The 230218-nt window shown below is 63.3% G+C and carries 200 protein-coding genes, 1 tRNA gene, 2 rRNA genes and 7 pseudogenes (1 of these 210 cut by a window edge); 118 read left to right on the top strand and 92 right to left on the bottom strand.

Annotated features, from left to right (window positions below; all coding sequences use genetic code 11):
- Positions 1 to 150 precede the first annotated feature (150 nt).
- From HWV67_RS01890 to HWV67_RS01880, 3 genes are all read left to right on the top strand, one after another.
- A complete protein-coding gene (locus HWV67_RS01890) occupies positions 151 to 636 on the top strand; it encodes a flavin reductase family protein (RefSeq protein WP_095157472.1) in 486 nt (161 codons plus the stop codon).
- A 94-nt stretch (positions 637 to 730) separates the two neighbouring features.
- Complete coding sequence (locus tag HWV67_RS01885; RefSeq protein ID WP_175649669.1) at positions 731 to 1774, top strand: LLM class flavin-dependent oxidoreductase; 1044 nt, start codon at positions 731 to 733, stop codon at positions 1772 to 1774.
- 205 nt (positions 1775 to 1979) lie between these two features.
- A complete protein-coding gene (locus HWV67_RS01880; protein ID WP_175649668.1) occupies positions 1980 to 3392 on the top strand; it encodes an aminotransferase-like domain-containing protein in 1413 nt (470 codons plus the stop codon).
- Here the strand turns inward: HWV67_RS01880 and HWV67_RS01875 are convergent.
- The 7 genes and pseudogenes from HWV67_RS01875 to HWV67_RS01840 all read right to left on the bottom strand — a co-directional run bounded on the left by HWV67_RS01875 (position 3343) and on the right by HWV67_RS01840 (position 9275).
- Positions 3343 to 3633 (bottom strand): hypothetical protein, encoded by a 291-nt coding sequence (locus HWV67_RS01875; protein WP_095157467.1) that lies wholly within the window; start codon positions 3631 to 3633, stop codon positions 3343 to 3345. The two genes, HWV67_RS01880 and HWV67_RS01875, sit on opposite strands and share 50 nt — an antisense overlap.
- Positions 3634 to 3674: 41 nt before the next feature.
- Positions 3675 to 4435: pseudogene (locus tag HWV67_RS01870) on the bottom strand (class I SAM-dependent methyltransferase).
- Positions 4436 to 4501: 66 nt separating this feature from the next.
- The gene (locus tag HWV67_RS01860; protein WP_175649665.1) at positions 4502 to 5401 is read right to left on the bottom strand and encodes a DMT family transporter; all 900 of its coding nucleotides are present in this window, start codon (positions 5399 to 5401) and stop codon (positions 4502 to 4504) included.
- 65 nt (positions 5402 to 5466) lie between these two features.
- A complete protein-coding gene (locus tag HWV67_RS01855; RefSeq protein WP_175649664.1) occupies positions 5467 to 6090 on the bottom strand; it encodes a 2OG-Fe(II) oxygenase in 624 nt (207 codons plus the stop codon).
- A 2-nt stretch (positions 6091 to 6092) separates the two neighbouring features.
- A complete protein-coding gene (locus HWV67_RS01850) occupies positions 6093 to 7331 on the bottom strand; it encodes a hypothetical protein (protein WP_175649663.1) in 1239 nt (412 codons plus the stop codon).
- A complete protein-coding gene (locus tag HWV67_RS01845) occupies positions 7331 to 8374 on the bottom strand; it encodes a hypothetical protein (RefSeq protein ID WP_218585579.1) in 1044 nt (347 codons plus the stop codon). Before HWV67_RS01845 ends, HWV67_RS01850 begins: the two co-directional genes overlap by 1 nt.
- A gap of 160 nt (positions 8375 to 8534) precedes the next feature.
- On the bottom strand, positions 8535 to 9275 hold the full coding sequence (locus tag HWV67_RS01840) for an SDR family NAD(P)-dependent oxidoreductase (protein WP_175649661.1): 741 nt from the start codon (positions 9273 to 9275) through the stop codon (positions 8535 to 8537).
- Positions 9276 to 9606: 331 nt separating this feature from the next.
- Here HWV67_RS01840 and HWV67_RS01835 point away from each other — a divergent pair, with 331 nt between their 5' ends.
- The 7 genes from HWV67_RS01835 to HWV67_RS01805 all read left to right on the top strand — a co-directional run bounded on the left by HWV67_RS01835 (position 9607) and on the right by HWV67_RS01805 (position 14955).
- Positions 9607 to 10197, top strand: a complete 591-nt coding sequence (locus tag HWV67_RS01835) for an amino acid synthesis family protein (RefSeq protein WP_095157450.1) — start codon at positions 9607 to 9609, stop codon at positions 10195 to 10197.
- 75 nt (positions 10198 to 10272) lie between these two features.
- Positions 10273 to 11106, top strand: coding sequence for an alpha/beta fold hydrolase (locus tag HWV67_RS01830; RefSeq protein WP_175649660.1), 834 nt, complete (start codon positions 10273 to 10275; stop codon positions 11104 to 11106).
- A complete protein-coding gene (locus tag HWV67_RS01825) occupies positions 11103 to 12584 on the top strand; it encodes an aldehyde dehydrogenase (protein ID WP_175649659.1) in 1482 nt (493 codons plus the stop codon). The genes HWV67_RS01830 and HWV67_RS01825 overlap by 4 nt, the downstream gene beginning before the upstream one ends.
- Positions 12585 to 12597: 13 nt before the next feature.
- Positions 12598 to 13083: a flavin reductase family protein gene (locus HWV67_RS01820; protein WP_110971205.1), complete on the top strand. Its 486-nt coding sequence runs from the start codon at positions 12598 to 12600 to the stop codon at positions 13081 to 13083.
- A 73-nt stretch (positions 13084 to 13156) separates the two neighbouring features.
- Positions 13157 to 13546, top strand: coding sequence for a carboxymuconolactone decarboxylase family protein (locus HWV67_RS01815; protein ID WP_095157442.1), 390 nt, complete (start codon positions 13157 to 13159; stop codon positions 13544 to 13546).
- Between the two features lie 90 nt (positions 13547 to 13636).
- Positions 13637 to 14389, top strand: coding sequence for a GntR family transcriptional regulator (locus HWV67_RS01810; protein ID WP_095157554.1), 753 nt, complete (start codon positions 13637 to 13639; stop codon positions 14387 to 14389).
- A 2-nt stretch (positions 14390 to 14391) separates the two neighbouring features.
- Positions 14392 to 14955, top strand: coding sequence for an NUDIX hydrolase (locus tag HWV67_RS01805; RefSeq protein ID WP_175649658.1), 564 nt, complete (start codon positions 14392 to 14394; stop codon positions 14953 to 14955).
- A 3-nt stretch (positions 14956 to 14958) separates the two neighbouring features.
- On the opposite strand, the gene HWV67_RS01800 is transcribed toward HWV67_RS01805, so the two are convergent.
- The 4 genes from HWV67_RS01800 to HWV67_RS01785 all read right to left on the bottom strand — a co-directional run bounded on the left by HWV67_RS01800 (position 14959) and on the right by HWV67_RS01785 (position 18796).
- Complete coding sequence (locus tag HWV67_RS01800) at positions 14959 to 15837, bottom strand: LysR family transcriptional regulator (protein ID WP_175649657.1); 879 nt, start codon at positions 15835 to 15837, stop codon at positions 14959 to 14961.
- 240 nt (positions 15838 to 16077) lie between these two features.
- Complete coding sequence (locus tag HWV67_RS01795) at positions 16078 to 17625, bottom strand: hypothetical protein (protein WP_175649656.1); 1548 nt, start codon at positions 17623 to 17625, stop codon at positions 16078 to 16080.
- Positions 17626 to 17777: 152 nt separating this feature from the next.
- Positions 17778 to 18545, bottom strand: coding sequence for a type I methionyl aminopeptidase (gene map, locus HWV67_RS01790; protein WP_175649655.1), 768 nt, complete (start codon positions 18543 to 18545; stop codon positions 17778 to 17780).
- Positions 18542 to 18796 carry a ParD-like family protein gene (locus tag HWV67_RS01785; RefSeq protein WP_175649654.1) on the bottom strand — a complete coding sequence of 85 codons (255 nt, stop codon included), beginning with the start codon at positions 18794 to 18796 and terminating at the stop codon, positions 18542 to 18544. The genes map and HWV67_RS01785 overlap by 4 nt, the downstream gene beginning before the upstream one ends.
- Before the next feature lie 184 nt (positions 18797 to 18980).
- On the opposite strand from HWV67_RS01785, the gene HWV67_RS01780 reads away from it, so the two are divergent.
- From HWV67_RS01780 to HWV67_RS01730, 11 genes are all read left to right on the top strand, one after another.
- Positions 18981 to 19583 carry a CDP-alcohol phosphatidyltransferase family protein gene (locus HWV67_RS01780; RefSeq protein ID WP_175649653.1) on the top strand — a complete coding sequence of 201 codons (603 nt, stop codon included), beginning with the start codon at positions 18981 to 18983 and terminating at the stop codon, positions 19581 to 19583.
- Between the two features lie 27 nt (positions 19584 to 19610).
- Complete coding sequence (locus HWV67_RS01775) at positions 19611 to 21368, top strand: bifunctional alpha/beta hydrolase/class I SAM-dependent methyltransferase (RefSeq protein WP_175649652.1); 1758 nt, start codon at positions 19611 to 19613, stop codon at positions 21366 to 21368.
- Positions 21365 to 22684 carry a phosphatase PAP2/dual specificity phosphatase family protein gene (locus HWV67_RS01770; RefSeq protein ID WP_175649651.1) on the top strand — a complete coding sequence of 440 codons (1320 nt, stop codon included), beginning with the start codon at positions 21365 to 21367 and terminating at the stop codon, positions 22682 to 22684. Before HWV67_RS01775 ends, HWV67_RS01770 begins: the two co-directional genes overlap by 4 nt.
- The gene (locus HWV67_RS01765) at positions 22681 to 23136 is read left to right on the top strand and encodes a hypothetical protein (RefSeq protein WP_175649650.1); all 456 of its coding nucleotides are present in this window, start codon (positions 22681 to 22683) and stop codon (positions 23134 to 23136) included. Before HWV67_RS01770 ends, HWV67_RS01765 begins: the two co-directional genes overlap by 4 nt.
- Positions 23137 to 23146: 10 nt before the next feature.
- Positions 23147 to 23770 (top strand): lysophospholipid acyltransferase family protein, encoded by a 624-nt coding sequence (locus HWV67_RS01760; RefSeq protein ID WP_175649649.1) that lies wholly within the window; start codon positions 23147 to 23149, stop codon positions 23768 to 23770.
- A gap of 1 nt (position 23771) precedes the next feature.
- Positions 23772 to 24704, top strand: a complete 933-nt coding sequence (locus HWV67_RS01755; protein WP_175649648.1) for a phosphatidate cytidylyltransferase — start codon at positions 23772 to 23774, stop codon at positions 24702 to 24704.
- A 291-nt stretch (positions 24705 to 24995) separates the two neighbouring features.
- The gene (gene hpaD, locus HWV67_RS01750; RefSeq protein ID WP_175649647.1) at positions 24996 to 25916 is read left to right on the top strand and encodes a 3,4-dihydroxyphenylacetate 2,3-dioxygenase; all 921 of its coding nucleotides are present in this window, start codon (positions 24996 to 24998) and stop codon (positions 25914 to 25916) included.
- 233 nt (positions 25917 to 26149) lie between these two features.
- Positions 26150 to 27448 (top strand): NAD(P)/FAD-dependent oxidoreductase, encoded by a 1299-nt coding sequence (locus tag HWV67_RS01745; protein WP_175649646.1) that lies wholly within the window; start codon positions 26150 to 26152, stop codon positions 27446 to 27448.
- Positions 27449 to 27635: 187 nt separating this feature from the next.
- Positions 27636 to 28619 carry a DUF1852 domain-containing protein gene (locus tag HWV67_RS01740; RefSeq protein ID WP_175649645.1) on the top strand — a complete coding sequence of 328 codons (984 nt, stop codon included), beginning with the start codon at positions 27636 to 27638 and terminating at the stop codon, positions 28617 to 28619.
- 27 nt (positions 28620 to 28646) lie between these two features.
- Complete coding sequence (locus tag HWV67_RS01735) at positions 28647 to 29681, top strand: methionine synthase (protein WP_175649644.1); 1035 nt, start codon at positions 28647 to 28649, stop codon at positions 29679 to 29681.
- Between the two features lie 34 nt (positions 29682 to 29715).
- The gene (locus HWV67_RS01730) at positions 29716 to 30231 is read left to right on the top strand and encodes a flavin reductase family protein (RefSeq protein ID WP_175649643.1); all 516 of its coding nucleotides are present in this window, start codon (positions 29716 to 29718) and stop codon (positions 30229 to 30231) included.
- Between the two features lie 51 nt (positions 30232 to 30282).
- Here the strand turns inward: HWV67_RS01730 and HWV67_RS31970 are convergent.
- Together HWV67_RS31970 and HWV67_RS31965 are read right to left on the bottom strand one after the other, a co-directional pair.
- Positions 30283 to 30468, bottom strand: a pseudogene (locus HWV67_RS31970) (methyl-accepting chemotaxis protein); the annotation flags it as partial.
- Between the two features lie 102 nt (positions 30469 to 30570).
- Positions 30571 to 30786 (bottom strand): annotated as a pseudogene (locus tag HWV67_RS31965) (PAS domain-containing protein); the annotation flags it as partial.
- A 1116-nt stretch (positions 30787 to 31902) separates the two neighbouring features.
- On the opposite strand from HWV67_RS31965, the gene HWV67_RS31960 reads away from it, so the two are divergent.
- The 7 genes from HWV67_RS31960 to HWV67_RS01690 all read left to right on the top strand — a co-directional run bounded on the left by HWV67_RS31960 (position 31903) and on the right by HWV67_RS01690 (position 37093).
- The gene (locus HWV67_RS31960) at positions 31903 to 32331 is read left to right on the top strand and encodes a cysteine peptidase family C39 domain-containing protein (protein ID WP_175649641.1); all 429 of its coding nucleotides are present in this window, start codon (positions 31903 to 31905) and stop codon (positions 32329 to 32331) included.
- Entirely contained in the window at positions 32319 to 33092 is a 774-nt protein-coding gene (locus HWV67_RS01715; protein WP_175649640.1) for a pesticin C-terminus-like muramidase, read from the top strand. The genes HWV67_RS31960 and HWV67_RS01715 overlap by 13 nt, the downstream gene beginning before the upstream one ends.
- A 9-nt stretch (positions 33093 to 33101) precedes the next feature.
- Positions 33102 to 33626, top strand: coding sequence for a hypothetical protein (locus tag HWV67_RS01710; RefSeq protein WP_175649639.1), 525 nt, complete (start codon positions 33102 to 33104; stop codon positions 33624 to 33626).
- Positions 33623 to 34486 (top strand): Fic family protein, encoded by an 864-nt coding sequence (locus HWV67_RS01705; protein ID WP_175649638.1) that lies wholly within the window; start codon positions 33623 to 33625, stop codon positions 34484 to 34486. Before HWV67_RS01710 ends, HWV67_RS01705 begins: the two co-directional genes overlap by 4 nt.
- Positions 34487 to 34720: 234 nt before the next feature.
- Positions 34721 to 35977, top strand: coding sequence for an MFS transporter (locus HWV67_RS01700; RefSeq protein WP_175649637.1), 1257 nt, complete (start codon positions 34721 to 34723; stop codon positions 35975 to 35977).
- Positions 35977 to 36423, top strand: a complete 447-nt coding sequence (locus tag HWV67_RS01695) for a GlcG/HbpS family heme-binding protein (RefSeq protein ID WP_175649636.1) — start codon at positions 35977 to 35979, stop codon at positions 36421 to 36423. Before HWV67_RS01700 ends, HWV67_RS01695 begins: the two co-directional genes overlap by 1 nt.
- 13 nt (positions 36424 to 36436) lie before the next feature.
- The gene (locus tag HWV67_RS01690) at positions 36437 to 37093 is read left to right on the top strand and encodes a helix-turn-helix transcriptional regulator (RefSeq protein WP_175649635.1); all 657 of its coding nucleotides are present in this window, start codon (positions 36437 to 36439) and stop codon (positions 37091 to 37093) included.
- Here the strand turns inward: HWV67_RS01690 and HWV67_RS01685 are convergent.
- Together HWV67_RS01685 and HWV67_RS01680 are read right to left on the bottom strand one after the other, a co-directional pair.
- Positions 37053 to 37976, bottom strand: a complete 924-nt coding sequence (locus HWV67_RS01685; protein WP_175649634.1) for a phosphate/phosphite/phosphonate ABC transporter substrate-binding protein — start codon at positions 37974 to 37976, stop codon at positions 37053 to 37055. The genes HWV67_RS01690 and HWV67_RS01685 overlap by 41 nt on opposite strands.
- A complete protein-coding gene (locus HWV67_RS01680) occupies positions 37964 to 40291 on the bottom strand; it encodes a putative bifunctional diguanylate cyclase/phosphodiesterase (RefSeq protein ID WP_175649633.1) in 2328 nt (775 codons plus the stop codon). Before HWV67_RS01680 ends, HWV67_RS01685 begins: the two co-directional genes overlap by 13 nt.
- A gap of 157 nt (positions 40292 to 40448) precedes the next feature.
- Here HWV67_RS01680 and HWV67_RS01675 point away from each other — a divergent pair, with 157 nt between their 5' ends.
- The 4 genes from HWV67_RS01675 to HWV67_RS01660 all read left to right on the top strand — a co-directional run bounded on the left by HWV67_RS01675 (position 40449) and on the right by HWV67_RS01660 (position 45355).
- Positions 40449 to 41270: a molybdenum cofactor biosynthesis F family protein gene (locus HWV67_RS01675; protein ID WP_175649632.1), complete on the top strand. Its 822-nt coding sequence runs from the start codon at positions 40449 to 40451 to the stop codon at positions 41268 to 41270.
- The gene (locus HWV67_RS01670) at positions 41263 to 42054 is read left to right on the top strand and encodes an SDR family NAD(P)-dependent oxidoreductase (protein ID WP_175649631.1); all 792 of its coding nucleotides are present in this window, start codon (positions 41263 to 41265) and stop codon (positions 42052 to 42054) included. Before HWV67_RS01675 ends, HWV67_RS01670 begins: the two co-directional genes overlap by 8 nt.
- Positions 42055 to 42485: 431 nt before the next feature.
- Entirely contained in the window at positions 42486 to 43481 is a 996-nt protein-coding gene (locus tag HWV67_RS01665; RefSeq protein WP_175649630.1) for an IS110 family transposase, read from the top strand.
- Between the two features lie 566 nt (positions 43482 to 44047).
- Complete coding sequence (locus tag HWV67_RS01660) at positions 44048 to 45355, top strand: hypothetical protein (RefSeq protein WP_371929279.1); 1308 nt, start codon at positions 44048 to 44050, stop codon at positions 45353 to 45355.
- A gap of 49 nt (positions 45356 to 45404) precedes the next feature.
- Here the strand turns inward: HWV67_RS01660 and HWV67_RS01655 are convergent, their stop codons facing one another.
- Together HWV67_RS01655 and HWV67_RS01650 are read right to left on the bottom strand one after the other, a co-directional pair.
- On the bottom strand, positions 45405 to 46526 hold the full coding sequence (locus tag HWV67_RS01655) for an MFS transporter (protein ID WP_175650947.1): 1122 nt from the start codon (positions 46524 to 46526) through the stop codon (positions 45405 to 45407).
- Positions 46527 to 46610: 84 nt separating this feature from the next.
- A complete protein-coding gene (locus tag HWV67_RS01650) occupies positions 46611 to 47324 on the bottom strand; it encodes an alpha/beta fold hydrolase (RefSeq protein WP_256679989.1) in 714 nt (237 codons plus the stop codon).
- Positions 47325 to 47626: 302 nt separating this feature from the next.
- Here HWV67_RS01650 and HWV67_RS01645 point away from each other — a divergent pair, with 302 nt between their 5' ends.
- The 3 genes from HWV67_RS01645 (at position 47627) to HWV67_RS01635 (ending at position 51598) form a co-directional block, all read left to right on the top strand.
- Positions 47627 to 48964, top strand: a complete 1338-nt coding sequence (locus HWV67_RS01645; protein WP_175649628.1) for an MFS transporter — start codon at positions 47627 to 47629, stop codon at positions 48962 to 48964.
- 24 nt (positions 48965 to 48988) lie between these two features.
- A complete protein-coding gene (locus tag HWV67_RS01640; protein ID WP_175649627.1) occupies positions 48989 to 50248 on the top strand; it encodes a gallate dioxygenase in 1260 nt (419 codons plus the stop codon).
- A 105-nt stretch (positions 50249 to 50353) separates the two neighbouring features.
- Positions 50354 to 51598 (top strand): OprD family porin, encoded by a 1245-nt coding sequence (locus tag HWV67_RS01635; protein ID WP_175649626.1) that lies wholly within the window; start codon positions 50354 to 50356, stop codon positions 51596 to 51598.
- Here HWV67_RS01635 and HWV67_RS01630 read toward each other — a convergent pair.
- Positions 51577 to 52794, bottom strand: a complete 1218-nt coding sequence (locus tag HWV67_RS01630) for a LysR family transcriptional regulator (protein WP_175649625.1) — start codon at positions 52792 to 52794, stop codon at positions 51577 to 51579. The genes HWV67_RS01635 and HWV67_RS01630 overlap by 22 nt on opposite strands.
- Positions 52795 to 53046: 252 nt before the next feature.
- On the opposite strand from HWV67_RS01630, the gene galB reads away from it, so the two are divergent.
- From galB to HWV67_RS01615, 3 genes are read left to right on the top strand one after another with little or no spacing between them, the layout of a single operon-like run.
- Complete coding sequence (gene galB / locus HWV67_RS01625) at positions 53047 to 53781, top strand: 4-oxalmesaconate hydratase (RefSeq protein ID WP_175649624.1); 735 nt, start codon at positions 53047 to 53049, stop codon at positions 53779 to 53781.
- Positions 53778 to 54500 carry a 4-carboxy-4-hydroxy-2-oxoadipate aldolase/oxaloacetate decarboxylase gene (locus HWV67_RS01620; protein ID WP_175649623.1) on the top strand — a complete coding sequence of 241 codons (723 nt, stop codon included), beginning with the start codon at positions 53778 to 53780 and terminating at the stop codon, positions 54498 to 54500. The genes galB and HWV67_RS01620 overlap by 4 nt, the downstream gene beginning before the upstream one ends.
- A complete protein-coding gene (locus HWV67_RS01615) occupies positions 54497 to 55573 on the top strand; it encodes a 4-oxalomesaconate tautomerase (RefSeq protein ID WP_175649622.1) in 1077 nt (358 codons plus the stop codon). The genes HWV67_RS01620 and HWV67_RS01615 overlap by 4 nt, the downstream gene beginning before the upstream one ends.
- On the opposite strand, the gene ptrR is transcribed toward HWV67_RS01615, so the two are convergent.
- A complete protein-coding gene (gene ptrR, locus HWV67_RS01610; protein WP_175649621.1) occupies positions 55574 to 56485 on the bottom strand; it encodes a putrescine utilization regulator PtrR in 912 nt (303 codons plus the stop codon). It lies immediately after the preceding gene.
- Between the two features lie 105 nt (positions 56486 to 56590).
- Here ptrR and HWV67_RS01605 point away from each other — a divergent pair, with 105 nt between their 5' ends.
- Positions 56591 to 57982, top strand: a complete 1392-nt coding sequence (locus HWV67_RS01605) for an aldehyde dehydrogenase family protein (protein WP_175649620.1) — start codon at positions 56591 to 56593, stop codon at positions 57980 to 57982.
- A gap of 101 nt (positions 57983 to 58083) precedes the next feature.
- Here the strand turns inward: HWV67_RS01605 and HWV67_RS01600 are convergent, their stop codons facing one another.
- The 4 genes from HWV67_RS01600 to HWV67_RS01585 form a co-directional block, all read right to left on the bottom strand.
- The gene (locus HWV67_RS01600; protein WP_175650945.1) at positions 58084 to 59514 is read right to left on the bottom strand and encodes an aldehyde dehydrogenase family protein; all 1431 of its coding nucleotides are present in this window, start codon (positions 59512 to 59514) and stop codon (positions 58084 to 58086) included.
- A 6-nt stretch (positions 59515 to 59520) separates the two neighbouring features.
- The gene (locus HWV67_RS01595; RefSeq protein WP_175649619.1) at positions 59521 to 61020 is read right to left on the bottom strand and encodes a purine-cytosine permease family protein; all 1500 of its coding nucleotides are present in this window, start codon (positions 61018 to 61020) and stop codon (positions 59521 to 59523) included.
- 126 nt (positions 61021 to 61146) lie between these two features.
- On the bottom strand, positions 61147 to 61563 hold the full coding sequence (locus HWV67_RS01590; protein ID WP_256679988.1) for a YybH family protein: 417 nt from the start codon (positions 61561 to 61563) through the stop codon (positions 61147 to 61149).
- A gap of 145 nt (positions 61564 to 61708) precedes the next feature.
- Positions 61709 to 62935 carry a benzoate/H(+) symporter BenE family transporter gene (locus tag HWV67_RS01585; RefSeq protein ID WP_175649618.1) on the bottom strand — a complete coding sequence of 409 codons (1227 nt, stop codon included), beginning with the start codon at positions 62933 to 62935 and terminating at the stop codon, positions 61709 to 61711.
- Positions 62936 to 63068: 133 nt separating this feature from the next.
- Between HWV67_RS01585 and pdxR the strand changes: the two genes are divergently transcribed.
- Positions 63069 to 64568: a MocR-like pyridoxine biosynthesis transcription factor PdxR gene (gene pdxR, locus HWV67_RS01580; RefSeq protein WP_175649617.1), complete on the top strand. Its 1500-nt coding sequence runs from the start codon at positions 63069 to 63071 to the stop codon at positions 64566 to 64568.
- Between the two features lie 126 nt (positions 64569 to 64694).
- The gene (locus tag HWV67_RS01575) at positions 64695 to 65906 is read left to right on the top strand and encodes an MFS transporter (RefSeq protein ID WP_175649616.1); all 1212 of its coding nucleotides are present in this window, start codon (positions 64695 to 64697) and stop codon (positions 65904 to 65906) included.
- A gap of 68 nt (positions 65907 to 65974) precedes the next feature.
- On the opposite strand, the gene HWV67_RS01570 is transcribed toward HWV67_RS01575, so the two are convergent.
- Positions 65975 to 66901, bottom strand: a complete 927-nt coding sequence (locus HWV67_RS01570; protein WP_175649615.1) for a LysR family transcriptional regulator — start codon at positions 66899 to 66901, stop codon at positions 65975 to 65977.
- 139 nt (positions 66902 to 67040) lie between these two features.
- On the opposite strand from HWV67_RS01570, the gene HWV67_RS01565 reads away from it, so the two are divergent.
- The 3 genes from HWV67_RS01565 (at position 67041) to HWV67_RS01555 (ending at position 69910) form a co-directional block, all read left to right on the top strand.
- Entirely contained in the window at positions 67041 to 68459 is a 1419-nt protein-coding gene (locus HWV67_RS01565; protein ID WP_175649614.1) for a coniferyl aldehyde dehydrogenase, read from the top strand.
- A 74-nt stretch (positions 68460 to 68533) separates the two neighbouring features.
- The gene (locus HWV67_RS01560) at positions 68534 to 69211 is read left to right on the top strand and encodes a type 1 glutamine amidotransferase domain-containing protein (RefSeq protein ID WP_175649613.1); all 678 of its coding nucleotides are present in this window, start codon (positions 68534 to 68536) and stop codon (positions 69209 to 69211) included.
- Between the two features lie 78 nt (positions 69212 to 69289).
- Positions 69290 to 69910, top strand: a complete 621-nt coding sequence (locus HWV67_RS01555) for a glutathione S-transferase family protein (RefSeq protein WP_175649612.1) — start codon at positions 69290 to 69292, stop codon at positions 69908 to 69910.
- A gap of 311 nt (positions 69911 to 70221) precedes the next feature.
- On the opposite strand, the gene HWV67_RS01550 is transcribed toward HWV67_RS01555, so the two are convergent.
- Positions 70222 to 70309, bottom strand: a tRNA-Ser gene (locus HWV67_RS01550).
- 125 nt (positions 70310 to 70434) lie between these two features.
- Here HWV67_RS01550 and HWV67_RS01545 point away from each other — a divergent pair.
- Entirely contained in the window at positions 70435 to 71106 is a 672-nt protein-coding gene (locus tag HWV67_RS01545; RefSeq protein WP_095157359.1) for a Bax inhibitor-1/YccA family protein, read from the top strand.
- A 69-nt stretch (positions 71107 to 71175) separates the two neighbouring features.
- Here HWV67_RS01545 and HWV67_RS01540 read toward each other — a convergent pair whose 3' ends face one another.
- On the bottom strand, positions 71176 to 71997 hold the full coding sequence (locus HWV67_RS01540) for a class I SAM-dependent methyltransferase (RefSeq protein WP_175649611.1): 822 nt from the start codon (positions 71995 to 71997) through the stop codon (positions 71176 to 71178).
- 130 nt (positions 71998 to 72127) lie between these two features.
- On the bottom strand, positions 72128 to 73033 hold the full coding sequence (locus HWV67_RS01535) for an AraC family transcriptional regulator (protein WP_175649610.1): 906 nt from the start codon (positions 73031 to 73033) through the stop codon (positions 72128 to 72130).
- A gap of 173 nt (positions 73034 to 73206) precedes the next feature.
- Between HWV67_RS01535 and HWV67_RS01530 the strand changes: the two genes are divergently transcribed.
- The gene (locus HWV67_RS01530; RefSeq protein WP_175649609.1) at positions 73207 to 74265 is read left to right on the top strand and encodes an NAD(P)-dependent alcohol dehydrogenase; all 1059 of its coding nucleotides are present in this window, start codon (positions 73207 to 73209) and stop codon (positions 74263 to 74265) included.
- A 59-nt stretch (positions 74266 to 74324) separates the two neighbouring features.
- Here the strand turns inward: HWV67_RS01530 and HWV67_RS01525 are convergent, their stop codons facing one another.
- The 11 genes from HWV67_RS01525 to HWV67_RS01475 form a co-directional block, all read right to left on the bottom strand.
- Entirely contained in the window at positions 74325 to 75071 is a 747-nt protein-coding gene (locus HWV67_RS01525) for an outer membrane beta-barrel protein (RefSeq protein ID WP_175649608.1), read from the bottom strand.
- A 266-nt stretch (positions 75072 to 75337) separates the two neighbouring features.
- Positions 75338 to 76525 (bottom strand): amino acid aminotransferase, encoded by a 1188-nt coding sequence (locus tag HWV67_RS01520; RefSeq protein WP_175649607.1) that lies wholly within the window; start codon positions 76523 to 76525, stop codon positions 75338 to 75340.
- A 10-nt stretch (positions 76526 to 76535) separates the two neighbouring features.
- A complete protein-coding gene (locus HWV67_RS01515; RefSeq protein ID WP_175649606.1) occupies positions 76536 to 78182 on the bottom strand; it encodes a thiamine pyrophosphate-dependent enzyme in 1647 nt (548 codons plus the stop codon).
- A 20-nt stretch (positions 78183 to 78202) separates the two neighbouring features.
- The gene (locus HWV67_RS01510) at positions 78203 to 79606 is read right to left on the bottom strand and encodes an amino acid permease (protein WP_371929267.1); all 1404 of its coding nucleotides are present in this window, start codon (positions 79604 to 79606) and stop codon (positions 78203 to 78205) included.
- A 198-nt stretch (positions 79607 to 79804) separates the two neighbouring features.
- Positions 79805 to 80755 carry a LysR family transcriptional regulator gene (locus tag HWV67_RS01505; RefSeq protein ID WP_175649604.1) on the bottom strand — a complete coding sequence of 317 codons (951 nt, stop codon included), beginning with the start codon at positions 80753 to 80755 and terminating at the stop codon, positions 79805 to 79807.
- 10 nt (positions 80756 to 80765) lie between these two features.
- On the bottom strand, positions 80766 to 81485 hold the full coding sequence (locus HWV67_RS01500) for a B3/B4 domain-containing protein (protein WP_175649603.1): 720 nt from the start codon (positions 81483 to 81485) through the stop codon (positions 80766 to 80768).
- Between the two features lie 491 nt (positions 81486 to 81976).
- A complete protein-coding gene (locus HWV67_RS01495; protein WP_175649602.1) occupies positions 81977 to 83731 on the bottom strand; it encodes an acyl-CoA dehydrogenase family protein in 1755 nt (584 codons plus the stop codon).
- A gap of 8 nt (positions 83732 to 83739) precedes the next feature.
- Positions 83740 to 84981, bottom strand: coding sequence for a thiolase family protein (locus tag HWV67_RS01490; protein WP_175649601.1), 1242 nt, complete (start codon positions 84979 to 84981; stop codon positions 83740 to 83742).
- A complete protein-coding gene (locus tag HWV67_RS01485) occupies positions 84978 to 86819 on the bottom strand; it encodes a feruloyl-CoA synthase (protein WP_175650943.1) in 1842 nt (613 codons plus the stop codon). The genes HWV67_RS01490 and HWV67_RS01485 overlap by 4 nt, the downstream gene beginning before the upstream one ends.
- Before the next feature lie 117 nt (positions 86820 to 86936).
- Entirely contained in the window at positions 86937 to 88385 is a 1449-nt protein-coding gene (locus HWV67_RS01480; RefSeq protein WP_175650942.1) for an aldehyde dehydrogenase, read from the bottom strand.
- A gap of 84 nt (positions 88386 to 88469) precedes the next feature.
- Positions 88470 to 89300 carry a p-hydroxycinnamoyl CoA hydratase/lyase gene (locus tag HWV67_RS01475; RefSeq protein ID WP_095157332.1) on the bottom strand — a complete coding sequence of 277 codons (831 nt, stop codon included), beginning with the start codon at positions 89298 to 89300 and terminating at the stop codon, positions 88470 to 88472.
- 200 nt (positions 89301 to 89500) lie between these two features.
- Here HWV67_RS01475 and HWV67_RS01470 point away from each other — a divergent pair, with 200 nt between their 5' ends.
- Entirely contained in the window at positions 89501 to 89977 is a 477-nt protein-coding gene (locus tag HWV67_RS01470; RefSeq protein ID WP_175649600.1) for a MarR family winged helix-turn-helix transcriptional regulator, read from the top strand.
- Between the two features lie 101 nt (positions 89978 to 90078).
- Here HWV67_RS01470 and HWV67_RS01465 read toward each other — a convergent pair.
- A pseudogene (locus HWV67_RS01465) lies at positions 90079 to 91286 on the bottom strand (OprD family porin).
- A 403-nt stretch (positions 91287 to 91689) separates the two neighbouring features.
- Between HWV67_RS01465 and mhpT the strand changes: the two are divergent.
- Entirely contained in the window at positions 91690 to 92910 is a 1221-nt protein-coding gene (gene mhpT, locus HWV67_RS01460) for a 3-(3-hydroxy-phenyl)propionate transporter MhpT (protein ID WP_175649599.1), read from the top strand.
- Positions 92911 to 92978: 68 nt separating this feature from the next.
- On the opposite strand, the gene HWV67_RS01455 is transcribed toward mhpT, so the two are convergent.
- The 4 genes from HWV67_RS01455 to HWV67_RS01440 form a co-directional block, all read right to left on the bottom strand.
- Complete coding sequence (locus HWV67_RS01455; protein ID WP_175649598.1) at positions 92979 to 93461, bottom strand: DUF3237 domain-containing protein; 483 nt, start codon at positions 93459 to 93461, stop codon at positions 92979 to 92981.
- A 20-nt stretch (positions 93462 to 93481) separates the two neighbouring features.
- Positions 93482 to 94579 (bottom strand): polyamine ABC transporter substrate-binding protein, encoded by a 1098-nt coding sequence (locus HWV67_RS01450; protein WP_175649597.1) that lies wholly within the window; start codon positions 94577 to 94579, stop codon positions 93482 to 93484.
- 24 nt (positions 94580 to 94603) lie between these two features.
- Positions 94604 to 95938 carry a hypothetical protein gene (locus HWV67_RS01445; RefSeq protein ID WP_175649596.1) on the bottom strand — a complete coding sequence of 445 codons (1335 nt, stop codon included), beginning with the start codon at positions 95936 to 95938 and terminating at the stop codon, positions 94604 to 94606.
- A 122-nt stretch (positions 95939 to 96060) separates the two neighbouring features.
- A complete protein-coding gene (locus HWV67_RS01440) occupies positions 96061 to 97323 on the bottom strand; it encodes a serine hydrolase domain-containing protein (RefSeq protein ID WP_175649595.1) in 1263 nt (420 codons plus the stop codon).
- Between the two features lie 145 nt (positions 97324 to 97468).
- Here HWV67_RS01440 and HWV67_RS01435 point away from each other — a divergent pair, with 145 nt between their 5' ends.
- Positions 97469 to 98083 carry a TetR/AcrR family transcriptional regulator gene (locus HWV67_RS01435; protein ID WP_175649594.1) on the top strand — a complete coding sequence of 205 codons (615 nt, stop codon included), beginning with the start codon at positions 97469 to 97471 and terminating at the stop codon, positions 98081 to 98083.
- Positions 98084 to 98089: 6 nt separating this feature from the next.
- On the opposite strand, the gene HWV67_RS01430 is transcribed toward HWV67_RS01435, so the two are convergent.
- The 3 genes from HWV67_RS01430 to atzF are packed head-to-tail and all read right to left on the bottom strand — an operon-like array spanning position 98090 to position 104291.
- Positions 98090 to 98818 carry a GntR family transcriptional regulator gene (locus tag HWV67_RS01430; protein WP_175649593.1) on the bottom strand — a complete coding sequence of 243 codons (729 nt, stop codon included), beginning with the start codon at positions 98816 to 98818 and terminating at the stop codon, positions 98090 to 98092.
- Between the two features lie 12 nt (positions 98819 to 98830).
- Positions 98831 to 102457, bottom strand: a complete 3627-nt coding sequence (uca, locus tag HWV67_RS01425; RefSeq protein WP_175649592.1) for an urea carboxylase — start codon at positions 102455 to 102457, stop codon at positions 98831 to 98833.
- A gap of 13 nt (positions 102458 to 102470) precedes the next feature.
- Positions 102471 to 104291 (bottom strand): allophanate hydrolase, encoded by a 1821-nt coding sequence (gene atzF, locus HWV67_RS01420; RefSeq protein ID WP_175649591.1) that lies wholly within the window; start codon positions 104289 to 104291, stop codon positions 102471 to 102473.
- Between the two features lie 235 nt (positions 104292 to 104526).
- On the opposite strand from atzF, the gene HWV67_RS01415 reads away from it, so the two are divergent.
- From HWV67_RS01415 to HWV67_RS01385, 7 genes are all read left to right on the top strand, one after another.
- Positions 104527 to 105906: a nucleobase:cation symporter-2 family protein gene (locus tag HWV67_RS01415; protein WP_095157320.1), complete on the top strand. Its 1380-nt coding sequence runs from the start codon at positions 104527 to 104529 to the stop codon at positions 105904 to 105906.
- 86 nt (positions 105907 to 105992) lie between these two features.
- Positions 105993 to 106385, top strand: a complete 393-nt coding sequence (gene tusD / locus HWV67_RS01410; protein ID WP_175649590.1) for a sulfurtransferase complex subunit TusD — start codon at positions 105993 to 105995, stop codon at positions 106383 to 106385.
- Between the two features lies 1 nt (position 106386).
- Positions 106387 to 106746, top strand: coding sequence for a sulfurtransferase complex subunit TusC (tusC, locus tag HWV67_RS01405; protein WP_110972420.1), 360 nt, complete (start codon positions 106387 to 106389; stop codon positions 106744 to 106746).
- Positions 106746 to 107036 (top strand): sulfurtransferase complex subunit TusB, encoded by a 291-nt coding sequence (tusB, locus tag HWV67_RS01400; RefSeq protein WP_175649589.1) that lies wholly within the window; start codon positions 106746 to 106748, stop codon positions 107034 to 107036. The genes tusC and tusB overlap by 1 nt, the downstream gene beginning before the upstream one ends.
- Positions 107033 to 107368, top strand: coding sequence for a TusE/DsrC/DsvC family sulfur relay protein (locus tag HWV67_RS01395; protein ID WP_175649588.1), 336 nt, complete (start codon positions 107033 to 107035; stop codon positions 107366 to 107368). Before tusB ends, HWV67_RS01395 begins: the two co-directional genes overlap by 4 nt.
- The gene (locus HWV67_RS01390) at positions 107365 to 108360 is read left to right on the top strand and encodes a glycosyl transferase family protein (protein ID WP_175649587.1); all 996 of its coding nucleotides are present in this window, start codon (positions 107365 to 107367) and stop codon (positions 108358 to 108360) included. Before HWV67_RS01395 ends, HWV67_RS01390 begins: the two co-directional genes overlap by 4 nt.
- A 113-nt stretch (positions 108361 to 108473) precedes the next feature.
- Entirely contained in the window at positions 108474 to 109442 is a 969-nt protein-coding gene (locus HWV67_RS01385; protein WP_175649586.1) for a glutathione S-transferase family protein, read from the top strand.
- Positions 109443 to 109542: 100 nt separating this feature from the next.
- Here the strand turns inward: HWV67_RS01385 and cysG are convergent, their stop codons facing one another.
- The 6 genes from cysG to ftsK form a co-directional block, all read right to left on the bottom strand.
- Positions 109543 to 110931, bottom strand: coding sequence for a siroheme synthase CysG (cysG, locus tag HWV67_RS01380; protein WP_175649585.1), 1389 nt, complete (start codon positions 110929 to 110931; stop codon positions 109543 to 109545).
- The gene (serS, locus tag HWV67_RS01375) at positions 110932 to 112212 is read right to left on the bottom strand and encodes a serine--tRNA ligase (RefSeq protein ID WP_110972426.1); all 1281 of its coding nucleotides are present in this window, start codon (positions 112210 to 112212) and stop codon (positions 110932 to 110934) included.
- A 27-nt stretch (positions 112213 to 112239) separates the two neighbouring features.
- Positions 112240 to 112614, bottom strand: a complete 375-nt coding sequence (crcB, locus tag HWV67_RS01370) for a fluoride efflux transporter CrcB (protein ID WP_110972427.1) — start codon at positions 112612 to 112614, stop codon at positions 112240 to 112242.
- Positions 112611 to 113936 (bottom strand): replication-associated recombination protein A, encoded by a 1326-nt coding sequence (locus HWV67_RS01365; protein ID WP_095157300.1) that lies wholly within the window; start codon positions 113934 to 113936, stop codon positions 112611 to 112613. Before HWV67_RS01365 ends, crcB begins: the two co-directional genes overlap by 4 nt.
- 18 nt (positions 113937 to 113954) lie before the next feature.
- Positions 113955 to 114578 (bottom strand): outer membrane lipoprotein chaperone LolA, encoded by a 624-nt coding sequence (gene lolA, locus HWV67_RS01360; RefSeq protein WP_175649584.1) that lies wholly within the window; start codon positions 114576 to 114578, stop codon positions 113955 to 113957.
- Between the two features lie 63 nt (positions 114579 to 114641).
- Positions 114642 to 117047, bottom strand: coding sequence for a DNA translocase FtsK (gene ftsK / locus HWV67_RS01355; RefSeq protein WP_175649583.1), 2406 nt, complete (start codon positions 117045 to 117047; stop codon positions 114642 to 114644).
- 377 nt (positions 117048 to 117424) lie between these two features.
- Here ftsK and aat point away from each other — a divergent pair, with 377 nt between their 5' ends.
- The 3 genes from aat to infA all read left to right on the top strand — a co-directional run bounded on the left by aat (position 117425) and on the right by infA (position 119204).
- Positions 117425 to 118120 (top strand): leucyl/phenylalanyl-tRNA--protein transferase, encoded by a 696-nt coding sequence (gene aat, locus HWV67_RS01350; RefSeq protein WP_175649582.1) that lies wholly within the window; start codon positions 117425 to 117427, stop codon positions 118118 to 118120.
- Positions 118121 to 118175: 55 nt separating this feature from the next.
- On the top strand, positions 118176 to 118883 hold the full coding sequence (locus HWV67_RS01345; protein WP_110972431.1) for an arginyltransferase: 708 nt from the start codon (positions 118176 to 118178) through the stop codon (positions 118881 to 118883).
- Between the two features lie 102 nt (positions 118884 to 118985).
- The gene (gene infA, locus HWV67_RS01340; RefSeq protein ID WP_002553999.1) at positions 118986 to 119204 is read left to right on the top strand and encodes a translation initiation factor IF-1; all 219 of its coding nucleotides are present in this window, start codon (positions 118986 to 118988) and stop codon (positions 119202 to 119204) included.
- Positions 119205 to 119300: 96 nt separating this feature from the next.
- Here infA and clpA read toward each other — a convergent pair whose 3' ends face one another.
- Both clpA and clpS read right to left on the bottom strand, forming a co-directional pair.
- Positions 119301 to 121571 carry an ATP-dependent Clp protease ATP-binding subunit ClpA gene (gene clpA / locus HWV67_RS01335; RefSeq protein WP_175649581.1) on the bottom strand — a complete coding sequence of 757 codons (2271 nt, stop codon included), beginning with the start codon at positions 121569 to 121571 and terminating at the stop codon, positions 119301 to 119303.
- Between the two features lie 30 nt (positions 121572 to 121601).
- A complete protein-coding gene (clpS, locus tag HWV67_RS01330; protein WP_045188377.1) occupies positions 121602 to 121964 on the bottom strand; it encodes an ATP-dependent Clp protease adapter ClpS in 363 nt (120 codons plus the stop codon).
- A gap of 229 nt (positions 121965 to 122193) precedes the next feature.
- Between clpS and cspD the strand changes: the two genes are divergently transcribed.
- Positions 122194 to 122445, top strand: coding sequence for a cold shock domain-containing protein CspD (cspD, locus tag HWV67_RS01325; protein ID WP_095157288.1), 252 nt, complete (start codon positions 122194 to 122196; stop codon positions 122443 to 122445).
- Positions 122446 to 122511: 66 nt separating this feature from the next.
- Here cspD and icd read toward each other — a convergent pair whose 3' ends face one another.
- Positions 122512 to 123768 (bottom strand): NADP-dependent isocitrate dehydrogenase, encoded by a 1257-nt coding sequence (gene icd, locus HWV67_RS01320; RefSeq protein WP_095157286.1) that lies wholly within the window; start codon positions 123766 to 123768, stop codon positions 122512 to 122514.
- 418 nt (positions 123769 to 124186) lie between these two features.
- Between icd and HWV67_RS01315 the strand changes: the two genes are divergently transcribed.
- The 23 genes from HWV67_RS01315 to nuoN all read left to right on the top strand — a co-directional run bounded on the left by HWV67_RS01315 (position 124187) and on the right by nuoN (position 150799).
- Positions 124187 to 126412 (top strand): NADP-dependent isocitrate dehydrogenase, encoded by a 2226-nt coding sequence (locus tag HWV67_RS01315; protein ID WP_175649580.1) that lies wholly within the window; start codon positions 124187 to 124189, stop codon positions 126410 to 126412.
- A gap of 80 nt (positions 126413 to 126492) precedes the next feature.
- Complete coding sequence (locus tag HWV67_RS01310; protein WP_110973214.1) at positions 126493 to 126933, top strand: NUDIX hydrolase; 441 nt, start codon at positions 126493 to 126495, stop codon at positions 126931 to 126933.
- A 69-nt stretch (positions 126934 to 127002) separates the two neighbouring features.
- Positions 127003 to 128118, top strand: a complete 1116-nt coding sequence (gene mnmA, locus HWV67_RS01305; RefSeq protein WP_095157280.1) for a tRNA 2-thiouridine(34) synthase MnmA — start codon at positions 127003 to 127005, stop codon at positions 128116 to 128118.
- The gene (gene hflD, locus HWV67_RS01300; RefSeq protein WP_095157278.1) at positions 128115 to 128735 is read left to right on the top strand and encodes a high frequency lysogenization protein HflD; all 621 of its coding nucleotides are present in this window, start codon (positions 128115 to 128117) and stop codon (positions 128733 to 128735) included. The genes mnmA and hflD overlap by 4 nt, the downstream gene beginning before the upstream one ends.
- A gap of 146 nt (positions 128736 to 128881) precedes the next feature.
- Entirely contained in the window at positions 128882 to 130252 is a 1371-nt protein-coding gene (gene purB / locus HWV67_RS01295; RefSeq protein ID WP_175649579.1) for an adenylosuccinate lyase, read from the top strand.
- An 82-nt stretch (positions 130253 to 130334) separates the two neighbouring features.
- Positions 130335 to 131501 (top strand): ribosomal protein uL16 3-hydroxylase, encoded by a 1167-nt coding sequence (locus HWV67_RS01290; protein ID WP_175649578.1) that lies wholly within the window; start codon positions 130335 to 130337, stop codon positions 131499 to 131501.
- Entirely contained in the window at positions 131494 to 131925 is a 432-nt protein-coding gene (locus tag HWV67_RS01285; protein WP_110973217.1) for a GNAT family N-acetyltransferase, read from the top strand. Before HWV67_RS01290 ends, HWV67_RS01285 begins: the two co-directional genes overlap by 8 nt.
- Before the next feature lie 129 nt (positions 131926 to 132054).
- On the top strand, positions 132055 to 132819 hold the full coding sequence (locus tag HWV67_RS01280) for a secretin N-terminal domain-containing protein (protein ID WP_175649577.1): 765 nt from the start codon (positions 132055 to 132057) through the stop codon (positions 132817 to 132819).
- Positions 132820 to 133343: 524 nt separating this feature from the next.
- Complete coding sequence (gene aceA / locus HWV67_RS01275; RefSeq protein ID WP_095157271.1) at positions 133344 to 134669, top strand: isocitrate lyase; 1326 nt, start codon at positions 133344 to 133346, stop codon at positions 134667 to 134669.
- A gap of 138 nt (positions 134670 to 134807) precedes the next feature.
- Positions 134808 to 135479: a lysoplasmalogenase gene (locus HWV67_RS01270; protein ID WP_175649576.1), complete on the top strand. Its 672-nt coding sequence runs from the start codon at positions 134808 to 134810 to the stop codon at positions 135477 to 135479.
- Between the two features lie 355 nt (positions 135480 to 135834).
- Positions 135835 to 136248, top strand: coding sequence for an NADH-quinone oxidoreductase subunit A (locus tag HWV67_RS01265; protein WP_095157269.1), 414 nt, complete (start codon positions 135835 to 135837; stop codon positions 136246 to 136248).
- Between the two features lie 10 nt (positions 136249 to 136258).
- Positions 136259 to 136936 carry an NADH-quinone oxidoreductase subunit B gene (locus tag HWV67_RS01260; RefSeq protein ID WP_095157267.1) on the top strand — a complete coding sequence of 226 codons (678 nt, stop codon included), beginning with the start codon at positions 136259 to 136261 and terminating at the stop codon, positions 136934 to 136936.
- A gap of 77 nt (positions 136937 to 137013) precedes the next feature.
- On the top strand, positions 137014 to 138795 hold the full coding sequence (gene nuoC / locus HWV67_RS01255; RefSeq protein ID WP_110973220.1) for an NADH-quinone oxidoreductase subunit C/D: 1782 nt from the start codon (positions 137014 to 137016) through the stop codon (positions 138793 to 138795).
- Positions 138796 to 138797: 2 nt separating this feature from the next.
- Positions 138798 to 139295 carry an NADH-quinone oxidoreductase subunit NuoE gene (gene nuoE, locus HWV67_RS01250; RefSeq protein ID WP_110973221.1) on the top strand — a complete coding sequence of 166 codons (498 nt, stop codon included), beginning with the start codon at positions 138798 to 138800 and terminating at the stop codon, positions 139293 to 139295.
- On the top strand, positions 139292 to 140665 hold the full coding sequence (gene nuoF, locus HWV67_RS01245; RefSeq protein ID WP_110973222.1) for an NADH-quinone oxidoreductase subunit NuoF: 1374 nt from the start codon (positions 139292 to 139294) through the stop codon (positions 140663 to 140665). The genes nuoE and nuoF overlap by 4 nt, the downstream gene beginning before the upstream one ends.
- A 133-nt stretch (positions 140666 to 140798) precedes the next feature.
- Positions 140799 to 143513, top strand: coding sequence for an NADH-quinone oxidoreductase subunit NuoG (gene nuoG / locus HWV67_RS01240; RefSeq protein WP_175649575.1), 2715 nt, complete (start codon positions 140799 to 140801; stop codon positions 143511 to 143513).
- Complete coding sequence (nuoH, locus tag HWV67_RS01235) at positions 143510 to 144517, top strand: NADH-quinone oxidoreductase subunit NuoH (RefSeq protein WP_175649574.1); 1008 nt, start codon at positions 143510 to 143512, stop codon at positions 144515 to 144517. The genes nuoG and nuoH overlap by 4 nt, the downstream gene beginning before the upstream one ends.
- Positions 144518 to 144528: 11 nt before the next feature.
- On the top strand, positions 144529 to 145077 hold the full coding sequence (gene nuoI, locus HWV67_RS01230) for an NADH-quinone oxidoreductase subunit NuoI (RefSeq protein WP_095157255.1): 549 nt from the start codon (positions 144529 to 144531) through the stop codon (positions 145075 to 145077).
- Positions 145078 to 145086: 9 nt separating this feature from the next.
- Positions 145087 to 145587 (top strand): NADH-quinone oxidoreductase subunit J, encoded by a 501-nt coding sequence (nuoJ, locus tag HWV67_RS01225; protein ID WP_095157254.1) that lies wholly within the window; start codon positions 145087 to 145089, stop codon positions 145585 to 145587.
- 4 nt (positions 145588 to 145591) lie between these two features.
- Positions 145592 to 145900 carry an NADH-quinone oxidoreductase subunit NuoK gene (nuoK, locus tag HWV67_RS01220; protein WP_042125487.1) on the top strand — a complete coding sequence of 103 codons (309 nt, stop codon included), beginning with the start codon at positions 145592 to 145594 and terminating at the stop codon, positions 145898 to 145900.
- Entirely contained in the window at positions 145897 to 147750 is a 1854-nt protein-coding gene (gene nuoL, locus HWV67_RS01215; protein WP_095157253.1) for an NADH-quinone oxidoreductase subunit L, read from the top strand. The genes nuoK and nuoL overlap by 4 nt, the downstream gene beginning before the upstream one ends.
- Positions 147751 to 147789: 39 nt before the next feature.
- Positions 147790 to 149322 (top strand): NADH-quinone oxidoreductase subunit M, encoded by a 1533-nt coding sequence (gene nuoM, locus HWV67_RS01210; protein ID WP_095157252.1) that lies wholly within the window; start codon positions 147790 to 147792, stop codon positions 149320 to 149322.
- A 7-nt stretch (positions 149323 to 149329) separates the two neighbouring features.
- Positions 149330 to 150799 carry an NADH-quinone oxidoreductase subunit NuoN gene (gene nuoN, locus HWV67_RS01205; protein WP_110973226.1) on the top strand — a complete coding sequence of 490 codons (1470 nt, stop codon included), beginning with the start codon at positions 149330 to 149332 and terminating at the stop codon, positions 150797 to 150799.
- A gap of 170 nt (positions 150800 to 150969) precedes the next feature.
- Here nuoN and HWV67_RS01200 read toward each other — a convergent pair whose 3' ends face one another.
- Positions 150970 to 151248, bottom strand: coding sequence for an ogr/Delta-like zinc finger family protein (locus tag HWV67_RS01200; protein WP_175649573.1), 279 nt, complete (start codon positions 151246 to 151248; stop codon positions 150970 to 150972).
- A gap of 234 nt (positions 151249 to 151482) precedes the next feature.
- On the opposite strand from HWV67_RS01200, the gene HWV67_RS01195 reads away from it, so the two are divergent.
- The gene (locus HWV67_RS01195; protein WP_175649572.1) at positions 151483 to 151893 is read left to right on the top strand and encodes a helix-turn-helix domain-containing protein; all 411 of its coding nucleotides are present in this window, start codon (positions 151483 to 151485) and stop codon (positions 151891 to 151893) included.
- Between the two features lie 9 nt (positions 151894 to 151902).
- Here the strand turns inward: HWV67_RS01195 and HWV67_RS01190 are convergent, their stop codons facing one another.
- From HWV67_RS01190 to HWV67_RS01180, 3 genes are read right to left on the bottom strand one after another with little or no spacing between them, the layout of a single operon-like run.
- Positions 151903 to 152256 (bottom strand): putative holin, encoded by a 354-nt coding sequence (locus tag HWV67_RS01190; protein WP_095157248.1) that lies wholly within the window; start codon positions 152254 to 152256, stop codon positions 151903 to 151905.
- Positions 152249 to 152638, bottom strand: coding sequence for a head completion/stabilization protein (locus tag HWV67_RS01185; RefSeq protein WP_175649571.1), 390 nt, complete (start codon positions 152636 to 152638; stop codon positions 152249 to 152251). Before HWV67_RS01185 ends, HWV67_RS01190 begins: the two co-directional genes overlap by 8 nt.
- Positions 152639 to 152652: 14 nt before the next feature.
- Positions 152653 to 152910, bottom strand: a complete 258-nt coding sequence (locus HWV67_RS01180) for a helix-turn-helix domain-containing protein (RefSeq protein WP_095157246.1) — start codon at positions 152908 to 152910, stop codon at positions 152653 to 152655.
- Between the two features lie 225 nt (positions 152911 to 153135).
- Between HWV67_RS01180 and HWV67_RS01175 the strand changes: the two genes are divergently transcribed.
- The gene (locus HWV67_RS01175) at positions 153136 to 155217 is read left to right on the top strand and encodes a TonB-dependent receptor family protein (protein WP_175649570.1); all 2082 of its coding nucleotides are present in this window, start codon (positions 153136 to 153138) and stop codon (positions 155215 to 155217) included.
- 717 nt (positions 155218 to 155934) lie between these two features.
- Here HWV67_RS01175 and HWV67_RS01170 read toward each other — a convergent pair.
- A complete protein-coding gene (locus HWV67_RS01170; protein ID WP_175649569.1) occupies positions 155935 to 156999 on the bottom strand; it encodes an AI-2E family transporter in 1065 nt (354 codons plus the stop codon).
- A gap of 122 nt (positions 157000 to 157121) precedes the next feature.
- Here HWV67_RS01170 and trhP point away from each other — a divergent pair, with 122 nt between their 5' ends.
- Positions 157122 to 158441 carry a prephenate-dependent tRNA uridine(34) hydroxylase TrhP gene (gene trhP, locus HWV67_RS01165; RefSeq protein WP_175649568.1) on the top strand — a complete coding sequence of 440 codons (1320 nt, stop codon included), beginning with the start codon at positions 157122 to 157124 and terminating at the stop codon, positions 158439 to 158441.
- Positions 158442 to 158454: 13 nt separating this feature from the next.
- On the opposite strand, the gene pvdQ is transcribed toward trhP, so the two are convergent.
- The gene (gene pvdQ, locus HWV67_RS01160; RefSeq protein WP_256679987.1) at positions 158455 to 160770 is read right to left on the bottom strand and encodes a bifunctional acylase PvdQ; all 2316 of its coding nucleotides are present in this window, start codon (positions 160768 to 160770) and stop codon (positions 158455 to 158457) included.
- A gap of 214 nt (positions 160771 to 160984) precedes the next feature.
- On the opposite strand from pvdQ, the gene HWV67_RS01155 reads away from it, so the two are divergent.
- Positions 160985 to 161368, top strand: coding sequence for a fe2+ zn2+ uptake regulation protein (locus HWV67_RS01155; RefSeq protein ID WP_095157241.1), 384 nt, complete (start codon positions 160985 to 160987; stop codon positions 161366 to 161368).
- A 41-nt stretch (positions 161369 to 161409) separates the two neighbouring features.
- Here the strand turns inward: HWV67_RS01155 and HWV67_RS01150 are convergent, their stop codons facing one another.
- The gene (locus HWV67_RS01150) at positions 161410 to 161598 is read right to left on the bottom strand and encodes a hypothetical protein (RefSeq protein WP_175649566.1); all 189 of its coding nucleotides are present in this window, start codon (positions 161596 to 161598) and stop codon (positions 161410 to 161412) included.
- Positions 161599 to 161764: 166 nt separating this feature from the next.
- Between HWV67_RS01150 and HWV67_RS01145 the strand changes: the two genes are divergently transcribed.
- From HWV67_RS01145 to HWV67_RS01130, 4 genes are all read left to right on the top strand, one after another.
- The gene (locus HWV67_RS01145; RefSeq protein WP_175649565.1) at positions 161765 to 162223 is read left to right on the top strand and encodes a hypothetical protein; all 459 of its coding nucleotides are present in this window, start codon (positions 161765 to 161767) and stop codon (positions 162221 to 162223) included.
- A 304-nt stretch (positions 162224 to 162527) separates the two neighbouring features.
- Positions 162528 to 162908: a Mor transcription activator family protein gene (locus tag HWV67_RS01140; protein WP_175649564.1), complete on the top strand. Its 381-nt coding sequence runs from the start codon at positions 162528 to 162530 to the stop codon at positions 162906 to 162908.
- A 71-nt stretch (positions 162909 to 162979) separates the two neighbouring features.
- On the top strand, positions 162980 to 163618 hold the full coding sequence (locus HWV67_RS01135) for a DUF2589 domain-containing protein (RefSeq protein ID WP_175649563.1): 639 nt from the start codon (positions 162980 to 162982) through the stop codon (positions 163616 to 163618).
- A 101-nt stretch (positions 163619 to 163719) separates the two neighbouring features.
- Positions 163720 to 164256, top strand: a complete 537-nt coding sequence (locus HWV67_RS01130; protein WP_256680048.1) for a DUF2589 domain-containing protein — start codon at positions 163720 to 163722, stop codon at positions 164254 to 164256.
- Positions 164257 to 164265: 9 nt separating this feature from the next.
- Here the strand turns inward: HWV67_RS01130 and HWV67_RS01125 are convergent, their stop codons facing one another.
- The 3 genes from HWV67_RS01125 to HWV67_RS01115 form a co-directional block, all read right to left on the bottom strand.
- Positions 164266 to 167940, bottom strand: coding sequence for a translocation/assembly module TamB domain-containing protein (locus HWV67_RS01125; protein ID WP_175649561.1), 3675 nt, complete (start codon positions 167938 to 167940; stop codon positions 164266 to 164268).
- A complete protein-coding gene (locus HWV67_RS01120) occupies positions 167937 to 169679 on the bottom strand; it encodes an autotransporter assembly complex protein TamA (protein ID WP_175649560.1) in 1743 nt (580 codons plus the stop codon). The genes HWV67_RS01125 and HWV67_RS01120 overlap by 4 nt, the downstream gene beginning before the upstream one ends.
- Before the next feature lie 66 nt (positions 169680 to 169745).
- Positions 169746 to 170396 (bottom strand): GNAT family N-acetyltransferase, encoded by a 651-nt coding sequence (locus HWV67_RS01115; protein WP_175649559.1) that lies wholly within the window; start codon positions 170394 to 170396, stop codon positions 169746 to 169748.
- A gap of 169 nt (positions 170397 to 170565) precedes the next feature.
- On the opposite strand from HWV67_RS01115, the gene xthA reads away from it, so the two are divergent.
- The 3 genes from xthA (at position 170566) to HWV67_RS01100 (ending at position 173985) form a co-directional block, all read left to right on the top strand.
- Positions 170566 to 171378 carry an exodeoxyribonuclease III gene (xthA, locus tag HWV67_RS01110; protein WP_175649558.1) on the top strand — a complete coding sequence of 271 codons (813 nt, stop codon included), beginning with the start codon at positions 170566 to 170568 and terminating at the stop codon, positions 171376 to 171378.
- Between the two features lie 128 nt (positions 171379 to 171506).
- On the top strand, positions 171507 to 172811 hold the full coding sequence (locus HWV67_RS01105) for a substrate-binding domain-containing protein (RefSeq protein ID WP_175649557.1): 1305 nt from the start codon (positions 171507 to 171509) through the stop codon (positions 172809 to 172811).
- Positions 172812 to 172989: 178 nt separating this feature from the next.
- Positions 172990 to 173985 carry a TerC family protein gene (locus tag HWV67_RS01100; RefSeq protein WP_175649556.1) on the top strand — a complete coding sequence of 332 codons (996 nt, stop codon included), beginning with the start codon at positions 172990 to 172992 and terminating at the stop codon, positions 173983 to 173985.
- 54 nt (positions 173986 to 174039) lie between these two features.
- On the opposite strand, the gene HWV67_RS01095 is transcribed toward HWV67_RS01100, so the two are convergent.
- Positions 174040 to 175269, bottom strand: a complete 1230-nt coding sequence (locus tag HWV67_RS01095) for an acyl-CoA dehydrogenase (protein WP_175649555.1) — start codon at positions 175267 to 175269, stop codon at positions 174040 to 174042.
- A gap of 138 nt (positions 175270 to 175407) precedes the next feature.
- Here HWV67_RS01095 and HWV67_RS01090 point away from each other — a divergent pair, with 138 nt between their 5' ends.
- Entirely contained in the window at positions 175408 to 176334 is a 927-nt protein-coding gene (locus HWV67_RS01090) for a LysR family transcriptional regulator (RefSeq protein WP_095157228.1), read from the top strand.
- A gap of 216 nt (positions 176335 to 176550) precedes the next feature.
- On the opposite strand, the gene HWV67_RS01085 is transcribed toward HWV67_RS01090, so the two are convergent.
- Together HWV67_RS01085 and HWV67_RS01080 are read right to left on the bottom strand one after the other, a co-directional pair.
- A complete protein-coding gene (locus HWV67_RS01085) occupies positions 176551 to 177207 on the bottom strand; it encodes a CoA transferase subunit B (protein ID WP_095157227.1) in 657 nt (218 codons plus the stop codon).
- Positions 177208 to 177243: 36 nt separating this feature from the next.
- On the bottom strand, positions 177244 to 177942 hold the full coding sequence (locus tag HWV67_RS01080; RefSeq protein ID WP_095157226.1) for a CoA transferase subunit A: 699 nt from the start codon (positions 177940 to 177942) through the stop codon (positions 177244 to 177246).
- Positions 177943 to 178073: 131 nt separating this feature from the next.
- On the opposite strand from HWV67_RS01080, the gene HWV67_RS01075 reads away from it, so the two are divergent.
- Entirely contained in the window at positions 178074 to 178970 is an 897-nt protein-coding gene (locus HWV67_RS01075; RefSeq protein ID WP_175649554.1) for a LysR family transcriptional regulator, read from the top strand.
- A gap of 39 nt (positions 178971 to 179009) precedes the next feature.
- Entirely contained in the window at positions 179010 to 179831 is an 822-nt protein-coding gene (locus tag HWV67_RS01070; protein WP_175649553.1) for an aldo/keto reductase, read from the top strand.
- 176 nt (positions 179832 to 180007) lie between these two features.
- Here HWV67_RS01070 and HWV67_RS01065 read toward each other — a convergent pair whose 3' ends face one another.
- The 4 genes from HWV67_RS01065 to lexA are packed head-to-tail and all read right to left on the bottom strand — an operon-like array spanning position 180008 to position 185744.
- Positions 180008 to 183109, bottom strand: coding sequence for an error-prone DNA polymerase (locus HWV67_RS01065; protein ID WP_218585578.1), 3102 nt, complete (start codon positions 183107 to 183109; stop codon positions 180008 to 180010).
- On the bottom strand, positions 183085 to 184500 hold the full coding sequence (locus tag HWV67_RS01060) for a Y-family DNA polymerase (RefSeq protein WP_175649551.1): 1416 nt from the start codon (positions 184498 to 184500) through the stop codon (positions 183085 to 183087). Before HWV67_RS01060 ends, HWV67_RS01065 begins: the two co-directional genes overlap by 25 nt.
- Before the next feature lie 6 nt (positions 184501 to 184506).
- Positions 184507 to 185127 carry a translesion DNA synthesis-associated protein ImuA gene (gene imuA / locus HWV67_RS01055; protein ID WP_175649550.1) on the bottom strand — a complete coding sequence of 207 codons (621 nt, stop codon included), beginning with the start codon at positions 185125 to 185127 and terminating at the stop codon, positions 184507 to 184509.
- On the bottom strand, positions 185127 to 185744 hold the full coding sequence (gene lexA, locus HWV67_RS01050) for a transcriptional repressor LexA (protein ID WP_175649549.1): 618 nt from the start codon (positions 185742 to 185744) through the stop codon (positions 185127 to 185129). Before lexA ends, imuA begins: the two co-directional genes overlap by 1 nt.
- Positions 185745 to 185835: 91 nt before the next feature.
- On the opposite strand from lexA, the gene HWV67_RS01045 reads away from it, so the two are divergent.
- From HWV67_RS01045 to HWV67_RS01035, 3 genes are all read left to right on the top strand, one after another.
- On the top strand, positions 185836 to 186492 hold the full coding sequence (locus HWV67_RS01045) for an HAD family hydrolase (RefSeq protein ID WP_175649548.1): 657 nt from the start codon (positions 185836 to 185838) through the stop codon (positions 186490 to 186492).
- A gap of 114 nt (positions 186493 to 186606) precedes the next feature.
- Positions 186607 to 187008, top strand: a complete 402-nt coding sequence (locus HWV67_RS01040; RefSeq protein WP_095157219.1) for a MerR family transcriptional regulator — start codon at positions 186607 to 186609, stop codon at positions 187006 to 187008.
- A 23-nt stretch (positions 187009 to 187031) separates the two neighbouring features.
- Positions 187032 to 187931 (top strand): hydroxymethylglutaryl-CoA lyase, encoded by a 900-nt coding sequence (locus HWV67_RS01035; RefSeq protein ID WP_175649547.1) that lies wholly within the window; start codon positions 187032 to 187034, stop codon positions 187929 to 187931.
- A 559-nt stretch (positions 187932 to 188490) separates the two neighbouring features.
- Here the strand turns inward: HWV67_RS01035 and HWV67_RS01030 are convergent.
- Complete coding sequence (locus tag HWV67_RS01030; RefSeq protein WP_110972261.1) at positions 188491 to 189006, bottom strand: MgtC/SapB family protein; 516 nt, start codon at positions 189004 to 189006, stop codon at positions 188491 to 188493.
- Positions 189007 to 189188: 182 nt separating this feature from the next.
- Between HWV67_RS01030 and HWV67_RS01025 the strand changes: the two genes are divergently transcribed.
- The 4 genes from HWV67_RS01025 to HWV67_RS01010 all read left to right on the top strand — a co-directional run bounded on the left by HWV67_RS01025 (position 189189) and on the right by HWV67_RS01010 (position 194537).
- Positions 189189 to 189428, top strand: a complete 240-nt coding sequence (locus tag HWV67_RS01025) for a DUF3203 family protein (RefSeq protein ID WP_095157216.1) — start codon at positions 189189 to 189191, stop codon at positions 189426 to 189428.
- A gap of 121 nt (positions 189429 to 189549) precedes the next feature.
- Positions 189550 to 190962, top strand: coding sequence for a cytochrome c oxidase accessory protein CcoG (gene ccoG / locus HWV67_RS01020; protein ID WP_175649546.1), 1413 nt, complete (start codon positions 189550 to 189552; stop codon positions 190960 to 190962).
- Positions 190963 to 191002: 40 nt separating this feature from the next.
- Positions 191003 to 192412: a GntR family transcriptional regulator MpaR gene (gene mapR, locus HWV67_RS01015; protein WP_175650941.1), complete on the top strand. Its 1410-nt coding sequence runs from the start codon at positions 191003 to 191005 to the stop codon at positions 192410 to 192412.
- 55 nt (positions 192413 to 192467) lie between these two features.
- Positions 192468 to 194537, top strand: coding sequence for a hybrid sensor histidine kinase/response regulator (locus HWV67_RS01010; RefSeq protein ID WP_175649545.1), 2070 nt, complete (start codon positions 192468 to 192470; stop codon positions 194535 to 194537).
- Here HWV67_RS01010 and HWV67_RS01005 read toward each other — a convergent pair.
- Entirely contained in the window at positions 194534 to 195280 is a 747-nt protein-coding gene (locus tag HWV67_RS01005) for an SDR family oxidoreductase (RefSeq protein ID WP_110972257.1), read from the bottom strand. The two genes, HWV67_RS01010 and HWV67_RS01005, sit on opposite strands and share 4 nt — an antisense overlap.
- A gap of 162 nt (positions 195281 to 195442) precedes the next feature.
- On the opposite strand from HWV67_RS01005, the gene HWV67_RS01000 reads away from it, so the two are divergent.
- The 5 genes from HWV67_RS01000 (at position 195443) to HWV67_RS00980 (ending at position 201496) form a co-directional block, all read left to right on the top strand.
- Positions 195443 to 197155 (top strand): copper resistance system multicopper oxidase, encoded by a 1713-nt coding sequence (locus tag HWV67_RS01000; protein WP_175649544.1) that lies wholly within the window; start codon positions 195443 to 195445, stop codon positions 197153 to 197155.
- Positions 197148 to 198053: a copper resistance protein B gene (locus HWV67_RS00995; RefSeq protein ID WP_175649543.1), complete on the top strand. Its 906-nt coding sequence runs from the start codon at positions 197148 to 197150 to the stop codon at positions 198051 to 198053. Before HWV67_RS01000 ends, HWV67_RS00995 begins: the two co-directional genes overlap by 8 nt.
- Before the next feature lie 43 nt (positions 198054 to 198096).
- Positions 198097 to 198528 (top strand): DUF411 domain-containing protein, encoded by a 432-nt coding sequence (locus HWV67_RS00990; protein ID WP_110972254.1) that lies wholly within the window; start codon positions 198097 to 198099, stop codon positions 198526 to 198528.
- Positions 198529 to 198662: 134 nt separating this feature from the next.
- Positions 198663 to 200450: a monovalent cation:proton antiporter-2 (CPA2) family protein gene (locus HWV67_RS00985; protein WP_175649542.1), complete on the top strand. Its 1788-nt coding sequence runs from the start codon at positions 198663 to 198665 to the stop codon at positions 200448 to 200450.
- Positions 200451 to 200584: 134 nt separating this feature from the next.
- Positions 200585 to 201496 (top strand): LysR substrate-binding domain-containing protein, encoded by a 912-nt coding sequence (locus tag HWV67_RS00980; RefSeq protein WP_110972252.1) that lies wholly within the window; start codon positions 200585 to 200587, stop codon positions 201494 to 201496.
- Between the two features lie 423 nt (positions 201497 to 201919).
- On the opposite strand, the gene HWV67_RS00975 is transcribed toward HWV67_RS00980, so the two are convergent.
- Positions 201920 to 202738 carry an alpha/beta fold hydrolase gene (locus HWV67_RS00975; protein ID WP_110972251.1) on the bottom strand — a complete coding sequence of 273 codons (819 nt, stop codon included), beginning with the start codon at positions 202736 to 202738 and terminating at the stop codon, positions 201920 to 201922.
- A 57-nt stretch (positions 202739 to 202795) separates the two neighbouring features.
- Positions 202796 to 203362, bottom strand: coding sequence for an antibiotic biosynthesis monooxygenase (locus HWV67_RS00970; protein ID WP_175649541.1), 567 nt, complete (start codon positions 203360 to 203362; stop codon positions 202796 to 202798).
- Between the two features lie 234 nt (positions 203363 to 203596).
- On the opposite strand from HWV67_RS00970, the gene HWV67_RS00965 reads away from it, so the two are divergent.
- On the top strand, positions 203597 to 204031 hold the full coding sequence (locus tag HWV67_RS00965; RefSeq protein ID WP_175649540.1) for a YqaA family protein: 435 nt from the start codon (positions 203597 to 203599) through the stop codon (positions 204029 to 204031).
- A gap of 16 nt (positions 204032 to 204047) precedes the next feature.
- Here the strand turns inward: HWV67_RS00965 and zapE are convergent, their stop codons facing one another.
- The 7 genes and pseudogenes from zapE to HWV67_RS00930 all read right to left on the bottom strand — a co-directional run bounded on the left by zapE (position 204048) and on the right by HWV67_RS00930 (position 211293).
- Positions 204048 to 205151 carry a cell division protein ZapE gene (zapE, locus tag HWV67_RS00960; RefSeq protein ID WP_175649539.1) on the bottom strand — a complete coding sequence of 368 codons (1104 nt, stop codon included), beginning with the start codon at positions 205149 to 205151 and terminating at the stop codon, positions 204048 to 204050.
- Between the two features lie 122 nt (positions 205152 to 205273).
- On the bottom strand, positions 205274 to 206422 hold the full coding sequence (locus tag HWV67_RS00955; RefSeq protein WP_175649538.1) for a PQQ-dependent sugar dehydrogenase: 1149 nt from the start codon (positions 206420 to 206422) through the stop codon (positions 205274 to 205276).
- A 23-nt stretch (positions 206423 to 206445) separates the two neighbouring features.
- Positions 206446 to 206727 carry a hypothetical protein gene (locus HWV67_RS00950; protein ID WP_371929278.1) on the bottom strand — a complete coding sequence of 94 codons (282 nt, stop codon included), beginning with the start codon at positions 206725 to 206727 and terminating at the stop codon, positions 206446 to 206448.
- Positions 206728 to 206905: 178 nt separating this feature from the next.
- Positions 206906 to 209347, bottom strand: a complete 2442-nt coding sequence (locus HWV67_RS00945; RefSeq protein ID WP_175649536.1) for a TonB-dependent siderophore receptor — start codon at positions 209345 to 209347, stop codon at positions 206906 to 206908.
- A gap of 118 nt (positions 209348 to 209465) precedes the next feature.
- A pseudogene (locus HWV67_RS00940) lies at positions 209466 to 210337 on the bottom strand (FecR family protein).
- A gap of 4 nt (positions 210338 to 210341) precedes the next feature.
- A pseudogene (locus HWV67_RS00935) lies at positions 210342 to 210848 on the bottom strand (RNA polymerase sigma factor); the annotation flags it as partial.
- Between the two features lie 178 nt (positions 210849 to 211026).
- Positions 211027 to 211293: a hypothetical protein gene (locus tag HWV67_RS00930; RefSeq protein ID WP_175649535.1), complete on the bottom strand. Its 267-nt coding sequence runs from the start codon at positions 211291 to 211293 to the stop codon at positions 211027 to 211029.
- Positions 211294 to 211426: 133 nt separating this feature from the next.
- Between HWV67_RS00930 and HWV67_RS00925 the strand changes: the two genes are divergently transcribed.
- Complete coding sequence (locus HWV67_RS00925; protein ID WP_095157149.1) at positions 211427 to 211747, top strand: DUF883 family protein; 321 nt, start codon at positions 211427 to 211429, stop codon at positions 211745 to 211747.
- A gap of 65 nt (positions 211748 to 211812) precedes the next feature.
- On the opposite strand, the gene HWV67_RS00920 is transcribed toward HWV67_RS00925, so the two are convergent.
- On the bottom strand, positions 211813 to 212439 hold the full coding sequence (locus HWV67_RS00920) for a response regulator transcription factor (protein ID WP_095157148.1): 627 nt from the start codon (positions 212437 to 212439) through the stop codon (positions 211813 to 211815).
- Between the two features lie 14 nt (positions 212440 to 212453).
- Positions 212454 to 214250, bottom strand: a complete 1797-nt coding sequence (locus tag HWV67_RS00915; RefSeq protein ID WP_175649534.1) for a PAS domain S-box protein — start codon at positions 214248 to 214250, stop codon at positions 212454 to 212456.
- Positions 214251 to 214481: 231 nt separating this feature from the next.
- Here HWV67_RS00915 and HWV67_RS00910 point away from each other — a divergent pair, with 231 nt between their 5' ends.
- From HWV67_RS00910 to HWV67_RS00900, 3 genes are all read left to right on the top strand, one after another.
- Positions 214482 to 216104 (top strand): acyl-CoA synthetase, encoded by a 1623-nt coding sequence (locus HWV67_RS00910; RefSeq protein ID WP_110972240.1) that lies wholly within the window; start codon positions 214482 to 214484, stop codon positions 216102 to 216104.
- 30 nt (positions 216105 to 216134) lie between these two features.
- Positions 216135 to 217904, top strand: coding sequence for an acyl-CoA dehydrogenase C-terminal domain-containing protein (locus tag HWV67_RS00905; RefSeq protein ID WP_175649533.1), 1770 nt, complete (start codon positions 216135 to 216137; stop codon positions 217902 to 217904).
- A gap of 186 nt (positions 217905 to 218090) precedes the next feature.
- A complete protein-coding gene (locus HWV67_RS00900) occupies positions 218091 to 219104 on the top strand; it encodes a FecR family protein (protein ID WP_175649532.1) in 1014 nt (337 codons plus the stop codon).
- Positions 219105 to 219135: 31 nt separating this feature from the next.
- Here the strand turns inward: HWV67_RS00900 and HWV67_RS00895 are convergent, their stop codons facing one another.
- On the bottom strand, positions 219136 to 220455 hold the full coding sequence (locus tag HWV67_RS00895) for a Na+/H+ antiporter family protein (RefSeq protein ID WP_175649531.1): 1320 nt from the start codon (positions 220453 to 220455) through the stop codon (positions 219136 to 219138).
- Between the two features lie 268 nt (positions 220456 to 220723).
- Between HWV67_RS00895 and HWV67_RS31955 the strand changes: the two are divergent.
- A pseudogene (locus HWV67_RS31955) lies at positions 220724 to 222013 on the top strand (HAMP domain-containing protein); the annotation flags it as partial.
- Positions 222014 to 222115: 102 nt separating this feature from the next.
- Positions 222116 to 222871, top strand: coding sequence for a methyl-accepting chemotaxis protein (locus HWV67_RS31950; RefSeq protein WP_371864307.1), 756 nt, complete (start codon positions 222116 to 222118; stop codon positions 222869 to 222871).
- 23 nt (positions 222872 to 222894) lie between these two features.
- Here HWV67_RS31950 and HWV67_RS00885 read toward each other — a convergent pair whose 3' ends face one another.
- The 4 genes from HWV67_RS00885 to HWV67_RS00870 are packed head-to-tail and all read right to left on the bottom strand — an operon-like array spanning position 222895 to position 225504.
- Positions 222895 to 224217, bottom strand: coding sequence for a sensor histidine kinase (locus HWV67_RS00885; protein WP_175649529.1), 1323 nt, complete (start codon positions 224215 to 224217; stop codon positions 222895 to 222897).
- Positions 224214 to 224882: a response regulator transcription factor gene (locus HWV67_RS00880; RefSeq protein ID WP_175649528.1), complete on the bottom strand. Its 669-nt coding sequence runs from the start codon at positions 224880 to 224882 to the stop codon at positions 224214 to 224216. The genes HWV67_RS00885 and HWV67_RS00880 overlap by 4 nt, the downstream gene beginning before the upstream one ends.
- The gene (locus tag HWV67_RS00875; protein WP_095157139.1) at positions 224882 to 225196 is read right to left on the bottom strand and encodes a PepSY domain-containing protein; all 315 of its coding nucleotides are present in this window, start codon (positions 225194 to 225196) and stop codon (positions 224882 to 224884) included. The genes HWV67_RS00880 and HWV67_RS00875 overlap by 1 nt, the downstream gene beginning before the upstream one ends.
- On the bottom strand, positions 225196 to 225504 hold the full coding sequence (locus HWV67_RS00870; protein WP_095157138.1) for a PepSY domain-containing protein: 309 nt from the start codon (positions 225502 to 225504) through the stop codon (positions 225196 to 225198). Before HWV67_RS00870 ends, HWV67_RS00875 begins: the two co-directional genes overlap by 1 nt.
- A gap of 168 nt (positions 225505 to 225672) precedes the next feature.
- On the opposite strand from HWV67_RS00870, the gene HWV67_RS00865 reads away from it, so the two are divergent.
- Together HWV67_RS00865 and queD are read left to right on the top strand one after the other, a co-directional pair.
- Entirely contained in the window at positions 225673 to 226755 is a 1083-nt protein-coding gene (locus HWV67_RS00865; RefSeq protein WP_175649527.1) for a patatin-like phospholipase family protein, read from the top strand.
- Positions 226756 to 226805: 50 nt separating this feature from the next.
- Positions 226806 to 227162 (top strand): 6-carboxytetrahydropterin synthase QueD, encoded by a 357-nt coding sequence (gene queD / locus HWV67_RS00860; protein ID WP_110972230.1) that lies wholly within the window; start codon positions 226806 to 226808, stop codon positions 227160 to 227162.
- A 126-nt stretch (positions 227163 to 227288) separates the two neighbouring features.
- Here the strand turns inward: queD and rrf are convergent.
- Positions 227289 to 227404: ribosomal RNA gene (gene rrf, locus HWV67_RS00855) — 5S ribosomal RNA — on the bottom strand.
- A 146-nt stretch (positions 227405 to 227550) separates the two neighbouring features.
- Positions 227551 to 230218: ribosomal RNA gene (locus HWV67_RS00850) — 23S ribosomal RNA — on the bottom strand; it runs 222 nt beyond the window's last position.

Below are 230218 nucleotides of genomic sequence, written 5' to 3'. Positions count from 1 at the left end.
AGAAAGTCCCGTAATCATTGGGCCTCAACCAGAATCGTCGCGTTCGTCCGGGGCGGAAAATTCCCCTTGCAAAATAGGTATTACGGTATACCATCAGACACATCAACGATAAAAACGCGGACAAAACCGCTGCATTCCGAGGACCATGCCATGATCGACGCCACCGTCTACAAGAACGTTCTGGGCTCCTTCCCATCCGGCGTTACGGTGATCACCACCCTAGACGACGACGGCCAGGTGGTCGGCCTCACCGCCAGTGCCTTCAGCTCCCTGTCCATGGACCCGCCGCTGGTGCTGTTCTGCCCCAACTACAGTTCCGATTCCTACCCCGTGCTGATCCGCAACAAGCGCTTCGCCATCCACCTGCTCTCCGGCCAGCAACAGGCCGAGGCCTATGCCTTCGCGAAAAAAGGCAAGGACAAGGCCCAAGGCATCGAGTGGACCCTCAGCGCGCTGGGCAATCCGTTGCTGGCCAACGCCACGGCGATCATCGAGTGCGAACTGTGGCGCGAATATGAAGGTGGCGACCACGCCATCATGGTCGGCGCGGTGAAGAACCTGATCGTCCCGGAGCAGGCGCCAAGCCCGCTGGTCTATTGCCGCGGCAAGATGGCCAGCCTGCCGGCCTTCGCCTGAGCCCCTATGCTTGTGACAGGCGCCGCCCTGTCCGTCCAGACACTCGCTGCCTGATCCGACAGGCGACCGATAACAAGAGCCGAGGAAACGCCTCATGAAATTTTCGTTGTTCGTACACATGGAACGCTGGGATGAACAGGTCAGCCACCGGCAACTGTTCGAAGACCTGACCGAGCTGACCCTGATGGCCGAGAAAGGCGGGTTCAGCACCGTGTGGATCGGCGAACACCACGCGATGGAATACACCATCTCGCCAAGCCCCATGCCACTGCTGGCGTACCTCGCCGCACGCACCGAAACCATCCACCTCGGTGCCGGCACCATCATCGCGCCGTTCTGGCACCCGATCCGCGTCGCTGGCGAATGCGCCCTGCTCGACGTGATCAGCAACGGGCGCATGGAAGTGGGCCTGGCCCGCGGCGCCTACCAGTTCGAATTCGACCGCATGGCCAACGGCATGCCGGCCTCCGAAGGCGGCGCAGCGTTGCGGGAAATGGTCCCGGCGGTGCGCGCCCTGTGGCAAGGCGACTACGCCCATGATGGCGACATCTGGAAATTCCCCACCTCCACCAGCGTGCCCAAGCCGATCCAGAAGCCGATGCCGCCGATGTGGATCGCCGCCCGCGACCCCGATTCGCACAACTTCGCGGTGAAAAACGGCTGCAACGTCATGGTCACGCCGCTGATGAAAGGCGACGAGGAAGTGGTCGACCTGAAGAACAAGTTCGAAGCAGCCCTGGCCAACAACCCGGACGTGCCGCGTCCGCAACTGATGGTGCTGCGCCACACCCACGTCCACGCCGAATCCGATCCGGACGGCTGGAAGGTCGGCGCCCAGGCCATCAACCGCTTCTATCGCACCTTCGACGCCTGGTTCGGCAACAAGCAGACCCCGGTAGACGGTTTCCTGGCGCCGAGCCCGGAAGCGAAGTTCGCCGAACGTCCCGAGTTCGAACTGGAAAGCCTGCACAAGACCGCCATGATCGGCACCCCGCAGGAAGTCATCGAACGTATTCGCTACTACCAGGAACTGGGCGTCGACGAGTTCAGCTTCTGGTGCGACAACAGCCTCTCGCACGAAGACAAGCGCAAGTCGCTGGAGCTGTTCATCAACGAGGTGGTGCCGGCGTTCCGCTGACAGCCTTGAGACAAGAACGGGCTCGCCGGACCAAAAAGCACGGCGAGGCCCGCTCTACCGCCTTCCCCACGAAATACGCCACCTTCATTGGCTGTCGAGGGCAAATTAAACCTTGGTGTTGATCCGGAAAATGGGAGGACTGGTGTAACCTGCCTGCAGAAACCACAAGGTTTCGAGGCGGCAAGGTTCAGTAGGGACGCAAAAAATGTTTGAGATAGATCGCAACAGCAAGGTGCTGTTGGTCGACCAGATTCGCAGTGCAATCATCAGCCGCATCGAGGCCTTCCAATGGGTTCGCGGCAGTCGCCTGCCCTCGGTCAGGGCGCTGGCAAAGCAGTTGGGCGTGAGCATTTTCACGGTCAGCAGCGCGTATGAAGACCTGGTCGCGCAGCAGATCATCGAGTCCCGCCCCGGCGCCGGCTACTACATTCTCGCCTCCGGCCCCGCCGACACCAGCAAAGACCTGGAAAAGATCATCCCCCCTTCCAGCCTGCATGCCGGGTTCCTCTACCGGGCGCTGGACCCTTCGCAGTACGACACCCCCGTCAGCTCCGGTTACCTGCCGCCTTCCTGGCTGGCGGACGCCGTTCCCGCGTCGGTCACCGGCCGGCTGATCCGCAACACCTTGTCGTGCAGCGTTCCGGCACCCGCTGCGGGCAGCCAGGAGCTGCGCTCGGTGATCGCGAAGAAGCTCCGGGAGCTGCAGATCAACGCCTCCAGCACCCAGATCGTGGTGACCATCGGCGCCACCCACGCGTTCTCGCTTATCCGTAGCGTCATGCTCCAGCCCGGCGATTACCTGCTGGTGGAAGACCCCAGCTACCTGTTGCTGCAGTTGAAGCTGATCAAGGACCGCGACTTCAACATCATCACCGTCCCGAGAACGGCCGACGGCCCGGACCTGGAAGCCATGGAAGCGATCGTGGCCGAGTACCGGCCGAAGCTGTTCCTGACCCAGACCCTCATCCACAACCCCACAGGCGGCAACACTTCGCCGGCCAAGGGTTTCCGGATTCTGTCGCTGGCGCAGAAATATGACTTCCATATCGTCGAGGACGATATCTTCGGCGCACTGTGCACCCGGCAGATGCTGCGCCTGGCCAGCCTGGACGAGTGGAACCGCACCTTCTACCTCAGTGGTTTCAGCAAGGTGCTCAGCCCGGCGCTGCGGCTCGGCTACGTGGTGGCGCCGCCGGCGTTCGTCGAGCGGCTGATCGAGCAGAAGATGTACAACGTGCTGTGTGGTTCGTCCATAGACGAGACGATCGTGGCCTACACCCTGGAGTCCGGGCGCTACCAGCACCATCTGGATGCGTTGCGCCAACGGGTGATGCAGGAACGCATCAGGGCCCGCGACTGGCTGGGCAAGGTCGGAGTAGAGTCCGACGAGGGTGTCGCGGAGGGGCTGTTTATCTGGGCGCGCTTCCCTGCGCATGTGGATCTTCGCCGCCTGGTCGAGGAGGCGCACGATGCACGGATCTTCCTGGCCCCCGGCTCACTGTTCAGCAATACCCGCGAGTTCGACCAGTACATCCGCCTGAACGTCAGTCACTGCAACGACCTTCGTTTCAGGCAGTTCCTCGACGCCCATCTATGCAGCGAAACTGCCAGCGCTTGAAGTAATCCGCCAGCGTGCTCACCTCACCCAGATCCTCATAGGAATAGATGACGCCATTGAGGATCTGCACCACGTCGTTGTCGCGCAAGGCGGGGATGACGGAGTCCTCGAGGATCTCCAGACCGTTGACCGCAAGGCTCAGGTCATCAATCCAGTACAGTGGCTTACCGTCCTGCCCCGACCATATCCGGGTGTCGGCATAGAAGGATTTCAGCGCCAATCCATTGGTTTTCATCGGCATATCGTTGATCCCGGTTCGACTAATGAAGGTGTGGCTACCGCTCAGGCTTTTCGGTGAGCCTTGAAACGCAGCCGTGTTGCATCCACCGTCCAGCGCCCGCTGCCATCCAGCAGGTCGCTGACCAGTTCTTCGGTGACTTCCTCAAGGAACGGTATTCGCATCTCCATCGGCACTGCCTGCAGGTAATGGCCGCAGTTATTTCTGATCCAGTCGCCGATCGACAGTTCCGCCGACATCGGTTGTTCGAACCAACTGATGTGGCTGACGTGAAAGCCGGCCCGCTCCAGCACCCGCTGGTACTCATGGGCACTGGGCAGATACCAGCGTTCCATGCCCATCAGGTTGATGGACCTGCGTTCCAGCGCGCCACTCAGCGCCCGGCGAATCAGCAAAGCGTGACCGCGGCCGGGAAATTCCCCGACAAAGCGCCCGCCCGGCTTGAGTGCCATGAAGGCACCGCTGGCCACCTGATCGGCCTGATGCATTTCGTGCAGTGCGTTGTGACTGAACACCGCATCGAATTCCTGATGAAAATACAGCTCCTCGGCATTACCCCGTTTCACCTCCAGGCCCAGGCGCGTGCGGCCAGCACCCGCTCCGGGTTGATATCGAAACCCACCACCTCGGCGCCCTGGTTTGCCAGTTGCGCGCTGAGGTAGCCATTGCCACAACCGATGTCCAGCAGCCGCTCGCCCGTCTTCAGGGCCAGCAGGCCCACGACATCATCGGTGCGCTGGGCAGCGCAAAGCACAGGACTCTCCTGCGATTCGGTGCTGGGGCGGAAAAAACTCGGAGCACTCATCTGATGGTTTCCGTCTGGGTATCAGGATGAAAAGTCGCGCCAGTCGCCTGGCGCGGGAAAAAGACTTCAGATGCGTTTGGACAGCCAGACCAGAACGATCACGATGGCGCACACCGCTGGGGTCAACCAGTTCCAGGCTTCACCCATCAGCCAGATCGAGAAGGCGAAGGTGAAGAACGGTTGCAGCAGTTGCAGTTGGCTGATGCGCTGGATACCGCCCAGTGCCAGGGCACGGTTCCACGAGAAGAAGCCCAGCAGCGAGTTGATCAGCGCGAGGAACAGCAGCGCGGCAACGCCCTGACCTGGCAGGTTGGCGATGGTCTCGCCGTCGTACAGCCAGAGGCTGACCGGCAGTAGTACCGGCAGGCTGATGACCAGGGTCCAGCACATCACCTGCCAGCCCGGCAATTCCTTGGACAACGCGCCACCTTGCGCGTAGCCGAAGCCGGCCAGCAGCACCGCGCCCAGCAGCGCCAGGTCACCGATGTAAATGTCTTCGACATTCGACTTGATCACGGTGTAGGCCAGCACGACGAGGAAACCGAGGCTCGACACCGCCCAGAACAGCTTCGACGGCCGGGTACCGGTGATCAGGGTGCCGAAGATCGCGGTGGACAGCGGCAAGGCCGCGAGCACCACGCCGCCGTGGCTGACCGGCACGTGCTGCATGCCCAGTGCGGTCAGGATCGGGAAACCGTAGACGATACCGGTGGAGGTCAGCAGCATGCGCTTGACCTGGGAGCGATTGGGCAGTGTTGCCCGACCGATGATCAGGAACGGAATCGCCGCAAACGCAGCCAGTACCGAGCGGAAAAAGCCGACTTGCAAGGCGCTGAGGTCGCCAGCGAGCATCTTCGCCGCCGGCAGGGTCATGGCGAAGGCCGCGACCGAAATGAGGCCCAGGAAATAGGCTTGCAGGTCCTGATTCTTTGTTTCTTGAAAGCTGGCTACAGTGCTTTGCGTCATTGCAACGGTTCCTTCTGGCTTGGCCGGTAAGGCATCCGCCCGACGTGGGCGGATGCGCACGCCGGTCAGATCTGTTTGTTGTTCAGGTTCGGTTTGTCCAGCGGGCTGGTGCTCAGGAAGAACACCAGGGAGGTACGCGTACCGCTTTCAACCTTGCGCACGCCGTGAGGGATCTCGCAGCGGTTGACCAGCACATCGGCGTAACCGGTCTTGAGCTGGCTCGACTGGCCTTCATGCTCGATGAAGAACTCGCCGCCCTCGTATTCCTTGCCGAACTGGATCACCACCGAGTAGCGGTATTCCAGGTTGCTGTAGGTGTCGATGTGCTTGCCGATGAAGTTGCCGGACTCCAGCAGGTTGGCCTGGCAGCGACGGATAAAGCATTCGCCGCCCATGATCCCGTTGAAGAACTCGCGGCTCTTGCCCGAGGACAGAATCTCCACCACACGCTGGCCCCACGGATCGTTGCGGTACACCGGCAACTCGCCTTTCAGGTCTTCCATGAAGCGGCCGACCGAGAGGTAGTTCTGCTCACCCACGTCGCCAATCTCGATGATGGTCTTGGGGATGACCTGGCAGGCCTCTTCCATGTACGCCAGGTCTTCCCGGGAGAACAGTTGGGAGGCGTTGAGGGCCGCGTAGGCGCTGCTGCCGAGTTGCTGGCTTGCCGCTTGAATGGTCTCTTGCATGATCAGGCTCCTTGAGAACTGGGCGTGGGGTACAGGGTGTCTTGAAGGTCGGTCGAAGCGGCTTGCAGCGGGCCGAAGGGCTCGCGGATGCCGCGGCACAGGTGGTCGCGAATCAGGTACAGGCCCGCCATGAATCCCCAGACTTCGAGGTACGGGCCGTAGGTCGACGGCTGCCGCTCGAAGCTGGCGCGGTAGTTGGCGATATGCCGGTAATGCACGTTGGGGCGACGGTGGTGGACGTCGTGGTTGGGCAAGTCTTGCGGGTAGACATACAGGCGTACCGGCACGTCCAGCAGCAGGCACTTGAGCAGCCATCCGGTCCAGGCGACGAGCCCGTGCGACGGTGGCGTGCGACCCTGGAAACGTCCCCAGGTCAGCCGGCCGTAGTGAGTCTTGTCGCCACGTTCGGCATCGCGGTGATAGAACCAGAGGTGCTCGGTGAACAACTGCAGCCACATCGAATGCTCGAACAGCACGGCACGCGGGATCACATAGATCAGGCCGAAGGCCGCCAGCATGTCGGTCGCCCACAGCAGCGCCAGCAGTACGCCCCAGAACACCAGGCGGAACCGCACTTCACCTTGTGGCGGCCGCACGAAGCAGTCGTTCAGCGTGGCGCGCCAGCGGTGCAGCAGGTACGTCGGACGAAACGGCGTGCTGAACGCCCGCCACCAGTACTCCAGCTCCGGCATGCCCGGGTAGAAACCCTGCGCCTGGATAAAGCGCTGGTCCGGGTCGATGTCGGTGCACAGCACATGGATGTTGTGGTGCTCGCGCACATGGCTCTGGTTGTAGGTGTCCCAGTCCTGATACAGCAGCGGCGTGGTCAGGAAGAACCGGGCGTAGCGCTGGGCGCGTGCCTTGTCCCTGAGCACCGCGCCGTGGGTCAGGTAATGGAAAGTCGCCTGCATGCTGCGCAGCCGATTGACCATCAACACCCAGGCGGCGAGCACCAGCAACACCGACACCAGCGGATGGAAAGCCCCGTCCAGCACGGCCTGGCCGAGCAGCACCAGGCCGATCATCGTGCCCCAGGTGAACAGCAGGTGCGCCACCAGGAACGGCTCGCCGGTCTTGTCCATTTGCGCCTTCAGGACCTCAGGCGCCAGCGCCCTGCCCTTGCCGGTCAGCCAGGTCCACAGCGGCTGGAACGGCAGGTGCGCATAGCTTTCGCGCACGTTGCCCTGCGGCCCGTATTGGCAGTAGTGAGTGCCTTGATTGGCACGTTCTTGAGTGCTCATCAATACACCCTGGTCAGGTAAAGGACAGGGATGGTGCTGTACAGCCAATAGAACGGCTGCATGCGGTTGTGGTCGGCGCCGATCACGATCGGGTTGCGCCATTGCCGGGCGAACACCTGGCCGATGGCGGCGTATTCCGCACCCTGGGCGTAGAGGATCTGCATCAGCTCTTCATTGCTGCGCTGCTGATGCCAGGCCTGATAAAGCGGCAACCGGGCATTGAAGATCGCGGCGTAATCCAGGTCGCTGTCGACGATGCAACCGTTGTCGCGATTGGCCAGGCGCTGCTCGGCATCTGCGGTCAGCGCGCGCCATTGCGCCTCGCCGCCCACCGCCCCGGCGATCATGATCGACTCGGTCTGCGGTCCCAGCGCATCGAGAATCTTCTGCTGACTGATGCGCAGCTTGTGGGCGAAGCCTTCGCGAGTTTCCTTGAGGCGATCGAGGGTGGACGCGTCGAACCCTTCGAAGTCGCCGGCACCGATGGCAATCCGTGCATCGATGCCGTGCTTTCTCAGGACCGCCTGCAGGTCAGGCAGGGTCTTGACCACACGCCCGGCCACCAGCCCGATGCCTTCGCCGAGGTAGTCGAAGGTGTAGCGCAGCCGACCGTTCTTGTTCTCGTAGCCGTAGTCCGGGCACACCGGCGACACCAGGGTGATGGTCTCGCCCGCAAGGCCCTTGACCAGCGTCTCGGCGAACCGCGCCATGAAGTGCGGCGCGGAGGTGGTGAAGGACAGGCGCTCGAACGCCCGCTCCAGGTCAACTACCAAATCGTCCGGCAACTCACGCATGGCCGGGTAACGGACCTTCAGTGCCGGCGTGGTCACGGTGTTGTCGTTGACCGCACACAACAGCAGGCTCAGCAACGACGGACGACTCTGGTTGATATACGGCTTGTCCAGAATAAGTGTCTTCTTGCCTTCGCTGTTTCGCACTTGCCATTGGAAGCCGGGAAACTTCGACTGAATGAAACGATAGAACGGCATATAACGTGGCAACCCCGTACTTTCATCGCCTTCCTGTTGGAAGCGGGCATACACGGCCGACAACCTGGACACTTCATCTTCAATGCAAAGTGCCTTGACCAGATCGGCCGGCGGTTGTTGCGACAGAGAGATTGGCGACAACACACGCTTGCTGATCAACTTATGAGTAAGTTTGTTTCTGACGTAATACTTCGCGAGAGTCTGGCTCATGGCATCACCGGTACGAAAGTTCCTGGTCAGCAGGCATTAGTTCGATAAGGTTGATATTCACGTGTTCCGGCTGACTTAATGCCCAGAGCACAGAGTTGGCGACATCAACCGGTTCCAGCGGGGTCAGGGTGCTGTACACCCGGTCGGCCTTTTCCTGGTCGCCGTCGCATTGCACCAGAGCGAACTCCGAACGGGTCTTGCCCGGCGCAATGCTGGTCAGCCGCACCTTGCTGCCCACCAGCTCGGTGCGCAGGCAGCGCCCGAAGTGATCGACAAAGGCTTTTGAAGCGGCGTACACATGGCCGCCCTTGTAGTGCACATGGGCACCGATCGACGTCAGGTTGACCACATGCCCGCGACCGCTTTCGATCAACTTCGGCAATACCGCACGGGTGACGTTGATCAGCCCGTGGACATTGGTATCGAGCATGGTAGTTATTTGCTCGTCCGTTATATCCAGCAACGTTCCCTGGCCTTGAAGCAAGCCGGCACCGTTGACAAGTTTGCTGAAGGCGGCGAACTCGTCGGGTAGTTGATTGATCAATTTAGTCATTGACTGGCTGTCGCGAACATCACAGCTCAGCGGATAAAAACGTCCGTGGAATTCATCCGCCAGTGCAGCAAGACGCTCTTCCCGTCGTCCGATTCCTACAACTTTACTTCCCTGCTCTATCAAAAGTCTGGCGCAAGCCAGCCCAATGCCAGACGTCACGCCAGTGACGACGACCGTTTCATCAGTTTTCAAGTGGTGCTCCTTTTTATTGCACTTTTCGATGGGTAATTGCAGTTACAGAAGCGTCCGTGCCTGATGAACACGTGCAGGTTAGAAAGCGCGAGGCGGGATGTACCGGTACAGCGAGAGGGGCGCGCGCCAAACTGTCTGGTCGCGGGACCATGACAGTTCGGGAAGGCAGCGGGCAGGCGTAGCTGTTCATGTGCGGATCACGCGCGGGGGGCATGCGCTGCCCAACCACTTATCCCCTCCCCGCAGAAATTTTCTGCAACCTCTTGCACATCAAATATTATGGTATACCATCAGACAACAAGACCTAATCAACACTCCGCAGGAGCCGCTCATGAGTTTCGAAATCCGCAAGATCGTCACCTACTCCGAAGAAACCCGCATCGAAGGCGGCAAGGCCACCGACAAACCGGTGACCATGGTCGGACTGGCCGTCGTGATCAAGAACCCTTGGGCGGGCCGCGGTTTCGTCGACGACCTGAAGCCTGAAATCCGCGCCAACTGCTCCGAGCTGGGCGCGCTGATGGTCGAGCGCCTGACCGCCGCCATCGGTGGTGCCGACAAGATCGAGGCCTACGGCAAAGCCGCCGTGGTCGGCGCCGACGGCGAGATCGAACACGCCTCCGCAGTGATCCACACCCTGCGTTTCGGCAACCACTACCGCGAAGCCGTCCAGGCCAAGAGCTACCTGAGCTTCACCAACAAGCGCGGCGGCCCGGGCACCTCGATCCAGATCCCGATGATGCAGAAGGACGACGAAGGCCTGCGCTCGCACTACATCACCCTGGAAATGCAGATCGAAGACGCCCCGCGTGCCGACGAAATCGTCGTGGTCCTGGGCGCTGCCGACGGCGGTCGCCTGCACCCGCGCATTGGCAACCGCTATATCGACCTGGAAGAGCTGGCTGCGGAAAAAAACCAATAACAACAACGTCCATCGGGCCGGGGCGTGCGTTCGGTCCAGACCGCAGCACGCCCGACTCTCAAGGAGCGCCCCACCATGATTCAGCCTGTTGCTGAACGTACACCTGCCGGAACCAGTTACCTGGCCAGCGGCCAGGGCCATCCCGTGGTACTGATCCACGGCGTGGGCCTGAATAAAGAAATGTGGGGCGGACAGTTCGTCGGCCTCGCCAGCGACTACCGCGTCATCGCCTATGACATGCTCGGCCACGGCCAGAGCCCGCGTCCGGCGCCCGGCACCGACCTGCAAGGCTACGCCGCGCAATTGGCCGAACTGCTGGAACACCTGCAGATTCCCCAGGCGACGGTGATCGGCTTTTCCATGGGCGGCCTGGTCGCCCGCGCCTTCGCCATGCACTACCCGCACAACCTGTCGGCACTGGTAGTGCTCAACAGTGTGTTCAACCGCAGCCCCGAGCAGAGCGCCGGCGTTATCGCCCGAGCCGCCCAGGCCGCCGAACACGGCCCCGACGCCAATGCCGAAGCGGCCCTGGCGCGCTGGTTCAGTCGCGAATACCAGGCGGCCAACCCGGCGCAGGTCGCGGCGCTGCGCCAGACCCTGGCCAGCAATGACCCGCAGGGTTACCTGACCACCTACGAACTGTTCGCCACCCAGGACATGTACCGCGCCGCGGACTTGGACAGCATCCAGGTACCGACTCTGATCGCCACCGGCGAATTCGACCTCGGTTCGACCCCGGCCATGACCCGAGAACTGGCCGAGCGCATTCCCGGCGCGCAAAGCGTGGTGCTGGCCGAACAGCGGCATATGATGCCGGTGGAGTCGCCGCGCCTGGTCAACCAGATGCTGCTGGACTTCCTCGGGCACGCCCGGGCCCTCTCCGACTCAGCCAAGGGGATCGTTGCATGACGCTCACTCGTTTCCAGATGTGCATCGACGGCCAATGGCTCGATGCCCACAGCGGCAAGACCTTCGACAGCCTCGACCCGTCCACCGCGCAACCCTGGGCGCAACTGCCCGATGCCGATGAAACCGACGTCGAACGCGCCGTCCAGGCCGCCCAGAAAGCCTTCGACAGCAAAGCCTGGCGCGGCCTCACCGCCACTGCCCGGGGTAAACTGCTGCGCCGCCTTGGCGACCTGATCAGCGAAAACAAGGAACACCTGGCGCAACTGGAAAGCCGCGACAACGGCAAGCTGATCCGCGAAACCCGCGGCCAGGTCGGCTACCTGCCGGAGTTCTTCCACTACACCGCAGGCCTGGCCGACAAGCTCGAAGGCGGCACCCTGCCGCTGGACAAGCCGGACCTGTTCGCCTACACCGTGCACGAACCGATCGGCGTGGTCGCCGGGATCATCCCCTGGAACAGCCCGCTGTACCTGACCGCGATCAAGCTGGCACCGGCCCTGGCCGCCGGCAACACCATCGTGCTCAAACCGTCCGAACACGCCTCGGCGACCATCCTCGAACTGGCCCGCCTGGCCCTCGAAGCCGGCTTCCCGGCGGGCGTGGTCAACGTCGTCACCGGCTACGGCCCGAGCACTGGCGCGGCGCTGACCCGTCATCCGCTGATACGCAAGATCGCCTTCACCGGCGGCGCCGCCACCGCTCGTCATGTGGTGCGCAGCAGCGCGGAAAACTTCGCCAAGCTGTCGCTGGAACTGGGCGGCAAATCGCCGAACATCATCTTCGCCGACGCCGACCTCGACAGCGCCATCAATGGCGCCGTGGCCGGCATCTACGCCGCCTCCGGGCAAAGCTGCGTGGCCGGCTCGCGGCTGCTGGTGCAGGACGAAATCTTCGACGAGTTCGTCGAGCGCCTGATCGAACGCGCCAAGCGCATCCGCATCGGCAACCCGCAGGACGAAGGCAGCGAAATGGGCCCGATGGCCACTGCCCAGCAACTGGCCGTGGTCGAAGGCCTGGTCGCCGCCGCCTGCGCCGAGGGCGCGCGCCTGCGTCTGGGCGGCAAGCGCGCCGAGGTCGAAGGTGACGGCTGGTACTACGAGCCGACCCTGTTCGAATGCGACAGCAACTCGATGACCATCATGCAGGAAGAAGTCTTCGGCCCGGTCGCCGCGGTGATCCGCTTCAAGACCGAAGAAGAAGCTCTGGCCATGGCCAACGACTCGCAATTCGGCCTCGCCGCCGGCATCTGGACCCGCGACCTGGGCCGCGCCCACCGCCTGGCCCGTGACGTGCGTTCGGGGATCATCTGGGTCAACACCTACCGCGCCGTCTCGGCGATGGCGCCCATCGGTGGCTTCAAGAACAGTGGTTATGGCCGCGAAAGCGGCATCGACTCGGTGCTGGCCTACACGGAACTGAAAACGGTCTGGATCAACCTCTCGACCGCGCCCATGCCCGACCCCTTCGTCATGCGCTGACAGGTGAACTGAAATGATCGAACCCAGCATCTACAAAGACGTGATGGGCTCCTTCCCGTCCGGCGTGACCATCGTCACCACGCTGGACGCCGAGGGCGGCATCGTCGGCATCACCGCCAGCGCCTTCAGCGCGCTGTCGATCGACCCGGCGCTGGTGCTGTTCTGCCCCAACTACGCCTCCGACACTTACCCGATCCTGCGCGACGCCAAGCGCTTCGCCATCCACCTGCTGGCGGCGGGGCAAACCGCCGAGGCCTACGCCTTCGCCGGCAAAGGCAAGGACAAGGCCAAAGGCATCGCCTGGCACCTCAGCGAGCTGGGCAACCCGCTGCTGGACAACGCCACGGCGATCATCGAGTGCGAGTTGTGGCGCGAATACGACGGTGGCGACCACGCCATCATCGTGGGTGAGGTGAAGAACCTGGTGCTGCCTGAGCAGCCGGCCACGCCGATGATCTATCACAAGGGCAAGCTGGGCGCGCTGCCGCCCCTGGGTTGATTTTCAGGGCCTTATCACCGGCAAGCCGGCGATAAGGCCTGCCCTTTTTCCACCTGTGGAGAAACACTCCGGCATGAACAACGAAAAATACGAAAAAGGCCTGGCCATCCGCACCCAGGTGCTGGGCGAGGACTACGTCAACCGCTCGATCCAGAACGCCGACGAATTCACCAAGCCGCTGCAGGAACTGGTCACCGAGTACTGCTGGGGCCACGTCTGGGGCCGAGACGGTTTGTCGCTCAAAGAGCGCAGCATGATAAACTTGGCCATGATTTCGGCGCTCAACCGGCCACACGAACTCAAACTCCACATCCGCGGCGCCTTGCGTAACGGACTGAGTCGTGAACAAATACGTGAAATCCTCCTTCAGGTCGGTATCTATTGCGGTGTACCCGCGGCCGTGGACAGCTTTCGCCTGGCCCGCGAAGCCTTCGCCGAGGCCGACTCGGAGTCAACCAGTTAAATACTGGCTGTTCGAAACCACCGCAGGGAGCACCCGGTTATCGAGTGCTCCGATGTCGCTGGCGCAACAGCCAATTGCAGAGCGCAGACGATGAAACGCCAGCCCCTCGATGACAGCTTCAAGGTCAACCGCAACCCCGTTACTCTGCGCGAAATCGTGCTCGACAAACTGCGCGGCGCGATCATGAACTTCCACCTCCTGCCCGGCGACCGCCTGGTCGAACGCGACCTCTGCGACCGCCTCGGCGTCAGCCGCACCTCCGTCCGTGAAGCCCTGCGCCACCTCGAATCCGAAGGCCTGGTGGAATTTGCCGACGCCAAGGGCCCGCGCGTTGCCATCATCACCCTCGAAGACGCCCGCGATATCTACGAATTGCGCTGCGTGCTCGAAGGCCTGATCGTCCAGTTGTTCACCCTCAATGCCAAGGCCAAGGACATCCGAGCCCTGGAAAAGGCCCTCGAAGAAAACCGCGAGGCCCTCAAGGACGGCGAGCTGCAACAAGTGATCGACTCGGTGCAGGGCTTCTATGACGTGCTGCTGGAAGGTTCCGGCAACCATGTCGCCGCCACCCAGTTGCGCCAGTTGCAGGCGCGCATCAGCTACCTGCGGGCCACCTCGGTGTCCCAGCAGAACCGTCGCGGCGCCAGCAACCAGGAAATGGAAAAGATCGTCGAAGCGATCAAGAGCGGCGATCCACTGGCCGCACACCAGGCTTCCGTGGACCACGTCCGCGCCGCCGCCAAAGTGGCCCTGGACTACCTGCGCTCGAAACAGGACGACGCCGGCAAGATCCGTGAAATCGCCACCCCCATCGCTCTAAAAGAGCCCCGCATAGGTCGCTGATCATGCCCGCCGTCCCGCGTTTCTGCCCGCAATGCTCCGCCGCGCTGCACGCTGGACGGCCCGAAGGCGACACCCACGAGCGGCTGCTCTGCGCCGCCTGCGGCTACATCCACTACGTCAATCCGAAGATCATCGCCGGCTGCATCATCGAGCGCGACGGCAAGTACCTGTTGTGCCAGCGCGCAATCCCGCCGCGCCCCGGCACCTGGACGCTGCCGGCAGGCTTCATGGAGGCCGGGGAAACCACCGAGCAGGCGGCCCTGCGCGAGGTCTGGGAAGAAACCGGCGTACGCGCCGATATCGTCTCGCCCTACTCGATCTTCAGCGTGCCGAAAATCAGCGAGGTGTACATCGTCTTCCGCGCCGTAGCGGTGGAAATCACCGGCCAGTACGGCCCGGAAACCCTAGACTGCCGCTTCTTCGCCCCTGACGAAATCCCCTGGGACGCCATCTACTACCCGGCGATCCGACAGATCCTCGAACGCTACATCGAGGAACGCCAGGCCGGGGTCTACGGCATCTACATGGGCAACGACGACAGCGGCAAGGTCCACTTCATCCGCTGACGCTCAGCCCAGGCGCTGCTTGAGAAACTCGATCAACGCCTGCACCGGCCGGGCGCTCTGCCGGTGCTGCGGGTAAACCGCCGACAGTTGCAACGGCTCCGGGGCGAACGCCGCCAGCACCGGCACCAGCGAACCGTCCTCCAGCGCATCACCGACGATGAACGTCGGCAGGTAGGTGATGCCCATTCCGGCAACTGCCGCTTCGCGCAGCAAGTCGCCGTTGTTCGCCCGCATCCGTCCGCTCACCGTCACCACCCGTGCCTTGCCCTGCTCAACGAAACGCCATTGCACCTGGCGGCCATGGCCGTACGGCAAGCAATCGTGTTCGGCCAGATCGTCCGGCCGAGCGGGGGTACCGCGCCGCGCCAGGTAGTCTGGGCTGGCGCAATAGACCCGGTCCATCGCGGCAAGGCGCCGGGCAATCAGCGTCGAGTCTTCCAGCACGCCGATGCGCAGTGCCAGGTCGTAACCCTCACCGAGCAGATCCACGGAGCGGTCGCTAAGGTCCACCTCGACACTGACCTGCGGATAGCGCTGCAAAAACTCCGGCAACAGCGTGCCCAGATGCGCCACGGCGAACGACAACGGCGCACTCAGGCGCACAGTGCCGCGGGGCTCGCTGGTCTGCCCGGCGATGCCCTGCTCCACCTGTTCCACCTCGGCCAGCAGACGCTGGGCCGATTCGTAGTAACTCTGGCCCAGCGGGGTCGGGTCCAGGCGCCGGGTCGAACGGTTGAGCAGGCGTACACCCAGGCGCTCTTCCAACGCCATCAACCGCCGGCTGACGAACTGCTTGGACAAACCCAGCTTGTCAGCCGCAGCAGTGAAGCTGCCGGACTCCATGACCTGGGAAAAGATGCGCATGTCTTCGAACGGGTTCATTGTCGCTTCCTGGTGGACAGTGACACGCCTTATAGCCGTTTTTCGGCCGTCCGGCACCTGAATAATCCGTCAAAAACATGCTGCATCCTAATGCCAGTCAGTTAAAGCGATTAGGGCCCTTCGCGAGCAAGCTCGCTCCTACAGGTTCAGTGTCGATTCTGTAGGAGCGAGCTTGCTCGCGAAGGCCCCAGCTGGCCTAACTGACTGGCATTATGCTGCATCCAGGCTTCCGCCAGCCCCTCACGCCGGGGTGATCCAGAAGATGTCCTTGCTCTTCACCCGGATCTCCACCCGCCCGTCCTTGCGCACGCGCAACACCGAGTTCTTGTAGACCGCCTGCTCGTCCTTGAAGTACTTGTCGGTCGCCCAGTAGGGCCCGCCCTTGTCCTCGTAGGCGACGAAGTTGCCGTCCGGCTGCAGCATCAACCGCCCCGCGTGGACCTTCCTTTCGGTACCCGCCGACCAGACCACTTTCTGGTCCCGGGTCCTGACCAGTTCCAGGGGGCCTTCATGCCGGTAGTACAAGCGATAGGCGCCCATGTCGGAGGTCAGGAAACAGCCCGGGATCAGGTGCTCATCGACCTCCAGGCGGTCGCGCTCGGCGAAGGCGCTGACATAAGGGTCGATGTAGAACTGCTGATCGTTGTCGTACGGATGCTCCGCGCGGCGGCCGTCCAGCCGGCAATCAGTGACCGACTTGCCGGTCCGGGTGATCAGGCGGCTGTCATTGAACTGATCATCGGACCTGGTCTTGTATTGCAGGTTGAACATCTTGGTCGAACGGTTCCAACTGATCTTCCACGCCAGGTTGCGGTCCTTGCCCTCGACGGCGCCGGGCTTCCCGCCAAACTGCAGGACCTTGCCGGAAACCGCGTGCGTGACGCGAAAGCGGTGGTCGATAAACGGGTTGAACAGCAGCGATTCGATCACTTCCAGGCGCCACTCCTGGATCACCGAACACAGGCGGACCTGATTGTCGCTACCAAAGCGCATGCCGAACTCGCCCGCACCGGAACGGAACGACACCTGCAGCGTCTGCGTGTCCAGCACCAACTCCTGGACCAGCGCCTTGACCTCGGCAGGCAGCACATGGGTCATCTCGATCTCCTGCCTGCCCAAGTCACGCTCGAGGTTGTCCAGCTCATCCCCCAACTTGTAAGGCGTGCACGGGTCCTGGTCCACCAAGTGCAGCAACAGCGCCGCCTTGACCTGCGCCAGGTAGAAACGGGCATAGGTGTACTTGGTCGCATAGAAGAACGACACGAAGTCGCGCAGGCCCTGGTCTTCCTGGAAGGGGGAGAGAAATTCAAATCCGTAGCGGTTGTCCAGCAACCCCTGAACGACCTTGAGGTTTTCCCGCACCTCAGTGGCAACCCGGCTACCCAGCAGGCCGAGACGACCGAGCGCGACCACCCGATCAGCCGCGCCTTGCAGGCCACCCGCCGCCTGCTCGCGGATCGCCCTGGCCAGCATTTCGAGCAAGCCCTCGTATTCCCGATAAATGCTCTCGATCGAGGTCAGGGCGGGGGCAATCGCATACTTCGAAAGGTCGAGGCGATACAGGTCAACCTGCCTGTCGACCCGGGTGATATTCAGGCGGGCGGTGTCCAGCAGGTCAAGGTCACGTTGCAGGCGTTGGTCGACCTCATCGAACGGCGCGTTGCCGTGATTGGCGAGCAACACATCCCAGACACCGTTGACGGCCTGCGGCACGAATGCGAGACCGGTCTGCTCGGCAAGCTCCCGGGCGGAAATCGATATGCCGTACTGAAGCGGTGAGTTGATCATCGATGCCTTTCTCCCTGTGCGGCTGGACAACCCAACCGGCTGCGAGGACCGATTGTAGGAGGAAGGCTCAAACGGATAAATAGCAAACAGCCATCATTCGACAGCGCTGCATGGCCTCTCGCGAGGCCATCGTTCAAGCGACGTCAGCGTGCTCAGCGCAGCTCTGGCCAGGTGGTGAGGACGTCGAAGCCGTCGTCGGTGACCACCACCATGTGTTCCCACTGCGCCGACAGCGAGTTGTCGCGGGTAACCACCGTCCACTGGTCGGCCAGGGTCTGGGTCTGGCGCTTGCCGGCGTTGAGCATCGGCTCGATGGTGAAGATCATGCCCGGCTTGAGCTTCATGCCCAGGCCGCGCTGGCCGAAGTGCAGGATCTGCGGCTCGCCGTGATAGACCTGACCGATGCCGTGGCCGCAATACTCGCGCACCACGCTGTAACCGGCGCCCTCGCCCACCGACTGAATGGCGTGACCGATATCACCCAGGGTGGCTCCCGGCCGTACGCTCTTGATGCCGGCCCACATGGCGTCGAAGGTGACGTCCACGAGTCGGCGCGCCTCGTCGCTGACCTCGCCGACGTAGTACATGCGGCTGGTGTCACCGAACCAGCCGTCCTTGATCACGGCGGTGTCGATATTGACGATGTCGCCGTCCCTGAGCACCCGGTTCGACGGAATACCGTGGCAGACCACCTCGTTGACCGAGATACAAATGGTCTTGGGAAAACCGTGGTAACCGACGTTGGCCGGAATCGCTTTCTGCACCTTGACGATGTAGTCGTTGCAGATGCGGTCCAGCTCATCGGTGGTGATACCGGGCTGCACATGGGGCTTGATCATCGCCAGTACATCGGCGGCCAGTTCGGCGGCGACGCGGGCCTGGGCGATCTGCTCACGGGTATGAAGGGTGACGTTTCTCAATGCTGCGCTCCCATGCCGGTCGACAGCGGCGTGCTGTCCAGCGCGCAAACCCGCTTGAGGTCGAGGCCGCCCTGCTGCTCGGCCTGGATCAGCAGACGGCAGATTTCATTGTGGTTGAGGTCGGGGTGCAGCTCGGCGAGCATGCCGATGCGCATCCAGTGTTCGGCCTGCGCATTGATGGAGCGGCTGAGCGCGTTGCTCGCGACGCGAAGGCTCTCATGCATTGATTCTGAGATTTTTACGATGCCCACGGAAAGTTCCTATATGAAACGCTGACGTTTCGTATATTAGCTGAAAACTTGCGCTAGGTAACATTTCCCGCTTGATCCGCTGTACGGCAGCGCGCTGGAAAAGCACAGTTTCACGCTTACGCTTTACAGGCAGGGCCGCCGGCCCCGCCGAACCCTGTGTCGTGTCAGTCAAGGAAGTCGCCGCGTGCCCTCCATCTACCAACTCAAACCCCGCTTCCAGGCGCTGTTGCGCCCGGGTGTCAGCCGCCTGCATCAGCGCGGCGTCACCGCCAACCAGGTGACCGTCGTCGCCGCCCTCGTCTCCGTCCTGCTCGGCCTGCTGCTGGCCTGGGGCAGTCAGCACGCCTGGCTGTTCGCCCTGTTGCCGCTGTGGATGCTGCTGCGCATGGCGCTCAATGCGGTGGACGGCATGCTCGCCCGCGAATTCGGCCAGCAGTCGCGGCTGGGCGCCTACCTCAACGAACTCTGCGACCTGATCGCCGATGCCGCACTGTACCTGCCGTTCGCCCTGCTGCCCGGCGTCTCGCCGTTGCTGGTGGTGCTCGTGGTGTTCGCCGCGCTCATCAGCGAATACGCCGGGGTCATGGGCCCGCTGGCCGGTGCCTCGCGGCGCTACGACGGGCCCATGGGCAAAAGCGACCGGGCCTTCGTCTTCGGTGCGCTGGGCCTGACCGTGGCCTTCGCCATTGCGGCCGCCTGGGTCAACGGCGTGCTGCTGGTGGTCCTGCTGCTTTCCCTCTATACCCTCTACAACCGGGTGCGCCGAGGTCTCGACGAAACCCGCTGATTCTCTCGCCGGATAAGGATCTGTCCCATGCGCCAGGCGCAATCGCTGCACTTCACCACCCATGACGGCGTCGAGCTGTATTACCGCCACTGGCCGGCGCAACGCGAGCCGGGCCAGCCGAAACGCGCGCTGGTGATGTTCCACCGCGGCCACGAACACGGCGGGCGCATGGCCCATCTGGTGGATGAGCTCAACCTGCCCGACCACGACTTCTTCGCCTGGGACGCCCGCGGTCACGGCCAGTCCCCCGGCACCCGCGGCGACAGCCCCGGCTTCGCCACCAGCGTGCGCGACGTGCAGACCTTCATCGAACACATCACCCGCCAGCACGACATCGCCGAGCAAGACATGGCCATACTGGCGCAAAGCGTCGGCGCGGTGCTGATCGCCACCTGGGCCCACGACTATGCGCCGAAGGTGCGCTGCCTGGTGCTCGCCTCGCCGGCCTTCAGTATCAAGCTCTACGTGCCCTTCGCCCGCCCCGGCCTGAAACTGCTGCGGGCCTGGCGCGGCAACTTCTTCGTCAACAGCTACGTCAAGCCAGCGCTGCTCAGCCATGACCCGGAGCGGGTGATGTCCTACACCAGTGACCCGCTGATCACCCGGCCAATCTCGGTGAACATGCTGCTCGGGCTGTATGAAGCCGCCGACCGTGTGGTGGCCGATGCCCAGGCGATCCAGATCCCGACCCAGGTGCTGATTTCCGGCGCCGACGTGGTGGTCCGGCGCAAACCGCAGGAACAGTTTTTCGACCGCCTCGGCACCCTGCACAAGGAAAAGCACATCCTCCCCGGCTTCTTCCACGACACCCTCGGCGAGCGCGATCGCGCCCATGCCCTGGCGCGGATCCGGCGTTTTGTCAGCCAGTGCTTCCAGCAGCCGGTCGAGCGACCTTCGCTGCTCGATGCCGACCGCCAGGGCGCCAGTTGCGCCGAGGCGGAAAGCCTCGCCGCACCGTTGCCCAAGTACTCACCGCGCAACCTCTACTGGCAAGCCACCCGCGCCTCACTGCGCCTGGGCAAGCAGTTGTCCGAAGGGGTCAAGCTCGGTTTCGACACCGGCTTCGACTCCGGCAGCACCCTGGACTACGTCTACCGCAACCAGCCCACCGGCAAGGGCAAGCTCGGCCAGCTGGTGGACCGCAACTACCTCGATGCCATCGGCTGGCGCGGCATCCGCCAGCGCAAGCTGCACGCCGAGGAGCTGCTGCGCAACGCCATCGAACGCCTGCGCCAGCAGGGCCGTCCGGTGCATATCGTCGATATCGCCGCTGGCCATGGCCGCTACATCCTCGAAGCGCTTCAAGGGCTGGAACAACGCCCCGACTCGATCCTGCTGCGCGACTACAGCGAACTCAACGTCACCCAGGGCAATGCCCTGATCAGCGAGAAAGGTCTGGGCGACATTGCCCGCTTCGTCCAGGGCGATGCCTTCGACCGCGCCTCGCTCGCCGCCCTTGACCCCAAACCCACCCTGGCGGTGGTTTCCGGGCTGTATGAACTGTTCCCCGACAACGACCTGGTGCGCACGTCGCTGGCCGGCCTTGCCGAGGCGATCGAAGACGGCGGCTACCTGGTCTACACCGGCCAGCCGTGGCACCCGCAACTGGAGATGATCGCCCGCGCGCTGACCAGCCATCGCGGCGGCGAAGCCTGGGTCATGCGGCGGCGCAGCCAGGCGGAAATGGATCAGTTGGTCCAGGCGGCGGGCTTTCGCAAGCTGGAACAGCGCATCGATGAATGGGGCATCTTCAGCGTCAGCCTCGCCCAGCGGGTGCGCGAATGAGCGTACCCCGCGAGCCCGGCCTGATTCGCCGTGGCGTGCTCTGGCTGTTGTTGCTCGGCCCGCTGTTCTTCATCAGCTACGGCCTGAGCAACAGCTTCACCGCCCAACGCGACGATGTCGGCAGCCTGGTGTTCGCCTGGGAGCGGCACGTGCCGCTGTGGTCGTGGACGATCATTCCGTACTGGTCCATCGACCTGCTCTACGGCTTGTCCTTCCTGGTGCCGCGCACCCGTGGCGAAATGGACCGTCACGCCCTGCGCCTGCTCAGCGCCCAACTCATCTGCATCGTTTGCTTCCTGCTCTGGCCACTGCGCTTCACCTTCGAACGCCCGGAACTGGATGGCGTATTCGGCTGGCTGTTCGATGTGCTGATGGGCTTCGACAAGCCCTACAACCAGGCGCCCTCGCTGCACATCGCCCTGCTAGTGGTGATCTGGGCGATGTTCACCCGGCATACCCGCGGCGTGTTGCTGCGCGGGACGCTGCATGTGTGGATGGTGCTGATCGGCCTGTCGGTACTGACCACCTGGCAACACCATTTCATCGACCTGCCCACCGGCGCGCTCGCCGGTTTCCTCTGCCTCTGGCTGTGGCCACGGGAAGGCCCCTCGCCCCTGCACCTCACTCGTTTACCCGACACGCCGGAGCACTATCGTCTGGCCTGGCGCTATGCGCTCGGTGCCGCGCTGCTGGCGGGCGCGGCATTCGTCCTCAAGGGCGGCTGGCTGTGGCTGCTGTGGCCCGGACTGGCGGCGCTGATGGTGGCGCTGAATTACTTGCTGTTCGGCGCCGGCGGCTTTCAGAAACGCGCCGATGGCACCCAGCCGTGCGCCGTGCGCTGGTTGCTGGCGCCGTACCTTGCGGTGGCCTGGATCAATTCGCGGCTGTGGACCCGGCGTCACCCGCAAGCCGACGAGGTCTGCGACGGGGTGTTCCTCGGACGCCTGCCGGCGCGGGGCGAAGCCACGGCATTCGCCGCAGTGGTCGACCTGTGCGCCGAGCTGCCGATAAGGGTCATCCCCGGTCAGCACTACCGCAGCCTGCCGAACCTCGATCTGGTGGCGCCGGAACAGGCGCTGTGCCGTGAAGCAGCGGCCGTCATCGAAACCCTGCGCGGCCACGGCCCGCTGCTGGTCTGCTGCGCCCTGGGCTACTCGCGCAGCGCCTGCGCCGTGGCGGCGTGGCTGCTGCTCAGCGGGCGCTGCGCCGATGTCGCCGGCGCCGAAATCGTGATTCGCCGCGCCCGTCCCGGTGTGGTCCTGCACCCGGCGCACCGGCGCCTACTGGAAAGCCTGCAACCCGGAGCCTGTCCATGAGCGAAGATGCCCAGCTTGCCTTGGCCTCGCGCCTGCTCGCGCGCGGCCCACAGATCGAGCGTCTGTCCGACGGCATCAGCCTGCTGGCCCTGGCCTACGGGCTGGCGCCGCTGCTGATCGCCGCCAACCACCCGCAACTGGCAAGCCTGATCTGCGCCGTACTGGTGCTGCTCGGTATCGCGCAGAAGTATTTCGCCCTGCGGGTCGCCCTCGATGCCGACCTGATCGCCAACCTCGCCAACGACGCCGGGCGCCTGAGCAGCCGCACGCGGGCGCTGGACCAGGCCCTTCACGAACTCGGCCTGAAACCCGCCGCCGGCCGCGAGCGCGACTGGCCGTCACGCTGCCGCGGCGCTTTGCGCCTGCTGCGCGGCCAGGCATTGTGCGTGGGGTTGCAGGTCTTCCTCGCCGTGCTCACGCTGCTTTCCCTGCCCTGGCTTCCGGCCGCATAAGGACGTTTTCATGCTTGCTGCCTTCACCGCCTTCCTCATCACCTCCTTCGCCCGCCTGGTCACCGGCGCTCGCGCCCTGTGGCTGGGCTGCAGCCCGCTGCCGGTGCAGCGGCTGTATTTCGCCAACCACAGCAGCCACGGCGACTTCGTGCTGATCTGGGCCTCGCTGCCCGAACCGCTGCGCCAGCGCACCCGCCCGGTGGCCGGCGCCGACTACTGGCTCAAACCCGGTGTGCGCAATTTCTTGATCAGCAAGGTGTTCAACGGTGTGCTGCTGGACCGCCAGCGCAGCGGGCCCGAGGCCGACCCGCTGCAACCGGTCAAGGATGCCCTGGCCCAGGGCGACTCGCTGATCTTCTTCCCCGAAGGCACGCGCAACCTCGGCGACGAGCCGTTGCTGCCGTTCAAAAGCGGCCTGTTTCATCTCGCCGCCGCGCAGCCGCAAGTCGAACTGGTGCCGGTGTGGATCGCCAACCTCAATCGCGTCATGCCGAAGGGCCGCACCCTGCCGCTGCCGCTGCTGTGCACCTTGAGCTTCGGCGAACCGCTGCAACTTGCGCCGGACGAAAGCAAACAGGCTTTTCTTGAGCGCGCCAGCCACGCCCTGCTGGCCCTCGCGCCGAAGGAGGTCTGAAATGGAACACAACACCTGGCCCCTGTTCGCCGGCATCGGCGCCCTGCTCCTGCTCGCCAGCCTGATCGGCCGCCTGCTGAAATGGCGCGCCGGCCCCGGCCCGCACGCGGTGATCGACAATCTCAACGCCCGCATCGACGCCTGGTGGGTGATGGTGCTGGTCATCGGCCTGGCCTTCATCTTCGGCAAGACCGGGGTGATCGTGCTGTTCTACCTGGTGTCGTTCTACGCCCTGCGCGAGTTCATCACCCTGACCCCGACCCGCCGCAGCGACTACCCGGCGCTGGTGCTGGCGTTCTACGTCGCGCTGCCCGGCCAATACCTGCTGATCGGTTTCGACTGGTACGGGCTTTTCAGCATTTTCATCCCGGTCTACCTGTTCCTCCTGCTGCCGATCCTGGCCAGCCTCGGCGGCGACACCACGCGCTTCCTCGAACGCGCCTCGAAGGTCCAGTGGGGGTTGATGATCGCGGTCTACTGCGTGTCCTCGGTGCCGGCGCTGATGACCCTCGATATCCCCGGCTATGAAGGCCGCAACCTGCTGCTGATCGCCTGGCTGATCCTGGTGGTGCAGATCAGCGATGTGCTGCAGTACGTCTGCGGCAAGCTGTTCGGCAAGCGCAAGGTGGCGCCGCGGCTGTCACCGTCCAAGACCCTCGAAGGCCTGCTGGGCGGCGTGTTCCTGGCGACGCTGATTGGCGCAGCGCTGTACTGGATCACCCCGTTCAACATGTGGCAGGCGGCGCTGATGGCGCTGGTGGTCAACGTCATGGGCTTCTTCGGCGGGCTGGTGATGTCGGCGATCAAGCGTGATCGCGGGGTCAAGGACTGGGGGCACATGATCGAGGGCCACGGCGGCATGCTCGACCGCATGGATTCGGTGTGCTTCGCCGCGCCGATCTTCTTTCATTTCGTGCGTTACTGGTGGGCCTAAGCTCTGTATGAAAAGCCCCTTTCAGGGCAGCTGCCGTTCGGCGACTTCCCGTGCACCGCACGGGAAGCAGCTGGCAAGCTGAATCAAATGATTGGCAGAGGCAGGCAAGCAACACCTGCGGCAATGGCGTCCAATGGGCAGCCCGCATTTCCAGACGAAGGATGTGCCAGGCCCAATCGACGAGAGCCATGACCCCGCCGCGGGTGCCAATGGCCGGTATCGCCTGCGTGCCAACATCCCGATAATCGACGCGCCCCGCCAAAGAGGGCGTCTGCCACCAGGAGAACCGTCATGGGCACACTTGCTCTGGCTGCCAAGATCACCCACGTCCCTTCGATGTACCTGTCCGAACTGCCGGGCCCGCGCCAGGGCTATCGCCAGGCCGCCATCGACGGCCACAAAGAGATTTCCCGCCGCTGCCGCGAACTCGGCGTCGACACCCTGGTGGTCTTCGACACGCACTGGCTGGTCAACGCCAACTACCACATCAACTGCGCGCCGCACTTCAAGGGCACCTACACCAGCAACGAGCTGCCGCACTTCATCGCCAACATGGACTACGAAGTGCCGGGCAACGACGTGCTGGGCCGCCTGCTGGCCGAGGAATGCAACCGCCAGGGCGTCGAAACCATGGCCCACGACGCCACCAGCCTCGGCCCGGAATACGGCACCCTGGTGCCGATGCGCTACATGAACGCCGACCAGCACTTCAAGGTGGTTTCGGTCTCGGCCCTGTGCACCTCCCACTACCTGAACGACAGCGCGCGCCTGGGCTGGGCGATGCGCAAGGCCGTGGAAGAGCACTACGACGGCACCGTGGCGTTCCTCGCCAGCGGGTCGCTGTCGCACCGTTTCGCCCAGAACGGCCAGGCGCCGGAATTCGCCGACAAGGTCTGGAGCCCGTTCCTGGAAACTCTCGACCACCGTGTCGTGCAGATGTGGGAAAACGGCGAGTGGGACGCCTTCTGCACCATGCTCCCGGAGTACGCGGTGAAGGGTCACGGCGAAGGCTTCATGCACGACACCGCGATGCTGCTGGGTGCGCTGGGCTGGTCGAAGTACGACGGCAAGGCCGACGTGGTCACCCCGTATTTCGGCTCGTCCGCCACCGGCCAGATCAACGCGATCTTCCCGGTCACCCCGCAGGACGGCTCCGCCGTTCCGGCAGCCCAGGCTTCCTCGGGCCAACTGGCCGCCGTCGGCCGCCTGTAACACCGTCAGCGCGACAGTCCGCTACGCCGGGCTGTCGCGAAGGGCTCTCTCTCAGCCCGCAACGTCACGCCCTCCTCCTCGCCCTCCCCACAAAAAATCTGGCAGCCCCGATCAAAACTGCCAGCAGGCTGAATCAAGAACCTATCGTTCGTTAGGCATTTAATGCAAAGTGTAACTGGCGCTCCAGACGCCCCTTGCTGCCTCAGCCAACTCCAACTATTCAGGCCGCCCCCATGATCAACATCGAAACGCCCACCTATTACACCGCGACCAAGAAATACAACCTCAGCTTCCCGATCCTGGAAAACGATATCGAGGCCGATGTCGTGGTGATCGGCGGCGGTTTCTCCGGTATCAACACCGCCCTGGAGCTGGCCGAGAAAGGCATCACCAACACCGTGGTGCTGGAGGGACGCTACCTGGGCTTCGGCGGCACCGGGCGCAATGGCGGGCAGATCATGGCGGGCATCGGCCACGACCTGGAGAAAATCAGGAGCAGCGTCGGCGAGAAGGGCCTGCAGGAAATCTTCGAGATCAGCGAACTGGGCGCCGGCATCATCAAGGACCGGATCGCCAAGTACGACATCGATGCCGACTTCTGCCACGGCTACGGCTACATGGGCTTCAACGCACGCCAGGAAAAGACCCTGCGTACCTGGGAAAAAGAATTCAAGAAGGTCAACAACAAGGACGAAATCCGCTTCCTCGGCGGCTCCGAGGTCAAGCAGATCATCGGCTCCGACGCGTACGGCAGCGCCCTGCTGCACATGGGCGGCGGCCATGTGCACTCGCTGAACCTGCTGCTCGGTGAAGCCAAGGCCCTGGTCGGCCATGGCGTGCGCATCTTCGAACACAGCGCCGCGCTGGAAGTCACCTACGGCGAGAAAATCACCGTGCGTACCGGCCGTGGTTCGGTCAAGGCCAGCAAGTTGCTGTGGGCCTGCGACAGCTTCCTCAACAAGCTGGAGCCGGAACTGCACAGCCGCACCATCAACACCTACGCCTTCCAGTTGATGACCGAACCGCTGTCGGACGAGATGATCCAGCGCATCAGCCCGATCCGCGGCGCCTACAGCGATATCCGACCGGTGATCGACTACTACCGGGTCACCAACGAAAACCGCCTGCTGTTCGGCGCGGCCACGCCCTTCATCGAGCACATCCCCAACGACCTGAAAGCCTGGAACCGCGCGCTGATGCTGAAGATCTTCCCGTACCTGAAGGACGTGAAGATCGACCTCGCCTGGGGCGGCCCGATGGCCACCAGCGCCAACCTGTTCCCACAGATCGGCACGCTCAGCGGGCGGCCGAATGCGTTCTATGTGCAGGGCTATTCCGGGTTTGGCGTAACCCCGAGCCACATCATCTGCAAGATCCTCGCGGAGGGCATGGCGGAAGGCTCGAGCCGTTATGACCTGATCAGCTCGGTGAAACATGCGCGGATCATCGGCAAGGACAATTTCCGGCCGCTGATTCTCAGTGCAGGGAAGACGGTGCATCAGGTGTCGGGGTTCTTCAACGGGCGGCGTTGAAGGCTTCGCTGCAATCAACCGCGCACCAGATCATGAATATGACTAAAGATGCGGTGAAACCAATTCAATTCCATTCATCCAGGGGCTGAGGATAGAATTATTCTCAATTGGAAAGCACATAGATACCACTGAGTGAGCGCCTGAATATATTCAGGCGCTCACTCGGAAATAAGGACATCCGCCCCCGATGAACAACGCGTTTACTTTTACCGTCAACAGTATTTGTTTCGACGAAAATTATCGCCCCGCCGAAAACACCCGCACTACAACCAACTTTGCCAACCTCGCCAAAGGTCAGAATCGCCAGGAAAACTTGCGCAATGCGCTGACCATGATCGACAACCGCTTCAATGCGTTGGCGCACTGGGATAACCCCAAAGGCGATCGCTACACCGTCGAACTCGAGATCATTTCCGTCGAGATGAATGTTGGCGTTGAAAGTAGCGGTAGCTCGCTGCCCCTGATCGAAATTCTGAAGACAACCATCGTTGATCTGAAAACCAACGAGCGCATCGAAGGCATTGTCGGGAATAACTTCTCCTCCTACGTGCGAGACTATGACTTCAGCGTGTTGCTGCTGGAGCACAACAAAGATCAGCAGGGTTTCAGCACCCCCAACAATTTTGGCGATCTTCATGGAAAGCTGTTCAAGCACTTCGTGAATTCGAGTGCTTTCAAGGAGCATTTCACCAAGCCGCCGGTCATTTGCCTGAGTGTTTCGAGCAGCAAAACCTACCACCGAACTGAAAACCAGCACCCTGTCCTAGGTATCGAATACCTGCAGGATGAATACTCATTGACCGATGAGTACTTCAATAAAATGGGTTTGAAAGTTCGCTACTTCATGCCGCCGAACAGCGTTGCGCCGCTGGCCTTCTACTTTGCGGGCGACTTGCTGGGTGATTACTCCAACCTGGAGTTGATCAGTACCATCAGCACCATGGATACCTTCCAGAAGATTTACCGGCCCGAAATCTACAATGCGAACTCTGCTGCCGGCAAATCCTATCAACCCAGCCTGCAGCACCAGGATTACTCATTGACACGTATTGTTTACGACCGGGAAGAACGTAGCCGCCTGGCTATCGAGCAAGGAAAGTTTGCCGAGGAGCACTTCATCAAACCGCACCACGCTGCCCTTGAGCAATTTTCCGCTAATTACGCTCTTTGACCTTTCGACTACACAAGGCTATCCACCGTGAAAAAACTGCTTCCCACCTCAACCGCTGGCAGCTTGCCAAAACCTTCCTGGCTGGCCCAACCGGAGACGCTTTGGTCACCGTGGAAACTGCAAGGTGAAGAACTGATCGAGGGCAAACAAGATGCCCTGCGCCTGTCGTTGCAAGAACAACAACAGGCCGGCATTGATATCGTCAGCGATGGCGAGCAAACGCGCCAACACTTCGTCACCACCTTTATCGAGCACCTCGAAGGCGTCGATTTCGAGAAGCGCGAGACCGTCAGAATCCGTGACCGCTATGACGCGAGCGTACCGACGGTGGTTGGCGCGGTAGCCCGGAAAAAGCCGGTGTTTGTCGAAGACGCCAAATTCCTCCGTCAGCAAACCGGGCAACCCATCAAGTGGGCGTTGCCAGGTCCGATGACCATGATCGACACGCTTTACGACAACCACTACAAAAGCCGCGAAAAACTGGCCTGGGAATTCGCCAAGATCCTCAACCAGGAAGCCCGGGAACTGGAAGCGGCCGGCGTCGACATCATCCAGTTCGACGAGCCCGCTTTTAATGTCTTCTTTGATGAAGTGAATGAATGGGGCGTCGCGACTCTGGAAAGGGCAATTGAAGGCCTGAAGTGCGAGACCGCCGTGCATATTTGCTATGGCTACGGCATCAAGGCCAATACCGACTGGAAAAAGACCCTGGGCTCGGAGTGGCGGCAATACGAAGAAGCCTTCCCCAAGCTGCAGAAATCCAGCATCGATATCGTGTCGCTGGAATGTCACAACTCCCATGTGCCCATGGACCTGATTGAACTCATTCGGGGCAAGAAAGTGATGGTCGGGGCTATCGACGTGGCCAACCACGCTATCGAAACCCCGGAGGAAGTGGCCAATACCCTGCGCAAGGCCCTTCAGTTCGTCGATGCCGACAAGCTCTATCCGTGCACCAACTGCGGCATGGCGCCCCTGCCCCGCCCCGTTGCACGAGGCAAGCTGAATGCGTTGAGCGCAGGTGCGGAAATCGTCCGAAGAGAACTCGCCAACCAGCGCTGAGTTGAACGGCTGCACTCACTATTCAGGATCTGTCATGTCGCTTTCCAGTACGGCTATCGAGCCCTTGCGCTTTCGCGAAGCGCTCGGGCACTACGCATCCGGTATCACGGTGATTACCTCCCAGGTTGAGGGCGAACCGGTTGGTTTTACGTGCCAGTCGTTCTACAGCGTGTCGATGAGTCCGCCGCTGGTTTCATTCAGCGTGAAGTCCAGCGCGTACAGCTATCCGAAAATCCGCCAGGCAGGCCGATTCGTGGTGAATATCCTGTCGGGTGAACAGGTCAGGATTTCCAACCAGTTCGCCCGGCAAGGCACGGACAAGTGGCATGGCGTCGAATGGCAGGAATCGCCGCTGGGTAACCCGATCATTGCCGGCAGCCTGCACTGGCTTGATTGCGAGATTCACGCGGAACATGTCGCGGGTGATCACCTGATCGTGATTGGAGAAGTGAAAGCGTTGAGCCTGCAAGAAACTGCGGCGACGCAGCCATTGCTGTATTTCAAAGGGCAATATTGCAACCTCACCGCAGCTGGCGCGGAGTACGCGTAGCGCTACGTGCGAAGGGCAAGCGGCGCTCCGCTTGCCTGCGCGCCCTCAGCTCAACATCGCCTGAATCTGCTGCGTCGCCTGCCGCGTGCTGTCGGCCAGCTTTTTCACTTCCTCGGCCACTACCGAGAACCCCCGCCCAACCTCCCCCGCCCGCGCCGCCTCGATCGCGGCGTTCAGTGCCAGCAGGTTGGTCTGCTCGGCAATGCTCTTGATCACCCCCACCACCGTGGCGATCTGCGCGTAGGTGGTCTGGTTCTGCGACAGCATCTGCTCATGACTGGCCTGGGCGCTGCGTTCATCGCTGATGTCGCGCACTGCGCCGATCACCCGCAACAACACACCACGCTCGTCACGCACCGCACAGCCGCGCTCACGACACCAGATATAGCCGCGCGACTTGTGGCGCATACGGTACTCGAAGACGTACTCGCCACTGGCGCCAGGCTTGAGAATTTCGCGGTCGAACACCGCCATGATCAGCGGCAGGTCGTCCGGGTGGGTGATGCTGACCTGGGCGTTCCAGCCGTCGGGCAACTCGCTGGGGCTGTAGCCCATCAGCGCCCGGAACTGGTTGGAAATGCGCATGTTGCTGTCGGGGTGCTGCACATCGCCTTGAACCACGCTGATGTCCCAGGTGCCTTCGGTGAGGGTGGATTGCAGTTGCGCCCAGATCGCCGCCTGCTGCTGGTGCGCCTGCAGTTGCTGCGCCTGTTCGCGCAGTGCGTCTTCCAGGTGCTGGCAGCGCTGTTGCAGTTGCCGCGCTTCGTCCCGCGCGGCCTCGTCCTGGCGGTGGGCGTGTTCGAGCTGGTCGGTCAGTTCGCTGCAACGGGCGCGGGCCTCGGCCAGCAAACGCTGGTCCTGCTGGCGTTCGCCGGCCAGCTCGCGCAGGGCCAGGAGCAGCGTCGGGTGGCGCTCCAGTTGCGCGCTGCGCGGCCCGTCCCAGCGCTGACCCTGGCTGATCTGCGTCAGTCCTTGTTCCAGCTCCCGCACCCAATGATCGTTCCTGAAAAACATCAGCGCACACCGTTCGGCAGTGAAACCCCGAGTTGACCGGATTGGCGCAGTGGCGTCTTGCACGCGGGTGCCGAGTGCTTGACCGTCCCTGCCAAGGAACAAGGGGAGTGATGGTCCTGCCAGGTGTTGCATAAAGCTACAAAGATGAGCGGTATCGCGAGCCGGAAAGCGAGTATCACGGCTTTTCATACAGAGCCTACGGCACTTCATTCGAAGTAGAGAATCTTCGTAAGGATCAAACGCTGATAATGCTCAACTAGCGCAAGGTGTGTTCGCTGGCCGCTTACGAAGGGTGGAACTGCAATGCTTATACAGAGCGTGTTTGCCACTAACCCACTCATACATAGCGGTAAATGGCACCATCGGTCAGTAGCCGAAATGTCACAAAAACTTCTCTTGAAGGCTCTATCTCAATGGTTTTAGGGTTGCCTTCCAGAGCGGACGGTCAAGCACAGGATATCTCCAGAATTCCTGCCTTGACACGCTTTTTGAACCATGACCTCACGAGCGGGTTATGGATGAATTACAGGGGACTCATGAAGAGTTCAGCTATAAAGGCATGAGTATGGACGCGTTTTATTTACAGTATCAACAATCAATCTTGAAAGGCCTTGAAAAAACTTCAACCTCTCGCTTCGCTGTGGTCAGAGGATCTCGGTGAAGGCAAAAATACCTTTGATCTATCAAACTACGCGATACGGTTGCGGCTGGGCATGCATCAGGATGTTATTGTGTGCTTTTGATATTAAGCCTTCGATCAAATGCCCCCTCGAGCACAAATTGGCCAGCGGCTGCGCCCCTTGCAGCCTTATGGATCTGAAGCGTGTATTGCAGTCTTACAGAGTAATTACTGTAGGTTACTGCCTTGAGGCTCATGAAATATCTGGGCTACGAGTTCCGAGCATAGTTTTTCTAAAAGAAAGTCACTTTGCAATATTGGCAGAAGTCACAAGTGAGTACTTGATTCTGTTAGACCCTAGAAGAGGGAAGTTTAGAATCTCACATCCCTCGCTCTCAATTCTCTTTGGGGGCGCCGCACTGACCCTCGCCATGTTACCCAGTAAGGAAACTAAATGCGTGAACTAACAGCGAAAGAGTCCTTTCTAATTTGCGGAGGGCAGAGCACAAATTCGACCCTGACGCTTGGCACTCTTTCGATCATCGATACTCAACCATTTGACCCTATAACGCTTCCTGAAGGGACTGTGCCTGATGAAGGGGGTGGTGGTCAGTCTGGCCCTGTAGAAAACCCATACTGCATTACACCCGCGAGAGCTGTGGATAGTAGTTTTTTATCAGAAAACGAAGACGGTCAGCGGCTTAATGCGTATACCCCTGGCGGTGACAGTGGTGTAACTGTCGCTACTGGTGTAGATCTTTTTGGGCGCACGCAACAAAGCATGGCTTCACTTGGATGGCCCCAATCGCTGATAAATCAGCTTCTGCCATACACAACACAACAAGGACTGATTGCACGCGATTATCTCTCAGCCAATCCACTTACGATATCCGCCGACAACGCCAGTCTGATGGACGCCACGGTGTTCGAAGATATTGTTAATGATATCGCCGGTCGTTTTGACGCGGCAGCTTCTTTCGCTGACTTCGACCAGCTTCCTCCTGGAACCCAGACAGTGATCGCTGACATCGCTTACCAATATGGGCCAAACCTGAGGGTAAGAACGCCCAATTTCTGGCAACAAATCACTACTGGAGACTGGAACGCTGCATTGGCGAACTTGCAGGATTTCAATGACCCCTATACCACGCGAAGGCTTAGAGAAGCTGCGCTGCTAGAGAATGATTTAAATCAGTTTATACTCCCAACTCCAAACAACCCCTGCTAAAGGAAAAATATGCGCCCTTTCATCCTTGCTTTAACAGGCGTATTGGTAACTGGTTCTGTTACTGCTTCTGAGGTCTATGACCCCAATGCAGCGCCAAGGCTAGAAAATGGGATCAAGCAGTACTTGGGCGATGAAAAGGGCAATTACGTCGTCCCGGGATGGCTGTTATCCAGACAGGTATATGAATCCCTACAGGTTCCTGGCAACCCCAAGGACGCCCCGGTCCCAACTTTTTCTGACGTTGGCTCGCTAAAACTTCTGCAGGGATGCAGACCACACTCATGCACCGAAAAAGCGGCTGTCATTTATCAGGATCTTAAAGTAGTCGGTGCAGCGATCATAAGCAATAAGTGCGCTAAGACCGCAGGGAAAACATCATGTGACGCGACGTCAACGCTTACGATTTTTGAACACAATCCTATTTCGTTGAGTGACAGTAACGCTAGAAGGATGCTGAGGGCATGGGGCGAATCCAAGCAGAGTGGCATCCCCACCGAGATTTACGCTTTGCGTGCGCCTAAAGGAAAGCCATGAGAGCTCAGCGTTTTTGTCCGCCCAGATACCCGGCGTGGGATGACATATCTCCATACACGCGCTCACTGGTTTTAAAAGCACAACAATCACTACCCAGTTTGAGGAATTTCCATAGAGGGCTGCTGGACGCACCTATTGAGCTTACGCTGTCTAGCCCAGATAGACGCGCCCGGACAACGGGCGTTCTGAAAGTCCTGGAAAGGCCGTTGTCGCAGAGTATGACTGAAAAATATGGGCCGCCCCCGTTAGTGATCGAGAGGACGGTTGTGGAGGAAGACATATTCAAGCGACATTTCTCTGACCTCAGGCATGTCGTAAATCTAACCAGCAAGCAGTTCATAGAACTCATCGAGCACATCGCTTCGTCCATACATGCTGAAGATATAAAGGTCCGAAGAGGCTTCAACGTGATGACGAAGCCGGATAGCCAAGGCGATCATTGGAAGTATTTGAACTGGAGGCTTGTAAAGCGCGAGCTGTTTAATCTCCACGCTTTCATAAAGCAGAGCCAGAGCGTCAACAGTACTGTCTTTCAGGCAGCAGTTTTCTTGGGCGCGTTCAATTGTATACATCCACTAAAAGACGGCAACGGGAGAACTAGCCGGATCATATTCAATGGCATTCTTCAGTTACATACCTCACGACCAGCCTTCTATGTCCCCTTGAAAGAGTTCATGGGGCTCTCGAAGTATGGCTTTGAGCTATCTATGAGAGAGTCGATAATATTTGGTCGCTGGAGTACATTGCTGGTGTATTGCAGCAACATACTTCTAATAATGAATGCAGCAGCCCAAGGCGGTGCTGATTTCGACTGGAAGTCGAACCTCGTGAATTACGCCAAGTATATTTCAGCCAGATGAACTCGAACGTGGCGTGATCGATGGAAGATTTATGGCTGGAATTGCTCATGTTTACTAAGTAATGGGTTCATGGCCTGCAAGATAGGTAGACGTCCATGCCACACAGTTGGCAGGCAAACACATGCAATCGACAGCCTCAGGCAAGACGCCCCCCGCGCAACCGGGTAGAGTCGGGCGCGGCGTTCGCTGGCGGCGGGCTGCCTTGTCCTTTTCCATGCACTGGCGTCCTCGATCGTGAAAGCTGCGCAACCTTCCGGGCCAAACCGCTGGCCCAATGTCCTGCGGGCGTTGCATCACCGCAATTTCCGTCTGTATTTCATCGGCCACGCCGTCTCTACCCTCGGCACCTGGGTGCAAACGGTGGCGCTGTCGTGGCTGGTCTATCGGTTGACCGACTCGGCCGCGCTGCTCGGTATCACCACCTGCGCGACCTTGCTGCCGCAGCTGTTCGTCGGGCCGATCGCCGGGGCCTGGATCGATCGCCACGACAAGCGCCGCCTGCTGATGTTTATCGAAAGCCTGCTCGCGGTGCAGGCGCTGGGGCTGGCGCTGCTGACCTGGCTGGAGCTGATCACGCCGACGCTGATCGTGGTGCTCGCCGCCACCCTCGGCATCCTCAACGCCGTGGACACCCCGCTGCGCCAGTCGTTGCTCAGCCGTCTGGTGGACGACCGCGACGACCTGCCCAACGCCCTGGCCCTCAACGCGATGCTGTTCACCTGCTCGCGCTTCGTCGGTCCGCCGCTGGCCGGCCTGTTGCTGGCGCTCACTGGCGAGGCGCTGTGCTTTGCGCTGAACGCGTTGTCTTACGCCGGGCTGATCTTCGGCCTGTTGGCGATCCGCCTCGCGCCCGGCACAAAAGCCAGCGGCAGTATGCGCAACATGTTCCGCGAGGGCCTCGACTACACGCTGCGCTCGCCCTCGCTGCGCGCACTGATCATCGGCGTGCTGATGGTCAACCTCACCGCCTCTACCTACGCGGTGCTGCTGCCGGTGTTCGCCCGCGACATCTTCGCCGGTGACGCCCGCACCCTCGGCTGGCTGTGGGGCGCCGCCGGGCTCGGCTCGCTGCTCTCCACGGTGCTGCTGGCCGGGCGGCAGAGCGCGGCGAAGCTGCGCGGGCTGATCCTGTTTTCGGCCATCGCCAGCGCCATCGGCCTGCTGCTGTTCGCCAGCAGCCGCACCCTGCCGCTGTCGTTGCTGGCGATGATGATCCTGGGCTTCGGCGTGACCATCAACAACGTCGGCACCAACATCCTTTTGCAAAGCCAGGCGCCGGAAGCGCTGCGCGGCCGGGTGATATCGATCTACACCTCGACCCGTTTCGGTTTCGACGCCATCGGCGGCCTGCTCGCCGGGCTGCTCGCCGCCCATATCGGCGGCCCTTGGGCCATGCACATCGCCGCCGCGCTGCTGTCGGTCTACTGTCTCTGGCAACTGCTTCTGCTGCGCCGGAAACGCCCTGAACATCCCATCGAGGAAACCGCCTAATGAATCCTTTGCTGCGTCAGCAACAGACCATCACCCTGCGCCTGGCCATGCAGGCCCTGGACGCCGCGGTCAGCTTCGCCGAACAGGCTGGCGTGCGCGTCAGCGTGGCGATCCTCGACGCCAGTGGCCAGCCGATCAACAGCGCGCACATGGACGGCGCGCCACGCCCTTGCCAGGCCATCGCGCTGAACAAGGCACTGACCGCCGCAGGTTTCGGTGTCTCCACCCAGGTCTGGGAAGAGCGCTTGCAGAAATGCTCGGCGGCGGTACGCGAGGGCCTGCCGTTGCAGCCAAACCTGGCCTTGTTCGGCGGGGGCGAACCCTTCCTGCTGGACGCTCAGGTGATCGGTGCAATCGGTGTGTCCGGCGCCTCGGAAGCCCAGGACGCCGCTTGCGCCCAGGCCGCCGTGGAGAAGATTCGCGAACTGCTGGACAACGCCCGCTGAGAGGGATGCCACGATGAACGCTGCCCGCGAACTCGGTGACTACTGCCTGCACGCCTTCAGCCAGCAGGTGCCCGCCAGCCTTGCCGCCTTTTACCGGGTCGACGAGCAGTTGCAGGCCTGCGACTTCCAGCTGTTGGGCATGCAGGCACCCATGCACCACCACTACCTGGAACATTACCGCCATCTCGACCCGCTGAATCCGGACAACTGCCAGGCCATCGGCCTGCCGGTGGTATCGCTGCGCCAGGGCCTGGCGCACCACGATGCCGCGCGCGGCCGCGAGTACCTGGGGTTCCTGCGTCAGCACCGGGTGGTGGATGTGGTGGAGATCGTCGCCTGTGTCGACGAGCGTCCGGTGGCCGGTCTGTCGCTGCTGCGCGAAGGTGCGCTCGGCCCGTTCGAACCCAGCGAACTGGAGCGCCTGTTGCCGCTGCACGGGCTGATGCAAATGGCCGCCCGGCAGTTGCCGAAAGCTGCCCAGGACCGCCTCGCCGGACTGACCCCGCGTGAACGGGAAATCGCTCTATTGTTACAGAACGGCGCCTGTAACAAGACCCTGGCCCGGCAACTGGAGCTGGGTTTGCCGACGGTGAAGACGCACCTGATCAACCTGTTTCGCAAGGTCGGGGTCAAGAACCGGACCGAGTTGATCGGGGCGTTGTTTCTGTAGCGGGCGCAGGGGTGCCGGCAGACCTGCCCTGCATCATCCGCACCAGCGGCGCGTACTCGGCACGACTGACCGGGGCGATGCCGCTGGCATCCTGCGAGGCCAGAAATTCCGCCAGACCGTCCTGGTTCTCCAGCATCGCCGCACGAATGCGCGCCTTGTATTCACCGCACAGGCTGCCGCTGAAGACGTAAGGGTCGTAATAGATTCGCTCCGAACGCCAGAGCACATTGAAGGTGTCGCGCTCGATGCGCCCGCTGTTGAGGTACGCATCAGCACGCACGCTGGCGACGAACGCGGCATCCACCCGGCCCTCCAGCAGCGCATCCAGTGATTTGTCATGGGAGCCGGTGAACACCACCGAACCGAAGAACTCCGCCAGCGGCTGGCCGACCTGGGCGGAGAACTCGACGTTGGGCACCACGCTGCCAGACGTACTCGCCGGATCGCTCAAGGCGCCGCGCTTGCCGCGCAACGACGCTACGTCATCCGCAATGCCGCGACGCGCCAGCAGCAGGGCCTGATAGTGATGCCCGGCCGGGGTGAAGTAGCCGTTGTTGATGGTCAGGCTGGCGAACGGTTCGATGCGCGGGTCACGCTGCTGCGCCAGCACATAAGCGGCCGGCCCCAGCCAGGCGATGTCGACGCCGCCCGAGACCACGGCATCGACCACACTCTCATAGGACGACGCTGGCACGATCGCCGCCGGGACGCCCACGGCCGCACTCAGCCGCTCCAGCAGCGGCTGATAATCCTTGATCAGCACCTCCATGCTCTTCTTCGGAATCACCGCGATACGCAGGCTCGGCTGTAAGCACTTGGCCTGCGCGGTGGTCGTCAGCAATGCGCTCAGCAGCAGGCAGGACAAGGTGTTCAGTGCTCGCATGCAGTCTCCGTCGCATCAATGAAAGGTGGGTATTGGTCGAGCTGCGCCGCCGTCAGCGGCCGGCTGAAATGGTACCCCTGGGCAAAATCACAACCCGCAAGACGCAGGTAGACCACCTGCTCGCGGGTTTCCACGCCCTCGGCGACCACCTCCAGCCCCAGGCGCTTAGCCAGGATGATGGTGGAAAGCACGATGGGGCTGTCGTCGTGGCTGTTGGAGAGCTGGGCGATCAGGGCTCGGTCGATTTTCAGGCGGTTGATCGGCAGCGCCTGCAGGTGGGAAAAGCCCGAATAACCCTGGCCGAAATCATCGAGGCTGATGCTCAATCCGGCATCGCGCAGCACCTGCAGGTGCTTGATAGCCTGGCCTTCATCATCGAGCACGGTGGTTTCGGTGATCTCCAGCTCCAGCCGCGCGGGCTCGACGCCATGCTGGCGCAGCACGTCCAACAACTGCGCGCTGAAATCCGGCTGACGCAGTTGCAGCGGCGAGACGTTCACCGCCAGGCCAGTCTGAATGCCCCGCGCCTGCCAGCGCACCAGCTCTTCACAGGCCAGACGCACCACCTCCCAACCCAGCGCGACAATGAAACCGCTGCGCTCGGCAAGAGAGATGAAACGGTCCGGGTAAAGCAGGCCGAACTCAGGATGCTGCCAACGCACCAAGGCTTCGTAACCCACCACACGCAGAGAGTCGAAACGCACCTGCGGCTGGAAGTGCAGGACAAACTGCCGCTCCTTCAAGGCCGGACCGAACGCCTGCTCAAGGGCGAACTCGGCGACGTTGACCACGTTCAGCGACGGGTCGAAGAAGCGGTACTGCCCGCGCCCCGCCTGCTTGGCCGAATACATCGCGGCATCGGCATGGCGGATCAGTTCGTCCACCGCCTGGCCGTCACGCGGGCAGATGCTCACGCCGATGCTCGGGCTGCTGTTCAGTTCATGGGCGTCCAGCGAGTAGGTCGCCGACAGCTTGTTCAGCAGCATGCGCACCCAGGCGTCGATCTGCTCTTCGCTGCGCGAACCTGCCAGCAGCACGACAAACTCGTCGCCGCCAAAGCGCGCCGCCTCGTCACCCGGCTCCAGTGCCCGGCTGATCCGCCCCGCCACCGCCTGCAACAACAGGTCGCCGACCTTGTGCCCGAGGGAGTCGTTGATCGACTTGAAGCGGTCCATGTCGATAAACAGGATCGCCAGCAAGCGCCGCTTGCTGCGCTGCTCGGCGAGCGTGCGCGCCGCCGTTTCCATGAACTGCCGTCGATTGTGCAAACCGCTGAGGTGATCGGTGGCGGCCGCGTGGCTGCTGCGCCGGTGCTCTTCCTCCAGGCGCTGGATCAATTGCTGATTGATCTTCTGCGCCTGCTCCAGGGCGCTGAAGGCTTCCTGGCGCTTGCCCAATGCCCGCCAGCTCCACAGCACCCCGGCGAGGATCAGCAGGGTCATGCTCAGGTTCAGCCATAGCTGGTGGGCGTAGACCAGGCGCGACGGCGCGAGAATCTCTTCCTCCTGCTGGCTCACCACGACCGTGAAGCCGCGTTGCGCCACATGGCGAAACAGGCTCTGGTAATAGCCCTCGACACTGAATTGGTTGATCCGCCCCGACTCTTCGTCACCCTCCGGCAGCTCGGGTTTCAGCGGCTCGCCGGCCACCACCACGCCGCTGTTGCCAATGCGCAGCCGCTCCTGGCCGGCGCGGTCGAGCAGGCGCATCAGGCCGCTGTGGCCCAGGTCAATATGCTGGAACAGCACGGCCAGGTAACCGATGTCCAACTGCACCAGCAGGATGTTGCCGGTGCCGCCGCCGGCCGTGTCCGCCAGCGGCAGCAGGAACGGCAAGCGCCAATTCAGCTCGGCGGTCTGTCGGTCGAGGGCATCGAGGGGCGGCAGGAACGGCCTGACGCTGTAGCGGTCGCCGTGTTCATGCAACTGCGCCAGCCATTGCGCGGGCAATTGCCGCGGCTCATCGGCATGGCTGGCATAGAGCACGCGCCCGTCCGCGCGGTACAGGCTCATGCGCTTGAGCACCGGATCCTCGGCCAGCATCCGCGCCAGACTCCAGCGCCCTTGCGCCGGGTCGCCCATGTCGGCCTGCAGGGCACGGCCGATGGTCTGGGCGCGGTCGACCAGCTGGCTGAGGTTCTCGGCCGCCATCGTCGCCAGATTGAGGTGCTCGGACGCCTTGGCCGCCAGCGCCTCTTGCGCCGACGCCGCCTTCTGCTGGAAATACAGCACCCAGAGAAACAACAGAATGGCCACGGAGGACGACAGCAGCAGGAACTGGAGAAAACCCAGAGAGGACACGGACCGGCGGATCACCACATTTCATTCCTGCCGTTGAGTGATGGCACATTACTACCAGCGCGTGACAATCCCGTGACTGATACACCGTGCCACCTCAACCATCCGGTTGATACCGCATCACACGCCCGCGCGGCACCATCACGGCTCCAACAACAACGACGAGCCACCTCCCATGACCACCCATACCGACTGGATCACCGTAGGCGCCCTGGCCGAGGGCTTTGCCCCGAAAGCCTTCATCCTGCCGCAACTGGCCGAGCTGGCCGGTCAGCGCATGACCCTGAACTTCGCCAACGGCTGGTCCATCGAGCACCGCTTCGACGCTGACCAACTGCACTGGCACGCCGCCGACGGTCACTCGACCGGCAGCGCGCCGTACCGCGCCACCTCGGTGCGCCCGGGCATCGTCCTGGTCGACTTCCTCAAGACCGAGCACGACCAGACCTGGTCGATCACCCTGGTGCTGGACACCCTGAGCCAGTCCTTCACCGCGGTGATCGGCAACATGCCCAGCGCCGAAGAAACCCGCGAAGGCATGTACTCGCGCGCCCTGTCCGGCAAGAACCTGACCGCCGTCGAGGCGCAGTTCCTCCACGGCACCCTTGATCGCCCGTGGCAGGACGGCGCCTGCCCGCATGCACCGACCAGCGAACTGGTGGGTATCCGCAACCGCTACCGCTACAGCCCGACCGAGGAATACGAGCACATCTACCTCAACGAGCACTACTACACCTGGCAGTGCCTCAAGGGTGTCGAGCAAGGCCTGTGCGACACCGACCGCTGCCACTACTACAAGATCACCGATGAGCTGTACCTGTTCGTCTGGCGCGAGAAGATCATCCCGACCCTCGGCCTGGTGATGATCGACCTGCGCGAACACCGCAGCGACGGCAAGATCTTCGGCTACGCCGAAGGCAGCTTCGACGCCTTCAGCAACTTCCCGGTGGCGTCCTACTGCAACCTGATCAACACCACGGACCACGGCCATGACTAAGACCGTGCTGATTACCGGTGCCGGCACCGGAATCGGCGAGGCCTGCGTCCAGCGCATGGCGGCACTGGGGCATAACCTGGTGCTGGTGGGCCGGCGTCGCGAGGCGCTGGAGCGAGTGGCTGCTGGCCGCGAAGCCCTGGTACTGGCCGGTGACGCCGCCGACAGCGCGGTGTGGGCCGGTTTCATCGAACAGATCCGCGCCCGCTTTGGCGGCCTCGATGCGCTGATCTGCTGCGCAGGCGGCCATGGTCTGGGCAACGCGCTGGAGACCAGCGATGACGCCTGGGAAGCGGCGATGCGCGGCAACCTGCACAGCGCCTTCCACAGTGCCCGCGCCTGTTTGCCGCTGCTGATCGAACGGCGCGGCAGCATCGTCCTGCTCGGCTCCATCGCCTCGCTGGCGGCAGGCCCGCAGGTGTGCGGCTACACCACCGCCAAGCACGCGCTGGTGGGGCTCAACCGCTCACTGGCGCGAGACTTCGGGCCGCAGGGCGTGCGGGTCAACTGCGTGTGTCCGGGCTGGGTGCGCACGCCGATGGCCGACGAAGAAATGCAGCCGCTGATGGAGCACTACGGTGAAGACCTGGATGCGGCGTATCGTCGGGTAACCGCCGATGTGCCGCTGCGCCGACCCGCCAATGCCGACGAGATTGCCGCGCTGTGCCAGTTCCTGGTCAGCGACGACGCCTCGATCATCACCGGCGCGGTGATCGCCGCCGATGGCGGGTCGACCGTGGTCGATGTGCCGACCCTGGCCTATACCCGACTGGAGAGCCAGGCCTGAGCGGGGCAGAACGGCTGCGGTGTCTGCACATCTCTTGGTTCCATGAAGACCATTAGGCGTCAGTCTGGATACCGTTTAATGGCGACCAGGCGCTAGCCGTCAGTTTTTCAGCGCTCTCAAGATCGAGCGCCGCCCGCGCGGCGCATCGCGAGCAAGCTCGCTCCTTGTATGTTCTGAGCGTACCCAAAGGGATTCTGAATTCTTGAAAGGTACGCCTACCTAAGTAGTTCCAAGGGGGAGGCCGGACGCTCCTGGAGACGGGCTTTGCACCCGATCTCGTATGTAGATAGGCCCCCCCGCCTCATTGCCCACTACGAAGAGTATCCGGAAGCCGACGAATCGGACTTCGCATGACAAGGTTGTAGCGGCATGAAGTTCGAGGTCGGGGGAACCTTGGGAGATTCTGTCTTAAAAACCGGGAGAGCGAAACCATGTCGAGGAGTGCCGGGATCGACGTTGCAGCCAGGACTGCAGTGCTGACCATCCTTCACGAAGATCGTGTCGAAACCACCAAGATCATCGAACAAACAGCCAAGGGACATCAGCAGGCCGTTGCGTTACTGAGCAAGTGCAATCCCGATCGTGTCGTTTTGGAGGCCACCGGGATTTATTACCTGGATCTCGCCTTGGCCTTGGCTGAAGCCGGACTACCCGTGTCGGTGATCAACCCCAAAAGTAGCCACCACTTCGCCAAAGGCATGCTTGAGCACAACAAGACCGATCAGGTTGATGCGCGTCTTTTGGCTCAGTACGGAGAGCGGATGCGACCTCGTCTGTGGACTCCACCGACGGCTACTCAGTTGAGTTTGAGAACTCTGGGGCGACACGCCAATCGGCTGGTTGCCGCACGAACCCGTGCGAAGAATCAGTTGCACGCCTACACGGCGTCCAAAGAGCAGGTTGATTTGATTGTTGAGGATTTGAAAGACGAGATCACAGCATTTGACCGCCGCATTGAGCGCATACGTAAAGCGGCGATTGAGCAGATCGAGTCCGACCAGAGACTTCAACATGTCGCCAAAGCAATTCTTGCTGCACCAGGCATTGCCGAGGTCTCGCTGATCTCAATTTTGGCGGAGCTGACAACTCTTCCCGATACCCTGAAGTCCTCGCAGGTGAGTCGCCACGCGGGGCTTGATGTGCGACTGACCCAGTCAGGAACCAGCGTGAACAAGCCGGGGCGTTTGGGAAAGGCTGGCAACACCTATTTGCGCTCGGCGCTCTTCATGCCCGCGATGTCCGCTGTACGTTTCGACCCATATGCGAAGGGTTTCTACGACGTATTACTGGGAAGGGGGAAGAAGAAAATGCAGGCAATTGCGGCTGTCATGCGGAAATATTTGACGGGCATATGGGCCTGTATGAGAAGCGGAGAACCCTTCGACACGGCCAAGCTTTTTAGCGAAAAGCACCTGCTGAAAGCTTGACCGCGAACAGAGTATCTACATTTGTTGCAACGTACCTATTTCTGTCAGGCCACGGTTGACCGCCTTGGTGGTACGTCGCGGTATCAAGTCGACCTCAACAGCCTCCCCGCGATTCATCGCCAAACGCCAAAGGCGAGCAACACCTCTCTGACAGGCCATGGCACGTTGCAAAAAATGTAGGAGCGAGCTTGCTCGCGATGCGCCGCGCGGGCGGCGCTCGATCTCAAGAGCGCTAGAAAACTTCCGGCATGCGCCTGGTGTTCATTACTCAGTCTTTTGACAAACGCCTTCCAGCCACCACATGCCCGAAAGATGCGTAGATACCCACGCAGCGATTAGGCCACTGCTTAAAGAGATGTGGCCTGATCGAACACAATCGCTGCGGTTCGGCGCCCCGACAGACTGGCCACCCCAATCAACTCCGCTGGCAGCCACGAACAAGACGTACCCCCACCGACAGCGCCCTAATACCTGCGTCACGGAGCATTCGTCGACGGGGCCGGGCCAGGGCGCGGCCATCTGCCAATAACAACTGGGGAATCACAATGGACAAACAGCATCGCCTGATGCCGATCGCCCGGGCCGTCGGCCTGAGCCTGGTCACGCTCGCCGCCGCGCAACCGGCACTGGCCTACGAACTCTACGCGGACGACGACACCCACCTGAACGCCGACATGCTCGCTGTATTCGGCATGTTCAACAGCCGCAAGAACTACGACGGCGTACCGGGCGGCTCGACCTGGCGCGAAGGCTTCATCAAGTACGGCGTCAGCGGTGACCAGGGCCTGGGCGGCAACGGCACGTTGTACGGCACTTTCAATCTGGTCAGCTCGGCGACCTGGGGCGACGGCGACGCCGCCGGCAACACCGACGGTTCCGAGCGCACCACCAAGATCGAAGACGCCTTCCTCGGCTGGCGCTCCGGCGATCTGTTCCCGGCCCTGGGCAAGGACGGCGTGGACTTCTCCGCCGGTCGCCAGGTGGTCAAGATCGGCAGCGGCTTCCTGATCAACGATGACGGCCCGAACCTCGGCAAAGGCCCGGCCGATGGCGACCTCAACCGCGGCGGCGCCTATTACCTGGCTGCCCGCCACGCCTTCGACCGCACCGCAGTATTGAAACTGGGCGGCCAGGACGGCCTGCACGGCAGCGTGCTCTGGCTCAAATCCGACAACCGCGCCCAGGCCGAAACCGAACTGGCTGCCGGCACCCTGGACTACACCACCGACGCCGGCACCCTCGGCCTGACCTGGGTGCATGGCCTTGACGTCACCGACCAGTGGGCCAGCGACTTCCAGAAAGAGCGCGAGAACATGGACGTCTACAGCGTCCGTGGCGAAGGCAGCGCCGGCATCGAAAACGCCAGCTTCGCCTTCGAATACGCCTGGCAGGACAAAGACGCCGGGCCGGAAAAAGCCTGGTACGGCGAAGCCGGCTACACCTTCGCCGACGTCGCCTGGGCGCCGAAACTGACCTACCGCTACACCCGTTATTCCCAAGGCTGGGATTCACTGTTCACCGGCCTGAGCACGGGTTACGGCACCTGGTTCCAGGGCGAAGTCGCGGCCAACTACTCCGGGCCGTTCAACAGCAACACCGGCATCCACCATGTCGGCCTGAAAGCCACGCCGCTGGAAAACCTCACCGTCGGCGCGCTGTACTTCGACTTCCACACCCTGCGCACCCGCGACACCCTCAACCTCGATGCCCGCGAGCTGGATTTCTATGCCGAATGGGCGGTCAACGAGCACCTGATCATCAGCCCGGTGATCGGCCTGTACCAGCCGAAGAAAGATGAAACCAACGGCGGCAATCAGGTGGGCGGCAATGGCACCAACGTGTACAGCCAATTGACGGTGGCGGTGCCGTTCTGACACCGGCCTGAAGCGGGGGGAGCTGGCTTGCCAGCTCCCAAAGCGTCAATCAGCCCCGCCCCGGCAGCCGCCGCATCAACAGCCCCACCAGCAACACATTCACCCCCGCTAATCCAGCCATCACCCCGAGCACCGCGCCCGGCCCGGCGCTCTGCAACAGCCAGCCGCCGACCAACGGGGTCGCCGCTTGCCCGACCAGCGACGGCAACGACATCTTGCCCATCAGCAGCACATAGTTGCTCGGCGACATCAGCACCAGCGGCAACAGCCCGCGCACAATGGCCCGCAGCCCGTTGCCAAAGCCATACAACACCAGCCCGAGCAGGGTCGCCGCCGGCACCAGCGTCACCAGCAACAAGCCGCTCGCCACCAGCACCACCGAGATCAATGTGGTCCACAGCGGATGGCGCTTGCGGGCGAAGATCTGCACGATCCGCGAACCCACCTGACAAGGCCCCAGCACCGCCGCGAAGCCGATGGCCGCCACCAGGCTGTGGCCCTGCCCTTGCAGAATCGACACCAGATGCACAGCCACCGCAGTCATCAATACCGCGCCAATGGCGAAGATCGTGGTCAGCAGCCAGTAGACCTGCGGGTCGACCCGATCTTCGGCCGCCTGTTGCGCCTTGCTGGCGATCTTGATGCCGACGCCCGCCGGCAGCGCCCGCCAATACAACGGCGCGACGCTGAGCAGCAACACCACGGCGTAGGCGACGCAGGTCATGCGCCAGCCCAGATGCTCGATCAGCAGCGCCACCAGCGGCCAGGTCAGGGTCGAAGCGAACCCGGAAATCAGCGTGATGCCGGTAATCGCCCCGGCCGCCTTTTCGCCGTACAGCGCGCCGAGGCTGGCAAACAGCGCTTCATACAATCCCAGCGCCATGCCCACGCCGATCACGCCCCACGCCAGCAGAAACCAGCCCAGCGACGGTGCCGCCGCCATCAGCAGCAAGCCCACAGCAACCACCGCGCCGCTGCTGGCCAGTACCGGCCGGCCGCCGAAACGGGCGATCAGCCGGCTGGTCAAGGGTGCCAGCAACGCCGACACCAGCAGGCTCAAGGACAGCGCGCCATACACCCACTGCAGGGCCCAACCGGTGTCGCGAACGATCGGCGCGGCCATTACCGCCAGCAAGAAGAACGAACCGCCCCAGACCAGAATCTGCAGCAGGCCGAGCAGGAAAATACCGGACAGGCCGGGTGAATCAGTGGGGTCTTTCACAAGGAGTTCCGGGGGACAACGGGATAAACGGAATCAGGCATCGAAAGCGCCGGCCAGCCACTGGGCGAGCAGTTCGCTGGTGCGTTCGGGATGCTCCAGCGGCGGCAGGTGACCGCACTCGCCGATCACTTCCAGGTGCGCGCCGCGGATGCCTTCGTGCATCAGCCGGGCCTCGGCCAGCGGCGTGATTTCATCCTGCTCGCCGAACAACACCAGGGTCGGTACGCCGATGCTTGCCAGCAGCGGTCGGTAGTCGACACGGTCGATGATTGCCTGCTGCTGGCGGATAAAGCCTTCGCGGCCGATATCGTCAGCCATTTCCATCACCACCTGCGGCACCCGGGTGTCGAGCGCACGGGCGTGCATCAGACGCGGCAGCAGTTGCGGCGTTACCCCCTTGAACTTGCCCAGCCCGGCCAGTTCCAGCAAACCGCGACGCACGCGGGCACGTTGCGGGTCGTCGGGGCGGGCCATGGTGTCGAGCAAGGCCAGGCGCTCAACCCGCTGCGGCGCGCGGCGCAGGATCTCGAACGCGACATAACCTCCCATCGACAACGCCGCCAGGGCGAAACGCGGCGGCGCCTGCTCCAGCACCCGCTCGGCCATGGCGACGATGGAAGTGTCCTGGCTGAGGTCGGGGATCAGCACCTGGCGGGAAGGTTCGAACGTGGCCTGGGCGTGAGCCCAGAGGCGGTGGTCGTTGAGCAGACCGGGGAGCATGACGAGCGGAAGGTTGTTGCGGGACAAGCGGAAACTCCTGGGGGATGCCGGGCGGGAAGGCTTGGAATAGAGACGGTGGCGGGCAGTTTATACAGAATGTGTCTATGTATGTTGAGATGAGGCCCCGCGCAGCCAAGAAGCCTCAAGCTCTCAAGCACCCTCATAAACACATTCGATACCTTCTTAAGCATTTCCCAGAGGCGCGCCCAAAGCCTCCGGCCTTACAGTCAAGCCTCGCCGCATTGCGGCCAGGTGACCCTGCACCGGCCATCAGCATTTTCGAAGGCTGGCGCGCTGTTCACCCCTACAAAAACAAAAGGTGAATCCGAATGCTCAATGAATCTGTCGACGTCAAGGCGTGGATCGACAACCGCCCCGTGGCGGGCTACCAATGGCTGATCCTCGGCCTGTGTTTCCTGATCGTGCTGTTCGATGGTTTCGATGTCGCCGTCATGGGCTTTATCGCGCCGTCACTCATGCAGGAGTGGGGCCTGTCCCGCGCTGCCTTCGGCCCAGTGATGAGCGCCGGGATGGTCGGCCTGGCCATCGGCGCGCTGACCGCCGGCCCCTACGCCGACCGCCTCGGCCGCAAGAAGGTGCTGCTGATCGCGGTCACCGGCTTCGCCATTCTCAGCCTCGGCTGCGCCTTTGCCCGTAATCCCTGGGAGCTGGCCGGCCTGCGCCTGCTGATCGGCATCGCCCTCGGCGCGGCGCTGCCCAACTGCACCACCCTGCTCAGCGAATACCTGCCCGAACGCAACCGCTCGCTGCTGATCACCCTGATGTTCACCGGTTTCAACCTCGGCTCCGGCGGCGGCGGTTTTCTCGCGGCCTGGCTGATCCCGAGCTACGGCTGGCAAGCGGTGCTGCTGGCCGGCGGGATTCTGCCGCTGCTCCTGCTGCCATTCCTGTGGACGCTGCTGCCGGAATCGGCGCACTTCCTCGCCGTGCGCAAGGCCCCGGCCGAGCAGATCGCCAAGGCCCTCGGCAAGCTCGGCGGACGCTTCAACGCCGACACCCGCTTCCACGTCGCCGAACCGCCGCTGCAAAGCAAGGCGCCGGTTAGCCAGTTGTTCCTGCCACGCTATCGCCTTGGCACGCTCGCCCTGTGGCTGACCTATTTCATGGGTTTGCTGGTGATCTACTTGACCATGGGCTGGCTGCCGACCCTGCTGCGTGACAGCGGCCTGAGCATCGAACGCGCCGCAACCATCACCGGCCTGTTCCAGATCGGCGGCACCGTCGGCGCGCTGGTAGTGGGCTGGATCATGGACCGCCGCAACCCCAACGGCGTGATCGCCACCGCCTATGTGCTCGGCGGCTTGTGCATCCTGTTGCTCGGCGCCTTCAGCCTGGAGTCCAGCCTGCTGGCCGTGGGCGTGCTCGCCGCCGGCTTCTGCATGAGCGGCGCGCAGACCGGCCTCAACGCCTTTGCCCCCGGCTACTACCCCACCGAGTTCCGCGCCACCGGCGTAAGCTGGATGCTCGGTATCGGTCGTTTCGGGGCGATCTTCGGTTCGCTGATCGGCGGCGCGGTGCTCAGCATGGGCCTGGGTCTGCCGCTGCTGTTCACCCTGCTGGGCACGCCGGCGTTCATCGCCGCCGCCGCCATCCTCACCAACGGCCATGCGCGACGCCGCGCGAGCCAGGCGCTGCTGGCGCACTAATCTTTTATTTCCAAGGAACTCGTCATGGCACGAATCATCGGCGGCCTCGCCGTCTCGCACACCCCGACCATCGGCTTCGCGGTCGACCACGACAAACAGGACGAAGCCGCCTGGGCGCCGATCTTCGAGAGCTTCAAGCCGGTCAAGGCCTGGCTGCAGGCGCGCCAACCGGATGTGCTGTTCTACATCTTCAACGACCACGTGACCTCGTTCTTCTTCGACCACTACAGCGCCTTCGCCCTCGGTGTCGACGAGCAATACGGTGTCGCCGATGAAGGCGGCAATCCGCGCGAGCTGCCGGCCATCGGCGGCCACGCGGCGTTGTCGCGGCATATCGGCGAGAGCCTGATGGCCGACGAGTTCGACATGAGTTTCTTCCGTGACAAGCCGCTGGACCACGGCTTCTTCTCGCCGATGTCGGCGCTGCTGCCCTGCGACAACGGCTGGCCGGTGCAGATCGTGCCGTTGCAGGTGGGCGTGTTGCAGTTCCCGATCCCCAGCGCGGCGCGCTGCTTCAAGCTGGGCCAGGCGCTGCGCCGGGCCATCGAGAGCTTCCCGCAAGACCTCAAGGTCGCCATCGTCGCCACCGGCGGCGTGTCGCACCAGGTCCACGGCGAGCGCTGCGGCTTCAACAACCCGGAGTGGGACGCGCAGTTCATCGACCTGTTCGTCAACGACCCGGTGCAACTGACCCGCCTGACCCAGGCCGAATACGCCACCCTCGGCGGCATGGAAGGCGCCGAGGTGATCACCTGGCTGATCATGCGCGGCGCGCTGTCGGCCACCGTCGAGCAACTGCACTACGACTACTACCTGCCGTCGATGACCGGCATCGCCACCCTGCTTCTGGAAAACCGTGATCGCCCGGTGCCGGCCGAGGTCAACGCCCGTCACCTGGCGCATATGGGGCATCAGTTGGCGGGCGCCGAAAAACTCGAAGGCACCTACCCCTTCACCCTGGAGCGCAGCGCCCGCGGCTACCGCCTGAACAAGTTCCTGCACCGCATGATCGAGCCGGCCTGGCGCGCACGCTTCCTGGCCGAGCCCGAGGCGATGTACGCCGAAGCCGCGCTCAGCGAAGAGGAACGCGACCTGCTGCGCCGTCGCGACTGGCGCGGGCTGATCCAGTACGGCGCGATCTTCTTCGTGCTGGAAAAACTCGGCGCGGTGCTGGGCATTTCCAACCTGGACATCTACGCCGCCATGCGCGGGCAGAGCCTCGAAGACTTCATGAAGACCCGCAACCAGCAAGTGCTCTACTCGGTCGCCGGCAAGGCCGACTGATCCACACCTCGCCCCGGCCACCGGGGCGATAACCCCTGACGTTGCCTGCCTGCGCACTTGCGCCGGGCGGCAGCGCCGTGTCCAACGAATGGAATAACAACAACAATGAAGACCACCCGCGACTTCCCGCTGCTCACCCTGGCCCTGGCCTGCGCCCTGCCCGCCCCGGCCATGGCGGCCGGCTTTATCGACGACGCCAGCAGCACTCTGACCCTGCGCAACTTCTACCTCAACCGCAACTTCGTCGACACCGCGAGCCAGGGCAAGGCCGAGGAATGGACCCAGAGTTTCCTCCTCGACGCCAAATCCGGTTTCACCCAGGGCACCGTCGGTTTCGGCCTCGATGTGCTCGGCCTGTACAGCGTCAAGCTGGACGGCGGCCAGGGCACCACCAACACGCAATTGCTGCCGGTGCATGACGGCGGTCATCCCGCCGACGACTACGGACGCCTGGCGGTGGCCGGCAAGGTGCGGCTGTCGAAGACCGAACTGAAAGTCGGCGAATGGTCACCGGTGTTGCCGATCCTGCGTTCCGACGACGCCCGCTCGCTGCCGCAGACCTTCCAGGGCGCGCAGGTGACCTCGAAGGAAATCGACGGCCTGACCCTGTACGGCGGGCAGATGCGCCAGAACAGCCCGCGCAACGATGCCAGCCGCGAGGACATGTCGCTGTTCACCCGCCCAGGCTTCACTTCGGACCGCTTCAACTTCGCCGGCGGCGAACTGCGCTTCAATCAGGAGCACACCCTGGTCGGCCTGTGGAGCGCGGAGCTGAAAGACATCTATCGCCAGCAGTACCTGACGCTGCAGCACAGCCAGCCGGTGGGCGACTGGGTACTGGGCGCCAACCTCGGCTATTTCCTCGGCAAGGATGACGGTGCCGCCCGCGCCGGTGAACTGGACAACCGCACCGCCAGCGGGCTGTTCTCGGCACGCCATGGCGGCAGCACCTTCTACCTCGGCCTGCAGAAAGTCATGGGCGATGACGAGTGGTTCCGGGTCAACGGCACCAGCGGCGGCGTACTGGCCAACGACACCTTCAACTCCAGCTACGAGAACGCGAAAGAGCGCTCGTGGCAGGTTCGCCATGACTACGACTTCGCCGCTCTCGGCATCCCCGGCCTGACCCTGATGAACCGCTACCTGCAAGGCCACGACGTGCACAACGCGGTCACCAACGACGGCCACGAATGGGGCCGCGAAACCGAAGTGGCCTACACCGTGCAGTCCGGCGCGCTGAAGAACCTCAACGTCAAATGGCGCAACTCCAGCCAGCGCCGCGACTGGGGCAGCGGCACCCGCTTCGATGAAAACCGGCTGATCTTCAACTACCCGTTCAAGCTGCTCTGAGCCGGTAGCTCGGCGACCACCTGGCGAATCGTCGCCATCAGTGCCTGCGCCAGCGGCGAGTGCAAGCTCGCCGTGCGGCAGGTCAGGCCAATGGCGCGGGTGGTGCGGGCCAGCGACAACGGCAGGATGCACAGCTCGCCGCGCTCGATTTCGTATTCCAACTGATGCGCCGAAACGATCGCCAGCATGTCCGAGCGCAGCAACAGCCCGCGGATGATCGCCAGGTCCGCGCTTTCCACCCGTGGTCGCGGCGGCGCCAGTCCTTGTGCGCTGAAGCTGTCGTCCACCAGTTGCCGTGCCGGCGAGCCCGCCCGCGGCAGCACCCATCCCGCATCCGCCAGGGTCTCGTCGCTCAACGGCTGTCCGCGCAGCGGATGCTCGCGCCGCGCCAGCACCACCATGTCTTCCGACCACAGCGCCTCGCCACTCAGATCGCTGGCATAACTGCTGCCGCGCAGGGCGCCGAAGATGAAATCCACATCGCCCGCGCGCAGCTCGGTGGCCAGCAGGTCGAACGGGCTTTCGTTGGTGATGACATGGATGCCAGGGTGCTCGGCGGTCAGGCGGACGATGGCCTCGGGCAGGATCCGCGTGCGCCCCAGCGGCAGCGCGCCGACCTGCACCACGCCTTGCAGGCTGCCGCGCAAGGCGCTGAGGTCGGTGTCGATATGGCGCAGCTCGTTCAGCGCGCGGCGGATCGGGAAGACGATTTCCAGGCTCGCCCGGGTCGGCTGCAAACCCCGTGGTGTGCGCTCGAACAGCGAGCGTCCGGCGCCGCCTTCGAGCACCTTGAGCGCCGCGCTCACGGCCGGCTGGCTCAGTCCAAAATGACTGGCGACGGTCTGCATATGGCGGCTTTCGCAGAGTTTGGCGAACACCTGCAGGCGCCGCGCCTGGAACAGGTACAGCGGCTCCACGTTCTCGGCGCTGCCCAGCAGGCGCGGCACCGTGTCCAGCTCCGCCAGCACTCGCCGCGCCCGCGGCAGGATGTGCGCGCCCTGGTTGGTCAGGCGCATGCCGTTGGCATGGCGCTCGAACAGCGGCACCGCGAGGCGCGCCTCCAGTTCGGAGATGGCCCGGGTCACCACCGACTGGGCGCGGAACAATGTTTCGCAGGCCCGCGAAACACTGCCCAGGTCCGCCACCCGAACGAACGCACGGACCTGCATCAGGTTGATCAGTTCGTCGGTCGGCATTTTCCTGGTCCTCTGGCGGTGGTGTCTGGTAGGCCGCAATCGCTGCGGTTCGGCGTCCCACAGGTTCGGTGCAGGCCTTGCTTGGTGGGGCCGCCATAGGTTCGTCGGCGCCCAATATCCAGCAAGCGCGGGACTATGCGCCCAAGCCCCCTTCAGAGCAATAAGCAAAACGCATACCCGGCTCAGCCCTACGCATTACTCCGTTTTCGACCCGGCTGACATCCTTGGACAAAACGCACAAGGAGCCTTGCAATGTCCCAGGTCCAGAAAACCGCGCTGGTCGTCAGCGCTCACTCCGCCGATTTCGTCTGGCGCGCCGGCGGCGCCATCGCCTTGCATGCGCAGCAGGGTTACGCGGTGCATATCGTCTGCCTGTCGTTCGGCGAACGCGGCGAATCGGCCAAGCTGTGGCGCAAAGGCGAGATGACCGAAGACAAGGTCAAGGCCGCCCGCCGCCACGAAGCCGAAGCCGCCGCCGAGGTGCTGGGCGCCAGCGTCGAGTTCTTCGATATCGGCGACTACCCGATGCGCGCCGACAAGGACACGTTGTTTCGCCTCGCCGATGTGTTCCGCCGCGTGCAACCGGAATTCGTCCTCAGCCACTCGCTGAAAGACCCGTACAACTACGACCACCCGCTGGCCATGCACCTGGCTCAGGAAGCGCGGATCATCGCCCAGGCCGAGGGCTACCGGCCGGGCGAGAAAATCGTCGGCGCACCGCCCGTGTACAGCTTCGAGCCGCACCAGCCCGAGCAATGCGAATGGCGCCCGGACGTGCTGCTCGACATCACCGAGGTGTGGGACCGCAAATACGCCGCCATCCAGTGCATGGCCGGCCAGGAACACCTCTGGGAGTACTACACCCGCGTCGCCCTGCAGCGCGGCGTGCAGGCCAAGCGCAACGTCGGCATCGCCTCCAGCCGCGACATCGTCTACGCCGAGGGCTACCAGAGCATCTTCCCGCGAGTCACGGAGAACCTGGCATGAGCGAGCTGATCGGCAAGACCGGCTACGTGGTGCGAACCATTCGCCGCGCCGAACCGGATGTCATCGAAACCCTCGGCCGCCTCGGCGTTGCCACCGTCCATGAAGCCCAGGGCCGCAAGGGCCTGCTGGCCTCGCACCTGCGGCCGATCCAGCAGGGCCGTGCAATCGCCGGCTCGGCGGTGACGGTGCTGGTGGCGCCGGGCGACAACTGGATGTTCCACGTCGCCGTCGAGCAGTGCCAACCCGGCGACCTACTGGTGGTGGCGCCCAGCTCGCCGTGCACCGACGGCTATTTCGGCGACCTGCTCGCCACCTCGCTCCAGGCTCGCGGCGTGCGCGGGCTGGTGATCGACGCGGGCGTGCGCGACAGCCAGACCCTGCGGGAAATGGGCTTTGCCGTGTGGTCGCGGGCGATCAATGCCCAGGGCACGGTCAAGGAAGTGCTCGGTTCGGTGAACCTGCCGCTGCTCTGCGCTGGCCAGATGATCAATGCCGGCGACGTGGTGATTGCCGACGACGATGGCGTGGTAGTGGTCCGTCGCACCGAAGCCCGCGACGTCGCCCAGGCCGCGCTGGCCCGCGCCGAGCTGGAAGAACAGAAGCGCTTGCGCCTGGCCAATGGCGAGCTGGGCCTGGACATCTACAGCATGCGCCCGCGCCTGGAAGCGAAAGGCCTGGTCTACGTCGACAGCCTCGACGACCTGGAAAATCGCCTATGAGCCAGCGCCGCATCCCCTGCCTGCTGATGCGCGGCGGCACCTCCAAGGGCGCCTTCTTCCTCGCCGACGACCTGCCCGCCGATCCCGCCCAGCGTGATGCTGTGCTACTGGCGGTGATGGGCTCGCCGGATGCGCGGCAGATCGACGGCATCGGCGGCGCCGATCCGCTGACCAGCAAGGTCGCGATCATCCGTCCCAGCAGCCGCGCCGACGCCGATGTCGACTACCTGTTCGCCCAGGTGCTGGTGGACGAAGCGCGGGTGGACCTGGGCCAGAACTGCGGCAACATGCTTGCCGCCGTCGGCCCGTTCGCCATCGAGCGCGGCCTGGTGCCGGTGTACGGTGACAGCACGCCGGTGCGGATCTTCATGGAAAACACCGGGCAGGTCGCCGTCGCCCACATTGCCACGCCCGACGGCGCGGTCAGCTATGCCGGCGACACCCGCATCGACGGCGTGCCGGGCAGCGGCGCGGCGATCGTCATCGCCTTCGAGGACGTCGCCGGCTCCAGTTGCGGCAGCCTGCTGCCCACCGGCGCGGCGCGCGACCGCTTCGACGGCGTCGAAGTGACCTGCATCGACAACGGCATGCCGGTGGTGCTGGTGCGCGCCGAAGACCTGGGCCGCAGCGGGTACGAAAGCCGCGAACAACTGGACGCTGACAGCGAATTGAAAGCACGGCTGGAGTCGATCCGTCTTCAGGCCGGCCCGCGCATGAACCTGGGCGATGTCAGCCAGCGCAACGTGCCAAAAATGTGCCTGGTGGCCGCACCGCGTGCGGGCGGCAGCATCGCCACCCGCTCGTTCATTCCTCATCGCTGCCATGCCTCCATCGGCGTATTCGGCGCGGTCAGCGTGGCCACCGCCTGCCTGATCGAAGACACCGTGGCCCGGCCGCTCGCACATTTGCAGCCGGGGCCGCTGCAGCGGATTTCGGTGGAGCACCCCAGCGGCGAGTTCAGCGTGGAGATTCGCCAGGAAGGCGGGCGTATCGTCAGTTGCGGGCTGGTGCGCACGGCGCGGTTGTTGTTTGAAGGGACGGTATTTGTGCCCGAGCGCTCTCCCTCGGCGTAATCACCGCTGACGGCTATCCGCCGGCGCCACCGCGTCGTCGGCATCCAGCACATCGCCGCGCTCGCGCAGCAACTTGACAAAGGTGCTCAGGCAGCGCGACATCATGCCCTTGCGCCACACCAACCAGGTGCGCAGGTAACGGAAGCGCTCGGACAGCGGCCAGACGCTGACCGTGCTGCAACCCGGCATGCTGTCGAGCATGCTGCGCGGCATCAGCGCCAGCCCGGCGCCGGCACTGACGCAGGCGAGCATGCCGTGGTAGGACTCCATTTCGAGGATCTTGCCCGGCACCGCTTCGTCCTGGGCGAACCAGCTTTCAAAGTGATGGCGGTACGAACAGTTGGCGCGGAAGGCGTAGATGGTCGAGCCATTGACCTCGGCAGCGCGGCGGATGGGCCCGTGGTTCAGCGGCGCAATCAGGACCATCTCCTCGGTGAACACCGGCACCCCTTCCAGCGCCGGGTGCAGCACCGGGCCGTCGACAAAGGCGGCGCTCAGGCGCCCGGCCAGCACCCCATCGATCATCGCCCCGGAAGGCCCGGTGCTCAGGTCCAGTTCGACCTTGGCGTAACGCTGGTTATAGGCCGCCAGCAACGCCGGGATGCGCACCGCCGCGGTGCTTTCCAGCGAACCGAGGGCAAAGGCGCCCTGGGGTTCGTCGCCGGCCACGGTCTGCCGCGCCTCGGCCACCAGGTCGAGAATGCGCCGCGCATAGTCGAGGAAATTCCATCCGGCCGGCGACAAACGCAGCCGGCTTTTCTCGCGAATGAACAGATCCGCGCCCAGTTCCTGCTCCAGTTGTCGGATTCTCGTGGTCAGGTTCGACGGCACCCGATGAATGTGCTGAGCCGCGGCACTGATGCTGCCCTGCTCTGCCACGGCCTTGAACATCTCCAACTGCACCAGATCCATAGAGTCATTCTCTCTGCGTGAACGTTTCGCTCAGTATTATTCAGTTCAAGGGAAAGACACAACGCAGTAGGCTTCGATCCATACACCGTCCATGAGAACTCCAAAATGACCGTGATCAGCCACCAGACCCATGCCTTGTCGATCAATCCCGCCACCGGCGAACAGATTGGCCACTATCCCTACGAAAGCGCCGCCGTGCAGGACGCCACCCTCGCTCGCGCCGCCGCCGGCTACGCGGCCTGGCGCCGCACCCCGGTCGAAGCCCGGGTCGAACGCCTGCTGGCGCTGGCCGGCGCGCTGCGCGACAACGCCGAAGCCATGGCGCGGATGATCACCGCCGAAATGGGCAAGCCGATCGCCCAGGCCCGTGGCGAAATCGAGAAATGCGCCCAGCTCTGCGAGTGGTACGCCGACGCCGGTCCCGCCATGATCGCCCCCGAAGCGGCGCCCGTAGCGGTAGGCAAGGCGCGCATCGAATACCGTCCGCTGGGCCCGATCCTCGCTGTGATGCCGTGGAACTTCCCGATCTGGCAAGTGCTGCGCGGCGCGGTGCCGACGCTGCTGGCCGGCAACGTCTACGTGCTCAAGCATGCCCCGAACGTAATGGGCAGCGCCTACCTGCTGCTGGACGCGATCAAGCGCGCCGGCTTCCCGGAAGGCGTGTTCGAAGTGCTCAACGTCACCCCTGACGGCGTGTCCGCCGCGATCGCCGACCCACGCATCGCCGCCGTCACCCTGACCGGCAGCGTCCGCGCCGGTATCGCCATCGGCTCGCAAGCGGGTGCCGCGTTGAAAAAGTGCGTGCTGGAACTGGGCGGCTCCGACCCGTTCATCGTGCTCAACGATGCCGACCTCGACGAAGCGGTGAAAGCCGCGGTCATCGGTCGCTACCAGAACACCGGCCAGGTCTGCGCTGCGGCCAAGCGCCTGATCGTCGAGCAAGGCGTGGTGGAGGCTTTCACCGCGAAATTCGTCGAAGCCACCCGCGCCCTGGTGGTGGGTGATCCGACCCAGGACCAGACCTACATCGGCCCGATGGCCCGCTTCGACCTGCGCGACGAGCTTGACGGGCAAGTCCAGGCGACCTTGGCCGAAGGCGCCACCCTGCTGCTCGGTGGTGGCAAGGCCGAAGGCACTGGCAACTTCTACCAGCCGACCGTGCTGGCTGACGTGACCGACCAGATGACCTCGTTCAAACAGGAACTGTTCGGCCCGGTGGCCTCGATCATCACCGCCCGCGATGCGCGGCATGCGCTGGAGCTGGCGAACGACAGCGAGTTCGGCCTGGCGTCGACCATCTACACCGCCAACCCGGAGCTGGCCGAGCAACTGGCGGACGAGCTGGATACCGGTGGAGTGTTCATCAACGGTTACTGCGCGAGTGATCCGCGGGTGACGTTTGGTGGCGTGAAGAAGAGTGGTTTCGGGCGGGAGTTGTCGCACTTTGGTGTGCGCGAGTTCTGCAATGCGCAGACGGTGTGGCTGGATCGGAACTGAGTGGTGGCCATCGCGAGCAAGCTCGCTCCTACGGGGCTCTGCGTTAATCCTGTAGGAGCGAGCTTGCTCGCGAAGGGCCGCAAAAGCGACCCCAAAAAAAGTCACCCCAGGCAACGAGTCACATGCTTGACCGACTGATACGCCGACAACCCCCAAGGCCCCAGCTCGCGACCAATGCCGCTGCCCTTGGTCCCGCCCCATGAGGTTTCGACGAACACCGCCTGGATCGAGTTGATCCACACATGCCCCACTTCCAGTGCATCGGCAACCCGCTCGGCGCGCTGCAGATCCGCACTGACCACGGTCGCGACCAATCCAAAGCGGCTGTCATTGGCCAGAGTGATCGCCTCGGCTTCCGTGCTGAAGCGCTGGCTGCACAGCACCGGCCCGAAGATTTCCTCGGTCCACAGACGGCTGTCCGCCGGCACATCGGCGTACAACGTCGGGCTGACAAACCAGCCGGCGCGGTCCAGCGGCTTGCCTCCGGTCAGGCACTGCAGGCCTTCTTCCTTGGCCACGGCGAAATACGCCGCGACTTTCAGCCATTGCCCCTGGCTGGTCAGCGGGCCCATGTCGACTTCTTCGGTCAGCGGATTGCCGACCCGCAGTTGCGCCAGCGCCACCTGCAACTTGGCCAGCAACGCATCGGCGATGCCGTCCTGGATCAGCAGGCGCGAGGTGGCCGAGCACATCTGGCCGGCGTTCCAGCAGATACCGGCGACGATCCATTCCACCGCCTGGTCCAGATCGCAGTCATCGAACACCACGATGGCCGACTTGCCACCCAGCTCCAGAGTGACCGGGCGGCACTGCGCCGAAGCACTGCGCATCACCTGGCTGCCCACCGTGTTGCTGCCGGTGAACGACAGCTTGTCCAGGCCGTTGTGGTTGCTCAGGGCAATGCCGGTTTCGGCCTTGCCGACGACGATATTCAGCACACCAGCCGGCAGACCCAGGGCCTCGGCGATCTGGCCGTAGCTCTGTTCGATCAGCGGTGTGATTTCCGAGGGTTTGAGCACCACGGTGCAACCGGCCGCCAGGGCCGGGGCGAGTTTCCAGGCGCTGGTCACCAGCGGGAAGTTCCACGGCACAATCAGGCCGACCACACCCACTGGTTCCAGCCGGGTGCGGGCGCTGAAGCCCGGCGCGGCCAAGGCAACATTCGGGTCTTTCTGCGCTTGTTGCTCGATCAGGTCGGCGTAGTAGCCGAAGGTGGCGACGGCGTCGTCCAGGTCCACCTCGGCTTCAAAGCGCGGCTTGCCGTTGTTGCGCATCTGCAGGGCGATCAGTTCTTCGCGGCGCAGGCCCAGTTGCTCGGCGAAACCGCGCAGGTAACCGGCGCGCTTTGCCACGTCCAGTGCTTTCCAGGCCGGCAGCGCCTTGCGCGCGGCGGCCACGGCGTCATCGACCTGGGCGGCGCTGGCGGCCAGCAGCTCAGCGAAAGGCTCGCCCAGGGACGGGTCGAATACCTTGATGCAGTCGGCAGTGGCGCCGTCTACCCAGCGGCCATCGATGTAATGAGTCATGTGCAGCTCCAGTCAGGCCGTTTCGGCACGGGTCAGCGGCGCCTGCGCCACTGGTTTTCGGTATACCCAGCGTGGGCCCTTGGGGCCAAACACCGCAGCGGGCTCGGGAAAGAGGTTGATCAGGGCCAGGTACAGCACGGCAGCCATGCCGAGGGTGATCGGCAGGCTGATGTCGATGCCGCCGGCCAGCTCGCCGAGGGCGCCAACAAACTGCCCCGGCAGGTTGACGAAGCACAGGCCGACCAGCGCGCTGGGGATCCACGCGCCCATGCCGCGCCAGTTCCAGCCGTGGGTGAACCAGTAATGGCCACCGCGCTCGCCGCGAGTGAACACCTGCAGGTCGTCGGCGTGGTAGAAGCCACGGCGGGTGATCAGGCCGAGGATCATGATGATCATCCACGGGCTGGTGCAGGTGATGATCAGCACCGCGAAGGTGGACACGCTCTGCACCAGATTGAAGGCGAAGCGACCGATAAAGATGAAGGCGATGGCGGCGACGCCGATCAGCAAGGTCGCGCCGGCGCGGCTGAGCAGGCGCGGAAACACGCTGGACATGTCCAGGCCGGTGCCATACAGCGCCGTGGTGCCGGTGGACATGCCGCCGATCACCGCGATCAGGCACACCGGCAGGAAGAACCAGCTCGGCGAAATCGCCAGCAGGCCGCCGACGTAGTTGTTCGCCTCGATGTACTGTGGCGCGTGGCTGGCCACCAGGGTCGCGGTGCACAGGCCAAAGAAGAACGGAATCAGCGTGCCGATCTGCGAGGCGATCACCGCCAGCATGATCCGCGACTTCGGCGTGGCACGCGGAATGTAGCGCGACCAGTCACCGAGGAAGGCGCCGAACGACACCGGGTTGCTCATCGCCAGCAGCGCCGAGCCGATGAACGCCGCCCAGAAGCCCGGCTGACCGAGGTTGACGCTGCCGGCAAAGCCCGCGTCGAACGGCCCGGCAAAGGCGACGATGCCCAGCAGGAACATCAGGCTCGATGCCCACACGGCGATCTTGTTGACCCACAGCATGAAGCGGAAACCGTAGATGCACACCACCAGCACCAGCACCGCGAACAGGCCGTAGGCCAGGCCCAGGGTCAGGTCGGTTTCCGGCAATCCGGCGAGGCGCTTGGCACCGCCGACCAGGGCGTCACCGGAACTCCACACCGACAGCGAGAAGAACGCCACGGCGGTGAGCAACGACAGGAACGAGCCGACGATGCGCCCGTGCACGCCGAAATGCGCGCCGGACGACACCGCGTTGTTGGTGCCATTGAGCGCGCCGAACAGGCCCATGGGTGAAAGGATCAGCGCACCGACGCCGACGCCCAGCAGGATCGCCCAGACCCCAGCCTGGAACGACAAGCCGAACAGCACCGGGAAACTGCCCAGTACCGCGGTGGCGAAGGTGTTGGCGCCGCCGAAGATCAGGCGGAACAGGTCCAGCGGGCTGGCACTGCGTTGATGATCGGGAATCTGTTCGACCCCGTTGGTTTCGATCCGCGTCGATTGGCTCATGGTGATGCTCCAGCGCCTGTCTTGATTGTTATAAGGCTGGCGCGCAGGCGCCGCCCTCTTGTCTGCCCCGCGGATCGCTCCGCGGGTGAGTGCGTTGGCAGTAGCGGCAAGGCCGCCGAAATAGAATCAAGCGTCGCTGAGGACCGACAGGTGCTCGTGACAGGCCAGCCAGCGCTCGCCGTGCTGGCGGAAGACGATGGTTTCCCGTTCCTGCAACTGGTGTTCTTCACCGCCGAGGCGGATGTGGGTGGCGACGTCATGCATGAAGATCGCCACCTCGCCTTGCAGGCTGACCTGGCCATTGCTGGACTGGCAGCCGAGCACGGCGAAGCCTTCGGCCTGCCATCGCTGCCAGACCTGTTCATAGGCGTGGCGCGAGGTCAGCGGCTGGGCAAGGGTGTGGAACAGGAAGGTCGCGTCTTCGCTGAAGCAGGCGAAGTAGCGGGCGGTGTCATTGCTGGCGAAGGCATCGACCAGGCCGGCGGCGGCCTGCAATACCTGATGTTCGCGCGAGGGAATCTGGGTCACGGAGGCGGTACTCACGATTTTTGTAGTTGTCGTGAAGGATTCTGGCGAGGGGCCTGCGCGGGAAAAATCGCTGATGACAAATAATCAGTTCAGGAATTTCTGAACCATCGTGCCGAGGGTGACCCCGGAGTGCGCCTGCGAGCGCACCCCGGAGCGTGGCTCAGTTGACCGCCTCGCGCTCCGGCGCAGGCGCTGAGCGGCGCGGCAGGCGGCCATTGAGCACGGCGTGGGCGCCAAGGCCGATAAGCAATCCCCAGAACGCGCCGCCAATCCCGAACAGGGTGATATTGGCGGCCGCGGCCAGGAAGGTGATCAACGCGGATTCGCGGGTACGGGCGTCGGCCAGGGCACTGGCCAGGCTGCCACCGATGGTGCCCAGCAGCGCCAGCCCGGCCAGGGTGGTGATAAAGCTCGCCGGAAACGCCATGAACACCGCCGCCAATGTGACGCCGAAGATACCGACCACGATATAGAACAGCCCGGCAGCAATACCGGCGATCCAGCGCCGGGAGGGTTGCTCGTGGGCCTCCTTGCCGGTGCAGATCGCCGCGGTGATCGCCGCGATATTGAACGCGTGGGAGCCGAACGGCGCCATCAGCAGCGAACCCAGCCCGGTCACCGTGACGATCGGGTTGGCGCTGGTGCGAAAGCCGTCATTGCGCAGTACCAGCATGCCGGGCATGTACTGGCCGGTCAGCGTGATCAGAAACAACGGCATGGCCACGCTGAGCAACGCGTTGAGGGAAAACTCGGGGGCGGTGTACACCGGGGCGGCGAACTGCAACTGCAACCCGGGGAAATCCAGCCGGCCCTGGGCCAACAACAGGACCATGCCCAACGCGAGAATCGCCACCACGGCGTAGCGCGCGGTAAAGCGCTTGAACGCCACATAGATCGCAATCAGCACGCCCGCCAGCAGCGGATCGACGCTGACGCTGGCAAAGGCGCCAATACCGAAAGGCAACAGGATGCCCGCCAGCAAGCCCGCCGCCACGCCGGGCGGCACCAGGCGAATGACCTTCTCGAAGCAGCCGGACAGGCCCAGCACCACGAAGGCAGCCGCGGAAATCAGGTACGCCCCCACCGCCTCGGCATAGGGCGTGGTCGCCAGCGCGACCACCAGAAACGCTGCTGCCGGCGTCGACCACGCGGTGATGATCGGTTCTCGCGTGGCCCAACTGAGCAACAGCCCGGTCACCCCCACGCCGATCGACACCGACCACACCCATGACGCCGTCAGTTCCGGGCTCAAACCCGCCACCCGCGCGGCCTGGAACACCAGGATGAAGGTGCCGCCATAGTTGACGATGACTGAAATCAACCCGGCGATGATCGGGTGAATGAGGTCGCCCGGACCCGGGCGGGAATGGGAAGGTGTGGCTGACATGGCATCTGGCTCCTGACAGGACGGGCTGACGGGCCCGAACGGGGAGCATTTATAGCTTCGCAATGGCCTGCCTTGCCCCTACACTTTGCGACCGATCAGCAGACCACTTTTTCGCGCAGGGAGCGCCGATCCGATGGCCAGCACCTTCGAACTCGAAACCTTGAACATGCGCATGAGCGCCGCCGACTTGCAGCCGCTCGACCTGCACCAGCGCATCCAGCGGGCCTTGCGCGCGCTGATTCTCGAAGGCGCCCTGGCGCCGGGCCTGAAACTGCCGGCCAGCCGCGTCCTCGCCGCCTCCCTCGGCGTTGCCCGGGACACGGTGGAGAACGCCTATGTGCACTTGCACCGCGACGGTTTCATCACGCGCCGCGAAGGCTCCGGCAGCTACGTTTCGAACACCCTCGGCCCCGAGCTGCGGGGCAGCGCCCGACGGCGTCCGGGCACTCAGGGTCGGCGCCGCGAGACAAGCCCGCCGACCGCGCCAGCCCTGAGCCGTCGCGGCCAGTCCATCCTCGAACAGGGCGGCGTCAGCGACCAACAGGAGATCCGCGCCTTCGCCCCCGGACTGCCGGAAACCCGCGCCTTCCCCCTCGCCGTCTGGGAACGCCTGCACCGCCAGGTGATGAAGGACCACCGCGACAGCGTGCTGCTGCACGGTGATCCGCAGGGCGCCGAGCCGCTGCGCAAGGCCATCGCCACCTACCTGAACCTGGAGCGTGGCGCCAAGTGCTCGCCCGAGCAGATCCTGGTGCTGAGCAGCACCCGTCAGGCCCTGCTGCTCTGCGCCCAGTTGCTGGCCGATGCCGGCAAGCCGGTGCTGATGGAAAACCCCGGCTACATCGGCGCGCGCCGGGCCTTCGAGGCTGCGGAAACCCGGGTGATCCCGATCGATGTCGATCACCACGGCCTGCGCACCGACCTGCTGCGCGCCGACACCAGCGGCGCCACCTGTCTCTACGTGACGCCCTCGCACCAATACCCCACCGGCGCGACCCTGCCGCTGGAGCGCCGACTGGAACTGATCAATTGGGCTGCGGAACACCACCGCTGGATCATCGAGGACGACTACGACAGCGAGTTCCACTACGACGGCCTGCCCACCGCCTGCGTGCAGGGGCTGGACCCGTATCGGCGGACGGTCTACCTGGGCACCTTCAGCAAAACCCTGTTTCCCGGCCTGCGCATGGGCTACATGGTGCTGCCGCCGGAACTGGTCGAGGTCTTTACCCGCGCCCGCAGCATCATGGACGGCCACACGCCGCAGTTGCTGCAACTGACCGTGGCGCGGTTCATGGAAGACGGCCATTACAACGCCCATATCCGCGCCATGCGCAAGCTGTACCGGGCGCGACGCATGGTGCTGCTCGACGCCGTCTCGCGCCACCTGCCGGGCATCGCCAGCGCGCTGCCGCCACCGGGTGGGCTGCAGATTCCGTGCTTCCTCGCCGATGGCTGGTCGGAAGAGCGCACCCTGCGCCAGGCCGCCAGCGCCGGCATACAACTGCTGGGGCTCAGCCCGTTGTATGCGGGAACGGCGAGCCGCCAGGGTTGGCTGCTGGGCTATGCCTCGCTGACCGAACATGAGATCGAAGCGGCGATGCGGCGGCTGGCCAAGGTGCTGAAGCGCTGAAAAGTGGTCTGGTTCATGTGTCTGGAATGGATGGCCTTGCTAGACCGCCTTACCCCTAGAATCGGCGGCGAAATACCCGGCACGCCAGCGCGGCCGGGACCACGTCGATAAAGGAATCCCCGCCGAATGCCGAGCCGTATCGGGCTGCTGCCCCAGGTCGCCACCGCCCACAGCATCAGCCACCTGCACATCATGGCCCTCGCCGCCCTGTTTCCATTGCTGCCCGCCTGGTTTGGCGTCGGCTATGTCGAACTGGGGTTGGCGCTGAGCCTGTTCAATATCGTCAGCGCGTTGTTGCAGGCACCCATGGGCTTTGCCGTCGACCATTACGGCGCCCGCCGCGTGCTGATCGCGGGGCTGGCTCTGGGCAGTTGCAGCTTCCTGCTGATCGCCCTGTTTCCCACCTACACCTGGCTGCTGGTCGCCATGGCCCTGGCGGGTGTCGCCAACGCTGTCTACCACCCGGCCGACTACGCCTTGCTGGCCCAGGGCATTGATCCGGCGCGGATGGGCAAGGCCTTTTCCGTACACACCTTCGCCGGTTTTCTCGGCGCCGCCGTCGCGCCGCTGGTGCTGCCGGCCATCGCAGCGGCCAGCGATCCGCGCCTGGCGTTCGTCGCGGTGGCGCTGGCCGGCTTTGCCGCCCTCGCCTTGCTGCTGGTGCCGGGGTCGGGCATCCCCCGGATCGCCCCGGCCCGCACCGCCAAAGCCGCTGCCGGCAAGCCCGACAACGCCCGCCGCCGGTTGTTGTCACCGATGATTTTGACCCTGACGCTGCTGTTCGTGCTGCTTAACCTCAGCACCAGCGCCATCGAGAAATTTTCGCTGCCCGCACTGATGCAGGGCCAAGGCATCGCCCTGCCGTGGGCCAACGCGGCGCTCAGCGCCTTTCTGTTCGCCAGCGCCTTCGGCGTGCTGTCCGGCGGTGTTCTCGCCGACCGCACCCGGCGCCACGGCCTGGTGGCCGCCGCGGCCTTCAGCCTGGCCGCGCTGCTCACGGCCCTCGTCGCCACGGCGGGATTCAGCGGCCAGGCACTGGTCATCGTGCTCGGCGTGATCGGCTTCCTCACCGGCGTGATCGCCCCGTCCCGCGACATGCTGGTCCGCGCCGCGTCACCCAAAGGCGCAGAAGGGCGGACCTTCGGCATCGTCTCCAGCGGATTCAACATCGGCGGCGCACTGGGCCCGGTGGGGTTTGGGTGGCTGCTCGACCGGGGGATGCCGGAGGGTATCTTCTGGGCGTCGGTGGTGTTTATGGGGCTTACGGTGGTGATGACGCTGGCGCAGGAGGCATGGCGGAGTCGGTCCAGCCGGCATATCAAACACTCCTGTTCATGAACCGGCGCCTGCAAACAGAATCTTCGGGCACAGGTATGGATATCATCGGGAGCGCCCGGACATACCTATCAGGAAGCTGGGTGCCCCCCACTATCAGCTTGGTTTCGCTCTCCATTGCGCATATGCCAGAGCAACGTCTGCCGAGCATGAGCAACGCGAGGCTGCCTCAGGGCCGCAGGCGCCCAGAGCAAATGGTAATCACGCGTGGTGCGTCCAACCGGGCTGGGTATCTCTTGAAGCTCGCCCCGTGCGATGTGAGGTTCGCAGAGATAGGCCGGCAACGTGCTCCAACCGAACCCATCAATCATGAGCGTTCGCAGCGTACGCAAATCCCGGCCGGCCATCGCCGGGACAGAAGACTCAAGCTCGATTTCATTCTTTTCAAGCCACGCGTCCACCAACGGCAGTTCCAGGCTGTAGGCCAGCAACGCCTCTGCACCGAGCCCCTTTTCAAGGGTTTCAGCCGCAGCGATTCGCTGTGCAACCGCCGGCGCCGCTACGGCTACAATTTGCTCTGTGAACATCAGCTCATTACGCAGCCGGGGTGTATCGGGTGGAGAGGCGGATATGCCCAGGTCACATTCCCCCTCGATGAGCAACCGTGTGATCAGCTCATGGTTGCCACTGCGCATGCGCAGGCGAATACCATCCTCAAGTAAAGGTCGAAGCTGCTTGGAAACGACCTCGGCCAGGAAGTCAGCATGTCCGATGATCTGCAACGCCCCGGCTAGTTCCACCGACCGTGCTCTTGCGGTGGCCAAAGCGGATTCGGCCATGTCCAGCTTGTCCCCCAAGTCCGACGCCAACTCACGAGCGGCGGCTGTTGGCTCCACCCCCCGAGCCTGTCGATCGAACAAGGTTCTGCCGATCGCTGACTCCAACCCTGCGATGTGCTGCGACACAGCTGGCTGGGTCAAGTTCAGAGACCGCGCGGCGCCGCTGATTGACCGCTGACGATAGACCTCAATGAAGGTTCTCAACCTGACCAGCGACATGACGCACCCATAATAAAATTTATATGAGCGCTAAAATACGCTGTCTACTCGCCGTCACGCCACTGCCCTACGATTGCTTCCACGATTTGAACGCACTTATCACGGGCGCACTGACAGCCCTTCGATCTGAGGAAATCCAATGACTGGCAACCAAGACACTCAAGATCTTTTCGCAATTTTGCGCAGCATGAAGCGAGCCCATATTGCGTCGGGGCCAGCCAGTGCAGAACTGCGCCGCGACAGGCTCAAACGCAGCGCCAAGCTGATCCGAGACAATCACCAGGCTATCAGCCAAGCGATCAACACTGACTTCGGCAACCGCAGCATTTATCAGTCGCTGGTTGCTGACCTCGCGACCACCCTGAAGATGCTGGAGCACTCTGCTGATCATCTGGAAACCTGGATGAAGGCAGAGAAAGTAGAAAGCCCTGGGCCTGGAATGGAGGCCTGGATCGAGCAACAACCACTCGGTGTTGTTGGCGTAATAAGCCCTTGGAACTTCCCGATCAACCTCGCTTTTGGCCCTCTGGCAGGCATCTTCGCCGCAGGCAACACCGCGATGCTGAAGCCATCAGAGCTGACGCCGGCCACTTCGCAGCTCCTGGCGGAGTTAGTGCCCGCCTACTTCGAACCCTCAGAGCTTTCGGTAGTGCTGGGTGATGCGAGTGTAGGGGCGGCGTTCAGCTCCCTGCCCTTCGACCACCTCGTTTTCACCGGAAGCACTGGCGTCGGACGGCATGTGATGCGCGCAGCGGCTGAGAACCTGGTACCTGTCACGTTAGAGCTTGGCGGCAAGTCCCCAGTGGTGGTGGCAGAAGGTTTCGATATCGCGGTTGCCACCGCGCGGACGCTGACCATCAAGACGTTCAATGCGGGTCAGATTTGCCTGTCGCCGGATTACATGATGGTGACGCCGGAGCAGCAGAAGTCGTTGGTGATGTTCAGTAAAGAATTCATCGCCAACAGCTTCCCCACCCTGCTCGGCAATCCGGAATACACCTCGATCATCAGTGACCGCCATTTCGACCGGCTGGTTGGCCTTCTGGCGGACGCAGAGCAGAAGGGAGCCACGCTGATCAACCTGGCGCCGGACAGTGAGCCAGCGTTCGATGCGAAAACCCGAAAAGTCGCCCCGCATCTGGTGCTCGATGTGACCGACGAGATGGCCATCATGCAGGAAGAGATCTTTGGACCCCTGCTGCCGGTGAAAACGTACACCGATGCTTCCGAGCCCCTTCAGTACATCAACAGCCATCCGCGCCCTCTCGCTGCGTATTACTTCGGAGATGACAAGGCCCAGCAAGAGCTGTTTGCACGCCACACCACCTCAGGGGCCCTGGTGATCAACGATGTCATGACCCACGCCTCGATCGATTCACTGCCGTTTGGTGGCGTAGGCGCGTCGGGCATCGGCGCCTATCACGGCGTGCATGGCTTCCGCCGTTTCACCCATGCCAAGCCAGTAGTAGTGCAAAGCAACGACGGCGCTTCGAACCTGAGACTGCGGGCCCCTTACAGCGACAACTTGCAAACGGTTCAGGCTTTTTTTGCAGGCTGAGCCTCCAGAGACTGAGCTGCGGACAGCGTGCTCGAACGCCCGGAAACCTTTAAATCAAGAGTATGGAAATCCAGATGAAAGTATTGATGGTGTTGACTTCCCACGACCAGCTCGGCGACACCGGGCTGAAGACAGGCTTCTGGCTGGAAGAGTTCGCGGCGCCCTACTACGTGTTCAAAGATGCGGGTGCCGAGGTTGTAGTGGCCTCGCCAGCAGGCGGGCAACCTCCGCTTGATCCCAAAAGCGATCTGCCGGAATTTCAAACCGAGCTGACTCACCGCTTCAAAGCCGACCCTGACGCCCAGCGTGTCCTCGCATCTACCGTAAAGCTGGATGCCGTTTCCCATGAAGAGTTCGACACTGTCTTTTACCCAGGTGGCCACGGCCCGCTTTGGGATCTTGCGGAGTCTCGCAAGTCGATCGATCTGATTGAAAGCTTCGAGCGAGCCAACAAGCCAATCGGCTTCGTTTGCCACGCACCGGGTGTGCTGCGCCATGTAAAAACCGCTGATGGTGAGCCTCTGGTTAAAGGCCGACGTGTAACGGGCTTCACCAATGGCGAAGAGGAAGATGTGCAACTGACCAACGTGGTTCCGTTTCTCATTGAGGACGAATTCAAACGTCAGGGCGCGCTGTACGAGAAGACCGAGAATTGGGCGCCTTTCGTCCTGGTCGACGGCAAGCTTGTGACTGGCCAGAACCCTGCTAGCTCGGAACAGGCCGCCAAGGCCCTTCTCAAACTGGCTCAGTGACACATTTGAAGGGATCTACATCGCAACCATCACGGATGTAGACCCACTCTCACTTATTCCGACCGAAGGAACACCTACATGATCACCTTGCACCACTTGAACGAATCGCGCTCCATTCGCACGCTTTGGCTGCTGGAAGAGATGGGGGTGCCTTACGAGGTCAAATTCTATACCCGTGATCGAGCGACCCATTTTGCTCCTGAGTCCCTCAAAGCCATCCATCCACTGGGCAAGTCGCCGGTGATTGAACTGAACGGGAAGGTGGTAGCGGAATCGGGTGCGATCACGGAGATTCTGATCGAGCGCTTTGCCCCGCACTTGGCGCCGGCGAAAGAAAGCGATGAGCATGTAGAGTATTTGCAATGGCTGCATTTCTCCGAAAGCTCCGCCATGCTGCCACCGCTGCTCCAGGTCTTCATGCAGCGTGAGACTGCCGAGCTCGTTTTTCTTCCGAGCTACGCCCAAGCCGAAAGCAAAAAGGTCTTCACGTACCTGAACGATCAGTTGGAAAACAAAGACTACCTGGTGGGCGGCAAGCTCAGTGGCGCCGATTTCATGATGTTCTTTGTAGCCGAAATCATTCAACGCTTCGACAGCAAAGGCCAGTATCCACACATCAAGAAATACCTGCAGAATCTCAAATCGCTTGAAAGCTGGCAGCGGGCACAAGCGATCGAGGCGCGTCACTACGCTAAGTGAAAAGGCCCGTCTCGCCGTACTTGGGCTGACTTCTCTGAAACCCGCGAACAGGCAAACCATCCACTTTGGCAGTGCGTTCGCGCCACCGTCGAGTGCTGAATCCAAGAGTCGGTCGACGGCTCTTCCCCTGATGCTATCTATTGATAGATGGGCAAGGCGGCGCTTGATGGGAAGGTCTGGGTGAGTAAAAGCAGTTTCAGAATATGGCTGAAAAAGGGAGTGAACGAGGAAAGGAAGGCGTGGGTAGAAACGTGGGCATAAAACCTGCAGACAGAAAAAAGCCCCTGCTTTCAGGGGCTTAGATCAGAATATGGCGGAAGCGTAGAGATTCGAACTCTAGGATAGTTGCCCATCGACGGTTTTCAAGACCGTTGCCTTAAACCACTCGGCCACGCTTCCACTTTGTCATGCGGGCGCCATCATACCGAAATGAAACAAGCTGTCAAACTCTCTGGATGGCCTGTTTCCAATGCTCTGTTATGATCTTTGCAACTCAACGTTTCAAAACCCACAGGAGTGTCGCCATGCGCGAACAGGATTACGCCGTCAACCACGGCCTGCAGGTCGAACAGCAGGAGGTCAGCCGAGTCCTGCGCAACACGTACGGCTTGCTGGCCCTGACTCTCATCTTCAGTGCCGTCATGGCCTACGTCGCACAGCAGATGCGCGTCGGTTACCCGAATATCTTCGTCGTACTGATCGGTTTCTACGGTCTGTTCTTCCTTACCGCCAAGCTGCGTGACTCGGCCTGGGGCCTGGTTTCCACCTTCGCCCTGACCGGTTTCATGGGCTTCCTGCTTGGCCCGATCCTCAACCGTTACCTGGGCATGGCCGGTGGCGCCGAAGTGGTCAGCTCGGCCTTCGCCATGACCGCGCTGGTGTTCGGTGGTCTGTCGGCCTACGTGCTGATCACTCGCAAGGACATGAGCTTCCTCAGCGGCTTCATCACCGCCGGTTTCTTCGTTCTGCTGGGTGCCGTGGTCGCGAGCTTCTTCTTCCAGATCAGCGGCCTGCAACTGGCGATCAGCGCCGGCTTCGTGCTGTTCTCGTCGGTATGCATCCTGTTCCAGACCAGCCAGATCATCCATGGCGGTGAGCGCAACTACATCATGGCGACCATCAGCCTGTATGTATCGATCTACAACCTGTTCGTCAGCCTGCTGCAACTGTTCGGCATCATGAGCTCCGACGACTGATTCACCCGCTGTTGAAAAAGCCCGCTTCGGCGGGCTTTTTTTGTCCACAACAACAGCCAGCCCTGTCACTCACCGTTTAATCGCCTGCAGGGTATAGCTCAACGGCAAACGCCACGGATCAACCTTCAAACGCCACTCTCCATCCTCCCCGAGAACCATCTGCCCAGGCAGCGCCTCCCACGGAATGCAGTCATGTTCCTCGATGGCGACAAGATTCAGCCCATGACGCAGAAGCGCCGAAATCACCTCGCCAAGGCCGTGGTTCCACTCATGGGTGACGGTGGCCTTCAGCGCAGTATCGACTTCGACATAGGTGCTGTCATCGTTCCAGACCGTCGGCTCCGGGAGCTCGAAGTACGGGTGGCTGATCCTCAGTTCGCCCTGGCAATTTTCGTCCAGCGCCAGGAGCATCGGATGCCCTTCACGCAGAAACAGGCGGCCTCCTGGCTTGAGCAACGCAGCTACCGTCCCGGCCCACTTATCAATGCTGGGCAACCAGTTCAATGCGCCGACGCCGGTATAGACCAGATCGAAGCCAGCACCACCAAGGGCTTGTGCAGCCTCGTAAACCGGCGCTTCGACGTAGTGAATATCAGCGCTACAGTCGGCCGCCAGTCTCCGGGCCTGATCCAGTGAGACGGAAGAAAAGTCCAGGCCAGTCATGACCGCCCCAAGACGGGCAAGAGAAAGGGTGTCTGTACCGATATGGCACTGTAGGTGCACCCCTCTCAGGCCGGAGATGTCACCGAGGCGAGGCTGATCGAAACGAACCACCGCCGATAAATGACCCGCAGAGGCTTTAAACCTTGCAGCTTCATAGTCAGGAGAAGCGGCGTGGAGTGGCGCCCGCTCATCCCAGTTAGCTCTATTCAACTGCAGATAGTCATCCATCGCTGCACTCCTTGGCTTGGGTTTGGCAGCTACCTGCCGTTGCGGTTTTTCTGAGACCCCACCTTCTATCACTTAATCGCTGATCTCGGCAGCAACTCCAGGCGAACAAGAGGCCGGGGCCAGAACCGCCCTAAACCGCAATCCCGCGATAAGGCACCTCATCCCCCGGGCTCCGCGAAAACTGCCGTTTGTACTCCCGACTGAACTGCGAGCTGCTCTGGTAGCCCACACGGTGCGCGACCTGAGCAACGCCCAGGCCCTCGCCGATCAGCATCTGCTGTGCTTTCAACAGACGCAGTCGCTTGAGGTACTGGATGGGCGACAGCAAGGTGTTGCGCTTGAAGTGTTCGTGAAACGCGGAAGCGCTCATGTTCGCGCGGCCGGCCAGTTCGTCGATGCTGAGCGGGTCGGCGTAGTGATCGCGCAGATACGCCAGCGAGGCGCCAATCCGGGCGAAGTGCCCCTGTTGCTCGACCAGCGCTCTCAGCACGCCAGCCTGTGGGCCGTTGAGCGCTGCGAAATACACTTCGCGTACCCGCGCCGCGCCCATCACGCGGGCGTCTTCGGGTCGTTGCAGGCACTGCAACAACCGCAGCACAGCGTCCTGCATCGGCTCATCAAGGGGCGCGGAGCTCATGGACTCCGGGGTTTGCGCCCGGACCAGCCCGGCGGGAAGCGGGTCCATCGCCTGGACCATTTCGCTCAGGACCAGTGGATCGATACCGACAGCCACGCCGTACAGCGGCTCGGCCTCGCTGGCGAAGGTCTCGCACATGAACGGCACCGACAGCGCCTGCACCAGGTACTGCCCTGCCCCGTAATCCAGCGTTCGTTCGCCCAGGCGCGCCAGCTTTCGGCCCTGCGCCAGGACCATCAGGCTGGGTTCGTAGATCTGCGGGCTGCTGGCCACATACTCCGCCCAGGACAGCACCTGCACGTCACTGAGCAAGGTGTCGACAAAGCCCGGACGCGTGGCCAGCGGCTTGATCAGGTCGCACAGGGCCTGGCGCCCTGGAAAGTGATGAGGATTGGACATGAGGGAAGGCAAGAGTGAGTGACGCGCCCATGATCCCAGATTTCACGGCCGGGATACCGTCAATCCACGCGGCACTGGAGGAATAGGCATGACACCCGGAGGAATACCCATCGGCATCCCCGCCCGTCGCCCGCACAATGCGCCGCCTCTTTTCGCTGTGCAGAGACACCCTTATGTACAAAGCCATTGGCTACGCCGCCCAGTCGGCCAGCGCGCCGCTCGCCCCGATGACCTTCGACCGCCGCAGCCCGCGCGCGAACGATGTCGTCATCGATATCCTCTACTGCGGCGTCTGCCATTCCGATATCCATCAGGCACGCAACGAATGGGGAATCGCCGTCTATCCGCTGATGCCCGGCCACGAAATCATCGGCCGTGTCCGCACCACCGGTAGCGCGGCGAGCAAGTACCAGCCCGGCGATCTGGTCGGCGTCGGTTGCATGGTCGACTCCTGCCAGCACTGCGACGCCTGCCACGCCGATCTCGAGCAGTATTGCCTCGAAGGCCCGACCATGACCTACACCACGCCAGACCGCGTGGACGGCAGCTACACCCTCGGCGGTTACTCCAACTGCATCGTGGTGCGGGAAGATTTCGTGTTGCGGATTCCGGACGGCATGGACTTGCCGAGCGCGGCGCCGATCCTCTGCGCGGGCATCACCACTTACTCGCCGCTGCGCCATCACGGCGTCGGGCCGGGTCATCGGGTGGGCATTCTGGGCATGGGCGGGCTCGGTCATATGGGCATCAAGCTGGCCAAGGCGCTGGGCGCCGAAGTCACGCTGTTCACTCGTTCGGCGGCGAAGGCCGAGGAAGCCCACCGTCAGGGCGCCGATCACGTCGTGGTCTCGACCGATCCGGCGCAAATGGCCGCGGTGGCGGACCACTTCGATTTCCTGCTCGACACCATCCCGGTTCAGCACGACCTCAACCCCTACCTCAAGACGCTCAAGTTCAACGGCGTGCATATTCTGGTGGGCCTGATCGAACCCATCGAGCCTGCCATCGATGCGGCCCATCTGGTGCTCAAGCGTCGGGTGATTGCCGGGTCGTTGATCGGCGGCATCGCCGAGACCCAGGAGGTGCTGGATTTCTGTGCCGCGCATGACATTCGCTGCGATATCGAAATGCTCGATATCCGCGCCATCAACGAAGCCTACAGCCGCATGATCGCGGGGGACGTGAAGTACCGCTTCGTCATTGATATGGCGACCCTGCAGAACGCGGAATAACGCCGTATTCCGCCATCGGAATCGAAGGGCCGCCCCGGCCCTTCGAACCGATCAGGCGCTTAGAACGCCAGACCGACCTTCACACCGAACTCGTCACGCTTGAGCTTGGTGTTGTCGGCTACGTCCGAGTCTTCGTCCAGCTTGTACTCGGTACGGGTGTAGTACGCGCCGACCTGCACCGGCATGCCGCCCTGCTGATTCAGCAGCAGGCTGACTTCGGCGTAAGGGTTGGTGCGGTCCTTGAGGTCGACGGTGTCGCTGCCAAAATCGTCAACCTTGAGCTTGGCTTCGCCGCCGAGGGTGTGGCGGGCGCCGACTTCGACACGCAAGGTCGAGGTGTCGAACTGGTGGTTGTAGCCCAGCGCAGCCTTGGCGAACGGCGATTTGGAGGTGATTTCGACGTCGATGTCGTTGATCGCCGGCTCGAAGCGCGTCCAGCCATAGCCGCCGCCCACGGTCACGTCGACGAAGTTGCGCGCATCCAGCGCCGCACGCCAGCCGAGGTCGAGGTCGGCCTGGGCTTCCTTGAGTTTGTTGTCGTCTTTCTTGCCGTATTTGGCTTCGGCGCCGACCTGGTAGATGAAGCCGGATTCGGCAGTCAGCTTGTTGCCGAAGGTGGCGAATACGCCGCCCTGACCGAGGTGGTCGGAGTCGGACTCGTCACCGCCTTCGAACTTGAATTTGTCGTAGCTGCCCGTCAGGCCGAGGGTGAACAGCGGGTCGGTGCTCGGTGCGGCAACGGCCGCCAGAGGTGCGCCCAGCAGGGCCAGGATGCAGGTCGGTGCGAGCAATTTACGGGTGGGCATTCGGGAAGCCTCCATGACTGTAATGTATTAACGAACGCACCGCTTTGAAGCACCGGTCTCCGCTAAAGTTCGAAATAAATTGACGTAAATGTGAAATGTTTCTCGACTTTGAGGGCTCTATTTCGCGGCTTTGATGGATGGCTTCGAGCCATTATCGGAGGTTTCGTACAGCGTCACGCGCCCGTAAACATTGGCTGGCGGCATAAACGATCGAACAAAAAAAGCGCCCCGAAGGGCGCCAGAGGCAACTTAAAAAAACAGCCCTCTCAATGGTCCGAAAGTGCCCTGGCCACCGTCGCCAGGTTGGATTCGTTGAGGCCCGCGACACACATCCGCCCACTGCGAATCAGGTACACCCCATGCTGTTCGCGAATGCGATCGACAGCGTCGGCGCTCAGCCCGGTGTAACTGAACATGCCCTTCTGGCGCAGCAGATAATCCACCTCCCGCTGCGCATCGATACGTCGCACTTCGTCGAACAACGCCTGACGCATGCCCACCATCCGCGCGCGCATGGCGTCCAGTTCCTGCCGCCACAGCGCCGTCAGCTCGGCATCGCCGAAAATCGTCGCCACCAGTTCCGCGCCATGCCGTGGCGGGTTGGAGTAATTGGTGCGCACCGTGCCCTTCAACTGCCCGGCCACGCGCCGGGCAATCTCGCCGTCCTGACACACCACCGACAGCGAACCGACCCGCTCGCCATACAGCGAAAACACCTTGGAAAACGAGTTGCTCACCAGCCCGGTGATGCCGCTGCGGGCCAGCGCGCGGATCGCATAGGTATCCGCGTCCAGCCCCTCCCCCAGCCCCAGATAAGCGGCGTCGAGAAACGGGATCAGCGAGCGCTCGCGGAACAACGCGTACAAGCGCTGCCACTGCTCTGGCGTGAGGTCGACGCCGGTGGGGTTGTGACAGCAGGCGTGCAGCAACACGATGCTGTGGGCCGGCAGTTCGCCGAACACCTCCAGCATCGCGGCAAAGTCGATCGCCTTGCCGATGGCGTCCAGGTACGGGTAGCGGTTCACCGCGAAACCGGCGCCCTGGAAAATCGCCAGGTGGTTGTCCCAGGTCGGGTCGCTGACCCACACCTGCGACTGCGGGTAGTAGCGCTTGAGGAAGTCCGCGCCGACCCGCAATGCCCCCGAGCCACCGACGCTTTGCAGGGTGACGATGCGCTCGCTGTCGGCGCCATCAAGCGCGCCGAACAGGTAACCCTGCACCGCCTCGCGGAACCCCGGATGGCCGTCCATGGGCAGGTACAGGTTGGCGGTTTCCGCCCGCGAATCGAGTAACGCTTTGGCCCGACGTACCGACGGCAGCACCGGCACCTGGCCGTTTTCGTCGTAGTAGAAGCCGATGCTCAGGTTGACCTTTCCGGCGCGCGGATCGCGCTGGTAGTCGTCCATCAACGACAGGATCGGGTCACCGGGGTAGGTCTCGACATGTTCAAACATCAGGGGCTCCTCAGTGAGCGAAAGTGGGATGAAGGAAGGGCCACGGGCTGCTGTCACCGCCACGCGGCACGCTGACCTCGATCAGCACCGGGCGGTCGGCGGCGAAGGCCTGTTCCAGCACCGGGCGCAGCTGCGCCGGCGAGCCGACCCGGAAGGCCTGGACGCCGAAGGATTCGGCGAAGCGCACGAAGTCCGGGTTCACCAGTTCCGAGCCGAGCAGGCGCCCGGCGAAGCTCTCTTGCTGGTCGCGATAGACGTTGCCGAAGGCACTGTTGTTGAACACGATGGTCACCAGGTTGAGCCGGTACTGCACCGCCGTGGCCAGTTCCTGGGCGGCGAACATGAAGCCGCCGTCGCCGCAGATCGACACCACCGCTTTGTCCGGGTGCGCGGCCTTGACCCCGAGCGCGGTGGGAAAGCCGAAGCCGAGGGTGCCCTGATGCCCCGAGGTGACCAGGGTGCGCGGTTTGTACACCGGGAAACCGAAGATCGAGGTGAAACCAACCTGGGAAATTTCCTCGACGAAGAAGCCGTCACGCGGCAGTACGTCGCGAATCACCCGCAGGTAGTCGAGCTGCGGTTGCACGCACTGGATCGCCTGCTCCGCTGCCGCCTTGGCCTCGGCGATTTCGGCGTCGCGGCGCTTCGGCGGGCCGGCGCGCAGCACAGCCTCTGCCAGGGCGCTGGCGCCCTCCCCGGCATCGGCCAGCAGGTTGACCTCGGCCGGCATGCGCCGCACCTCGGCAGGGTCGATATCGATGCGGATCAGCTTCAGGCCAGCCGGGCGATGGCGCCAGCGAATGTCCAGCAACTCGAAGCGCGAGCCGATCACCACGGCGACATCGGTCTGCGGCCAGAGCCGGGCTCCGGCGGCAACGGTGAAGCCCAGCGGGTGATCATCCGGCACGACGCCGCGACCGCCGCGGAAACTCACCACCGGCGCACCCAGCACCTCTGCCAACTGGCCGACTTCGGCGCTGGCTTCCAGCGCCCCGGAGCCGACAAAGATCATCGGCGCCTTGGCCGCGCTCAGCAGTTTCGCCGCGCGCTCCACGGCATCGCTGTCCACCGGTGGCGTCGGTTGCAGCGCCAGCGGCGCCTGCATGCGCACCGCCGCGCTGCGGGTGAAGAAGTCCCAGGAGGCTTGCAGCGAGACCACGCCGGGGCGCCCGGATTGCATGACCTGAAACGCCTGCGCCACCTGCCACGGCGCATCGGCCGGCTGTTCGATATGCGCGGCCCATTTGCCGATGCTCTGGAGGATTTCCAGTTGCTTCGGCAGCTCATGCAACTGACCACGGCCACGGTCCTTGAAGCCGCTCATCACATCGCCGGTCAGCGCCAGCACCGGCGCGTTGCAGCCGTGGGCGGTGAGCATGGCCGCGCTGGAATTGAGGATGCCGGGGCCCGGCACCACGCTGAACACCCCGGGGCGACCGCTGGAACGGGCGTAGCCGAACGCCATGTAGGCGCTGGTTTGTTCATGCCGTGCGCCGAGGGTGCGGATGCTCTCGGCATTACGCGCCAGGGCGTCGGTCAGGCCATAGATCTGTGCACCGGGCAGTGCGAAGACAGTATCGACGCCCTGCACTTTCAAACTCTCGACCAGGGCATCGCCGCCCGTGAGCTGTTGAACAGCGGGAAGTTCGGTTTTCATCATGAGTTACCTGTTACGGATTATTCGAAGTTGAGCGCGGCGGGCTTGATGGATTGATATTTACGGAAACTGGCGTAAACAACGATCAACCACAAAGGAATCAACCAGACCGATATGCGCATTGCCGGAATGAACGCCATGATCAACATGATCGACACAATAAACGCGATACACAGATAGTTGCCGTAGGGGAACAATGGCGAACGATAGTGAGTGTGTTCTCCTGCCGCCTGTTTGGCGCGGCGGAACTTCAGGTGGGTATAACTGGTGAGCATCCAGTTCATGATGGTGGTGGCAACCACCAATGCCATCAGGGCTTCCAGCGTGCCGTTGGGCGACAGCCAGTTGAGCAGCACCGCCAGGGCTGTAATCGCCGCCGTCACGATCAGCGCGTTGACCGGCACATTGTTGCGATTGAGCTTGAGCAGTTGCCGTGGCGCATGGCCCTGCCCGGCCATGGCGTGCAACTGGCGCACGGTGCAATAGACCACGGCGTTGTAGACCGACAGCGCGGCGGTCAGCACCACCAGATTGAGGACGTGAGCCGCCGCGCCGATGCCCAGCAGGTCGAGGATCTTCACGAACGGACTGGCACTGTACGGATCACCGCCGGCGGATAGCGAAGCCACCAGGTCGTCCCACGGTGTCAGCGCCAGCAACACTGCCAGGGCGGCGATATAGAACAGACCGATGCGGTGCAGCACCTTGTTGATCGCGCTGGGAATGGTCTTCGATGGATCGCGTGCTTCGCCGGCGGTAAAGCCGATGAACTCCAGCCCGCCAAAGGCGAACATGATCAGCGGCAAGGCGAGAATCAGCCCGCTGATGCCGTTGGGCAGGAAACCGCCTTGGCTCCACAGGTTGCTGACCGCAGCCGTCGGTGGTGGCGTCGGGCCGAACAGCAACCAGCCGCCCAGGGCAATCATCATCAGCACCGCCGTTACCTTGATCACCGCGAACCAGAATTCCGCCTCGCCGTAGACCTTCACCGCCAGCAGGTTGAGGCCGTTGATCAGCACGAAGAAGAAGGCGGCGCAGGCCCAGGTCGGCACGTCCGGCCACCAGAACTGCACGTACTTGCCGACGGCGGTCAGTTCCGCCATGCCCACCAGGATGTAGCCGGCGGTGTAATTCCAGCCGGCGAGGTAGCCGATAAAGGGCGAACAGTATTTGTTGGAGAAGTGGCTCAGCGAGCCGGACACCGGCTCGTCCACCAGCATTTCCCCCAGTTGGCGCATGATCAGAAAGGCGATCAGCCCGGCAACGGCATAGCCCAGCAACAAGCCAGGGCCTGCCAGTTTCATTACGCCGGCACTGCCGAGAAACAAGCCAGTGCCAATGGCACCGCCGAGTCCGATCATTTGAATATGACGATTGGACAAACCCCGCGATAACGCGTGATCCGTAGGAGTGGCTCTGCTCATCGTTTTATTATCCATATTGTTTTTCGGACACGGCACGACCCGGCGCCCGACGATAGTTCGGCAGGTGAAGTTGAAAGTTGCTGTTTGTTTTTTTGTGCTCGAAGTTACTTGTTTACTTCGATGGCATTCACGTTAACAGTAATACCGGAAATGAACATCCAGCCAGAGTGAATGGCAACTATGCGAATGCCGGATTGTTCACGCCGGATACACCGGAAGTTGTTCGCCGGGGCTGAGAAACTGCGAGCCACGGCAATGCTCATAAACGAAGGTGCGGAACCATTGCTGTTCCGCCGAGCTGTGGGTGCGACTGTGCCAGACCACCCAATAACGGAACGGATGGCGGACGAATGCCAGTGGGCGCCAGCAAACGTCGGCCTGCTCGGCCCATTTGCGGGCGATATGCTCGGGCAGCATCAGCAGCATGTCGCTGCGCTGGAGCACCGCCAGCGCCGCCGAGTAATACGGCACGGTGAGTTTCAGGTCGCGGTGCAGGTTGTGCTTGCGCAGGTAGGCATCGACGAAGCTGTCCTTGTCGCCGCCGGTGCTGATCTTCAAATGCGGCCAGCTCAGGAACTGCTCCTGGGTCAATTGCGCCTGCGCCGCCAGCGGATGATCGCTGCGCATGCAGCACACGGCGACGTCCTCGCCGATCACCCGGCCGTGAAACTCGGCGGGTGTGTCTTCGATCATGCTGGTGGCCAGGTCGACCTTGCCGCTGGCCAGCCAGTCGAAACGGTTGGCCTCCCACGGGCGGAAATCGATGCTGACGTTCGGCGCCAGCCGCGCCAGGTCGGCGAGCAGTTGCGGCAGGATATGTTCGGCGACGTGATCGGAGCCGGCCATGGCGAAACGCCGTTCGCAGGTGGCCGGCGAGAACCGCGAGGGCGTGCCCAGCGCCTGCAACTGTTCGAGCACCTGCTTCAACGGTTCCAGCAGTTCCACCCCGCGCTCGCTGAGGATGTACTGACGCCCCTGGCGCACCAGCAGCGGATCGCCAAAGGCTTCGCGAAACTGCGCCAGATGCCGGCTCAGCGCCGACTGGCTGGCGCCGAGGCGCGTTGCTGCGTGGCTGAGGTTGCGCACGTCCAGCAGGGTCGCCAGCACGCGCAACTGGGTCACGCTCAGGTTGTTGAAGGCGGGATTCATGCCAAGGGCCTCAGTCGAGGCCGAGGGTCAGGGTCGGCTGGCCAGCGTGCAGCACGGCGTGGCCGACACACTCGCCACCGCAGTAGCGCGCCACCAGTTCGACCAGGTCGGCCATGGCCGAGCGCACGTCCTCGGGGCTGATTGGCGGCAAGCCGTCGATATCGAAGAACACGCAGCGGGTGTCGGCCAGGGTGCGAGTGTCGGCGGCCTGGCGCCAGGTCCAGCGCCGGGTCAGCACGCGCGTGCCGGCTGCGAGGACGATTTCGCCGGGAGCGATGGCTTCCGGCTCGGCGGCGGCGTCCACCAGAAAGCGGTCGTCTGCCACGGTCTTGCGCAGTTCGATCGCCTTCGATTGCGGGCCGATCGGGTGTACGCCGGCGGGGAGCAGATAGCGCAGGGACAGCAGGTTGCCGATATCCACCAGCGGGTTGATGTCCGGCAGGTTGTCGGGCTTGAGCACCCGACGAGTGAGGGCTTCGATGGCGCTGCGGTGTTCCGAGGGCTTGGCGCCGAAACGGCGATAGGCGTCGCGCCAGGCGGCGATCTGCGGGTAGTCGGCGGGATTGCCGGTGACCCGCTCGCGCAGTGCTTGCTCGGTGGCGCGCAGCAGCGCGGTCAGCTCGGCGTCGAGGCGGGTGTTGTCGAGGTTGCGGAAGACCACCACGCCGCGGCGGTAGTCGGGGTGATCGTCAAAGACATCGGGGCTGACCGTATAGGTAAAGGTGCTCACAGGCGCTCCTCTGGAATGCGGGTTCGGGCAGCTTGGCCAAGCCGGGTGGCAGACTATAGCACCGGGCCTGAAGCTGGTAGCTCACCGATTTCTGCAAGGTTGCCATGCGGGTTTTGGATAGTTGGATGGGGGGGTGGCCGTCATAGGCTAGCCGACAGTTTTTCAGCGCTCTTGAGATCGAGCGCCGCCCACGCGGCGCTTCGCGAGCAAGCTCGCTCCCACATTTGTTGCAACGCGCCATGGCCTGTGGGATGGGCGTTGCCAGCCTTGGTGCATGGCTGGAGAGTGTGGGGCGGCTGGGGCGCCAACCTCTAAATCGAGTCGAACCAACAAGGCGGTCAACAATGGCCTGACAGGCATAGGCTCGTTGCAACAAATGTGGGAGCGAGCTTGCTCGCGAAGCGCCGCGCGGGCGGCGCTCGATCTTGAGAGCGCTGAAGAACTGTCGGCCAGCACAAGCGGCCACCACATGACCGAAAGATGTGTAAGCCTCACTCTCCTGCAACAAACGGCAACGGCAACCGCGCCGCCCGCACCCCGGCGAGCTGCCGATCAAAATCCGGCAACAGATAATCAAAACAGAAGCCCGCACTCTCCAGCTTTTCCCGACGCAACGGATCATCTTCCGCCAACCCCGCCACGCAACGCGCACTGCGCGCCCACGCAAACGCCAGCAGGCTGGTGGCGCAGAGCTGGAGGAAATCACCGGCGGCGCGGTACGGGTACTCACTGTCTTCGATGCTGAGCGCTCGCACTTCGGGCAAAAGGTTTTCAAGCCGCTCGCAGACCTCACCCAACGCATCAGCAAACACCACTCTGGACGCTTGCCCCACCGCAACCTCGGCCCGCAACTCACCCAGCAACACGCCAAACGCTTCCCCCCCATCCCCCAGCACTTTGCGCAGCAGCAGGTCGTTGGCCTGAATCTCGTTGCTGCCCTCGTAGATCATCGCAATGCGGCTGTCGCGCAAGGTCTGCTCAATGGGGAACTCACCCGTGTAGCCATAACCGCCAAACACCTGCAGCGCCTTGCTCGCGAGGCTGAAGCCTTGTTCGGTAAAACTGGCTTTGACGATCGGTGTAAGCAACGCCACCAGTTGCCCGGCCTTGGCGCGCTGCGCCGGGTCAGCGGATTCGCTGGCGATGTCCAGCCAGTGCGCGGCCCAGTAGCCGAGGGCGCGCATGCCTTCGCTGCGCACCCGCAGTTCCAGCAGGATGCGGCGCATCGCCGGGTGCAGGTGGATCGGGTCCGCCGCTGCGGCCGGCACCTGTTCGGGGCGACGCGGCGCGCGCATCTGCCGGCGCTCCAAGGCGTAGTCGCGGGCGCTCTGCCAGGCCGCTTCGGCATGCCCGAGCCCTTGCAGGCCGACATGCAGCCGCGCCGAATTCATCATCACGAACATTGCCGCCAATCCGCCGTGGGCCTCGCCCACCAGCCAACCCTTGGCCTGTTCGAAACGCAGCGCACAGGTGGCGCTGCCGCGGATGCCCAATTTGTGTTCCAGGCCGTCGCAATAAACAGCGTTGCGCTCGCCGTTTTCGAGCCATTTCGGCACCAGCAGCAACGACAGCCCGCGACTGCCTTGCGGTGCATCCGGCAAACGCGCGAGTACCAGATGCAGGATGTCGCGGGTCAGGTCGTGTTCGCCGCCAGAGATGAACAGCTTGTTGCCGCTGACGCTGTAGCTGCCATCGGCCAAGGGTTCGGCGCGGCTGCGCAGCAGGCCGATATCGCTGCCGGCCTGGGGCTCGGTCAGGCACATGGTCGGCAGCGTTTCGCCGCTGATGATGCCCGGCAGGTAACGCTGCTGAAGCGCCGCCGAGGCGTGGGTCTTGAGGCACAGGTAGGCGCCATGGGCGATGCCGGTGTACATGGCCCAGGCGTGGTTGCTGGCGTAGAGCATTTCCTGCAAGGCCGCATCGAGCACTTGCGGCAGGCCTTGCCCGTCCAACTGCGGATCGCAGGCCAGCGCCGGCCAGCCGCCGTCGACGTAAGCACGATACGCCACAGCGAAGCCCTCGGGCGTGTGCACTTCACCGTCGCTGAAGCGGCAGCCCTGGCGATCACCCGGCCCGTTCAACGGCGCCAGTACTTCGCCGGTGAAACGCGCGGCTTCTTCCAGCACCTGCATCGCCAGTTCCAGGTCGACCTCGGCGTAGGCCGGCAGCGCCTGCCAGTCCTGCTCAGCCCGCAGCCAGTGTTGCAGCACGAATTGCATATCGCCCAACGGCGCCTTGTAGGCCATGCGTGACCTCATCCTTTGAAGTGCGGGTTTTCGATCAGCAGCGCCATGCCCTGCCCGCCGCCGATACAGGCGGCGGCGATGCCATAGCGCAGGTTGTCGCGGCGCAGTTGCCGGGCCAGGGTCTGCACCAGGCGCAGGCCGGTGGCCGCCAGCGGATGGCCGAGGGCGATGGAGCCGCCATGCACGTTCAGCCGCTGCGGATCCAGCTCCAGCGCCTGAACCACGGCCAGCACCTGGGCGGCCTGGGCCTCGTTGATTTCGAAGCGGTCGATCTGCTCCAGACGCAGGCCGCTGCGCTCCAGCAGCAGACGAATCGCCGGCGCCGGGCCGATGCCCATGGTGCCCGGCGCAACCCCCACCGCCGTGACCATCAGCAGCCGTGCCAGCGGTGGTGTGGAACAAGCGGAATAACGACAGACCAGCGCCGCCGCCGCGCCGTCCACCACCGCGCAGCTGTTGCCGGCGGTCTGCACGCCACCGCTGTGCACTGCGCGAAGACGCGCCAGAGCGGCGCTGTCGGTGGACCGTGGATGGCTGTCGCGATCCACCACGCTGACACCGCGCGGCAACTCGATGCTGCGCGGCAGGCACTCTTCGGCTTCGAAGGTTTCGCTGCGAACGCTGACGATTTCCTCGTCGAACCAGCCCGCCGCCTGGGCTTGCAGAGCGCGCTGGTGACTGCGCAGCGCCCAGGCATCCACCGCGTCGCGGCTCAGGCCGTACTCGCGGGCGAGGTTTTCCGCCGTTCCGATCATGTCCACTCCGGCCGCCGGGTCGTACAGCGCTTCCCAGAGAAAATCCTTGAAGCCCACGGGCGCACCGAGACGAAAACCGCCACGGTGCTCGTAGGCGGCAATCGGGTTACGCGACATGGATTCGGCGCCCACGCACAGCACCTGCTCCACGCCGCTGTGCAGTTGCTCGCCGGCCTGGCGCAGCAGCTCGAGGCCGGTGCCGCAGATACGTTGCACGGCCAGCGCTGGCACGCTTTGCGGCACGCCGCTGTACAGGCCGATATGTCGCGGCAGCATGTAGGCGTCGAAGCTGGCCTGGGCCATGCTGCCGCCGAGCACGCTGTCCACCGTGGCCGGATCGACCCCAGCGCGGGCCAGCACTTCACGTCCGGCCTTGATGCCCAGGTCGATGGGCGAGACCTGCGCCAGCGCGCCGCCAAGATCGGTCCACGGCGTGCGCACGATCTCGACAATCGCCGCGTCGTCGAAGCGACTACACAGCCCGCCGCCGCTCATGGCCGCACCTGGGCGCGGAGCATGCTCGCGTCTTCGCTGCGGTACAGCGCCTCGACTTGCGCCGCCCGGCGCTGCAACACGGCGCGCTGGTTGATCGAGCCCTTGTCGGTGATTTCGCCGAGGTCGATCGACGGCGCCTCTTCCATCAGCGCCAGCCATTCGATGCGGCTGGCATTGCCTTGGGCGTCGCGGTTCAGCCGCTCCAGCCAGCCGGCGAACCAGGTACGCACCGCCGCGCTGCCGAGCACCTCGGCGTCGCTGACACCCTCCCCCAGCCCGGCCAGTTGCCGACACTCCGGCAACCGCGCGAACACCAGAATGCCCAGGCACTCACGGTCCGGCGCGGCGACCACGATGTCTTGCACATAAGGCGAGCCTTCCAGCACCGCGCGGTTGCGCAACGGGCCGACGCTGACGAAGACCCCGGAAGACAGCTTGAAGTCTTCGGCGATGCGCCCGTCGAACATCAGACCAAGCTGGCTCTGCCGTGGATCGGCGAGTTTCAGGGCGTCGCCCGAGCAATAGAAGCCTTCCTCGTCGAACACTTCGGCGGTCTGCTGCGCCGCGCGCCAGTAGCCGGGCATGATGTGCGGGCCGCGGAAACGCCCTTCCAGCTTGTCGCCCAGCGGTACCAGCTTCACTTCGCAGCCCGGCGCCGGCAGGCCGATGTAGCCGGCCATGGACAGCGGCCCGGTGGTGAAGGTGCAGGACGGCGAGGCTTCGGTCATGCCGAGGCCGGCCATCATGCGGATGCGTTCGCCGCAGTGCGCTTCGGCGACCCGGTCGAGGCGGTCCCAGACGCTTTGCGACAGGCCCGCGGCGGCGAAGAAGAACAGCTTCATGCGGGCGAAGAAACAGTCGCGCAACTCGCGGTCCTGCTCCAGCGCCTTGACCAGTTCTTCCCAGCCCTTGGGCACCGTGAGGTAGGCCGTGGGGGAAATCTCGCGCAGGTTGCGCAGGGTTTCAGCGAAGCCCTGGGGCGTCGGCTTGCCGCCGTCGAGGTAGAAGCTGCCGCCGTTGTAGAGAACGATGCCGAGGTTGTGGCTGCCGCCGAAGGTGTGATTCCACGGCAGCCAATCCACCAGCACCGGCGGCTCTTCGGCGAACACCGGGAAGGTCTGCAACAGCATCTGCTGGTTGGCGCAGAGCATGCGCTGGGTGGTGATCACCGCCTTCGGCAGTTTGGTCGAGCCGGAGGTGAAGAGGAATTTGGCGATGGTGTCGGGGCCGGTGGCGGCGAAGGCGGCATCGGCTTTGGTCAGGTCACCGCCTTGCAGCAGGCTGGCGAAATCCACCGTGCGCCGGCCCGGCACCGTGCCGCGCACGCTGATCACTGCGACGGACTCGTCCAACACTGCGTCGATGGCGCGCTGGAACGGTTGGCTGTCGGTGACGAACACCAGGCCCGGCGTCAGCACGTCGCAGACATGCCGCAGCTTGGCGAAATCCTGGGAAAGCAAGGCATAGGCCGGCGACACCGGGCAGTACGGAATACCGGCGTACATGGCGCCGAGGGCAATCTGCAGGTGCTCGATATCGTTGCCCGAGAGGATCGCCAGCGGCCGCTCGGCAGACAGGCCGAAGTCCAGCAGGCCGGCGGCAATCGCCCGCACCTGCCCGAGCATTTCGGCGTAGCTGATCTCGCGCCAGGCGCCGTCGCCCTGGCGGGCGGCGATAAAGGTCTGTTGCGGGCGCACCTCGGCCCAGTGCAGCAGGCGGTCCAGCAGGCGCGCGGGGAGCGGCGCGAGGGGTTCGATGGCACGCATGCGCAGGACGCCGTCCACCTCGCTCACCGCCACTTCGGGATGACCGATGGACACCTGCCGGTAGCGCGGCATTTCGGCACGGGCGTTCGTCCGTGGGCTGGCTTCGGAATTCACGCAGGTTGCTCCTTGTTCTTGTTGTCTGTCGTGCCGCCGCCCGGATGCGCCAGGCGGCGGGTGTTGCTCGACGCGTCAGATCGGGTAGTGCCGCGGGCCATGCTGCAAGGTGATCCAGCGCAACTGGGTGAACTGGTCGATGGCCGTGCGGCTGCCGAAGCTGCCGTAACCGCTGGATTTCACGCCGCCGAAGGGCATCTGCGCCTCGTCGTGCACGGTCGGGCCGTTGATATGGCAAATGCCCGATTCAACGCGCTGGGCCAAGGCCAGGGCACGGCCGGTGTCGCGGCTGAAAATCGCCGAAGACAGGCCGAATTCCGAATCGTTGGCCAGCGCAAGCAGCGCTTCGTCGCCCTTGCCGCGCACCACTACGGCCACCGGGCCGAAGGATTCTTCGCGGTACAGGCGCATGCTGGCGTCGACCTTGTCCAGCAGGGTCGGCTGCAGAATGCTGCCGTCCAGTTGACCGCCGCAGACCAGCCGCGCGCCCTTCTGCACGGCGTCATCGATCAGCGCCTTGATGCGTTCACCGGCACCGCTGTCCACCAGCGAACCGAGCACCGAGGCCGGGTCTTGCGGATCACCGGCACGCAGCCCGGCGACCTTGGCTGCGAGCTTGGCGACAAAGGCATCGGCGATGGCTTCGTCCAGCACCAGGCGCTCGGTGGACATGCAGATCTGGCCTTGGTTGAAGTAGGCGCCAAAGGCGGCCGCTTCGACGGCGGCGTCCAGATCGGCGTCGTCCAGCACCAGAAACGGTGCCTTGCCGCCCAGTTCCAGCAGCGCCGGTTTCAGGTGCCGCGCCGCCAGCTCGCCGACGATGCGCCCGACATGGGTCGAGCCGGTGAAGTTGACCCGGCGCACGGCGGGGTTGGCGATCAGCCGCTCGACAATCGCCGGCGCGTCAGCCGGGGCGTTGCTGATGACGTTTACCACGCCATCGCCAAGACCAGCATCCTGCAGCACCTGGCCAATCAGCCGGTGTACTGCGGGGCTAAGTTCCGAGGCTTTGAGCACCACGGTATTGCCGCAGGCCAGCGGCATGGCGATGGCGCGGGTGGCGAGGATCACCGGAGCGTTCCACGGCGCGATGCCCAGCACCACGCCGCACGGCGCACGCACCGCCATGGCGAAGCTGCCGGGCACATCGGAGGGAATCACCTCGCCGGTGATCTGGGTGGTCATGGACGCCGCTTCGCGCAGCATGCCGGCGGCCAGCTTGACGTTGAAGCCGTACCAGTTGGCCATGGCTCCGGTCTCGCCGGCGGCGGCGATGAATTCGCCGGTCCGCGCCTGCAAGGCGTCAGCGGCGGCCAGCAGACGGCTGCGCCGTTCGTTGGGCGCCAGTTGCGACCAGGCCGGGAATGCAGCGTGGGCAGCGGCGACCGCGGCGTCGGCATCCTCGAGGGTGGCGGCAGCGACCTGCGACACCCGCTCGCCGGTTACCGGATTGCGCCGCTCGAACGTCCGTCCATCACTGGCGGGGCACGACCGCCCGCCTATCAGTAAAGGCACCTGCAACATGCTCATTCCTCTTTCTTGTCGTTATCGGGAATCATCGAAGGCTGGCAGAAACGGGCGGCGTCGCACAAACGCCGCCCATCGGCATCAACGCTTGTAGGCTTGCAGGCCCGGCTTGATGCTCTTGTCGTCGAGGAACTGCTTCATGCCCTGCTCGCGGCCGCCTTCGGTGTCCAGCAGACGGGACTGGTCGAGCTTGGCGTACAGGTAATCTTCGTTCTGCTCCCAGGTCAGTTCGCGGCAGCGCTTGAAGCCATGCTTGGCGGCGCGCAGGACCACGGGGTTTTTCTCCAGTAGGTTCAGCGCCAGTTCGCGGGTGGTTTCGCGCAGTTGCGCCAGCGGCACGCTTTCGTTGACCAGGCCCATCTCGGCAGCTTTCGGCCCGCCGAAGGTCTTGCCGGTCATGATGTAGTACAGCGACTGGCGATGGCCCACGGTGTCGGCCATGGCCTTGCTCACCAAGTTGCCCGGCGGGATGCCCCAGTTGATTTCCGACAGGCCAAAGGTGGCTTCGTCAGCGCAGATCGCCAGGTCACAGGCCACCAGCGGGCTGAAGCCGCCACCGAAGCACCAGCCGTTGACCATGGCGATGGTCGGCTTGGTGTACATGCGCAGCAGTTTCCATTGCCATTGCGAGGCTTCGCGGCGGATTTTTTCCTGGAGGATTTCCGGGCCGGCGTCCACTTCGCGGAAGTATTCCTTGAGGTCCATGCCTGCGGTCCAGGCTTCACCGGCACCGGTCAGCACCAGCACGCCGGCTTCAGGATCCTGCTCCAGGGTTTCCAGCACGTCGACCATCTCACGGTTGAGGGTCGGGCTCATGGCGTTGCGTTTTTCCGGGCGGTTCAGGGTGACCCAGGCGATACCGGATTCCAGTTCGACTTTGACGGTAGTCCAGCGGCCTTCGTAGTTGCTCATGTGTTTGCACTCTTGTTGTTCGTGGGCGATGTTCAGCAAGCTAATGGAGCAAATTAGTTATGTCAATTAACTATTATGAAAATTATCTTTCTTGTCGACGTCTTGGGCTGGCCTCTTGGTAAATCCTAGCTAGCCAGATGCGGCTCATGCAGGCAGACTAGGTAATTTTCTTATCCATGGTTCAAGGAGTCTGCTTCCCGATGGCAAGGTCCGCCCGCAAAACCGACACCCTCCCCGAGTCCGATGCCCCCGCTGCGGCGCTGGATGCGTCCCTCGAAGACCTGATCGGTTATGCCCTGCGCCGAGCCCAGTTGAAGCTGTTCCAGAACCTGATCAGCCGCCTGGCGGTGCATGATTTGCGCCCGGCGCAGTTTTCCGCGCTGGCGATCATCGAGCAGAACCCCGGGCTGATGCAGGCCGACCTGGCCCGCGCCCTGACTATCGAACCGCCGCAGGTGGTGCCGCTGCTGAACAAGCTGGAAGAACGCGCGCTGGCGGTGCGTATCCGTTGCAAGCCGGACAAGCGCTCCTACGGCATCTTCCTCAGCAAGAGCGGTGAAACCCTGCTCAAGGACCTCAAGCAGATCGCCTCCGACAGCGACCACGACGCCACCGCGGCGCTCGACGATGCCGAGCGCGCGGAGCTGTTGCGGTTGTTGAAGAAGGTTTATCAGTAGCAAGAATCCGCTGGCTGGCGAGGACTGTGTAGGAGCGGCTTCAGCCGCGATCGACGGCAGAGCCGTCGCAGAGACCCTCGCCAGCCCAGGGCATCGCCCCCTTACCAGATCGGCAACGTATAGGTGACCAGGAAGCGGCTCTGGTTCTCATCGCGGAACGCCGCACCCGTGGGGAAGTCGTTGCGGTAGATCGACTTGCGCGCCAGCAACCCGACGTTCTTCAACGGCCCGCTCTGGATCACATAACCCAGTTCCATCTGAAACTCGCGCTCCTTGCGATCGTCAGCATTGAGCGACGCCAGTTCGATATTGTCCCCGCGCACATAGCGCAACCGCCCCTTCAGCCCCGGCACGCCGACCGCGACAAAGTCGTAGTCGTAGATCGCCTGCCAGGTGCGTTCCTTGGCGTTGAGAAAGTCCGAACTCATGGTCAGCTCGCTCATGCCCATCAACTCGGTGCCCGAGACATACGGCGTGGCCGTGTCGCCGGTGGAATGCATGTAGCCAATCCCCAGCTTGTGCCCACCCAGGCGGTAACTGAGCAGAGCCGAGAGGTTGCGGTTGTCCACCGCGCCGGCCCGCGCCTGGCCGTCTTCACGGCTGAAGAAGCTGCGCAGGTCGGCGCTGAACGTACCGTCACCGATGGCCTGTTCGTAAAGCGCGGCCAGGGTGTCCTGCTGATACAGGTCTTCAAGTTCCGCGTGATACAGGCGCACGCCCAGGGACTTGGTGAGCTGGTAGTCGGCGCCGGCATAGGCCATGTGCGACGAGGTTTGCCCTCCCTTGAAGCGGCCATTGGGCGAAGCGATCGCCATGCGCTCGTAGCTGGTGGAGTCACGCTTGTTGATCCGGTCGAGGTAACCGGCGTTGACCGTCAGGCCGTCGGTTTCCTTCGACACCAGGGTGGTGCCGCGGAAGGTCTGCGGCAGCAGGCGCGAAGGGCTGGCGAAGGCGAACGGCAGGAAGATCATCACGTCGCCGCTCTTCACCGTGCTCTGGCTCAAACGCAGCTTGGCGGTCAGCGCCAGCCGCGAATAGTCGTCGGCGGCCACACCGTCGCTTTTCGACACCGGCAACAATTCAGTGCCACTGCGCGACGGCGCCGAGTCAGTTTCACCCCCAGCAGGCCACGGGCATCCAGGCCAAAGCCCAGCGGTCCTTCGGTAAAGCCCGACTCGATATTCAGATTGAAACCCTGCGCCCACTCGCGGGCCGCGCTCTTCGCGCCGCCGTCCTTGTAATCGCGATCCAGGTAATAGTTTTTCAGGCCGAGGGTGGCGTGGCTGTCTTCGAAAAAGCCGGCGGCCATGGTTGGGCCGCTGGCCAGGGCGACAGCCAGGGCGAGGCTGCCGGACGCACGGAAGCCGGGCGTAGCGCGGGTGTCACGAACGCATTCATGCATGTTGGGTTGTCCACTCTTGTTGTTGTTTTTTTGGCATCGAGACAACGTGTCAGGCGCCGTCTCGCAGCGGAGAATGGAAAGCCCTTGAGGCCTCGTCAACGGCCAATGACCGATAATCGAACATTAATTTTATTAACTATCTCGTACAGAGCAGGCTGCTTTCCCCTACCCGGCGTGTCTAGCACACCGCTTTCAGATGCCAAAAGCCCAGCGAAAAAAACCGCTGTAAATTTAGTTATATTTGTTAATCTTATTTTCGCGTTGGACATCACCGACGCAGCAAAACAACAACAAGAAATGAGGCCATGCCATGGACACTTCATCGCGTCGTCCGACGCTGACAATCGCTTTGTGTTTCATCGTCGCGCTGATCGAAGGTTTCGACCTGCAATCGGCCGGCACCGCAGCCGCTGGTCTGCGCCAGAGTTTCGAACTCGATCCGAAGATGCTCGGCTGGGTGTTCAGCGCGAGCATCATCGGCCTGTTGCCGGGCGCCTTCTTCGGCGGCTGGCTGGCCGACCGTATCGGGCGCAAGAAAGTACTGGTGGCCGCGGTCATTCTGTTCGGCGTGTTTTCCCTGTGGACGGCCTATGTCGGCGACTACAGCCAACTGCTGCTGGCGCGCCTGATGACCGGCCTGGGCCTCGGCGCCGCCCTGCCCAACCTCATCGCCCTGTGCGCCGAGGCGGTGGGTGAAAAACGCCGCAGCACCGCCATCAGCATCATGTATTCCGGTGTCCCCCTGGGCGGCGCACTGGCCGCAGTGGTGGCGATGTTCGCCCACGATCACTGGCAGATGACCTTCATCATTGGCGGCCTGGCGCCCCTGGCCGCCGTGCCGCTGATGCTGGTGTTGCTGCCGGAATCGAGTGCGTTCCAGCGTGCCGTCGGCCCGGTGCAACGGCCCTCCACCTCATCCGCGCTGTTCGGCGACGGTCGCGGCAGTGCCACGCTGATGCTGTGGCTGAGTTACTTCTTCACCCTGACCGTGATGTACATGCTGCTCAACTGGCTGCCGTCGCTGCTGATCGGCCAGGGCTTCAGCAAGCCGGAGGCCGGGCTGGTGCAGATGCTGTTCAACATTGGCGGGGCGATTGGCTCGCTGCTGGGCGGCGTGCTGCTGGACCGCGGCAACCCGGTGCGGGTCACGCTGTGTATCTACGCAGGACTGCTGGCAGCACTGGCCGGCCTGGGCCTGGCGGTAGGCGTGACGGCCATGGCTATCGCCGGCTTTGCCGCCGGGCTGTTCGTACTGGCGGCGCAACTGGTGCTTTACGCCCTGGCCCCACCGCTCTACCCGACCGCTGTGCGCGCCACCGGTGTGGGCGCGGCGGTCGCCATCGGTCGTCTCGGCTCGGTCAGCGGACCACTGGCGGCCGGGCAGATCCTTGCGGCCGGCGCCGGCACTGCCGGGGTGTTGCTCGCCGCATCGCCGGGCCTGGTGGTCGCCGCGCTGGCAGTGCTGCATGTGTTGCGCCGCTCGGGAGATAACGCCGGGTCGGCGGTGCCGGTGCAGAACGCGGGCTCCTGAGGCTGACACCTTGTGGGCGCGTATGCGTCCGCTCCCACAAGGCCCCCGAAACACGTCACCGCAATGACTCAGCGCAAGCGATAACACTCGATCCGCACCACCTCCTCACTCGGGTACGTCACCCGGCCAATGAACACCTCCTCCCGCAGCCAGGCCAGTCGTCCCTCGGCGACCTGAAACTGCGGCGAGCAGGTGCAACGGTAGTGCTCCACCGCCACCGGCCAGACTCCCTCGGCCTCCAGCCGTCGCCCCTCCTCGTCCAGCAGCAACAACCCGCGATTGTGGATATTGATGCGCTCGCCGCGATCACTCAAAAGGCTGTAGCGGGCATCCAGTTCACCCACGCCGTCCGGCCGCAGGAGGAACTGGTCAGCGCCGCCGGGCAGCACCTTGCCGCGCAGATCCGGCCCCTCGAAATGCCCGCCGAGAATCGGGTAATTGCTGCGCTGCCCCTCCACGCACTGGCCCAGGTCTTCGCCCGGGGCGATGCGCACCCACAGGCTCATGATCCAGTCCAGCGCGGGAGCGGCGAACTCTGCTGTATCGCTCATATCGACGCTCCCGGCCCGCTTCAGCGGTTGCTCTTGACGGTGGTCCAGGTGCGCGTGCGGATCCGTTCGATCGACGCCGGCAGTGGTTCCAGCGCGAAGAGGGTCTGGCGCGCCGCGTCCGGGATGTACATGTTCGGGTCGTTGCGGATCGCCTCGTCCACCAGCGCGGTGGCGTCCTTGTTGGGGTTGGGGTAGCCGATCCGGTTGCTGATCCGCGCAATCACCTCAGGCCGCAGGATGTAGTCGATGAAGGCATGGGCCTGGTCGACGTTCGGTGCGTTGAGCGGCACCGCCATGACGTCAGCCCACATCGGCGCGCCCTCTTTCGGCAAGGCCATTTCCACCTTCACGCCCTTGCCGGCGGCGTTCGCCAGTTGCCGCGCCAGGGCGATCCCGCCGGACCAGCCCACCGCCGCGCAGATGTCGCCGTTGGCCAGGTCCATGCCGTAGCGCGAAGAGTTGAAGTAGCTGATGTTCGGCCGCGCCTGCAGCATCAACGCCAGCGCTTGCTTGTAGTCGTCGGGTTTCTTGCTGTTGGGGTCCAGCCCCTGGTAATGCAGGGCGATGGGCAGAATCTCGCCGGCGGCATCGAGGAAGCCCACGCCGCAGGTGGCCAAGCGCGAGAGATTTTCCGGTTTGAAGATCACATCCCAACTGTCCATCTTCGCGTCGGGCCCGAGGACCTTCTGCACCTTGTCGACGTTGTAGCCGATCAGCGTGGTGCCCCACAGGTACGGCACGCTGTAGCGGTTGCCGCTGTCGCCGACCGTCTCGATGCTGGTCATGAAGGCCGGATCGAGGTGCTTCCAGTTGGGCAGCTTGTTGCGGTCCAGCGGTTGCACGGCGCCCGCCTGGATCAGCTTGCCGATGTTCGACGTGCCGGGGAACACCACGTCGTAGCCGGAGTTGCCGGTGAGCAGTTTCGATTCCAGGGTTTCGACGCTGTCGAACACGTCGTAGATCGGGCGGATGCCGGTGTCCTTTTCGAAATCCTGGAGGATTTCCGGTGGCAGGTACTCGATCCAGTTGTAGATGCGCACGGTCGGCTGAGCCGCACACAGGCCGCTGGCAAACAGGGTGAAACCGGCCAGCAGGGCACGGAGGGAAAGCGTGTTCATGGGGATTCTCCTGGGCGGCACGGATCAGTAGCGGTAGGTGAAATACAGTTCGACGGCACTGAAGCGCTGGTCATCGCCAAACACCTGGCGCGCCGCGGACTTGGCCTTGCCCCAGTTGTAGGACAGTGATGTATAGAGGCGCGGCGTCGGTGTCCAGTCCAGGTAGATCACCGATTCGTCGGCGAACCGGCGGCTATCCACTGGTGCGCCCTGGTAGTTCTTTTCGTCGAGCCAGAACTGGTAGTGGATGGCGCCGAGGGTGACGGTATCGCTGACTTTGCTCTTGAGCGAGAACTGCTGGACGTTCTCGTTGCTGTTGAACAGCAGATAGTTGCCGGTGATATCGCCGACCAGCCAGGTGCTCCAGTCGATAAAGCCTTTGCTCAGGGCATCCCAACTTTTCTGCGTGTTGTCGCCGGCATCGTCGTCGCCGGAAAAATGCGCGTAGCGATAGCCCAACACCGGGCTGAACGGCAGTTGCTCGAAGGCATAGTCGGCCTGGGCATACCAGGCGTTGGCGTCGTACTCGACCCCGTCACCGCTGCCGCGCTGTACCGCATATTCGGCGTTCAGGGTCAGCGCCGGCAGCCCCGGAACCTTGCCGCGCAGGGCCCGCAGGTTATAGACCTGCATGCCGTCGCGAGCGGCGCCGGCCGTGCGATTGCTGGCCAGGGCATCGACCTGCATGGCCATCGCGCCGAGGGTCACCTGGCCGTCGAGGTCGTAGTCGAGGTTGGCGCCGTTCATGCGGTAGTTGCCGAGGTGATCGTCGGTGCGCAGGCTGAAGGCCTGGACCTGCAACGGCCCCTTGTCCCAGGCCAGCAACGCCGAGTCGCGGAACGCGGTCCGCGGGCCGAGCCAGTAGGCGCCGTCGCCGAACAGGTCGAGGTTGCCGTCCATGACGATAAAGCCATTGCCGACCAGATAGTTCTGCCGCCCCGCAGTGAACGTCCACTCACCCGCGCGGAAACCCGCGTAGGCCTCCTCCACCGTGGCGCGGCCATCGGAACTACGGGTATTGCCCCCCGGGTCACCGTCGCCGAAGGTGGTCGCCGCCACCATCGAACCACCGGCCAGCAGGCTGAAATCCGGGTTGAGCCGGTAGTCCAGAGTGATTCCGGGCTTGAGATAGAACTCCTGCCAATCGGTGCGCTGGCCGTCGTTGCGACCGTTGCGCAGATCGGTGCGGCCCAGGCCGAAGTTGACGTTGCGAGCACTGAGGCTGGCGCCGCCAGCCGTCAGTGACAGCTCCCCCTTGAGATTGCCTTCTTCGAACACATAACCGGCCAGTGACACCTGACTGGCCGACGCAAGGCCGAACGCCAGCAACACGCCGGTAAAACGCGGAGTGCGATACATATAAAGCTCCTGTGCATTTGTTGTTGTATTACAGGGCAGTCGCGGCGGCGCAGAACGCCGCCAACACCTGACGGATCAGGCGAGAACGCTGGCGGGGTCAGCGCTCGGGAACACTTTTCTAATTAGGAATTCAGGCCCGCGGCGATGGCGCGCAGCATGCGCACGCTGTCGGCGTCCAGGTCGGTGACCGCCTCGTCCAGCGAGGACTGTTTGACGATCACCGTCTGCGACGGGAAATCGACGAACAGGTACTGGCCGTGAATGCCGCCCGCCATCAACGCCTGGCTGTGATCGTTGAACACGTACCACTGGCTTCGGTACGACGCGCCGGGAGTCCAGTGGGAGAATTCGCTGTTGGCCGCGTAGATCATCGGGTCGGCACCAGCGCGAATCGCGTCGATGGCCTCGGCGGCGATCAGTTGCCGGCCTTCGCGACGACCGCCATCGAGCAGCAACTGACCGAAGCGCGCCATGTCCCGCGCGGTCGCACTGAAACCGGCACCCGCAACGCCGCGCCCCCAGGGATCGGCCATGAAATAGCCGTCGCGCTCGCAGCCCAGTTCACCCCACACCGCCTCCAGCAACGCCGGGCACGCGGTGCCGCAAGCCCGCTCCATGACCCAGGCCAGTGCTTCGGTGGTGGCGGTGACGTAATGGAAGAACCCGCCGTGCTCGCCGCGCTGACGCAGCGATGGCAGGTACTGGTACAGCGATTCGTACTGGCGATATTCCTCTGGCGCCGGCTGGAAACCGCAGGCGTAACCGTATTGCGAACTTTCCGAGGCGGGATCGTCGTAGACCTCGCTGTAGGCGATGCCCACGGCCATATCGAACAGTTGCCGCACCGTGGCCTCTCCGAACGCGCTGCCTTCGAACTCCGGCACGTAATGGCGGGCCAGGGCATTCGGGTCCAGCGTGCCGGAAGCGATCAGGTGCTCGCCAAGGGTGCCGATCAGCGACTTGGTCACCGAGAACATGATGTGCCGGTCATGGGCCTGCTGGCCGTTGAAGTAACGCTCGAAAGCCACCTGGCCGCGGCTCAGCACCAGCAAGGCGTCGGTGTTGCTCGCCTGCAGATGCTCGGCGACGCTGACCGACAGCCCGCACACGCTTTCGAAGGTCCAGTCCTCCAGCGCCCGCGGCGCCTCGCCGAGCGTGCTGGCGCCGGCGCTGCCAGCGCGCACATCAATGCTCGGCCGCAACCGCGCCAGATTGCGAAAGCCCCAACGGCTGAACGGCGGACGCATCCAGTTGGCCCAGGTCACCCGCTGCTCAGGCGCTGCGGGAAAGCCTTGCATCAGGTCAGGCTGGGCGGCCCCGGCAATCAGGGATTCGTGCGCCTCGGCATACAACCGGGCAAGGGGCGTGAAGTCGTGGTGGCTCATCGGGTCGATCCTGGAAATGACTCTGCGTCGAGGCAGATGCCATAAAAGAATTAACCCTGACAAAAGTTTTAGTCAATAAAATATTTTACCAAGCAAACACTGAGCGCTATCCTCTGCCCAACCGATCCATCGCAAAGGAGTCAGCGTGAGCGGACTGCGAGAACTTCAAAAGGAAATGCGCCGCCAGGCGATCGCCGATGCGGCGATCGAGCTGTTCCAGCGCCAGGGTTTCCAGAACACCACCATCGAGCAGATCGCCCGGCACGCCGGGGTGTCGGCGCCAACGGTGTTCAAGTACTTCAACAGCAAGCAGGAAATCATCCTGGAAATGCTCAAGGAGGCCGACAACCGTGCCGTGCTCGACCTGCGCGACAAGATGCGCGAGTTCGACGACCCGGTGGACACCCTCTGCCACCTGGAGTCACTGCTGGTCAGCTACTCGCTGGAGGTCCTGCCCGCGCCGCTGTGGCGCGAGTTGCTGCCGCTGATCCTGAGCAACGAACGCGAAGGCCTGCCCCAGGCGTACCGGGAAATGAACGCCGCCTTGCAGGCGCAGATCGCCAATGTCCTGCGCGACCTGCAAGCCCGCGGCAAGCTGCACGCCGGGCTGGATGTGGAGCTGACCGCGTTCCTGCTCAACGACTATTCCCACCTGCAACTGCTGCGGCTGGTCAGCGCCGCCGAGCCGGACCGTGAAGCCCATGCCCGGCAAGTGCGGCTGACCACGCAGTTGATTTTTCAGGGAATGCGCCCGGACTGAGCCGGCCTAACCGCCGTCCACTACTTTCATCGCCAACCGCTGCCGGGCGCTGTGCAGCATGTGCAAGGTGATCTTGCGCACCTCCGCCTTGCTCACTTCGATATGCGCACGCAGCAACTGGCAGGCCTGTTCGCTGCGGCGCTGGAGGATGGCGTCGAGGATGTCGGCATGCTCCTCGTAGGTGGCGGACACCCGTGGCGACTGGGTGAAGTCCAGGCGGCGGATGATGCGGATCTGCTCGGTCACCTCGCGGTGCACCCGCGCCATTTCGCGGTTGCCGGTGGCGGCCACCAGCGCGCAGTGGAACTCCTCGTCCAGGCGTGACACCGCGCGGCCATCCTGCAAGCGCTGGCCCTCCTCGATCAGCCAGATGCTCACCAGATGATCCAGGTGCCCGGCCAGCTCGACCTCCAGCCCGCACAGGTGACGAACCGAGGCCAGCTCCAGCACGATACGCAGGTCATACAGCTCCTCGAACCGCGCAAAGTCGAACGGCCGCACCTGCCAGCCGCTGCGAAAATGCACCTCCAGATAGCCCTCGCGCTCCAGGTGGTAGAGCGCCTGACGCACCGGCGTGCGGCTGACCGCCAGGCGCTTGGCGACATCGCCCTCGCTGAAGCGGTCGCCCGGCAGCAGGCGGAACTCGAAGATGTCCTCCTTGAGCTGCTGGTAGATGCCTTCGGCGAGGTTTTCCGGCCGCTCCCTGGCGGCCTTTTTTTCAGGGGTGGGCAACATGATCAGAAGTCCTCAAGCCACGGGATCCAGCAACAGCAATGCGTCGCCGGGCAGTACCGCCTTGCCGGGCTGGCAGCGGACGGCGCGAACCGTACCGCTGACCGGCGCGAACACCGACAGCTCCATTTTCATCGCTTCCACGACCATCAACGGCGCCCCCGCTTCCACGGCCTGACCGGGCTGCACGAGGATTTTCCAGACGCTGCCGCACATATCGGCGCTGACCACATGGGCATCGCCATAGTCATCGGCGTCCGGCTGTGGCCGCACCGCAGCGGCAACCTCGTCGTCATCCTGCTCGCGCCAACGGGCGATTTCGCTAGTGAACGCCTGTTTCTGCCGGGCCTGGAAACTGGCGATATCCGTTTCGTTGGCCGCCAGGAAACGCTGGTACTCGGCGAAATCGAACACGGCGTCCTCGATGCGGATCTGCGCCCGGCCTTCGCGGAAGGCATCGCGGAAGATCTCCAGTTCCGCCTCGCTGACCGGGTAGAAACGAACCTGATCGAAGAAGTGCAGCAACCACGGCTGGCCATCCTTGAACTGGGCGTTGCGCGAGAAACGGTTCCAGATCGGCAGGGTCCGCCCCACCAGTTGATAGCCGCCAGGGGAATCCATGCCGTAGATGCACATGTACATCCCGCCGATGCCCACGGTGCCCTCGGCGGTGAAGGTCCGCGCCGGGTTGTATTTGGAACTGAGCAGACGATGACGCGGATCCAGCGGCACCGCACACGGCGCATCCAGGTAGACATCGCCGAGGCCGAGGATCAGGTAGCTGGCGTCGAAAAGGATATCGCGCACCTGCTCGCGGGTCGCCAGACCGTTGGCGCGCTGGATGAAATCGACATTGTTCGGCAGCCACGGCGCTTCACTGCGCACGGTCTCGCTGTAGCGCTGTACGGCGCCGAGGGTGGCGCTGTCCTCGAAGGCCATCGGCAGGTGGATGATCCGCGTGGGGATCTTCACCTCATCGACATCCGCCAGCCCCGCTTCCAGTTCCAGCAGGTGTTCGATCAGCGCCGACTGATGCAGCAACCGGCTGTTGTAGCGCAGTTGCAACGAGCGCACGCCCGGCGCCAGCTCTTCCAGGCCGCGCAACGGCCGGGCCTTGAGCGCTTCCATCAACAGATGAATGCGCAGGCGCAGCGCCAGGTCGAGCACGTTGTCGCCGTACTCCACCAGCACATAGGCGTCACCCGCCTGCCGGTAGGTGACGTGCGGGCGCTTGCCGCTGGCGGGCAGCTCGGCGAGCACCGTGGCGGACACCGTGGTGGCCGGCTTCAGGCTGGGCGCCGGCAGGGTCACTGCGGCAATCGCCGCCAGCGCTTCGATGCTGCCCAGTTGCGCCTGCTCCAGGCTCTGCGCCTGCTTGAAGCTGATGGGGTGGAAACGCACGGTGTCGCCGGGTTTGACCTGACCGACCTTCCACAGCTCGGCCTTGGCGATGGTCACCGGGCAGACGAAGCCGCCCAGGCTCGGGCCGTCCTTGGTCAGGATCACCGGCGAGTCGCCAGTGAAGTTGATGGCGCCGATGGCGTATTCGCAATCGTGCACGTTGGACGGGTGCAGCCCCGCCTCGCCGCCGTCGGCCCGCGCCCACTCAGGCTTTGGCCCGGTAAGGCGCACGCCGAGGCGATTGGAGTTGTAGTGGACTTCCCAATCGGCGGCGAAGAAGGCGTCGATGGCCTCTTCAGTGAAAAAGTCCGGCGCGCCATGAGGGCCGTAGAGCACGCCGATCTGCCAGGTACGGCCGTAGCCTGGAATCAGGCTGGCATCCAGCGCCTGCGGCGGGCTCACCGGCGCCGGCGTGGTGCAGGCGGCCAGCTCGGGACGGGACACCGCGAGGATATCGCCGGGGCGCAGGGTGCGCCCGGCATGACCGCCGAACTGGCCGAGGGCGAAGGTCGAGCGACTACCGAGATAGACCGGCACATCCAGCCCGTTGCGCACCGCCAGGTAAGTGCGGCAGCCGCTGGCGGCGCGGCCCAGCGCGAGCACCTGCCCGGCCTTGACCGCGACCGGCGCCCAGTAGGCGACGCTCTCGCCGTCGAGGGTCGCCGGGCAATCGGCGCCGGTCAGGGCGATCAGGCAATCGTTGTGAAAGCGCAGGGTCGGCCCCTGCAAGGTGAACTCCAGGCCCGCGGCGCTCTCGTGGTTGCCGACGATGCGGTTGGCCAGGCGAAAGGCAAAATCATCCATCGGCCCGGACGGCGGCACGCCGATGTCCCAGTAGCCGAGGCGGCCGGGAAAGTCCTGCACGCTGGAATAGGTGCCCGGTTCCAGCACTTCGATGGCCTGGGGCTGATAGTCGAAGCTGTCGAGCAAACGGGTCCAGACCTCGCCGCTATGGAAGCGCGGCGCGGCAACCACCTGGCGCAAATAGTCGAGGTTGGTGGCGATACCGTGCAGGCGGGTCGCGGCCAGCGCTGCGGTCATGGCGGCGATCGCCTGCTCGCGGGTATCGGCGTGGACGATCAGTTTGGCGATCATCGGGTCATAGAACGCCGAGACTTCGCTGCCGGTGCTGACCCAGGTATCGACCCGCACGCCCTCGGGAAAGTGCACGTCGGTCAACACGCCGGGGCTCGGCTGGAAGTTCTTCAGCGGATCTTCAGCGTACAGACGCACTTCGATCGCCGCGCCTTGCGGTGACCGCTGCAGCGCCGACCAGTCCAGCGCCTCGCCGGCGGCGACCTGGAGCATGCATTCGATCAGGTCCAGGCCGGTGACCATTTCGGTCACCGGGTGCTCGACCTGCAGCCGCGTGTTGACCTCGAGAAAATAGAAATCGTCGCGGGCAGCGTCATAGATGAACTCGACCGTGCCGGCGCTGCGGTAGGCCACCGACTCGCCGAGCTTGACCGCGGCGGCATGCAGGCGCTCGCGGGTCGCCTGCGGCAGGTTTGGCGCCGGGGTTTCTTCCACCACCTTCTGGTTGCGTCGCTGCAACGAGCAGTCGCGCTCGCCGAGGGCGACCACACGGCCCTGGCCGTCACCGAAAATCTGCACCTCGACATGCCGCGCCTGATCGACGAAGCACTCCAGGAACACCCCGGCATCACTGAAGAACTGCTCGCCCATGCGCTTGACGCTGTCGTAGGCGCTGGCCAGCGCGGCGGCATCGGCGCAGCGGGTCAGGCCGATGCCACCGCCGCCGGCGGTGGTTTTCAGCATTACCGGGTAACCGATGCGCTGCGCGGCCTGCAAGGCGTCGTCGAGACTGTCGAGCAAGCCGGTGCCGGGCGCCATCGGCACCCCGGCCACCGCCGCCAGCTCACGGGCGCGGTGCTTGAGGCCGAACTCGCGAATCTGCAACGCGGTCGGGCCGATAAAGGCGATGCCCTCGGCTTCGCAGGCTTCGGCGAACTCGGCACTTTCCGAAAGAAAGCCGTAGCCGGGATAAATGGCCTGGGCGCCGCTCTCGCGGGCGGCCTGCAGAATGCGCTCGGCACGCAGGTAGCTGTCGGCGGCTTTCTCGCCGCCCAGGGCGATGGCGAGGTCGGCATCGCGGACATGCTGGGCGTTGCGGTCGGCCTCGGAATACACCGCGACACTGCGCACCCCGAGGGTCTTCAAGGTGCGAATGGCACGGACGGCGATTTCGCCACGGTTGGCGATCAGAACGGTATGGAACATTTGCGCTCTCTCCTTAAGCGGGTTTGCGGCTGGCGACAAAAGCGCGCCATCCGGCAAAGGCAGTGATGTCCTCGGCGCTTTCCAGCGCCCAGGCTTCGCAGATGAATCCTTTCACCCAGCGACCGTCGTTCAGCTGCACATTGCCGATGCCCAAGGGTAGTGGAATCTCCGCGACGAACTCGCCGAAGCGCGCCAGCGGAATATCCCAGACCTCGACGATGATCGAACTGCCGCTGCCATCGGCGCTGCGCGCCAAGCCCGGCTTGGGCGGCACGGTGCCGGGCAGCGCGTAGAGGCGGTAGTCGGCGCTGGTCAGGGTCTGTTCCACCAGCACCGCGTCGCGGGTCAGCAACTGGAAGTTCAGCGGCATGCCAGTGAGGTGCGCGCCCACCACCGCCAGGCGCACGCAACCCGGCGCCGGCATCACCGGCGCAGCGGGCGGCAAGGCACGACCGGTGGCGCCGAGCGGCAACGCCAGCGCCTGTTGCCAGCGCTTGCCCAGTGAGGCCAGGGCGTGGTCGTGCCAGGCCGGGGCGATCAGGGTGATGCCAGCCGGCAAGCCGTCGTTGCGCAGGCCGGCGGGCAGCGCCAGAGCGCTGAGATCAGCGAGGTTGGTGAAATTGGTGTAAGTGCCGAACTGGCTGTTGAACAGCACCGGCTCGGCCTGCATCTCGTCCAGCGTGCGCAGGGTTGGCGAGGTCGGCACCACCAGCGCATCGAAGCCTTCAAGGGCCAGTTCAATGGCGCGGCTCAGTTCGGCCCGTGCGTATTCGGCGCGGAAGGTATCGCAGGCGCTGAAGCCCAGGCCGTTCTCGACAATGCCGCGCACCACCGGGTTGATCGCCTCAGGCGCCGCCGCCAGCATCGCCGACACCGCCACCGTGCGCTCCGCGACCCAAGGGCCTTGATAAAGCTGGCTGGCCAGTTCGCGGAACGGCGCGAAATCAACGGTCACCAGCTCCGCGCCGAGTTCGCGCAGACGCTCCAGCGACTGCTGGTAGACCGCCTCGTTGCCGTGGTCGCCGAAGAATTCCAGGCTGTCCGGCACCGCCAGACGTGGCTTAGAACCGATCGCCACTGGCGCAGTGACAGGGTTGCGCCGGGAATAGGCATCACCCGCGTCATAGCCACCGGCGAGGGTGAGCACCCGTTCGGCGTCGGCCACGGTCAGGGCGAAGATCGAGATGCAGTCCAGGGTGCGGCAAGCCGGCACCAGACCTTTGTTGGACAGCAGGCCCTTGGTTGGCTTAAGACCGACGATATTGTTGAAGCCGGCCGGCACCCGGCCCGAGCCTGCGGTGTCGGTGCCCAGCGAGAACGCCACCAGCCCGCGCGCCACCACCGACGCCGAACCGGAGCTGGAGCCGCCGCTGACGTAGGCCGGATCGAAGCTGTTGGGAACCGCACCGTAGGGCGAGCGAGTGCCCACCAGGCCGGTGGCGAACTGGTCCAGGTTGGTCTTGCCCAGCAATACCGCGCCGGCCGCTTGCAGACGGGCAACCACCGTCGCGTCCTCGGCGGCGACATAGGCGAACTCGGGGCACGCGGCGGTGGTCGGCCAGCCGGCGGCATCGATGTTGTCCTTGACCGCGAACGGCACGCCATACAGCGGCAGCTTGGCCAGATCACCGTCCACTGCCGCCCGCTGCGCAGCCAGGCCGGCGAGGCGCGCACTCAACTGCTCCGGCGAAACCCGGGTGATCCACGCCGGGTCGCTGTCGGGGAACTGTTGCAGCAGTTCGAAGAGATAGTCCGGGGTCAGGTCGCCGCTTGTGTAGGCATCCTGCCAGTCAACGAGAGTCCAGCCGAGGGTCCGCAGAGGAAGGGATTGCATGGGGGTACTCCATCTTGTATCCAAGTTTGGATTCGGCTGGAGCAAGGGTCGGGCCAAGTGGCGCCAGGGCTTGTGGGGCATGGGTTTGAAGGAAAATGGGCGGCCGCGAAGGCGCTCGCGTTGCTGCATGCTGGTGCGGGGTGCGTGGTTGTGGTGCCGCGTAGTCCCGACAGCACTACCCCAAACCGCGCTGCGCCCGTAGAATGCGCTCCTTTTTTCCTGGGGCAGAACGTCCATGAGCTCAATCGAACAAGGTCCCGGCGCACCGGCGCAGGCCAATGAACTGGTGCTTGGCCTGGAAGACCGGCCACGCCTGTTGATCGGCCTGCTGGCCGCGTTGCAGCACCTGCTGGCGATCATCGTGCCGATCGTCACCCCGGGGCTGCTGATTTGTCAGGCGCTGGGCGTGTCGGCCCGCGATACCAACCTGATCGTGTCCATGTCGCTGGTGATCTCCGGCATCGCCACCTTCGTCCAGTGCCGTCGCTTCGGGCCGTTCGGCGCCGGGCTGCTGATTGTCCAGGGCACCAGCTTCAACTTCGTCGGCCCGCTGATCGCGGGCGGTGCGTTGATGGTCAAGCAAGGCACGCCGGTGGAAGCGGTGATGGCGGCGATCTTCGGCGTGGTCATCGCCGGTTCGTTCGTGGAGATGGGCATCTCGCGCATCCTGCCGTTCGTCAAACGCCTGATCACCCCGCTGGTGACAGGCATCGTCGTGCTGATGATCGGCCTGACCCTGATCAAGGTCGGCCTGATCAGCATGGGCGGCGGTTTCGCCGCGATGGGCAACGGCACCTTCGCCAATGGCGAGAACCTGCTGCTGTCCGGCGTGGTGCTGGCGATCATCGTCGTGCTCAACCGTATTCCGCTGGTGTGGATGCGCAGTTGCGCCATCGTCATCGCCCTGGCGGTCGGCTATGCGCTGGCCGGCTACATGGGCCGTCTGGACTTCACCGGCATGCACGAAGCGGCGCTGTTCCAGGTGCCGGTCCCGCTGCACTTCGGCCTCGGCTTCTCCTGGGCGCTGTTTATCCCGATGCTGGTGATCTACCTGGTCACCTCGCTGGAAGCCATCGGTGACGTCACCGCCACCAGCAAGGTCTCGCGCCAGCCGGTGGAGGGCCCGCTGTGGATGCAGCGGATCAAGGGCGGCGTGCTGGTCAACGGCGCCAACTCGCTGCTGGCGGGCGTGTTCAACACCTTCCCGAGCTCGATCTTCGCGCAGAACAACGGCGTGATTCAGCTCACCGGCATCGCCAGCCGCCATATCGGTGTGTGGATTGCCCTGATGCTGGTGGTGCTGGGCCTGTTCCCGGCCGTCGCCGGGGTGATCCAGGCCGTGCCGGAGCCCGTGCTCGGCGGCGCTGCCATGGTGATGTTCGGCGCGGTCGCGGCCTCGGGTATCAATATCCTCGCCAGCACCAGCCTCGACCGTCGCGCCCTGCTGATCATTGCCGTGTCCCTGGCGCTGGGCCTGGGCGTGGCGCAGGTGCCGGAGTTCCTCGCGCACATGCCGTCGGCGCTGCGCAACGTGCTGGAATCCGGTGTCGCCACCGGTGGTATCTGCGCCCTGGTGCTGAACTGGTTCCTGCCGGAAGCCCGCCGCGAAGACTGACGCCCGCGTCTGCCCCGCCAAAGCCCGCAGCCTGCTGCGGGCTTTTTGTTTTATCATTCCCGCAGTTTTTTCCCACAGAGCCTGCCATGAAGTTCGCCATCGCAGTTTTTTCCCCAGGCCACGCGCCCTCCTCGCGCCGGGCCCTGCTCTTCGCCCAGGCGGCCCTGGCCGGCGGGCACGAGATTGTCCGGTTGTTCTTCTACCAGGACGGCGTGCACAGCGCCTCGGCCAACGTCGTCACGCCCCAGGACGAAGCTGATATTCCCGCGCAGTGGCGCGCCTTTGTCAGTGACCATCAGCTCGACGCCGTGGTCTGCATCGCCGCCGCCCTGCGTCGCGGCGTGCTCAATGAAGAAGAAGCCAAGCGCTACCAGCGCCCGGCGGTGAACCTGCCGGCGCCCTGGGAATTGTCTGGCCTGGGCCAGTTGCACGAAGCCGCGCAAACCGCCGACCGCCTGGTCTGCTTCGGAGGTGATTGAAATGGCCAAGTCGCTGCTGATCATCAGCCGCCAGGCGCCGTGGAGCGGCCCATCGGCCCGCGAAGCGCTGGATATCGCCCTGGCTGGCGGTGCCTTCGACCTGCCGCTGGGCATGCTGTTTCTCGATGACGGTGTGTTCCAGCTCGCCGCCGCTCAACAGCCCGCGGTGCTGCAACAGAAGAACCTCGCGGCCAATCTCCAGGCGCTGCCGATGTTCGGCGTCGAGGAACTGTTCGCCGCCGCCAGCAGCCTGCGCGAGCGCGGCCTGTCCGCCGAGGGCCTGAGCCTGCCGGTGGAAGTGCTGGATGACATGGCCCTCGCCGCGCTGATCGACCGTTTTGACCAGGTGGTAACCCTCTGATGAGCACCTTGCACGTCATTTCCCATTCGCCCTTCAGCGACAACCGTCTCTACAGTTGCCTGCGCCTGCTCGGCCCCCACGATGGCCTGCTGCTGTGCGGCGACGCGGTCTACGCGCTGCAACCCGGCAGCGCGCCGCTTGAGGGGTTGCGTACTCTCGGCCCGCGCCTCTACGTCCTCGAAGAAGACCTGCAGGCCCGCGCCATCACCGAGAGCCCGGCCACCGCCGTCGACTACCCGGGTTTTGTGGCGCTGTCTTTGAACTACGACAAGGTCAATAGCTGGCTATGAGCACCCTTACCGTCAACGGCCGCGACATCGCCCTGGACAAGGACGGCTATCTGCTCGAGCTGAGCGACTGGTCCGAGGACGTCGCCCAGGCCCTGGCCGCCCGCGAGTCGCTGGAACTGAGCGCAGATCACTGGGAAGTGCTGACGCTGCTGCGCCAGTTCTACCAGGAGTTCGAGCTGTCGCCGGCGACCCGCCCGCTGATCAAGTACACCGCCCTCAAGCTCGGCGCGGAAAAAGGCAACAGCCTGCACCTCAACCGCCTGTTCAACGGCACTCCCGCCAAACTCGCCGCCAAGCTGGCGGGCCTGCCCAAGCCGACCAATTGCATATGAATTCGCCACTCCCGCTCGTCACCGAAACCCCGGAAGAACATCCCTTCGCCCAGTTCGTGCGCATCCTCGGCAAGGGCAAGCGCGGCGCCCGCGGCCTGACCCGCGAGGAAGCCCGCGAGGCCATGGGCCTGCTGCTCGACGGCAAGGTCGAGGACACCCAGCTCGGCGCCTTCCTGATGCTGCTGCGGCACAAGGAAGAAAGCCCGGAAGAACTGGCCGGCTTCACCGAAGCCCTGCGCCAGCGCCTGAACGCCCCGGCCATTGCCGTCGATATCGACTGGCCAAGCTACGCCGGCAAGAAGCGTCACCTGCCCTGGTACCTGCTGGCAGCGCGCTGCCTGGCGATCAATGACGTGCGCATTCTGATGCACGGCGGCGGCGCACATACCGCCGGGCGCCTGTATACCGAGCAGGTGCTGGATCTGGTCGGTATTCCGTTGTGCCGCAACTGGCGCGAAGTCGAGACGGCCCTTGAACAGCACAACCTCGCCTTCTTCCCGCTGCAGGACTGGGCGCCGGGCCTGCAACGCATGATCGACCTGCGCAACACCCTCGGCCTGCGCTCGCCGATCCACTCCCTGGCCCGGGTACTCAATCCGCTGGCTGCGCGCTGCGGCCTGCAAAGCATCTTCCATCCCGGTTACCAGGCGGTGCACCGCGAAGCCAGCCGCCTGCTCGGTGATCGCGCCATTGTGGTCAAGGGCGATGGCGGCGAGATCGAGATCAACCCGGATGCCACCAGCCATCTCTACGGCACCGCCGACGGCGCGGACTGGGACGAGGAATGGCCGCAGATGTCGGAGCAGCGTCATGTGAAGCCGGCCAGCCTGGAGCCGGATCATCTGCTTCGGGTCTGGTGTGGTGAGGCCAGCGACAGTTATGGCGAGATGGCGGTGGTCGCGACCATGGCCCTGGCCCTGCGTGGCCTGGGCTACAGCCGGGACGACGCCTTCGCCAAAGCCCGTGAATACTGGGCAACGCGCCTGGCCTGATAACGACCCATCGAATCCATCGATCAAAAACCCGGGATCTTTGCGCTATTTGTTCGAACTGAAGTCCGTAGACTGGGCTCCAACTTCTATACGAATTGCCAAGGAGCCCCCTCATGGGCCTGTTGATCGATGGACGCTGGCACGACCAGTGGTACAAAAGCAGCAAGGACGGCGCCTTCGAGCGCGAAAACGCCCAACGCCGCAATGCCCTGCCCGCCCCTGAGGCCGGGCGTTATCACCTCTACGTGTCGCTGGCCTGCCCGTGGGCCCATCGCACCCTGATCCTGCGCAAGCTCAAGGGCCTGGAAAGCCTGATCGACGTGTCCGTGGTCAGTTGGCTGATGGGCGAACAGGGCTGGACCTTCGACAAGAGCCAGGGCTCCACCGGCGACAAACTCGACGGCCTCGACTTCCTGCACCAGCGCTATACCCGCGACGACCCGAACTACACCGGCCGCGTCACCGTACCGGTGCTGTGGGACAAGCAGGAACAGCGCATCGTCAACAACGAGTCGTCGCAGATCATCCGCATCTTCAACAGCGATTTCGATGAACTGACCGGCAACCGCCTGGACCTCTATCCCGAGCCGCTGCGGGCGAAGATCGACGCCCTCAACGAGCGCATCTATCCGGCAGTGAACAACGGCGTCTACCGCGCAGGCTTCGCCACCTCGCAAGCGGCTTACGAAGAGGCGTTCGATGCACTGTTCGCGGAACTGGATGCGCTGGAGCAGCTATTGGACGGCCAGCGTTACCTGGCCGGGGAATACCTGACCGAGGCCGATGTGCGCCTGTTCACCACCATCGTCCGCTTCGACGCGGTGTACCACGGCCACTTCAAGTGCAACCTGCGGCGCATCGAGGATTATCCGAACCTGAGCAACTGGCTGCGAGAGCTGTATCAATGGCCGGGCGTGGCCGAGACGGTGGATATGGAGCATATCCAGCGCCACTACTACATGAGCCACAAGACGATTAACCCGAACGGCATCGTGCCCAAGGGGCCGCTGCAGGACTTCGGGCGGGCGCATGATCGGGAAAGGCTGGTTGGGCGGGGGATCTGGGAAAAGGCTGGTATCTAAATGAGTTTGGGGGCTGCTTCGCGAGCAAGCTCGCTCCTACAAAGCCTCATGACCCTGTAGGAGCGAGCTTGCTCGCGATGGCGATGGACTGCAAGGCGAACTAGCCCTGAGCCCCTTCAAACCACTTCAGCTTGTCCCGCAACTGCACCACCTCTCCCACGATCACCAGCGTCGGCGCATGAACCTCATGCTCCGCCACCAGTTGCGGCAGGTCGGCCAGGGTGCCGGTGAAGACCCGCTGATTCTTGGTAGTGCCCTGCTGAACCAACGCCGCCGGGGTATCGGCGGCGCGGCCGTGGCGGATCAGCTCGGAGCAGATGGTCGGCAACCCCACCAGCCCCATGTAGAACACCAGGGTCTGGGCCGGCGCGACCAGATCATCCCAAGGCAGATTGCTGGTGCCGTCCTTGAGGTGACCGGTCACGAACCGCACCGACTGGGCGTAGTCGCGATGGGTCAGCGGAATCCCGGCATACGCCGAGCAACCACTGGCCGCCGTGATCCCGGGCACCACCTGGAACGGAATGCCCTGCTCCGCCAACTCCTCGATTTCCTCGCCTCCGCGACCGAAGATGAACGGGTCGCCGCCTTTCAAGCGCAGCACCCGCTTGCCCTGACGGGCCAGGTCCACCAGTTGCTGGTTGATCTGATCCTGCGGTACGGAGTGATCGGAGCGGCGCTTGCCGACATAGATACGCTCGGCATCACGTCGGCACATCTCGATGATCGCCGGAGCGACCAGACGGTCGTACAGCACCACATCAGCTTGTTGCATCAGGCGTAGTGCGCGGAAGGTCAGCAGGTCCGGATCACCGGGACCGGCGCCGACCAGATAGACCTCGCCAGCATTCTGCTGGGTAGCGCCATCCACCTTGGCCTGCAACAGGCGTTCGGCTTCGGCGCCCTGCCCGGCCAGTTGCCGCTCGGCGATCGGACCCTGGAACACTTCTTCCCAGAAACCGCGACGCTGATTGACGTCCGGGTAGAGCCCCTTGACCCGCTCGCGAAAACGCGCGGCCAGACCGGCAAGCTCACCGTAGGCAGCTGGAATCCAGGTCTCCAGACGGGCGCGGATCAACCGCGCCAGCACCGGGGCGTCGCCGCCACTGGACACTGCGACCACCAGCGGCGAACGGTCGACGATGGCCGGGAAGATCACCGAGCACAGTGCCGGCGCGTCCACCACGTTGACCGGTACGCAGCGCCGCCGCGCATCCGCCGAAACCTGGGCGTTGAGCGCCGGGTCGTCGGTGGCGGCGATGATCAGTTGGCAGTCATCCAGATCGCTTTCCTGATAGCCGCGGTCCAGGGTCTGGCCTCCACTGTGCCGAGCAAGCTCGGCCAGTTGCCCTTCGATCTCGGGCGCGACCACGCGCAGCCTGGCGCCGGCATCGGCCAGCAGGCGAGATTTGCGCAAGGCAATCTCGCCGCCACCCACCACCAGCACCTGGCTGCCACGCAAATTGTGGAACAGCGGCAAAAACTCCATTTAGCCGATGACCTCGAGGCCACCCATGTACGGCTTGAGGACGTCTGGCACACGGATGGTGCCGTCGGCCTGCTGGTAGTTCTCCAGCACCGCGACCAGGGTACGGCCAACCGCCAGGCCCGAACCGTTGAGGGTGTGGACCAGCTCCGGCTTGCCGGTTTCCGGGTTGCGCCAGCGCGCCTGCATGCGGCGCGCCTGGAAATCACCGCAGTTGGAGCACGAGGAAATCTCGCGGTACTTGTCCTGGCTCGGCACCCAGACTTCCAGGTCGTAGGTCTTCACCGCACTGAAGCCCATGTCGCCGGTGCACAGCGCCAGCACGCGGTACGGCAGCTCCAGCGCCTGCAGCACGCGCTCGGCGTTGCGGGTCAGGCCTTCCAGCGCTTCCATCGACGTGCTCGGCTCGACGATCTGGACCATCTCGACCTTGTCGAACTGGTGCTGGCGGATCATGCCGCGGGTATCACGGCCCGACGCGCCGGCTTCGCTGCGGAAGCACGGGGTGTGGGCGACGAACTTGATCGGCAGTTGCTTGGCGTCGACGATTTCGCCAGCGACGATGTTGGTCAGCGACACTTCGGCGGTCGGAATCAGGTAGAAATCGGCCTCGCCTTCGCGGCTGATCTTGAACAGGTCTTCCTCGAACTTCGGCAACTGGCCGGTGCCTTGCAGCGCCGGCGCCTGGACCAGGTACGGGGTGTAGGCCTCTTCGTAACCGTGCTCGTTGATGTGCAGGTTGATCATGAACTGCGCGAGGGCGCGGTGCAGGCGGGCAATCGGGCCGCGCAGCAGGGCGAAGCGCGCGCCGGACAGCTTGGCGGCGGTCTCGAAGTCCAGGTAGCCGTCGCGCTCGCCGAGGGCGACGTGGTCCTGGATCGGGAAATCGAACGCGCGCGGGGTGCCCCAGCGGCGCACTTCGACGTTGCCGTCTTCATCCGCGCCCACCGGGACGCTGGCGTCCGGCAGGTTGGGCAGGGTCAGCAGGATCTGGTCCAACTCGGACTGGATCGCGTCCAGCTCGACCTTGCCGGCGGCCAGCTCGCCCGCCATGCGCTCGACGTCCGCCATCAGCGGCGCGATGTCTTCGCCCTTGGCCTTGGCCTGGCCGATGGACTTGGAACGGGCGTTACGCTCGGCCTGCAGCTGTTCGGTCCGGGTCTGCACCGTCTTGCGGCGCTCTTCCAGGGACTCGATGCGCGCGACATCCAGGCTGAAGCCACGGGAGGCCAGGCGGTCCGCCACTTCCTGAAGTTGGCCGCGTAACAGTTTGGAATCGAGCATATCGTTCTCTCGTTATGTAGGTGTGGTTCAGATTCGGGTCAATGCCAGGCCGGCCCATGTCGCGAGCAGCCCGCCCAGCACGCTGGCCGCGGCATAGCCGAAAGCCAACGGCGCCTGCCCGCTTTCGAGCAGGCGCAGTGTGTCCAGTGAAAAGGATGAAAAGGTGGTCAGGCCGCCGACAAAACCGACGATAAGCCCCGCACGGACCTCGATCGGCACGCCGGGCCGGGTCAGAAACAGGCCATAGAGTACGCCGATGATCAGGCAGCCCACCAGATTGACCGCCAGCGTAGCGAGATAGAAGTGCCGTGGCCAGTGGGCGTTGACCCAGTTGCCGGTGGCAAAGCGCAGCAAAGTGCCGGCCACGCCGGCGATGCTCACGGAGGCAATCAGTGCAATCACGGTTTTCTCCGCTGCCGTGGACTGGTCCGGTCCAGCTCGGCGAGGTGCTTGAGCTTCTCGCCGATCTTCAGTTCCAGGCCCCGCGGGACCGGCTGGTAATACTGGCGAGGTTCGAGTTCATCGGGGAAATAGTCTTCGCCGGCGGCATAGGCGTCCGGCTCGTCATGGGCGTAGCGGTATTCCTCGCCATAGCCCAGTTGTTTCATCAGCTTGGTCGGGGCGTTGCGCAAGTGCAGCGGCACTTCCAGCGAACCGTGCTCGGCGGCTTCGCGCAGCGCGGTCTTGAAGCCCATGTACACGGCGTTGCTCTTCGGCGCGCAGGCGAGATAGGTGATGGCCTGGGCCACCGCCAGCTCGCCTTCCGGGCTGCCGAGCCGCTCTTGCACGTCCCAGGCCGACAGGCACAGGCTCAGGGCACGCGGGTCGGCGTTGCCGATATCTTCGCTGGCCATGCGCACCACGCGCCGGGCCAAGTACAGCGGGTCGCAGCCGCCGTCGAGCATCCGCGCAAACCAGTACAGTGCGGCATCCGGGTTGGAGCCGCGGATGGATTTGTGCAAGGCCGAAATCTGGTCATAGAACGCTTCGCCGCCCTTGTCGAAACGCCGACGGCTGTCACCCAGCAGGCTCTGCAGCAGATCGACGCCAATCTCGCCGCCGTCTTCGGCCAGATCCGAGGCGTTTTCAAGGAAGTTGAGCAGGCGCCGGCCATCACCATCGGCGGCGGCCAGGAGCATCTTGAACGCCTCATCGCCGAGGCTCAGGTTGCGCTTGCCCAATCCGCGCTCCTCGGTCAGCGCACGCTGCGCCAGACGGCGCAGGGCTTCTTCATCGAGGCTTTTGAGCACATACACCCGTGCCCGCGACAGCAGCGCGTTGTTCAGCTCGAAGGACGGGTTTTCGGTGGTCGCGCCGATGAAAATCAGCGTGCCATCTTCAACATAGGGCAGGAACGCATCCTGCTGGGACTTGTTGAAACGGTGCACTTCATCGACGAAGAGGATGGTCCGGCGCCCGTACTGGGCCGCCTGCTGCTTGGCGATTTCCACCGCATGGCGAATTTCCTTGACCCCGGCGAGGACCGCCGACACCGTTTCGAAATGCGCGTCGCAGAACTGCGCCAGCAGCCGCGCCAGGGTCGTCTTGCCGACGCCGGGCGGGCCCCAGAAAATCATCGAATGCAGCGCGCCCTGCTCCAGCGCCTCGCGCAGCGGCTTGCCGCGCGCCAGCAGGTGCTGCTGACCGACGTATTCATCCAGATTGAGCGCGCGCATGCGCGCGGCCAAGGGCTGGGATACCGGTTCACTGCGAAACAGGTCCATGGACGGCTGTACGACCTCTTACTCTTTGATCACATCCGCGCCAGCGGGAATGTCGAACTTGAACTTGCTGGCTGGCACCGGCTCGTTGGCCTTGACGCCGTTGAACAGGATATTGGTGCGCGAGCCGGTGGTGTCGACCAGTTGCATGTCATTCACCAGGCCGCGGCGGAAGGACAGGCGCAGGGAATCGAACAGGCTGTCCTTGGTTTTCGGCTTGAGGGTGAAATCCATGACCTCGCCCTGCTCCTTCGAGGTGATATCGAAGCTCTGGCTGATCTTGGAAATATCACCGGAGAGCAGCAAGGCCGGGGTCTGGGTCAGGCGCTCGTCCAGTTTCTTGATGGTGGCCTGCTCCAGGTCCGGGTCCCACAGGGTAACGTTCTTGCCATCGGACACCACCACCTGCTCCTGCGGCGCGTCGGTGTGCCAGTAGAACAGGCCCGGACGCTGGACCACCATCTGCCCGGCGGTTTCCTGCAACCGGGTACCGCTGGCGTCGAGAGTCAACTGGGAGAAACGGGCTTCGATGGTCTTCGAGTTGTTCAACAACTGGCTCAGGCGCGCCACATCCGCCTCGGCGGCAAAGGCCGAAACGCTGGACAGGCTCAAAGCGGAAACCAACATCATGCGAATCAGGCGCATGGCAATCCTCGTTGCAGAATGAATGAACCGGCGGGCATCGCTGCCCGCCGGCTGAATGGGGTATCAGTCCCGCGAAGGTCCCGGTGCGAGGACTTCACGTGAGCCGTTAGTGTTCATGGCGGTGACCACACCGGCCATTTCCATCGCCTCGATCATCCGCGCGGCGCGGTTGTAGCCGATCTTCAGCTTGCGCTGTACTGCGGAAATCGACGCGCGGCGGCTCTCCAGAACGAACTGCACGGCTTCGTCGTAGAGCGCATCGGTCTCGGCGTCGTCGCCGCCATCGCCACCGCCGCCGCCATCGAAGCCGCTGCCGGCCTCTTCGACGCCGCTGAGAATGTCTTCGTTGTAGTCCGGCGCGCCACGCAGCTTCCAGGCTTCAACCACGCGATGCACCTCGTCGTCGGAGACGAAGGCGCCGTGCACGCGGATCGGCAGGCTGGTGCCAGGCGGCATGTAGAGCATGTCGCCGTGACCGAGCAGTTGCTCGGCGCCACCCTGGTCGATGATGGTCCGCGAGTCGATCTTGCTGGAGACCTGGAACGCCATGCGGGTCGGGATGTTGGCCTTGATCAGACCGGTGATCACGTCCACCGAGGGCCGCTGGGTCGCGAGAATCAGGTGGATACCAGCAGCACGCGCCTTCTGTGCGATCCGGGCGATCAGCTCTTCGACCTTCTTGCCGACGATCATCATCATGTCGGCGAACTCGTCCACCACCACCACGATGGTCGGCAGCGTCTTCAGCAGCGGCGGCACGTCGTCCATGCTCTCGCGGCGGAACATCGGGTCGTAGATCGGCTCGCCGGCTTCCTCGGCGTCCTTCACCTTGCGGTTGAAGCCCGCAAGGTTACGCACGCCCATGGCCGCCATCAGCTTGTAGCGACGCTCCATCTCGGCAACGCTCCAGCGCAGGGCGTTGGCGGCGTCCTTCATGTCGGTGACTACCGGGCACAGCAGGTGCGGAATGCCTTCGTAGATCGACAGTTCGAGCATCTTCGGGTCGATCATGATCAGCTTGGCGTCTTCCGGGCCCGACTTGAACAGGATCGACAGGATCATCGCGTTCACACCGACCGACTTACCGGAACCGGTGGTACCGGCCACCAGCAGGTGCGGCATCTTCGCCAGGTCAGTGATCACCGGCTTGCCGCCGATGTCGTGCCCCAGGGCCATGGTGACCGGCGACTTGGCCTCGTCGTACTGCGGCGACGACAGCACTTCGGAGAAGCGCACGATCTGCCGGTCTTCGTTGGGTATTTCGATACCGACGGTGGTCTTGCCGGGAATCACCTCGACCACCCGCACACTGGTTACCGCCAGCGAGCGCGCAAGGTCCTTGGCCAGGTTGGCAATACGGCTGACCTTGACCCCGGCCGCCGGCTGGATTTCGTAACGGGTGATCACCGGCCCCGGATGGATCGAATCCACCGAGACTTCCACACCGAATTCCTTCAACTTGATTTCCAGCAGATGACCGACGGCCGCCAGGGATTCGGGCGAGCGGTTGACCTGCTTCTTCTCGGCGGGATCGAGAATGGAGATCGGCGGTAGCGTGCCTTCCACGGCGCTGTCGACGAACAACGGCGCCTGCTTCTCTTTCTGCACGCGCTTGCTCGGTTCCGGCGCCGGAGCTGCGGCCGGCATGATGATTGGCGGGGCTTTCTGCTCGCGCTCGGCCACATGCTTGGTAAGGGCCTGATCGCGCTCGATGATGCGTTCGCGGGCCTTTACCTGCTCGCGGCGATCGGGGACGGTGGGGGCAACCACGTCATGGACCTGCTCGTCGACCTCGCGCAGTTGCGCAACCAGTTGCTTGCGCTCGTTGCGCGCGGTCCACCAGCGATTGGCGGCGCCCTGGATCAATTCGAAGAGATCGAGGGTGATCTTGCCGGTGATGTCCATCACCTTGAACCACGACAGGTCGGTGAACACCGTCAAGCCGAACAGGAACAGGGCGATGAACATCAGGGTGCTGCCCTGCACGTTCAGCGCGTTCTTGGCCAGGTCACCGAGGCTTTCGCCCAGCGCGCCGCCCGCCGAGGCCGGCAGGCTGGGTGCGGAATGGAAATGAATGTGCGCCAGCGCGGCGCCGGACAGCACCAGGAACACCAGGCCGATCAGCCGCCAGGAGAACAGCCAGCCGCTCCACTGCCAGGGCTGGTGGCGCTCGCGGAAGATCTGCCAGGTCTTGATCGCCAGCAGCAGCGGGAAGATGTAGGCGAAATAACCCAGCACCATGAACAGGACGTCGGCAAAGAAGGCGCCTGCACGGCCTGCGGCGTTCTGCACCTGATCGACGTTGCTGGTATGGCTGAAGCCCGGGTCGGCCTGGTCGTAGGTCAGCAAAGCCATCCACAGGTAAAGGCACAAGGCGCCCATGGCAATCAGGGCACCTTCCTTGAGCCTGTAATGCAACTGCTGGCGCCAGAGCGGCTCGGGGTTGGGTGTTGCTGTGGGTTTCTTCAAAACTGGTCTATTCCTGCGCTTTTTGCGCGTCCAACCGTGATTGACCAACGGGCGCGGTCAACAAATCACTACTTTTAACATTACTGCCGACCTATCGCTATCGCGGCTCGGCGGATCGAATAGTCAGGCGGGTCAATTTCCCATGCAACAATTTGAGCACGCATTTTCTTTTGTGACAAAGGCTTATGCGGGGTTTTTGCGTAGTTGGGACAACTGCCCCCTGGTTAAGTTGCGCAAGAAGCAATTCGCCATCAGTTGCACGGGGCAAAAGCCTCTACCGTGCTTGTTCGAGAAGGCGCCGGCAGGCTTGTCCCGCAGAGCTTTTTCGGGTCATGCTGGGCGCCCTCCCCTTCCCTCGGCGGCGCGACCGAATCACGATGCTGACCTGGCTCAACCGTAACACCTTGGACTTCCCTCCTCTGGAAAAAGCCCTGCGGGAACCCAACGGCCTGCTCGCCGCCGGCGGCGACCTGCGCCCCGAACGCCTGGTGCAAGCCTATCGCCACGGCTGCTTTCCCTGGTATCAGGATGGCCAGCCGATCCTCTGGTGGTCGCCGGACCCGCGCACCGTGCTGTTTCCCGACGAGTTGCACGTATCTCGCTCGCTGCGCAAGTTCATGCGCCAGGCGCGCTATGAGGTCAGTTTCGATCAGGACTTCAGCGCAGTGATCCAGGCCTGCGCCGCGCCGCGCAGCTACGCCGACGGCACCTGGATCACCGACAACATGCAGGCGGCCTATGTCGAGCTGCATCGCCAGGGCCTCGCGCACTCCGTGGAGGTGCGCCAGGGCGGCGAACTGGTGGGCGGGCTCTATGGCCTGGCGATGGGCCGGCTGTTTTTTGGCGAATCCATGTTCAGCCGGGCCGACAACGCCTCCAAGGTCGGTTTCGTGACACTGGTCGAGCACCTGCGCGAGGCGGGTTTCGTCCTCATCGACTGCCAGATGCCGACCGAGCACCTGCACAGCCTTGGCGCACGCGCCATCGCCCGTGCGACCTTCGCCGATTACCTGCGCCAGTACCTGGACCAGCTCAATCGCGCCACCTGGATCTGCCAGCGAGCCGTTTGCTAGGCGAGTTTTCAGAGCTGGCTTACACTTAGAAAAAACACCTGCCGAGGGGTTGATCATGACTGAGTTGGCGCGGTTGAAGTTCTATGCCACTCAACCCCATGCCTGCAGCTACCTGCCTGACGAGCAAGCCACCACGCTGTTTCTCGATCCGAGCCAGCCGATGGACGCCAACGTCTACGCGGACCTGTCGGAAATGGGCTTTCGCCGCAGCGGCGACCACCTGTACCGGCCCCATTGCCAGAATTGCAATGCCTGCGTACCGGCACGTATCCCGGCTGCCCGCTTTACCCCCAATCGCCAGCAGAAACGCATCATCAAGCGCAACGCCGACCTGGTGGTGAGCCCCGCCCGCCCTTCGTTCAACGAAGAGTACTTCGACCTCTATCGACGCTACATCGAGCAGCGCCATGCTGACGGTGACATGTACCCTCCCAGTCGCGACCAGTTCTCGACCTTCCTGGTCCGGGACCTGCCATTCTCCCGTTTCTACGAGTTCCGCCTGGACGGCAAACTGGTCGCTATCGCGGTGACCGACCTGCTGCCCAACGGACTTTCGGCGGTCTACACCTTCTACGAACCTACAGAAGAACGCCGCAGCCTCGGCCGTTATGCCATCCTGTGGCAGATCGGCGAAACCCTGCGCCTTGGTCTCGATGCCGTTTACCTTGGCTACTGGATCAAGAACTGCAAAAAAATGAACTACAAGACCCAATACCGACCTATTGAACTGCTGATCAACCAGCGCTGGGTCACCCTGAACTGAAAACCTTGGCTTGACCTCCATTTTTCGGGCACAATGCACGCCACTTTTTGTAGCTGGGTACTTCTGTGCCGGGCCATAACTGAACACCGAGGGCTTTACTGCATGTCGAAAGAAGACAGCTTCGAAATGGAAGGCACTGTCGTCGACACCCTGCCCAACACCATGTTCCGCGTGGAGTTGGAAAACGGGCACGTCGTAACCGCGCACATCTCCGGAAAGATGCGCAAGAACTACATTCGTATCCTTACTGGTGACAAGGTCCGCGTCGAGCTGACGCCTTACGACCTCAGCAAAGGCCGCATCACCTACCGCGCCCGCTAAAGTCGATACGAAAAAAGCCCGGCAATCGCCGGGCTTTTTTTCGTCTTTAACAAAGCAGTGAACCTGCTGCGGGGGCGAACCCCCGCGAGCAAGCCATCAGGCCATTTCGGCCGTGGTCTCGAAATCGAAGACCAGTTCGCCGTCGCGGATATCGATGTGCACCACACCGCCATGGTCGGCCAATTCCCCGAACAGGATTTCCTCGGCCAGCGGCCGCTTGATCTTGTCCTGGATAAGCCGGGCCATCGGACGAGCCCCCATCTGCGCATCGTAGCCGCCAACCGCCAGCCAGCTGCGCGCTGCATCGGACACTTCCAGCAGGACACGCTTGTCCTCCAGTTGCGCCTGCAGCTCGGTGAGGAACTTGTCCACCACGCTCTTGATCGTCTCGTGAGTCAGGCGACCAAACTGGATGATGGTGTCCAGGCGGTTGCGGAACTCCGGCGTGAAGCTCTTCTTGATCACTTCCATCGCATCGGACGAGTGATCCTGGTGCGTGAAACCGATAGAAGCACGCGCCGCAGTCTCGGCACCGGCGTTGGTGGTCATGATCACGATCACGTTGCGGAAGTCCGCCTTGCGCCCGTTGTTGTCCGTCAAGGTGCCGTGGTCCATGACCTGCAGCAGCAGGTTGAAGACTTCCGGATGCGCTTTTTCGATCTCATCGAGCAACAACACGCAGTGCGGCTGCTTGGTGATGGCTTCGGTCAGCAAACCACCCTGGTCGAAACCGACATAACCCGGAGGCGCACCAATCAGGCGCGACACGGTATGCCGCTCCATGTACTCCGACATGTCGAAGCGAACCAGCTCGACACCCAGCGCCTTGGCCAGTTGCCGCGCTACCTCGGTCTTGCCCACCCCGGTCGGACCGGAGAACAGGAAGGAGCCGACAGGCTTGTCCGGCGCTTTCAGACCTGCACGCGAGAGTTTGATTGCTGTGGCCAACGAATCGATCGCTGCGTCCTGACCGAACACGGTCAGCTTCAGGTCACGTTCCAGGTTGCGCAACAGTTCCTTGTCGGAGCTGGTGACGTGCTTCGGCGGAATACGGGCGATTTTCGCCACGATGTCTTCGACCTGCTGCACCTCGATGCGCTTGACCCGCGCCTCGACCGGCTGCAGACGCTGGTAGGCGCCCGCCTCGTCGATCACATCGATGGCTTTGTCCGGCATGTGCCGGTCATTGATGTAGCGCGCTGCCAACTCGGCCGCTGCACGCAGGGCCTCGTCGCTGTACTCGATGCTGTGGTGGGACTCGAAACGCCCCTTCAGCCCGCGCAGGATGCCCACGGTGTCTTCGACCGACGGCTCGCTGACATCGACCTTCTGGAAGCGCCGCGCCAAGGCACGATCCTTCTCGAAGATGCCACGAAACTCCTGGAAGGTCGTGGAACCGATGCAGCGGATGTCGCCAGAGGACAACAGCGGCTTGAGCAGGTTGGAAGCATCCATGACACCGCCGGATGCCGCGCCGGCACCGATGATGGTGTGGATTTCATCGATGAACAGAATCGCCTGCGGACGTTTGCGCAGTTCACCCAGGAGCGCCTTGAAGCGCTTCTCGAAGTCGCCGCGGTACTTGGTGCCGGCCAGCAAGGCGCCGAGGTCTAGCGAATAGACCACGCTCTGGGACAGCAGGTCAGGCACCTGGCCGTCGACGATGCGCTTGGCCAGGCCTTCGGCGATCGCCGTCTTGCCGACACCGGCCTCGCCCACCAGCAGCGGGTTGTTCTTGCGCCGACGCGCGAGAATCTGTGCCACACGCTCGACTTCGCTCTCACGCCCGACCAGCGGATCGATACGGCCCTGACGAGCGAGTTCGTTGAGGTTGCTGGCGTAGGCATCCAGGGGATTACTCGACGACGAGGTTTCGCCGCCGTCTTCGTCCTGCATTTCCTGCTCGCCTTCGGGGTGTTCGCCGTGGCCCGGCACTTTGGAAATGCCGTGGGCGATGTAGTTGACTACATCGATGCGAGCCACGCTTTGTTGCTTGAGAAGGAATACAGCCTGGCTTTCCTGCTCGCTGAAAATGGCCACCAGTACGTTGGCGCCGGTCACTTCACGCTTGCCCGAGCTCTGTACATGGAAGACGGCACGCTGCAGCACACGCTGGAAGCCCAGGGTTGGCTGGGTTTCACGGTCCTCGTCATGGACGGGGATCAGTGGCGTGGTGGAGTCGATGAACTCCTGCAGATCGTGTTTGAGCTTGTCGAGATTCGCACCGCACGCGCGCAAAACAGTCGCGGCGGCCTCGTTATCCAGCAATGCCAGCAGAAGGTGTTCAACCGTCATGAACTCATGACGCTTGGAACGGGCCTCCTTGAAGGCCAGATTGAGGGTGACTTCGAGCTCGCGGTTTAACATAGCTTCACCTCATACCCAAGTGGTCGGCGATTAACCGTCCTTCTCGATTTCACAGAGTAGCGGATGCTGGCTTTCCCTTGCGTATTGGTTGACCTGCATGGCCTTGGTCTCGGCGATGTCACGGGTAAACAATCCGCACACTGCCCGTCCCTCGGTGTGGACGGCCAGCATGACCTTGGTCGCCAGCTCGCGGTTCAGGTTAAAAAACACCTCGAGCACTTCGACGACGAAATCCATCGGCGTGTAGTCATCGTTGAACAAAACCACCTTGTACATCGGTGGCGCCTGCAGCGCCGGCTTGGCTTCCTGTACGGCCAGGCCAGCACCATCGTCCTCATGCGATTGCGGGCGATCCTGATTGAATGTTAGTCGAATCTGGCTATGTGCATGCATGGAAAGAATTTCATCATTTCGACAGGTTAGGGTTGAGGGTTGACCGCTTGAACCGACGCCAGGCAACGGCCGTCGCCTGACCTTGACTATCAGCAAAACGGTGTTACAACCAATAAGAACCCACCGTGGTCAATAAAGGTCCGCGCAGTCAACCAGAATTTTCGCAGGTTATATGCGGATGGAGTGGATGATACTCCAGTGATGGAGTCCTTTGCAGAGGGATATGAGGATGGCAAGCGGTAAAGTCAAGTGGTTCAACAATGCCAAGGGCTATGGCTTCATCAATGAAGAAGGCAAGACCGAGGATCTGTTCGCTCACTATTCGGCAATCAAGATGGACGGTTATAAAACACTGAAAGCCGGACAAGCCGTGACTTTCGACATCATCCAGGGCCCCAAGGGACTTCATGCCGTGAACATCGGTGACAGCACCAGCACGACAGAGGTCAAGACCACAAACCCGATCACCGCCGACGCCTGACCTTCAACGCGGCGAAAAAAAACCGGCCAACCTCGTCATACGGGGCTGGCCGGTTTTTCATGCCGCTTACATGTGCTTGATCAGCGCTTCACCGAAGCCCGACGACGAAACCAGGGTCGCGCCTTCCATCAGACGTTCGAAGTCATAAGTCACCGTCTTGGCCCGGATCGCGCCGTTGGTGCCCTTGATGATCAGGTCGGCCGCTTCGGTCCAGCCGAGGTGGCGCAGCATCATTTCAGCGGAGAGGATCACCGAACCCGGGTTCACCTGGTCCTTGCCCGCGTATTTCGGCGCGGTGCCGTGGGTGGCTTCGAACATCGCCACGGTGTCGGACAGGTTGGCGCCCGGGGCAATGCCGATACCACCGACTTCGGCCGCCAGGGCGTCGGACAGGTAGTCACCGTTGAGGTTGAGGGTCGCGATCACGTCGTACTCGGCCGGACGCAGCAGGATCTGCTGCAGCATGGCATCGGCAATGGCGTCCTTGACGATCACTTCACGGCCGGTGTTCGGGTTCTTGAACTTCATCCACGGGCCGCCATCGAGCAGCTCGGCGCCGAATTCGTTTTTCGCCACCTCGTAGCCCCAATCCTTGAAGGCACCTTCGGTGAACTTCATGATGTTGCCTTTATGGACGATGGTCAGCGACTTGCGGTCGTTGTCCACGACGTATTGCAGGGCTTTGCGCACCAGGCGCTGGGTGCCTTCCTTGGAGACCGGCTTGATGCCGATGCCGCAATCCTGGTCGAAACGGATCTTGGTGACGCCCATTTCTTCCTTGAGGAATTTGATGACCTTGTTGGCCTCGGGCGAACCGGCTTTCCATTCGATACCGGCGTAGATGTCTTCGGAGTTCTCGCGGAAGATCACCATGTCGACGTCGCCCGGCTTCTTCACAGGGCTCGGGACACCGTCGAACCAGACGACAGGGCGCAGACAGACGTACAGGTCAAGCTGCTGGCGCAGCGCTACGTTCAGCGAGCGGATGCCGCCACCGACCGGGGTGGTCAGCGGGCCCTTGATGGAAACCACGTAATCCTTCACCGCGTCGAGGGTCTCCTGGGGCAGCCAGGTGTCCTGGTCATAGACCTGGGTGGCCTTTTCGCCGGCATAGACTTCCATCCAGGAAATCTTGCGCTTGCCGCCGTAAGCCTTCTCGACCGCAGCGTCGACCACCTTGATCATGACCGGGGAAACGTCTACCCCGATACCGTCGCCTTCAATGAACGGGATGATCGGATTGTCTGGAACATTGAGAGAATGGTCTGCGTTGACGGTGATTTTGTCGCCGACTGCCGGAACCTCGATTTTCTGGTATCCCATGCTGCACTCCGCTTTTTTTGGTTTGTAGTCTTCATGCAATCCCCAGAGCCTAACCCAGTTGACGGCGAACGGAAACCTTGCCCACAAAACCGTCACAAAGCCGAAAAAAGCTCTACATCTTTCGTCTATAAATGGTCATCCGACATCTTCGTCTTGATGATTAGGACCAAGGAATTGGTATACTGCGCCGGTGACTCAAGGGTCACTTGGGGGCGAGATGTCCGCTACAGGTCCCGCTGCCCCGACAAGACTGAGCTGTTACCGCGGTTCAGCCGTTTGACACTCGACTGATGCAATCCACCATCACAGCCCTGGATCCTCGACTTTCCGCTCATGGATGTGTCTGAGCGAAGCGCTTACCCTGCGCGCCCTACCGAGATCCCGAGCACGCTCAGCAAAACAGAGAGTTAACCCGAATATGTCCACCCGATCCAAGATCATCTACACCTTCACCGACGAAGCCCCGGCACTCGCCACCTACTCGCTGCTCCCCATCGTCGAAGCCTTCACCGCTACTGCCGACATCGCAGTAGAAACCCGGGACATCTCTCTCGCCGCCCGTCTCCTCTCCGCCTTCCCAGAACAACTCGGCGCCGAAAAGCAAGTGGCCGACCATCTGGCGGAACTGGGACAACTGGCGACGACCCCGGAAGCCAACATCATCAAGCTGCCGAACATCAGCGCCTCGGTTCCACAACTGAAGGCCGCGATCAAGGAGCTGCAAGCCAAGGGCTTCAACATTCCGGACTACCCGGAAGCACCGGCCAACGACGCCGAGAAAGAAGCCAAGGCACGCTACGACCGCATCAAGGGCAGCGCCGTGAACCCGGTTCTGCGCGAGGGCAACTCTGACCGCCGCGCACCACTGTCGGTCAAGAACTACGCCCGCAAACACCCGCACAAGATGGGTGCCTGGGCCGCTGACTCGAAGTCCCATGTCGCTCACATGAGCAACGGCGACTTCTACGGCAGCGAAAAAGCCGCCCTCATCGAAGCCGATGACAGCCTGCGTATCGAATTGCTGGGCAAAGACGGTTCCACCACCGTCCTGAAAGAAAAAACCTCGGTCAAGGCCGGCGAAATCATCGATTGCGCCGTACTGAGCACCAAGGCCCTGCGCGCCTTCATCGCCGCTGAAATCGAAGACGCCAAGGCTCAGGGCGTGCTGCTGTCGGTTCACCTGAAAGCCACCATGATGAAAGTCTCCGACCCAATCATGTTCGGCCAGATCGTTGCCGAGTACTACGCGGACGCGCTGAACAAGAACGCCGCCATCCTTGAGCAGATCGGTTTCAACCTGAACAACGGCATCGGCGACCTGTACGCCCGCATCAAGAACCTGCCAGCCGAGCAGCAGGCGCAGATCGAAGCCGACATCCAGGCTGTCTATGCCATCCGCCCTGCGCTGGCCATGGTCAACTCCGACAAGGGCATCACCAACCTGCACGTGCCGAGCGACGTTATCGTCGACGCCTCGATGCCGGCGATGATCCGCGACTCGGGCAAGATGTGGAACACCGAAGGCCAGCTGCAAGACACCAAGGCTGTCATTCCTGACCGCTGCTACGCGACCATCTACCAGGCCGTGATCGAAGACTGCAAGACACACGGCGCCTTCGACCCGACCACCATGGGCAGCGTACCGAACGTCGGTCTGATGGCACAGAAAGCCGAAGAATACGGCTCTCACGACAAGACCTTCCAGGCCAAGGCCGATGGCGTCATCCGCGTACTGGACGGCCAGGGCAACCTGCTGCTGCAACAGGACGTCGAAGCCGGCGACATCTTCCGCATGTGCCAGACCAAGGACGCGCCGATCCAGGATTGGGTCAAGCTCGCCGTCAACCGCGCTCGCGCCAGCAACACTCCAGCGCTGTTCTGGCTCGACCCGCAACGCGCCCACGACGGCGTGCTGATCGAGAAAGTCCAGAAGTACCTGAAAGACCACGACACCGCTGGCCTGGACATCCGTGTCCTGTCGCCGGTCGAGGCAATGAAGGTTTCGCTGCAGCGTATCCGCGCCGGCCAGGACACCATCTCGGTGACCGGTAACGTGCTGCGCGACTACCTGACCGACCTGTTCCCGATCATGGAGCTGGGCACCAGCGCCAAGATGCTGTCGATCGTTCCGCTGATGAACAACGGCGGCCTGTTCGAAACCGGCGCCGGTGGTTCGGCTCCGAAACACGTACAGCAACTGGTCGAAGAGAACTTCCTGCGCTGGGACTCGCTGGGCGAATTCCTGGCACTGGCTGCTTCCCTGGAACACCTGGGCAACACCTACGCCAACCCGAAAGCCAAGGTACTGGCTGCCACCCTGGACCAGGCCACCGGCCAGTTCCTGGACAGCAACAAGTCCCCTGCACGCAAGGTCGGCAGCATCGACAACCGCGGCAGCCACTTCTACCTGACCCTGTACTGGGCCCAGGCACTGGCTGCACAGACTGAAGATGCCGCCCTGCAGGCACGCTTCGCCCCGCTGGCCAAAGCCCTGGCTGAGAACGAAGCGACCATCGTCGCCGAGCTCAACGCTGTTCAAGGCAAGCCCGTCGAAATCGGTGGCTACTACTTCCCCGATGCCGAGCTGACCAGCAAGGTGATGCGCCCAAGCCAGACCCTGAACAGCGCGATTGCCGCACTCTAAGGTTCGCTTGACGTAACATCGGAAGCCCCGGCCACGCACCGGGGCTTCTGCTTTCTGCGCTCGCCACACAGGAACCTTTCATGACCTGGCAACCCCATATCACCGTCGCCACCATCGTCGAAGACCAGGGCCGCTTCCTGCTGGTCGAAGAATTCAAGGCCGGCAAGCACGTGTTCAACCAGCCCGCCGGCCACCTCGAAGCCAACGAAACCCTGCTCGAAGCCGCCCTGCGCGAAACCCTCGAAGAAACCGCCTGGGACGTCGAACTGACCGGACTGGTCGGCATCTACCTCTATACCGCGCCCAGCAACGGCGTGACCTACCAGCGAATCTGCTTCGCCGCCCGCCCTGTCAAGCACCATGCCGATCGCGCCCTGGACAGCGATATCGTCCGCGCGGTGTGGATGACCCCGGAAGAACTGGCCGCCGACCCCGAGCGCTGGCGCAGCGAGCTGGTCCCGCGCTGCATCGAGGACTATCTGGCCGGGCCGCTGCACAGCCTGGCACTGATCCGCAACTGAGCAGGTTTTCGCCTTGAAGGACGCAGCCTGATAGAATCGTCGTCTTTTTCCAGATACGCACCCATACCTATGTCCGAACCAGCTCTCCAAAAGGCACGCGTCATCGTCGGCATGTCCGGCGGCGTGGACTCTTCCGTTTCCGCCCTCCTGCTGATGGAGCAGGGCTACCAGGTGGAAGGCCTGTTCATGAAGAACTGGGAAGAGGACGATGGCACCGAGTACTGCACCGCCCGCGAAGACCTGGCCGACGCCCAGGCCGTGTGCGACCGCATCGGCATCAAGCTGCACACCGCCAACTTCGCCGCAGAGTACTGGGACAACGTCTTCGAGCACTTCCTTGAGGAATACAAGGCCGGCCGTACGCCGAACCCGGACATCCTCTGCAACCGCGAAATCAAGTTCAAAGCCTTCCTGGACTACGCCCTGGCCCTCGGCGCCGACCTGATCGCCACCGGCCACTACGTGCGCCGCCGCGACATCGACGGACGCACCGAACTGCTCAAGGGCCTGGACCCGAACAAGGACCAGAGCTACTTCCTCCACGCCGTCGGCGGCGAGCAGATCGCCCGTACCCTATTCCCGGTCGGCGAACTGGAAAAACCCGAAGTCCGTGCAATTGCCGAGAAACACGGCCTGGCCACGGCCAAGAAGAAAGATTCCACCGGTATCTGCTTCATCGGCGAACGTCGCTTCAGCGATTTCCTCAAGCAGTACCTGCCGGCCCAGCCCGGCGAGATCCAGACCACCGACGGCGAAGTCATCGGCCAGCACCACGGCCTGATGTACCACACCATCGGCCAGCGCCAGGGTCTCGGCATCGGCGGCCTGAAAGACGCCGGCGACGAGCCTTGGTACGTGCTGGAAAAAGACCTCGGCCGCAACGTGCTGGTGGTCGGCCAGGGCAATGAACACCCGTGGCTGTTCTCCCGCGCCCTGCTCGCCTCGGAAATCTTCTGGGTCAACCCGATCGATCTGTCCGCGCCACGCCGCCTGACCGCCAAGGTCCGTTACCGCCAGAGCGATCAGGACTGCACCCTGGAACGCACCGAAAACGGCTACCGCGCCGTGTTCGACGAACCTCAGCGCGCGGTGACACCCGGCCAGTCCGTGGTGTTCTACGACGGCGAAATCTGCCTCGGCGGCGGCGTGATCGAAACCGCCGAGCCGTGGAGCGCCCGCGGATGAGCCCGACCCAGGAGCAACTGATCGCCCTTGGCGGAGTTTTCCAGGCCGCCGTGCTGGTTGACCGCATCGCCCGCACCGGTTCGGCCAGCGAGGCCAATATCGGCTGCATGCTCGGCAGCCTGCTGGTGCGCGACCCGAAGGACACCCTGGAGGTGTTCGGCGGCGATGACATCAATCTGCGCGATGGCTACCGCGCCCTCGCCAGCGCCCTGGAACGCGATCCCGGCAGCCTGCAGCGCGAACCGCTGCGCTATGCCCTGTCGATGCTTGGCCTTGAGCGACAACTGGCCAAGCGCGGCGACATGCTGGAAACCATCGGCAACCGCTTGCCGCAGATCCAGTCCCAGGCCGAGCATTTCGGCCTGGTTCACGAAAACGTCATCGCCTCCAGCGGCGCGCTGTATCAGGATACGTTGAGTACCCTGCGCCAACGCATCCAGGTGCATGGCGACATGCGCCACCTGCAACAACCGAACAATGCGTCGAAAATTCGCGCCCTGCTGCTCGCCGGCATTCGCGCCGCGCGCCTCTGGCGTCAGCTTGGCGGCCATCGCTGGCAGCTGGTTTTCAGCCGGCGCAAGCTGCTCAGCGAGCTGTACCCGATGCTGCGCGGCTAAGACGTAAAAGGTCGGCGCGAAGCCCGCGCCGACCCAGCGAAATATACGATCCGGCCGGCAATACCTTTTGTCAGCCACCCGACCCGGGGGCATTTTTCATGTATGATATGCGCCCTTTTCAAAGCCTGACTGTCCGAGAACACCCCATGCAGCTCTCCTCGCTCACTGCGGTTTCCCCTGTAGACGGCCGCTACGCCGGCAAAACCCAGGCCCTGCGCCCCATTTTCAGCGAATACGGCCTGGTCCGTTTCCGCGCCCTGGTCGAAGTTCGCTGGTTGCAGCGCCTGGCCGCCCACCCGCAAATCGCCGAGGTTCCAGCGTTCTCCGCCGAAGCCAACGCCGTACTCAATGGCCTGGCCGATGAGTTCGCCCTTGAGCACGCCGAGCGCGTCAAAGAGATCGAGCGCACCACCAACCACGACGTCAAGGCCATCGAATACCTGCTCAAAGAGCAGGCGGCCAAGCTGCCGGAACTGGCCAAGGTCAGCGAGTTCATCCACTTCGCCTGCACCAGCGAGGACATCAACAACCTGTCCCACGCCCTGATGCTGCGCGAAGGCCGCGATGCCGTGCTGCTGCCGCTGATGCGCCAGATCGCCGAATCCCTGCGTGAACTGGCCCACCGCTTCGCCGACGTGCCGATGCTGTCGCGCACCCACGGCCAACCGGCCTCGCCGACCACCCTGGGCAAAGAGCTGGCCAACGTCGTCTACCGCCTTGAGCGGCAGATCGCGCAAGTTGCCGCCGTCCCCCTGATGGGCAAGATCAACGGCGCCGTGGGCAACTACAACGCCCACCTGTCGGCCTACCCGCAGATCGACTGGGAAGCCAACGCTCGCGCCTTCATCGAAGACGAGCTGGGCCTGGTGTTCAACCCTTACACCACCCAGATCGAGCCGCACGACTACATCGCCGAGCTGTTCGACGCCATCGCGCGCTTCAACACCATCCTGATCGACTTCGACCGTGACATCTGGGGCTACATCTCGCTGGGCTACTTCAAACAGAAGACCATCGCAGGTGAAATCGGCTCCTCGACCATGCCGCACAAGGTCAACCCGATCGACTTCGAGAACTCCGAAGGCAACCTGGGTATCGCCAACGCGCTGTTCCAGCACCTGGCCAGCAAACTGCCAATTTCCCGCTGGCAGCGCGACCTGACCGACTCCACCGTACTGCGCAACCTCGGTGTCGGCTTTGCCCACAGCGTGATCGCCTACGAAGCCAGCCTCAAAGGCATCAGCAAGCTGGAGATCAACACCGCACGCATCGCCGAAGACCTGGACGCCTGCTGGGAAGTCCTGGCCGAGCCGATCCAGACCGTGATGCGCCGCTACAACATCGAGAACCCCTACGAGAAGCTCAAAGAGCTGACCCGTGGCAAAGGCATCAGCCCAGAGGCGCTGCTGACCTTCATCGATGGCCTGGACATGCCAGCCGAGGCTCGCGAAGAGCTGAAGAAGCTGACCCCTGGCAACTACATCGGCAACGCAGCGGCGCAAGCCAAACGCATCTGATCCATTTCCCGCGTTTTAACGCCCGGCCGAGCCGGGCGTTTTTATTGCTGAAAGAAATTTACTTTTTTTCAATAGGTTAACCATGAATTCTGATACTCCACTGCAACTGTTGGGCGGTTTGACTGCTCGCGAATTCATGCGCGATTACTGGCAGAAGAAACCGCTGCTGGTGCGCCAGGCGTTCACCGACTTCGAAAGCCCGATCGACGCTGACGAACTGGCCGGCCTCGCACTGGAAGAAGAAGTCGAATCGCGCATTGTCATCGAGCATGGCGAGACCCCGTGGGAACTGCGCCGCGGTCCGTTTACCGAAGAAACCTTCGGCACCCTGCCCGAGCGCGACTGGACCCTGCTCGTGCAATCCGTCGACCAGTTCGTCCCGGAAGTCGCCGAGCTGCTGGAGCACTTCCGCTTCCTGCCGAGCTGGCGCATCGACGATGTGATGATCAGCTTCGCCACGCCTGGCGGCAGCGTCGGCCCGCACTTCGACAACTACGATGTGTTCCTGCTGCAAGGGCACGGCAAGCGCAACTGGAAAATCGGACAGATGTGCAACAGCGACAGCCCGCTGCTGGAGCACCCTGACCTGCGCATCCTCGCCGACTTCGAGCAAAGCGACGAATGGAGCCTCGAGCCGGGCGACATGCTTTACCTGCCGCCGCGCCTGGCCCACTACGGCGTCGCCGAAGACAACTGCCTGACGTACTCGGTAGGTTTCCGCGCACCGAGCGCCGCTGAAGTGCTGACCCACTTCACCGACTTCCTCAGCCAGTTCCTGACCGACGAAGAACGCTACAGCGACGCCGATGCCCAGCCGGTCAGCGACCCGCATCAGATCCAGCACGATGCACTCGGCCGCCTGAAAAGCCTGCTCAACGAGCACATGGGCGACGAGCGCCTGCTGCTGACCTGGTTCGGCCAGTTCATGACCGAGCCGCGCTACCCGGAAATGGTCGCCGGCGAAGCGCTGAGCGAAGAAGAACTGATCGACAGCCTGGAACAGGGCGCGATCATTATCCGCAACCCAAGCGCGCGCATGGCCTGGTCGGAAGTCGATGACAACCTGCTGCTGTTCGCCAGCGGCCAGAGCCGTCTGCTGCCGGGCGAACTGCGCGAGCTGCTGAAGCTGATCTGCTCGGCCGACGCCCTGCACACCGAGAACCTGGCGCAATGGCTTGGCGACGAACTCAGCGTGGAACTGATCTGCGAGCTGATCAAGCAAGGAAGCCTGGGGTTTGCCAATGAATAAGATCAAGGTACGGCTCGCCGACTGGAACAGGGACAACGCTGATATCCGCCGGATTCGCGAAGCCGTGTTCATTGCCGAGCAGAGCGTTCCGCCAGAGCTGGAATGGGATTCGGATGACAACGATGCCATCCACTTCCTCGCCGTCGAAGACGATTACGCCATCGGTACCGCCCGCCTGCTGCTGGACGGGCAGATCGGTCGCGTGTCAGTGCTCAAGGACTGGCGCGGCCTGAAAGTCGGCGACGCGCTGATGCAAGCCGCCATCGTCGAAGCGCAGGACCGCGACCTGAGCCAGCAGATGCTGACCGCCCAGGTCCACGCCACGGCGTTCTACGAGCGCCTGGGTTTCCGCGTGGTCAGCGAAGAGTTCCTGGAAGCGGGGATTCCTCACGTCGACATGGTTCGCGATTCGAAAGCGCTCTAATTCGCGAGCCAATCGCGACGGTTCTACGCCCCGACAAGCCCGCCCCTGCGACGAATTGCAGGCGCGGACTTGTCGGGACGCCGAGCCGTGTTGACGGCCCAGCACACAATCCCTGGAAACTTTGCCATCATGTCCACTCCACCCGCGGAGATCATGGACATGCCGCTACGCCCCCTGCTCGCCTCCCTGCTTCTGTCGCTCAGCCTGAATGCGCTGGCCGCCACCGAAGTCCTGCCCCTGAACCACCGCACCAGCGCGGAAATGCTGCCCGCCGCGCAAGCCTTTCTCGGCAAGGACGGCACCGTCAGCAGTTTCGAGAACAAGCTGATCGTCAAAGCCGAACCCGGCAAAATCGACGAACTTCGCACCCTTCTTCGTGATCTGGACACCGCGCCCAAGCGCCTGCTGATCAGCGTCGACAACAACGACAGCAATTTCCAGGACAACCGCGGCAATGCCCGGATCATCCGCTATGGCACCGCCAACCGCGAAGGCGGCCTGCAACAGATCCAAGCCAGCGAAGGCACTCCCGCACTGATCCAGGTCGGCCAGAGCATCCCCATTACCAGCACGCAGACCGACAATTACGGTCGCGTGCAAAGCCAGACCGAGTACCGCAACGTCACGCAAGGCTTCTACGTCACCGCCAGCGTCTCCGGCGACACCGTTCACCTGAACATCAGCACCAACAATGACCGGATGAGCCAGGAGCGGCCGGATGTAGTGAAAGTACAAAGTACCGACACGAAGGTCACCGGCAAGCTGGGTGAGTGGATCACCTTGGCGGGTGTAAATGCTCAAAGTCAGGCCGACCGCTCTGCCTCGGCCATCAGCTACTCGACGCAACGGGGTGAAAACATGACTTTGCGGGTAAAAGTCGACGCATTGGACTGAAGCCACGGAAATCAAGGCCTCGACCAACGGCCTTGAAACTGACTGATGAGTCGTATTAGACCAAAGATGTAGTGGAGTGAAAAAACCACTACAAAACATTTGACGACCTCAAATCGCAGAGGCATGATGGCCCCGCTCCCGCTAATCAGGGGCCCTGGCAAGGGCCTTCGGATCGCGCTCCAACCTACCCACCTGAGCCGAGTCCGTGTCTGTACAGCCCACAAGGCGGTTTGACGAGATTGCGACTGGAACGAAGTTGTCCCGAGGGACGGAAGCGCATCAACGGTACATGGCAAAACCTGATCGACGTAGCACGGCAACCACGAGCCAACCTGCCCGACAGTCCGCCAGCACCTGCTCACTTCCCCTTTTCGAGCACCATCGTTCAACGTCGTAACTTCGCCAGACTAGACTGAGTCGCCAGCGTCCTCTGACCAGCGAGCATTCGGTGCTGCCCCTGTATCAACAGCGCAGCCGACAGAGCGAACATTTTTCACAAGACCTATGCGACGAGGCTTATTTCCATGGCACTGACACGCGAACAGCAAATTGCAGCCCTCGAAAAAGACTGGGCCGAGAACCCGCGCTGGAAAGGCGTGACCCGTACCTACACCGCTGCCGATGTCGTCCGTCTGCGTGGTTCCGTTCAGCCAGAGCACACCCTGGCCCGCATGGGTGCGGAAAAACTGTGGAACCTGGTCACCAAGGGCGCTCACCCGTCCTTCCGCCCTGAAAAAGATTTCGTCAACTGCATGGGCGCCCTGACCGGCGGCCAGGCTGTTCAACAGGTCAAGGCCGGCATCCAGGCTATCTACCTGTCCGGCTGGCAAGTGGCTGCCGATAACAACTCGGCCGAGTCCATGTACCCAGACCAGTCGCTGTACCCGGTGGATTCGGTTCCAACCGTGGTCAAGCGCATCAACAACTCGTTCCGTCGCGCCGACCAGATCCAGTGGAAAGCCGGCAAGAACCCAGGCGATGACGGCTACATCGATTACTTCGCACCAATCGTGGCTGACGCTGAAGCCGGTTTCGGCGGCGTACTGAACGCCTACGAGCTGATGAAGAACATGATCGAAGCAGGCGCTGCCGGCGTTCACTTCGAAGACCAACTGGCTTCCGTGAAGAAATGCGGCCACATGGGCGGCAAGGTTCTGGTTCCGACCCAGGAAGCCGTTCAAAAGCTGAGCGCTGCCCGTCTGGCGGCCGACGTTGCCGGCGTACCGACCATCATCCTGGCCCGTACCGACGCCAACGCCGCTGACCTGCTGACCAGCGACTGCGACCCGTACGACCAACCGTTCGTGATCGGCGAGCGTACCCAGGAAGGCTTCTACAAAGTACGTGCCGGCCTGGACCAAGCCATCGCTCGCGGCCTGGCCTATGCGCCTTACGCCGACCTGATCTGGTGCGAAACCGCCAAGCCAGACCTGGACGAAGCTCGCCGCTTCGCCGAAGCGATCAAGAAGGAATACCCGGACCAGATCCTGTCCTACAACTGCTCGCCTTCCTTCAACTGGAAGAAGAACCTGGACGACGCAACCATCGCCAAGTTCCAGCGCGAACTGTCGGCAATGGGCTACAAGCACCAGTTCATCACCCTGGCCGGCATCCACAACATGTGGCACGGCATGTTCAACCTGGCGCACGACTACGCCCGCAACGACATGACCGCCTACGTGAAGCTGCAAGAGCAGGAATTCGCTGACGCATCGAAAGGCTACACCTTCGTTGCGCACCAGCAGGAAGTGGGCACCGGCTACTTCGACGACATGACCACCGTGATCCAGGGTGGCAAGTCTTCGGTTACCGCGCTGACCGGTTCCACCGAAGAAGAGCAGTTCCACTGATCTGATCGGTTGTTGATATTCGGGTAACACGCAAGGCCCGGGACCTGTGATGGGGTTCCGGGCCTTGTTCTTTGTGCATCCGGATGCCCGGCGATCCTTCGACTATGCTTGGGTGCACGCCAACAACAAGGACCGGCCATGCCCCGCTCCGCGACCCTTTGCGCCCTCGCGCTGTTCAGTGGTGGCTTCTATTTATATGCAGTGTCCAGCGCCGACCTCTGGCTCGCCCTGGCGGCCAAGCCGATTCCGGTACTGATACTGCTGCTCTGGCTGACCACCGCGCCAGCCACACCCTATCGCCAGCGAATCATGCTCGGCCTGGGCTTCTCGATCATCGGCGACATAGCCCTGGCGTGGCCGGGCGATCTGTTCGTTGCAGGCCTGGCGGCGTTTCTCTGCGCGCACCTGGCCTACCTCTGGGCCTATCTCGATAGAACCCGCGCGCCGGCCTTCGGCGCCCTGCTGCTGGCTGCCCTCTGCGGCGCAGGTTTGTTCGGCCTGCTGGCCTATCACGGCTTGGGCGAGTTGTTCATCCCGGTCGCGCTCTACGCCCTGACCATCAGCGCCATGCTTTGGCGGGCGCTGGCCTGTGGCGGCGTCGCAGCGTTTGGCGCCGCAAGCTTCGTGCTGTCGGACAGCCTGATCGGCATCGATCGCTTCGTCAGCGCCTTCGCCGCCGCGCCATACCTGATCATCCTGCTCTACTGGCTTGGCCAGTGGGCCATCGCACGGTCGGCGCAACACGCGCAATCAGCACAATCCAGCGAAGCGTTGACCCAAGCCCCGACCCCGGTCGGAAAAAGCGTCTAGAACAAGGGATACCAATAACTTGCAGGCAAACAGTCGATGAACTTTGTAGTTGACTTGAACAGTAGGAATAACAACAGACCGTCAAATGATATTAATTATCATTACGAAACTTGCAATTCATTACGCCGTGAAAGAAACATAATTAACGAAACAAGGGACAATCCCCGTATTACGGGGCCTGCAGCGAGTTGGGAAAGATTTTTGTTCTTAATGCTACGAATAAATTTGCAGCAGAAATTTTACTTGCACCAGGTTTACCCATAAAATCAGCGCGATAGATCTCGCTGCGACATATCGTCACTGCTCTACTTCTTTTCAAGCTCAGAGACTACGTGCTCTGTTAAGGATTTTCAGCATGCCCGATTCGACTGGACTCATCGCCCACAACTGGGGCTTTGCCATTTTCCTTTTGGGTGTCGTCGGCCTCTGCGCCTTCATGCTCGGTCTGTCCAGCCTGCTCGGTAGCAAGGCGTGGGGCCGTAGCAAGAACGAACCCTTCGAGTCCGGCATGCTGCCCACTGGCGGTGCCCGCCTGCGCCTTTCGGCAAAATTCTATCTGGTCGCGATGCTGTTCGTGATCTTCGATATCGAAGCCCTCTTTCTCTTTGCATGGTCTGTGTCGATTCGCGAAAGCGGCTGGACCGGATTCGTCGAAGCTCTCGTTTTCATAGCAATTCTGTTGGCAGGTCTTGTCTACCTTTGGCGGGTCGGGGCGCTCGATTGGGCTCCCGTGGGTCGTCGCAAGCGGCAAGCGAAGCTGAAACAATGAGGCTTTGGCAATGCAATACAATCTCACCAGAATCGATCCGGATGCGCCCAACGAGCAGTATCCAATCGGAGACCGGGAAACCGTCTCCGATTCGCTGCTAGAGGACCAGGTCCACAAGAACATCTTCATGGGCAAGCTCGAAGATGTGCTCAGTGGTGCGGTCAACTGGGGTCGCAAGAACTCCCTGTGGCCCTACAACTTCGGCCTGTCCTGCTGCTACGTGGAGATGACCACGGCGTTTACCGCGCCGCACGACATCGCCCGTTTCGGCGCTGAAGTTATCCGGGCATCACCGCGCCAGGCCGACTTCATGGTCATCGCTGGCACCTGCTTCATCAAGATGGCACCCATCATCCAGCGTCTGTACGAGCAGATGCTCGAGCCGAAATGGGTCATTTCCATGGGTTCGTGTGCCAACTCCGGTGGCATGTACGACATTTACTCGGTCGTTCAGGGGGTCGACAAGTTCCTCCCCGTGGATGTCTACGTGCCTGGCTGCCCGCCTCGCCCTGAAGCATTCCTGCAAGGTTTGATGCTGTTGCAGGAATCGATTGGCAAGGAGCGTCGCCCTCTTTCCTGGGTCGTTGGCGACCAAGGCGTGTATCGCGCCGAAATGCCAGCGCAGAAAGAGCTGCGTCGTGAACAGCGCATGCAGGTCACCAACCTGCGCAGCCCCGACGAAGTCTGATCCAGCGAACCGCTGCCTGCTCATACGACCAGGCGGCCTGGCTTCATTCTCTACGTTGACCGAAAGCGACCGAGACCATGACCGCGGACACCGCTATTTATATTCCGCCTTACAAGGCTGACGACCAGGATGTGGTCGTCGAACTGAACAATCGTTTTGGCCCCGAGGCGTTCACCGCACAGGAGACCCGTACCGGCATGCCGGTGCTGTGGGTTGCCCGCGCCAAACTGATCGAAGTACTCACCTTCCTGCGCAACGTGCCCAAGCCGTACAGCATGCTGTACGACCTGCACGGCGTGGACGAGCGCCTACGCACCCAGCGTCGCGGCCTGCCTGGCGCCGACTTCAGCGTTTTCTACCACCTGCTCTCGGTAGAACGAAACAGCGACGTGATGATCAAGGTCGCGCTGAACGAAAATGACCTGAACGTACCGACCGTTACCGGTATCTGGCCGAACGCCAACTGGTACGAGCGTGAAGTCTGGGACATGTTCGGCATCGACTTTGCCGGCCACCCGCACCTGACCCGCATCATGATGCCGCCGACCTGGGAAGGTCACCCGCTGCGCAAGGACTTCCCGGCGCGCGCCACCGAGTTCGACCCGTTCACCCTGAACCTCGCCAAGCAACAGCTCGAGGAAGAAGCCGCGCGCTTCAACCCGGAAGCCTGGGGCATGAAGCGTCAGGGTGCGAACGAGGACTACATGTTCCTCAACCTCGGCCCCAACCACCCGTCCGCCCACGGTGCGTTCCGTATCGTCCTGCAACTGGACGGTGAAGAGATCGTCGACTGCGTCCCGGACATCGGCTACCACCACCGTGGTGCCGAGAAGATGGCCGAGCGCCAGTCCTGGCACAGCTTCATCCCCTACACCGACCGTATCGACTACCTCGGCGGGGTGATGAACAACCTGCCGTACGTACTGGCCGTCGAGAAGCTGGCGGGCATCCAGGTACCGCAAAAGGTCGACACCATCCGCATCATGCTGGCCGAGTTCTTCCGGATCACCAGCCACCTGCTGTTCCTGGGTACCTATATCCAGGACGTCGGTGCCATGACCCCGGTGTTCTTCACCTTCACCGACCGCCAGCGCGCCTACACCGTGATCGAGGCCATCACCGGCTTCCGTCTGCACCCGGCCTGGTACCGCATCGGTGGTGTCGCCCACGACCTGCCTCGCGGCTGGGACAAACTGGTGAAAGACTTCGTCGAATGGCTGCCAAAGCGCCTCGACGAGTACACCAAGGCTGCCCTGCAGAACAGCATCCTCAAAGGCCGTACCATCGGTGTTGCCCAGTACAACACCAAGGAAGCGCTGGAGTGGGGCGTCACCGGCGCCGGCCTGCGTTCCACCGGCCTGGACTTCGACCTGCGCAAGGCCCGTCCTTACTCCGGCTACGAGAACTTCGAGTTCGAAGTACCGCTGGCCCACAACGGCGATGCCTATGATCGCTGCATGGTCCGTGTCGAAGAGATGCGCCAGAGTATCCGCATCATCGACCAGTGCATGCGCAACATGCCGGAAGGCCCGTACAAGGCGGATCACCCGCTGACCACGCCGCCGCCGAAAGAGCGCACCCTGCAGCACATCGAAACCCTGATCACCCACTTCCTGCAGGTTTCGTGGGGCCCGGTCATGCCGGCCAACGAGTCCTTCCAGATGATCGAGGCGACCAAGGGCATCAACAGTTATTACCTGACGAGCGATGGCGGCACCATGAGCTACCGCACCCGGATTCGTACCCCGAGCTATCCGCACCTGCAGCAGATCCCGTCGGTGATCCGCGGAAGCATGGTCGCGGACCTGATCGCGTACCTGGGCAGTATCGACTTCGTTATGGCTGACGTGGACCGCTAAGCATGAACAGCACGCTTATCCAGACTGACCGTTTCGCCCTGAGCGAAACCGAGCGCTCGGCCATCGAGCACGAAATGCATCACTACGAGGACCCGCGCGCGGCGTCCATCGAAGCCCTGAAGATCGTCCAGAAACAACGTGGCTGGGTGCCGGACGGCGCCATCTATGCCATCGGCGAAATCCTCGGCATCCCGGCCAGCGATGTCGAAGGTGTGGCCACCTTCTACAGCCAGATCTTCCGCCAGCCGGTCGGACGCCACATCATCCGCGTCTGCGACAGCATGGTCTGCTACATCGGTGGCCACGAGTCCGTGGTCGGCCAGATTCAGAGCGAACTGGGCATCGGCCTCGGCCAGACTACCCCGGACGGTCGTTTCACCCTGCTGCCGGTGTGCTGCCTGGGCAACTGCGACAAGGCTCCGGCCCTGATGATCGATGACGACACCTTCGGCGACGTTCAGCCGGCCGGTGTAGCCAAACTGCTGGAGGGTTACGCATGACCATCACTTCCTTCGGCCCGGCCAACCGCATCGCGCGCAGCGCCGAGACCCACCCGCTGACCTGGCGCCTGCGTGACGACGGCGAGCCGGTCTGGCTTGACGAGTACCAGGCCAAGAACGGCTATGCCGCTGCCCGCAAGGCACTGGCGCAGATGTCCCAGGACGATATCGTCCAGACCGTGAAAGATGCCGGCCTGAAAGGCCGTGGCGGTGCGGGCTTCCCCACCGGCGTCAAATGGGGCCTGATGCCCAAAGACGAATCCATGAACATTCGCTACCTGCTGTGCAACGCGGATGAAATGGAGCCGAACACCTGGAAGGACCGCATGCTGATGGAGCAACAGCCCCATCTGCTGGTCGAGGGCATGCTGATCAGCGCCCGCGCCCTCAAGGCCTACCGTGGCTACATCTTCCTGCGCGGCGAATACACCACCGCCGCACGCAACCTGAACCGCGCCATCGATGAAGCCAAGGCCGCCGGCCTGCTGGGCAAGAACATCCTCGGCAGCGGCTTCGATTTCGAACTGTTCGTCCACACCGGCGCCGGTCGCTACATCTGTGGCGAAGAGACCGCGCTGATCAACTCGCTGGAAGGCCGTCGCGCCAACCCGCGCTCCAAGCCGCCCTTCCCTGCCGCCGTTGGCGTCTGGGGCAAGCCGACTTGCGTGAACAACGTTGAAACCCTGTGCAACGTGCCGGCCATCGTTGGCAACGGTGTTGACTGGTACAAGTCGCTGGCACGCGAAGGCAGCGAAGACCACGGCACCAAGTTGATGGGCTTCTCCGGCAAAGTGAAGAACCCGGGCCTGTGGGAACTGCCATTCGGCGTCACCGCCCGCGAGCTGTTCGAAGACTACGCCGGCGGCATGCGTGATGGCTTCAAGCTCAAGTGCTGGCAGCCAGGCGGCGCCGGTACCGGCTTCCTGCTTCCCGAGCACCTGGACGCACAGATGTATGCCGGCGGCATCGCCAAGGTGGGCACCCGGATGGGTACTGGCCTAGCCATGGCGGTGGACGACAGCGTCAACATGGTCTCGCTGCTGCGCAACATGGAAGAGTTCTTCGCCCGCGAATCCTGCGGCTGGTGCACTCCGTGCCGCGACGGTCTGCCATGGAGCGTGAAGATGCTGCGCGCCCTCGAGAAGGGCCAGGGCCAGCAGAGCGATATCGAGACCCTGCTGGGCCTGGTCAACTTCCTCGGCCCTGGCCGCACCTTCTGCGCCCACGCACCGGGCGCCGTCGAGCCGCTGGGCAGTGCCATCAAATACTTCCGCCACGAGTTCGAGGCCGGTGTCGCCGCCCCTGGCAGCGCCGCCCTGAGCCCGAACCTGGCCAAGCCAATCCCGGCCCCGATCGTGGTTGGCGCATAACAAGATGAAACGCGGATGGTCCGTGCCATCCGCCAGCCTCGCAGGCTCGCCCGACCCTTGTCGCGCGAGCCGCGGGCACACCGATTTCCATTAGCCACGCCCGCACACGCGGGCCAACGAAGAACTTTGAACCATGGCCACTATCCACGTAGACGGCAAAGCGCTCGAAGTCAACGGTGCGGACAACCTGTTACAGGCTTGTCTGTCGCTAGGCCTCGACATCCCCTATTTCTGCTGGCACCCGGCGCTCGGCAGCGTCGGCGCCTGCCGGCAATGTGCGGTCAAGCAGTACAACGACGAGAACGACACCCGTGGTCGCATCGTCATGTCCTGCATGACCCCCGCCACCGACGGCACTTGGATTTCCATCGAAGACGATGAGTCCAAGGCGTTTCGCGCGAGCGTCGTCGAATGGCTGATGACCAACCACCCGCACGACTGCCCGGTCTGTGAGGAAGGCGGTCACTGCCATTTGCAAGACATGACGGTAATGACCGGCCACAACGAGCGCCGTTACCGCTTTACCAAGCGTACCCACCAGAACCAGGAACTCGGCCCGTTCATCGCTCACGAGATGAACCGCTGCATCGCCTGCTATCGCTGCGTGCGTTACTACAAGGACTACGCCGGCGGCACCGACCTGGGCGTCTACGGCGCGCACGACAACGTGTACTTCGGCCGTGTCGAAGACGGTGTGCTGGAGAGCGAATTCTCCGGCAACCTGACCGAGGTCTGCCCGACCGGTGTGTTCACCGACAAGACCCACTCCGAGCGCTACAACCGCAAATGGGACATGCAGTTCGCCCCGAGCATCTGCCATGGCTGCTCCAGCGGTTGCAACATCAGCCCGGGTGAGCGTTACGGCGAACTGCGCCGGATCGAAAACCGCTTCAACGGTTCGGTCAACCAGTACTTCCTCTGCGACCGTGGCCGCTTCGGCTATGGCTACGTCAACCGCGCCGACCGCCCACGCCAGCCACTGCTGGCCGACGGCTCCAAGCTGAGCGTGGACGCTGCCCTCGATCAGGCCGCCGATCTGCTGCGCGGCCGCACCATCGTCGGTATCGGCTCGCCACGCGCCAGCCTGGAAAGCAACTACGGCCTGCGCGAGCTGGTCGGTGCCGAGTACTTCTATTCGGGTATGGAAGCCGCTGAACTGGAGCGTGTGCGTCTGGTTCTGCAGGTGCTCAACGACAGCCCGCTGCCAGTGCCGACCCTGCGCGAGATCGAAGATCACGACGCCGTGTTCGTCCTTGGCGAAGACCTGACCCAGACCGCTGCCCGCGTCGCCCTGGCTGTACGCCAGTCCACCAAGGGCAAGGCCGAGGCCATGGCCGAGTCGATGAAAGTCCAGCCGTGGCTCGACGCCGCGGTGAAGAACATCGGCCAGCACGCCCTGTACCCGCTGTTCATCGCCAGCCTGGCCGAAACCAAGCTGGATGACGTCGCCGAAGAATGCGTTCACGCAGCGCCCGCCGACCTGGCGCGCCTCGGCTTCGCCGTGGCCCACGCTATCGACCCAAGCGCCCCGGCCGTCGAAGGCCTGGACGCCGACGCACTGGAACTGGCCAAGCGCATCGCCGATGCCCTGGTCGCGGCCAAGCGTCCGCTGATCGTTTCCGGTGGTTCGCTGGGTTCCAAGGCGCTGATCGAAGCTGCCGCCAACATCGCCAAGGCCCTCAAGCTGCGCGACAAAGCCGGCTCCCTGAGCCTGGTGGTGCCGGAAGCCAACAGCATCGGCATGGCCATGTTCGGTGGTGACTCGGTGGATGCCGCGCTGGACGCCGTGATCTCGGGCAAGGCCGACGCCATCGTCGTGCTGGAAAACGACCTGTACAGCCGCGTCCCGGCCGCCAAGGTCGACGCCGCGTTCGCCGCTGCCAAAGTGATCATCGTTGCCGATCACTCCAAGACCCCGACCACCGACCGCGCCCACCTGGTGCTGCCAGCCGCCTCCTTCGCCGAAGGCGACGGCACTCTGGTCAGCCAGGAAGGCCGTGCCCAGCGCTTCTTCCAGGTCTTCGATCCGACCTACCTGGACAGCAGCATCCTGGTTCACGAAGGCTGGCGCTGGATGCACGCCCTGCGTGCGACCCTGCTGAACCAGCCGGTGGACTGGACCCAACTGGACCACGTCACCAGCGCCTGCGCCAGCGTCACCCCGCAACTGGCCGGCATCGTCAACGCCGCACCGTCCGCCGCGTTCCGCATCAAAGGCATGAAGCTGGCCCGCGAACCGCTGCGCTACTCCGGTCGTACCGCCATGCGCGCCAACATCAGCGTGCACGAACCGCGTACCCCGCAGGACAAGGACACCGCCTTCGCCTTCTCCATGGAAGGTTACTCGGGCTCCGCCGAACCGCGCTCGCAAGTGCCGTTCGCCTGGTCGCCGGGCTGGAACTCGCCGCAAGCCTGGAACAAGTTCCAGGACGAGGTCGGTGGCCACCTGCGTGCCGGTGACCCGGGCACTCGCCTGATCGAGACCCAGGGTGATCGCCTGAACTGGTTCGCCAGCGTTCCGGGCGCCTTCGCCCCGGCCCGTGGCACCTGGCAGGTCGTGCCGTTCTACCACCTGTTCGGTAGCGAGGAGAGTTCGTCCCGCGCAGCACCGGTGCAAGAGCGCATCCCGCAAGCCTACGTCGCACTGGCCAAGGCCGAAGCCGACCGCCTGGGTGTCAACGAAGGCGCCCTGCTCAGCCTGAACGTCGCGGGCCAGACCCTGCGTCTGCCACTGCGCATCAATGAAGAACTGGGCGTTGGCCTGGTTGCGCTGCCGAAAGGCCTGGCCGGTATCCCGCCAGCCATCTTCGGTGCATCCGTCGAAGGCCTGCAGGAGGCAGCACAATGACCTGGTTCACCCCCGAAGTGATCGATGTGATCATTACCGTCGTCAAGGCCGTCGTGATCCTGCTGGCGGTGGTGGTCTGCGGTGCGCTGCTCAGCTTCGTCGAGCGGCGCCTGCTGGGCTGGGGGCAGGACCGCTACGGTCCGAACCGCGTCGGCCCGTTCGGCATGTTCCAGATCGCTGCCGACATGCTGAAGATGTTCTTCAAGGAAGACTGGAACCCGCCCTTCGTCGACCGGATGATCTTCACCCTGGCGCCAGTCGTGGCCATGAGCGCGCTGCTGATCGCCTTCGCGATCATCCCGATCACCCCGACCTGGGGTGTCGCGGACCTGAACATCGGCCTGCTGTTCTTCTTCGCCATGGCTGGCTTGTCGGTGTACGCCGTACTGTTCGCCGGCTGGTCGTCGAACAACAAGTACGCCTTGCTCGGCAGCCTGCGTGCCTCGGCCCAGACCGTGTCCTATGAAGTGTTCATGGGCCTGGCGCTGATGGGCATCGTGGCCCAGGTCGGCTCGTTCAACATGCGCGACATCGTCGACTACCAGGCACAGAACCTGTGGTTCATCATTCCGCAGTTCTTCGGCTTCTGTACCTTCTTCATCGCTGGCGTCGCCGTGACTCACCGTCACCCGTTCGACCAGCCGGAAGCGGAACAGGAACTGGCCGACGGTTACCACATTGAATACGCCGGTATGAAATGGGGCATGTTCTTCGTGGGTGAGTACATCGGCATCATCCTGATCTCGGCGCTGCTGGTAACCCTGTTCTTCGGTGGCTGGCACGGTCCGTTCGGCATCCTGCCGCAGATCCCGTTCATCTGGTTCGCCCTGAAAACCGGCTTCTTCATCATGCTGTTCATCCTGCTGCGCGCTTCGATCCCGCGCCCACGCTATGACCAGGTGATGGACTTCAGCTGGAAGTTCTGCCTGCCGCTGACCTTGATCAATTTGCTGGTGACCGCTGCGCTCGTGTTGCTCAACACGCCAGCTGTTGCGGCCCAGTGAGGATTTGACCCATGTTCAAATATATTGGCGACATCGTTAAGGGCACCGGCACCCAGCTGCGCAGCCTGGTAATGGTGTTCTCCCACGGGTTCCGCAAACGCGACACCCTGCAATACCCGGAAGAAGCGGTCTACCTGCCGCCACGCTACCGTGGCCGTATCGTGCTGACCCGCGACCCCGATGGCGAAGAGCGCTGCGTAGCGTGCAACCTGTGTGCCGTGGCCTGCCCGGTCGGTTGCATCTCGCTGCAGAAAGCCGAAACGGAAGACGGACGCTGGTATCCGGAGTTCTTCCGCATCAACTTCTCGCGCTGCATTTTCTGCGGCCTCTGCGAGGAAGCCTGCCCGACCACCGCGATCCAGCTCACGCCGGATTTCGAAATGGCCGAGTTCAAACGTCAGGACCTGGTGTACGAGAAGGAAGATCTGCTGATCGCCGGACCAGGCAAGAACCCTGATTACAACTTCTACCGTGTTGCAGGTATGGCGGTTGCCGGCAAGCCGAAAGGCTCCGCGCAGAACGAAGCCGAGCCGATCAACGTGAAGAGCTTGCTCCCTTAAGGAAGAAAGATGGAATTCGCTTTCTATTTCGCATCCGGTGTCGCTGTGGTGTCCACCCTTCGGGTGATCACCAACACCAACCCCGTGCACGCCCTGCTCTACCTGATCATTTCGCTGATCTCCGTGGCGATGACCTTCTTCGCCCTCGGCGCTCCGTTCGCCGGCGCGCTGGAAGTGATCGCCTACGCTGGCGCCATCATGGTGCTGTTCGTCTTCGTGGTGATGATGCTCAACCTGGGTCCGGCTTCGGTCGCCCAGGAACGCGGCTGGCTCAAGCCCGGCATCTGGACCGGCCCCGTGGTACTCGGCACGCTGCTGTTGCTCGAACTGCTGTATGTGCTGTTCAGCCATCAGAGCGGTGCTGCCATCGGTCATACCACCGTCGACGCCAAGGCGGTCGGCATCAGCCTGTTTGGTCCTTACCTGCTGGTAGTGGAACTGGCCTCCATGCTGCTGCTCGCCGCGGCGGTAACGGCTTTCCATCTCGGCCGCAACGAGGCGAAGGAGTAATCACATGCCTGCTATCCCACTCGAACACGGCCTGGCCGTCGCCGGCATTCTGTTCTGCCTCGGTCTGGTCGGCCTGATGGTCCGCCGCAACATTCTCTTCGTGCTGATGAGTCTGGAAATCATGATGAACGCCTCGGCACTGGCCTTCATCGTCGCTGGCGCCCGCTGGGCGCAGCCGGATGGACAGATCATGTTCATCCTGGTGATCAGCCTGGCAGCCGCCGAAGCCAGTATCGGCCTGGCGATCCTGCTGCAGCTGTATCGCCGCTTCCACACTCTCGATATCGATGCAGCCAGTGAGATGCGCGGATGAATCTTCTCTTTCTGACTTTCGTATTCCCCCTGATCGGCTTCCTGCTGCTGTCGTTCTCCCGTGGTCGTTTCTCGGAGAACCTGTCGGCGCTGATCGGTGTCGGTTCGGTCGGTCTGTCGGCGATCGTCGCAGCCTGGGTGATCTGGCAATTCAACGTCGCGCCACCGGAAGGCGGCGTGTACAGCCAACTGTTGTGGCAGTGGATGTCGGTTGACGGCTTCGCTCCTACCTTCACCCTGCACCTGGATGGCCTGTCGGTCACCATGCTGGGCGTGGTGGTCGGCGTCGGCTTCCTGATCCACCTGTTCGCGTCCTGGTACATGCGCGGTGAAGCCGGTTACTCGCGCTTCTTCTCCTACACCAACCTGTTCATTGCCAGCATGTTGTTCCTGATCCTGGGCGACAACCTGCTGTTCATCTACTTCGGTTGGGAAGGTGTGGGCCTGTGCTCGTACCTGTTGATCGGTTTCTACTACAGCAACCGCAACAACGGTAACGCAGCGCTCAAGGCGTTCATCGTCACCCGTATCGGCGACGTGTTCATGGCCATCGGCCTGTTCATCCTGTTCCAGCAGCTCGGCACCCTGAACGTGCAGGAACTGCTGGTGCTCGCGCCGCAGAAGTTCCAGGCGGGCGATACCTGGATGGTCCTGGCGACCCTGATGCTGCTCGGTGGTGCCGTCGGTAAATCCGCGCAACTGCCGCTGCAGACCTGGCTGGCGGACGCGATGGCCGGTCCTACCCCGGTTTCGGCACTGATCCACGCCGCGACCATGGTGACCGCGGGCGTCTACCTGATCGCCCGTACCCACGGCCTGTTCGCCCTGGCACCGGATGTACTGCACCTGGTTGGCGTGGTCGGCGGTGTGACCCTGGTCCTGGCCGGTTTCGCCGCGCTGGTCCAGACCGACATCAAACGTATCCTCGCCTACTCCACCATGAGCCAGATCGGCTACATGTTCCTGGCCCTGGGCGTCGGTGCCTGGGACGCGGCGATCTTCCACCTGATGACCCACGCCTTCTTCAAGGCCCTGTTGTTCCTTGCCTCCGGTGCGGTGATCGTTGCCTGCCACCACGAGCAGAACATCTTCAAGATGGGCGGCCTGTGGAAGAAACTGCCTCTGGCCTACACCAGCTTCGTGGTCGGTGGCGCTGCGCTGGCCGCCTTGCCGCTGATCACCGTTGGCTTCTACTCCAAGGACGAGATCCTCTGGGAAGCCTTCGCCAGCGGTAACACCGGTCTGCTGTACGCCGGCCTGGTGGGTGCGTTCATGACCTCGCTGTACACCTTCCGCCTGATCTTCATCGCCTTCCACGGCGAAGCCAAGACCGAAGCCCATGCCGGCCACGGCATTTCGCACTGGCTGCCGCTGAGCGTGCTGATCGTCCTGTCGACCTTCGTCGGTGCCTGGATCCATCCACCACTGGCCGGCGTTCTGCCGGAAAGCGCTGGCCATGCCGGCGGCGAAGCCAAGCACAGCCTGGAAATCGCATCGGGCGCCATCGCCATCGCCGGTATCCTGCTGGCTGCGGTGCTGTTCCTGGGCAAGCGTCGCCTGGTCACGGCCATCGCCAACAGCGGCATCGGCCGCGTCCTCTCGGCCTGGTGGTTCGCCGCCTGGGGCTTCGACTGGATCTACGACAAGCTGTTCGTCAAACCTTACCTGTTGATCAGCCACATCCTGCGCAAGGATCCGGTTGACCGCGGCATTGGCCTGATTCCGCGTATGGCTCGGGGCGGTCACGCCGCCATGAGCAAAACCGAAACCGGTCAGCTGCGCTGGTACACCGCTTCGATCGCCGTGGGTGCCGTCCTTGTACTCGGCGCCGTTTTGATGGCTGCGGTCTGATATGAACCTTGCGACTTTGCGAAAGGAATTGAGCCCGTCATGATTTTGCCTTGGCTGATCCTGATCCCCTTTATCGGCGGCCTGCTGTGCTGGCTGGGTGAGCGCTTCGGCGCCACCCTGCCGCGCTGGATCGCGCTGCTGACCATGTCCCTCCTGCTTGGTATCGGCCTCTGGCTGTGGGCCAACGGGGACTACACCCTCGCCCCCGCTCCCGGCGCTGCGCCGCAGTGGGCCGTTGAATTCAAAGTGCTGTGGATCGAGCGCTTCGGCATCAGCCTGCACCTGGCCCTCGACGGCCTGTCGCTGCTGATGATCCTGCTCACCGGCCTGCTCGGTGTGCTCTCGGTACTCTGCTCGTGGAAAGAGATCCAGCGCCACGTCGGCTTCTTCCACCTCAACCTGATGTGGATCCTCGGCGGCGTGGTCGGGGTGTTCCTGGCCCTGGACCTGTTCCTGTTCTTCTTCTTCTGGGAAATGATGCTGGTGCCGATGTATTTCCTCATCGCGCTCTGGGGTCACAGCTCCTCCGACGGCAAGAAGACCCGGATCTACGCAGCAACCAAGTTCTTCATCTTCACCCAGGCCAGCGGCCTGATCATGCTGGTGGCGATCCTCGGTCTGGTACTGGTCAACTTCAACAACACCGGGGTGATCACCTTCGATTACACCCAGTTGCTGAAAGCCGACCTGCCGGCCGGCACCGAATACCTGCTGATGCTCGGCTTCTTCATCGCCTTCGCGGTCAAGCTGCCGGTGGTACCGTTCCACTCCTGGCTGCCTGACGCTCACGCCCAGGCACCGACCGCCGGTTCCGTGGACCTGGCCGGTATCCTCCTGAAGACTGCGGCCTACGGCCTGCTGCGTTTCGCCCTGCCGCTGTTCCCGAATGCCTCGGCCGAGTTCGCGCCGATCGCCATGACCCTGGGTCTGATCGGGATCTTCTACGGTGCGTTCCTGGCGTTCGCCCAGACCGACATCAAGCGTCTGATCGCCTTCTCCAGCGTTTCGCACATGGGCTTCGTGCTGATCGGTATCTACTCCGGCAGCCAGCAGGCCCTGCAAGGCGCAGTGATCCAGATGCTGGCCCACGGTGTTTCGGCTGCCGCGCTGTTTATCCTCAGCGGTCAACTGTACGAGCGCCTGCACACCCGTGACATGCGTCAAATGGGTGGCCTGTGGCACCGCATCGCCTACCTGCCGGCCATCAGCCTGTTCTTCGCGGCCGCGTCGCTGGGTCTGCCGGGTACCGGTAACTTCGTCGGTGAATTCCTGATCCTGATCGGCAGCTTCGTCAGTGCCCCGTGGGTCACCGTCATCGCTACCTCCGGCCTGGTGTTCGGCTCGGTCTACTCGCTGATCATGATCCACCGCGCCTACTTCGGCCCGTCGAAATCCGACGAGGTCCTGGCCGGCATGGACAACCGCGAACTGATCATGGTGCTGGGCCTGGCTGGCCTGCTGATCCTGCTGGGCGTGTACCCGCAACCGTTCCTCGACACTTCTGCCGCCACCATGAGCGGTGTGCAGCAGTGGCTCGGTACCGCTTTCACTCAACTCGCTTCGGCCCGGTAAGAGCGCTATGGACCTGACGATTCAACACTTTATCGCGCTTGCGCCGCTGCTGATTACCACCATCACCGTTGTCGTGGTGATGCTGGCAATCGCCTGGCGCCGCAATCACTCGCAAACCTTCCTGCTGTCGACCGTGGGCCTGAACCTGGCCCTGCTGTCGATCCTGCCGGTCCTGAAGATCGTTCCTCTGGCGGTCACCCCGCTGCTGACCATCGACAAGTTCGCCTGCCTGTACATGGCGCTGATCCTGGTCGCCACCCTGGCCTGCGTGACCCTCGCCCATGCCTACCTTGGCGAAGGCGGCAAAGGCTATCCGGGCAACCGCGAAGAGCTTTACCTGCTGATCCTCATGGCAGCGCTCGGCGGTCTGGTTCTGGTCAGCGCGCAACACCTGGCGGGCCTGTTCATCGGTCTGGAACTGCTGTCGGTGCCGGTCTACGGGCTGGTCGCCTATGCCTTCTTCAACAAGCGTTCGCTGGAAGCCGGCATCAAGTACATGGTGCTCTCGGCCGCAGGTTCCGCGTTCCTGTTGTTCGGTATGGCGCTGCTGTACAGCGATGCCGGCAGCCTGAGCTTCGACGGCATCGGCAAGGCGCTGGCCGCCACCAACATGCCGAGCCTGCTCGCGCAACTGGGCCTGGGCATGATGCTGGTCGGTCTGGCGTTCAAGCTGTCGCTGGTGCCGTTCCACCTGTGGACGCCGGACGTCTACGAAGGTGCTCCGGCACCGGTCGCGGCCTTCCTGGCCACCGCGTCGAAAGTTGCCGTGTTCGCTGTCGTGGTACGCCTGTTCATGCTCTCCCCTGCTGCCAGCAGCGGCGTGCTGACCACCGTACTGTCGGTGATCGCGGTTGCCTCGATCCTGGTGGGTAACCTGCTGGCCCTGACCCAGAGCAACCTCAAGCGTCTGCTCGGTTACTCGTCGATCGCCCACTTCGGTTACCTGCTGATCGCCCTGGTGGCCAGCAAGGGCCTGGCGGTGGAAGCCATCGGCGTCTACCTGGTCACCTACGTGATCACCAGCCTCGGCGCCTTCGGCGTGATCACCCTGATGTCCTCGCCGTACAACGGCCGTGACGCGGACGCCCTGTACGAGTACCGCGGCCTGTTCTGGCGCCGTCCGTACCTGACCGCCGTACTGACCGTGATGATGCTGTCGCTGGCCGGTATCCCGCTGACCGCAGGCTTCATCGGCAAGTTCTACATCATCGCTACCGGCGTCGAATCGCAACTGTGGTGGCTGGTCGGTGCCCTGGTAATCGGTAGCGCCATCGGCGTGTTCTATTACCTGCGCGTCATGGTCACCCTGTTCCTGATCGAGCCGAACCTGCGTCGTCACGATGCACCACTGAACTGGGAACAGCGCACCGGCGGCGTCATGCTGCTGGCCATCGCGATCCTGGCCTTCGTCCTCGGCGTCTATCCGCAGCCGCTGCTGGACCTGGTGCAACACGCTGGCCTGCAACTGGTCGGCTGATAGTCCCGGAAAGACAAACACCCCGCTTCGGCGGGGTGTTTTTTTTCCACGACATTACGATTGCCTCCTTCCCTGGCAACGTCACGCCAGATCCTGCCTCAGCCAGACACCGGCTGACAGGGACCGCGTACCCCTTCGACGAAGATCCCTTCCCCGTCAATCGACCTGCATCACAGACTCATGCCCTCCTGGCCCGTCCCTTCCGGCAGGGGTGCAGGGAAAGCCGCGCGTCGCAACTCACTGTCGGCACGCGGCAGATGCACCTCCGGGTTGGGCATGCCGCTGGGGGACAGCTCGTGCGTCATTTCGAATTCGGCCCGTACCGACCAGCCGCAGGCTTCCGTGGTGCACTGCAAGTAGGCTACCCGCAGGAAAATGTGCCGGCCCTCGCTGGTGCGGATACGCATGCGGCTTTTGCGATGCGGGCATACGAGCTTGTAAGTACTCACTGCAGCCCCCTCGGCGAGAGGCTGCACACGCCGCTGTTCTGACGGTAATTCATTCCTATTCCAATCTCCTGTAAGCTCAAAACGCCCAAGCAGAGAAATTTCCTATTCTCATGATGGAAACTTCCGACATTTAATTTCCCCAAACGAGTAGTGCTCGATGTTGCAAAGAGAGAGAATGCGATTTGCATATTTTTTTGCCGAACATTATATCAGCACCCCACAGGATTACTCGTTATGAGTATTAATGGATTTGCTGCGGTTCTTGCCAGAATGAAGCTCGTGACCCAGTCAACCACCGATTCAGGCCTGTCATCCGCACTTGGCGTAAGCCCGCAAACCGTCAGCAGCTGGAAAGGCCGCGACAGCATTCCTTACGCGATATGCGTAGATCTTGCCGAAAAGCACGGCATTTGCCTCGACTGGCTGTTGGTCGGCGAAGGGCCGAAATTTCGCACTGCCGCCCAGCACGCGATAAACACCTCGCTCGACCCGGAATGGGAGACACAGCTGATCACCCAGTTGCGCCTGCTCGACCCGAGCGACCTGCACGCCATCACCCTGGCCATCCAGGAGAAGCAGCGCCTGCGCGAGCTGGAGCGGCAGATGGAAAAAATCGCCGGCCTGTTACCGCACCGCAACGCCTAGCCGCCGCGCTCAACTCCCACCCCGCAAGCGCTGGATAATTTCGCGAAGGTCCGCGCCGTCGATCCAGATCATCACCTTGATGACGATCGGGATCACCACCACCGCGCCAATGAACGCCGCCTCACCGCCAGACAGAAACGGGGCGATCGAACGCATCAGCGGGGTGAAGAGATAGCCAACCCCCGCCGACAGAAACAGCGAACCCATGCGCTGCCAGGCCTTCAGCAGGCCGCGGGTACTGGCGACCAGCCAGGCGCCAAGCAGCGCGCCGAACACCACGTCACCGTCCACCGTCGGCAACGCCGAGGCCAGCCCGAGCCCAACGAAAAGACTGGAAAGATTGGCCGAGGTCGGATCACTCATCGCGCGCCCCTTTTGCTGCCTTGAGGCGGCGGCGTGGGCACTCGACGACCGTAACCTGCTTGCCCAGCTCGAACCGGGTCGCTTCCGCCACCGCACGCCAGTAAAGCTGCGCCAGGGTGGGCCGCTTGCCATCACCCGGCAGGTCGAGCAGCGTTTTGTAGCCACGTCCGCGCAAGGCCTGGCGCCACGACAGAAACTCCTTCACCACACTCGACGCAGCCATCCGCGTCGCCACTTCGAGGCGGGCGTGGCCAATGTCCGCGGGTAGTTGCAACTGCTCGCGGATCAAGCGCAGATCGATGGTTGGCCAGAACGGATCGCTGGCCACCAGATAAAGATGATTGTCTGCGTGGGCCGCGAGACAGGAATCATTGGATTGCATGACCACTCCCCGGCTCACGAAAGGTCCGACTGATGATTGAGGATGCCGTAACGCAGCGCCTTGATCACCGCCGCCACCCGCGAATGCACAGACAGCTTGCGCAGCACGTTGCCGACATGAAAGTTCACGGTCGATTCCTTGCATTCAAGAATTTTGGAAATTTCCCACGAGGTTTTTCCGTAGGAACACCAGAACAGCACTTCCCCTTCTCGCTTGGTCAACGACGGTGGATCAGCGGCCGCCAGGGCCGGGGTTACAGGGTCGGATGGCATGTCTCTCTCCGTGCACGTGGCCCTGATCTCGCGGGCCGATTGACGATGCCCGAACGATACGAAGGTGACGCCGTGTCGGACCAGTCGCACAACCTGTAGCCAGCGCGACTACATATCAGCGAGGGAAAGTCCTGCTTCGAAAGCGGAAGATTGTGGTGATTTCACAGGGCTTTCGTTCGTCTGATCTCACATTGCCTGCCAGACCAAATCCGTTGGAGCTGTAAGATGCCTTCCCCCTTGTCCCTGCATTCCTCCCTGTACCTGCTTGGCCTGAGCCTCGCCGGCGGCGCTGCCGCCCAAGCCGCTGATACCGTTGAACTCGGCCAGGTGGTAATCCAGGAAAAACAACAGGACGAGTTGCACGCAGCGCAAGAGCGCCTGCGTGAAGTACCGGGCGGGACCAACCTGGTAGACATGAGCCGGGTCGAACAAGGCCGGGTCGCGAGCAACCAGGATGTGCTGGCTTATCAGCCCGGGGTGTTCGCCCAATCCGCCGGCAACGATGGCGTCAAGCTGTCGATCCGCGGCTCGGGGATCAACCGCGCGCCGGGCGCCCATGGCTCCGGCACCTATGTGATGTTCGACGGCCTGCCACTGACCGGGCCGGGCGGCACACCCTACGAACTCTTCGAACCACTCTGGCTGAGCCGCGCCGAAGTCTTGCGCGGGGCCAACGGCTTCGACCGTGGCGCCCTGGCCCTGGGCGGCGCGATCAACTACGTGACCCACACCGGCCATGACGCCGCGCCACTGCAACTGCGCTACGAAGCCGGCAGCCGCGGTTACATGAAACGTCAGATCAGCTCCGGCCAGGTGCTGGGCGACCTCGATTACTACGTCGCCCTCACCGACTCGGAGTACGACGGCTACCAGAACCACAGCAGCGGCAGCAGCAAAGGTGTCGCCGCGAATGTCGGCTATCGCTTCAACCCCAATCTGGAAACGCGCTTCTACCTGCGCTACCGGGAGACCGATAACGAACTGGCCGGCCGCGTGACCCAGGACCAGATCAAGCACCACCCGCGTGCCGCCAACCCGGCATACCTGACCCGCGACGACAACCGTCCGCAGCCGGGCAGCACCTGGCTGGGCAACAAGACCACCTTCTACCTCGACGACGATTCGCAACTGGAAGCAGGCCTTGTCTATCACGACTATCCGATGGATCTGCGTGAAGGCCCGATGCGTCTGAAGGTCGCCTACACCGATGTCAGCGGCACCCTGAATTATCAGCGCCGCCACACCCTGTTCGGGCACGAGAGCAAAACCACCATCGGCTGGCGCACCACCAAGCACCTGCCCAACAGCGGCGCGTCGCAATATTCGCGGGTGAATGGCGTATTCGGGGCAAAAACCCGCGATTTCAGCTACCAGGGCTCGGACACCGTTCTGCATATCGGCAACGAACTGGAACTGATCCCCGACCTGTGGCTGACCAGCGGTCTGGCGGCGATCTACACCCGCCGCGAGAGCGACGTCACCTTCCCGGTTTCCGGCGGCAAGGTCAGCCAACATGACTGGGACTACGCGCCGCGTCTCGGCCTGCGTTACGACCTGAGCCCGGCGCTGCAGGTCTATGGCAACCTGAGCCGCTCGGTAGAACCGCCGCATCCGTGGTCGCTGATCTGGAGCGCGCCGACCCAGACCCAGCCGATCGAAATGCAGAACCAGACCGCGACCACCCTGGAGTTGGGTGCCCGTGGCGATTCGGATCTGGGGCGTTGGGATCTGGCGTGGTACTACGCCAAGGTCCGTCACGAATTGCTGGCCGTGGAAACCCAGGCGGCAACCCAGACCACCGCAGCAATCGTCGGCGAATTCAACGCCAGCCCGACCACCCACCAGGGCGTCGAAGCCGCCCTCGACAGCCTGCTCTGGGAACGCGCGGCGGTCGGCAAACTCTCGCTGCGCCAGGCCTACACCTTCAGCGACTTCCACTACCGCGACGACAAAGTCTTCGGCGACAACCGCCTGCCCGGCCTGCCGATGCACTATTACCAGGCGGAACTGCGCTTTGACCTGCCGAGCGGGTTCTATGCCGGGCTGAATACCCAGATGGCGTCGAAAGTCCAGGTTGACTACGCCAACAGCTACAACGCCGATGCCTACGCCCTGCTCGGCGCTACCGTCGGTTACAACGCGCCGAAACAGGACTGGCAGACCTGGCTGGACCTGCGCAACCTGACCAACAAGCGTTACGCCGCCATCGTGGTTCCGGGCTACAACGACAGAGGCGCCGATGTGGCGCGCTCTGTTCCGGGCGAAGGCTTCGGGGTCTACGCTGGTGTTTCCTACAGCTTCCGTTAACGAAATCCCGGGGATTATTTTTGGGCTTTTGGGTGTCGGCGCTGTGGGCTTATCCATTCGATATGGCGTGGCTGCCGGCCCCTTCCGCCTTTACGGCGGCCGACTTTTTTCTTGGAAAAAGTAGGCAAAACCGCTCGCTCCCGCATCCGGCCCTACGCTGCGCTCCGGGTCCCCTCGCTACGGCGCCTTTCGGGGCCACGCGGCCTACGACTTGCTTCGCAAGTCTACATCTCGCGTCTTCGGCTAACGCCGAAGGGTGCTGCGCACCTGCCCCTACAGGCACCTCCGCTCGGCCTCCTGAAGTCGCGAAGTTACGGGCGGCGCCTGTACTGACGGATCTTCGAAATCACAGCCTGGTGAAACCATCGATTTGCTCTTTTTTGCTCTTGCTCTTCATGCACGAAAGCCCAGACGACACAAAGTGCGACGTCAGGAGGCCGAGTGGAGGTGTCTGAAGGGGCAGGTGCGAAGCACCCTTCGGCGTTAGCCGAAGACGCGAGATGTAGACTTGCTTGCAAGTCGTAGGCCGCGTGGCCCCGCAAAACACCGGAGGGAGGGAACCCGAAGCGCAGCGTAGGGCCGGATGCAGGAGCCAGCGGTTTTCGTCCATTTTGCCAAGACAAAAGGACCCGCCGTAAAGGCGGAAGGGGCCGGCAGCCTCGCCATATCGAATGGATAAGCTCACAGCAATGCCCCCCAGAAAACAGACCCCCGGCCTCAAGGTGGCAACTGCACCTGAGGCCGGGTCTCGCTGTAAATACCCCAACTGGACACAAACAGCGCCGCAATCAACGGCCCGATAACAAACCCGTTGAGACCGAACACCGCCAGCCCGCCCAACGTCGATACCAGCACCAGATAGTCAGGCATCCGCGTGTCCTTGCCCACCAGCAACGGGCGCAGCAGATTGTCCACCAGCCCGATCACCCCGACGCCAAACACCGTCAGCACCACCCCTTGCCAGACCGCGCCACTGAGCAGGAAATACACCGCCACCGGCGCCCAGACGATCCCCGCCCCCACCGCCGGCAGCAGCGACAGAAACGCCATCAACACCGCCCAGAGCAACGGACTCGGCACATCCAGCACCCAGAAAATCAGGCCACCCAGCGCCCCCTGGGCAATGGCCACCAGCAGGTTACCCTTGACCGTCGCCCGCACCACCCGGTTGAACTTCAGTTGCAGACGGCGCTTCTGTTGCTCGGCCAGCGGGATCGCCTGGCGAATCTTGCGTACCAGTTCGGCACCATCGCGCAGGAAGAAGAACAGCAGATAGAGCATCACCCCGAGGCTCACCATCAGTTCGAAGGTGCCCTGGCCAAAACTGTAGGCCTGACTGGCGAAGAACTGGCTGCCTTGCAACGCGCCCTTGGCGGTCTTGTCCCGCAGCCCTTCCAGGTCGCCCATGCCCATGCGCTCCAGCGTGCGCTGGGCGACGTGCGGCAGCATGTCCTTGAACCGCTCGACATTCGCGGCGATGTCCAGCTCACCGCTTTCGATGCGCTTGTACAGCGACGAGCCTTCCTGCACCAACAGGCCACTGACGATGATCATCGGCAACACCGCGATCAGCAGGCAGGTCAACAGGGTCAGCGCCGCCGCCACATTGCGCCGCTGGTTGAAGCGCAACAGCAACCGGCGCTGCATCGGCGCGAAGAGAATGCCGAGGATCACCGCCCAGAACACCGCGCCGTAATACGGCAGGAGAATCCAGATAAAGGCCAGGGTCACCAGCACCAGTAACCCGATAAGGGTTTTTCGTTGTACGGCCGTTTCGTTCATGTCCACTCCTTTAGCACTCTGAGCATTAGTGCGCGGCGCCAAGGAGAAAGTGCCATTGCTCCAGATCAATAAATCCGAAGAGACGCTGGGGTAGCATCCGCGCCTTTTGCCCCGACCTGATCATGACCAACCTGACCAAGCCCGAACTGCTCGCCCCCGCCGGCACCCTGAAGAACATGCGCTACGCCTTCGCCTATGGTGCCGATGCGGTCTACGCCGGCCAGCCGCGCTACAGCCTGCGGGTGCGCAACAACGAGTTCGACCACGCGAACCTGGCCCTCGGCATCAAGGAAGCCCAGGCCCAGGGCAAGCAGTTCTACGTGGTGGTCAACATCGCCCCGCACAACGCCAAGCTGAAGACCTTCCTCAAGGACCTGGAGCCGGTAATCGCCATGGCCCCGGACGCGCTGATCATGTCCGATCCCGGGCTGATCATGCTGGTCCGCGAGCACTTCCCGCAGATGCCGATTCACCTCTCGGTGCAAGCCAACACGGTGAACTGGGCCAGCGTGAAATTCTGGAAAAGCATGGGTCTGACCCGGGTGATCCTGTCGCGGGAATTGTCTCTGGAAGAGATCGGAGAAATCCGTCAGCACGTGCCGGAAATGGAACTGGAAGTGTTCGTCCACGGCGCGCTGTGCATGGCCTACTCCGGCCGTTGCCTGTTGTCGGGCTACATGAACCGCCGCGACGCCAACCAGGGCAGTTGCACCAACGCCTGCCGCTGGAAATACACCGCGACGGAGGCTACCGAGAACGAAACCGGCGACATCGTCCGCGAAGTCGACCCGACCCTGGGTATCGGCGCGCCCACCGAGCAGGTGTTCGTCCTGCAGGAGAGCAACCGTCCGGGCGAAGACATGCCGGCGTTCGAAGACGAACACGGCACCTACATCATGAACGCCAAGGACCTGCGCGCGGTGCAGCACGTCGAGCGCCTGACCCGCATGGGTGTGCATTCGCTGAAGATCGAGGGCCGGACCAAGTCGCACTTCTACTGCGCCCGCACCACCCAGGTGTATCGCCAGGCCATCGACGACGCGGTGGCCGGCCGCGAATTCGACCGTTCGCTGATGCTGGATCTGGAATCACTGGCCCAGCGCGGCTACACCGAGGGTTTCCTGCGCCGCCATGTGCATGACGAGTACCAGAACTACCAGCGCGGCAACTCGGTGTCGGACCGCCAGCAGTTCGTTGGCGAACTGACCGGCGAGCGGGTCAACGGTCTGGCGGAAGTCCAGGTGAAGAACCGCTTCGCCCTCGGCGACCACCTGGAGCTGATGACGCCGGGCGGCAACTTCCACTTCGACCTGGCCGACCTGCGTGACCGCTTGGGCAACCCGATCGAGGTCGCGCCCGGTGATGGCCACACGGTCTACCTGCCCGTGCCGGAGCAGGCAGACCTGGCCTACGCCCTGCTGATGCGCGACGTCAGCAACTGACCGGGCATGGCGGTTAGCGCTGGGCCGCCATGTCGGCGCTGTCCGTAGCGCGGATCACCAGGGAGCGGTACTGCGGATCGGCCTTGATCTGCGCTTCGGTGAACGGCGTCGGGTACCACTCTTTGGCCGAGAAGGCGCGAGTCTGGTCACTGCCATGCGGCGAAGCGGCCTCGCTGGACTGAGAGAACACCAGCAAGCCCTGGGCTTTCGGGCCCTTGTCGTCGAAGGTCACCAGTTGCAGGTAGCTGGTGCCGCTGACCACCAGGCGCTTGCCCGGCGCCACTTCGACACTCTGGATCGCGTTGTACACGCCGAGGTTGGCCGGGCCGCCATGGATCGGCGTGCCGTCGGCGGCTTGCTGGATCTGCCCCCATTGACGCTGATCGGCGAGCCCGGCCTGAGCCACTTGCTGCGCCGAGGCCCGTAGTGCATCACGCAGTTTCGCCGCGACTTCGGCACGCTCATAGGCCAGGCCACGCGGGGTGTACCAGGGATCAGCCGGGTTGAACGGCACGCGCCAGAACCCACCCTGTTTCTGCAATGCCTGCATGATCGACTGGAAGTGCACCAGGCCCAACCCGCTCTCCAGATTGGCGCGCCGGTCCCAACCCGCCAGGCTGTCGCAGACGGCTTTCAACGAAGCGTCACCTCGCTCGCCGGCACACCACTTCAGCAAATCAGGCAACAGCACGTCGGCCAGATAGACCTGGTCGTCCATGACCATCTGCTTGAGGTCTTGCGCGTCGAGTTTGCCGGGCTGCTCCAGACGGGTCAGGGCGAAACGGCTGCGCGGCCCGAGCGGCAGGCTGTCGCGGCTGATCAGCGGCGAAAAGCCGGTCAGCGGCTCGGCCGGGTTGGCCAGCCAGGCGGTGTCGTTGGAGTGCTGGACGAAGTCCGCGCGGCTCAGGTGCGGTTGCATCTGCGCCGGGAAAATCCCCGGCTGCGCCGCCCGCGCATCGACCTTCCAGTTGCACGCGCTGCGCGAACCATCGAGGACGATCATTTCCAGCCCGGCCGCCGGATCGCTGCAGCGGCCCAGCAATTCGGTATCGACGTAGGGCACCACCGAGAAATTCATGTACAGGGTTTGCCCGGCCGCATCGGTGGCCAGCGTGTTGACCCACGGAATGCCCTGCAAACGCTGCACCGAGTCCTGCAACGCGGCCAGGCTGTCCGCCTGGTTGATCGCGTGCCATTGCTGCAGCACGCGGGTGTTGTCGAGGTTGGCATCACGCAGGCTGAAAGCGACCTGCGAGGTCCAGTCCAGACGGCCAGGCCACTGGACCACGGGGCCGAAACGGCTGCTAAACAGCTCGCGGGTCACCGTGCTCAACTGGCCATCCGCGCCTTTGACCGTAACGCTCAGTTGCTGCCGGTCCAGCGGCAGCGATTGCCCATCCAGCAGGTAACGGGTCGGGTCTTTCGGGTCCAGTTGCAGACGGTGCAGGGTGAAATGGCGCGAGGCATCGACGGTGTGGGTCCAGGCCAGGTGCTGGTTGAAACCGATATTGATCACCGGCAGCCCCGGCAGCGCGGCGCCCATCACATCGAGCTGGCCGGGCACGGTCAGGTGCATCTGGTAGAAACGCATGCCGCCACCCCAAGGGAAATGCGGGTTGGCCAGCAGCATGCCGCGCCCCGTGGCCGAACGCTCACGGCCGACGGCCACGGCGTTGCTGCCGCGCTCAAGGGCAAAGCGCTGTTGCCGCTCCATGGCCAGGTGGAATTCGTGGTTGCCGCGCTGCGCCGCAACCGTTGGCGGCTTCGCCCCCACCACCGCTTCCGCGAACTGGCCGACGCCACCTTCCACCAGCAAGCGCCGGGTCAGCTTGACCAGATCGAAGGCCGTGATCGGCCGCAGCCATTGCGCCAGCCGGCATTCCTCCGGCAGCCCTTGGGCGCTGCGCTCGGCGAGCGCACGGTTGAAGCCCTTGGCGTAACCCTCCAGCAACGCTTGGATCGGCGCCGGCTGCGCCTGCCAGAACGCCGACACCGAGGTCGGCGTGTTGAGCCAGGTGAAAAACAGGTCGCTGGTGAGGTTTTCCCGCTGCTCAAGGGTGCGCTGCTGCGGCCCGAAGTAGCGCGAGCGCTGGCCATTGACCGTCAGCACTTCATTGGCCAGCAGGCAGAGGTTGTCCTGCCCGTAGGCGTAACCAATGCCGTAGCCCAGGCTGCGGTCGTCGCTAGCGAGGATATGCGGCACACCGAAGGTGGTTCGACGGATTTCTGCGTGGATGTCGTCCGGGACATCCCGGGCCTGGGCCGAAAGGCCAAAGCCGACGAGCAGTGTGGCCAGGCAAAGTTTTGGAAGGGATGCAATGGTGATCACGCGAACTCCAGCCGGATCAGGATCTAGGGGCATCCTGAATGAACGAAGCTCACATGAAAAATTTACGGTAAAGGGGGCTTTGCTTCGTTACATGTAGGAACGCGGAATTTTTTTTCCGAAAAGTTGCAGATTTGCCGCGCTCATTCGTCTTATAGGGTGAGAGCGTCATTTTTGAACGCAGGACAGACAGGCTCTGGAAAGGGAGTTTTTTCGAATGTACAACCAACAACAACCGGTTCAACCGCTGCGTTACAGACGCAAGGTCAACGCCCCGCTACAGGTCAAGAGCGAAGCCCCGGAAACCGAGGAACGCGCTGGCAACGAGCAGATCCGCGAACTGCTGCGGGTCTTCGGCCTGCGCACCAGCCTGATCCGGCTCAAGGTCATCGACGCCTTGCACATGGCTGACCGTGACGGTCGCAGCATCGGCGTGCGCGGCATCCATAGCCAACTGGAGAAGCTGGATATTCCGCTGTCCTTCCTCAGTGTGCGCGAGGTGCTCAAGCGCCTGTGCGTCGAAGGCGTGATCAACATGGGCAGCGACAAGTGCTACAGCCTCAACCCCCAGGCGCGCGCCGTCCTGGAACAAAACCGCTGAGCGACCGGCCGGCGCAAGCCGGCCGCCCTGCTCGACTGCCGTCAGGGTTTGACCTTGCGGCGCATGATGCCGTTGATGACCACGAAGATCACCGCCAGGCCCATGGCCAGGTACTGGAACAACTGCTCGGTGATCACGCCTTGCTTCTGCAGCCAGGACATCCCCAGCATGGCGCCCAGCAGGACCAGGGTCATCAGGATCGAGTATTTGAGGCGTTGCCGTTGAGTCATTGGTAAATCCTTGCGACAAACTGTGGTGACGGCCCGGAACTGGCCGGGCGCCATGATACAACGCCGCCTTCGCCCCGAGGATGTTTTCCCGGTTTTTTACACCCTCCGTACCTGAAAGCATGCGTGGCTCCGGGCACTGCGCCCTCCTCAGCGAGCCGACCCTCCCATGTCCATCCGCCTTCTGCTTGGCAGCCTCACGCTGGCCACCAGCCTCGGCGCCTACGCGCTGAACACCGAAAAACTCCCTGAATCCGCCTTGCTCTCCCTCGGCGCCACCCTCGCCCACAGCGCCGGCAGCAGCCAGTGGCAGCAACTCTGGCAACGCACCCGCGCCGCCGGCCACCTGAGCCCGGGCGAGATGGCCCACTTCACCCTCCCCCAACCGCAGGTCGCCGAGCTGGTGAAGACCACCCTGCGCCAGGCCGACAGCGCCGATGCCGCAAAATCCACCCAGGTGCGCTATCGCCGCGACTTCCAGCCGCAAGTGGTGGGCATGCTCAGCGGCGCCCCGCTCAGCGCCATCTGCCTGTGGGTCGACTGGCGCACCCTGCCGGAGCTCCATGAAGCCTCCATGGCGCCGCATATGGGCCAGGTCAGCCTGCTTGTCAGCCAACCTTGTCCCTGAGTGAGCTTTGCCAACACATGTGGCGTGTTGCGCGGCGGTGACGCCGAACCACAACGGCTGGAATCGCGAAGCAGAGGTTCTGCCTACCACCGGCGATCATGAAACTTACAGTTCTTTGACTCGTTGGCTACCGTCGCTGACCTGCTTGATACCTAGCGACCCCGGTTCGGCTGATCGAGAATCGACCTCACGCCACCTGCCCAGTCCAGTGCTCGATCGCTCTTCGCTTGGCACGGATATTCAAGCCCTGCATGGCCCGACACGGTGGCCCTTTGCTCACCACGCCAACAACAAGGAAGTCATCATGCAATCCTGTGAACTGAAGCGAATCGACATCGGGCAACTTCCGCAATCACTGCAAATGCTCATCGACTGTATCGGCATCGAACATGCCTACCGCCTCACCAGCATTTACGGCGGGCGCCCCAAGTACATTCCCAAGCACCTCGAACGCACCTCGCTGGCGGAAATCCTCCCCACCGACGCCCTTGAGGCGCTGATCAAGCGCTACGGAGGCATGGCGCTGGAAATCCCCAAATGCGATCACTTCAATCGCCAGTTGCGCAACCAGCAGATCCAGCAGGAAAGCTCCAACGGTCTGTCCCGCAGCGTGCTGGCGAACAAGTACGGCCTGAGCCTGCGGCAGATCGGCAACATCCGCCGACAGGAGGCACACCAGCGCTGACCCACCACCTGCCGGCAGCTTGCCGGCAACCCGCGCGACTCCCCGCGCACTTCAAGAAAAGGAACGCTTGAATGGCAAATCCCGAGAGCGGCCTCATCGGCTCTGTAATGAACGCACTCCCCCTGGACCGCATGATCTCCGGCCCGCTGCAAGCCATGATCCAGGCCCAGGTTACCGCCAGCAAATCCTACGCGGACTTCCTCATGGGCGTCTGCATCAAGGATGGCAAGGCCGTCGCCATCCAGTTCGACTACGACGAAGCCATCACCGACGAGCAAGGCATCTACAAGGGCACCGTATCGCGCAAGATGCAGATCCCGCTGCTGGCCGCCGTCGCCCACCCGAACATCGTGGTGGAAGAAGGCACCATCGACTTCGAACTGACCGTCAGCCAGCAAGCGGAAAGCACCCGTGAAACCGCAGGTTCGGCGGAATTCGGAGCAACGCTGGGCTGGGGGCCGTTCAAGGTGGACGTGCGCGGCCAGGTCAGCCACAAGTCCACGCAGACCCGCAAGACCGACACCCGCGCCCGCTACGCGGTCAGCACCAAAGTCCGGCGCCAGGACCCGCCGGAGGCCCTGATGCGAGTCATCGACTTCCTCACCGACGCCGCCACCAAACCCATCACTCTGCCCAACACCGAAGCCCGCAGCCCCGAGGCGCTGCCTGACGACAACAAACTGCCGGCACCGGACCAGCAGACGGCCTGAACACCTCGTCCCCGACCGCCCTGCCCCGCCCTCATCGGCGGGGCGTCCTTTCATCCCGCTGAGGAATGCTGCCCGTGGATCAAACGCCCCCCAAGGAACCGATAGCGTCGAGTGACCTGTGCGACATCACGCGCGGCCTGCAAGAAGCCGCGTCCGCCACCACCAGCCTGATCGCCCAGCAGTACATCAGGCTGTTCGACCAGTTTTTCGACTACGACCCCGAAGCCCTGGGCACCCCGATGAAAGCGAAGATGGTGGAAGTGGCGGTGGACGACCAGCACAGCCTGAAGATCCCGTTGATCGCCCTGGTGGCGCCGCGTGGGCTGGCGCTGGAGCGGATGCAGGTCGACCTGTCAGTGAAGATCCAGAACACCCGGCCGGCCCCGGACCAATGCCCGGAAGCCCGCCATCAGCGCTTTTTCGTCAAGGTCGGCCAACAGACCAAACGTCAGGGCGAGACCCGTGACCCGGACGAAGTGCAGATCCGCATGCAGTTTCACGCCTGCGAGCCGCCGGAGGCGCTGAACCGGCTGATCGAGGAATACACCCACCTCATCTCACCCTCGCGCCGGGCCGCCCTGCCCGACGATATTCCGCCTTCCAGCAACGAGTTCATCGACGCCGCCACCGTGCGTTGACCCGCCGCCTCAGAAGTCCCGCTTGTAGAACAGATCCAGGGAGCTGGCCACGCCGCTGGCCGCTTCCAGGTACAGGCGCTTGCTGAGCATGTAGCGCAAGGCGATGGTGTTGGCCGGCTCGAACACCCCCACGCCGTAGCGCAGACTCAGTTTTTCGGTGAGGTTACCGCTGGCCACCACGCTGGTGGTGTTGCCGCTGCCTTCGGTGTCGAGCTGGAAGTCGTCGATACCCAGGCTCGACGCCAGACTGCCGGTGATCCCCGCACTCCCCGCCAGCCCCAGGCCCAATGCCGCTTGCGCCAGCATATTGTTGTCTTCGCCGGTGGTACTCAGCGGACGCCCCAACACCAGATACGACAAGGCCTGTTCCTGGCTCATGGCCGGCTCGGAGAACACTTGGGTGGTGGGTTGTTCGGCGCTGCCGCTGAGGCGGATCCCGGCAATCACGTCATCGGTCTTGCGGATCGCTTCAATATCCAGATACGGCTGGTCGATCGGCCCGGCGAACAGCAGGCGCGCGCGGCGGATGGTCAGGCGCTGGCCATAGGCGCGGTAGCGGCCATCGGACAGGCTCAGTTCGCCCCGGGTATCGAGGTTGTCGCCGATATGCACATGACCGAGCAGATTGGCGGTCAGGCCGAAGCCACTGAACGAGAGTTTTTCCTGACCCACCTGGACATCGATATCCATCGCCACGGCCATCGGCGCTTTGCCTTCCTCGGTCTGATGACCAACGATCACCGTGTCCTCGGAGACCTTGACGGTGGACGGCGGCAGATCGCGCACGGTGATCTTGCCCTTGGGCACCAGCACCTTGCCGCTGATCGCCAGACGCTCGCCCTGCAGGCTGATCTTCAGGTCAGGCGCCACTTCGAGGGCGGCGTAAGGTTCGACGTTGACCGGCAGACGTTGCCCCTGTAGCGCCAGGTCCACCGCCAGGGCCCGGCCCCAGCCGATCTCGCCACTCAGCCGGCCCTGCCCGGCCTCGCCACTGCGCCAGTCGCCCGTGAGCTGAACCTGCTCGCCCGCGATCAGCGCCCGCACCGTCAGCTCACGCAGGCTGATCGGCAATTCCGCCCCACCGACCTCGCCCCCCGACAACACCAGGTTGCCGTTGACCAGCGGCGCCAGCAGCGTGCCGGAAATCTGCCCGCTGCCATTCAGTTGCCCGGCCAGCCGCTCGACCATCGGCACGAACGGCCGCGCCACCGCCAGATCCAGACCGCTCAAACGGAACTCGCCGCTCAGCGGCTTGTTGCGCGCCAGCGGATCGATGCGCGCCGACAGGCTCAACTCACCCAGGCGTCCACCGCGGAAATCCAGGCGGGTATCGACCCGGCGCGGGCCCAGCGTGCTGTCCAGGCGCAGGCTCTGGTACGGGAAATCAACCCACTGCCCCTTCTCGCGGATACGCAGGGTGCCGCCACTGGCATCCACCTGCACCGTGCCTTTCGGCCCGCTGGCCGGCAGGTCGAGATTGATATCGGCGTTGAGCTGGCCCTGCCAGGCGAAGTCCTTGGGCAGCCATTGCGCCAGGCTGTCCAGCGGGAACTGCTTGAGGTGATAGCGGATCCGCGGTTCCGGCGCCAGGCGCTGCTCGTCGCCGCACAGGCTGGCCTGCCCGGACCGCCAGCAATGGGTGCCGAAATCGATCTGCCCGTTGGCCAGCCGTTGCAGTTTCGCCGGCGCTTGCAAGCGCCAGTCCTGGCCACCGGCGCGAATCTCGCCAGAGGCCAGGCGACCGCGCCAGTTGCCCTTGTCCAGTTGGCCATCCAGGCCCAGGTCGAGCTTGAGCTGCGGCCCGTCCAGCGCCAGTTGCAACTGCTGTTGACGAATGTCGCCCTGGCCCTTGGCGGTCAGCGTGCCGAGTGCCGTCTCGCCGGCGCGAATGCCGCTGGCGCTGAGGTCGATCAGGGCTTTCTGGTTGCTGTCGAGGCGAGCGTCGAGGTTGAGGGTCTGCAGACGGTTTTCCGCCTGGGCCAGTTGCTGCCCTTGCAGCTTCAACTGCCCTTGCGGCGCCTTGAGGGTGCCCGCCACATCGACGCGGCCCTTGATCTGCCCCTGCAATTGCGGCCAGAGCTGGCCGAGGCGCGGCAGGTTGAGGTCGATCTGTCCGGCGAGGCGCTGTTGCAGGCTGCCACTGCCGATGACCTGGTTATCACCCAGGCGTAATTGCAGGGTTCCCAAGGTCCATTGCTCGCCCGCACCTTCGGCCTTGAGCTGCAACACCGCCGGTTGGCCGCGCAGTCGGCCCTTGAGGTCGAGGTCGGCATTGAGGCTGAGTTTTTCGTTCTTCAGCTCGCCTTTGCTGCGCAGCGGTCCGGCCAGGGTGCCAGGCATCTCCGCCAGCCAATACGCGGGGTTCAGGTCCGAGAGATCCAGCGCCGCGTCCCACGCCACGCCATCGGCGAACGCGACGCTGACACTGCCGGCCGCCTTGCCCTGGCCTGCTTCCAGTGCGAGCTGCGGCAGGCTGATCTTGCCGAGGTCGCCCTTGAACGGGCTGCTGACCTTGAAGGCACCAGCCGGGCCGTCGAGGTCGCCGTTGAAATCACCTTCATAGTTGCCATCGCGGTACTGCACCTGGGCCTTGAGCCGGTGCAGTTGCACTTGCGGTGGCTGCTCCAGCGGATAGAGGCGCAGCCAGGGAAAGTCCTGCCAGTCGAGAGTGGCGCTGGCCGTCAGGGCCTGCTCCCAGTTGGCACTGGCGGTCAGGCCCAGGCGTTGCGCCGGGGTGGCGGTCAGGTCGAGGGCCGCCACTTCGGCGCCCTTGGCATCGACCCGTCCGCGCAGGGCCAGGTTGATCGGCCCCTGCTCCGCCGCCAGGTTGCCGGCACCGATCAGTTGATAGCCGGCCTTGAGGTCGCCGTGGGCGGTGAGTTCCAACTGCTCGAAACGCAGGGTGTCCGGGAGGCTGCCGACCGCTTTGAAACCGGTGGCGCTCAGGCGCACTTGCGCCGGCAGGTTGTCGGCCAGCGGCTGCAACTGGCCGCTGAGGCGACCTTGCAGATAGCCGCTGCTGTCGGCTTGCAGGTCCAGGCTCTTCTGCAGTTCGCCCTTGACCTGCAACGCCAGGTTCCAGGCCTGGCCGTCCACGGCCGGCAATTGCAATTGTCCCTCGGCATGCAACGGCCAGTCGCCGCCGGGTTGCAGCAGGCCCTGAAGGGTCAGGTGCAGGTCTTCGCGTTTGAGGTCGAGGCTGTCGATCTTCAGCCCTTCACGGGTCCAGTGCGCCGCCAGGGTCAGGCCGCTCAACTGTTCGTTGCCGTCCAGGCGCAGGGTGCCCACCTGTACTTCGCCCAGTTCGATGGCCAGCGGCAGATTGAGTTCGGGGAGTTTCAACGGCCCGCTGTCAGGGTCCGTTTCGGTGGGTGCGAAGGTCAGTTCGACCTGCGCCGCATGCAGTTTGTCCACGCACAGGGTACGACGCAGCAGGCAACCCGGCGTCCACTCCAGCAGCGGCGCGACCAGTTCGACCCGGTCGCCACCCGACTGCCAGACCAGCTTCTCCGCCTGCCACTGCTCGGCGAGGGTGCCCTGAAAACCGTCCACCTCAAGCCCAGGCACCAGCCCCAGCGCCCAACGGCTGCCGGCCTGGGTGCCGAGTACCAGCCCCAGCGCCAGAAGCAGCAAGACCAGCAGCGCAAACAGGCTGATCGCGATCCATTTCGATACCTGCTTCACAGCTCCGGCCCCATCGAGAAGTGCAAACGAATACCGCCGTCGTCATCCAGCGCCTTGGCCAGGTCCAGGCGCAGTGGGCCCACCGGTGAAACCCAGCGCACGCCGAAGCCAACGCCGGTCTTGAGGCTGGGGAAGTCGAGATTGTTGAAGGAGTTGCCCTGGTCGACGAAGGTCGCCAGCCGCCATTTGTCGGCGATCTGGTACTGGTACTCGGCGCTGCCGGCAACCATGTAGCGGCCACCGATGCGGTCGCCGTCGCCATTCTCCGGTGACAGGGTCTGGTAGTCGTAGCCGCGCACGCTCTGGTCGCCACCGGCGAAGAAGCGCAGCGATGGCGGCACCGATTTGTAGCCGTTGGTGGCGCTGCCGCCGAACTGCACGCGGCCGAGGAAGCGGTGGTTCTGCGCCAGCGTGGTCAGGCCCTTGACCAGCACGGTGCCGTTGACCAGGTTGGTGTCCGAGAGTAACCCTTCCTTGGCCACCCGCACATCGAATTGCAGGCGGTAGCCATTGTGCGGATCAATACGGTTGTCGCTGCGCAGGTAGCTGTAGCTGACGCCGGGCATCAGCAGGGTGCTGAGGCCGGAGTCGTCGCCGAGTCGGTATTCTTCGCGCTGCCATTTCAACGAAATCACCCGCTGCCAACCGCTGGGCAACTTGCTGTGCCATTCCGGGCCGACGGTCAGCAGCTTGCTGAGGGTGTCGGTGCCGGCGATCTCTTCATATTGATAACCGCCGGCATAGCGCAGCTTGTCGGTCAGCGGCGGGTCGAGGGGCACGTCGTACCACAGGCCGACGTTCTGCCGCGGCGCCGACAGCTCGGTTTCGATGCCGTAGCTGTGGCCTTGCGGGTTGACCCAGTGGCGCGTCCAGCCGGCCTTGCCGCGCGGGCCGACGTCGGTCGAGAAGCCGAGGCCCAAGCTCATGGTCCGTGGTTTGCGGGTCTGCACCTGAACATCCACCGGAATGCTCTGGCCCACCGCAGCGGTCGGCGCGGCATCGACACGCACGCCTTCGAAGTAGCCGCTCGATTGCAGCGCATTGTTCAGTTCGGCGATCAATTCGGAGTCGTAGGGCGTGCCTTCCCTGAACGGCACCATGCGTTGCAGCAGTTCTTCGTCGAACGGCGAATCGCCGTCGAACTGCACCCGGCCCAGGCTGTAGCGCGGGCCGCTGTCGTAGACCAGTTCGATATCCGCGACCCCGGCAGCCGGGTCCACCGCCAGGCGATTGCGCACGAAGTGGCCTTTGAAGAAACCGTAGCGCGACGCCTGGTTCTGGATCAGCCGCTTGGCGTCTTCGTAGTGACCGTGGTTGAGCACTTCGCCGCTGCGCAAGGCACGGCTGTCGGGGACACGGAAGGATTTGAGCTGGCTGGCCGGGCCTTCGATACGTACGCTGACATCGCGCAGGCGGATCGGCTCGCCCGGCTCGATGTTCAGCCGCAGGCGCGGGCCCTTGTCATCGTCGCGCGGCGGCAGCACCTCGCTGTCGATCTGCGCCTGGTAGTAACCCAGTGCCTGGGCGGCCTTGCGGGCCTGTTCCTCGGCCCCGCGACTGAAGCGCAGCAGCGCCTCTTCATCGCGCTCGCCGAGGCTACCGATATAGCCCTCGACATTGGCCTTGAGGTCGTTATTGGCGGGTTTGATCCGGATAACCAGTTCACTCTGTGCCGCCGCCGCAAAGCTGCTGGCCAGGCACAGGATCAAACCGCAGGTGAAGCGTCCTGAATACGTCATAGGCGCGGATGCTACCAGAGCCTGGCGAATGGCTGGAACCCGAAAGGCGTCTGGATCGGGCCTGCGTCAGGCACTTTCCTGTGCGACCCGCTGTGGTCCCGGGTGAAAAAACACATGCTCGCGGATCGGTCCCACAGCGATTTCGCCAATTTCCTGGTAGCCCTGGCGCTGGTAGAACGCCAGGTAATGCTCGTTGCCTGTATCCAGCACCACGCCGTGGGAATTTTCATCTTCGGCGCACCAGTCGTGGACCGCCGCCAGCAATTGCTCGCCGTAGTGCTTGCCCTGGAACTGCGGATGAATGCCCAGCAGCGGCAGCACATGCACGGCGTCGCCGGGCAGGCAGGCCATGAGCGCGGCGCGGTAATCGAGGTAGCGGCGAGTGCAACGGAAGCCGGCGCTCAACACCATGCGTATGCGCCAGGCCCAACTGTCGGTGACGTCCAGGCGGCGTACCGGCGGCGAGATCAGAGCGATGCCGATCAAGCGGTCGTCCACCAGCAGGCCGATTGCCGGCAACTCCTGATAGAAGTGCTGACGCACCCGCTCGCGGACCAGCGCCCGCACGCGCTGGTCGAAGCCGGCGCGTTCGGCTTCAAACAAGTAACCGTAGGTGGGTTCGTGGCGGTAGGCGTGGTAGAGCAGCGAACGTGCCTCGCGGCTGTAGCCACTGTCGAGTAGACGGACTTCGGCCGGCGCGGGGGTCGATTCAGGCATGGTCACGGTTCTCCTGATGGCAGTTGGGCATGGCTCTTTGAGATGCGGGCGGCGCCAACGTTCCTTCTTGGTTGGGCTGGAGTATAGACAGCCGCTTCAACGGCATCATCGCTGGCCGGCCAAGCCGATGTCGGCTAGCATCCAGCCTTTTACCCAGGACCCTGTTTCCATGAAAATCGTCTCGTTCAACATCAACGGCCTGCGCGCCCGGCCCCATCAATTGGCGGCGTTGATCGACAAACACCAGCCCGATGTCATCGGCCTGCAGGAAACCAAGGTGTCGGACGAGCAGTTCCCGCTGGCGGATGTCCAGGCCCTCGGTTACCACGTCCATTTCCATGGCCAGAAAGGCCATTACGGCGTCGCCCTGCTCTCGCGCAAGCCGCCACTGAGCCTGTTCAAGGGCTTCTCGACCGACGAAGAAGACGCCCAGCGCCGTTTCATCTGGGGCACGTTCGCCGACGACAATGGCAACCCGATCACCATCATGAACGGCTACTTCCCACAAGGCGAAAGCCGCGACCACCCCACCAAGTTCCCGGCCAAGCAGCGCTTCTACAGCGACCTGCAGGCACTGCTGGAAACCCAGTTCAAGAACGACCAGCCCGTAGTGGTGATGGGCGACGTGAACATTTCGCCGGAAGACTGCGACATCGGCATCGGCGCCGATAATGCCAAGCGCTGGCTGAAGACCGGCAAGTGCAGCTTCCTGCCCGAAGAGCGCGAGTGGATGGCGCGCCTGAAGAACTGGGGCCTGACCGACAGCTTCCGCCACCTGCACCCGGAAGTGGTGGACCAGTTCAGTTGGTTCGACTACCGCAGCCGCGGCTTCGAAGACCAGCCCAAGCGCGGCCTGCGCATCGACCTGATCATGACCTCCAACGCACTGTTGCCGCGGGTCAAGGCGGCGGGTGTGGATTATGAATTGCGCGGGATGGAAAAACCTTCCGACCACGCGCCGATCTGGCTTGAATTGAACTGATCGATCCGGGGACCGCCTGGCGGTCCCCCACATCTGCTCGCGATCAGCCCACCGCTGCACCTGTCATCTTTCGGTCACCTGCCTGTCTTAATCTGCCGAAACCTTCGTTTCCAGAGTCTCCGCCGGCAATGATCCGCCTCTGCGCCCTTCTCCTTGTTCTGCTCACGCCCCTTGCCGTTGCCGACACCCTGCGCATCCAGGGTTCCAACACCATCGGCGCGGTGCTGGCGCCTGCGCTGGTGCGTGGCCTGCTGGAAGAACGAGGCCTGCGCAATGTCGAGATCCTGCCTTCGGACGTCGCCAATGAAGTGCGCGTGCAAGGCAGTGACGACAACGGCCAGGTGCAGCAGGTAGAGATCGCCGCCCACGGCAGCAGCACCGGCTTCAGCGCATTGAAAAACGGCAGCGCCGACCTCGCCGCCGCCTCACGCCCGATCAAGGACAGCGAGCAGGCCGAACTCCAGGCACTGGGCAACCTGACCAGCGCCGACGCCGAGCAAGTCATCGCCCTGGACGGCGTGGCGGTGCTGGTCCATCCCGACAATCCGCTGCCGCAACTGACCACCGAGCAACTGGCCGGGGTGTTCTCCGGGCGCATCGCCACCTGGGAAGAACTCGGCGTCGGCGGCGGGCCGATCCAGTTGTATGCCCGCGACGACCGCTCCGGCACCTGGGAAACCTTCAAGACCCTGGTGCTCGACCCGCACCACCAGAGCCTCGCAGGCAGCGCGCGGCGCTTCGAGTCCGGCGAGCAGTTGGCCGAAGCGGTACGCCATGATCGCCAGGCCATCGGTTTCAGCAGCCTGACCACTGTCCATGGCGCGCGGGTGCTGGCGGTCGCCGACGGGGCCTCGCGGGCCATGCTGCCGAGCGCCGAGCAGATCGCCAGCGAGGACTATCCGCTGTCGCGGCGCCTGTATTTCTACCTGCCACCGACGCAGCACAACCCCCTCGCCAAGGCGCTGCTGGACTTCACCCAGAGCCCACGCGGCCAGGCCATCGTCGCCAGCAACGGCTTCGTCGCCCAGCAGGTGCGCCCCCTCAGCGAATCCCCTCAAGCCGACCTGCCACCGCGCTACCGCCACCTGCTCAGTGAGGCGCGGCGGCTGTCGGTGAATTTCCGTTTCCAGGAAGGCAGCGCGACCCTGGACAACAAGGCCTTGCGGGATATCGAGCGACTGGCGGACTACCTGCGGCAGAACCGCAAGCTCGACGGCAAAGTGGGGCTGGTAGGGTTCGGCGATGCCAAAGACGACGCCCGCCGCGCCGACCTGCTGTCGCGCCTGCGGGCGATGGCGGTGCGCCGCGAACTGGCCAGGCACGAGGTCACCCTGCGCGACGTCATCGGCCTCGGCGCCGAATTGCCGGTAGCCGCAAACACCGATACCCAGGGCCGCATCCGCAATCGCCGGGTTGAAGCCTGGGTGTATTGAAAGAACGGTGCACCGAAGGAAATTTCTTAAAGTCTTGTAAGACCTTGTAACGCTCTCGCCCGCCCCGCCCCGTGATCGGCAACTAGGCTGGATCATGTGACGCCGGGCCCCTCTGACGGTCGCCAACCGCCATGTCGGAGTCACAGTTGCTTGCCAACTACGACATCGGGAGGGGCTCATGACAGCTCTGCAAGATTTTTTCAGCGCCGAATTTCTCGGCACCAGCAGCCTGCTCTGGCTGGCCTTTATCGTCATCGTCATCGCCCTGCTGGTCTTCGACCTCGGGGTGCTGCACCGCGACCAGCACGAAATCGAAATGCGCGAAAGCCTGCTGCTGTATGCCGGCTATTTCAGCGTGGGCGTGATGTTCGGCGGCTGGATCTGGTACGAACTGGGTGCCCAGAGCGCCCTGGAGTTCTACACCGGGCTGCTGGTGGAACAGTCGCTGTCGATGGACAACGTGTTCGTCATGGCGATGATCTTCGGCTTTTTCGGCATCCCCCGGCGTTACCAGCACCGCGTGCTGTTCTGGGGCATTCTCGGCGTGGTGGTGTTGCGGGCGATCATGATCGGCATCGGTAGCGCGCTGGTGAAGGAGTTCGACTGGATCCTCTATATTTTCGGTGCGTTCCTGCTGATCACCGGGGTGAAGATGCTGTTCAGCCGTCAGGAGTCGCACCCGGACCTGGCCAACAATCCATTCATCAAATTCATCCGCAGGCATGTGCGGGTCACCGACCAGTTGCACGGTGCGCGCTTCTTCGTGCGCCTGGTTCCGGCGGGGCAATCGAAGGCGATTCGCTACGCCACGCCGCTGTTTCTCGCCCTGGTGTTGATCGAACTGGCCGACCTGGTATTCGCCGTCGACAGCGTGCCGGCTATCTTCTCCATCACCCAGGACCCGTTCATCGTCTACACCTCGAACATCTTCGCGATCCTCGGGCTGCGGGCGTTGTATTTCGCCCTGGCGGCGCTGATGCACCGGTTTGTCTACCTGAAGTACGCGCTGGCGCTGGTGCTGATCTTCATTGGCGGCAAGATTTTCCTGCACGGGTTCATCGGCAAGATTCCGGCGCTGTTGTCGCTGGGGGTGACGTTCGGGTTGCTGGCAGGCGGGGTGGTGTTGTCGTTGTTCAAGACGCGGGATGAGAAAGAGCCGCAGAAGGAGAATTGATACCGAACCTTGTGGGCTTGGCCCACAAGGTTCAGTTCGCGTTTTTAGGCGGGATCAGTGGCTGCTGCGCAGCATCTCCTTCGGCACGTATTTGCCGATCTCGTACTTGCCGATCGCCGCCCGGTGCACTTCATCCGGGCCGTCGGCCAGGCGCAGGGTGCGCTGCATGGCGTACATGTAGGCCAGCGGGAAGTCCGCTGAAACACCGGCACCGCCATGAATCTGGATCGCCCGGTCGATCACGCGCAATGCCACGTTCGGCGCCACCACCTTGATCTGGGCGATTTCGCTGCGGGCCACCTTGTTGCCCGCGTGGTCCATCATGTACGCCGCTTTCAGGGTCAGCAGGCGGGCCATGTCGATTTCCATCCGCGAATCGGCGATCTTGTCGACGTTGCCGCCCAGCCGCGCCAGTGGCCGGCCGAAAGCGGTGCGCTCCACCGAGCGCTTGCACATCAATTCCAGTGCCCGCTCGGCCATGCCGATCGAGCGCATGCAGTGGTGGATACGGCCTGGGCCCAGGCGCCCCTGGGCGATCTCGAAACCACGGCCCTCGCCGAGGATCACGTTGTCATACGGCACGCGTACGTTCTCGAACAGCACTTCGGCGTGGCCATGCGGCGCGTCGTCGTAGCCGAACACCGGCAGCGGGCGGACGATCGTCACGCCGGGCGCATCGGTCGGCACCAGAATCATCGAGTGCTGCTGGTGACGCGGGCCATCCGGATTGCTCAGGCCCATGAAGATCATCACTTTGCAGCGCGGATCGCAGGCGCCGGAGGTCCACCACTTGCGACCGCTGATGACCCACTCGTCGCCATCGCGCACAGCGCGGGCGGCCATGTTGGTGGCGTCGGACGACGCGACGTCCGGCTCGGTCATGGCGAAGGCCGAGCGGATATCACCGCGCAGCAGCGGCTCCAGCCACTGGCGCTTCTGCTCGGGGCTGCCGTAGCGCACCAGCACTTCCATGTTGCCGGTGTCCGGCGCCGAGCAGTTGAACGGCTCCGGCCCCAGCAGCGAACGGCCCATGATTTCCGCCAGCGGCGCGTACTCCAGGTTGGTCAACCCGGCGCCCAGTTCCGACTCGGGCAGGAACAGGTTCCACAGACCTTCGGCCTTGGCCTTGTTCTTCAGTTCTTCCATGATCGCGGTCGGTTGCCAGCGATCGCCCTCGGCGACCTGTTGCTCGAACACCGCTTCAGCGGGGTAGACATAGGCGTCCATGAACGCGGTAACACGTTCGCGCAGGGCCTGGACCTTGGGTGAGTAGGCGAAATCCATGAGCAGTACCTTCTTCGTGAAAGGGATCTGGAATCGATGCTAGATCACCGGGCAAAATCCACCTAGTCTATTTTCGGCGTGTATAAACATTCATAACCGATATATGATCGACCCCATAACGCCAACAAGAGCAGTGCCATGAACTTGAGCAAGGTCGACCTCAATCTGTTCATCGTTTTCGATGCCATCTACACCGAAGCCAATCTGACCCGCGCCGGGCAGATCGTCGGCATCACCCAGCCGGCGGTGTCCAACGCCCTCGCCCGCCTGCGCGAAACCTTCAATGACCCGCTGTTTGTGCGCACTGCCCAGGGCATGGTGCCGACGCCGATGGCGCAGAACATCATCGGGCCGGTGCGCAACGCGCTGTCGCTGCTGCGGGTGTCGGTGCAGGAAAGCCGCATCTTCAATCCGCTGCAGGCGAACAAGACCTTCCGCATCAGCATGACCGACCTCACCGAGGCGGTGGTCCTGCCGCCGCTGTTCCAGCGCCTGCGGCGCCTGGCGCCGGCGGTGGTGATCGAGAGTTTCCTGTGCAAACGCCGCGAAACCACCAAGGAACTGGCCGCTGGCCGCCTGGATTTCGCCGTCGATGCGCCGCTCAACACCGACCCGCAGGTGCGCCACGTCAAGCTGATCCAGGACCAATATGTGTGCGCCATGCGCCAGGGCCACCCGATGGCCAAGGACAAGATCAGCCTCGACGAGTACATGAGCCTGACCCACATCCACATCTCCAGCCGCCGCAACGGCCTGGGTTATGTCGACCTGGCGCTGGGCAAGATGGGCCTGCAACGGCGGATCGCGCTGCGTTCGCAGCACTATCTGATGGCGTCGCAGGTGCTGCAGCAGACCGACATGGTCATGACCGTGCCCGAGCGCTTCGCCCGCCGGCACAACCTCAACTACGCGAGCCTGCCGGTGAATGACGTGCCGCCGCTGGAAACCCATTTGTACTGGCACGAAAGCACCGACCAGGACCCGGCCAACCGCTGGATGCGCGAGCAGATGATCGAGTTGTGCCAGGCGGTGGTGGCGCAGGATGAGCGGGATGTGAAGGCGTAGAAAAACAATCGCGGGGTCGGTCCGGGACAAGGAATGCGTGGTTCCTTGTCCCGGGTCGACCCCGCGAGTGCATTTACAACTCGGAAGTACTCGGTGGCTTTGGGGGCCTCATCGCTGGCAAGCCAGCTCCCACAGGCAAATCGCGGATCGTCAGAACAGCGCTGTAAGTGTGGGAGCTGGCTTGCCGGCGATGAGGCCCGGAAGCCACCTACAAAATCAGAAGGTCATTTCCTTCACATCATCCGCCACGATCAGCTTGCCCGCGGTCTTCTCGATGATCTCCTCGACACTCACCCCCGGCGCCGTCTCGCGCAGGATGAATGTGCCGTTCTCGATCTCCAGGTAAGCCAGGTCGGTCAGCACCTTGCGGATGCAGCCGGCACCGGTCAGCGGCAGGCTGCAACGCGGCAGCAGCTTGGACTCGCCGTCCTTGGAGGCGTGGGTCATGGTGACGATGATGTTGTCGGCGCCAGCCACCAGGTCCATCGCCCCGCCCATGCCCTTGACCAGCTTGCCGGGGATCATCCACGAGGCGATGTTGCCTTCCACATCCACCTCGAACGCGCCAAGCACGGTCAGGTCGACATGGCCGCCACGGATCATGGCGAAGGACTCGGCGGAGTTGAAGATCGACGCGCCACGCCGGGCGGTCACGGTCTGCTTGCCGGCGTTGATCATGTCGGCATCGAGCTGGCTTTCGGTAGGGAATTCGCCCATGCCCAACAGGCCGTTTTCCGACTGCAGCATCACGTCGATATCAGCCGGGACATAGTTGGCCACCAGGGTCGGGATGCCGATGCCGAGGTTGACGTAGTAGCCGTCCTTGAGTTCGCGGGCGACGCGCTGGGCCATTTGTTCGCGGGTAAGTGCCATGGTCAGGATCTCTTTGTTGTTCTGTGCAAGGACGGGTCAGGCTTTGACCGTGCGTTTTTCGATGCGCTTTTCGAACGTGCCGACAATGACCCGGTCGACGTAGATGCCCGGGGTATGGATCTCGCTCGGCAGCAGCACGCCCGGCTCGACGATTTCCTCGACCTCGACCACGGTGATCTTGCCGGCGGTGGCCGCCAGCGGGTTGAAGTTCTGTGCGGTGTTGCGATAGACCACGTTGCCGTAATGGTCGGCTTTCCAGCCTTTGACGATGGCGAAGTCACCGGTGATGGCTTCTTCGAGGATGTAGTTGCGTCCGTTGAACTGGCGCACTTCCTTGCCGTCGGCAACCGGCGTACCGTAGCCGGTGGCGGTGTAGAAGGCCGGGATACCGGCGCCGCCGGCGCGCATTTTCTCGGCCAGGGTGCCTTGCGGGGTGAGCTCCACTTCCAGCTCGCCGCTGAGCAACTGGCGCTCGAACTCGGCGTTTTCACCCACGTAGGAGGCGATCATCTTGCGGATCTGGCGGTCTTCCAGCAGCACGCCCAGACCGAAACCATCAACGCCGCAGTTGTTCGAAACCACGGTCAGGCCGCTGACGCCGCGGCGCTTGATTTCAGCGATGAGGTTTTCCGGGATGCCGCACAGGCCGAAACCACCAGCCAGTACCGTCATGTTGTCGGTCAGGCCTTCGAGGGCCTGTTCATAGGTTGCTACGCGCTTGTCCAGTCCGGCCATGCTGATCCGCCTTTTGTCGTTGTAAGAGCCCGACAGCGTGTCGGGAAGCGTCTGTCGGCATCTTCTCCCCTGGCGACTGATTTGTTAATTTTGTTTTTCTCATCGATTGATTTGGTTTTTAAAACAATCCCATGAACGTCAAGCAATTGCGTGCCTTCGTCGCCGTCGCCACTTACCAGAGCTTTGCCCAGGCCGGCGAGCACCTGCACCTGTCGCAGCCAGCCCTGAGCCTGACCATCAAGAGCCTGGAAGAGCACCTGGGCGGCACCCTGCTCAGCCGCACCACGCGCAGCGTCAGCCTGACTCCGGAGGGCGAAGTCCTGCTGCCGTTGGCCCGGCAACTGCTGGCCGACTGGGACAACACCGAAGAGCTGCTGCGCCAGCGCTTCACCCTGCAACTGGGGCGGGTGTCCATCGCCGCCATGCCGGCCTTCGCCGGTAACCTGCTGCCACCAGTCTTGAAGGTGTTTCGCGAGCGTTACCCGCGGGTCAACGTCACCGTGCATGACGTGATCAATGAACAAGTGCTGGAACTGGTACGCCATCGGCGGGTCGAGTTGGGTATCGGCTTCGAGCCGGAAACCAGTGAACCGCTGCTGTTCAAGCCGCTCTATCTGGACCGCTTCGTCGCGGTAGTGCCAACCGACTCCCCCCTGGCACAGCAGCCACAGGTGCGCTGGCAAGAGCTGCTCAAGGAAGATTTCATCACCCTGCAACGCCCTTCGGCGGTGCGCCTGCTGCTGGAACGGCATGTGGCGGCGAACCATGGCAAGCTGGCGGTGGCGTTCGAGAGCCATCAGTTGTCCACGATTGGCCGGATGGTCGCCAATGGGCTGGGAGTCAGCGCGGTGCCGGCCCTGTGCATCGGCCAGATGCGCGAACTGGGGGCGCAATGCGTGCCGCTGGTGGCGCCGAGTATCGAGCGGCGGATTGGCGTGATCCTGCTGGCGGACCACAAGCTGTCGGCGGCGGCGCAGGCGGTGCTGGACGTATTGATGGAACAGATCAAGGAGCCCGCGCTGGTGTGATGTGCGGCCCCACTACACTCAAGAAGGAGATGTTCAACCATGCGTAACACAACGCTCGGCGACAAACAGGTACCCGTCATCGGCCAGGGCACCTGGTACATGGGCGAAGACCTTGGCCAGCGCCCGCGTGAAGTCGCAGCCCTGCAACAGGGCATCGACCTCGGCCTGACGCTGATCGACACCGCGGAGATGTACGCCGAAGGCGGCGCGGAAAAGGTGGTCGGCCAGGCGCTGGCGGGCCGGCGCGACAAGGTATTCCTGGTCAGCAAGGTCTACCCACACAACGCCAGCCGCAAAGGCGCCATCGCCGCCTGCGAACGCAGCCTGCAACGCCTCGGCACCGAGCACATCGACCTCTATCTGCTGCACTGGCGCGGTCAGTATCCGCTGGAAGAAACCGTCGAAGCCTTCGAACAACTGCGCGACGCCGGCAAGATCGGGCGCTGGGGCGTGTCCAACTTCGACACTGACGACATGCGCGAGCTCGACCAGCCGACCTGCGCCACCAATCAGGTGCTGTACAACCCCGAGCAACGTGGCATCGAATTCGACCTGCTGCCGTGGTGCCGCGAGCATCAGATGCCGATCATGGCCTACTGCCCGCTGGCCCAGGCCGGCCGCCTGCTGCGCCACCCGGTGCTGACGCAGATCGCCGAAGCCCATGGCGTCACGCCGGCGCAGGTGTGCCTGGCCTGGGTCACCCGCCAGGACGGAGTGATCGCCATTCCCAAGGCGGTGGAGCCGCGCCATGTCCAGCTCAATGCCGCCGCGGCCAACCTGACCTTGCGCGCCGAAGACCTGCACGCCATCGACCAAGCGTTTCCGGCGCCGGCCCGCAAGCAGCGCCTGGCGATGGTCTGAGGCTTGGGTCTGTATGAAAAGCCTTGAGACGAAGGTCAGGCAAGACGAAAACAGCCGAGGAACGGCCGGGGTCGCGCTCGACGTTTACGGGTTGTAAATGAGCATTCCGACCGGGCTCGCGCACGAGGCTGTTTTCAACGCAGCATCACCGAGTATCAAGGCTTTTCATACAGAGCCTAGTGGAAGTCCCGGCTGCGCACATCTAGCCCGTGTAACAGCGGGCTGAGATCTTCCATGCGGCGGGCGATCAGATGACGCACGCCATCGGCAACCTCCAGCTTGCCCATCACCCGCATCAATTGCGCCCCCACCAGCACCCGCCGCTGACGCTCGGCCAGGTCGCGCCAGACCACCACATTGAGCATGCCGAACTCATCTTCCAGAGTGACGAACGTCACGCCGCTGGCGGTCTGCGGTCGCTGCCGGCCCACCACCAGACCCGCCACGCTGATCACATCGCCATGGGCCACGCCCTCCAGCCCCTGCGAACTGCGACAACCCAGCCCCGTCAGGCGTCGGCGCAACAACGACAGCGGGTGCGGGCCAAAGGTGGTGCCCACGCTCTGGTAATCGGCGAACAGGTCTTCGCCGATGCTCGGTGCGGGTAACTCGACGGGCGCTTCCGCGGTGGGCTCGATGCCGGCGAACAGCGGCAATTGCGCCTGCACTGCCGCCACCTCCCAGCGCGCCTGATAGCGGTGCCCGGCCAGCGCCGCGAGGGCACCGGCATCGGCCAGCAGGTCACGGGCGCGACCGTCGAGGCTGGCGCGCAAACACAGGTCGGCGACATCACGAAAACCCCGTTCTTCTCGCACCCGCACCAGACGCAGGGCGTCGTCCTGGCGAAACCCGCGCACCTGGCGCAAGCCCAGGCGCAGCGCCAACTGACCGTCTTCACCCGGTTCCAGGGTGCAATCCCAATCGCTGTGATGCACATCCACCGGACGGGTCTCGATCCGATGACGGCGCGCGTCCTGCAGAATCTGGTCGGGGCTGTAGAACCCCATCGGCCAACTGTTGATCAGCGCACAGGCGAAGATTGCCGGCTCATGGCACTTCAGCCAGCAACTGGCGTAGGTCAGCAAGGCAAAGCTGGCGGCGTGGGACTCGGGAAAACCGTAGCTGCCGAAGCCCTTGATCTGCTCGAAGATGCGCTCGGCAAACGCCAGGTCGTAGCCGTTTCTCAGCATGCCTTCGGTCAGCCGCTGGCGGTGGGGCTCCAGGCCGCCGTGGCGTTTCCAGGCGGCCATGGAGCGGCGCAGTTCGTCGGCTTCACCGGGGGTGTAGTCGGCGGCGACGATGGCCAGGGACATGACCTGCTCCTGGAACAGCGGCACGCCCAAGGTGCGCTCGAATACCGCCCTGAGCTTGTCGGACGGATACGTCACTTCCTCCGTTTTGTTACGCCGCCGCAGAAAGGGGTGAACCATGTCGCCCTGGATCGGCCCCGGCCGGACGATCGCCACCTGGATCACCAGGTCGTAGAACTCCCTGGGCTTCAATCGCGGCAACATGGCCATCTGCGCCCGCGACTCGATCTGGAACACGCCGATGGTGTCGGCGCGGCTGATCATGTCGTAGGTCGGCGTGTCATCGGCGGGAATGCTGGCAATGGTCAGGCGCTGGCCGCGGTGCAAGGCATACAGGTCGAAGCAACGGCGCAAGGCGCTGAGCATGCCGAGGGCCAGCACATCGACCTTGAGCAGTCCGACGGCATCGAGGTCGTCCTTGTCCCACTGGATCACCGTGCGCCCTTCCATCGCTGCGTTTTCCACCGGCACCAGGGTGTCCAGCGGCTGCTCGCTGATAACGAAACCACCGGGGTGCTGGGACAGGTGCCGAGGGAAACCCATCAGATCACCGGTGAGGGTCAGCACCCGGTGCAGCAGCGGGCTTTCCGGGTCGAAGCCGGCTTCGACAAGGCGCTCGGCGGACGGCACGCGATCACTCCAGCGCCCGCAGCAATCGGCCAGGGCGCCGAGCTGGTCGGGCGGCAAGCCCAGCACCCGGCCGATATCCCGCACCGCTCCCGCGGCGTGGTAGCTACTGACCACCGCAGTTAACGCCGCCCGATGGCGACCATAGCGGTTGAACACGTATTGCAGGACTTCCTCGCGGCGCTCGTGCTCGAAGTCCACGTCGATATCCGGCGGCTCGTTGCGCTCGCGGGACAGGAAGCGCTCGAACAGCAAGTTGCTGCGGCTCGGGTCGAGTTCGGTGATACCCAACACGAAGCACACCACCGAGTTGGCCGCAGAACCCCGCCCCTGGCAGAGGATGCCTCGCTCGCGGGCGAACTGGACAATGTCGTGGACCGTCAGGAAATAGGACGCGTAGTTGAGGTCGGAGATCAGTTCCAGCTCGTGCTCCAGCGCCTCGCGATCCTTGGCACCGATGCCCTGCGGCCAGCGCCGGGGGATGCCCCGCTCGCACAGCGCGCGCAACCAGGCGCTGGCGCTGTAGCCGGCGGGCACGACTTCGTGGGGGTAGTGGTATTTCAGGTCACGCTTGAGGTCAAAGTGGCAGCGCTCGGCGATCCGCGTGCTTTCTTCCAGCAACGCGAACGGGTACAGCGCCGCCAGTTGCGGCAGGCTGCGCAGGTGCCGCTCACCATTGGCGAACAGACGGTGCCCGGCCTCCGCGACGGTGGTGTGATGGCGAATAGCAGTCATGCAGTCCTGCAAGGCGCGTCGACCGCGAGCGTGCATGTGCACATCACCGCTGGCCACCGCCGGAATGCCCAGGGTCGTGGCCAGCGCCAGCAGGCGTTGCAGACGCTGGCGGTCGTCGTGGCCATGGTGCAGTTGCACGGTCAGCCACAGGCGCTCGGCGAACACTTCGCGCAGCCAGTGCCCTGGCGCCGGGTCGTCGAGGTCATCCGGAATCCACAGCGCCAACAGGCCTTCCGGGGGATTGTCGAAATCCTCGCGCAGCAGCCGATAGCTGCCCTTCTCCGCCCGTCGTCGGGCCCGGGTAATCAGGCCGCACAGGTGCTGGTAACCGTGCAGGTTCTCCACCAGCAGCACCAGCTTCGGGCCGTTCTCGATGCGCATTTCGCTGCCGACGATCAGCGGCAGCCCCACCTCATGTGCCGCCTGCCAGGCGCGGACGATACCAGCGAGGGTGCACTCGTCGGTGATCGCCAGGGCCTGATAACCCTGTTGCCGGGCGCGGCCACACAGCTCCTGGGCGCTGGACGCACCGCGCTGGAAACTGAAGTTCGACAGGCAGTGTAGCTCGGCATAACCCATGCTCATGCGAACCAGCCCTGCAGCCACAGCACATCGCGCTCGCCGCTGTGAAAGTAGGCCCAGCCGCGCAGACCGCTGTCGGTTTCGACCCGGTAGTAATCGCGCCGCACATCGCCGCCGTCCCACCAGCCAGACTCGATGCGCTCCGGCCCGGCCAGCAGGCGCACGCTCGTCGGCGGCACGGCGCGCGGCTCGGCCAGCAACCAGCCCGGGCGCGGGGCCTGGTTGCCGCTGGCCGGCGACAAGGCCGGACCATCGCTGCGCCAAGCGCATTCGGGGCGGTGGTCGGCCACCAGCCCGACGCCGCGCACGGCTTCGTCGCCAAGCCGCGCCCGTAGGCGTTCGCGCAACTGCTCCCAACTGTGCTGCTGTTGGGGACGCGCCGAAAACAGTTCGCTGGCCTGGGGCACGAATGTCGGCAGCTCTTCGGCGGTCAGGCGCAGGGTGCGCACCGGGGCTCTCAGGGTCAGTTGCTCAAGACGGCCGCGGGCCAGTTCCAGCAAACGCCCGGCGTCGCGTTCGGCGGCGAGCAGGCCGACCTGCAACAAAGTGTCCGCGCCTTCGGCGTGTTGCAGAAACAGGTTGAAACGCTGCACGCCAGCATCGCGCCCGGCGAGAAAGGCCGCCAGGTCCCCGATCAGGCGACGCAGCGGAAACAGCAGCGCCTGGCTGGATTCCACATCGAAATTCAGCTCAAGGCGAGCCTCGAAACGGTCGGGCGGCAGGTAACAGTCAAGGGCCATGGCGCGCTGCCCCAGCAGCCGGTCGAGGTGCAACTGCACGGCTGCGGCGAAACGCCGGGCCAGGGTTTCGCGGGGCAACGCCAGCACCTGATCGAGCTGACGCAGGCCCATGCGGCCGAACGCCGTGGCCGCCTCTGCGGGCAGGCCGAGGCGGTCAATGGGCATGGCGGCCAGGGCGGCGCGGGTCGTCTCGGCATCGGTCGCTGCCAGACCGTCGTAGGCATTGGCCAGCATGCGCGCCGCCACCGGGTTGCTGGCCAGCACGATCCGGTGACGAAAGCCCAGCGCCGTCAGCTCCGCCCGCAAGCGCGCCTCGAATTGCGGCCAGGGACCGAACAGGCCGAGGCTGGATTCGACCTCCAGCAACACGGCTCGCGGGTAATGCAGGCTGACCTGGGAACTGAAGCGGTAGGCCCAGGCGGCGAGCAGTTGTTGCTGCTGCTCGGTGGCCGCCGCATCGTGCTCGACCGTGTTGAAGCCCTGGGCCAGGGCCTGCGCGGTGGTCAGGCTCTGGCCTGCACGCAGGCCAAGGGCGCGGGCGGCCGGGTTGACCGCCTGCAGAACCCGGCGCGTGGCCGGGCCGCTGAGCAGCACCAGCGGCTGCTCGGCGTCGTCACGGCCGCGCAGCACGCAATCGAGCGCCAGTTGTGGCAAGAGAATGCAGGCCCAGAGCATGGCACTTCAGCCCACACGGCCGGGGGCGGCAATCGGGGTATTCGGCGCCAGCCCGCCACGGCACTTGAGCACCCGCCAGCGCGCCGGACTGGCATCGATGGCAATCCGCAAGGCAGCGGGCGACGGGTTGAGCGCCGCCGACTGATCGCGGCAGGCGAACGCCAGCGCCTGACCGGTTTCCGCCGCCACCTGCAACCGCCGCAACGCACGGTCGTCAGCACGCCGGGGCCAGCACAGCACGGCGCCACAACTGCCGGAGCGCAGGCATTGCTCGGCAGCCCAGAGGCTTTCCGTGGCGCTGGCCTCGACCACCGACAGCCAGCGCAGATCGACACCCGCCGCCTGCCACGCCGGGGGATAGGGAATGAAGGGTGGCGCCACCAGAACGATACGCTCGCCCGCCGAACTCAACCGCGCAAGGCTGGGCCAGAGCAGGTGCAGTTCGCCCGCGCCCTCTTCACTCAGCAGCAACTCGCTGAGCGCCGCCGGTGGCCAGCCACCGCCCGGCAACAGCGCATCCAGCGCGGCATGCCCGGTGGGCTGCAGGCCGTGGGACTCGGCGAGTGGCCGGCCCTTCCAGACCCGCCGCGTGTCGAGCAGCCCGTCGAGGCTGACCACCGCGCCCATCAGTCGCGCCTCACCAGGCCACAGAACACGCCTTCGATGACGAAGTCGCGATCCGGGCCGACCTCGATCGGCGCATAGGCCGGGTTACGGGGAAGCAGTCGGTAATGACCGCCAGCCTTTTCGAAACGCTTGATGGTCACCTCGCCATCGAGCCGGGCGACGACGATCTGGCCGTCACGGGGGGCGGCCTGCTGGTAGATGCCAACCAGGTCGCCGTCGAGGATGCCGTCGTCGATCATCGAGTCGCCACGGACCTTGAGCAGGTAATCCGGGGTGCGGCTGAACAGGTGGGCGTCGAGCATCAGTTGTTCGTGGATGCCCACATCCGGACCGATCGGCCGACCCGCCGCCACCTGGCCCAGCACCGGGATTTCCAGCACTTCGGGACGGCGCAGCCGGCCGACGAGGCGGATGCTGCGGGCCTGGTTGGGGGTGATCTCGATAAGGCCGGCCTCGCACAGCGCCTGGATATGCTTGCGCGCCACGCTGCGCGAGGCGAAACCAAAGGCCTGGGCGATGTCCGCGAGGCTGGGGGGCTGCCCTTTATCGGCGATGCGGTCGCGGATGAAGGTGAGGATGGCAGCGCGTTTTGGGGATAGAGTCGTCATGGAGCACATTTGTACTCTTTTCGTTTCCGGCTGACCAGCCCCGCTGATCGGCGTGCCGTTGCGGTTATCATGGCCGACCACTGATTCACGGATGTTCTCCATGCTCGATGCCCTGCTGTTCGACCTCGATGGCACCCTCGCCGATACCGACAAGCTCCACCTGCTGGCCATGCAGCAACTGCTGAGCGAAGAAGACCGCACCCTCACCGAGGAAGACTTCGACGCCCATGTCAGTGGTCGGGCCAATGCGGATTTGTGCCGCTACCTGTTTCCTGATCGCCCGCTGAGCGAGCATCTGGAGTTCGCCGACCGCAAGGAAGCGCGCTTCCGCTCGCTGTCGCCGATCCTGCAGCCCACCCCTGGGCTGTTGGCCCTGCTGGCGCATGCACAGAAAAACGCGATCGGCATGGCGGTGGTCACCAACGCGCCGCGGGCCAATGCCGAGCACATGTTGAATGCCCTGGGCCTGGCCGGGCGCTTCGAGCATGTGCTGGTGGCCGAAGAACTGGCCCGGGCCAAGCCCGACCCCCTGCCCTACCTCACCGGTCTGCACAGGCTGGATGCACGGGCCGCGCATTCGCTGGCGTTCGAGGATTCGTTGCCGGGAGTGAAGGCGGCGAGCGGCGCGGGGATCTTTACCGTGGGCTTGTCCACCAGCCAGCAGCCTGAAGCGCTGCTGGAAGCCGGGGCACAATTGGTGGTGGCAGATTTCGAGGACCCGCGGTTGTGGGACGTGATTGCGCGGATGCAGGGGTAACGGCCGCCATTCGCGAGCAAGCTCGCTCCTACACCTACGCCCACATCGACCTTGACGTAAACGTAAACCTGCCTATAGGTTAGGCCCATTGCCTTCATCATCGAGCCCCGCGCAATGAGCAGCCAGACCTACAGCATCTCCGACCTGTCCCGCGAGCTGGACATCACCACCCGGGCGATCCGTTTCTACGAGGAACAGGGGCTGCTGAGCCCCGAGCGCCGCGGTCTGGAGCGTATCTATTCGGCCCGCGACAAGGTCAGCCTCAAGCTCATCCTGCGCGGCAAGCGCATCGGTTTCTCCCTCGCCGAATGCCGCGAACTGATCGAGCTCTACGATCCCTCCGGCGGCAACACCAAGCAGCTCAACAGCATGCTGGCCAAGATCGCCGAGCGCCGCGCCCAACTTGAACAGCAACTGCTCGACATCCAGCAGATGCAACTGGAACTCGACACCGCCGAAGAGCGCTGCATGCTGGCGCTGACCAACACCCTGAACAATCAGAAGAACGGCCACTGAGCCCACACAGGAAACCCGAAGCCATGCCATTGCCCGCCACAGTTCGTCTGGTCGAAGTCGGTCCTCGCGACGGTCTGCAGAATGAAGCCCAACCCATCAGCGTCGCGGACAAGGTCCGGCTGGTCAATGACCTGACCGCTGCCGGCCTGTCCTACGTAGAAGTCGGCAGTTTCGTCTCGCCGAAATGGGTGCCGCAGATGGCCGGGTCGGCCGAGGTTTTCGCCGCAATCCAGTACAAGCCCGGTGTCACCTACGCGGCCCTGGCGCCGAACCTGCGCGGTTTCGAGGACGCCCTCGCCGCCGGGGTCAAGGAAGTGGCGGTGTTCGCCGCGGCATCGGAGGCGTTCTCCCAGCGCAATATCAACTGCTCCATCAGCGAGAGCCTGCAACGCTTCGTGCCGATCATGGAAGGTGCGCGCCAGCACGGGATGCGCGTGCGCGGTTACGTGTCCTGCGTGCTGGGCTGCCCTTATGAAGGCGAGGTGGACGCCAGCCAGGTCGCCGCGGTCGCCCGCGAGCTGTACGAGATGGGCTGCTACGAAGTCTCCCTCGGCGACACCATCGGTACCGGTACGCCCGGCGCGACCCGCCACCTGTTCAACGTGGTCGGCGCCCAGGTACCGCGCCCGCAACTGGCCGGGCACTTCCATGACACCTATGGCCAGGCCCTGGCCAATGTCTACGCCAGCCTGCTGGAAGGGATCAACGTATTCGACAGCTCGGTCGCAGGCCTCGGTGGCTGCCCCTACGCCAAGGGCGCCAGCGGCAACGTCGCCAGCGAAGACGTGCTGTACATGCTCCAGGGCCTGGGCATCGAGACCGGCATCGACCTGGAAAAACTCATCCAGGCCGGCCAGCGCATCAGCGCGGTGCTGGGCCGTGCCAATGGCTCCCGTGTGGCGCGCGCCCGTAACGCCGGCTGAGGCCCGGCGGTAACACCTCCCTCACTGACACAAAGTGTTACCGCCTTCACACTTCACAGGGAAATTCCGGGTAACACGGAAACAAATCAGCAGAATTCCCCGTGCCAGCTTTTCCCCTGAAATCTCTAAACCATTGATTTCATTAGGTTTTAAAAAGTTGGCACGGCACCTGCTATATCTTCCGTACAACAACAATAAGAAATGCGGCAAACCCAATAAAAATAAGACGTAACGGCTCTCGAACAACAAGAACAAAACGGTAGAGGCGAAGCTAACTGATTTTTTTGGAGAGGATGACTTTTCGGGGGCGTGCCCCGCAACCAGACAGAGAACAATAAAACTACCTCAAGGTAGCGCCCGTCACGGTTGGATCAGCAATGATGAAGGTCGATCAGCGCTCAAAAAAATACGTTTGCTCTTGATCCCGGATGGGGATCGAACATGCACCAAAGAGGCAACGGCTGCCAAAAACAACAATAGGCCGCCCTCCAATAACAAAAAAAGAGCACGCGACAATCTTTGAGGGGAGCTTCGGCTCCCCTCAGTGCATTCCGGCCTTTCAGTTTTTCTCCTCGTGTTCCTCGTCCTTGCCTTCCAGGCGATTCACCACCAGCGGCATTACCCCCAGCACCGCCAGCGCCAGCAATGTGCTGACCAGCGCCGTGGCTTCGCGCCCCATACCGGCGGCCACGCCGATCGCGGCGGTCATCCACAGGCCAGCGGCGGTCGTCAGACCCTTCACATGACTGGCGTCCTGGTCATGGCCTTTGAGAATGGTCCCGGCACCGAGAAAGCCGATCCCCGCAACGATGCCCTGCACCACCCGGCTCAACGCCGCATCATCGGCCCCGGCCATGCGCGGCACCAGCACGAACAGCGCCGCGCCGATCGCCACCAGCATGTGGGTGCGCACCCCGGCAGCCTTGCCCTTCATCTCCCGCTCGAACCCCAGCACCGCGCCCAGCAGCGCCGCCATCACCAGGCGCACTGAAACCTGCGTCAGTTGCTTGGCATCAGTAATGTCGGCGAATTCCGCCACCAGCGTCACCCACACCTCATGCCACCAAGCGTCCATGGCCGTGTCCATCGTCAGGGAAGTTATGGGATGGACAACGGCACGTTCTGCAAAGTGCGAGGCAAAGTGCGATATGACCGCTGATCGGTCAGGGCCAGTAACCGGACACTGGGCGGGGTCACTACAGTAAGGGCCGTTGCAGCCCGTTCGCGAGCACGCTCGCGCCTACCGAGGACACCGTCATGCCTGTAGAAATCAACGAACAGACCCAACGCTGCACCCTGATCGGCGAAGACCTGAATATCGAAGGCGCCGCCAGCGAAGTACAGGTCACCACCGATGAAGACCTGCGCATGTCGGTCGCCGAACTGGCCGGCAAGCGTGTGCCCATCACCGAAGCCGAGGCCGATGCGCTGACTGTAGCGGGTGCGGTGGATGGTCGCAGGCATCTGAAAAGTAGCGTTCCGGGCTCGATAATCTAAGGCCCGGAGCCGTTTCGAGGACGATCTGATACGGTTTTTATAGAAATACCTGAGCCTGTTATGCAAACAGATGGGTCGCCATAGTGCTCTGGCCTGATCGAGGCCTGATGAGCGACGAACCATGAGCGAACATATTCCCGTCCAGATCGTTGAAATTGCCGAGCCGACCCACAAGAAGAAGGCCGCCAACAGCAGCGACGGACACATCTACACCCGCAGCTTCACCGGTCTGTACCGCAACCTGCGCCTGGGTGGCGCGGGTTTCCTTTTCCTGCTGTTCTTCGCCACCGCCTGGCTGACCTGGGATGGCCGCCAGGCCGTGCTCTGGGATCTGGCGGATAGCAAGTTCCATATCTTCGGCGCGACCTTCTGGCCGCAGGATTTCATCCTGCTCTCGGCCCTGCTGATCATCTGCGCCTTCGGCCTGTTTGCCATCACCGTGTTCGCCGGCCGCGTCTGGTGCGGTTACACCTGCCCGCAGAGCACCTGGACCTGGCTGTTCATGTGGTGCGAGAAAGTCACCGAAGGCGACCGTAACCAGCGCATGAAGCTGGACAAGGCGCCGTGGGGCGTCAACAAGCTGGCCCGGCGCGCCACCAAGCACACCCTGTGGATCGCCATCAGCGTAATGACCGGCCTGACCTTCGTCGGTTACTTCACGCCGATCCGCCCCCTGGCCGAAGAGCTGTTCACCCTGCAGGCAGGCGGCGTCAGCCTGTTCTGGATTCTGTTCTTCACCGGCGCCACCTACATCAACGCCGGCTGGATGCGCGAAGCCGTGTGCATGCACATGTGTCCTTACGCCCGGTTCCAGAGCGTGATGTTCGACAAGGACACCCTGGCCGTGGCCTACGACCCGCGCCGCGGCGAGTCCCGCGGACCGCGTAAAAAGGAAGTGGACCACAAGGCCAGTGGCCTCGGTGACTGCATCGACTGCACCATGTGCGTCCAGGTCTGCCCAACCGGCATCGACATCCGCGACGGCCTGCAAATGGAATGCATCGGCTGCGCGGCGTGCATCGACGCCTGCGACAGCATCATGGACAAGATGAACTACCCCCGCGGACTGATCGGCTACAAGTCCGAGCACAGCCTGCAAGGTGGCCACACCCATTGGCTGCGCCCGCGCCTGCTGGGTTATGTGACGGTGCTGGTGGTGATGATCGGCGCGCTGGCGATTGCCTTGCACGAGCGGCCAATGGTGTCGATGGACATCATCAAGGACCGTGGCCTGTTCCGCGAGAACGCCCTCGGCCAGATCGAGAACATCTACATCCTCAAGGTCATCAACAAGACCCTGCAACCGCAGAACTACGACCTGCGCCTGCTCAACGCCGAGGGCTTCGAACTGCACGGCAAGACCCACTTCAGCATCCCCGCCGGAGAAATGGCCGAGTTGCCGGTGTCGGTGGCGATGCTGAGCGACCGTCCCGCGAGCAGTTCGCTGGAGCTGGACTTCGAACTGGTGGACAGCGACGAGCCGAACATCCGCAGCGTTGCCCGCAGCCGTTTCGTCGCGCCGCTGAACCGCTGATCACATACACTGCGTTGCAGTCCGACCGTGCAGAGCCATGATGAAACGCTACGAGAAATTCGCCGACGACATTGCTGAACTGATCTACTCCGGGGTCCTCGGCCCCGGCCAGCGGGTGCCGTCGGTGCGCTACGCCAGCCAGACCCACGGGGTCAGCCCGTCCACAGTGTTCCAGGCCTATTACCTACTGGAGCGGCGCGGGCTGATCCGCGCCCGGCCGCGCTCGGGCTACTTCGTCAACGCCCACGCCCCGCGGCCGTTCAGCGAGCCGCAGATCAGCGAGTCGGCCAACGAGTCCACCGAGGTCGATGTCAGCGAACTGGTGTTTTCCATTCTCGAGTCGATCAAGGACCCGCACACCGTGCCCTTCGGCTCGGCCTTCCCCAGCCCGGCGCTGTTCCCGCTGCCGCGCCTGGCCCGCTCGCTGGCCAGCGCCAGTCGCGACATGGACCCGCGCATGGTGGTTACCGACCTGTCGCCGGGCAACCCGCACCTGCGCCGGCAAATTGCCCTGCGCTACATGGTCGGCGGGCTGATGTTGCCGATGGAAGAACTGCTGATCACCAACGGCGCGCTGGAAGCCCTGAACCTGTGTTTGCAGGCCGTCACCGAGCCGGGCGACCTGGTGGCCATCGAGGCGCCGGCCTTCTATGCCTGCCTGCAGGTGCTGGAACGGCTCAAGCTCAAGGCCGTGGAAATCCCCGTGCATCCGCGTGATGGCATCGACCTCGGGGTGCTGGCACAGACCCTGGAGCGCCACCCGGTAAAAGCGGTCTGGTGCATGACCAACTTCCAGAACCCGGTCGGCGCGAGCATGCCGGAAGACAACAAACAGGCGCTGGTGGAGCTGTTACGCCAGCATCAGGTGCCGCTGATCGAGGACGACGTCTACGCCGAGCTGTATTACGCCCAGCAAGCGCCCAAACCGGCGAAGGCGTTCGACACGGAAGGGCTGGTGATGCACTGCAGTTCCTTCTCCAAGAGTCTGGCGCCCGGCTACCGCATCGGTTGGGTCGCGGCCGGACGCTTCGCACAGAAAATCGAGCGCCTGAAACTGATGACCTCGCTGTGCGCCTCGATGCCGGCCCAGGCTGCCATCGCCGACTACCTCCAGCATGGCGGCTACGACCGCCATCTGCGGCGCCTGCGCTATGCCCTGGAAGAACAGAAAAACTCCATGCTCGCCGCCATCGCCCGGCACTTCCCAGCGCAAGTGCGGGTCAGCCAGCCGTCGGGCGGCTACTTCCTCTGGCTGGAACTGCCCGAGCGCATGGACTCGCTGAAGCTGTTCCAGATGGCCCTGGCCCAGGGCATCAGCATCGCACCGGGGCCGATCTTTTCGCCGACCCGGCGTTTTCGTAACTGCATTCGCCTGAACTACGGCAGCCCGTGGAGCGATCAATCGGAAAAAGCCATGGAGACACTCGGACGGATCGTACGCTCGTTCTAGCCGCCACCCCGCTGGTCAGGCTAAAGTTCCGCATGGTTCACCTCCGGAAAACCCCATGCCCACCAGCGAATTGAACGCCCTGCGCCAGCAACTGCGCGAACTCCAGGAACGCAATGCGGCGCTGGAGCAGCAACGGGTGCAGCAGCAACCGCTGAACGAGGCGTTCTATCGCTTTCTGTTCGACACCATGGACGACGGGTTCTGTGTCATCGAATTCTTCGACGGCCCACATGGCCCGCTCAGTGACTACGTCCATGTCTCGGCCAACGCGGCCTACGCCCGGCACACCGGAATTCCCAATGTGGTCGGTCAGAAACTGCGGGAAATGGTGCCCGACGAAGCCGACGAGTGGGTCGCCCGCTACGGCCAGGTGTTGCGCACCGGCCGACCGCTGCAGTTCGAGCAGGAACTGGTAGCCACCGGCCGTATTCTCTCGGTCAGCACCTTTCGCATCGAGCCGGTCGAGCGCCGTCAGGTCGCCGTGCTGTTCAAGGACGTGACGGCACGACGCCACGCCGAACAGGCCCTGGTGCACCTCAACGAAGAACTGGAGCAGCGTATTCTCGGCGCCGTGGCCGAGCGCGAGCTGTTCGCCATGCTGGTCGACAACAGCGTGGCCTGTGTCCAGGTGGTGGATAGCAACCTGCGCTGGCTGGCGATCAACCACCAGTCGCTGAAAGACTTTCACTTTCTCTACGACCATGTGCCCAACGTCGGCGACACCGTCGAGCAGACATTGGGCCGCTATCCCGCCGACTGCGAGCTGGGCCTGTCGCTGTGGCGCCGTGCCCTGGCCGGGGAAGTCTTTATCGAGAACGCAGCCTTCGGTGTCGGCGAGCGGCGCCGCCACTATGAACTGCGTTTCAACACCCTGTATGACAGCGAAGGCCTGCAACAGGGCGCGTACCTGTTTGCCTACGACATCAGCGCGCGCATCGAAGAACAGCAACGCTTGCTCAGCGCCGAGGAAGCCCTGCGTCAGGCGCAGAAGATGGAGGCGGTCGGCCAGCTCACCGGCGGCATCGCCCATGACTTCAACAACCTGCTGGGCGGCATCCTCGGCGCCCAGGAGTTACTGCGCCAGCGCATCCATCAGCACCGTTACGAAGACCTCACCCCGCTGCTGGATGCCGTCAGCGGTTCGGCGCAGCGCGCCGCGTCGCTGGTGCACCGCCTGCTGGCGTTCTCTCGCCGGCAGACCCTGCAACCGCAGGCGACCGATGTCGGCGGACTGGTCAGCGGCATGCAAGACCTGATCGGTCGCAGCGTCGGGCCGTCCATCGACGTCCGCTGCCACTTCGCCGCCCACCTGTGGCCGACCCTGATCGACCCGCCGCAACTGGAAAGCGCCCTGCTCAACCTCTGCATCAACGCCCGCGACGCCCTGCCCGCCGGCGGCAGCATCGACATCGGCAGCGACAACCTGAGCCTCGACGACGAACAGGCCCGCGCCCTGGACCTCGCCCCCGGCGATTACCTGTGCCTGAGCGTCGAAGACAACGGCCAGGGCATGCAGCCGGAAGTGGTCGAACGGGCGATCGACCCGTTCTTCACCACCAAACCGATGGGCCAGGGCACCGGGTTGGGACTGTCGATGGCCTACGGTTTCGTGCGTCAGTCCGGCGGCCAGTTGCGAATCTCCTCGACACCCGGCTCCGGCACCCGGGTCGAACTGTTCCTGCCCCGCCATCACCAGGCGCCAGCACCCGGCGTTGCCGAAGCCGATGAAACACTCAGCGAACGCGACAGCGGTCGGCGGATCATCCTGGTGGAAGACCAGACCGCGCTAAGCATGGTGATCGCCGAAATCCTCGAAGACTCCGGTTACCGGGTCGAGTCATTCGAAACCGCCGTCGCCGCCCTGCCCGCCCTCGAACACGGCCCGCGGCCGGACCTGCTGCTCAGCGATATCGGCTTGCCCGGCGGCCTCAATGGCCGTCAACTGGCCGAAAAAGCCCGCCTCCTGCACCCGGACCTGCCGGTGCTGTTCATCACCGGCTACGACGAGAGCGCCGCCCTCAGCGACGGCCCGCTGGGCGCGGGGATGAGCGTGATGATCAAGCCGTTCAGCCTGGAAATGCTGGTGGAGCGGGTGGGTCAGATGCTGGGTGACGAACGCGCTTAGCGCCCGCCGCCCAGATCAATGAAGCTCCCCGTCGAATACGACGCCTTGTCCGACAGCAGCCAGAGGATCGCTTCGGCCACTTCCTCGGCCTGACCGCCACGGCCCATGGGGATACCGGGTTCCAGTTTGCTGACGCGGTCCGGGTCGCCGCTCAGGGCGTGGAAGTCGGTGAAGATGTAACCTGGCCGCACGGCGTTGACCCGCACGCCCTCGCCCGCCACTTCCTTGGCCAAGCCAAGGGTGAAGGTGTCCAGCGCGCCCTTCGAGGCGGCGTAGTCGACATATTCGTTGGGCGAGCCCAGTCGCGCGGCCACCGAGGAAACGTTGACGATGCTGCCGCCGCTGCCGCCGTGGCGGGTCGACATGCGCGCCAGCGCATGTTTGGCGCAGAGCATCGGCCCGACCACGTTGGTCTTCATCAGCTTCAGCAGACGGAACTCGGACATTTCCTCGACCCGGCTTTTCTGGCCGATGGTGCCGGCGTTGTTGACCAGCGCGGTGACCCGCCCAAGTTCGTGATCGACCCGCTGGAACAGGTGGATCACCTCGTCCTCGACGCTGGCGTCGGCGCGCACGGCGATCGCCTCGGCGCCCAGTTCGCGTACCTGGGCCAGCACGCGGTGCGCCGCGTCATCGTCGGCGAGGTAGTTGATGCAGATCCGATACCCCTGACGCGCCGCCAGCAACGCGGTGGCGGCGCCGATGCCACGGCTGGCACCGGTGATGATGATAACTTTGTCCATTGCTACTCCTGGTACAACCGACCATTCAAATCCTGTGGCGCAAAAATCCCGCGCATGAAGCCCGCTATTTTCTCGCTGACAAATCTGTAATTCAAACCTCAGTTTTCTGACAGCACCATGCGACTAAGGTCAGCCCATCTTTGCTGATGGACAGACGACCCCATGCCCCACCTCCCGACCCGACGCACCTTCGTCAAGGGCCTGGCCGCGGCCGGCGCCTTTGGCGGCCTCGGCCTCTGGCGCCCGCACGCCTGGGCCATCAAGCGCAACACAGGCGAACTGGCCGGCCAGCACTTCGAGCTGTTCATCGGCCAGACGGCCGTGAACTTCACCGGCAAGCCGCGCACTGCGCTGACCATCAACGACAGCCTGCCCGGCCCGGTGCTGCGCTGGCGCGAGGGCGACACCGTGACCCTGCGGGTGCGCAACCGCCTCGCCGAACCCACGTCGCTGCACTGGCACGGCATCATCCTGCCCGCCAACATGGACGGCGTGCCCGGCCTGAGTTTCGCCGGTATCGAACCCGGTGGCGATTACCTCTACCGCTTCACCCTGGAGCAGCACGGCACCTACTGGTATCACAGCCATTCCGGGCTGCAGGAGCAGGCCGGCGTCTATGGCGCCATCGTCATCGAGCCGAAAGAACCGGAACCGCATGTCTATCAGCGCGATTGCGTGCTGCTGCTCAGCGACTGGAGCGACCAGCCACCCGCCGAGCTGCTGACGACGCTGAAAAAGCAGTCCGATTACTTCAACCGGCAGCAGCGCACCCTGGGCGACTTCGTTGACGATGTCGCCCGCGACGGTTGGCGCGCGACCCTGGCCGAACGCACGGAATGGGCGCAGATGCACATGACCCCGACCGATATCGCCGATATCAGCGCCGCCACCTACACCTATCTGCTTAACGGCCAAGCGCCCGAGGGCAATTTCACCTGCCTGTTCAAGCCCGGCGAAACCCTGCGCCTGCGCTTGATCAATGGCTCGGCGATGACCTATTTCGACTTCCGCATCCCCGGCCTGAAGCTCACCGTGATCGCCGCCGACGGCCAGCCGGTGCAACCGGTAACCGTAGACGAACTGCGTCTGGCGGTGGCGGAAACCTATGACGTGCTGGTCAGCGTCGGCGACCAGCCGGCCTACACCCTGTTCGCCCAGAGCATGGACCGCAGCGGTTACGCCCGCGGCACCCTGGCCCGGGCGCCAGGTTTGCAGGCCGCAGTGCCAGCAACCGACCCGCGCCCACGACTGCGCATGACCGACATGGGCATGGACCACGGTGCCATGGCGGGCATGGGCGGCATGGACCACAGGCAGATGAGCGGCATGGACCACGGCAACATGCCCGGCATGCAGCAGCACCCCGCGTCGGAAACCAATAACCCGCTGGTGGACATGCAAACCATGACGCCAAAGGCCAACCTCGCCGATCCCGGCCTCGGCCTGCGCAACAATGGCCGCCGGGTGCTGAGCTACGCCGACCTGCGGAGCACCTTCGCCGACCCCGATGGCCGCGAGCCGGGGCGGGAAATAGAACTGCACCTGACCGGCCACATGGAGCGCTTCGCCTGGTCGTTCGACGGCGTGCGCTTCTCCGACGCCGAGCCCTTGCGCCTGAAATACGGCGAGCGCCTGCGCATCACCCTGGTCAACGACACCATGATGGCCCACCCGATTCACCTGCACGGCCTGTGGAGCGATCTGGAGGACGAACACGGCCGGTTCCAAGTGCGCAAGCACACCATCGACATGCCACCGGGCAGCCGCCGCAGCTACCGGGTCAGCGCCGATGCCCTGGGCCGTTGGGCCTACCACTGCCACCTGCTCTATCACATGGAGACCGGCATGTTCCGCGAGGTGCGCGTCGATGAATGAACGACTCAACCGGCCGCTGCTCGGCGGCATGGCCCTGGTGTTGCTGCTGGGCAGTGAAGAACTGCGGGCAGCGGCGATGAACCACGCGGGCATGAATCACGGCAGCATGAATCATGGCGCGATGAATCACGGCAACATGAACCATGGCGGCATGGACCACGGCAGCCCGCCGTCCAACGCCGATCAGCCGCGCACGCCGCTGAAGCCCATCACCGACGCCGATCGCCAGGCCGCCTTCCCGCCACTGCCGGGCCATCAGGTGCATGACCGGCAGATCAACTGGGCGGTGACCGTCGAGCAACTTGAATATCAGGACGTCGAGAACAGCAGCGCGCTGAACTGGAATGCCAATGCCTGGATCGGCGGCGATATCGACCGGCTCTGGCTGCGCACGGAAGGCGAGCGTGAACAGGGCAAGACTCACAAGGCCGAACTGCAGGCGCTGTGGGGCCATGCGGTCAGCCCGTGGTGGGAAGTGGTCGCTGGCCTGCGTCAGGACTTCAAGCCGGGCAGCGGCCAGACCTGGGCCGCCCTCGGCATCCAGGGCACGCCGCTCTACGGCATGGAGCTGGAAGCCACGCTGTACGCAGGCGAGCGACATCAAACCGCGCTGCGCCTGGAGGCCGCGTACGCTATTCTCCTGACCCAACGCTGGCGGTTTGAGCCGAACGTGGAAGTGAACCTGCATGGCCGCGATGACCCGGGCCGCACCCAGGGTTCCGGGCTGTCGGACAGCGAGGTCGGGCTGCGCCTGCGCTACGAAATCACGCCGTGGTTTGCGCCCTATGTCGGGGTGTCGTTCAACCGGGTGTATGGCGACACGGCCGAGATGACCCGGGATGAAGGCGGGGATGTCGGGCAGACGCGCTGGCTGGCCGGGGTGAGGTTCAGGTTTTAGCCCTCGATCCCCTCAAGCACACAGAATTCCAAGGAGACAACCCATGCTGAAAAACAACCTCGCCGCCCTCGGCCTGCTGGCCATGAGCACCCTGGCCCAGGCCGGCCAGACCATCGATGTCTACCGCGACCCCAATTGCGGCTGCTGCAAGGAATGGATCACCCACCTGCGCGACAACGGCTACACCGTCAACGACCATGTCGAGCCGAACATGAGCGCGGTCAAGCAGCGTCTCGGCGTGGCGCCGCGCCTGGCTTCGTGCCACACCGGCGTGATCGACGGCAAGTTCGTCGAAGGCCATGTGCCGGCGGAGCAGATTTCGGTCCTGGCCAAGCGCCCTGACCTGCGCGGCCTGGCCGTGCCCGGTATGCCGATGGGCTCGCCCGGCATGGAAATGGGCGACCACAAGGACGCCTACCAGGTGATCGGCCTGACCACCGACGGCAAGGACGAAGTGGTCGCGCAGTACAAGTAAGCTGCAAGCCGCTTACTGTCCCTCTCAGGTGGACGATCTGTCGCCATTCAGACAGATTGTCCGACCCTGACCCCGACGCCAAAATGCAGGCTCTTTTTTCAACGCTGCCTCATGCAGCTCATGGAGTCCGAGCGATGCCACACGAAGGCAGCCTGCTGCAAACCGCAGTGATTTTTCTCGTCGCCGCAGTCATCACCGTCCCCCTGGCCAAGCGCCTGCAACTCGGCGCCGTGCTCGGCTACCTGCTGGCCGGCGTGGTCATTGGTCCGCAGGCGCTGGGGCTGATTCGCGACACGCAAAGCGTTGCGCACATTTCCGAGCTGGGCGTGGTCCTACTCCTGTTCATCATTGGCCTGGAACTGTCGCCGCGTCGGCTGTGGCTGATGCGCAAGTCGGTGTTCGGCGTCGGCCTGGCGCAAGTGCTGCTGACCGGCGCGGTGATCGGCGCCATCGCCCTGTTCGGCTTTGCCCAGTCGCTACCGGCCGCGCTGGTGCTTGGCCTGGGCCTGGCGCTGTCGTCCACCGCCTTCGGCCTGCAAAGCCTGGCCGAAAGCAAACAACTCAACGCGCCTCATGGCCGGTTGGCGTTTGCCATCCTGCTGTTCCAGGACATCGCCGCGATTCCGCTGATCGCCCTGGTGCCATTGCTGGCCGCCAGCGGCCCGGACACCAGCCACGGCGACAGCCTTGAGCACGGTCTGAAAGTGTTCGGCAGCATCGCCATTGTCATCGTCGGCGGCCGTTACCTGCTGCGCCCGCTGTTCCGCACCGTGGCCCGCACCGGCTTGCCGGAAGTGTCCACCGCCACCGCGCTGCTGGTGGTCATCGGCACCGCCTGGCTGATGGAAGAAGCCGGGATTTCCATGGCGCTCGGCGCGTTTCTCGCCGGGCTGTTGCTGGCCGATTCGGAATACCGGCATGAGCTGGAATCGCAGATCGAACCGTTCAAGGGCCTGCTGCTGGGGCTGTTCTTCATCAGCGTGGGCATGGGCGCCAACCTTAGCCTGCTGGTGCAGATGCCGCTGGTGGTGCTTGGCCTGACCCTGTTGCTGGTGGGCGTGAAGCTGCCGTTGTTGATGCTGGTCGGGCGCCTTGCCGGTGGGCTGAGCAATGTCAGCGCCCTGCGCCTCGGCGTGGTGCTGGCGGCGGGCGGCGAATTCGCCTTCGTGGTGTTCAAGCTGGGCCGCGACCAGGGCCTGTTCGACGCCCAGACCTTCGACCTGCTGCTGATGACCATCACCTTGTCCATGGCCATCACCCCGCTATTGCTGCTGGGTTGCGCCCGTCTCGGTAAACGCCCGCAGGCGCCCCGCGAAGTGCCGGAGCAGTACAAGGACATCGCCACCGATGCACCGCGGGTAGTGATTGTCGGCATGGGCCGCATGGGCCAGATCATCGCGCGCATCCTGCGCGCACAGAAGATTCCCTTCGTTGCCCTGGAAACGTCGGTGGATGCCATCGAAATGACGCGCATGTTCGAACAGGCGCCGGTGTTCTACGGCGACCCGCAGCGCCCCGAAGTGCTGCATGCGGCCAAGGTCGGCGAGGCCGAATACTTCGTCATCACCACCGACGACCCGGAGATCACCACCCGCACCGCCGCACGGGTCAAGCAGTTGTATCCGCACCTAAAGGTCATCGCCCGGGCGCGTAACCGCCAGCATGTGCACAAGCTGGTGGACGTGGGCGCCGAACCGATCCGCGAGACCTTCCACTCCAGCCTGGAAATGAGCCGGCTGACGCTGGTGGGGCTGGGTTTGAGCGAGGCGCAGGCGGCTGATCGCATCCAGCGCTTTACCCGACATGACGAGGAAGTGCTCAGCGTCCAGGGGCGGGTCCGCGACGACAAGGCCAAGGTGATGCAGACCGCCCAGGAGGCGCGACTAGACCTGGAGCGGCTGTTCGAGGCGGATGTGGATTGAACCGAGCCCTGCTGTAGGAGCGAAGCTTGCTCCTACAGCAACCTACCCTCTGAGAGCTCAAGAGACCTGAAAGATCACCTTTGCTGAGATAGACTCCCCGGTTTTCCACAAGCGTTCCAGCCGGAGAACGATCCTTGGAAGACCTCAACTCCCTCTATTACTTCACCCAAGTGGTCGAACACGGCGGCTTCGCCCCAGCCGGGCGGGCGCTGGACATGCCCAAGTCAAAGCTCAGCCGGCGCATCGCCGACCTTGAAGAGCGGCTGGGCGTTCGCCTGCTGCACCGCACCAGCCGCCATTGCTCGCTGACCGAAATCGGCCAGGAGTATTACCGCCGTTGCACGGCCATGCGGGTCGAGGCCGAAGGCGCGGCGGAAGTCATCGCGCGCAACCTCAGCGAACCCCGCGGCCTGGTGCGAATCAGTTGCCCCACCACCCTGCTCAACTCCTGGGTCGGCCCGATGCTGACCCGCTATATGCTCAAGTACCCACGGGTTGAACTGTTCATCGAGAGCACCAACCGCCGCGTCGACCTGCTTCACGAAGGCGTCGACGTAGCGTTGCGGGTGCGCTTTCCGCCGCTGGAGAACACCGACATGGTGATGAAGGTGCTGAGCAACAGCACCCAATGCCTGGTGGGTCAGCCCGCGCTTCTCGAGCGTTTGCCGAAGGGTTTCGATCCGCAGATGCTCAGCCAGTTGCCCAGCGTTCACTGGGGCAGCGCCCAGCGCGAATACCAGTGGGAGCTGTTTCAGGGCGAGGACATGAGCACCAGCCTGGTGATCCCGCACAAACCACGGATGGTCACCGATGATTTGTTCGCCTTGCGTCACTTCGTGGTTGCGGGGGTGGGCATCGCGCATTTGCCGCGGGTCGCAGTGCGTGAAGACCTGGCCGAGGGACGGCTGGTGGAGTTGTTGCCGGAGTGGCATCCGCGTTGCGGGATTGTCCATGCCATCTTCCCGTCGCGGCGCGGGCTGCTGCCGTCGGTGCGCTCGCTGATTGACCACCTGGCGGAGGAGTTTGCGCAGAGCGATATGGCGTGAGTGGGGAGGATGCCTGAGGATTTTCGGTATTGATGGGATCGAGCTCCGCCTGAGCGACGCATCGCTGCATAAGTATCTACACATCTCGCAGACAATACAGGGCGTCAGGTCACCGCGAATGTGGGAGCGGATTCATCCGCGAAGGGCCGCACAGCGGCCCTAAAACCATCCAGCACACTGTTTCTGTCTAGACTGGATCTCACATTCAAGCACTCTGAGGTCGAAAGAAACGCCGGAAATAGACAGCCATCTCGTGCTGGATGGTTTTGGGGCCGCTGTGCGGCCCTTCGTGGATGAATCCACTCCCACAGGGTAGTGACGGCGCTCGATCTCAAGGGCGCCAAAACGATCAAGGCGAGGACTAGGCAGCCCGCGCCCGATCCTCGCCTCGAATTATTTTGGCCTTGTGGCCGTGAACCCGACTTACCGCGACAAAAACGCCAGCAAATCGTCATTCAACTGCTGCGCATGGGTCACCGCGAACCCGTGCGGCGCACCGCTGTACACCGTCAGTTCCGCCCCGCGAATCATCTCCGCGGCCTTCTTGCCGGTGGTTTCGAACGGCACGATCTGGTCGTCGTCACCGTGGATCACCAAGGTCGGTACGTCGATCTTCGCCATGTCCGGACGGAAGTCGGTTTCCGAGAATGCGGTCACGCAATCCAGGGTGCCCTTGAGCGACGCCATCAACGCGATGTTCAGCGTCTGGGCCTGCACGCCCTGGGACACCTGCTGCCCATGGTTGATGCCATAGAACGGCGCGGCAAAGTCGGCGATGAACTGGGCGCGGTCGGCACGTAGGCCGGCCTTGATGCCGTCGAATACCGATTTGTCGACGCCATCGGGGTTGTCGGCGGTCTTGATGAACAGCGGGGTCACCGCGCCGAGCAACACCAGGCCAGCGACGCGCTCGCTGCCATGCCGGGCGATGTAGCGAGTGACATCGCCGCCGCCCATGGAGAAGCCCACCAGGGTGATGTCGCGCAGGTCGAGGTGCTCGATCAACTGGGCGATATCATCGGCGAAGGTGTCGTAGTCGTAACCGTTCCACGGTTGGCTGGACCGACCGAAACCACGGCGGTCGAAGGCGATGGCGCGGTAGCCGCGGCTGGCCAGGAACTCCATCTGCACATCCCACATGTCGGCATCCAGCGGCCAGCCGTGGCTGAACAGTACGGGCTTGCCGCTGCCCCAGTCTTTGTAATAGATCGCGGTGCCATCACGGGTAACGAGAGTGCTCATAGTGGTATCTCCGGGAAACAGGTGGTTTGAGTCTTGAGTTCAGGGTGTTGAAAACGTTCAGGCGCGCAGCCAGGCGGCGGTGCGACGGGTCAGCCAGGGCATGATGAAAAATACCACCGGCAAAATGACGAACAGGTTGCCAATCATGTTGCCGATGATCCGCCCACCCAGCAGCGGGAACTGCGCGAACAGCGGCGCCAGCAGCGCCGGGATCAGAAAGGTCATCGGGCAGATCACCAGGTACGTCAGCAGTGCCTGTTTCCAGCGCGGTGGCTGTGGCGCGCCGGCGCTGGGCGGGGTGAACCAGAATTCGGGGTCGTCATGGACCTGGGTGTTGTCGCCGTCTTCCAGCAACGGCATGACCTCATCGATCATCGCCTGGCGCTCGGCGGAGTTGACCCACGCCTGCAACTGGCTCGCCTGGGCGAAGCGCACGACGGTGGTGAAGTGGCGCCCATCGGCGTCCGGGCGGATCACGTTGACGTCCAGGTGACCGGGCTGCTGGCGGGCGACGCTGACCGCGCGCTTGAGCCAGGCTTCGTACTGGGCGAGCGCGTCGGCGCGAGCCTTGTGCTGGATCACCAGTGTTACCACGTTGCGGTTGTCTTGATCGGCGCTGTTCATATGCAACATTCCCCTGACGATTAGTTGGCCCGTGCCCCGATAGTGAGGCCGCTCGGCTGCGTTTGCGTTGATGGGAGAAGATTAAATTCAGAACCTTATTGGCACTAGATAGCGAAAACTCGCTTTAGCGTTCTATTTCAAGAACGATCATGTCAGCAAAGATTTCCTCGCTGGCAGCGGCGATATCCGGGAAATATCCTACTGGGCTTGTCGAGCGATGATTGTGGCCATGCCGTGTTGAGTTACTGGGGTCTTTTTCTGGCGGCGTTTGGCGCCGCCACCTTGCTGCCGTTGCAATCCGAGGCGGTGCTGGTGGGGTTGCTGCTCCACGACCCGGCCGCCGTGGCGAGCCTGTGGCTGGTGGCGACGCTGGGCAATGTGCTGGGTTCGATCGTCAACTGGCTGCTGGGGCGAGCCATCGAGCGCTGGCGCGACAAACGCTGGTTCCCCTTCTCCGCCGCGCAACTGGAAAAGGCCCAGCAGCGTTACCGCCGCCATGGCCAGTGGTCGTTGCTGTTGAGCTGGATGCCGGTGATCGGCGACCCACTGACCTTGATCGCCGGCATCATGCGCGAGCCGTTCTGGCGTTTCGTGCTGTTGGTGACCCTGGCAAAAGGCGGGCGCTATCTGGTGCTGGTGATGATTACCCTTGGCTGGCAGAGCCTATGACAGGCTGCGCGCGCCCTCAGCAAAAGCGTTGCAGTTGCATCTCCCGCAGCCGGCTGAGAGTCCGCCGAAACGGGAACTCCAGATACCCTTGCGTGTAGAGATCTTCCAGCGGGACTTCGGCTTCCAGATACAGGGCCACGCGCTGGTCGTAGCACTCATCGACCAGTGCGATGAAGCGCCGGGCGCCGTCGTCCTGCACCGACAGTTGCGGCAGTTCGCGATCCCCCGCCACCACCCGTTCGGCGGCGTCCTCGGTGCCGCGGGCGATCTTGCCTGGCCGCGTCGGCGCGCCAAGGGCCGGCACGCCGCCCAGCAGGATGGCGTCGAAACGCTCGCACAGGGCCATGAACTCCATGGCCGCCAAGGGTTGTTCGCAGAGTTGCGGGTAATCGCACCACAGCACCTTGTCGCTGCGGCGCACCACCTGGAGGGTGCGATAACCGACTTCCAGGTCTTCGCTGGTCGCCGGTGCGTCACCGCTCAATTGCACGAACACACTGGCCAGCGCCGCCGGATCGCGGACCCAATAACGCTGATGCAGCGCGCCGGGATGCAGGCGGTGGTCCTGCTCACCGTGAACCGGCACCACGGTCATGCAGCGCTCGATCGCCTCGATCGCCGGCAGGAAACGCTCGCGGTTAAAGCCATCGGCATAAAGCTGCCGTGGCGGCTGGTTGGAGGTGGCGACCACCACCACGCCGGCCTCGAACAGCACCTGGAACAGACGGCCGAGAATGATCGCGTCACCGATGTCGTTGACGAACAGCTCATCGAAACACAGCACGCGGATTTCTTCGGCCAGGGAAAAGGCCAGGGCCTGCAACGGGTCGGCGGTGCCATTGAGCTGGAACAGACGCTGGTGAACCCAGCGCATGAAATGATGAAAGTGCTGGCGCCGGGCGGGAATGGTCAGGCAGCGATGGAACTGGTCCATCAGCCAGGTCTTGCCACGCCCGACCGGGCCCCAGAGGTAGACGCCATTGGCCACTTCACCACGCTCGACAGCCTCGAAGCAGGCCTGCAGGGCCTGGGCGGCCTGTTGCTGGGCGGGGTCGGCGACGAAGCCTTGGGCGGTGATGGCCTGCTGGTAAAGGGCCAATGGAGTGTTGACGCTGGACATGCAGGCCCTCGGTGGGAAAAAGGGCACAGGGTACATCAGGGATGACGCGGATTGTGTAGGGATTTTCAGGGGGCCTCATCACCGGCATCGTCGGCGATGAGACCCGCACAGACGGCCGCGAATTACTCGGCCAACCCGACCTTCAACAACTGCCCGTCTTCCTCGTCCGTCAGTACATACAGGAACCCGTCCGGCCCGACTCGCACATCGCGGACCCGGGCATTCAACTGTCCGAGCATCCGTTCTTCGTGGACGATCTTGTCGCCGTTCAGTTGCAGGCGAATCACTTCCTGCGCCGCCAACGCGCCGATGAACAGGCTGTGGTCCCAAGCCTTGAAGCGCTCGTTGTCATAGAAAGCCATGCCGCTGATGGCCGGGGATTTCTCCCAGACATGGTGCGGCGAGACGGTCCCTTCCACTTCCTTGCCCTTGGCCTCGGGGATCGGCAGCAGCGAGTAGTTGATGCCGTGGGTCGCCAGCGGCCAGCCGTAGTTCTTGCCGGGCTTGGGAATGTTGATTTCGTCACCGCCACGCGGGCCGTGCTCGTGGGTCCAGAGCTGCCCGGTCCAGGGGTTGAGCGCGGCGCCCTGCTGGTTGCGATGGCCATAGGACCAGATCGCCGGCTGCACGTTCTTCTGTCCGACGAAGGGGTTGTCCTTGGGAATCTCGCCATCGGGCAGGATGCGCACCACCTTGCCCTGCAGTTTGTCGAGGTCTTGCGAGGTGGCCCGCTGGTTGTTCTCGCCCAAGGCGATGAACAGGTAGCCATTGCGGTCGAACACCAGCCGCGAGCCGAAGTGGTTGCCGGTCGAGAGCTTCGGCTCCTGGCGGAAGATCACGTTGAAATCCTCGAGCCGGGCAAGGTCGGCGGACAGCCGTCCGCGCCCCACCGTGGTGCCCGCCGTGCCCCCGTCGCCACCGCCTTCGGCGTAGGACAGGTAGACCAGCCGGTCCTTGTCGAAGGTGGGTGACAGCACCACATCGAGCAACCCGCCCTGCCCTTGCGCCCAGACCTCCGGCACGCCGCTCAGGGGCGGGCCGACCCGCCCTTCCGCGCCGATCACCCGCAGGTTGCCCTGGCGTTCGGTGACCAAGATGCCCTGGGTTCCCGGCAGGAAGGCCAGGGCCCACGGATGCTTGAGGCCCTCGGCCAGGGTGTTGACCTTGAGGGTGCCGTCTTCGCTGGGGAAGGTGCGTTCGGGGGCGGCCTGGGCGCCGAGCGGCAAGAGGACGGCAGCACCCAAGGCGAGCAGCCAGGAACGTGGAGTCATGCGGGATTCCTTTCGAGGGGCGATCACGGCGCGCGCTGTGAATCGCGGGGCGGACGGGAGGGTTCCAGACGCGGCGTCTGTTGTTCGCGCCGCAGGTTGTCGCCATTGCCGATGCCACGGTTTTCCAGGGTCGGCGGACGAGGATTGGGTGCAGTGGAAGGTCCGGGCATGGGCGGCGTGGCCGGCACCGTGCCTTGGCGGCTGTTGGGGTTGGTCCGGTGGATCGGGCTGTTTTGCGGGTTGTCGGCAGTGGCGGCCAGCAGCGGGCCGCTGATCGAGAAGATCAGCGCGGTACCGATCAGGATGGAATGGGCGCGTTCGAACACAATCACCTCCGCACGTGGGCATCACCAAGCGTTGGATAGCCTACGGCCCGAGAGGTTCGCGACAAAGCCGCAAACCTCACGGAGGTAATTCATATTGTTACAGGGGGAACGACTGCCCTGATGGCACCCGCCGCGTTCGCCGGGTGCCATGGCCGGATCAGTAGGCCAGCGACCAGGTCAGGGTGTAGGTGCGGCCGCGCCCCTGGTAGTCGTAGAGGTAGGCCGGACCGTAAACCGGCGAATAGAACAGCGTCGCGCGCTGGCCCCAGACGGTGCTGTACTGCTTGTCCAGCAGGTTCTGGATACCGGCGCTGAAGGTGCCGAAGCCGGTGTCCTGGCTGCCCAGCAGGTCAAGGGTGGTGTAACCGCTGATCTTGTGGTCGGCATCGTCCTTGAGGGTGAAGGCTTTGTTCGCCTGCAGGCGCGCGCTGCGGCCATCGCCCTTCCAGCCAACGAAGGCGGTGGACTTGGACAGCGAGGCATAACGTGCGTCGCGCTTGATCCAGTCGCCGCTCGCGTCTTCTTCTTCCGAGCGCACCAGGTGCAAGGTGGTGCCGGCTTCCCAGCCGCTTTCGAAGTGACGGGTCAGCGCACCTTCGAAGCCGAAGTCGCGGCTCTTCTTCTCATCGACGTTGATGGTCAGGGTTTTCGAATCGACGTTGATGATCTTGTCCGACCAGATGTAATACACCGCGGCCTGGGCATCCCAATCCAGGTCGGCGTAGCGCCAGCCCATTTCCACCTGCCGGCTCTTGATCCCCGCCAGCGGGTTGTCTTCGACGCTCATGCCGGCCTTGCCGTAGTACTTGGCCGGGTCCGGCAGGTCAAAGCCCTCGCCGTAGTTGGTCCAAACCTGGTGACCGTTCTTGAAGTCGTAGATGGCGCCGAGGTTGTACAGGCTGACCTGGTAATCGTTGCTGCCGCCGGGAACGCCCTTGAAGTTGCTGACATCCACGTCCATCTGCTGGCGCCGGGCGCCGCCGGACAGGGTCAGGTTATCGGTGAGGTGCCAGTCCAGTTGCGCATAGGCGGAAACGCCATCGACGCGGTAGCTGGGATAGCGCGCCGCCTTGCTCGCCTCGTTCAGGTCCAGGCCGCCGCTGCTCGACGACGTGCGGGCGTCGAAGGTGGTCTGCTCGGCGTTGAAACGTTCGCGGTCGAGGTCCACGCCATAGGTCAGCTTGAGGCTGTCCCACTGCTTGGCGAACAGCGCCTTCAGGCTGCTGACTTCGAAGTTCTGCTGCGAGGCGGCGAAGTACACGCCGCGGGAACCGGTCGGGGAGCCCGAGTTGTAGTAGGGAAACGGGTAGAAGTTGTCGTCTTCCTTGCGGTACGACGCCTGCAGGTAGAAGTCCTGGCCGAGCACGTCGGCGTGGTGGTAGTTGGCGTTGAGCAGCAGGCGTTTGGTGCGCGGCTCCAGGTCGGTGGAGTAGCCGCTGCGCAGCTCGGCGTTTTCCAGGTCCGACGGGGCGTTGTAGTTCAGGTGCGGAAAGAAGATCCCGGTGCTGCCGTGGTTGCCCGAATCGTAGTACTGGGCGAGCACGTCGAGGCTCTGCTGCTCGTTGAACTGCAGGCCGAGGCTGCCCATCACGTCGATGGTGCGGTTGTATTGCAGGTCGGTCTGGGTGTTGTCGATGAAGATCTGGTTGCCGGCGCCGTCGTAGAAGGCTTCGTTCTGCTCGGCGGAAACGCCCAGGCGGCCATTGATGCGCTCGTTGCCGCCGCTGATGGACTGGGCGACGCGGGTCGACAGGTCATCGCTGTTGTTGAAGCCGCTGCTGGCACCGACCTGGGTTTCGAAGCGCGCCGGTCCCGGCTCACCCTTCTTGGTCACGATGTTGATGATGCCGCCGGTGGCGCCGCCGCCATAAATGGCGCTGGCGCCAGACAGCACTTCGACGCGCTGGACGTTGAACGGCGAGATGCTGTCGAACTGCCGCGACAGACCGCGGGAGCTGTTCTGGCTGACGCCGTCGATCATCACCAGCACGTTGCGGCCGCGCATGTTCTGGCCGTAGTTGGTCCGCCCTTCCGGCGCCAGGTCGAGGCCCGGCACCAGCTTGCCGATGGCTTCCTTGAGGCTCACGCCGCTGCTGATCTGTTCTTTCAGTTGCTCCTGGTCGACCACCCAGACGGTGCCAGGGATTTCACTGATGGAAGTGCTGGTACGCGAGGCGACGCTGACCTCGATCGGCTTGAGGCTGACGCTGGCCTGCGGCTCGCCCTTGCGCAGGATCACCGTGCGCGCGTCGCTGAATTGCCAGCTCATGCCGCTGCCGGCCAGCAGCCGTTGCAACGTGTCTTCGATGCTGAAGGTGCCGCGCAGCCCGGTGCTGGACAGCCCGGCGACATCGCTGGTGGTGAACAGCAGGTGCAAATCGGCCTGGTCGGCGAAGCGGGTCAGGGTCTGGTCGAGGCTTTGCGCTGGCAGGTCGAGGCTGACCTGGCGGGCCTGCGAAGCGGCGGCCTGTACCGGGGCGACGGCCTCGGCGGCCTGCACGGCAACGGCGCCGAGCAACGCGGCGGCAACGGAGGATGCCAGCACGGCATGCTTGAAATAGTCGGTGGAACGCGCGGCGGAGTTGAACGGACCTTTCACTGTTTTCTTCCAGACAGGTAAACGTAAATGAGAACGGATTGCTGATCAGTCCCACTACGACGATCTGGCGTCGAAGAACTTGCAGTGACTTTCCGAAATTATTTTCGCCCGGAAAAAATCAGTAGAGCACGGCCAACCACGGCAGGTAGGTGACCTTCAGCGCATAGCGCTGTTCGAGGGTGCGCAGCAGCGCATGGGGATCGTTGAGGTCGAACACGCCGCTGACCTGCAGCGCGCCCACCTGGCTGTCGGAGATCAGGATGCGCCCGTGCTGGTAGCGCTCAAGTTCAGCGATCACTTCGCGCAGCGGCCGGCCATTGAAGATCAGCTTGCCGCGTTGCCAGGCAGTCTGGGCCTGGGCGTCGGGGCTGACCGCCACGCGCCGCTCGCCAACCTGCGCTTCGCCACGGCTGACCACCACGCTGTTGACGCTGCCCTGCCGACGCACGCTGAACACCGCGTCGCTGCCCTGCACCGCCTCGGCACCGCTGTCTACCACGAAGGGGCGCGGGTCCGCGGCCGGCTCGAACAACGCCTCGCCCGCCTTGAGCGACACTGTGCGGCGCTCGCCGCTGAAATTCACCGACAGCGCACTGGCGCTGTTGAGGGTGACCTTCGAGCCATCTTCCAGGGTGATGGTGCGGCGCTCGCCGGTGCTGGTGTGGTAATCGGCCAGCAGCGCCGGGCCTGCTGCCAGCCGCCGTAGCCGAGCATGGCCGCCAGCAGCGAGGCGGCGATGGCCGAACCCCAGTGGCGACGACGCGGGGCCTTCGGCAGTTGCATCGCGGCCTGGGTGTGACCGAGATCGCCCCACAGCGCTTCGGCCTCTTCGGCGGCGGCCAGGTGTTCGGCGCTGAGCCCGCGCCAGCGCTGGTAGCGCTCGCGGTCGGCCTGGCTGGCGTTGCCCGAATGCAACAGGACCTGCCAGTCGATGGCATCGTCGGAAAGGTCGGTCAGTGGCTGCGGTTCGGACATGGAGGCTTCAGTCATGGTTGTGCTTGAGCCAGTCCCGGCAATGGCGCAGGGCCTGGCCGATGTATTTTGCCACCATGCTCTCGGAAACGCCCAGTCGTTGTGCAATCTGCGCCTGGGTCAGGCCCTCGACGCGATTGAGCAACAGCGCCTGACGGGCGTTTTCCGACAGTTGCAACAAGGCTTCATCAAGGATTTCCAGACGCTCCCGGGCCAGCAGCGCCGCCTCCGGTGCGGGCGCCGGGCAAGCCATTTGCGCTGCGGCGTCGCTGTCGCCGAGGTTGCTCTCCTGGCGTTGCTCGCGGCGCAAGGTGTCGATGGCCAGGTTACCGGCGACGCGGAAAATGAAACTGCGCGCATGCAGCACCGGCAGCGCCTGCTGCTCGATCTTCACCAGCTTGAGGTAGGTTTCCTGGGCGACATCGGCCGCGCGCTGGCGGTCGTTCATGCGCCGGGTCAGGAACTGCAACAGCTCATCGTAGTGTTCCTGGAAACTGGCCAGCAGCCCGGACACGGGAGACGTCAGCATAGGAAGAGGGATCGCCGGTGGGAGGGGTTATCGGACGTTAATGGGAGGCATTATCTTTCATAACGTGTCCGAATTTCAATCTTGAGCGAGGGGGTCTGGTTTTTGTGTCGGATTTTAGGAGGGGTGTCGAGACCGAGCGCAGGGCGCGCCCGGCCTCAAGAGTAAGGAATAGCCTGGATCAGGACTTCCCGGCGCTGGCCGCCGCCATCAGCTTGTTGATCTCGCTGCGTACCATGTTGGCGAATTCCGGCGGCGTCATGCCATCCAGCTCCGCGCGCACCCACTCGGCCCACTTGCCCTTGCGCCGCGGCTTCTCGCCAATCATGCGGGCTGCTTCGCCCTTGGCCTTGGCCAGGTTGGTCTGCCACAGCTCGAACAGCCGCGCTTTCTCATCCTCGATCTCCGCCCGCTCGGCGAAGCTCTTGTTGGCCAGATTGAAACTCATGGGGGTAATTCCTGCCGCGTGAAAATGGCCGCTATCTTACACTGTAGCCGCCGACGCCCGGCAAACCACTGCAACTTTCCGTACAGACGGACACTCCATTCAGTAGGTCCATCACTTACCCGAGGAAGTATTCATGGCGAGGAAAAGCACCCTGCACAGCGAAAGCGAGCAAATCAAGGATCAAGCGTTCAGTGATTTGCAGGCACTGATCGAAGAATCGGAAAAGCTGCTCAACGAGAGCGCTGCGCTGGTCGGCGAAGAAGCCGAGACCCTGCGCGCGCAGTTGCAGCTCAAACTCAAGCAGGCAAGTAACGCAGTAGGCAGCGTGCGCGACCAGGTCAAGCCGGTGGTGGACGCCACCGAGACCTACATTGGCGGCCATCCGTGGCAGACCGTGGCGATTTCGGCGGGCTTCGGGCTGGTGGTGGGGTTGCTGCTGGGTCGCCGGCCTTGAGCTGAAGATCGTTTCTGACTATTCGGGCCTCATCGCGGCAAAACCGCGATGAGGCCCCTGATGCCTCACCGCAACTGCAACGGATCCACCAGCGAACAGGCAATCGCCATCCCCACCAGATCAGGCAGATGCTCGGCCTGCATTCGCTTCATCACCCGCGACCGGTACAAATCCACGGTCTTCACGCTGACCTCGAGTTGCTCGGCAATCTCGCGGTTGGTGTAGCCCTGCACCAGCGGCAGGAACACGTCCCGCTCGCGCGGGGTGAGGCTGTCGATCCGCGCCTGCACCGTGTCGCGCTGGCGGCTTCCCACCTGGACTTTCGATGACCGGCCCAAGGCTTCCTGAACGCTGTCCAGCAGCAGCTGGTCGTTGTAGGGCTTTTCGATGAAATCGCAGGCGCCGGCCTTGAACGCCCGCACCACGATCGGCACATCGGCGTGGCCACTGACGAAGATCACCGGCAGGTCAACGCCGCGCGCGCGCAGCGCTTCCTGAACACTCAACCCGCCCATGCCGGGCATGCGCACGTCGAGCAGCACGCAGGCCGGCAAGTCGCCCTCGCAGGCATCGAGAAACGCCTGGCCACTGGTGAAGGGCAGCGCCTTGAGGCCGACGGATTCGAGCAGCCAGACCGTGGAGTCGAGCATGCCCTGGTCGTCGTCGACCACATAGACCTTCGGATCCTGCATGAAAATCCCCTTGTTCAAACACTTGCCGCCGGCGCCAGCCGACAGCTCAAAATCAATCCACCGCCGTCGCTCGGACCGGCCTGCAAGGTGCCGCCAAAGCCTTCGACGATGCTGCGGCTCATGCTCAGGCCGAGGCCCAGCCCTTCAGGCTTGCTGGTGGTGAACGGGGTGAAGATCCCGTCCAGTCGGTCCAGCGCCACGCCCGGGCCCTGGTCGATCACCTGGATCAACAGCCAGCCGCCCTCCTGTTCACCGCTGAGCACGATCCGCGAAGGCTGGCCCGGCTGTTTCTCGCGGTTGGCGTCGATGGCGTTGCGCAGCAGATTGAGCAGTACCTGCTCCAGCAGCACCCGGTCGGCGTAGACCGGCGGCAGATTGTCCGTCATTCGCTGCTCGATCGTCACCTGCGCGTGATTGGCTTCCCAGGCACACAGGCGCACCGCCTCGCGCGCCACCTGGGCGACCGACAGCGCCTGCAGGCGCCGCGGCTCCTTGCGCAGGAAGGCGCGCAGGCGCTTGATCACTTCGGCGGCGTGGGTCGCCTGTTCGCTGATGCGCTGCAAGCCTTGGGCAACCCGGCCCGCCGCCTGTGGGTCACGATCGAGCGCATGCAGATAACGCTGGCTGGCGGCGGCGTAATTGAGCACCGACGCCAGCGGCTGGTTGATTTCGTGGGCGATGCCGGACGCCAGTTCGCCGAGGGTCACCAGCCGCGCGGTGTGGGCCAGTTCGTCCTGGTGGCGACGCTGCTGGGTCTCGCGCAGCTCGCGCTCGGTCATGTCGCGGGCAACCAGCGAGTAATAACGCTCGCCGCCGGCGGCGCTGTGCGCCAGCAACACCAGCGACACCGGGAACGCCGCGCAGCCATCGTACGGCGCCAGCCGCGCCTCGCACTGCCAGACGCCATCGCGCTCGGCGCACAGCCAGCCTTCGTCATCCAGGCGCTGCTGAGCGTCTTCATCGAGCAGTTGGCGCAGCGGCGGCACCGCGTCCACGTCCATCAAGCCGAGGGCACGCCGCGCGGAACGATTGAGGTAGGTCAGGCGCCCGTCCGGGTCGGTGAACAGCACCAGATCAGTGTTGGCCTCGACGACTTCGGCCAGTCGCCGACGGTTTTCCTGCGCCTCGATGCGCACGCTGATGTCCCGCGACACACTGACGATCTCCACCACTGCGCCGGTATAGGTTTCGCGGATCGCCCGGCTGGCAATCTCGAACCACAGGTCGCGGCCATCGCGGTGGCGCACCCGGCAGGTCATGGTCTGGTAGCCGTCTTTCTCCAGCGCCTGCGCCGCCTGTTGCAGGAATTGCTGGCGGTCCTGGGGATGGAACAGCGACTGCACGGCGACCCCGCGCAGTTCTTCCGGCCAGTAGCCGAGCAGGCGATAAGACGCTGGCGACGCGTCGAGAAAACAGCCATCGGGCGTGTGCCGGGAAATCAGGTCGGTGGTGTTTTCGGTAATCAGCCGGTACAGGCGGCGGGCCTGGCTGGCCTCGCGTTCGGCACGGCGCTCGGCGGTGGCGTCACGGCAGCGGGCAATGACCAGGCCTTCGCTGGCGGGGATAAAGGTCCAGAGCAAAATGCGCTCGCCGGCCTGGCTCTCGACATCGCTGATCGCCCGTTGCTGGCTGAGGCAGGCACTGACCAGCGCGCCATGGTTGGCCGGCAGCAACACGGCCAGGCTCTGCGGCGGCCAGCCGTTGAGCTGTTCGAGCATGGCGGGGTTGGCCGCGCGCAGGGTGGCACCGGCATCGAGCAGCAAACTGGGCTGCGGGTCCTTGTCGAGCAAGGCCGAGGGGATGGCGATCAAAGCGTCTGCTCCGGGATTTTTATAGTATTTGTACCATATTGCTATAGTCTATCTTCCAGGTAACATGGCGAACAGCGTAAAAATGCACCACCGGAGCAGTCCCCGTGAATCTGCTCCACGAAACCTGATAGAGCTAACAATCAGCCATCGGAGGTTTCAGCATGCGTCCAGGGCGTGTACTTGCCGTACACAGTCCGGGCAGGCTGCCTCCTGCACAGGACAATGCTTTCCATGTCGATCTTCTCCCAGGGCCTGCAGCCCGCCCCCGTCAACCACGTCGCCCTCACCCCCCTGAGCTTCATCGAACGCACCGCCGCGGTCTACGGCCAGTACCCCGCCGTGATCCACGGTTCGATCCGCCGCAACTGGCAGGAAACCTACCAGCGCAGCCGGCGCCTGGCCAGTGCCCTGGCGGGCCGCGGTATCGGTCAGGGCGATACGGTGGCGGTCATGCTGCCAAACATCCCGGCGATGCTCGAAGCGCACTTCGGCGTGCCAATGATCGGCGCGGTGCTCAACGCCCTCAACGTTCGCCTGGACGCCGAGGCTATCGCCTTCATGCTCGAACACGGCGAAGCCAAGGTGCTGATCACCGACCGTGAATTCCACAAGATCATCAGCGCCGCGCTGAAACTCATGGCTCATCCGCCGCTGGTGATCGATGTCGATGACCCGGAATACGGCGAAGGCTGCGCCGTCAGCGAGCTGGACTACGAGGCGTTTCTGGCCGAGGGCGACCCGGAGTTCGCCTGGCACTGGCCCGAGGACGAGTGGCAGGCGATCTCGCTGAACTACACCTCCGGCACCACCGGCAACCCCAAGGGTGTGGTCTATCACCACCGCGGCGCCTACCTCAACTCGCTGGGCAACCAGATGACCTGGGCGATGGGCAACCATCCGGTCTACCTGTGGACCCTGCCGATGTTCCACTGCAATGGCTGGTGCTACCCGTGGACCGTCACCGCGCTGGCCGGCACGCATGTGTTCCTGCGTCGGGTCGATCCGCAGAAGATTCTTACGCTGATCCGCGAACATCAGGTCACTCACCTGTGCGGCGCGCCGATCGTTCTCAATGCGCTGATCAACATGCCTGACTCGGCCAAGGCGGCGATCGATCACCCGGTCAACGCCATGGTCGCCGGCGCCGCGCCGCCGGCCAAGGTGATTGGCGCCGTGGAAGAAATGGGCATCAAGGTCACCCACGTTTATGGCCTGACCGAGGTGTATGGCCCGGTGACCGTCTGCGCCTGGCATGCCGAATGGGATGAAAAACCGTTGCAGGAACGGGCGCGGATCAAGTCGCGCCAGGGCGTGCGCTACGCCACCCTCGAAGGCCTGATGGTCGCCGACCCGCAAACCCTCGAACCGGTGGCCCGCGACGGCAACACCCTGGGCGAGATCTTCATGCGCGGCAACACGGTGATGAAGGGCTACCTGAAGAACCCGGAAGCCACCGCCGAAGCCTTCCGCGGCGGCTGGTTCCACACCGGCGACCTCGCCGTCTGCCACCCGGACGGCTACGTCGAGATCAAGGACCGGCTCAAGGACATCATCATTTCCGGCGGCGAGAACATCTCCACCATCGAAGTCGAAGACACCCTCTACCGCCACCCCGCCGTGCTGGAAGCCGCGGTAGTAGCCCGGCCGGACGAAAAATGGGGCGAGACGCCGTGCGCGTACATCACCCTCAAGGCCGGCTACGAAGACACCCGCGAGGTCGAGATCATCGCCTTCTGCCGCGAACATCTGGCCGGCTTCAAGCTGCCCAAGACGGTGGTGTTCCGCGAGCTGCCGAAGACCTCCACCGGCAAGATCCAGAAGTACCTGTTGCGCGACTGGGCCAAGGCGCTCTGATCCCTCCTACTTATTCGAACGAGAACCACGATGCCTGAATTCAATGCCCCGCTGCGCGACATGCGTTTCGTCCTCCACGAAGTGTTCCAGGGCCCGGCCCAATGGGCACGGCTGCCCGCGCTGGCGGCCAGTGTCGATGCCGAGACCGCCGACGCGATCCTTGAAGAGGCGGCGAAAATCACCGGTCAACTGATCGCCCCGCTCAACCGCAGCGGCGACGAACAGGGGGTCGGTTTCGAAGCGGGCCAGGTCACCACGCCCGAGGGCTTCAAGCAGGCCTGGCAGACCTACCGCGAAGGCGGCTGGGTCGGCCTCGCCGGCAACCCGGAGCACGGCGGCATGGGCATGCCGAAGATGCTCGCGGTGCAGTTCGAGGAAATGCTCTACGCCGCCAACTGCAGCTTCAGCCTGTATTCGGCGCTGAGTGCCGGCTGCTGCCTGGCGATCGACGCCCACGCCAGCGACGAACTGCGCGCCCTCTACCTGCCGCGGCTGTACAGCGGCGAGTGGGCCGGCACCATGTGCCTGACCGAACCCCATGCCGGCACCGACCTGGGGATCATCCGCAGCAAGGCCGAGCCGCTGATCGACGGCAGCTACGCCATCAGCGGCACCAAGATTTTCATCACCGGCGGCGACCAGGACCTCACCGACAACATCATCCATCTGGTGCTGGCCAAGCTGCCGGACGCCCCGGCCGGACCGAAAGGCATCTCGTTGTTCCTGGTGCCCAAGCGCATCGTCTCCGACGACGGCAGCCTGGGCGTGGACAACGCGGTCAGTTGCGGCTCGGTCGAGCACAAGATGGGCATCAAGGCATCGGCCACCTGCGTGATGAACTTCGACGGCGCTGTCGGCTACCTGGTCGGCGAGCCGAACCGCGGCCTGGCGGCGATGTTCACCATGATGAATTACGAGCGCCTGTCCATCGGCATCCAGGGCATCGGCTGCGCCGAGGCGTCGTACCAGAATGCCGCGCGCTATGCCTGCGATCGCCTGCAAAGCCGCGCCGCCACCGGCCCGCAGGCGAAGGACAAGATTGCCGACCCGATCATCGTCCACCCCGACGTGCGCCGCATGCTGCTGAGCATGCGCGCCCTGACCGAAGGTGGCCGCGCCTTCGCCACCTACGTCGGCCAGCAACTGGACACCGCCAAATACACCGAAGACGCCACCGAGCGCGAGGCAGCGCAACGCCTCGTCGCCCTGCTGACGCCAGTGGCCAAGGCATTCTTCACCGACACCGGTCTTGAGAGTTGCGTGCTCGGCCAGCAGGTGTTCGGCGGCCATGGCTACATCCGCGAGTGGGGCCAGGAGCAACTGGTGCGGGATGTGCGTATCGCGCAGATCTACGAAGGCACCAACGGCATCCAGGCACTGGACCTGCTGGGGCGCAAGGTCGTGGCCGATGGCGGCCAGTCGCTGGCGTTGCTGGCGGCGGAAATCCGCACCTTCTGCGAAAGCGAACCGCCGTTCGCCGCGCAGGTGCTGGGCGCCCTGGAGCGGCTGGAAAGCACCAGCCAATGGCTGCGCGAACAGGCCAGCCAGGACGCCAATGCCGTGGGTGCGGCGTCGGTGGAGTACCTGCATCTGTTCGGTTACGTCGCCTACGCCTACATGTGGTCGCGCATGGCCGCCACCGCCCGCGCGCATCACGCCGACGAGCCGGACTTCTATGGCGCCAAGCTGGCCACGGCGACGTTCTACTTCGAGCGTTTGCTGCCACGGGTTCTGTCGTTGCAGGCGAGCATTCAGGCGGGTAGCGACAGCCTGTTCCAACTGACCGCCGAACAGTTCTGAACTGCACGCACCACGGCAAGTGGCGGCTTGCCGTAGTCTTGCGACCGTTGGTCGGTTTGTGCGGAGAAAATCGTTTTTGTAGGTGATTTCCTGCGAATAAATCTCACAACTGATAGTGATTCGCCATGATCTCGGTTCTCCCCGCCTACCCGGCGGGGTTAGAATTGCGCAAAACCGGGAGTATCAATGAATCAGGTCAGCCCCAGCGACGCCGAATTGAATGCCATCACCGATGCCGCCGCGCATTGGTGCATGCGCTTGCACGCTGATGACTGCACCGCGCAAGAACTCGCCGAATTCGAACAATGGCTGGCCGCCAGCCCGCTTCACCTGCAGGAATACGAAGCCATGCAGGAGATCTGGGTCACTGCCGATCACCTGCCGCGAGCCACTCCCGCGCAGATTCTGCACCTGCCGATCAAGCCCAGACCACAGCCCCAGCGCATGCGTCACTACGCGTCGGCAGCAGTGATTACCCTGCTGGCGCTGCCGGTCGGCGCCTGGATCGGCTGGGAGCAAGGCTGGCTGCCCAACGACTACCAGTCGGAAAAAACCACCGACGCCCGCAGAACCGTCACCCTGGGCGACGGCAGCGAAGTCGAACTGAACCTCGGCACCTCCCTGCGCTACACCCACTACAAGGACGAGCGCCGGGTGACCCTGGTCAAGGGCGAGGCGTTCTTCAAGGTCCATCACGACACCAGCCACCCTTTCATCGTCCGCGCCGGCAACGGCCAGACGCAGGTGACCGGCACCCAGTTCAACGTCTGGAAATACCGTGATCAGGTCAAGGTGACGCTGGTGGAGGGTTCGGTGCTGGTCAGCAGCGAGAGCTTCAAGCCCGGCAGCGGCTACCGCCTCGGCCCTGGCATGCAGGCCAGCTACAACACCGGCGATCTCGAACCGAGCCTGAACCAGACCTACGCCAACGACTCCAGCCTGTCGTGGCGCAGCGGCAAGCTGGTGATCGACAACCTCACCCTCGACCAGGCGCTGCCGCTGATCAACCGCTACCTGGAAAGCCCGCTGCGCCTGGCCGACGCCAGCACCGGCAACGTGCGCATCAGCGGCATCTACAACACCAACGACGTCAACCGTCTGGTCCGCAGCCTGCCCAAGGTACTGCCGGTCTACCTGACCCAGGACAAAGACGGCAACACCGTGCTCAACCGCATCTCCCCGCCGCCAAAAAAGGGCTGAGCTTCGCGCCCCGCCCTCTTGCGCTTGTTTCTTACAGCACCATCGCCGCCACCCATCCCGCCGCCAGCAATGGCAGGTTGTAATGGATGAAGGTCGGTACCACCGTGTCCCAGATGTGATGATGCTGACCGTCGACGTTCAGCCCCGAGGTCGGGCCCAGCGTCGAGTCAGACGCCGGCGAACCGGCATCGCCCAGGGCGCCGGCGGTGCCGACGATGCACACGGTGGCGATCGGATCGAAGCCCAGTTGCACGCACAGCGGCACGAAGATGGCCGCAAGAATCGGCACGGTGGAGAACGACGAACCGATGCCCATGGTCACCAGCAAGCCCACCAGCAGCATCAGTAAAGCGCCGATACCCTTGCTGTGATTGATCCACGATGCGGACGCTTCCACCAGCGTCTTCACCTCTCCGGTCGCCTTCATCACCTCGGCGAAACCGGACGCGGCAATCATGATGAAGCCGATCATCGCCATCATCTTCATGCCTTCGGTGAACAGGTCGTCGGTGTCCTTCCAGCGCACGATGCCGGAGGCCGAGAAAATCAGGAAGCCCGCCATGGCGCCGATGATCATCGAATCCAGCCACAACTGAATGATGAACGCCGCAGCGATGGCGCAGCCGGCTACCAACAAGGTCAGCGGGTTGTAGCTGACCGCCACCTGCTCGACCTGCTCGATTTTCTCCAGGTCGTAGACGCGCTTCTTGCGGTAGCTGAAAAACACCGCGATCAGCAGGCCGGCGAGCATGCCCGCCGCCGGAATGGCCATGGCATGGGTGACATTGACGCCACTGACATCGACGCCGCTGCGAGCCACATTGGCCAGCAGGATTTCGTTGAGGAAGATATTGCCGAAGCCCACCGGCAGGAACATGTACGGCGTGATCAGGCCGAAGGTGATGACACAGGCCACCAGCCGGCGATCAATCTGCAGGCGCGTCAGCACATAGAGCAGCGGCGGCACCAGCAACGGAATAAAGGCGATGTGGATCGGCAGAACGTTCTGCGAGGAAATCGCCACCACCAGCATCAGCCCGACCAGCAGCCACTTCACCCGGGCACCGTTGCCTTCGCTCTGCCCGTGGAACATCGCCAGGGCGCGATCAGCCAGGGCGTGGGCCAGGCCGGATTTGGCGATAGCCACGGCGAAAGCGCCGAGCAAGGCGTAGGACAGGGCCACGGTAGCACCGCCGCCCAGGCCACCGTTGAAGGCCTTGAGCGTGGCCTCGATACCCAGCCCGCCCACCAGGCCACCGACCAGCGCACCGACGATCAGGGCAATGACCACATGCACGCGGGACAAACTCAGTATCAGCATGATGCCGACCGCGGCAATGACTGCATTCATTCTGTGAACCTCTTGAAACGGACAAAAAGCGGGTACGTCGGCGACAGTTTTGCCCTCAGGCACTGGCCGAATGACGGTATGTTTTTGGAAGGCGCACACTCTGACGGAGGCCCCCGCGGATGTCAAAGCGCGACGCCTCATGCTGGTGCAAGGGTCGCCTGAATGAACGAAAACGGCGCATTTCAATTGAACGTTTGAATAAAGAAAGTTCACAGATTGCCGTTACAGTCGGCAGTGTCTATCTCTTTTGGTCCAAAGGATTTTGCCGATGTTGTTCAGACAACTTTCCATTCAATGGAAGATCACTTCACTGGCCGGGCTGTGCCTCGCGGGCATCGTCACCCTGCTGGTGGGTCTTTCGCTGTATCGCATGGAACACACAACGGAGCTGGTCAAGGCCAGCAGCATGCACATGCTCACCGAGGCGGCCCAGGGCCGTATCGAATCCCAGGGCGAAGTCCAGGCACTGAACATCCGGCGCCAGTTCATGGACGCCTATCAATATGGCGCCGGCTTCTCGCGCCAGGTGCTGTTCCTGCGTGAACAGGCGGAAAAGCGCTTCCTCGACGCCTTCGACCTGCGCGAAGACATGACCCGCCAGGTGCGCTCGGCGCTGCAGGCCAACCCCGACCTGCTCGGCCTGTCGCTGGTGTTCGAGCCCAACGCGCTGGATGGCAAAGATGAACTGTTCGCCGGCCAGGAGGCCATCGGCGGCAACGAAACTGGCCGTTTCGCCCTGTACTGGTCGCAGCCGACCCCGGGCAAGCTGACCTCCATGGCGCTGCCCGAGCGTGACATGGCCGACACCACCATCGGCCCGAGCGGCGAGCCGGCCAACACCTGGTCGGTGTGCCCGCGCACCACCCGCAAGACCTGCGTGACCGAACCGTATTTCTACGAAATCGACGGCCAGCAGGTGCTGATGACCAGCATCGTGTTCCCGCTGATCGTCGCCGACAAGGTGATCGCCACCCTCTCCATCGACATCAACCTGAACAGCCTGCAGGCCATGAGCAAACAGGCCAGCGCCAACCTCTACGGCGGCCAGACCCAGATCGGCATCCTCAGCCCCGCGGGCCTGCTGGCCGGCTACAGCCCGGACGCCAGCAAGCTGGCCCAGCGCTACGAACAGATCGACGCCCGCAACGGCGCCGAACTGGTGCGCCTGATGGCCGACGGCAAGGTGCTGCACAGCATTCAGAACGACGGCCGCTTGAAAATCCTCGCCTCCTTCGCCCCGACCCCGGGCGCCAAGCCTTGGGGCGTGCTGCTCGATGTGCCGGAAAGCGCCCTGATCGGTCCCGCCGAAACCCTCAAGCAAGAACTCGATCAGCGCAACACCAATGGCACCTTGATCGAACTGGGTCTTGGCCTGTTGGCCGCGGTGGTCGGCCTGCTGTTGATCTGGCTGATGGCCCGCGGCGTGACCCGGCCGATCCTTCATGTCGCCCACCGCCTGCGCGAAATCGCCAGCGGCGACGGCGACCTGGCCAGCCGCCTGGCCTACAACAAGCAGGACGAACTCGGTGAACTGGCCGGCTGGTTCAACCGCTTCCTGGACAAGCTGCAACCGACCATCGCCGAGGTGAAACGCTCGGTGCACGCGGCGCGCAGCACCGCCGACCAATCTTCGGCGATCGCCAGCCAGACCAGCGCCGGCATGGAGCAGCAGTACCGCCAGGTCGATCAGGTGGCCACCGCCTCCCACGAAATGAGCGCCACCGCCCATGACGTGGCCCGCAGCGCCGCGCAGGCCGCGCAAGCTGCCCGCGACGTCGATCAGGCCACCCGCCAGGGCCTGGCGGTGATCAACCAGACCACCAGCAGCATCGACGCCCTCGCCGCCAACATGAGCACCGCGATGAACCAGGTCGAAGGCCTGGCGGAGAACAGCGAGAAGATCGGTTCGGTACTGGAAGTGATCCGTTCCATCGCCGAACAGACCAACCTCCTTGCGCTCAACGCCGCCATCGAGGCAGCCCGCGCCGGCGAGGCCGGGCGCGGCTTCGCGGTGGTCGCCGACGAGGTGCGCAACCTCGCGCAACGCACTCAGGAATCGGTGGAAGAAACCCGCCATGTGATCGAGCAGTTGCAGGCCGGTACCCGCGAAGTGGTCGGTGCGATGGACAGCAGCCATCGCCAGGCTCAAGGCAGTGTCGAGCAGGTCGGTCAGGCGGTGAGCGCGCTTCGGCAGATTGGCGAAGCGGTGACGGTCATCACCGACATGAACCTGCAGATCGCCAGTGCCGCCGAAGAACAGAGCGCGGTGGCCGAGGAAATCAGCAGCAACGTCGCGACCATCCGTGATGTCACCGAGTCGCTGTCTCATCAGGCCGATGAGTCGGCCCGGGTCAGCCAGTCACTGAACAGCCTGGCCAACCAGCAGCAAAGCCTGATGGATCACTTCCAGGTTTGATCTGTATGCCGCGCCGCCGGGCCTCAGCGCCCGGCCCGGCGCGGCAGCTCGATACTCACCCGCAACCCGCCAAGCGCACTCCCCTCCAGGTCCATCCGGCCATGCCAGGCTTCGACGATGTCGCGCACGATGCCCAGGCCGAGGCCGTGGCCATCGATCTGCTCATCCAACCGCGCGCCGCGTTCCAGCACGCCCTGCCGAGCGTCCTCGGGAATACCCGGACCGTCATCATCGATACACAGCCGGTAGTGATCCGGCGTCTGGCTGATACTCAGGCAGACTTCGCTGTCGGCCCATTTGCAGGCGTTGTCCAGCAGGTTTCCGAGCAGCTCCAGCAGGTCTTCACGGTCCCATGGCAACGACAGGCCGGCGGGAACGTCCTGGCGGATCAACAGGCCGTCGCCATGGATCATTCCCAGCGTGGACAGCAGGCCCGGCAGTTCCGCATCGCAATCGAAATGCGCGCCCGGCAACGCATCGCCGGCCAGCCGGGCGCGGTTCAGTTCGCGGCTCAAACGCTGCTGGATCTGCTCCAGCTGCTCACGCATCTGCGCGGACAACCCCGGCACCTCTCGCAGACGCTCACTGGCGGCGAGGCTGAGCAACACGGCGAGCGGCGTCTTTAAAGCGTGTCCGAGATTGCCCAGCGCGTTGCGTGAACGGCGCAGGCTGTCTTCGGTATGGGCCAGCAGGTGGTTAACCTGCGCCACCAACGGTTCGAGCTCACTCGGCACCTCGGTGTCCAGTTGCGAGCGCTTGCCCTGCTGCAACTGCGCGATCTGCTCGCGGGCGCGCTCAAGCGGCTTCAGCGAGCGCTTGACGATCACTCGCTGCAATACCAGCACCAGCACCAAAGCCAGCAGCCCGAGACCGAGGCCGATCTGCTGCAAACGCCGGAAGCTGTCGCGCATCGGCGTGTAGTCCTGGGCGACGCTGATGGACATCGCCTGGCCCTGACGCCGGTAGTCGGCCCGCAACACCAGCAACTGCTGGCCGCGCGGGCCGAGTTCGAAACCGTCGTGCAACCCGGGCGTCTCCGGCTTGGGCATTTCCATGTCCCACAGCGAGCGGGAGCGCCAGGTCTTGCCGTCGAAATCGATGCGGAAGTAATAGCCGGAGAACTGCCGGTTGTAGGCGGCGGAAATCCGCTGCTGATCCAGCTCGACACCGTCGTGACCGTGGACCAGAGCGACCAGCAGGTTCTCGCTTTCCTTGCGCAGGCCGGCTTCGAGGTAACGCTGCAATCCCACCTCGAACAGCCAGAGACTGACCTGGGCCAGGGCCAGGCCCACGACAATCAGCACCCCGGCCAAGCCGAGGCTGAGACGTGACTGAATGGACTTCACGCCACGGCCCCACCGAAGCGGTAACCCTGGCCCCGGTGGGTTTCGATCACGCCACGGCCAAGCTTGCGGCGCAGGTGGTTGACGTGGACTTCCAGAACATTGGAGTCACGTGCGGTCTCGCCGTTGTAAAGGTGTTCGGCCAAATGGCTTTTCGAAAGAATCTGCTGCGGGTGCAGCATGAAGTAGCGCAACAGGCGAAATTCAGCGGCGGTCAGTTGCACGTCCTCGCCTTCACGGGTCACACACTGGCGTCCTTCGTCGAGATGAAGGCCGGAGGCTTCCAGGGTCGGCTGATTGGCCAGGCCTCGCGCTCGGCGCAACAACGACTGGATACGCAATTGCAGTTCTTCGGGGTGGAATGGCTTGCTCAGGTAGTCATCGGCGCCGGCCTTGAGCCCTTCGATGCGGTCGGCCCACGAGCCGCGCGCGGTGAGGATCAGCACCGGTATCACCAGGCCACCGGCGCGCCATTGCTTCAGCACTTCAAGACCGGGGATGCCGGGCAGACCGAGGTCGAGCACGATCAGATCATAGGGCTCACTGCTGCCCTGATACACCGCGTCGCGGCCATCGGCCAGCCAGTCCACCGCATAGCCCTGGCGTTGCAGGCTGTCGGTCAGTTCGTCAGCCAGCGAGACGTTGTCCTCGACCAGTAGCAAACGCATCAATCATCTTCCTCATCTTTGAGCAGGACACCGCTGGCGGCATGCAACTTGATTTCCCGCACCACGCCTTCGACAGTCAGCAACTCGACCTCGTAGACGTATTCATCGTCGTCCTCTTCCAGCTCCGCCTCCAGCAAACGCGCCCCGGGATAGCGTCCCAGGGCGGATTGCAGCAGTTGCTCGAGCGGCAGGATCACCCCTTCTCGACGCAACTGCAGGGCTTCATCCTGGTCAAGGTCGCGGGCCATGGCCAGCGAGCAGCAGGCCAGTAGCGCGAGCAGTGTCCAGCGTGCCGTTTGCGAAAGCCGGATCATCAGCGGTCCTGGACATCCTTGAGCACTTCACCGGTCTTGGCGTCCAGATCCACATCCCACTCGACGTTCTGCGCATCACGCAGTTCGACCTTGTAGACGTAACGGCCGTAGACATCTTCCAGTTCGGTATCTTTGATCGTGGCGCCGGGGTGCTTGGCGAGCGCCTTCTGGTTGAGTTCGTCCAGCGACTGGATCTGCTTGGTCTGGACCAGTTTCACCACTTCGTCGGTACGCACATCCTTGGCCATCGCGACGTTGGCACTCAGGGCCAGGGCAGCGGTTGCGAACAGGGCAGTCAGGGTCTTCATCGTGTTTCTCCATTGAGGTTCGGTGGGGTACGAGGAAATACTACCCAGCCGAACTTAATTGAACCTGAAAACAGCTGGCGACATGATAGCGCCGCAGGGGCGCACCGTCTTGGCGCGCAAGGTCGCAGCGATTCTCTATACTCGCACCCTCGACACAGAGAGACCCGCATGACCGCCATCCAGATCAAATACCCCGCTCTGACCCTGAAGGCCGGTAAACGTGCCCTTGCCCGCATCCGTCAACGTGGCCTGGCGCCCGCTGACGTCGGTGTATTGCCGGGCGCTGCTGGCGGGCCAAAAGCGCTGGGCATACAGGGGCTGGATCTGGCGTTGTTCGGTCAGTGGCTGCCAAGTGCGCCACGCGAGCGCGCGCTGATTGGCGCCTCGATCGGTTCCTGGCGCTTCGCTAGCGCCTGTCTGCCCGACCCGGCCCAGGCCCTCCGCCGACTCGGCGACCTTTATACCGCGCAGGACTTCGCCAAGGGTGTGACCCAAGGCGAAGTCAGCCTGAGTTGCCAGCGCATGCTCGACGACCTGCTGGAAGGTCGTGATGCCAGCATCCTCGATAACCCGCTTTACCGGCTCAACATCGTTGTGGTGAAGAGCCACGGCCTGCTTGCCGATGACCATCGTGGCCGGCTGGGTATCGGCCTGTCCTCGGTGATCGCAGACAACCTGATCGGTCGGCCGCGGCTGGCACGGCACTTCGAGCGCATCATCCTGCACGACGCCCGCAGCGCACCGCCGTTGCAGCCGCTGATAGATTTCCCGTCGCGTTATCTGCCATTGGCCAGCAGCAACCTGCGCCATGCATTGTTGGCGTCGGGCTCGATCCCGATGGTCATGGAAGGTGTACGGGACATCCCGGGCGCAGGGCCAGGAACCTATCGCGACGGCGGCCTGCTCGACTACCACCTCGACCTGCCCTACAGCGGCGAAGACATCGTTCTCTACCCGCACTTCACCGACAAGGTGATTCCCGGCTGGTTCGACAAGGCATTGCCGTGGCGACGGGGCGACGCAGACCGACTGCAAGACGTCCTGCTGCTGGCGCCGTCCGCGCAATATCTTGCGCGCCTGCCATACCGCAAGCTGCCAGACCGCAGCGACTTCAAACGTTTCATGGGCGATGCGTCCAGTCGCCAGCGTTACTGGCATACGGCAATGAGCGAAAGCCAACGGCTAGGCGATGCGTTTCTCGAACTGGTGGAGAGCGGCAGGCTGGGCGACCATCTGCAACCACTGAAGTGACCTTGCTGGTAAACTGCGCCCCAGCATTGGTTCTCAGAGTTATAGATACCGTGGAAATCTTCAAAGAATTTACATTTGAATCGGCACATCGCCTGCCGCACGTCCCCGCCGGTCACAAGTGCGGTCGCCTGCATGGCCATTCCTTCAAGGTCGCCCTGCACCTCACTGGCCCACTGGATCCTCATACCGGCTGGATTCGCGACTTCTCCGAAATCAAAGCCATCTTCAAGCCGCTTTATGAGCAGTTGGATCACAACTACCTCAACGACATCCCTGGCCTGGAAAACCCGACCAGTGAAGTGATCGCCAAGTGGATCTGGGAACAGGTCAAACCGCTGCTGCCGGAGCTGAGCAAGGTTCGTATCCACGAGACCTGTACCAGCGGCTGTGAGTACACCGGCGACTGATTACTTCGCGCCATACGAAAAGGGCTTGCCTCGATACGAGACAAGCCCTTTTTATTTGACCTGTTTTTTCGGCCATAAAAGACAAAACCCCTACCTGCATACGCAGATAGGGGTTTCGGAATTTAATCTTGACGATGACCTACTCTCACATGGAGAAGCTCCACACTACCATCGGCGATGCATCGTTTCACTGCTGAGTTCGGGATGGGATCAGGTGGTTCCAATGCTCTATGGTCGTCAAGAAATTCTGTGTGCTCGTCCGCCTTTCGACGTCCGCGCAAATCGGGTATGTGATGTTTTGTGGGTTCACGAATTTTCGAGCGTTTCGTCTTCACCACCACGATTCGGTGCCCTGTCTCCAGAAGCAGTCAAATTGCTTGGGTGTTATATGGTCAAGCCTCACGGGCAATTAGTATTGGTTAGCTCAACGCCTCACAGCGCTTACACACCCAACCTATCAACGTCGTAGTCTTCGACGGCCCTTCAGGGAGCTCAAGGCTCCAGTGAGATCTCATCTTGAGGCAAGTTTCCCGCTTAGATGCTTTCAGCGGTTATCTCTTCCGAACATAGCTACCCGGCAATGCCACTGGCGTGACAACCGGAACACCAGAGGTTCGTCCACTCCGGTCCTCTCGTACTAGGAGCAGCCCCTCTCAAATCTCAAACGTCCACGGCAGATAGGGACCGAACTGTCTCACGACGTTCTAAACCCAGCTCGCGTACCACTTTAAATGGCGAACAGCCATACCCTTGGGACCGGCTTCAGCCCCAGGATGTGATGAGCCGACATCGAGGTGCCAAACACCGCCGTCGATATGAACTCTTGGGCGGTATCAGCCTGTTATCCCCGGAGTACCTTTTATCCGTTGAGCGATGGCCCTTCCATACAGAACCACCGGATCACTAAGACCTACTTTCGTACCTGCTCGACGTGTCTGTCTCGCAGTCAAGCGCGCTTTTGCCTTTATACTCTACGACCGATTTCCGACCGGTCTGAGCGCACCTTCGTACTCCTCCGTTACTCTTTAGGAGGAGACCGCCCCAGTCAAACTACCCACCATACACTGTCCTCGATCCGGATAACGGACCTGAGTTAGAACCTCAAAGTTGCCAGGGTGGTATTTCAAGGATGGCTCCACGCGAACTGGCGTCCACGCTTCAAAGCCTCCCACCTATCCTACACAAGCAAATTCAAAGTCCAGTGCAAAGCTATAGTAAAGGTTCACGGGGTCTTTCCGTCTAGCCGCGGATACACTGCATCTTCACAGCGATTTCAATTTCACTGAGTCTCGGGTGGAGACAGCGCCGCCATCGTTACGCCATTCGTGCAGGTCGGAACTTACCCGACAAGGAATTTCGCTACCTTAGGACCGTTATAGTTACGGCCGCCGTTTACCGGGGCTTCGATCAAGAGCTTCGCGTTAGCTAACCCCATCAATTAACCTTCCGGCACCGGGCAGGCGTCACACCCTATACGTCCACTTTCGTGTTTGCAGAGTGCTGTGTTTTTAATAAACAGTCGCAGCGGCCTGGTATCTTCGACCGGCATGGGCTTACGGAGCAAGTCCTTGACCCTCGCCGGCGCACCTTCTCCCGAAGTTACGGTGCCATTTTGCCTAGTTCCTTCACCCGAGTTCTCTCAAGCGCCTTGGTATTCTCTACCCAACCACCTGTGTCGGTTTGGGGTACGGTTCCTAGTTATCTGAAGCTTAGAAGCTTTTCTTGGAAGCATGGCATCAACCACTTCGCGCTCTAAGAGCGCTCGTCATCAGCTCTCGGCCTTAAGATCCCGGATTTACCTAAGATCTCAGCCTACCACCTTAAACTTGGACAACCAACGCCAAGCTGGCCTAGCCTTCTCCGTCCCTCCATCGCAATAACTAGAAGTACAGGAATATTAACCTGTTTTCCATCGACTACGCTTTTCAGCCTCGCCTTAGGGACCGACTAACCCTGCGTCGATTAACGTTGCGCAGGAAACCTTGGTCTTTCGGCGTGGGAGTTTTTCACTCCCATTGTCGTTACTCATGTCAGCATTCGCACTTCTGATACCTCCAGCAAGCTTCTCAACTCACCTTCACAGGCTTACAGAACGCTCCTCTACCGCATCACCTAAGTGATACCCGTAGCTTCGGTGTATGGTTTGAGCCCCGTTACATCTTCCGCGCAGGCCGACTCGACTAGTGAGCTATTACGCTTTCTTTAAAGGGTGGCTGCTTCTAAGCCAACCTCCTAGCTGTCTAAGCCTTCCCACATCGTTTCCCACTTAACCATAACTTTGGGACCTTAGCTGACGGTCTGGGTTGTTTCCCTTTTCACGACGGACGTTAGCACCCGCCGTGTGTCTCCCATGCTCGGCACTTGTAGGTATTCGGAGTTTGCATCGGTTTGGTAAGTCGGGATGACCCCCTAGCCGAAACAGTGCTCTACCCCCTACAGTGATACATGAGGCGCTACCTAAATAGCTTTCGAGGAGAACCAGCTATCTCCGAGCTTGATTAGCCTTTCACTCCGATCCACAGGTCATCCGCTAACTTTTCAACGGTAGTCGGTTCGGTCCTCCAGTCAGTGTTACCTAACCTTCAACCTGCCCATGGATAGATCGCCCGGTTTCGGGTCTATACCCAGCGACTAAACGCCCTATTAAGACTCGCTTTCGCTACGCCTCCCCTATTCGGTTAAGCTCGCCACTGAATATAAGTCGCTGACCCATTATACAAAAGGTACGCAGTCACCTAACAAAGTAGGCTCCCACTGCTTGTACGCATACGGTTTCAGGATCTATTTCACTCCCCTCTCCGGGGTTCTTTTCGCCTTTCCCTCACGGTACTGGTTCACTATCGGTCAGTCAGTAGTATTTAGCCTTGGAGGATGGTCCCCCCATATTCAGACAAAGTTTCTCGTGCTCCGTCCTACTCGATTTCATTGATAAGAGATTTTCGTGTACGGGGCTATCACCCACTATGGCGGCACTTTCCAGAGCCTTCCACTAATCTCAAATCAACTTAAGGGCTAGTCCCCGTTCGCTCGCCACTACTAAGGGAATCTCGGTTGAT

It is taken from the genome of Pseudomonas sp. Marseille-P9899 (genome assembly GCF_903166565.1).
Taxonomy (GTDB): domain Bacteria; phylum Pseudomonadota; class Gammaproteobacteria; order Pseudomonadales; family Pseudomonadaceae; genus Aquipseudomonas; species Aquipseudomonas huaxiensis.
Note: the sequence above shows the minus strand (reverse complement) of the source record. Positions and strands in the feature narration are given on the sequence as shown.

Bases quoted from the DNA above. Each gene is read 5' to 3' on its own strand.
- HWV67_RS01890 (WP_095157472.1), top strand. From the start codon at position 151: ATGATCGACGCCACCGTCTACAAGAACGTTCTGGGCTCCTTCCCATCC.
- HWV67_RS01885 (WP_175649669.1), top strand. From the start codon at position 731: ATGAAATTTTCGTTGTTCGTACACATGGAACGCTGGGATGAACAGGTC.
- HWV67_RS01880 (WP_175649668.1), top strand. From the start codon at position 1,980: ATGTTTGAGATAGATCGCAACAGCAAGGTGCTGTTGGTCGACCAGATT.
- HWV67_RS01875 (WP_095157467.1), bottom strand. From the start codon at position 3,633: ATGCCGATGAAAACCAATGGATTGGCGCTGAAATCCTTCTATGCCGAC.
- HWV67_RS01860 (WP_175649665.1), bottom strand. From the start codon at position 5,401: ATGACGCAAAGCACTGTAGCCAGCTTTCAAGAAACAAAGAATCAGGAC.
- HWV67_RS01855 (WP_175649664.1), bottom strand. From the start codon at position 6,090: ATGCAAGAGACCATTCAAGCGGCAAGCCAGCAACTCGGCAGCAGCGCC.
- HWV67_RS01850 (WP_175649663.1), bottom strand. From the start codon at position 7,331: ATGAGCACTCAAGAACGTGCCAATCAAGGCACTCACTACTGCCAATAC.
- HWV67_RS01835 (WP_095157450.1), top strand. From the start codon at position 9,607: ATGAGTTTCGAAATCCGCAAGATCGTCACCTACTCCGAAGAAACCCGC.
- HWV67_RS01830 (WP_175649660.1), top strand. From the start codon at position 10,273: ATGATTCAGCCTGTTGCTGAACGTACACCTGCCGGAACCAGTTACCTG.
- HWV67_RS01825 (WP_175649659.1), top strand. From the start codon at position 11,103: ATGACGCTCACTCGTTTCCAGATGTGCATCGACGGCCAATGGCTCGAT.
- HWV67_RS01820 (WP_110971205.1), top strand. From the start codon at position 12,598: ATGATCGAACCCAGCATCTACAAAGACGTGATGGGCTCCTTCCCGTCC.
- HWV67_RS01815 (WP_095157442.1), top strand. From the start codon at position 13,157: ATGAACAACGAAAAATACGAAAAAGGCCTGGCCATCCGCACCCAGGTG.
- HWV67_RS01810 (WP_095157554.1), top strand. From the start codon at position 13,637: ATGAAACGCCAGCCCCTCGATGACAGCTTCAAGGTCAACCGCAACCCC.
- HWV67_RS01805 (WP_175649658.1), top strand. From the start codon at position 14,392: ATGCCCGCCGTCCCGCGTTTCTGCCCGCAATGCTCCGCCGCGCTGCAC.
- HWV67_RS01800 (WP_175649657.1), bottom strand. From the start codon at position 15,837: ATGAACCCGTTCGAAGACATGCGCATCTTTTCCCAGGTCATGGAGTCC.
- HWV67_RS01795 (WP_175649656.1), bottom strand. From the start codon at position 17,625: ATGATCAACTCACCGCTTCAGTACGGCATATCGATTTCCGCCCGGGAG.
- HWV67_RS01775 (WP_175649652.1), top strand. From the start codon at position 19,611: ATGCGCCAGGCGCAATCGCTGCACTTCACCACCCATGACGGCGTCGAG.
- HWV67_RS01770 (WP_175649651.1), top strand. From the start codon at position 21,365: ATGAGCGTACCCCGCGAGCCCGGCCTGATTCGCCGTGGCGTGCTCTGG.
- HWV67_RS01765 (WP_175649650.1), top strand. From the start codon at position 22,681: ATGAGCGAAGATGCCCAGCTTGCCTTGGCCTCGCGCCTGCTCGCGCGC.
- HWV67_RS01760 (WP_175649649.1), top strand. From the start codon at position 23,147: ATGCTTGCTGCCTTCACCGCCTTCCTCATCACCTCCTTCGCCCGCCTG.
- HWV67_RS01755 (WP_175649648.1), top strand. From the start codon at position 23,772: ATGGAACACAACACCTGGCCCCTGTTCGCCGGCATCGGCGCCCTGCTC.
- hpaD (WP_175649647.1), top strand. From the start codon at position 24,996: ATGGGCACACTTGCTCTGGCTGCCAAGATCACCCACGTCCCTTCGATG.
- HWV67_RS01745 (WP_175649646.1), top strand. From the start codon at position 26,150: ATGATCAACATCGAAACGCCCACCTATTACACCGCGACCAAGAAATAC.
- HWV67_RS01740 (WP_175649645.1), top strand. From the start codon at position 27,636: ATGAACAACGCGTTTACTTTTACCGTCAACAGTATTTGTTTCGACGAA.
- HWV67_RS01730 (WP_175649643.1), top strand. From the start codon at position 29,716: ATGTCGCTTTCCAGTACGGCTATCGAGCCCTTGCGCTTTCGCGAAGCG.
- HWV67_RS01715 (WP_175649640.1), top strand. From the start codon at position 32,319: ATGCGTGAACTAACAGCGAAAGAGTCCTTTCTAATTTGCGGAGGGCAG.
- HWV67_RS01710 (WP_175649639.1), top strand. From the start codon at position 33,102: ATGCGCCCTTTCATCCTTGCTTTAACAGGCGTATTGGTAACTGGTTCT.
- HWV67_RS01705 (WP_175649638.1), top strand. From the start codon at position 33,623: ATGAGAGCTCAGCGTTTTTGTCCGCCCAGATACCCGGCGTGGGATGAC.
- HWV67_RS01695 (WP_175649636.1), top strand. From the start codon at position 35,977: ATGAATCCTTTGCTGCGTCAGCAACAGACCATCACCCTGCGCCTGGCC.
- HWV67_RS01690 (WP_175649635.1), top strand. From the start codon at position 36,437: ATGAACGCTGCCCGCGAACTCGGTGACTACTGCCTGCACGCCTTCAGC.
- HWV67_RS01685 (WP_175649634.1), bottom strand. From the start codon at position 37,976: ATGCGAGCACTGAACACCTTGTCCTGCCTGCTGCTGAGCGCATTGCTG.
- HWV67_RS01675 (WP_175649632.1), top strand. From the start codon at position 40,449: ATGACCACCCATACCGACTGGATCACCGTAGGCGCCCTGGCCGAGGGC.
- HWV67_RS01670 (WP_175649631.1), top strand. From the start codon at position 41,263: ATGACTAAGACCGTGCTGATTACCGGTGCCGGCACCGGAATCGGCGAG.
- HWV67_RS01665 (WP_175649630.1), top strand. From the start codon at position 42,486: ATGTCGAGGAGTGCCGGGATCGACGTTGCAGCCAGGACTGCAGTGCTG.
- HWV67_RS01660 (WP_371929279.1), top strand. From the start codon at position 44,048: ATGCCGATCGCCCGGGCCGTCGGCCTGAGCCTGGTCACGCTCGCCGCC.
- HWV67_RS01645 (WP_175649628.1), top strand. From the start codon at position 47,627: ATGCTCAATGAATCTGTCGACGTCAAGGCGTGGATCGACAACCGCCCC.
- HWV67_RS01640 (WP_175649627.1), top strand. From the start codon at position 48,989: ATGGCACGAATCATCGGCGGCCTCGCCGTCTCGCACACCCCGACCATC.
- HWV67_RS01635 (WP_175649626.1), top strand. From the start codon at position 50,354: ATGAAGACCACCCGCGACTTCCCGCTGCTCACCCTGGCCCTGGCCTGC.
- HWV67_RS01630 (WP_175649625.1), bottom strand. From the start codon at position 52,794: ATGCCGACCGACGAACTGATCAACCTGATGCAGGTCCGTGCGTTCGTT.
- galB (WP_175649624.1), top strand. From the start codon at position 53,047: ATGTCCCAGGTCCAGAAAACCGCGCTGGTCGTCAGCGCTCACTCCGCC.
- HWV67_RS01620 (WP_175649623.1), top strand. From the start codon at position 53,778: ATGAGCGAGCTGATCGGCAAGACCGGCTACGTGGTGCGAACCATTCGC.
- HWV67_RS01615 (WP_175649622.1), top strand. From the start codon at position 54,497: ATGAGCCAGCGCCGCATCCCCTGCCTGCTGATGCGCGGCGGCACCTCC.
- ptrR (WP_175649621.1), bottom strand. From the start codon at position 56,485: ATGGATCTGGTGCAGTTGGAGATGTTCAAGGCCGTGGCAGAGCAGGGC.
- HWV67_RS01605 (WP_175649620.1), top strand. From the start codon at position 56,591: ATGACCGTGATCAGCCACCAGACCCATGCCTTGTCGATCAATCCCGCC.
- HWV67_RS01595 (WP_175649619.1), bottom strand. From the start codon at position 61,020: ATGAGCCAATCGACGCGGATCGAAACCAACGGGGTCGAACAGATTCCC.
- HWV67_RS01585 (WP_175649618.1), bottom strand. From the start codon at position 62,935: ATGTCAGCCACACCTTCCCATTCCCGCCCGGGTCCGGGCGACCTCATT.
- pdxR (WP_175649617.1), top strand. From the start codon at position 63,069: ATGGCCAGCACCTTCGAACTCGAAACCTTGAACATGCGCATGAGCGCC.
- HWV67_RS01575 (WP_175649616.1), top strand. From the start codon at position 64,695: ATGCCGAGCCGTATCGGGCTGCTGCCCCAGGTCGCCACCGCCCACAGC.
- HWV67_RS01570 (WP_175649615.1), bottom strand. From the start codon at position 66,901: ATGTCGCTGGTCAGGTTGAGAACCTTCATTGAGGTCTATCGTCAGCGG.
- HWV67_RS01565 (WP_175649614.1), top strand. From the start codon at position 67,041: ATGACTGGCAACCAAGACACTCAAGATCTTTTCGCAATTTTGCGCAGC.
- HWV67_RS01560 (WP_175649613.1), top strand. From the start codon at position 68,534: ATGAAAGTATTGATGGTGTTGACTTCCCACGACCAGCTCGGCGACACC.
- HWV67_RS01555 (WP_175649612.1), top strand. From the start codon at position 69,290: ATGATCACCTTGCACCACTTGAACGAATCGCGCTCCATTCGCACGCTT.
- HWV67_RS01545 (WP_095157359.1), top strand. From the start codon at position 70,435: ATGCGCGAACAGGATTACGCCGTCAACCACGGCCTGCAGGTCGAACAG.
- HWV67_RS01540 (WP_175649611.1), bottom strand. From the start codon at position 71,997: ATGGATGACTATCTGCAGTTGAATAGAGCTAACTGGGATGAGCGGGCG.
- HWV67_RS01535 (WP_175649610.1), bottom strand. From the start codon at position 73,033: ATGTCCAATCCTCATCACTTTCCAGGGCGCCAGGCCCTGTGCGACCTG.
- HWV67_RS01530 (WP_175649609.1), top strand. From the start codon at position 73,207: ATGTACAAAGCCATTGGCTACGCCGCCCAGTCGGCCAGCGCGCCGCTC.
- HWV67_RS01525 (WP_175649608.1), bottom strand. From the start codon at position 75,071: ATGCCCACCCGTAAATTGCTCGCACCGACCTGCATCCTGGCCCTGCTG.
- HWV67_RS01520 (WP_175649607.1), bottom strand. From the start codon at position 76,525: ATGTTTGAACATGTCGAGACCTACCCCGGTGACCCGATCCTGTCGTTG.
- HWV67_RS01515 (WP_175649606.1), bottom strand. From the start codon at position 78,182: ATGAAAACCGAACTTCCCGCTGTTCAACAGCTCACGGGCGGCGATGCC.
- HWV67_RS01510 (WP_371929267.1), bottom strand. From the start codon at position 79,606: ATGAGCAGAGCCACTCCTACGGATCACGCGTTATCGCGGGGTTTGTCC.
- HWV67_RS01505 (WP_175649604.1), bottom strand. From the start codon at position 80,755: ATGAATCCCGCCTTCAACAACCTGAGCGTGACCCAGTTGCGCGTGCTG.
- HWV67_RS01495 (WP_175649602.1), bottom strand. From the start codon at position 83,731: ATGGCCTACAAGGCGCCGTTGGGCGATATGCAATTCGTGCTGCAACAC.
- HWV67_RS01490 (WP_175649601.1), bottom strand. From the start codon at position 84,981: ATGAGCGGCGGCGGGCTGTGTAGTCGCTTCGACGACGCGGCGATTGTC.
- HWV67_RS01485 (WP_175650943.1), bottom strand. From the start codon at position 86,819: ATGCCGCGCTACCGGCAGGTGTCCATCGGTCATCCCGAAGTGGCGGTG.
- HWV67_RS01480 (WP_175650942.1), bottom strand. From the start codon at position 88,385: ATGTTGCAGGTGCCTTTACTGATAGGCGGGCGGTCGTGCCCCGCCAGT.
- HWV67_RS01475 (WP_095157332.1), bottom strand. From the start codon at position 89,300: ATGAGCAACTACGAAGGCCGCTGGACTACCGTCAAAGTCGAACTGGAA.
- HWV67_RS01470 (WP_175649600.1), top strand. From the start codon at position 89,501: ATGGCAAGGTCCGCCCGCAAAACCGACACCCTCCCCGAGTCCGATGCC.
- mhpT (WP_175649599.1), top strand. From the start codon at position 91,690: ATGGACACTTCATCGCGTCGTCCGACGCTGACAATCGCTTTGTGTTTC.
- HWV67_RS01455 (WP_175649598.1), bottom strand. From the start codon at position 93,461: ATGAGCGATACAGCAGAGTTCGCCGCTCCCGCGCTGGACTGGATCATG.
- HWV67_RS01450 (WP_175649597.1), bottom strand. From the start codon at position 94,579: ATGAACACGCTTTCCCTCCGTGCCCTGCTGGCCGGTTTCACCCTGTTT.
- HWV67_RS01445 (WP_175649596.1), bottom strand. From the start codon at position 95,938: ATGTATCGCACTCCGCGTTTTACCGGCGTGTTGCTGGCGTTCGGCCTT.
- HWV67_RS01440 (WP_175649595.1), bottom strand. From the start codon at position 97,323: ATGAGCCACCACGACTTCACGCCCCTTGCCCGGTTGTATGCCGAGGCG.
- HWV67_RS01430 (WP_175649593.1), bottom strand. From the start codon at position 98,818: ATGTTGCCCACCCCTGAAAAAAAGGCCGCCAGGGAGCGGCCGGAAAAC.
- uca (WP_175649592.1), bottom strand. From the start codon at position 102,457: ATGTTCCATACCGTTCTGATCGCCAACCGTGGCGAAATCGCCGTCCGT.
- atzF (WP_175649591.1), bottom strand. From the start codon at position 104,291: ATGCAATCCCTTCCTCTGCGGACCCTCGGCTGGACTCTCGTTGACTGG.
- HWV67_RS01415 (WP_095157320.1), top strand. From the start codon at position 104,527: ATGAGCTCAATCGAACAAGGTCCCGGCGCACCGGCGCAGGCCAATGAA.
- tusD (WP_175649590.1), top strand. From the start codon at position 105,993: ATGAAGTTCGCCATCGCAGTTTTTTCCCCAGGCCACGCGCCCTCCTCG.
- tusC (WP_110972420.1), top strand. From the start codon at position 106,387: ATGGCCAAGTCGCTGCTGATCATCAGCCGCCAGGCGCCGTGGAGCGGC.
- tusB (WP_175649589.1), top strand. From the start codon at position 106,746: ATGAGCACCTTGCACGTCATTTCCCATTCGCCCTTCAGCGACAACCGT.
- HWV67_RS01395 (WP_175649588.1), top strand. From the start codon at position 107,033: ATGAGCACCCTTACCGTCAACGGCCGCGACATCGCCCTGGACAAGGAC.
- HWV67_RS01390 (WP_175649587.1), top strand. From the start codon at position 107,365: ATGAATTCGCCACTCCCGCTCGTCACCGAAACCCCGGAAGAACATCCC.
- HWV67_RS01385 (WP_175649586.1), top strand. From the start codon at position 108,474: ATGGGCCTGTTGATCGATGGACGCTGGCACGACCAGTGGTACAAAAGC.
- cysG (WP_175649585.1), bottom strand. From the start codon at position 110,931: ATGGAGTTTTTGCCGCTGTTCCACAATTTGCGTGGCAGCCAGGTGCTG.
- serS (WP_110972426.1), bottom strand. From the start codon at position 112,212: ATGCTCGATTCCAAACTGTTACGCGGCCAACTTCAGGAAGTGGCGGAC.
- HWV67_RS01365 (WP_095157300.1), bottom strand. From the start codon at position 113,936: ATGGACCTGTTTCGCAGTGAACCGGTATCCCAGCCCTTGGCCGCGCGC.
- lolA (WP_175649584.1), bottom strand. From the start codon at position 114,578: ATGCGCCTGATTCGCATGATGTTGGTTTCCGCTTTGAGCCTGTCCAGC.
- aat (WP_175649582.1), top strand. From the start codon at position 117,425: ATGCTGACCTGGCTCAACCGTAACACCTTGGACTTCCCTCCTCTGGAA.
- HWV67_RS01345 (WP_110972431.1), top strand. From the start codon at position 118,176: ATGACTGAGTTGGCGCGGTTGAAGTTCTATGCCACTCAACCCCATGCC.
- infA (WP_002553999.1), top strand. From the start codon at position 118,986: ATGTCGAAAGAAGACAGCTTCGAAATGGAAGGCACTGTCGTCGACACC.
- clpA (WP_175649581.1), bottom strand. From the start codon at position 121,571: ATGTTAAACCGCGAGCTCGAAGTCACCCTCAATCTGGCCTTCAAGGAG.
- clpS (WP_045188377.1), bottom strand. From the start codon at position 121,964: ATGCATGCACATAGCCAGATTCGACTAACATTCAATCAGGATCGCCCG.
- cspD (WP_095157288.1), top strand. From the start codon at position 122,194: ATGGCAAGCGGTAAAGTCAAGTGGTTCAACAATGCCAAGGGCTATGGC.
- icd (WP_095157286.1), bottom strand. From the start codon at position 123,768: ATGGGATACCAGAAAATCGAGGTTCCGGCAGTCGGCGACAAAATCACC.
- HWV67_RS01315 (WP_175649580.1), top strand. From the start codon at position 124,187: ATGTCCACCCGATCCAAGATCATCTACACCTTCACCGACGAAGCCCCG.
- HWV67_RS01310 (WP_110973214.1), top strand. From the start codon at position 126,493: ATGACCTGGCAACCCCATATCACCGTCGCCACCATCGTCGAAGACCAG.
- mnmA (WP_095157280.1), top strand. From the start codon at position 127,003: ATGTCCGAACCAGCTCTCCAAAAGGCACGCGTCATCGTCGGCATGTCC.
- hflD (WP_095157278.1), top strand. From the start codon at position 128,115: ATGAGCCCGACCCAGGAGCAACTGATCGCCCTTGGCGGAGTTTTCCAG.
- purB (WP_175649579.1), top strand. From the start codon at position 128,882: ATGCAGCTCTCCTCGCTCACTGCGGTTTCCCCTGTAGACGGCCGCTAC.
- HWV67_RS01290 (WP_175649578.1), top strand. From the start codon at position 130,335: ATGAATTCTGATACTCCACTGCAACTGTTGGGCGGTTTGACTGCTCGC.
- HWV67_RS01285 (WP_110973217.1), top strand. From the start codon at position 131,494: ATGAATAAGATCAAGGTACGGCTCGCCGACTGGAACAGGGACAACGCT.
- HWV67_RS01280 (WP_175649577.1), top strand. From the start codon at position 132,055: ATGTCCACTCCACCCGCGGAGATCATGGACATGCCGCTACGCCCCCTG.
- aceA (WP_095157271.1), top strand. From the start codon at position 133,344: ATGGCACTGACACGCGAACAGCAAATTGCAGCCCTCGAAAAAGACTGG.
- HWV67_RS01270 (WP_175649576.1), top strand. From the start codon at position 134,808: ATGCCCCGCTCCGCGACCCTTTGCGCCCTCGCGCTGTTCAGTGGTGGC.
- HWV67_RS01265 (WP_095157269.1), top strand. From the start codon at position 135,835: ATGCCCGATTCGACTGGACTCATCGCCCACAACTGGGGCTTTGCCATT.
- HWV67_RS01260 (WP_095157267.1), top strand. From the start codon at position 136,259: ATGCAATACAATCTCACCAGAATCGATCCGGATGCGCCCAACGAGCAG.
- nuoC (WP_110973220.1), top strand. From the start codon at position 137,014: ATGACCGCGGACACCGCTATTTATATTCCGCCTTACAAGGCTGACGAC.
- nuoE (WP_110973221.1), top strand. From the start codon at position 138,798: ATGAACAGCACGCTTATCCAGACTGACCGTTTCGCCCTGAGCGAAACC.
- nuoF (WP_110973222.1), top strand. From the start codon at position 139,292: ATGACCATCACTTCCTTCGGCCCGGCCAACCGCATCGCGCGCAGCGCC.
- nuoG (WP_175649575.1), top strand. From the start codon at position 140,799: ATGGCCACTATCCACGTAGACGGCAAAGCGCTCGAAGTCAACGGTGCG.
- nuoH (WP_175649574.1), top strand. From the start codon at position 143,510: ATGACCTGGTTCACCCCCGAAGTGATCGATGTGATCATTACCGTCGTC.
- nuoI (WP_095157255.1), top strand. From the start codon at position 144,529: ATGTTCAAATATATTGGCGACATCGTTAAGGGCACCGGCACCCAGCTG.
- nuoJ (WP_095157254.1), top strand. From the start codon at position 145,087: ATGGAATTCGCTTTCTATTTCGCATCCGGTGTCGCTGTGGTGTCCACC.
- nuoK (WP_042125487.1), top strand. From the start codon at position 145,592: ATGCCTGCTATCCCACTCGAACACGGCCTGGCCGTCGCCGGCATTCTG.
- nuoL (WP_095157253.1), top strand. From the start codon at position 145,897: ATGAATCTTCTCTTTCTGACTTTCGTATTCCCCCTGATCGGCTTCCTG.
- nuoM (WP_095157252.1), top strand. From the start codon at position 147,790: ATGATTTTGCCTTGGCTGATCCTGATCCCCTTTATCGGCGGCCTGCTG.
- nuoN (WP_110973226.1), top strand. From the start codon at position 149,330: ATGGACCTGACGATTCAACACTTTATCGCGCTTGCGCCGCTGCTGATT.
- HWV67_RS01195 (WP_175649572.1), top strand. From the start codon at position 151,483: ATGAGTATTAATGGATTTGCTGCGGTTCTTGCCAGAATGAAGCTCGTG.
- HWV67_RS01190 (WP_095157248.1), bottom strand. From the start codon at position 152,256: ATGAGTGATCCGACCTCGGCCAATCTTTCCAGTCTTTTCGTTGGGCTC.
- HWV67_RS01185 (WP_175649571.1), bottom strand. From the start codon at position 152,638: ATGCAATCCAATGATTCCTGTCTCGCGGCCCACGCAGACAATCATCTT.
- HWV67_RS01180 (WP_095157246.1), bottom strand. From the start codon at position 152,910: ATGCCATCCGACCCTGTAACCCCGGCCCTGGCGGCCGCTGATCCACCG.
- HWV67_RS01175 (WP_175649570.1), top strand. From the start codon at position 153,136: ATGCCTTCCCCCTTGTCCCTGCATTCCTCCCTGTACCTGCTTGGCCTG.
- HWV67_RS01170 (WP_175649569.1), bottom strand. From the start codon at position 156,999: ATGAACGAAACGGCCGTACAACGAAAAACCCTTATCGGGTTACTGGTG.
- trhP (WP_175649568.1), top strand. From the start codon at position 157,122: ATGACCAACCTGACCAAGCCCGAACTGCTCGCCCCCGCCGGCACCCTG.
- HWV67_RS01155 (WP_095157241.1), top strand. From the start codon at position 160,985: ATGTACAACCAACAACAACCGGTTCAACCGCTGCGTTACAGACGCAAG.
- HWV67_RS01150 (WP_175649566.1), bottom strand. From the start codon at position 161,598: ATGACTCAACGGCAACGCCTCAAATACTCGATCCTGATGACCCTGGTC.
- HWV67_RS01145 (WP_175649565.1), top strand. From the start codon at position 161,765: ATGTCCATCCGCCTTCTGCTTGGCAGCCTCACGCTGGCCACCAGCCTC.
- HWV67_RS01140 (WP_175649564.1), top strand. From the start codon at position 162,528: ATGCAATCCTGTGAACTGAAGCGAATCGACATCGGGCAACTTCCGCAA.
- HWV67_RS01135 (WP_175649563.1), top strand. From the start codon at position 162,980: ATGGCAAATCCCGAGAGCGGCCTCATCGGCTCTGTAATGAACGCACTC.
- HWV67_RS01120 (WP_175649560.1), bottom strand. From the start codon at position 169,679: ATGACGTATTCAGGACGCTTCACCTGCGGTTTGATCCTGTGCCTGGCC.
- HWV67_RS01115 (WP_175649559.1), bottom strand. From the start codon at position 170,396: ATGCCTGAATCGACCCCCGCGCCGGCCGAAGTCCGTCTACTCGACAGT.
- xthA (WP_175649558.1), top strand. From the start codon at position 170,566: ATGAAAATCGTCTCGTTCAACATCAACGGCCTGCGCGCCCGGCCCCAT.
- HWV67_RS01105 (WP_175649557.1), top strand. From the start codon at position 171,507: ATGATCCGCCTCTGCGCCCTTCTCCTTGTTCTGCTCACGCCCCTTGCC.
- HWV67_RS01100 (WP_175649556.1), top strand. From the start codon at position 172,990: ATGACAGCTCTGCAAGATTTTTTCAGCGCCGAATTTCTCGGCACCAGC.
- HWV67_RS01095 (WP_175649555.1), bottom strand. From the start codon at position 175,269: ATGGATTTCGCCTACTCACCCAAGGTCCAGGCCCTGCGCGAACGTGTT.
- HWV67_RS01090 (WP_095157228.1), top strand. From the start codon at position 175,408: ATGAACTTGAGCAAGGTCGACCTCAATCTGTTCATCGTTTTCGATGCC.
- HWV67_RS01085 (WP_095157227.1), bottom strand. From the start codon at position 177,207: ATGGCACTTACCCGCGAACAAATGGCCCAGCGCGTCGCCCGCGAACTC.
- HWV67_RS01080 (WP_095157226.1), bottom strand. From the start codon at position 177,942: ATGGCCGGACTGGACAAGCGCGTAGCAACCTATGAACAGGCCCTCGAA.
- HWV67_RS01075 (WP_175649554.1), top strand. From the start codon at position 178,074: ATGAACGTCAAGCAATTGCGTGCCTTCGTCGCCGTCGCCACTTACCAG.
- HWV67_RS01070 (WP_175649553.1), top strand. From the start codon at position 179,010: ATGCGTAACACAACGCTCGGCGACAAACAGGTACCCGTCATCGGCCAG.
- HWV67_RS01060 (WP_175649551.1), bottom strand. From the start codon at position 184,500: ATGCTCTGGGCCTGCATTCTCTTGCCACAACTGGCGCTCGATTGCGTG.
- imuA (WP_175649550.1), bottom strand. From the start codon at position 185,127: ATGGGCGCGGTGGTCAGCCTCGACGGGCTGCTCGACACGCGGCGGGTC.
- lexA (WP_175649549.1), bottom strand. From the start codon at position 185,744: ATGTGCTCCATGACGACTCTATCCCCAAAACGCGCTGCCATCCTCACC.
- HWV67_RS01045 (WP_175649548.1), top strand. From the start codon at position 185,836: ATGCTCGATGCCCTGCTGTTCGACCTCGATGGCACCCTCGCCGATACC.
- HWV67_RS01040 (WP_095157219.1), top strand. From the start codon at position 186,607: ATGAGCAGCCAGACCTACAGCATCTCCGACCTGTCCCGCGAGCTGGAC.
- HWV67_RS01035 (WP_175649547.1), top strand. From the start codon at position 187,032: ATGCCATTGCCCGCCACAGTTCGTCTGGTCGAAGTCGGTCCTCGCGAC.
- HWV67_RS01030 (WP_110972261.1), bottom strand. From the start codon at position 189,006: ATGGACGCTTGGTGGCATGAGGTGTGGGTGACGCTGGTGGCGGAATTC.
- HWV67_RS01025 (WP_095157216.1), top strand. From the start codon at position 189,189: ATGCCTGTAGAAATCAACGAACAGACCCAACGCTGCACCCTGATCGGC.
- ccoG (WP_175649546.1), top strand. From the start codon at position 189,550: ATGAGCGAACATATTCCCGTCCAGATCGTTGAAATTGCCGAGCCGACC.
- mapR (WP_175650941.1), top strand. From the start codon at position 191,003: ATGAAACGCTACGAGAAATTCGCCGACGACATTGCTGAACTGATCTAC.
- HWV67_RS01010 (WP_175649545.1), top strand. From the start codon at position 192,468: ATGCCCACCAGCGAATTGAACGCCCTGCGCCAGCAACTGCGCGAACTC.
- HWV67_RS01005 (WP_110972257.1), bottom strand. From the start codon at position 195,280: ATGGACAAAGTTATCATCATCACCGGTGCCAGCCGTGGCATCGGCGCC.
- HWV67_RS01000 (WP_175649544.1), top strand. From the start codon at position 195,443: ATGCCCCACCTCCCGACCCGACGCACCTTCGTCAAGGGCCTGGCCGCG.
- HWV67_RS00995 (WP_175649543.1), top strand. From the start codon at position 197,148: ATGAATGAACGACTCAACCGGCCGCTGCTCGGCGGCATGGCCCTGGTG.
- HWV67_RS00990 (WP_110972254.1), top strand. From the start codon at position 198,097: ATGCTGAAAAACAACCTCGCCGCCCTCGGCCTGCTGGCCATGAGCACC.
- HWV67_RS00985 (WP_175649542.1), top strand. From the start codon at position 198,663: ATGCCACACGAAGGCAGCCTGCTGCAAACCGCAGTGATTTTTCTCGTC.
- HWV67_RS00975 (WP_110972251.1), bottom strand. From the start codon at position 202,738: ATGAGCACTCTCGTTACCCGTGATGGCACCGCGATCTATTACAAAGAC.
- HWV67_RS00970 (WP_175649541.1), bottom strand. From the start codon at position 203,362: ATGAACAGCGCCGATCAAGACAACCGCAACGTGGTAACACTGGTGATC.
- zapE (WP_175649539.1), bottom strand. From the start codon at position 205,151: ATGTCCAGCGTCAACACTCCATTGGCCCTTTACCAGCAGGCCATCACC.
- HWV67_RS00955 (WP_175649538.1), bottom strand. From the start codon at position 206,422: ATGACTCCACGTTCCTGGCTGCTCGCCTTGGGTGCTGCCGTCCTCTTG.
- HWV67_RS00930 (WP_175649535.1), bottom strand. From the start codon at position 211,293: ATGAGTTTCAATCTGGCCAACAAGAGCTTCGCCGAGCGGGCGGAGATC.
- HWV67_RS00925 (WP_095157149.1), top strand. From the start codon at position 211,427: ATGGCGAGGAAAAGCACCCTGCACAGCGAAAGCGAGCAAATCAAGGAT.
- HWV67_RS00920 (WP_095157148.1), bottom strand. From the start codon at position 212,439: ATGCAGGATCCGAAGGTCTATGTGGTCGACGACGACCAGGGCATGCTC.
- HWV67_RS00910 (WP_110972240.1), top strand. From the start codon at position 214,482: ATGTCGATCTTCTCCCAGGGCCTGCAGCCCGCCCCCGTCAACCACGTC.
- HWV67_RS00905 (WP_175649533.1), top strand. From the start codon at position 216,135: ATGCCTGAATTCAATGCCCCGCTGCGCGACATGCGTTTCGTCCTCCAC.
- HWV67_RS00900 (WP_175649532.1), top strand. From the start codon at position 218,091: ATGAATCAGGTCAGCCCCAGCGACGCCGAATTGAATGCCATCACCGAT.
- HWV67_RS00895 (WP_175649531.1), bottom strand. From the start codon at position 220,455: ATGAATGCAGTCATTGCCGCGGTCGGCATCATGCTGATACTGAGTTTG.
- HWV67_RS31950 (WP_371864307.1), top strand. From the start codon at position 222,116: ATGGAGCAGCAGTACCGCCAGGTCGATCAGGTGGCCACCGCCTCCCAC.
- HWV67_RS00880 (WP_175649528.1), bottom strand. From the start codon at position 224,882: ATGCGTTTGCTACTGGTCGAGGACAACGTCTCGCTGGCTGACGAACTG.
- HWV67_RS00875 (WP_095157139.1), bottom strand. From the start codon at position 225,196: ATGATCCGGCTTTCGCAAACGGCACGCTGGACACTGCTCGCGCTACTG.
- HWV67_RS00870 (WP_095157138.1), bottom strand. From the start codon at position 225,504: ATGAAGACCCTGACTGCCCTGTTCGCAACCGCTGCCCTGGCCCTGAGT.
- HWV67_RS00865 (WP_175649527.1), top strand. From the start codon at position 225,673: ATGACCGCCATCCAGATCAAATACCCCGCTCTGACCCTGAAGGCCGGT.